204 protein-coding genes (2 of these 204 cut by a window edge) are annotated in these 222,646 nt (G+C 66.9%); 93 read left to right on the plus strand and 111 right to left on the minus strand.

Going from position 1 to position 222,646, the window contains the following annotated elements:
- Positions 1-2,288, minus strand: partial view of an autotransporter outer membrane beta-barrel domain-containing protein gene (locus LPB260_RS20485; protein ID WP_208707709.1) — the 5' portion only. Its footprint begins 274 nt before the window's first position; 2,288 of the gene's 2,562 nt are visible here — the first part of the coding sequence; it begins with the start codon at positions 2,286-2,288; the stop codon falls past the left edge of the window.
- A 249-nt stretch (positions 2,289-2,537) separates the two neighbouring features.
- Positions 2,538-2,948, minus strand: a complete 411-nt coding sequence (locus LPB260_RS20490; protein WP_208707710.1) for an SMI1/KNR4 family protein — start codon at positions 2,946-2,948, stop codon at positions 2,538-2,540.
- 256 nt (positions 2,949-3,204) lie between these two features.
- Here LPB260_RS20490 and LPB260_RS20495 point away from each other — a divergent pair, with 256 nt between their 5' ends.
- A complete protein-coding gene (locus LPB260_RS20495; protein ID WP_208707711.1) occupies positions 3,205-3,675 on the plus strand; it encodes an aminoacyl-tRNA deacylase in 471 nt (156 codons plus the stop codon).
- Between the two features lie 148 nt (positions 3,676-3,823).
- Here LPB260_RS20495 and LPB260_RS20500 read toward each other — a convergent pair whose 3' ends face one another.
- The 4 genes from LPB260_RS20500 to uvrD all read right to left on the minus strand — a co-directional run bounded on the left by LPB260_RS20500 (position 3,824) and on the right by uvrD (position 8,838).
- Positions 3,824-4,663, minus strand: a complete 840-nt coding sequence (locus tag LPB260_RS20500) for a Tim44 domain-containing protein (RefSeq protein WP_208707712.1) — start codon at positions 4,661-4,663, stop codon at positions 3,824-3,826.
- Positions 4,664-4,819: 156 nt separating this feature from the next.
- A complete protein-coding gene (locus LPB260_RS20505; protein ID WP_208707713.1) occupies positions 4,820-5,398 on the minus strand; it encodes a TetR/AcrR family transcriptional regulator in 579 nt (192 codons plus the stop codon).
- Between the two features lie 112 nt (positions 5,399-5,510).
- Positions 5,511-6,605 carry a TRAP transporter substrate-binding protein gene (locus LPB260_RS20510; RefSeq protein WP_208707714.1) on the minus strand — a complete coding sequence of 365 codons (1,095 nt, stop codon included), beginning with the start codon at positions 6,603-6,605 and terminating at the stop codon, positions 5,511-5,513.
- Between the two features lie 43 nt (positions 6,606-6,648).
- Positions 6,649-8,838 carry a DNA helicase II gene (gene uvrD, locus LPB260_RS20515; protein ID WP_208707715.1) on the minus strand — a complete coding sequence of 730 codons (2,190 nt, stop codon included), beginning with the start codon at positions 8,836-8,838 and terminating at the stop codon, positions 6,649-6,651.
- A gap of 222 nt (positions 8,839-9,060) precedes the next feature.
- Here uvrD and LPB260_RS20520 point away from each other — a divergent pair, with 222 nt between their 5' ends.
- The gene (locus LPB260_RS20520; RefSeq protein ID WP_208707716.1) at positions 9,061-11,949 is read left to right on the plus strand and encodes an EAL domain-containing protein; all 2,889 of its coding nucleotides are present in this window, start codon (positions 9,061-9,063) and stop codon (positions 11,947-11,949) included.
- Between the two features lie 12 nt (positions 11,950-11,961).
- Here LPB260_RS20520 and LPB260_RS20525 read toward each other — a convergent pair whose 3' ends face one another.
- A complete protein-coding gene (locus LPB260_RS20525; RefSeq protein WP_208707717.1) occupies positions 11,962-12,879 on the minus strand; it encodes a hypothetical protein in 918 nt (305 codons plus the stop codon).
- 172 nt (positions 12,880-13,051) lie between these two features.
- Between LPB260_RS20525 and LPB260_RS20530 the strand changes: the two genes are divergently transcribed.
- Positions 13,052-14,299, plus strand: coding sequence for an MFS transporter (locus tag LPB260_RS20530; RefSeq protein ID WP_208707718.1), 1,248 nt, complete (start codon positions 13,052-13,054; stop codon positions 14,297-14,299).
- 30 nt (positions 14,300-14,329) lie between these two features.
- Here LPB260_RS20530 and zwf read toward each other — a convergent pair whose 3' ends face one another.
- Positions 14,330-15,817, minus strand: a complete 1,488-nt coding sequence (zwf, locus tag LPB260_RS20535) for a glucose-6-phosphate dehydrogenase (protein WP_208707719.1) — start codon at positions 15,815-15,817, stop codon at positions 14,330-14,332.
- Positions 15,818-15,928: 111 nt separating this feature from the next.
- On the opposite strand from zwf, the gene hexR reads away from it, so the two are divergent.
- Both hexR and LPB260_RS20545 read left to right on the plus strand, forming a co-directional pair.
- On the plus strand, positions 15,929-16,798 hold the full coding sequence (gene hexR, locus LPB260_RS20540) for a transcriptional regulator HexR (RefSeq protein WP_208707720.1): 870 nt from the start codon (positions 15,929-15,931) through the stop codon (positions 16,796-16,798).
- A 192-nt stretch (positions 16,799-16,990) separates the two neighbouring features.
- Entirely contained in the window at positions 16,991-17,215 is a 225-nt protein-coding gene (locus LPB260_RS20545; RefSeq protein ID WP_208707721.1) for a PA3496 family putative envelope integrity protein, read from the plus strand.
- Here LPB260_RS20545 and LPB260_RS20550 read toward each other — a convergent pair.
- Positions 17,157-18,104 carry a LysR family transcriptional regulator gene (locus LPB260_RS20550; RefSeq protein WP_218281540.1) on the minus strand — a complete coding sequence of 316 codons (948 nt, stop codon included), beginning with the start codon at positions 18,102-18,104 and terminating at the stop codon, positions 17,157-17,159. The genes LPB260_RS20545 and LPB260_RS20550 overlap by 59 nt on opposite strands.
- 227 nt (positions 18,105-18,331) lie before the next feature.
- On the opposite strand from LPB260_RS20550, the gene LPB260_RS20555 reads away from it, so the two are divergent.
- The 5 genes from LPB260_RS20555 to glsB all read left to right on the plus strand — a co-directional run bounded on the left by LPB260_RS20555 (position 18,332) and on the right by glsB (position 23,944).
- Positions 18,332-19,747 (plus strand): acetyl-CoA carboxylase biotin carboxylase subunit, encoded by a 1,416-nt coding sequence (locus tag LPB260_RS20555; protein ID WP_208707723.1) that lies wholly within the window; start codon positions 18,332-18,334, stop codon positions 19,745-19,747.
- A 15-nt stretch (positions 19,748-19,762) separates the two neighbouring features.
- The gene (gene oadA / locus LPB260_RS20560) at positions 19,763-21,568 is read left to right on the plus strand and encodes a sodium-extruding oxaloacetate decarboxylase subunit alpha (protein ID WP_208707724.1); all 1,806 of its coding nucleotides are present in this window, start codon (positions 19,763-19,765) and stop codon (positions 21,566-21,568) included.
- 122 nt (positions 21,569-21,690) lie between these two features.
- A complete protein-coding gene (locus LPB260_RS20565; RefSeq protein ID WP_208707725.1) occupies positions 21,691-22,632 on the plus strand; it encodes a sodium-dependent bicarbonate transport family permease in 942 nt (313 codons plus the stop codon).
- Position 22,633: 1 nt separating this feature from the next.
- Positions 22,634-22,936, plus strand: a complete 303-nt coding sequence (locus LPB260_RS20570) for a DUF3240 family protein (protein WP_208707726.1) — start codon at positions 22,634-22,636, stop codon at positions 22,934-22,936.
- Positions 22,937-23,035: 99 nt separating this feature from the next.
- On the plus strand, positions 23,036-23,944 hold the full coding sequence (gene glsB / locus LPB260_RS20575) for a glutaminase B (RefSeq protein ID WP_208707727.1): 909 nt from the start codon (positions 23,036-23,038) through the stop codon (positions 23,942-23,944).
- Between the two features lie 91 nt (positions 23,945-24,035).
- Here glsB and LPB260_RS20580 read toward each other — a convergent pair whose 3' ends face one another.
- The 3 genes from LPB260_RS20580 to LPB260_RS20590 form a co-directional block, all read right to left on the minus strand.
- The gene (locus LPB260_RS20580; protein ID WP_256625506.1) at positions 24,036-24,491 is read right to left on the minus strand and encodes a GNAT family N-acetyltransferase; all 456 of its coding nucleotides are present in this window, start codon (positions 24,489-24,491) and stop codon (positions 24,036-24,038) included.
- 118 nt (positions 24,492-24,609) lie between these two features.
- Complete coding sequence (locus tag LPB260_RS20585; protein ID WP_208707728.1) at positions 24,610-25,599, minus strand: asparaginase; 990 nt, start codon at positions 25,597-25,599, stop codon at positions 24,610-24,612.
- A 63-nt stretch (positions 25,600-25,662) separates the two neighbouring features.
- The gene (locus tag LPB260_RS20590; protein WP_208707729.1) at positions 25,663-27,108 is read right to left on the minus strand and encodes a sodium:alanine symporter family protein; all 1,446 of its coding nucleotides are present in this window, start codon (positions 27,106-27,108) and stop codon (positions 25,663-25,665) included.
- A 157-nt stretch (positions 27,109-27,265) separates the two neighbouring features.
- Between LPB260_RS20590 and LPB260_RS20595 the strand changes: the two genes are divergently transcribed.
- Complete coding sequence (locus tag LPB260_RS20595) at positions 27,266-28,084, plus strand: helix-turn-helix transcriptional regulator (protein WP_208707730.1); 819 nt, start codon at positions 27,266-27,268, stop codon at positions 28,082-28,084.
- Between the two features lie 6 nt (positions 28,085-28,090).
- Here LPB260_RS20595 and LPB260_RS20600 read toward each other — a convergent pair whose 3' ends face one another.
- Genes LPB260_RS20600 through LPB260_RS20610 form a run of 3 tightly spaced genes read right to left on the minus strand, consistent with a single transcriptional unit; the run spans position 28,091 to position 29,890 of the window.
- Positions 28,091-28,786, minus strand: a complete 696-nt coding sequence (locus LPB260_RS20600; RefSeq protein ID WP_208707731.1) for a GNAT family N-acetyltransferase — start codon at positions 28,784-28,786, stop codon at positions 28,091-28,093.
- 13 nt (positions 28,787-28,799) lie between these two features.
- Positions 28,800-29,243 carry a GNAT family N-acetyltransferase gene (locus LPB260_RS20605; protein ID WP_208707732.1) on the minus strand — a complete coding sequence of 148 codons (444 nt, stop codon included), beginning with the start codon at positions 29,241-29,243 and terminating at the stop codon, positions 28,800-28,802.
- A gap of 14 nt (positions 29,244-29,257) precedes the next feature.
- A complete protein-coding gene (locus LPB260_RS20610) occupies positions 29,258-29,890 on the minus strand; it encodes an FMN-binding negative transcriptional regulator (protein ID WP_208707733.1) in 633 nt (210 codons plus the stop codon).
- Positions 29,891-29,979: 89 nt separating this feature from the next.
- Here LPB260_RS20610 and LPB260_RS20615 point away from each other — a divergent pair, with 89 nt between their 5' ends.
- Complete coding sequence (locus tag LPB260_RS20615) at positions 29,980-31,446, plus strand: PLP-dependent aminotransferase family protein (RefSeq protein ID WP_208707734.1); 1,467 nt, start codon at positions 29,980-29,982, stop codon at positions 31,444-31,446.
- A gap of 188 nt (positions 31,447-31,634) precedes the next feature.
- Here the strand turns inward: LPB260_RS20615 and LPB260_RS20620 are convergent, their stop codons facing one another.
- The 6 genes from LPB260_RS20620 to LPB260_RS20645 all read right to left on the minus strand — a co-directional run bounded on the left by LPB260_RS20620 (position 31,635) and on the right by LPB260_RS20645 (position 40,106).
- A complete protein-coding gene (locus LPB260_RS20620) occupies positions 31,635-33,287 on the minus strand; it encodes a BCCT family transporter (RefSeq protein WP_208707735.1) in 1,653 nt (550 codons plus the stop codon).
- A gap of 520 nt (positions 33,288-33,807) precedes the next feature.
- Positions 33,808-34,914: a PAS domain S-box protein gene (locus LPB260_RS20625; protein ID WP_208707736.1), complete on the minus strand. Its 1,107-nt coding sequence runs from the start codon at positions 34,912-34,914 to the stop codon at positions 33,808-33,810.
- Between the two features lie 130 nt (positions 34,915-35,044).
- Positions 35,045-36,013, minus strand: coding sequence for a PDR/VanB family oxidoreductase (locus tag LPB260_RS20630; RefSeq protein ID WP_208707737.1), 969 nt, complete (start codon positions 36,011-36,013; stop codon positions 35,045-35,047).
- 30 nt (positions 36,014-36,043) lie between these two features.
- Complete coding sequence (locus LPB260_RS20635; RefSeq protein WP_256625649.1) at positions 36,044-37,492, minus strand: NAD-dependent succinate-semialdehyde dehydrogenase; 1,449 nt, start codon at positions 37,490-37,492, stop codon at positions 36,044-36,046.
- Positions 37,493-37,548: 56 nt separating this feature from the next.
- Positions 37,549-38,751, minus strand: a complete 1,203-nt coding sequence (locus tag LPB260_RS20640) for an aromatic ring-hydroxylating dioxygenase subunit alpha (RefSeq protein ID WP_208707739.1) — start codon at positions 38,749-38,751, stop codon at positions 37,549-37,551.
- A 275-nt stretch (positions 38,752-39,026) separates the two neighbouring features.
- Positions 39,027-40,106: a tartrate dehydrogenase gene (locus LPB260_RS20645; RefSeq protein ID WP_208707740.1), complete on the minus strand. Its 1,080-nt coding sequence runs from the start codon at positions 40,104-40,106 to the stop codon at positions 39,027-39,029.
- A gap of 76 nt (positions 40,107-40,182) precedes the next feature.
- Between LPB260_RS20645 and LPB260_RS20650 the strand changes: the two genes are divergently transcribed.
- Positions 40,183-41,136 carry a LysR substrate-binding domain-containing protein gene (locus LPB260_RS20650; protein ID WP_305888804.1) on the plus strand — a complete coding sequence of 318 codons (954 nt, stop codon included), beginning with the start codon at positions 40,183-40,185 and terminating at the stop codon, positions 41,134-41,136.
- Positions 41,137-41,141: 5 nt separating this feature from the next.
- Here LPB260_RS20650 and LPB260_RS20655 read toward each other — a convergent pair whose 3' ends face one another.
- Complete coding sequence (locus LPB260_RS20655) at positions 41,142-42,566, minus strand: aspartate ammonia-lyase (protein ID WP_208707742.1); 1,425 nt, start codon at positions 42,564-42,566, stop codon at positions 41,142-41,144.
- 253 nt (positions 42,567-42,819) lie between these two features.
- Between LPB260_RS20655 and LPB260_RS20660 the strand changes: the two genes are divergently transcribed.
- Positions 42,820-43,725, plus strand: a complete 906-nt coding sequence (locus LPB260_RS20660) for a LysR substrate-binding domain-containing protein (RefSeq protein WP_208707743.1) — start codon at positions 42,820-42,822, stop codon at positions 43,723-43,725.
- Positions 43,726-43,743: 18 nt separating this feature from the next.
- Here the strand turns inward: LPB260_RS20660 and LPB260_RS29100 are convergent, their stop codons facing one another.
- The 3 genes from LPB260_RS29100 to LPB260_RS20670 are packed head-to-tail and all read right to left on the minus strand — an operon-like array spanning position 43,744 to position 45,403.
- Positions 43,744-44,142 (minus strand): acyl-CoA thioesterase II, encoded by a 399-nt coding sequence (locus LPB260_RS29100; RefSeq protein ID WP_256625650.1) that lies wholly within the window; start codon positions 44,140-44,142, stop codon positions 43,744-43,746.
- The gene (locus tag LPB260_RS29105) at positions 44,130-44,537 is read right to left on the minus strand and encodes a thioesterase family protein (protein WP_256625516.1); all 408 of its coding nucleotides are present in this window, start codon (positions 44,535-44,537) and stop codon (positions 44,130-44,132) included. The genes LPB260_RS29100 and LPB260_RS29105 overlap by 13 nt, the downstream gene beginning before the upstream one ends.
- A gap of 44 nt (positions 44,538-44,581) precedes the next feature.
- Positions 44,582-45,403, minus strand: a complete 822-nt coding sequence (locus LPB260_RS20670; protein WP_208707745.1) for a S9 family peptidase — start codon at positions 45,401-45,403, stop codon at positions 44,582-44,584.
- A gap of 159 nt (positions 45,404-45,562) precedes the next feature.
- On the opposite strand from LPB260_RS20670, the gene LPB260_RS20675 reads away from it, so the two are divergent.
- On the plus strand, positions 45,563-46,564 hold the full coding sequence (locus LPB260_RS20675) for a GlxA family transcriptional regulator (protein ID WP_208707746.1): 1,002 nt from the start codon (positions 45,563-45,565) through the stop codon (positions 46,562-46,564).
- A 40-nt stretch (positions 46,565-46,604) separates the two neighbouring features.
- Here LPB260_RS20675 and LPB260_RS20680 read toward each other — a convergent pair whose 3' ends face one another.
- The 4 genes from LPB260_RS20680 to LPB260_RS20695 all read right to left on the minus strand — a co-directional run bounded on the left by LPB260_RS20680 (position 46,605) and on the right by LPB260_RS20695 (position 50,744).
- Positions 46,605-47,717, minus strand: a complete 1,113-nt coding sequence (locus tag LPB260_RS20680; protein WP_208707747.1) for a polyamine ABC transporter substrate-binding protein — start codon at positions 47,715-47,717, stop codon at positions 46,605-46,607.
- 159 nt (positions 47,718-47,876) lie between these two features.
- The gene (locus tag LPB260_RS20685; protein WP_208707748.1) at positions 47,877-48,905 is read right to left on the minus strand and encodes a histone deacetylase family protein; all 1,029 of its coding nucleotides are present in this window, start codon (positions 48,903-48,905) and stop codon (positions 47,877-47,879) included.
- 227 nt (positions 48,906-49,132) lie between these two features.
- Positions 49,133-50,125: an AraC family transcriptional regulator gene (locus LPB260_RS20690; RefSeq protein WP_208707749.1), complete on the minus strand. Its 993-nt coding sequence runs from the start codon at positions 50,123-50,125 to the stop codon at positions 49,133-49,135.
- Between the two features lie 259 nt (positions 50,126-50,384).
- Positions 50,385-50,744 carry a VOC family protein gene (locus tag LPB260_RS20695; protein WP_208707750.1) on the minus strand — a complete coding sequence of 120 codons (360 nt, stop codon included), beginning with the start codon at positions 50,742-50,744 and terminating at the stop codon, positions 50,385-50,387.
- A 421-nt stretch (positions 50,745-51,165) separates the two neighbouring features.
- On the opposite strand from LPB260_RS20695, the gene purE reads away from it, so the two are divergent.
- From purE to LPB260_RS20720, 5 genes are all read left to right on the plus strand, one after another.
- Positions 51,166-51,657 carry a 5-(carboxyamino)imidazole ribonucleotide mutase gene (gene purE / locus LPB260_RS20700; RefSeq protein ID WP_208707751.1) on the plus strand — a complete coding sequence of 164 codons (492 nt, stop codon included), beginning with the start codon at positions 51,166-51,168 and terminating at the stop codon, positions 51,655-51,657.
- 134 nt (positions 51,658-51,791) lie between these two features.
- Complete coding sequence (locus LPB260_RS20705; RefSeq protein ID WP_208707752.1) at positions 51,792-52,877, plus strand: 5-(carboxyamino)imidazole ribonucleotide synthase; 1,086 nt, start codon at positions 51,792-51,794, stop codon at positions 52,875-52,877.
- A gap of 133 nt (positions 52,878-53,010) precedes the next feature.
- Positions 53,011-53,256: a GlsB/YeaQ/YmgE family stress response membrane protein gene (locus tag LPB260_RS20710; protein ID WP_208707753.1), complete on the plus strand. Its 246-nt coding sequence runs from the start codon at positions 53,011-53,013 to the stop codon at positions 53,254-53,256.
- Between the two features lie 34 nt (positions 53,257-53,290).
- Positions 53,291-53,824 (plus strand): DUF3299 domain-containing protein, encoded by a 534-nt coding sequence (locus LPB260_RS20715; RefSeq protein WP_208707754.1) that lies wholly within the window; start codon positions 53,291-53,293, stop codon positions 53,822-53,824.
- Between the two features lie 381 nt (positions 53,825-54,205).
- Positions 54,206-56,269, plus strand: coding sequence for a sodium:proton antiporter (locus LPB260_RS20720; protein WP_208707755.1), 2,064 nt, complete (start codon positions 54,206-54,208; stop codon positions 56,267-56,269).
- A gap of 176 nt (positions 56,270-56,445) precedes the next feature.
- Here LPB260_RS20720 and LPB260_RS20725 read toward each other — a convergent pair whose 3' ends face one another.
- Entirely contained in the window at positions 56,446-58,644 is a 2,199-nt protein-coding gene (locus LPB260_RS20725; RefSeq protein ID WP_208707756.1) for a M14 family zinc carboxypeptidase, read from the minus strand.
- A 466-nt stretch (positions 58,645-59,110) separates the two neighbouring features.
- On the opposite strand from LPB260_RS20725, the gene LPB260_RS20730 reads away from it, so the two are divergent.
- On the plus strand, positions 59,111-59,596 hold the full coding sequence (locus tag LPB260_RS20730; RefSeq protein ID WP_208707757.1) for a hypothetical protein: 486 nt from the start codon (positions 59,111-59,113) through the stop codon (positions 59,594-59,596).
- Between the two features lie 61 nt (positions 59,597-59,657).
- Here the strand turns inward: LPB260_RS20730 and LPB260_RS20735 are convergent, their stop codons facing one another.
- The 30 genes from LPB260_RS20735 to LPB260_RS20880 all read right to left on the minus strand — a co-directional run bounded on the left by LPB260_RS20735 (position 59,658) and on the right by LPB260_RS20880 (position 96,315).
- A complete protein-coding gene (locus tag LPB260_RS20735) occupies positions 59,658-60,413 on the minus strand; it encodes a lysozyme inhibitor LprI family protein (protein WP_208707758.1) in 756 nt (251 codons plus the stop codon).
- 293 nt (positions 60,414-60,706) lie between these two features.
- A complete protein-coding gene (locus tag LPB260_RS20740) occupies positions 60,707-61,108 on the minus strand; it encodes a hypothetical protein (RefSeq protein WP_208707759.1) in 402 nt (133 codons plus the stop codon).
- A 3-nt stretch (positions 61,109-61,111) separates the two neighbouring features.
- Entirely contained in the window at positions 61,112-63,448 is a 2,337-nt protein-coding gene (locus tag LPB260_RS20745) for a hypothetical protein (protein WP_208707760.1), read from the minus strand.
- Between the two features lie 60 nt (positions 63,449-63,508).
- Entirely contained in the window at positions 63,509-65,557 is a 2,049-nt protein-coding gene (gene tssI / locus LPB260_RS20750) for a type VI secretion system tip protein TssI/VgrG (protein ID WP_208707761.1), read from the minus strand.
- Positions 65,558-65,594: 37 nt separating this feature from the next.
- Positions 65,595-66,599 carry a serine/threonine-protein kinase gene (locus LPB260_RS20755; RefSeq protein ID WP_208707762.1) on the minus strand — a complete coding sequence of 335 codons (1,005 nt, stop codon included), beginning with the start codon at positions 66,597-66,599 and terminating at the stop codon, positions 65,595-65,597.
- A 10-nt stretch (positions 66,600-66,609) separates the two neighbouring features.
- Entirely contained in the window at positions 66,610-67,344 is a 735-nt protein-coding gene (locus tag LPB260_RS20760; protein ID WP_208707763.1) for a PP2C family serine/threonine-protein phosphatase, read from the minus strand.
- Positions 67,344-70,883, minus strand: a complete 3,540-nt coding sequence (gene tssM / locus LPB260_RS20765; RefSeq protein WP_208707764.1) for a type VI secretion system membrane subunit TssM — start codon at positions 70,881-70,883, stop codon at positions 67,344-67,346. The genes LPB260_RS20760 and tssM overlap by 1 nt, the downstream gene beginning before the upstream one ends.
- The gene (gene icmH, locus LPB260_RS20770; protein WP_208707765.1) at positions 70,880-71,761 is read right to left on the minus strand and encodes a type IVB secretion system protein IcmH/DotU; all 882 of its coding nucleotides are present in this window, start codon (positions 71,759-71,761) and stop codon (positions 70,880-70,882) included. Before icmH ends, tssM begins: the two co-directional genes overlap by 4 nt.
- Before the next feature lies 1 nt (position 71,762).
- The gene (gene tssK / locus LPB260_RS20775) at positions 71,763-73,094 is read right to left on the minus strand and encodes a type VI secretion system baseplate subunit TssK (protein WP_208707766.1); all 1,332 of its coding nucleotides are present in this window, start codon (positions 73,092-73,094) and stop codon (positions 71,763-71,765) included.
- Positions 73,095-73,097: 3 nt separating this feature from the next.
- Complete coding sequence (gene tssJ / locus LPB260_RS20780) at positions 73,098-73,577, minus strand: type VI secretion system lipoprotein TssJ (protein ID WP_208707767.1); 480 nt, start codon at positions 73,575-73,577, stop codon at positions 73,098-73,100.
- A gap of 5 nt (positions 73,578-73,582) precedes the next feature.
- The gene (tagH, locus tag LPB260_RS20785) at positions 73,583-74,779 is read right to left on the minus strand and encodes a type VI secretion system-associated FHA domain protein TagH (protein WP_208707768.1); all 1,197 of its coding nucleotides are present in this window, start codon (positions 74,777-74,779) and stop codon (positions 73,583-73,585) included.
- A 19-nt stretch (positions 74,780-74,798) separates the two neighbouring features.
- Complete coding sequence (locus tag LPB260_RS20790) at positions 74,799-74,933, minus strand: type VI secretion protein (protein WP_208707769.1); 135 nt, start codon at positions 74,931-74,933, stop codon at positions 74,799-74,801.
- A gap of 53 nt (positions 74,934-74,986) precedes the next feature.
- Positions 74,987-76,339 (minus strand): DUF2235 domain-containing protein, encoded by a 1,353-nt coding sequence (locus LPB260_RS20795; RefSeq protein ID WP_208707770.1) that lies wholly within the window; start codon positions 76,337-76,339, stop codon positions 74,987-74,989.
- Between the two features lie 4 nt (positions 76,340-76,343).
- A complete protein-coding gene (locus LPB260_RS20800) occupies positions 76,344-76,994 on the minus strand; it encodes a DUF2931 family protein (RefSeq protein WP_208707771.1) in 651 nt (216 codons plus the stop codon).
- On the minus strand, positions 76,995-77,885 hold the full coding sequence (locus LPB260_RS20805; protein WP_208707772.1) for a DUF4123 domain-containing protein: 891 nt from the start codon (positions 77,883-77,885) through the stop codon (positions 76,995-76,997).
- Positions 77,882-79,981 (minus strand): type VI secretion system tip protein VgrG, encoded by a 2,100-nt coding sequence (locus LPB260_RS20810; protein WP_208707773.1) that lies wholly within the window; start codon positions 79,979-79,981, stop codon positions 77,882-77,884. The genes LPB260_RS20805 and LPB260_RS20810 overlap by 4 nt, the downstream gene beginning before the upstream one ends.
- Before the next feature lie 17 nt (positions 79,982-79,998).
- Positions 79,999-81,510: a sigma 54-interacting transcriptional regulator gene (locus LPB260_RS20815; protein ID WP_208710069.1), complete on the minus strand. Its 1,512-nt coding sequence runs from the start codon at positions 81,508-81,510 to the stop codon at positions 79,999-80,001.
- Positions 81,511-81,520: 10 nt separating this feature from the next.
- Positions 81,521-84,124: a type VI secretion system ATPase TssH gene (gene tssH, locus LPB260_RS20820; RefSeq protein ID WP_208707774.1), complete on the minus strand. Its 2,604-nt coding sequence runs from the start codon at positions 84,122-84,124 to the stop codon at positions 81,521-81,523.
- A 13-nt stretch (positions 84,125-84,137) separates the two neighbouring features.
- The gene (gene tssG / locus LPB260_RS20825) at positions 84,138-85,145 is read right to left on the minus strand and encodes a type VI secretion system baseplate subunit TssG (RefSeq protein ID WP_208707775.1); all 1,008 of its coding nucleotides are present in this window, start codon (positions 85,143-85,145) and stop codon (positions 84,138-84,140) included.
- On the minus strand, positions 85,109-86,902 hold the full coding sequence (tssF, locus tag LPB260_RS20830; RefSeq protein ID WP_208707776.1) for a type VI secretion system baseplate subunit TssF: 1,794 nt from the start codon (positions 86,900-86,902) through the stop codon (positions 85,109-85,111). The genes tssG and tssF overlap by 37 nt, the downstream gene beginning before the upstream one ends.
- A gap of 70 nt (positions 86,903-86,972) precedes the next feature.
- The gene (locus LPB260_RS20835) at positions 86,973-87,362 is read right to left on the minus strand and encodes a hypothetical protein (RefSeq protein WP_208707777.1); all 390 of its coding nucleotides are present in this window, start codon (positions 87,360-87,362) and stop codon (positions 86,973-86,975) included.
- Between the two features lie 7 nt (positions 87,363-87,369).
- Positions 87,370-88,338: a DUF6402 family protein gene (locus LPB260_RS20840; protein WP_208707778.1), complete on the minus strand. Its 969-nt coding sequence runs from the start codon at positions 88,336-88,338 to the stop codon at positions 87,370-87,372.
- An 11-nt stretch (positions 88,339-88,349) separates the two neighbouring features.
- Positions 88,350-88,874 carry a PAAR domain-containing protein gene (locus LPB260_RS20845; protein ID WP_208707779.1) on the minus strand — a complete coding sequence of 175 codons (525 nt, stop codon included), beginning with the start codon at positions 88,872-88,874 and terminating at the stop codon, positions 88,350-88,352.
- Positions 88,875-88,886: 12 nt separating this feature from the next.
- Positions 88,887-89,294 (minus strand): type VI secretion system baseplate subunit TssE, encoded by a 408-nt coding sequence (tssE, locus tag LPB260_RS20850; protein ID WP_208707780.1) that lies wholly within the window; start codon positions 89,292-89,294, stop codon positions 88,887-88,889.
- Positions 89,295-89,302: 8 nt separating this feature from the next.
- The gene (gene tssC / locus LPB260_RS20855; protein WP_208707781.1) at positions 89,303-90,778 is read right to left on the minus strand and encodes a type VI secretion system contractile sheath large subunit; all 1,476 of its coding nucleotides are present in this window, start codon (positions 90,776-90,778) and stop codon (positions 89,303-89,305) included.
- 25 nt (positions 90,779-90,803) lie between these two features.
- Entirely contained in the window at positions 90,804-91,310 is a 507-nt protein-coding gene (tssB, locus tag LPB260_RS20860; RefSeq protein ID WP_208707782.1) for a type VI secretion system contractile sheath small subunit, read from the minus strand.
- A 33-nt stretch (positions 91,311-91,343) separates the two neighbouring features.
- Positions 91,344-92,906, minus strand: a complete 1,563-nt coding sequence (gene tssA, locus LPB260_RS20865) for a type VI secretion system protein TssA (protein ID WP_208707783.1) — start codon at positions 92,904-92,906, stop codon at positions 91,344-91,346.
- Between the two features lie 469 nt (positions 92,907-93,375).
- A complete protein-coding gene (locus tag LPB260_RS20870; RefSeq protein ID WP_208707784.1) occupies positions 93,376-94,281 on the minus strand; it encodes a D-hexose-6-phosphate mutarotase in 906 nt (301 codons plus the stop codon).
- A gap of 119 nt (positions 94,282-94,400) precedes the next feature.
- Positions 94,401-95,777, minus strand: coding sequence for a TRAP transporter large permease subunit (locus LPB260_RS20875; protein WP_208707785.1), 1,377 nt, complete (start codon positions 95,775-95,777; stop codon positions 94,401-94,403).
- On the minus strand, positions 95,770-96,315 hold the full coding sequence (locus LPB260_RS20880; protein WP_208707786.1) for a TRAP transporter small permease subunit: 546 nt from the start codon (positions 96,313-96,315) through the stop codon (positions 95,770-95,772). Before LPB260_RS20880 ends, LPB260_RS20875 begins: the two co-directional genes overlap by 8 nt.
- Before the next feature lie 194 nt (positions 96,316-96,509).
- Between LPB260_RS20880 and LPB260_RS20885 the strand changes: the two genes are divergently transcribed.
- Positions 96,510-97,610 carry a TRAP transporter substrate-binding protein gene (locus LPB260_RS20885; RefSeq protein ID WP_208707787.1) on the plus strand — a complete coding sequence of 367 codons (1,101 nt, stop codon included), beginning with the start codon at positions 96,510-96,512 and terminating at the stop codon, positions 97,608-97,610.
- Positions 97,611-97,682: 72 nt separating this feature from the next.
- On the opposite strand, the gene LPB260_RS20890 is transcribed toward LPB260_RS20885, so the two are convergent.
- Entirely contained in the window at positions 97,683-98,084 is a 402-nt protein-coding gene (locus LPB260_RS20890; protein ID WP_208707788.1) for an acyl-CoA thioesterase, read from the minus strand.
- A 255-nt stretch (positions 98,085-98,339) separates the two neighbouring features.
- Here LPB260_RS20890 and LPB260_RS20895 point away from each other — a divergent pair, with 255 nt between their 5' ends.
- The 7 genes from LPB260_RS20895 to LPB260_RS20925 all read left to right on the plus strand — a co-directional run bounded on the left by LPB260_RS20895 (position 98,340) and on the right by LPB260_RS20925 (position 107,237).
- On the plus strand, positions 98,340-99,308 hold the full coding sequence (locus tag LPB260_RS20895) for a PstS family phosphate ABC transporter substrate-binding protein (protein WP_208707789.1): 969 nt from the start codon (positions 98,340-98,342) through the stop codon (positions 99,306-99,308).
- 181 nt (positions 99,309-99,489) lie between these two features.
- Positions 99,490-101,775, plus strand: coding sequence for an ABC transporter permease subunit (locus LPB260_RS20900; RefSeq protein WP_208707790.1), 2,286 nt, complete (start codon positions 99,490-99,492; stop codon positions 101,773-101,775).
- Positions 101,776-101,856: 81 nt separating this feature from the next.
- On the plus strand, positions 101,857-103,473 hold the full coding sequence (gene pstA, locus LPB260_RS20905) for a phosphate ABC transporter permease PstA (RefSeq protein ID WP_371926163.1): 1,617 nt from the start codon (positions 101,857-101,859) through the stop codon (positions 103,471-103,473).
- Between the two features lie 69 nt (positions 103,474-103,542).
- The gene (gene pstB, locus LPB260_RS20910; protein ID WP_208707792.1) at positions 103,543-104,376 is read left to right on the plus strand and encodes a phosphate ABC transporter ATP-binding protein PstB; all 834 of its coding nucleotides are present in this window, start codon (positions 103,543-103,545) and stop codon (positions 104,374-104,376) included.
- A gap of 85 nt (positions 104,377-104,461) precedes the next feature.
- Complete coding sequence (phoU, locus tag LPB260_RS20915; RefSeq protein ID WP_208707793.1) at positions 104,462-105,193, plus strand: phosphate signaling complex protein PhoU; 732 nt, start codon at positions 104,462-104,464, stop codon at positions 105,191-105,193.
- Between the two features lie 112 nt (positions 105,194-105,305).
- Complete coding sequence (locus LPB260_RS20920) at positions 105,306-106,205, plus strand: response regulator (protein ID WP_208707794.1); 900 nt, start codon at positions 105,306-105,308, stop codon at positions 106,203-106,205.
- A 135-nt stretch (positions 106,206-106,340) separates the two neighbouring features.
- On the plus strand, positions 106,341-107,237 hold the full coding sequence (locus tag LPB260_RS20925; RefSeq protein WP_208707795.1) for a peptidoglycan DD-metalloendopeptidase family protein: 897 nt from the start codon (positions 106,341-106,343) through the stop codon (positions 107,235-107,237).
- A 70-nt stretch (positions 107,238-107,307) separates the two neighbouring features.
- Here the strand turns inward: LPB260_RS20925 and LPB260_RS20930 are convergent, their stop codons facing one another.
- The 3 genes from LPB260_RS20930 to LPB260_RS20940 form a co-directional block, all read right to left on the minus strand.
- On the minus strand, positions 107,308-108,585 hold the full coding sequence (locus tag LPB260_RS20930; protein WP_208710072.1) for a TRAP transporter large permease: 1,278 nt from the start codon (positions 108,583-108,585) through the stop codon (positions 107,308-107,310).
- Positions 108,586-108,602: 17 nt separating this feature from the next.
- Positions 108,603-109,139, minus strand: coding sequence for a TRAP transporter small permease (locus LPB260_RS20935; RefSeq protein WP_208707796.1), 537 nt, complete (start codon positions 109,137-109,139; stop codon positions 108,603-108,605).
- A gap of 154 nt (positions 109,140-109,293) precedes the next feature.
- Positions 109,294-110,694 carry a PLP-dependent aminotransferase family protein gene (locus LPB260_RS20940; protein ID WP_208707797.1) on the minus strand — a complete coding sequence of 467 codons (1,401 nt, stop codon included), beginning with the start codon at positions 110,692-110,694 and terminating at the stop codon, positions 109,294-109,296.
- 272 nt (positions 110,695-110,966) lie between these two features.
- Between LPB260_RS20940 and doeA the strand changes: the two genes are divergently transcribed.
- The 4 genes from doeA to LPB260_RS20960 all read left to right on the plus strand — a co-directional run bounded on the left by doeA (position 110,967) and on the right by LPB260_RS20960 (position 114,893).
- Positions 110,967-112,154, plus strand: a complete 1,188-nt coding sequence (gene doeA / locus LPB260_RS20945; protein WP_208707798.1) for an ectoine hydrolase DoeA — start codon at positions 110,967-110,969, stop codon at positions 112,152-112,154.
- A gap of 16 nt (positions 112,155-112,170) precedes the next feature.
- Complete coding sequence (doeB, locus tag LPB260_RS20950; protein WP_208707799.1) at positions 112,171-113,229, plus strand: N(2)-acetyl-L-2,4-diaminobutanoate deacetylase DoeB; 1,059 nt, start codon at positions 112,171-112,173, stop codon at positions 113,227-113,229.
- Positions 113,230-113,282: 53 nt separating this feature from the next.
- Positions 113,283-114,323: a TRAP transporter substrate-binding protein DctP gene (gene dctP / locus LPB260_RS20955; RefSeq protein ID WP_208707800.1), complete on the plus strand. Its 1,041-nt coding sequence runs from the start codon at positions 113,283-113,285 to the stop codon at positions 114,321-114,323.
- A 90-nt stretch (positions 114,324-114,413) separates the two neighbouring features.
- Positions 114,414-114,893 carry an Lrp/AsnC family transcriptional regulator gene (locus LPB260_RS20960; protein ID WP_208707801.1) on the plus strand — a complete coding sequence of 160 codons (480 nt, stop codon included), beginning with the start codon at positions 114,414-114,416 and terminating at the stop codon, positions 114,891-114,893.
- Between the two features lie 36 nt (positions 114,894-114,929).
- Here the strand turns inward: LPB260_RS20960 and LPB260_RS20965 are convergent, their stop codons facing one another.
- Positions 114,930-116,072 carry a BCCT family transporter gene (locus LPB260_RS20965; protein WP_208707802.1) on the minus strand — a complete coding sequence of 381 codons (1,143 nt, stop codon included), beginning with the start codon at positions 116,070-116,072 and terminating at the stop codon, positions 114,930-114,932.
- 417 nt (positions 116,073-116,489) lie between these two features.
- Between LPB260_RS20965 and LPB260_RS20970 the strand changes: the two genes are divergently transcribed.
- The 6 genes from LPB260_RS20970 (at position 116,490) to LPB260_RS20995 (ending at position 123,127) form a co-directional block, all read left to right on the plus strand.
- Positions 116,490-117,962, plus strand: coding sequence for an NAD-dependent succinate-semialdehyde dehydrogenase (locus LPB260_RS20970; RefSeq protein ID WP_208707803.1), 1,473 nt, complete (start codon positions 116,490-116,492; stop codon positions 117,960-117,962).
- Positions 117,963-118,016: 54 nt separating this feature from the next.
- Complete coding sequence (locus LPB260_RS20975) at positions 118,017-119,423, plus strand: aspartate aminotransferase family protein (RefSeq protein WP_208707804.1); 1,407 nt, start codon at positions 118,017-118,019, stop codon at positions 119,421-119,423.
- A gap of 69 nt (positions 119,424-119,492) precedes the next feature.
- The gene (gene eutB / locus LPB260_RS20980; protein WP_208707805.1) at positions 119,493-120,488 is read left to right on the plus strand and encodes a hydroxyectoine utilization dehydratase EutB; all 996 of its coding nucleotides are present in this window, start codon (positions 119,493-119,495) and stop codon (positions 120,486-120,488) included.
- The gene (locus LPB260_RS20985) at positions 120,475-121,419 is read left to right on the plus strand and encodes a cyclodeaminase (protein WP_208707806.1); all 945 of its coding nucleotides are present in this window, start codon (positions 120,475-120,477) and stop codon (positions 121,417-121,419) included. The genes eutB and LPB260_RS20985 overlap by 14 nt, the downstream gene beginning before the upstream one ends.
- A 1-nt stretch (position 121,420) precedes the next feature.
- On the plus strand, positions 121,421-122,209 hold the full coding sequence (locus tag LPB260_RS20990; protein WP_208707807.1) for an aspartate/glutamate racemase family protein: 789 nt from the start codon (positions 121,421-121,423) through the stop codon (positions 122,207-122,209).
- 48 nt (positions 122,210-122,257) lie between these two features.
- Entirely contained in the window at positions 122,258-123,127 is an 870-nt protein-coding gene (locus LPB260_RS20995; RefSeq protein WP_218281508.1) for a DMT family transporter, read from the plus strand.
- 5 nt (positions 123,128-123,132) lie between these two features.
- On the opposite strand, the gene LPB260_RS21000 is transcribed toward LPB260_RS20995, so the two are convergent.
- The 6 genes from LPB260_RS21000 to glcC all read right to left on the minus strand — a co-directional run bounded on the left by LPB260_RS21000 (position 123,133) and on the right by glcC (position 129,228).
- Positions 123,133-124,473 carry a hemolysin family protein gene (locus tag LPB260_RS21000; RefSeq protein WP_208707808.1) on the minus strand — a complete coding sequence of 447 codons (1,341 nt, stop codon included), beginning with the start codon at positions 124,471-124,473 and terminating at the stop codon, positions 123,133-123,135.
- 67 nt (positions 124,474-124,540) lie between these two features.
- Positions 124,541-125,848, minus strand: a complete 1,308-nt coding sequence (gene phoR / locus LPB260_RS21005) for a phosphate regulon sensor histidine kinase PhoR (RefSeq protein ID WP_208707809.1) — start codon at positions 125,846-125,848, stop codon at positions 124,541-124,543.
- A gap of 78 nt (positions 125,849-125,926) precedes the next feature.
- Positions 125,927-126,616, minus strand: a complete 690-nt coding sequence (gene phoB / locus LPB260_RS21010) for a phosphate regulon transcriptional regulator PhoB (RefSeq protein ID WP_208707810.1) — start codon at positions 126,614-126,616, stop codon at positions 125,927-125,929.
- 133 nt (positions 126,617-126,749) lie between these two features.
- Positions 126,750-127,640 (minus strand): 4-hydroxybenzoate octaprenyltransferase, encoded by an 891-nt coding sequence (gene ubiA / locus LPB260_RS21015; protein WP_208707811.1) that lies wholly within the window; start codon positions 127,638-127,640, stop codon positions 126,750-126,752.
- A gap of 161 nt (positions 127,641-127,801) precedes the next feature.
- The gene (locus LPB260_RS21020) at positions 127,802-128,353 is read right to left on the minus strand and encodes a chorismate lyase (protein WP_208707812.1); all 552 of its coding nucleotides are present in this window, start codon (positions 128,351-128,353) and stop codon (positions 127,802-127,804) included.
- A gap of 101 nt (positions 128,354-128,454) precedes the next feature.
- Positions 128,455-129,228 carry a transcriptional regulator GlcC gene (gene glcC, locus LPB260_RS21025; RefSeq protein ID WP_208707813.1) on the minus strand — a complete coding sequence of 258 codons (774 nt, stop codon included), beginning with the start codon at positions 129,226-129,228 and terminating at the stop codon, positions 128,455-128,457.
- Positions 129,229-129,481: 253 nt separating this feature from the next.
- Between glcC and glcD the strand changes: the two genes are divergently transcribed.
- The 12 genes from glcD to LPB260_RS21085 all read left to right on the plus strand — a co-directional run bounded on the left by glcD (position 129,482) and on the right by LPB260_RS21085 (position 141,789).
- On the plus strand, positions 129,482-130,981 hold the full coding sequence (gene glcD / locus LPB260_RS21030; RefSeq protein WP_208707814.1) for a glycolate oxidase subunit GlcD: 1,500 nt from the start codon (positions 129,482-129,484) through the stop codon (positions 130,979-130,981).
- A 5-nt stretch (positions 130,982-130,986) separates the two neighbouring features.
- Positions 130,987-132,045 (plus strand): glycolate oxidase subunit GlcE, encoded by a 1,059-nt coding sequence (gene glcE, locus LPB260_RS21035; protein ID WP_208710078.1) that lies wholly within the window; start codon positions 130,987-130,989, stop codon positions 132,043-132,045.
- A gap of 265 nt (positions 132,046-132,310) precedes the next feature.
- Positions 132,311-133,528 (plus strand): glycolate oxidase subunit GlcF, encoded by a 1,218-nt coding sequence (gene glcF / locus LPB260_RS21040; protein WP_208707815.1) that lies wholly within the window; start codon positions 132,311-132,313, stop codon positions 133,526-133,528.
- A 116-nt stretch (positions 133,529-133,644) separates the two neighbouring features.
- Positions 133,645-134,046 carry a heme-binding protein gene (locus tag LPB260_RS21045; protein WP_208707816.1) on the plus strand — a complete coding sequence of 134 codons (402 nt, stop codon included), beginning with the start codon at positions 133,645-133,647 and terminating at the stop codon, positions 134,044-134,046.
- Between the two features lie 86 nt (positions 134,047-134,132).
- A complete protein-coding gene (locus LPB260_RS21050; protein WP_208707817.1) occupies positions 134,133-136,310 on the plus strand; it encodes a malate synthase G in 2,178 nt (725 codons plus the stop codon).
- Between the two features lie 188 nt (positions 136,311-136,498).
- Positions 136,499-138,199 (plus strand): L-lactate permease, encoded by a 1,701-nt coding sequence (locus LPB260_RS21055; RefSeq protein ID WP_208707818.1) that lies wholly within the window; start codon positions 136,499-136,501, stop codon positions 138,197-138,199.
- A 151-nt stretch (positions 138,200-138,350) separates the two neighbouring features.
- Positions 138,351-138,518: a rubredoxin gene (locus LPB260_RS21060; protein WP_208707819.1), complete on the plus strand. Its 168-nt coding sequence runs from the start codon at positions 138,351-138,353 to the stop codon at positions 138,516-138,518.
- 113 nt (positions 138,519-138,631) lie between these two features.
- Positions 138,632-138,799, plus strand: a complete 168-nt coding sequence (locus tag LPB260_RS21065) for a rubredoxin (RefSeq protein ID WP_208707820.1) — start codon at positions 138,632-138,634, stop codon at positions 138,797-138,799.
- Between the two features lie 46 nt (positions 138,800-138,845).
- Positions 138,846-139,994, plus strand: a complete 1,149-nt coding sequence (locus LPB260_RS21070; protein WP_208710081.1) for an NAD(P)/FAD-dependent oxidoreductase — start codon at positions 138,846-138,848, stop codon at positions 139,992-139,994.
- A 186-nt stretch (positions 139,995-140,180) separates the two neighbouring features.
- The gene (locus LPB260_RS21075; protein WP_208707821.1) at positions 140,181-140,453 is read left to right on the plus strand and encodes an HU family DNA-binding protein; all 273 of its coding nucleotides are present in this window, start codon (positions 140,181-140,183) and stop codon (positions 140,451-140,453) included.
- Between the two features lie 146 nt (positions 140,454-140,599).
- The gene (locus tag LPB260_RS21080) at positions 140,600-140,989 is read left to right on the plus strand and encodes a helicase (RefSeq protein ID WP_208707822.1); all 390 of its coding nucleotides are present in this window, start codon (positions 140,600-140,602) and stop codon (positions 140,987-140,989) included.
- Positions 140,990-141,054: 65 nt separating this feature from the next.
- A complete protein-coding gene (locus tag LPB260_RS21085) occupies positions 141,055-141,789 on the plus strand; it encodes a hypothetical protein (RefSeq protein WP_208707823.1) in 735 nt (244 codons plus the stop codon).
- A 65-nt stretch (positions 141,790-141,854) separates the two neighbouring features.
- Here LPB260_RS21085 and LPB260_RS21090 read toward each other — a convergent pair whose 3' ends face one another.
- The 3 genes from LPB260_RS21090 to LPB260_RS21100 all read right to left on the minus strand — a co-directional run bounded on the left by LPB260_RS21090 (position 141,855) and on the right by LPB260_RS21100 (position 146,366).
- On the minus strand, positions 141,855-143,261 hold the full coding sequence (locus tag LPB260_RS21090) for an aminoacyl-tRNA deacylase and HDOD domain-containing protein (protein ID WP_208707824.1): 1,407 nt from the start codon (positions 143,259-143,261) through the stop codon (positions 141,855-141,857).
- Between the two features lie 93 nt (positions 143,262-143,354).
- On the minus strand, positions 143,355-145,430 hold the full coding sequence (gene recG, locus LPB260_RS21095) for an ATP-dependent DNA helicase RecG (RefSeq protein WP_208707825.1): 2,076 nt from the start codon (positions 145,428-145,430) through the stop codon (positions 143,355-143,357).
- A 9-nt stretch (positions 145,431-145,439) separates the two neighbouring features.
- Complete coding sequence (locus LPB260_RS21100) at positions 145,440-146,366, minus strand: hydrogen peroxide-inducible genes activator (RefSeq protein ID WP_208707826.1); 927 nt, start codon at positions 146,364-146,366, stop codon at positions 145,440-145,442.
- Between the two features lie 95 nt (positions 146,367-146,461).
- On the opposite strand from LPB260_RS21100, the gene LPB260_RS21105 reads away from it, so the two are divergent.
- Positions 146,462-147,331, plus strand: a complete 870-nt coding sequence (locus tag LPB260_RS21105; protein WP_208707827.1) for an SDR family oxidoreductase — start codon at positions 146,462-146,464, stop codon at positions 147,329-147,331.
- A gap of 36 nt (positions 147,332-147,367) precedes the next feature.
- On the opposite strand, the gene LPB260_RS21110 is transcribed toward LPB260_RS21105, so the two are convergent.
- From LPB260_RS21110 to LPB260_RS21135, 6 genes are all read right to left on the minus strand, one after another.
- Complete coding sequence (locus LPB260_RS21110) at positions 147,368-148,102, minus strand: hypothetical protein (RefSeq protein WP_208707828.1); 735 nt, start codon at positions 148,100-148,102, stop codon at positions 147,368-147,370.
- A 54-nt stretch (positions 148,103-148,156) separates the two neighbouring features.
- The gene (locus tag LPB260_RS21115) at positions 148,157-148,537 is read right to left on the minus strand and encodes a RidA family protein (protein WP_208707829.1); all 381 of its coding nucleotides are present in this window, start codon (positions 148,535-148,537) and stop codon (positions 148,157-148,159) included.
- Between the two features lie 141 nt (positions 148,538-148,678).
- Complete coding sequence (spoT, locus tag LPB260_RS21120) at positions 148,679-150,787, minus strand: bifunctional GTP diphosphokinase/guanosine-3',5'-bis pyrophosphate 3'-pyrophosphohydrolase (RefSeq protein WP_208707830.1); 2,109 nt, start codon at positions 150,785-150,787, stop codon at positions 148,679-148,681.
- A gap of 59 nt (positions 150,788-150,846) precedes the next feature.
- Positions 150,847-151,110 (minus strand): DNA-directed RNA polymerase subunit omega, encoded by a 264-nt coding sequence (gene rpoZ, locus LPB260_RS21125; protein WP_208707831.1) that lies wholly within the window; start codon positions 151,108-151,110, stop codon positions 150,847-150,849.
- A gap of 117 nt (positions 151,111-151,227) precedes the next feature.
- Positions 151,228-151,848 carry a guanylate kinase gene (gene gmk / locus LPB260_RS21130; RefSeq protein WP_208707832.1) on the minus strand — a complete coding sequence of 207 codons (621 nt, stop codon included), beginning with the start codon at positions 151,846-151,848 and terminating at the stop codon, positions 151,228-151,230.
- Between the two features lie 66 nt (positions 151,849-151,914).
- Positions 151,915-152,778, minus strand: coding sequence for a YicC/YloC family endoribonuclease (locus LPB260_RS21135; RefSeq protein WP_208707833.1), 864 nt, complete (start codon positions 152,776-152,778; stop codon positions 151,915-151,917).
- Positions 152,779-152,920: 142 nt separating this feature from the next.
- Here LPB260_RS21135 and rph point away from each other — a divergent pair, with 142 nt between their 5' ends.
- Both rph and LPB260_RS21145 read left to right on the plus strand, forming a co-directional pair.
- The gene (gene rph, locus LPB260_RS21140; RefSeq protein WP_208707834.1) at positions 152,921-153,643 is read left to right on the plus strand and encodes a ribonuclease PH; all 723 of its coding nucleotides are present in this window, start codon (positions 152,921-152,923) and stop codon (positions 153,641-153,643) included.
- Positions 153,644-153,672: 29 nt separating this feature from the next.
- Positions 153,673-154,044 carry a DUF4870 domain-containing protein gene (locus LPB260_RS21145; protein WP_208707835.1) on the plus strand — a complete coding sequence of 124 codons (372 nt, stop codon included), beginning with the start codon at positions 153,673-153,675 and terminating at the stop codon, positions 154,042-154,044.
- A gap of 57 nt (positions 154,045-154,101) precedes the next feature.
- Here LPB260_RS21145 and LPB260_RS21150 read toward each other — a convergent pair whose 3' ends face one another.
- Positions 154,102-154,881 carry an exodeoxyribonuclease III gene (locus LPB260_RS21150; protein WP_208707836.1) on the minus strand — a complete coding sequence of 260 codons (780 nt, stop codon included), beginning with the start codon at positions 154,879-154,881 and terminating at the stop codon, positions 154,102-154,104.
- Between the two features lie 93 nt (positions 154,882-154,974).
- On the opposite strand from LPB260_RS21150, the gene pyrE reads away from it, so the two are divergent.
- Positions 154,975-155,616 carry an orotate phosphoribosyltransferase gene (gene pyrE / locus LPB260_RS21155; protein WP_208707837.1) on the plus strand — a complete coding sequence of 214 codons (642 nt, stop codon included), beginning with the start codon at positions 154,975-154,977 and terminating at the stop codon, positions 155,614-155,616.
- Positions 155,617-155,641: 25 nt separating this feature from the next.
- Positions 155,642-156,235 carry a DUF4124 domain-containing protein gene (locus tag LPB260_RS21160; RefSeq protein WP_208707838.1) on the plus strand — a complete coding sequence of 198 codons (594 nt, stop codon included), beginning with the start codon at positions 155,642-155,644 and terminating at the stop codon, positions 156,233-156,235.
- Positions 156,236-156,270: 35 nt separating this feature from the next.
- Here the strand turns inward: LPB260_RS21160 and argB are convergent, their stop codons facing one another.
- The 4 genes from argB to coaBC form a co-directional block, all read right to left on the minus strand.
- Complete coding sequence (gene argB / locus LPB260_RS21165; protein ID WP_208707839.1) at positions 156,271-157,176, minus strand: acetylglutamate kinase; 906 nt, start codon at positions 157,174-157,176, stop codon at positions 156,271-156,273.
- Positions 157,177-157,203: 27 nt separating this feature from the next.
- Positions 157,204-158,598: a phosphomannomutase/phosphoglucomutase gene (gene algC / locus LPB260_RS28930; protein WP_218281542.1), complete on the minus strand. Its 1,395-nt coding sequence runs from the start codon at positions 158,596-158,598 to the stop codon at positions 157,204-157,206.
- Positions 158,599-159,847: 1,249 nt separating this feature from the next.
- Positions 159,848-160,303, minus strand: coding sequence for a dUTP diphosphatase (gene dut, locus LPB260_RS21175; protein WP_208707841.1), 456 nt, complete (start codon positions 160,301-160,303; stop codon positions 159,848-159,850).
- A 29-nt stretch (positions 160,304-160,332) separates the two neighbouring features.
- Entirely contained in the window at positions 160,333-161,541 is a 1,209-nt protein-coding gene (gene coaBC / locus LPB260_RS21180) for a bifunctional phosphopantothenoylcysteine decarboxylase/phosphopantothenate--cysteine ligase CoaBC (RefSeq protein WP_208707842.1), read from the minus strand.
- 137 nt (positions 161,542-161,678) lie between these two features.
- On the opposite strand from coaBC, the gene radC reads away from it, so the two are divergent.
- From radC to rpmG, 3 genes are all read left to right on the plus strand, one after another.
- On the plus strand, positions 161,679-162,353 hold the full coding sequence (gene radC, locus LPB260_RS21185) for a DNA repair protein RadC (RefSeq protein WP_208707843.1): 675 nt from the start codon (positions 161,679-161,681) through the stop codon (positions 162,351-162,353).
- 279 nt (positions 162,354-162,632) lie between these two features.
- Positions 162,633-162,869 carry a 50S ribosomal protein L28 gene (rpmB, locus tag LPB260_RS21190; RefSeq protein ID WP_003242523.1) on the plus strand — a complete coding sequence of 79 codons (237 nt, stop codon included), beginning with the start codon at positions 162,633-162,635 and terminating at the stop codon, positions 162,867-162,869.
- A 10-nt stretch (positions 162,870-162,879) separates the two neighbouring features.
- Positions 162,880-163,035 (plus strand): 50S ribosomal protein L33, encoded by a 156-nt coding sequence (gene rpmG, locus LPB260_RS21195; protein WP_003464575.1) that lies wholly within the window; start codon positions 162,880-162,882, stop codon positions 163,033-163,035.
- A 73-nt stretch (positions 163,036-163,108) separates the two neighbouring features.
- Here the strand turns inward: rpmG and LPB260_RS21200 are convergent, their stop codons facing one another.
- The 3 genes from LPB260_RS21200 to LPB260_RS21210 form a co-directional block, all read right to left on the minus strand.
- Complete coding sequence (locus LPB260_RS21200; protein WP_371926114.1) at positions 163,109-164,140, minus strand: haloalkane dehalogenase; 1,032 nt, start codon at positions 164,138-164,140, stop codon at positions 163,109-163,111.
- 70 nt (positions 164,141-164,210) lie between these two features.
- Positions 164,211-164,576, minus strand: a complete 366-nt coding sequence (locus tag LPB260_RS21205; RefSeq protein ID WP_208707844.1) for a cupin domain-containing protein — start codon at positions 164,574-164,576, stop codon at positions 164,211-164,213.
- A 20-nt stretch (positions 164,577-164,596) separates the two neighbouring features.
- A complete protein-coding gene (locus LPB260_RS21210; protein WP_208710086.1) occupies positions 164,597-165,910 on the minus strand; it encodes an aspartate aminotransferase family protein in 1,314 nt (437 codons plus the stop codon).
- A 257-nt stretch (positions 165,911-166,167) separates the two neighbouring features.
- On the opposite strand from LPB260_RS21210, the gene LPB260_RS21215 reads away from it, so the two are divergent.
- The gene (locus LPB260_RS21215; protein ID WP_208707845.1) at positions 166,168-167,661 is read left to right on the plus strand and encodes an aldehyde dehydrogenase; all 1,494 of its coding nucleotides are present in this window, start codon (positions 166,168-166,170) and stop codon (positions 167,659-167,661) included.
- A 142-nt stretch (positions 167,662-167,803) separates the two neighbouring features.
- A complete protein-coding gene (locus tag LPB260_RS21220; RefSeq protein ID WP_208707846.1) occupies positions 167,804-168,964 on the plus strand; it encodes an MFS transporter in 1,161 nt (386 codons plus the stop codon).
- On the opposite strand, the gene LPB260_RS21225 is transcribed toward LPB260_RS21220, so the two are convergent.
- A complete protein-coding gene (locus tag LPB260_RS21225; RefSeq protein WP_208707847.1) occupies positions 168,961-170,391 on the minus strand; it encodes a PLP-dependent aminotransferase family protein in 1,431 nt (476 codons plus the stop codon). The two genes, LPB260_RS21220 and LPB260_RS21225, sit on opposite strands and share 4 nt — an antisense overlap.
- A gap of 192 nt (positions 170,392-170,583) precedes the next feature.
- Between LPB260_RS21225 and LPB260_RS21230 the strand changes: the two genes are divergently transcribed.
- Positions 170,584-170,826, plus strand: coding sequence for a DUF1127 domain-containing protein (locus LPB260_RS21230; RefSeq protein WP_208710087.1), 243 nt, complete (start codon positions 170,584-170,586; stop codon positions 170,824-170,826).
- A gap of 49 nt (positions 170,827-170,875) precedes the next feature.
- Here the strand turns inward: LPB260_RS21230 and LPB260_RS21235 are convergent, their stop codons facing one another.
- Positions 170,876-172,189: an FAD-binding oxidoreductase gene (locus LPB260_RS21235; protein WP_208707848.1), complete on the minus strand. Its 1,314-nt coding sequence runs from the start codon at positions 172,187-172,189 to the stop codon at positions 170,876-170,878.
- Between the two features lie 176 nt (positions 172,190-172,365).
- On the opposite strand from LPB260_RS21235, the gene LPB260_RS21240 reads away from it, so the two are divergent.
- Positions 172,366-172,719, plus strand: coding sequence for a YkgJ family cysteine cluster protein (locus LPB260_RS21240; protein WP_208707849.1), 354 nt, complete (start codon positions 172,366-172,368; stop codon positions 172,717-172,719).
- A 9-nt stretch (positions 172,720-172,728) separates the two neighbouring features.
- Here the strand turns inward: LPB260_RS21240 and dadR are convergent, their stop codons facing one another.
- A complete protein-coding gene (gene dadR / locus LPB260_RS21245) occupies positions 172,729-173,217 on the minus strand; it encodes a transcriptional regulator DadR (protein WP_159972404.1) in 489 nt (162 codons plus the stop codon).
- Between the two features lie 155 nt (positions 173,218-173,372).
- Between dadR and dadA the strand changes: the two genes are divergently transcribed.
- The 5 genes from dadA (at position 173,373) to LPB260_RS21270 (ending at position 179,393) form a co-directional block, all read left to right on the plus strand.
- Positions 173,373-174,671: a D-amino acid dehydrogenase gene (gene dadA, locus LPB260_RS21250; RefSeq protein WP_208707850.1), complete on the plus strand. Its 1,299-nt coding sequence runs from the start codon at positions 173,373-173,375 to the stop codon at positions 174,669-174,671.
- A gap of 193 nt (positions 174,672-174,864) precedes the next feature.
- Entirely contained in the window at positions 174,865-175,938 is a 1,074-nt protein-coding gene (gene alr / locus LPB260_RS21255) for an alanine racemase (RefSeq protein ID WP_208707851.1), read from the plus strand.
- A 103-nt stretch (positions 175,939-176,041) separates the two neighbouring features.
- On the plus strand, positions 176,042-176,590 hold the full coding sequence (locus LPB260_RS21260; RefSeq protein WP_208707852.1) for a cupin domain-containing protein: 549 nt from the start codon (positions 176,042-176,044) through the stop codon (positions 176,588-176,590).
- Positions 176,591-176,713: 123 nt separating this feature from the next.
- On the plus strand, positions 176,714-177,130 hold the full coding sequence (locus LPB260_RS21265; protein WP_208707853.1) for a cytochrome c5 family protein: 417 nt from the start codon (positions 176,714-176,716) through the stop codon (positions 177,128-177,130).
- Between the two features lie 127 nt (positions 177,131-177,257).
- Entirely contained in the window at positions 177,258-179,393 is a 2,136-nt protein-coding gene (locus tag LPB260_RS21270; RefSeq protein ID WP_208707854.1) for an acetyl-CoA hydrolase/transferase C-terminal domain-containing protein, read from the plus strand.
- Here LPB260_RS21270 and LPB260_RS21275 read toward each other — a convergent pair.
- Complete coding sequence (locus tag LPB260_RS21275; protein ID WP_208707855.1) at positions 179,377-179,949, minus strand: xanthine phosphoribosyltransferase; 573 nt, start codon at positions 179,947-179,949, stop codon at positions 179,377-179,379. The two genes, LPB260_RS21270 and LPB260_RS21275, sit on opposite strands and share 17 nt — an antisense overlap.
- Before the next feature lie 62 nt (positions 179,950-180,011).
- Positions 180,012-182,021 carry a DNA helicase Rep gene (gene rep / locus LPB260_RS21280; RefSeq protein ID WP_208707856.1) on the minus strand — a complete coding sequence of 670 codons (2,010 nt, stop codon included), beginning with the start codon at positions 182,019-182,021 and terminating at the stop codon, positions 180,012-180,014.
- Between the two features lie 179 nt (positions 182,022-182,200).
- Here rep and LPB260_RS21285 point away from each other — a divergent pair, with 179 nt between their 5' ends.
- Positions 182,201-183,865: a putative bifunctional diguanylate cyclase/phosphodiesterase gene (locus LPB260_RS21285; RefSeq protein WP_371926115.1), complete on the plus strand. Its 1,665-nt coding sequence runs from the start codon at positions 182,201-182,203 to the stop codon at positions 183,863-183,865.
- A gap of 216 nt (positions 183,866-184,081) precedes the next feature.
- Positions 184,082-185,761, plus strand: a complete 1,680-nt coding sequence (locus LPB260_RS21290; RefSeq protein ID WP_208707858.1) for a bifunctional diguanylate cyclase/phosphodiesterase — start codon at positions 184,082-184,084, stop codon at positions 185,759-185,761.
- Positions 185,762-185,768: 7 nt separating this feature from the next.
- Here LPB260_RS21290 and LPB260_RS21295 read toward each other — a convergent pair whose 3' ends face one another.
- Positions 185,769-187,148 (minus strand): NorM family multidrug efflux MATE transporter, encoded by a 1,380-nt coding sequence (locus tag LPB260_RS21295; protein ID WP_208710090.1) that lies wholly within the window; start codon positions 187,146-187,148, stop codon positions 185,769-185,771.
- A 138-nt stretch (positions 187,149-187,286) separates the two neighbouring features.
- On the opposite strand from LPB260_RS21295, the gene LPB260_RS21300 reads away from it, so the two are divergent.
- The gene (locus tag LPB260_RS21300) at positions 187,287-188,207 is read left to right on the plus strand and encodes a LysR substrate-binding domain-containing protein (protein WP_208707859.1); all 921 of its coding nucleotides are present in this window, start codon (positions 187,287-187,289) and stop codon (positions 188,205-188,207) included.
- A 23-nt stretch (positions 188,208-188,230) separates the two neighbouring features.
- On the opposite strand, the gene LPB260_RS21305 is transcribed toward LPB260_RS21300, so the two are convergent.
- Both LPB260_RS21305 and LPB260_RS21310 read right to left on the minus strand, forming a co-directional pair.
- On the minus strand, positions 188,231-189,727 hold the full coding sequence (locus LPB260_RS21305; RefSeq protein WP_208707860.1) for a YifB family Mg chelatase-like AAA ATPase: 1,497 nt from the start codon (positions 189,725-189,727) through the stop codon (positions 188,231-188,233).
- A gap of 36 nt (positions 189,728-189,763) precedes the next feature.
- Entirely contained in the window at positions 189,764-190,036 is a 273-nt protein-coding gene (locus LPB260_RS21310) for an accessory factor UbiK family protein (RefSeq protein ID WP_208707861.1), read from the minus strand.
- Positions 190,037-190,463: 427 nt separating this feature from the next.
- Here LPB260_RS21310 and glnK point away from each other — a divergent pair, with 427 nt between their 5' ends.
- The 4 genes from glnK (at position 190,464) to sutA (ending at position 194,034) form a co-directional block, all read left to right on the plus strand.
- Positions 190,464-190,802, plus strand: a complete 339-nt coding sequence (gene glnK, locus LPB260_RS21315) for a P-II family nitrogen regulator (RefSeq protein ID WP_003096476.1) — start codon at positions 190,464-190,466, stop codon at positions 190,800-190,802.
- Positions 190,803-190,840: 38 nt separating this feature from the next.
- Positions 190,841-192,154 carry an ammonium transporter gene (locus LPB260_RS21320; RefSeq protein WP_208707862.1) on the plus strand — a complete coding sequence of 438 codons (1,314 nt, stop codon included), beginning with the start codon at positions 190,841-190,843 and terminating at the stop codon, positions 192,152-192,154.
- A 78-nt stretch (positions 192,155-192,232) separates the two neighbouring features.
- Entirely contained in the window at positions 192,233-193,483 is a 1,251-nt protein-coding gene (locus tag LPB260_RS21325) for an ammonium transporter (RefSeq protein ID WP_208707863.1), read from the plus strand.
- Between the two features lie 224 nt (positions 193,484-193,707).
- Positions 193,708-194,034 carry a transcriptional regulator SutA gene (gene sutA, locus LPB260_RS21330; RefSeq protein WP_208707864.1) on the plus strand — a complete coding sequence of 109 codons (327 nt, stop codon included), beginning with the start codon at positions 193,708-193,710 and terminating at the stop codon, positions 194,032-194,034.
- 66 nt (positions 194,035-194,100) lie between these two features.
- On the opposite strand, the gene LPB260_RS21335 is transcribed toward sutA, so the two are convergent.
- Genes LPB260_RS21335 through LPB260_RS21365 form a run of 7 tightly spaced genes read right to left on the minus strand, consistent with a single transcriptional unit; the run spans position 194,101 to position 199,048 of the window.
- Positions 194,101-194,796: an HAD family hydrolase gene (locus LPB260_RS21335; RefSeq protein WP_208707865.1), complete on the minus strand. Its 696-nt coding sequence runs from the start codon at positions 194,794-194,796 to the stop codon at positions 194,101-194,103.
- On the minus strand, positions 194,793-195,689 hold the full coding sequence (gene xerC, locus LPB260_RS21340; RefSeq protein ID WP_208707866.1) for a tyrosine recombinase XerC: 897 nt from the start codon (positions 195,687-195,689) through the stop codon (positions 194,793-194,795). Before xerC ends, LPB260_RS21335 begins: the two co-directional genes overlap by 4 nt.
- Before the next feature lie 21 nt (positions 195,690-195,710).
- The gene (locus LPB260_RS21345; RefSeq protein WP_208707867.1) at positions 195,711-196,079 is read right to left on the minus strand and encodes a glyoxalase superfamily protein; all 369 of its coding nucleotides are present in this window, start codon (positions 196,077-196,079) and stop codon (positions 195,711-195,713) included.
- 55 nt (positions 196,080-196,134) lie between these two features.
- Positions 196,135-196,833 carry a DUF484 family protein gene (locus LPB260_RS21350; RefSeq protein WP_208707868.1) on the minus strand — a complete coding sequence of 233 codons (699 nt, stop codon included), beginning with the start codon at positions 196,831-196,833 and terminating at the stop codon, positions 196,135-196,137.
- Positions 196,830-197,660 (minus strand): diaminopimelate epimerase, encoded by an 831-nt coding sequence (gene dapF / locus LPB260_RS21355; RefSeq protein ID WP_208707869.1) that lies wholly within the window; start codon positions 197,658-197,660, stop codon positions 196,830-196,832. Before dapF ends, LPB260_RS21350 begins: the two co-directional genes overlap by 4 nt.
- 5 nt (positions 197,661-197,665) lie before the next feature.
- Positions 197,666-198,913: a diaminopimelate decarboxylase gene (lysA, locus tag LPB260_RS21360; protein ID WP_208707870.1), complete on the minus strand. Its 1,248-nt coding sequence runs from the start codon at positions 198,911-198,913 to the stop codon at positions 197,666-197,668.
- Between the two features lie 9 nt (positions 198,914-198,922).
- Positions 198,923-199,048 (minus strand): lipoprotein, encoded by a 126-nt coding sequence (locus tag LPB260_RS21365; RefSeq protein ID WP_208707871.1) that lies wholly within the window; start codon positions 199,046-199,048, stop codon positions 198,923-198,925.
- A gap of 364 nt (positions 199,049-199,412) precedes the next feature.
- On the opposite strand from LPB260_RS21365, the gene cyaY reads away from it, so the two are divergent.
- The 3 genes from cyaY (at position 199,413) to rnk (ending at position 200,465) form a co-directional block, all read left to right on the plus strand.
- Positions 199,413-199,745 carry an iron donor protein CyaY gene (cyaY, locus tag LPB260_RS21370; protein WP_208707872.1) on the plus strand — a complete coding sequence of 111 codons (333 nt, stop codon included), beginning with the start codon at positions 199,413-199,415 and terminating at the stop codon, positions 199,743-199,745.
- A gap of 22 nt (positions 199,746-199,767) precedes the next feature.
- Positions 199,768-199,932 (plus strand): DUF1289 domain-containing protein, encoded by a 165-nt coding sequence (locus LPB260_RS21375; protein WP_208710092.1) that lies wholly within the window; start codon positions 199,768-199,770, stop codon positions 199,930-199,932.
- A gap of 119 nt (positions 199,933-200,051) precedes the next feature.
- A complete protein-coding gene (gene rnk / locus LPB260_RS21380; RefSeq protein ID WP_208707873.1) occupies positions 200,052-200,465 on the plus strand; it encodes a nucleoside diphosphate kinase regulator in 414 nt (137 codons plus the stop codon).
- A 39-nt stretch (positions 200,466-200,504) separates the two neighbouring features.
- Here rnk and LPB260_RS21385 read toward each other — a convergent pair whose 3' ends face one another.
- The 3 genes from LPB260_RS21385 to LPB260_RS21395 form a co-directional block, all read right to left on the minus strand.
- The gene (locus LPB260_RS21385; RefSeq protein ID WP_208707874.1) at positions 200,505-203,360 is read right to left on the minus strand and encodes a class I adenylate cyclase; all 2,856 of its coding nucleotides are present in this window, start codon (positions 203,358-203,360) and stop codon (positions 200,505-200,507) included.
- A gap of 121 nt (positions 203,361-203,481) precedes the next feature.
- The gene (locus LPB260_RS21390; RefSeq protein WP_208707875.1) at positions 203,482-203,727 is read right to left on the minus strand and encodes a TIGR02647 family protein; all 246 of its coding nucleotides are present in this window, start codon (positions 203,725-203,727) and stop codon (positions 203,482-203,484) included.
- 151 nt (positions 203,728-203,878) lie between these two features.
- Positions 203,879-204,166: a hypothetical protein gene (locus LPB260_RS21395; protein WP_208707876.1), complete on the minus strand. Its 288-nt coding sequence runs from the start codon at positions 204,164-204,166 to the stop codon at positions 203,879-203,881.
- A 119-nt stretch (positions 204,167-204,285) separates the two neighbouring features.
- Here LPB260_RS21395 and LPB260_RS21400 point away from each other — a divergent pair, with 119 nt between their 5' ends.
- Positions 204,286-204,819, plus strand: a complete 534-nt coding sequence (locus tag LPB260_RS21400) for a chemotaxis protein CheX (protein ID WP_218281509.1) — start codon at positions 204,286-204,288, stop codon at positions 204,817-204,819.
- A gap of 9 nt (positions 204,820-204,828) precedes the next feature.
- Here LPB260_RS21400 and LPB260_RS21405 read toward each other — a convergent pair whose 3' ends face one another.
- The 3 genes from LPB260_RS21405 to LPB260_RS21415 all read right to left on the minus strand — a co-directional run bounded on the left by LPB260_RS21405 (position 204,829) and on the right by LPB260_RS21415 (position 207,235).
- Complete coding sequence (locus LPB260_RS21405; protein WP_256625529.1) at positions 204,829-205,590, minus strand: endo alpha-1,4 polygalactosaminidase; 762 nt, start codon at positions 205,588-205,590, stop codon at positions 204,829-204,831.
- Positions 205,591-205,799: 209 nt separating this feature from the next.
- Positions 205,800-206,234, minus strand: a complete 435-nt coding sequence (locus tag LPB260_RS21410; RefSeq protein WP_208707877.1) for a GFA family protein — start codon at positions 206,232-206,234, stop codon at positions 205,800-205,802.
- 59 nt (positions 206,235-206,293) lie between these two features.
- Positions 206,294-207,235, minus strand: a complete 942-nt coding sequence (locus LPB260_RS21415) for a carbon-nitrogen hydrolase family protein (protein ID WP_208707878.1) — start codon at positions 207,233-207,235, stop codon at positions 206,294-206,296.
- Between the two features lie 103 nt (positions 207,236-207,338).
- Between LPB260_RS21415 and LPB260_RS21420 the strand changes: the two genes are divergently transcribed.
- Complete coding sequence (locus LPB260_RS21420) at positions 207,339-208,037, plus strand: helix-turn-helix domain-containing protein (protein WP_208707879.1); 699 nt, start codon at positions 207,339-207,341, stop codon at positions 208,035-208,037.
- A gap of 23 nt (positions 208,038-208,060) precedes the next feature.
- Here LPB260_RS21420 and argH read toward each other — a convergent pair whose 3' ends face one another.
- Positions 208,061-209,455: an argininosuccinate lyase gene (argH, locus tag LPB260_RS21425; protein WP_208707880.1), complete on the minus strand. Its 1,395-nt coding sequence runs from the start codon at positions 209,453-209,455 to the stop codon at positions 208,061-208,063.
- Positions 209,456-209,712: 257 nt separating this feature from the next.
- On the opposite strand from argH, the gene LPB260_RS21430 reads away from it, so the two are divergent.
- From LPB260_RS21430 to LPB260_RS21470, 9 genes are all read left to right on the plus strand, one after another.
- Entirely contained in the window at positions 209,713-210,795 is a 1,083-nt protein-coding gene (locus tag LPB260_RS21430) for a sensor histidine kinase (protein ID WP_208707881.1), read from the plus strand.
- Entirely contained in the window at positions 210,792-211,538 is a 747-nt protein-coding gene (locus LPB260_RS21435) for a LytTR family DNA-binding domain-containing protein (protein ID WP_208707882.1), read from the plus strand. Before LPB260_RS21430 ends, LPB260_RS21435 begins: the two co-directional genes overlap by 4 nt.
- A gap of 130 nt (positions 211,539-211,668) precedes the next feature.
- Positions 211,669-212,607, plus strand: coding sequence for a hydroxymethylbilane synthase (gene hemC, locus LPB260_RS21440; RefSeq protein ID WP_208707883.1), 939 nt, complete (start codon positions 211,669-211,671; stop codon positions 212,605-212,607).
- Positions 212,604-213,377 (plus strand): uroporphyrinogen-III synthase, encoded by a 774-nt coding sequence (locus LPB260_RS21445; RefSeq protein ID WP_208707884.1) that lies wholly within the window; start codon positions 212,604-212,606, stop codon positions 213,375-213,377. Before hemC ends, LPB260_RS21445 begins: the two co-directional genes overlap by 4 nt.
- A gap of 16 nt (positions 213,378-213,393) precedes the next feature.
- A complete protein-coding gene (locus LPB260_RS21450) occupies positions 213,394-214,539 on the plus strand; it encodes a uroporphyrinogen-III C-methyltransferase (protein ID WP_208707885.1) in 1,146 nt (381 codons plus the stop codon).
- Positions 214,536-215,783 (plus strand): heme biosynthesis HemY N-terminal domain-containing protein, encoded by a 1,248-nt coding sequence (locus LPB260_RS21455; RefSeq protein ID WP_208707886.1) that lies wholly within the window; start codon positions 214,536-214,538, stop codon positions 215,781-215,783. The genes LPB260_RS21450 and LPB260_RS21455 overlap by 4 nt, the downstream gene beginning before the upstream one ends.
- Positions 215,784-215,926: 143 nt before the next feature.
- Positions 215,927-216,418 carry a disulfide bond formation protein B gene (locus LPB260_RS21460; RefSeq protein ID WP_208707887.1) on the plus strand — a complete coding sequence of 164 codons (492 nt, stop codon included), beginning with the start codon at positions 215,927-215,929 and terminating at the stop codon, positions 216,416-216,418.
- Between the two features lie 268 nt (positions 216,419-216,686).
- On the plus strand, positions 216,687-217,160 hold the full coding sequence (gene rsd / locus LPB260_RS21465) for a sigma D regulator (protein ID WP_208707888.1): 474 nt from the start codon (positions 216,687-216,689) through the stop codon (positions 217,158-217,160).
- Positions 217,161-217,545: 385 nt separating this feature from the next.
- Entirely contained in the window at positions 217,546-218,532 is a 987-nt protein-coding gene (locus LPB260_RS21470) for an AlgP family protein (RefSeq protein WP_208707889.1), read from the plus strand.
- On the opposite strand, the gene LPB260_RS21475 is transcribed toward LPB260_RS21470, so the two are convergent.
- Positions 218,529-218,993, minus strand: coding sequence for a TIGR02444 family protein (locus tag LPB260_RS21475; protein WP_208707890.1), 465 nt, complete (start codon positions 218,991-218,993; stop codon positions 218,529-218,531). The genes LPB260_RS21470 and LPB260_RS21475 overlap by 4 nt on opposite strands.
- A 50-nt stretch (positions 218,994-219,043) precedes the next feature.
- On the opposite strand from LPB260_RS21475, the gene LPB260_RS21480 reads away from it, so the two are divergent.
- The 4 genes from LPB260_RS21480 to rhtB all read left to right on the plus strand — a co-directional run.
- A complete protein-coding gene (locus tag LPB260_RS21480) occupies positions 219,044-220,960 on the plus strand; it encodes an ATP-binding cassette domain-containing protein (RefSeq protein WP_208707891.1) in 1,917 nt (638 codons plus the stop codon).
- Positions 220,957-221,544, plus strand: a complete 588-nt coding sequence (locus LPB260_RS21485) for a mechanosensitive ion channel family protein (RefSeq protein WP_256625530.1) — start codon at positions 220,957-220,959, stop codon at positions 221,542-221,544. Before LPB260_RS21480 ends, LPB260_RS21485 begins: the two co-directional genes overlap by 4 nt.
- 6 nt (positions 221,545-221,550) lie before the next feature.
- Positions 221,551-222,309, plus strand: coding sequence for a TerC family protein (locus LPB260_RS21490; RefSeq protein WP_208707892.1), 759 nt, complete (start codon positions 221,551-221,553; stop codon positions 222,307-222,309).
- Between the two features lie 98 nt (positions 222,310-222,407).
- Positions 222,408-222,646, plus strand: partial view of a homoserine/homoserine lactone efflux protein gene (rhtB, locus tag LPB260_RS21495; RefSeq protein ID WP_208707893.1) — the start only. 394 nt of this gene lie beyond the right edge of the window; 239 of the gene's 633 nt are visible here — the first part of the coding sequence; its start codon is at positions 222,408-222,410; its stop codon lies beyond the right edge, outside the window.

The raw sequence follows: 222,646 nt of genomic DNA on the forward strand, positions 1-222,646 counted from the left end.
TTGCCTGCCAGACGCACACCAGCACCGAGTTCTGCCGCCTCATGTGTCTGGCCATCAACTTTCAGCGCGGCCGACGAGCCGGACTCGCTGTAGCCGTCGATTTTTATCTGGCTGAAGCGTGCGGCAAGACGTGGTTCGACCAGCAACGCACTGCTCAGGGGGTAGGCGTAACCAGCCATCAGATTGAGGCCAAGCAGATTAGTGTCGTAATTGCCCTTGGCAACCGTGGTAGCGATCTGGCGCTTGCTCGCGTTGTCGTTGAAACCGGCGGTCACGCTGGCATCGACGAAGACGTTGCCCTCGCTATAGCCCCCGTACAGGGTGATGGCGTGACTATCCACCTGGGTGGTGTTTCCGTTATCGCCGTTCACGCGGCTGTCGAGGTAGCTGTAGGCCACGCCAAGTGTGGTCCGGTCGTCGATCTTGCCATCGGCGCCGACAATGACGCCGTCGGTGCGAGCCGTATAGCCCGCCACGCCGTCACGCAGGTCTTGGTTGGCTTCGCTGTGCAGACCCTGGAGCCAGACACCGGTTTCCTTAAAGGCGTCACCCGACGCCATGCCGCGAGTGGAGCTGCTGCGCGCGCCAGTGGCACCTGCCACCTTGTTCTGGCTGCCTGCCGCTGCCTGAACCGCGCCAGCGGTATTCTGTGGCTGCAACTGTTCGGCCAGCTTGGCCAGCTTTACCGGATCGTTACCGGCAGCAATAAAGGCTTGCAGCACCGGATCGTTCGGGTTGCTCAGGGCCAGCTGATTCATACCAGTGACGAAGCTCGCGGTAGCGACCTGCGCGTTGCCGGTGGCACCTGTCTGCCTGATGGCTTCGGCTACCTGGACAGAGCTCTTGGTGCTGACTTTGGCGGTCACCTCGTTGCCTTGTGCCACAAAACTATCGACATTCAGAAAGGCCGAGCTACTGGTCACCGACAGGCCATTGTGCTCGAGGGCGCCGGCTTTGATGAGCTTGTATTCTTTGGCCTGAGCGCTGAAGTCGCTGCCCTGGGCAGCCAGTTTGATTAGCGCCCCTTGGGCGAACTCAGCCGTGCCAGCGACATCCAAAATGGCCTTGCTCGGGTCGGTTGTGCGGCTCAGGTTCAGACCAAGCGAGGAGTTACCGGCGACATAGATGTTGCCGTCCAGGCGGGTATGGGGGAGGCCCAGCTCGAAATGACCGACGCGCTTGTCGGAGGTGCTGCCAACATCGATCCAACCGCTGTGTGCCATATCCTTCATGCGGATATGGGCGTCTTCGCTGTCGCTGCCAGTGAAGGTCACATTGCCGTAAATTTCGATATTACTCAGGTCGATTAGGTTGCCGGTGATACTGCCGCCAGTTGCGGTCAGATAGACCGGGCCGCTTGCCTCGCTTGCATCAATGGCGCGACTCTGGGAAGACATGACGCCGCTGTTGGCGATTCGCAGCGGAGAGCGAGCTGTGCCGCCTTCGATGCTGAAAGTGCCGATTTGAATAGCGGCGCCTTGCCCTTCGATCGAACCGGTGTTGCTCACATGAGTTTGTTCGTTGCTGTCGTATGTCATACCGTCGAGCAGCAGGCCAATCGAGTTCTTACCCAGCGCGATGATTCGGCCGCTGTTTTCGATTTCGCCCATGAAGAAAGGCATGACGAGAGTGGCCGACTCTGTAGCGGTTACATCGATAGCGCGGGCATCTTCACCAATGGCCTGGATCAGGCCGTGGTTAATCAGTTTGCCTTCAAGATCGCTGCCCATCAGCAGCATCCCCTTGGCCTTTTGGCCCTCCGCCAGGATCTTACCGCTGGCGGTGTTGATCAGGTTTCCGCTGATCTGAGACATGCCGGAGAACTCGAGCGCTCGGACGCCTTCGCCCCAATGCACGCCACCAGTGGCGCTCAGGATGCCTTGGTTGACGAGGTTACCTTCGATGTTTGCGGGATCCAAAAGCATGGCGGCGGCGCCACCGCCGGTGACCGAGATGCTGCCCTTGTTGATCAGGCTGCCGCTAATATACGGCACTGGCGTCGCGTCATTGGTCAGGCCCAGACCCAGGCCGCCAGCGTTATCGCCGTAGGCATCGATTGTGGCGTTGAGGATAAGGTCGCCGTCGATGTCGATGCTGTTGAGTTCGATCGCATCTTGGTCGCTGTTGCTGCTGGTAAAAGCACCGATGACTTCGACGCTTTCGTTGAAGCTATCCTCGTTTAGCTCGATCCCGAGGTTGGTGAGAGAAAGGCTTATCGCGAGGGCCGGCGTGACTGCGCCGGTCACGGCCAGGGCGAGGAGGGTCTTGCAGAAAGAGACAGACGGCATTGTTCATCCTTGGGTGCGAGATCGTTTTCAATCGCTTCCGTGCGAGGCATCTGTGGAGGGTTGCGTCGGTTGTCAGGCCTAGTGGCGAGACGCCCCGGACAAAGCGCGCGGATAGTAGCCAAAAATATGGCCATTTGATATCTGCCATCCGGAAATTTTCTGTGCTGTCTGGACCCTCGCTTGGAGGCCGGGCAACCGACGGCCCGTTGCCTGCTACCCCCTTGTACCAGTTGCTGACTGCTGAGCCGCTCAGCTCTCCAGCCAGACGTCGCGGACCCAGTGCCACACCGACTCCCAGGATTCATCCTCATTGATCTCGCCGGTGTCGGCCTCCCACAACAATACGGTGCCGTCTTCTTCCACGACGTAGTAGTTGCCCTGGTCTTCACACAGCGGCACATACTCTCGCGGAACCCCGAGGGACCAGGCGGTGGCGGCGACTTCCGGTAGGTAGGTGTGTGACTGCGGGTCGGCGGCGGTCACCGGCTCCAGGCGGCCGTAGACCACGTCGCTGACGGTGAGCAGGAATTCGCGCAGGGCATAGGGCAGGTGGATGAGGATCTGTTCCTGGATATCCACAAGGGTTTCCTCGTCCGGAAGTTCCAACGGCACCGGTACCGGCTCGTTCAATTCGCGCAGCTGATCGATCACTTCTTCCACGACAACAGGTCCTCATGCATGGGGATGGGCTTTATACAGCAGCCGATGCCGCGAGGATAAAGCACAGTCGGTGTCCGTGCTCACCCCTGGTCCGGGCGGCGGGCCAATGCCTTCGCGCGCATAGGCCCGTAACTGCTGTTGGCGGCCGCTGCTAGCATCAAGTGTTCTGCCTGATGGGGCCCCGGCAACTAGAATTCAAGCATGAGCCGGTCGCTCATTTGCAGCCCGCAGCGCGGGCGTGAACCGGAGGTGCATCATGCATATGGCAGCAACAGTCCAGCGCAGCCTGGAGCGAGCGCAGATTAAATTCGATATCGTGCCCCACCCGCATTCGGAGAGCAGCCTGGAATCGGCGCGAGTCGCCAGCGTGCCGGCCGAGCGTCTGGCCAAGCCGGTGATCCTCGACGACCGCAAGGGGCACTACCTGATGGCCGTGCTCCCGGCCAACCGTCACCTGGACATGAGCATGGTCTGCAAGGGCGACGAGCTCTGGCAGCTGAGCAGCGAAGCGGACATCGCCGGCCTGTTCAAGGACTGCGAGCTCGGTGCGGTGCCGGCGGTTGGCGAGCCCTACGGGATGAACATGCGGGTCGATCCGCTGCTGACCCGCCAGCAGGACATCTACTTCGAGGCCGGCGATCACGAGAGCCTGGTGCACATGAGCACCGAGCAGTTTCTCAAGCTGGTGCCCCGTGCCGAAGTCTGCGAGCTGTGCCCGCAGGCCTGAGGCGCCGCGGCCGCCGATCTACTATCGGCGTCGCTCCATCGCCTGTCGGCGCCGTCATGGCACAGGCAAGAAGCAGGCTGGCCGGCGCTGACGCCTGGACATAAAAAACCCCAGGCAGGCCTGGGGTTCGCGCTGTACCGGGAACCGGTCAGTTCTGGCGGATGCCCGCCACCAGCCACGGCTGGTTGTCGCCGACGGCACGCTCCAGACGCCAGCTTTCGCTGAAGGCCTCGCCCTGGTCGAAGCGCGAAGTCTTCGACACGCCGCTGAAGGTCAGGGTGGCCACGGTCTTGTCGCTCATGTCGTCGACGCCGTCCAGCTGCACGTCGAGGTTGTCGATGTAGGTCGACTGGAAGCCGTCGCCCAGCTCGGCGCGCTCGCGCTTGAGGAAGTCCAGCAGCTGCGGGGTGACGAACTCGGCGATCTTGTCCATCTCGTTGGCGTCCCAGTGCTGCTGCAGGCTGAGGAAGTGCTCGCGGCCGGCGCTGACGAAGCTCTGCTCGTTGAACCAGGCCGGGGCGTTGATCACCGGCTTGATCGCGGCGCTGCCGCCGCCGAACACCGGGTTGGCGGCGGCCGGCATTTCCCGCTGGTAGGGCGCGCCACCGGCCATGGCCGGCTGGGCCTGACGGCGGCGGGCGGCGAGGAAGCGGAACAGCAGGAAGGCGATCAGGCCGAAGATCAGCATGTCCATGATCTGCAGGCCTTCGAAGCCGTCACCCATGAACATCGAGGCCAGCAGGCCACCGGCGGCCAGGCCGGCCAGTGGGCCGAGCCAGCGCGAGGCGCCGCTGGCAGCGGCAGGCTGACGACCGGCGGTCGGCGCGGTGGCGGCCGACTGGCCTTGTGGCGCAGCCTGGCGAGTCTGGTGGCTCGGCGCGGAGCCGAACGACTTGCCGCCGCCCAGGCGCTTGGCTTCGGCTTCGAAACTCATGGTAAGGCCCAGGCTCAGGCACATGGCCAGGGCGATGCTGAGGAAACGCTGCATGATCGGTCGTCTCTTGGTGGTTGGAACGCTGCACGGCATCTTGCACGGCCAGGGCGATTAAGGCCAGCCGCAGAGTGTTTCGGACTTTTGCCTATTGTCGGTTCCGCCGCCGCTGGCCATCGCGCTAGGGGCTCGCAGAGAGGCGCCGAATCAGGTTCAGGGCCGCAACAGCATCAGCAAGGGGCCGATGCGCAGCTGCCGGCGCAGGTAGGCGCGCAGCTCGGCCGGCTCCTCGTCGGGGTGGCGAAGCCAGTGCAGCACCGTGCGCAGGTAGGCGCCGCTGAGCAGGCTCTCTTCGGCGACCCGATGCAGGTGAATGGCCTCGCGCTGCGCCGCCTCGCGCCACCACTGCACGGTGCGGCTGACGCGCAGCAGGCCGAGCACCTGCAGGTGGATGTGCCCGGGTTCCAGCTTGTACAGCAGCATCTGCCCGGTCACCTCACGGTGGGCGGCGAGGCAGTCGAGCCAGGCGATCAGCAGTTCTTCCAGGCGCCTGGCCGGGTCCAGGGTGATCAGGTCGGCGGCCGTCGCCCGGGTCAACAAGGCGTGGTCGGCGCGGTCGAACCAGGCCTCGACCAGTTGATCCTTCTCCCGGTAGTGCAGGGCGATGCTGTCCAGGCCGACGCCCAACTGGGCGGCGACGTCGAACAGGTGCAGGCGCTCCCAACCGCAGACATCGGCCAGTTCCAGCGCGGCGTCGAGGATCTTCGGCGCGGTGACGGTGGTTTTCTTCATCGGCTCACCTCGTTTCAGAGTATGGGCCGGGCGCGCAGAGGGGCAGGGCGGAAACGACAAACGGAGCCCGAAGGCTCCGCTTGCATGGTGTGGCAGTCAGGCGCGGGTGCGCTCAACGCCAGTTGTACAGCTCCTTCTCGGACAGCTGGTGCATCTGGGCGACCTGGGCCTGGAAGGCTTTCATCGAGGCCCAGATGCGTCCGTTCAGCTCGCTCTGTGCGGCCAGCTCACCGAGTACTTCCTCGGACTGGAACTGCATGGCCTGCAGCACCTCGTCGGGGAAGCGCTTGAGCAGGGTGCCCTGCTGCTTGAGCTGATCCAGGGCCATGGCGTTGTGGTAGACGTAGTCGTCCAGCATGTCCTGGTTGGCGGCGCGGGTCGCCTCGGTGAGGATCGCCTGCAGGTCGGCCGGCAGGCTGTCGAGGGCCTTCTGGTTGATCAGCAGCTCGAGCACCGCCTGGGGCTCCTGCCAGCCCGGGTAGTAGTAGAACTTGGCCGCCTTGTGCAGGCCGAAGGCCAGGTCGTTGTAGGGGCTGACCCAGTCGGTGGCGTCGATCGCGTTGGTCTGCAGGGCGGTGAATATCTCGCCGCCGGGCAGGTTCACGGTGGTCGCGCCGAGGCGGCTGAGCACCTCGCCGCCGAGACCCGGCATGCGGATCTTCAGGCCCTTGAGGTCATCCAGGGAGTTGATTTCCTTGTTGTACCAGCCGCCCATCTGCATGCCGGTATTGCCCACCGCCAGTGGCTTCACGCCAAAGGGGGCATAGGCCTCGTCCCACAGCTGCTGGCCGCCACCCTTGCTCAGCCAGGCGTTCATCTCCGGGGTGGACAGGCCGAACGGCACGGCAGTGAAGAACTGCGCCGCCGGTACCTTGCCCTTCCAGTAATAGGCGGCGCCATGGCCGAGCTCGGCGGTGCCGCGCGACACCGCATCGAACACCTCCAGCGGCGGCACCAGTTCGCCACCGGCGTAGACCTTGATGGTCAGGCGGCCGTTGCTCATGGTCGCGACCCGCTCGGCCAGGCGCTCGGCGGCGGTGCCCAGGCCAGGGAAGTTCTTCGGCCAGGCGGTGACCATCTTCCATTGATAGGTCTGTGCTTGCTCGGTCGCGGCTTGCTCAGTGGTGGCTTTTTCGTCATTGCAGCCGGCCAGACCGATGGCGGCGAGCAGCGCCGCAGCGGCGCCGAACAGGAAACGGCGGTTCATCGAATATCTCCCCAATTGCGCGGTGGTGTGGTTGTTGGTCTTGTTAAAGCGCTTGCAGCTTGGCGTAGCTGAGCATCAGCCACTTGCTGCCTTCGTTCTCGAAGTTCACCTGGACCCGGGCCTGGGCCCCGGCGCCCTCGAAGTTGAGGATGGTGCCCTCGCCGAACAGCGAGTGCTGCACGCGCTGGCCGAGGCTGAAGGCGGTTTCCGGTACGGCGCTGCCGGCGAACATGCTGGCGCCGCTCATGTTGCGGCTGCTCGCGCCCAGGGGGCGGCTGACGCTGTTGGACAGGCGCACTTCCTGGATCAGTTGTGGCGGGATCTCGCGGACGAAGCGCGACACCTTGTTGTAGGTCTCGCTGCCGTACAGGCGGCGGGTCTCGGCGTAGGTGATCACCAGCTTGTGCATGGCGCGGGTGATGCCGACGTAGGCCAGGCGTCGTTCTTCCTCGAGGCGCCCGGGTTCTTCCAGGCTCATCTTGTGCGGGAACAGGCCCTCTTCCATGCCGACCAGGAACACCTGGGGGAATTCCAGGCCCTTGGCGCTGTGCAGGGTCATCAGCTGGATGCTGTCTTCGTTCTCCGCCGCCTGGGTGTCGCCGGCCTCCAGCGAGGCGTGGCTGAGGAAGGCCTGCAGCGGCGACAGCTCGTCGTCTTCGTCGTTGTCGAAGGCCCGCGCGGCGCTGACCAGTTCCTCGAGGTTCTCGATGCGCGCCTGGGCCTTCTCGCCTTTTTCCGCCTTGTGGTAGGCGATCAGCCCGCTCTGCTCGATGACCGTCTGGGTCATCAGGTGCAGCGGCATGCTCAGGACCTTGGCGGCCAGGTTCTCGATCAGCTCGATAAAGCCGGCCAACGCGCCAGAGGCTCTTCCCGGCAGGGCCTTGGCGGCGACCATCAGGCGGATCGCCTCCCACATCGAGACCTCATGGGCGCGGGCGTATTCGCGGATCGCCTCGACGGTCTTCTCGCCGATGCCGCGCGCCGGCACGTTGATCACCCGTTCGAGCGCCGCGTCGTTGCCGCGGCCGTCGAGCAGGCGCAGGTAGGCCATGGCGTTCTTGATCTCGGCGCGCTCGAAGAAGCGCTGGCCGCCGTAGATGCGGTAGGGGATCTTCTCGCGCAGCAGCGCCTCTTCCAGCACCCGCGACTGGGCGTTGGAGCGGTAGAGGATGGCGATCTCGCTGCGCTTGAGGCCTTCCTTGCGCAGGGCGTCCTCGATGGTCTCGACCACGTAGCGGGCTTCGTCGTGTTCGTTGAACGCCGCGTACAGGCTGATCGGTTCGCCGTCGCCGCCTTCGGTCCACAGCTCCTTGCCCAGGCGCCCCTGGTTGTTGGCGATCAGCGCGTTGGCGGCCTTGAGGATGCCGGCGCTGGAGCGGTAGTTCTGCTCCAGGCGGATCACCTCGGCGTCCTTGAAGTCGTCGGAGAACTGCTGGATGTTCTCGATCCGCGCGCCGCGCCAGCCGTAGATCGACTGGTCGTCGTCGCCCACCACCATCAGGCTGTCACCGCCCTTGGCCAGCAGGCGCAGCCAGGCGTACTGCACGGCGTTGGTGTCCTGGAACTCGTCGACCAGAATGTGGCGGAAACGCCGCTGGTAGTGCTCGAGCAGGCCGGGCTTGTCGCGCCACAGGTCCAGGGCGCGCAGCAGCAGCTCGGAGAAGTCGATGACCCCGGCGCGGGCGCAGGCCGCCTCGTAGGCTTCGTAGATCTTCAGCATGGTGGCGAGGAACAGGTCGCCGCCGGGCTGGATGTTGTTCGGCCTCAGGCCCTCGTCCTTCTGCCCGTTGATGAACCACTGAGCCTGGCGCGCCGGCCAGCGCTGCTCGTCCAGGCCCAGCTCGCGGATCACCCGCTTGACCAGGCGCTGCTGGTCGTCGGAATCGAGGATCTGGAAGTTCTCGGCCAGCCCGGCTTCCTGCCAGTGCGCGCGCAGCAGGCGGTGGGCCAGGCCGTGGAAGGTGCCGACCCACATGCCGGCCGGATTCATCCCGAGCATCTGTTCGATGCGCGCGCGCATCTCGGCGGCGGCCTTGTTGGTGAAGGTCACCGACAGGATGCTGTGCGGCGAGGCACGCTCGACCTGGATCAGCCAGGCGATGCGGTGCACCAGCACCCGGGTCTTGCCGGAGCCGGCGCCGGCCAGGACCAACTGACGGCCCAGGCCGGCGGCTACGGCCTGGCGTTGGGCATCGTTGAGGGAATTGAGGAGAAGCGAGAGGTCGTCATGCATCGCGGCATTCTAGGGGGCGGGGCCAGGCAGGGCAAACCGCGACGCATGTCGGGCTGGCGTGGACGACCGGCTGGTCACCAGGCCGGGTGCCGTGTCGGGCCTCTGGCCACGACCAAAGTCGCTCTTGCAACCGACGAAATGGCTGCAGCGGACGGTTGGGCCAGGCGTCTGCCTCGGGTATGCTCCGCCGACGCCTAGGCAACCACTACAAGAACATCGCCTATGACCGCCACCACACATGCCGCCGTCACGCAGCCTCCGCTGGACGAGGGCAGCCCCAGCCGTCGCCCGTTCGCCACCGATATCGCCGTGGAGCGCACCCGCCTGCTCTATCACGGTTCGCGGGTGCCGACCCTGTTGATGCTGCTCACCGGCCTGGCCTGTGTCTTCCTGCTGTGGGCGCCGCACAACCGCCTGTTGCTGAGCGTCTGGCTGGTCTGGCTGGTGCTGCTGGCGCTGCTGCGCCTGGTCCAGGTGACCGCCTTCAATGCCGCGCCGGCCGAGGCCCAGGCCCAGTCGCACTGGCGCTGGCGCTTTCTCGTCGGCGCCGGGGTCTCCGGCCTGACCCTGGCCTTCGCCGCCATCGTCCTGGTGCCGCCCGACGAGTTCTTCCAGCAGGCCCTGCTCCTGGGGTTGCTCTCCGCGGCGATCCTCTCCGCCAGTGTCGCCTATGCGGTCAGCCTGCCGGCCTTCCTGACCTTCGTGCTGCCCTGCCTGGTGCCGACCCTGGGCTACCTGCTGCTGAGCGACCACCAGCTGCTGCGCGGCTGGGGCCTGGTCGGTTCGATCCTGGCCCTGGCGTTGCTGGTGGTGGCCTGGCAGGTCAACCGCCTGTTGCAGCGCAGCCTGTTGCAGCGCTTTCAGAACCTGGCGCTGATCGACAATCTCGAGGACGCCATGCGCCAGGCCGAGGGGCTGAATGCCGAGCTGGGGCGGGAGGTCGAGCAGCGCTGGCGCGCCGAGCACGAGCTGCGTGAGGCCCACGGCGCGCTGGAAGTGCGCGTGGCCGAGCGCACCCTGGAGCTGGACGCCGCCACCCAGGCCCTGGGCAAGAGCCAGGCGCGCCTGGCCCTGGCCCTGGAGGCCAGCGAGCTGGGCCTGTGGGACTGGAACCTGGAGAGCGACGAGGTGCACCACTCGCACCTCAAGGAGATCTTCGGCCTGGAGCCGGAAGCCGTGCAGATCATGCTGCGCGACCTCAAGCCGCGGCTGCACCCGGACGACCTGCCGCTGCTGCGCCGCGCCCTGGTCGAGCACTTCAAGGGCCGCAGCGACGGCTACCAGATCGAGTACCGCATCCAGCACGCCAACGGCCATTGGGTGTGGATCGAGGACCGTGGCCGCGCGGTGGAGCGCGACGCCAGGGGCCGGGTCCTGCGCATGCTCGGCACCCGCCGCGACATCAGCGCGCGCAAGCTCCAGGAAGAACAGCAGCGCCTGGCCGCCACGGTGTTCGAGGCGGCCAGCGAAGGCATCGTCATCCTCGATCCGGACTACCGCCTGCTGGCGGTCAACCAGGCGTTCCGCCAGGTCACCGGCTATCGCCAGGACGAGCTGGTCGGCCAGAGCGTGGCGACCCTGATCGGCAGCCGCGAGTCGCGCCGCCAGTACCAGATGATCCGCCTCGAGCTGGAGGCGGTCGGCAGCTGGCAGGGCGAGCTGATCGAGACCCGCAAGAACGGCGAGCTGTATCCGCAGTGGCTGCAGCTCAAGGTGGTGCGCGACGGCAGGGGCCAGGCCAGCCACATCGTCGGCTTCTTCGCCGACCTGTCGGCGCGGCGCGAGACCGAGGAGCGCCTGCGCTACCTGTCGCATTACGACGAGCTTACCGGCCTGGCCAACCGCAGCCTGTTCAAGCAGCGCCTGCACGAGGCCAGCCAGCGCGCGCGGCAGAGCGGCCGCAGCCTGGCCCTGCTGCACATCGACCTGGACCGCTTCAAGCTGCTCAACGACAGCCTCGGTCACGAGCTGGCCGACCAGCTGCTGCGGCAGATGAGTCGCCGCCTGGCCCAGGCCGTGCCCGAGGCGGACACCATCGCGCGGCTGTCCAGCGACGAGTTCGCCGTGCTGCTCGATTCCTACGGCAGCCTGTCGAGCCTGGCGCGCATGGCCAGCCGTCTGCTGGCCAAGCTGCGCCTGCCGCTGCTGGTCGGCGGCGAGGAGCTGGTGGTCAGCGCCTCGGTGGGCATCAGCCTGCTGCCGGACAACGCGCGGGAGATCTCCGCGCTGATCAGCCAGGCCAACATGGCCATGCAGCATGCCAAGCACCTGGGCGGCAACACCTTCCAGTTCTATACCGACAACCTGCAGGCCTGCACCCTGGAGCGCCTGCAGTTGGAGAACCAGCTGCGCAAGGCGATCGAGGAAGGCCAGCTGGAGGTGTTCTATCAACCCAAGCTGTGCCTGGCCGACGACAGCGTGAAGGCCGCCGAGGCGCTGGTGCGCTGGCGCCACCCGAGCCTGGGCCTGGTGCCGCCCGGCGAGTTCATCGGCCTGGCCGAGGAAACCGGCCTGATTGCGCCGATCGGCGAGTTCGTCCTGCGCCAGGCCTGCCAGCAGGCGCGCGAGTGGCAGCGGCAGGGCCTGGCCGACCTGCGCGTGTCGGTCAACCTGTCGGTGCATCAGCTGCGCAAGGGCAACCTGACCAGCCTGGTGCGCCAGGTGCTGGAGGACACCGGCCTGGCCGCGCACAACCTGGAGTTGGAGCTGACCGAGAGCCAGCTGCTGGACAACGTCGAGAGCGTCATCGCCACCTTCCAGCAGTTGCGCGAGCTGGGGGTCAAGCTGGCGATCGACGACTTCGGCACGGGCTACTCCTCGCTCAGCTACCTCAAGCGCTTCCCGGTGGATTACGTGAAGATCGACCAGAGCTTCATCCGCGACCTGGCGATCGGCGGCGAAGACGCGGCGATCACCCGGGCGATCATCGCCATGGCCCACGGCCTGGAGCTCAAGGTGGTCGCCGAAGGGGTGGAGACCCAGGCGCAGATGGACTTCCTCAAGGCCCAGCATTGCGACGAGATCCAGGGCTATTTGATCAGCAAGCCGGTACCCGCCGAGGCGTTCGCGCGCCTGCTGAGCGAGCAGGCGGCGGTCACATTGCAGGCTTGAGCCGCGCCGAGGTCACGGCAGGCAGCCGACAGTCAGTTCCAGGGGGGCATCGGGGTAACGTCCGTTATCCTGCACCGCCGTGCACATCACCGGCGGCAGGGTTGCCAGGTGCGCGGGGTCGGGGCGTGCGTCGACGCGGCCACGAATCGCAAGGTCGAGTCCTTGGGTGGCCCGGGCCGGCAAGATCAGGGGCGTCGGGGTCAGACCGCTGACCTCCACCGCGAAGCTGTTGGGGTTGCGCACCGCGACCACTCGCAGCCTGTCCGAGGCGCCGGCGAACAGTTCTTCCAGCACGGTGCCGGCCCAGAACGGCGTACCGCGGCACTCGTAGGGGTGGGGCGAGGTGCGGGTCAGGTTGGGATCGACCACCACCACGGTGGCGCCGGCATCGAAGCGGCCGAGCGAACCGGGTATTCCGGCGCGCTGGCCGTCGATGTCGATCACCTCGCTGAAGAAGCCGATGCGGGTGGTCTGCTCGACCACGAACTGGCGTTCGCCGCGGTGCTCGTTCCAGATATCGCTGGCCCGCTCCAGAGGCGGAGTCGGCTCGGGGGTCAGTTCGAGGCGCGCGTTCATGTTGGGCAGGCAGCCGGCGTTGCTGGGTGTTGCGCAATCGGTGGTGCGGTTACGCACATTGACGATAGCCGCGCAGGCATTGCACTGGCCGTCCACGCAGGAGGCGCCGCTGGCGCAATCGGATGAGCTGCTGCAGCTCTGCAGGCTGGGGGTGTTGCCGTTGGCGAAGCGACAGAAACCGGGGTCGGCGCGGACCTGCAGGTCCCAGTCGATCAGCACGCTGTCGCCCGGGCAGGCCAGGGTCGGGCGCACGCCGAACGCGCCCGGTGCGCCGCCGAGGCCGGAACGGTCCAGCATGCAGCCGGAAGTGAGCAGGAGCAGGGCGAGGAGCGCGATCAGGGGATATTTGAACATGGCGAAGTCCCTTCGCTAGGTGAGTCCTTCTCTTAGCGATAGCAGCTGCTCGGGATGATGCAAGCCGTGGCGACCGAAGGCGGCCCGGCCGCAGGTTGGGCGCGGTTACAGCTATTGTCCGGACGGGTCGCGGCCCGCTACTGTCGCGTGCTTCGCACCGCGAGACGCACCCATGTCGACATCCGATAGTCGCCCCGCCAACGCCACCCTGCTGTTGCTGGCCTCGCTCTATTGCGCCCAGGGCCTGCCCTCGGGGCTGATCGCCCACTCGCTGCCGGTGCTGCTGCGCCAGCACGGCGTCGATCTGGCGCTGATCGGTCTGCTCAAGCTGCTGGCCCTGCCCTGGTTGCTCAAGGTGCTCTGGGCGCCCTGGGTCGACCGCCTGTCCTCCCCGCGTCTGGGCCATCATCGCGGCTGGATCCTGCCGCTGCAGGGCGGCATCGCCCTGGTCGTCGCCGGGCTCGCCCTGCTGGCGCCGGGCGAGCTGTTCGGCAGCCAGCTGCCGCTGTTGCTGGGCCTGCTGCTGCTGGTCAACCTGGCGGCGGCGACCCAGGACGTCGCCACCGACGGTCTCACCGTGCGCCTGCTGCCGGAGCGCTGGCGCGGCCTGGGCAACAGCCTGCAGGTGGGCGGCTACAAGGTCGGCATGCTGGTCAGCGGCAGCGGCCTGCTGCTGGTCTACGACAGCCTCGGCTGGAGCCTGTCGATGGGCCTGCTGCTGCTGTTGCTGCTGCTCACCCTGGTGCCGATCTGGCGCTTCGCCGAGCGCCAGCAGCTGCCCTTTCGCCCGGCGCTGGCCGAGCCGTCCGGCCCCGGCCTGCTGCTGCGGCACTACCGCGGCCTGCTGGTGCAGCCAGGCATGCTGCTGTGGCTGGCGGTGCTGCTGAGCTTCAAGCTGGGGGACGCCCTCGGTTCGCCGATGATCAAGCCGATGCTGGTGGACCAGGGCTGGAGCACGGCCGAGCTGGGCCGGCTGACCCTGATCAGCAGCCTGGTGGGGATCGCCGGGGCGTTGCTTGGCGGCCTGCTCTACGCGCGCCTCGGCGCGTTGCGGGCGCTGCTGCTGTTCGGTGCCCTGCAGGCCCTGGGCATCGGCGCCATGGCCGCGCTGGCGCAGGCTGGTGGCGATCACGCGCTGGTCTATCTGCTGGCGCTGTTCGAGCAGGCGGCCGACGGCATGTCCACGGTGGCGCTGTTCGCCGCGATGATGCGCCAGTGCCGCGCCGAGCACGAAGGCGCCGACTTCACCCTGCAGGCCTCGGCGCAGCTGCTGCTCGGCGGCCTGGTCGGCGCCACCAGCGGGCTGCTGGCCGCCTGGCTGGGTTATGCCGGACTGTTCTTGTGCGCCGGCGCGCTGGGCCTGCTGGTGCTGGGGCTGCTGCCGCTGTATTTCCGGCGGGCGCAGGCGGCTACGTGCTGATGCCCATGGCCGCCGCCCCGGCGCCCGGGCTCAGTCCGCCCACTGCCGGCCATGCCGCTCCAGCAGGCTCTGCGCTTGCTCCGGGCCGTTGCTGCCGGCCGGGTAGGGGCGCGGGCTCTGGTAGTGCTGGTGCCAGCCCTTGATGATCGGATCGATCCACTCCCAGGCGGCTTCCACCTCGTCGCGGCGCATGAACAGCGTCGAGTCGCCTTCGATCACGTCCAGCAGCAGGCGCTCGTAGGCATCCCAGCGGCGCTGCTTGCTGAATGCCGCGGCCAGGTTGAGGTCCAGCTCCACCGGTTTCAGGCGCATGCCCTTGCCGGGGTGCTTGGCCATCAGCTGCAGGCTGATGCGTTCCTCCGGCTGCAGGCGGATCAGCAGGCGGTTGGCTTCGCCGTCGCCGAACAGGCGGTGCGGCACCGGCTTGAACTGGATGAGGATCTCCGAGGCCTTGCGCGCCATGCGCTTGCCGGTGCGCAGGAAGAACGGCACGCCGGCCCAGCGCCAGTTGTCGATTTCCGCCTGGAGGGCGACGAAGGTCTCGGTATCGCTGTCGTTGTCGACATTTTTCTCGAAGTAGTACGCCGGCACGTCATGCCCGCCGAGGACCCCGGCGCTGTACTGGCCGCGCACGGTCTTGTCCTGCACGTCGAGGCCGCCGATGGGTTTGAGCGCCTCGAGTATCTTCACCTTCTCGTTGCGCACCGCCTCGGCGTCGAAGCGCACCGGCGCCTCCATGGCCACCAGGCAGAGCAACTGCAGCAGGTGGTTCTGCACCATGTCGCGCATGGCCCCGGCATGGTCGTAGTAGGCGCCGCGGTTCTCCACGCCGAGGGTCTCGCAGACGCTGATCTGCACATGGTCGATATGCCCGGCGCGCCACACCGGCTCGAACAGGGCGTTGGCGAAGCGCAGCGCCATCAGGTTCTGCACGGTCTCCTTGCCCAGGTAGTGATCGATGCGGAACACCCGTGACTCGTCGAACACCGCGCCGATGGCGGCGTTGATCGCCTGAGCCGACTCCAGCGAGTGGCCGATCGGTTTCTCCAGCACGATGCGCGCCTTGGGCCCGGCCAGGCCGGCGAGCTGCAGGTGCGCGGCGATGTCCTCGAACAGGTCCGGTGCGGTGGCCAGGTAGTGCACCCGCACGCGCGCCTCGTCACCCCCCAGGTACTTGGCCAGGCGGCCGAAGTCGGCGCTCTGCCCGGCGTCCATGGCGAAGTAGTCGAGGCGCTCGGCGAAGCGCTGCCAGGTGTCGTTGTCGAAATCGGCCCGCGCCACCTGGGCGCGGCAGCGGCGCTCGGCGAGGGCCTGGTAGGCGGCGCGGCTGTGCTGGCTGCGCGCCAGGGCGACGATGCGCACCTCGGCGTGCAGGCGGCCTTCGCGATGCAGGTGGTAGAGGGCGGGCAGCAGCTTGTGCAGGGCGAGGTCGCCGGTGCCGCCAAAGACCAGCATGTCACAGGAAATGCTCAAAGCAGGAACTCCGACTCGGTTTGGCCGTGCGGGGGAGGCGGGCATGTAGTATAACTACAAGCTCACTACAACCCGGCTGTTCCGATCATAACCGAGTCGCCACTTGGATGAGGGGCGGTCGCCGGATACGCCATCCATCAAGCCGAGCCTAATCTTGTGAATTTGTTGCAGCACATCGCCCAGTCCCGCCACCTGTTACGCAAGTCGGAGCTCAAGGTCGCCGACCACGTACTGCTCGATCCGGCTGCGGTGATGCACAGCTCCATGGCCGAGCTGGCGCACAACGTCGGCATCAGCGAGCCGACCATCGTGCGCTTCTGCCGGGCCATCGGCTGCGGCGGCTTCCAGGACCTCAAGCTCAAGCTGGCGCAGAGCCTGGCCGCCGGCGCCAGCTTCGGCCAGTTCGCGATCCACGAGGACGACTCGGTCGCCGACTTCAGCCTGAAGATCTTCGACACCACCCTGCACACCCTGATGGAGGTGCGCGAGCACCTCGACCCCCAGGCCCTGCAGCAGGCCATCGCCGCCTGTGCCCAGGCCCAGCGCGTGGAGTTCTACGGCTTCGGCGCCTCCGGCGCGGTGGCGGCCGATGCCCAGCACAAGTTCTTCCGCCTGCTGCTGAACGCCGCGGCCTATTCCGACCCGCACATGCAGGCGATGAGCGCGGTGACCCTGAAGCCCACCGACGTGGCCATCTGCATCTCCCAGTCCGGCCGCTCCAAGGACCTGCTGATCACCGCCAACCTGGTCCGCGAGACCGGCGCCACCCTGATCACCCTGTGCCCGAGCCAGACCCCGCTGGCCGACCTGGCCTCGGTGGTGCTGGCGATCGACGTGCAGGAGGACACCGAGATCTACACCCCGCTGACCTCGCGCATCGCCCACCTGGTGGTAATCGACGTGCTGGCCATGGGCGTGGCCATGGCCCGCGGGCCGAGCCTGGTCAACCACCTCAAGAGCGTCAAGCGCAGCCTGCGCAGCCTGCGCCTGTCGCCCAAGTCGGTGAAGGTGGTCGAGGAGCACTAGGGCGGCAGCGGCGGCCATGAAGCAACGACTCCTGCAGTAGGGTGCGCCGCGCGCACCTTAAACAATCCAGGGCCTCGGTGCGCGAGGCGCACCCTACCGGCATCGGTCATCGCAGCTTCATCGCGCTGCCGTCATCGCGTCATCAAGCAAAAGCAGGCTGGAACTCCCGCTACTCGGTCTGGGAGTCACAGCATGTCTGGTTATGTGGATCAGGCGCAGTCCTGCGCCAAGCTCGATGCCAAGGCCCGCCGCAAGGCGCTGGACCAGCGCCGCATGGCCTATCGCCGGGCCATCGAGAGCTATGCCGAGCAACGCCGCTTGCAGGCGCTGCTGGCCGACTATCCCGAGCTGATCGCCGCTAGCTACCCGGCGTCGCGTCAGGCCCTGGAGCCGCGAAGCGCTCGGCCAGGGCACTGATCTGGCTGCGCTGGTTGCGCACATAGGCGAAGAAGGCCTGGGCCACCGGCGACAGGTACTTGCCCCGCGGGTGCACCACGCACCAGCTGCGCATCAGCGGCAGCTCGGCGACCGGCAGCTCGCGCAGCACGCCCTGGGCCAGTTCGCGGCGCACCGCGTGGCGTGGCAGCAGGGCCAGGCCGAGGCCGGCGATCACCCCTTCCGCCTGGCCCTCCAGGGAGCCGACCTCCAGGGTGTGGGCGAAGTGCGCGCGCTTCTGGTGGCAGTATTCCTCGCAGGCCTTGCGCGTGCCCGAGCCGGGCTCGCGCACCAGCAGCGGCCAGCCGGTCAGGTCCTGCAAACGCAGTTGCTCGGCGCCGCACAGCGGGTGCTCGGGTGGCGCCACGGCGACGATGGGGTTGTTGAGAAACGGCAGGAACTCCAGGGCCATGTCCGACGGCACCAGCGACATGATCAGCAGGTCGTCGCGGTTGGCGCTCAGGCGCTTGAGCGCCTGGGCGTGATTGACCACCACCAGTTGCAGGCTGACCTCGGGGTAATCCCGGCGAAAAGCGGCGAACAGGTGAGGAACGAAGTACTTCGCGCTGGATTCCACCGCCAGGCTCAACTGCCCCTGCAGGGAGCCCTGCAGGTCGGTCAGCTGCATGTCGAGGCTCTCCAGGCGGCCGAAGATGTCGGCGCTGGCCAGTTGCAGGGCCTCGGCCGCGTCGGTCAGGTGCAGCTTCTTGCCGACGTAGTCGAACAGCGGCTGGCCGAGCAGTTCCTCCAGCTGGCGAATCTGCAGGCTGACCGCCGGCTGGGTCAGTGACATCTCTTCCGCGGCGCGACTGTAGGAGCGCTGTTGGCACACCGAGCGGAACACCTGGAGCTGGCGCAATGTCATGCGCATCAAAGACTTACGCACTTTGTACCTCGTTTTCGAGCGATTCGGGCGGGCTGCCAGGCAGAGTGTATTAGCTATTACTTATAGCTAATCAAATTATTATTAATTTTGGGTAATTGGTTGTTCGGCGTAGGGTGATGACGCGACCGCTAGCTGGATAGCAGTCGCGCGCAGACCGGCTGATGCCGGCGCGCCAGCAACGATCTATCTGAGCCTGGCCGAGGAAAACGCTTGTGATCAAGAAAATCCTGATTGCCAACCGCGGTGAGATTGCCGTCCGCATCGTGCGTGCCTGCGCCGAGATGGGCATCCGCTCGGTGGCCATCTACTCCGACGCCGACCGCATGGCGCTGCACGTCAAGCGCGCGGACGAGGCCCACGGCATCGGCGACGACCCGTTGGCCGGCTACCTGAACCCGCGCAAGCTGGTGAATCTGGCGGTGGAAACCGGTTGCGACGCCTTGCACCCGGGCTACGGCTTCCTCTCGGAAAACGCCGAGCTGGCGGAGATCTGCGCAGAACGCGGGATCAAGTTCATCGGCCCGAGCGCCGAGGTGATCCGCCGCATGGGTGACAAGACCGAGGCCCGGCGCAGCATGATCAAGGCTGGCGTGCCGGTCACCCCCGGCACCGAAGGCAACGTCGCCGACCTGGAAGAGGCGCTGCGCGAAGGCGAGCGCATCGGTTACCCGGTGATGCTCAAGGCCACCTCCGGCGGTGGCGGCCGCGGCATCCGCCGCTGCAACAGCCGCGAGGAGCTGGAGCAGGCCTACCCGCGGGTGATCTCCGAGGCGACCAAGGCCTTCGGCAGCGCCGAGGTGTTCCTCGAGAAGTGCATCGTCAACCCCAAGCACATCGAGGCGCAGATCCTCGCCGACAGCCACGGCAACACCGTGCACCTGTACGAGCGCGACTGCTCGATCCAGCGGCGCAACCAGAAGCTCATCGAGATCGCCCCGAGCCCGCAGCTGACCCCCGAGCAGCGCGCCTATATCGGCGACCTGGCGGTGCGCGCGGCCCAGGCGGTGGGCTACGAGAACGCCGGTACCGTGGAGTTCCTCCTGGCCGAGGGCGAGGTGTACTTCATGGAGATGAACACCCGGGTGCAGGTGGAGCACACCATCACCGAGGAAATCACCGGCCTGGACATCGTCCGCGAGCAGATCCGCATCGCCAGCGGCCTGCCGCTGTCGGTCAAGCAGGAAGACATCATCCACCGTGGCTTCGCCCTGCAGTTCCGCATCAACGCCGAGGACCCGAAGAACAACTTCCTGCCCAGCTTCGGCAAGATCACCCGCTACTACGCCCCCGGCGGCCCCGGTGTGCGCACCGACACTGCGATCTACACCGGCTACACCATTCCGCCCTACTACGACTCGATGTGCCTGAAGCTGATCGTCTGGGCGCTGACCTGGGAAGAGGCGATGGACCGTGGCCTGCGCGCCCTGGATGACATGCGCGTGCAGGGGGTCAAGACCACCGCCGCCTATTACCAGGAAATCCTGCGCAATCCGGAATTCCGCAGCGGCCAGTTCAATACCAGCTTCGTCGAGAGCCATCCGGAACTGACCGAGTACTCGATCAAACGCAACCCGTCGCACCTGGCCATCGCCATCGCCACTGCCATCGCGGCCCACGCTGGCCTGTAAGGGAAGGATCAGAACATGAGCAAGAAGATCACCGTCACCGATACCGTCCTGCGCGACGCCCATCAGTCGCTGCTCGCCACGCGCATGCGCACCGAGGACATGCTGCCGATCTGCGACAAGCTGGACAAGGTCGGTTACTGGTCCCTGGAAGTCTGGGGCGGCGCCACCTTCGACGCCTGCATCCGCTTCCTCAAGGAAGATCCCTGGGAGCGCCTGCGCAAGCTCAAGGCCGCGCTGCCCAACACCCGCCTGCAGATGCTCCTGCGCGGGCAGAACCTGCTCGGCTACCGCCATTACAGCGACGACGTAGTCAAGGCCTTCGTGGCCAAGGCGGCGGTCAACGGCATCGACGTGTTCCGCATCTTCGATGCGATGAACGACGTGCGTAACCTGCGCGTGGCCATCGAGGCGACCAAGGCCGCCGGCAAGCACGCCCAGGGCACCCTGGCCTACACCGTCAGCCCGGTGCACACGGTCGAGGCCTTCGTCAAGCAGGCCAAGGCCATGCAGGCCATGGGCATCGACTCGGTGGCGATCAAGGACATGGCCGGCCTGCTCACCCCCTACGCCGCCTTCGACCTGGTCAAGGCGCTGAAGGAGGAGGTCGACCTGCCGGTGTTCGTGCACAGCCACGACACCGCCGGGCTCGGCGCCATGTGCCAGCTCAAGGCGATCGAGGCCGGCGCCGACCATATCGACACCGCCATCTCCAGCATGGCCTGGGGCACCAGCCACCCGGGCACCGAGTCGATGGTCGCCGCGCTCAAGGGCAGCGAGTACGACACCGGCCTGGACCTGGAGCTGCTGCAGGAGATCGGCCTGTACTTCTACGCGGTGCGCAAGAAGTACCACCAGTTCGAGAGCGAATTCACCGCCGTGGATACCCGCGTGCAGGTCAACCAGGTGCCCGGCGGGATGATGTCCAACCTGGCCAACCAGCTCAAGGAGCAGGGCGCCCTGGACCGCATCAACGAGGTGTTCGAGGAGATCCCGCGGGTGCGCGAGGACCTCGGCTTCCCGCCGCTGGTCACCCCGACCTCGCAGATCGTCGGCACCCAGGCGGTGTTCAACGTGCTCGCCGGCGAGCGCTACAAGACCATCACCAACGAGGTGAAGCTCTACCTGCAGGGTCGCTACGGTCTGGCCCCGGGCAAGATCAACGAGCAGCTGCGCAAGCAGGCGATCGGCAGCGAAGAGGTGATCGACGTGCGCCCGGCCGACCTGCTCAAGCCGGAGATGGTCAAGCTGCGCGGCGAGATCGGCGCCCTGGCCAAGTCCGAGGAAGACGTGCTGACCTACGCCATGTTCCCGGACATCGGCCGCAAGTTCCTCGAGGAGCGCGAAGCCGGCACCCTGACCCCCGAAGCGCTGCTGCCGATTCCCGAGGCGGGTGGCGTGGCGGCGGCGGGCGGCGAAGGGGTGCCGACCGAGTTCATCGTCGACGTGCACGGCGAGAGCTACCGAGTGGATATCACCGGCGTCGGCGTCAAGGGTGACGGCAAGCGCCACTTCTACCTGTCGATCGACGGCATGCCGGAGGAGGTGGTGTTCGAGCCGCTCAACGAGTTCGTCGCCGGTGCCGGCGGCAAGCGCAAGGCCGCCGCGGCGCCGGGCGACGTCAGCACCAGCATGCCGGGCAACATCGTCGAGGTCCTGGTCAAGGAAGGCGATGCGGTCAAGGCCGGCCAGGCGGTGCTGATCACCGAGGCGATGAAGATGGAAACCGAGGTGCAGGCGCCAATCGCCGGCACCGTCAAGGCCGTGCATGTGGCCAAGGGCGACCGGGTCAACCCGGGCGAAGTATTGATCGAGATCGAGTGAAGGCCGCGACATGTATCGTCATCTAGGCTTTCCAACGTCTTGTAACGAGTGAGTCCTCTGGGAGCCGCAAGGCTCCCTTTTTTTGCCCGGTCGATGGGTGTCGGCCGATTCAGGAGCGTGAAATGGGTATCGATCCCGTAGTGTTGTTCTTTGTCTTCGGTCTGGCCGCCGGCCTGCTGAAGAGCGAGCTGAAGCTGCCACCGGCGCTCTACGAGACGCTGTCGATCGTGCTGCTGCTGGCCATCGGCCTGCACGGCGGGGTGGAGCTGGCCGAGCAGGCAAGCGCGCAACTGCTCGGCCAGTCGGCGCTGGTACTGCTGCTGGGCATCGGCTTGCCGCTGCTGGCCTTCGTGATGCTGCGCGGCCTGCGCTTCGACCGCATCAACGCGGCGGCGGTGGCGGCGCACTACGGCTCGGTCAGTGCCGGTACCTTCGCCGTGGTGGTCGCCTACATGGTCTCGCGGGAGATCGCCTTCGAGAGCTACATGCCGCTGTTCGTGGCCATCCTCGAGGTCCCGGCGATCCTGGTCGGCATCATCCTGGCCAAGGGCATCAGCCGCGATACCCACTGGGGCGAGCTGGGTCGGGAGATCTTCCTCGGCAAGAGCATCATGCTGCTGCTCGGCGGCCTGATCATCGGCGCGGTGGCCGGCAAGGAGGCGATCAAGCCACTGGAGCCGCTGTACACCAGCATGTTCAAGCCGGTGCTGGCGTTCTTCCTGCTGGAGATGGGCCTGATCGCCTCTGGCCAGCTGGGCTCACTCAAGCAGTTCGGCCTGCGCCTGGTGAGTTTCGCCCTGCTGATGCCGCTGCTCGGCGCGCTGATCGGCGCCCTGCTGGCACGCTTCATGGGCCTGTCGCTCGGCGGCACGGCCATGCTCGCCACCCTGGCGGCCAGCGCCTCCTACATCGCCGTACCGGCGGCCTTGCGCCTGGCCTTGCCCCAGGCCAATCCCTCGTTATCCTTGACCGCGTCCCTGGGGATCACCTTCCCCTTCAATATCCTGATCGGCATTCCGCTCTATCACGCGCTGGCCGAAAAACTCATCGCCTGGGGGATCTGACATGAATGCATCGACCCGTACCCTGCTCACCGTGATCTGCGAGGCGGCCCTGGAGAAGAAGCTGGTGGCCGACCTGGAACACCTCGGCGCGCCCGGCTGGACCATCGCCGATGCGCGCGGTCGCGGCGCCCACGGCGTGCGCAGCGCCGGCTGGGACACCGAGGGCAACATCCGCGTGGAGATCATCTGCACCCGCGAGCGGGCCGAGCAGCTGGCCGGGCACCTGCAGCAGCGCTACTACGCCGACTACGCGATGATCTGTTACCTGGCCGAGGTCGAAGTGCTGCGCCCGCAGAAGTTCTGATCCGCGGCCACCGCGGGCCGGCGCTGTGATCAGCGCCGGCCCGCGAGCGTCTAGCAGCCATAGCCCGGGCGCCGTCCGGGGATGGCTGCGAACCCGACCATGCAAGCACTGCTGAACGAGATACTCGACGAAGTCCGCCCGTTGATCGGCCAGGGCAAGGTGGCCGATTACATCCCCGCCCTGGCCGATGTCGCGCCGAACCAACTGGGCATCGCCGTGTACGGCAACGACGGCGAGCTGCACCTGGCCGGCGATGCGCGTACGGCCTTCTCGATACAGAGCATTTCCAAGGTGTTCAGCCTGGTCCAGGCCATCGGCCATTCCGGCGAGGCGATCTGGCAGCGTCTCGGCCACGAACCCTCCGGGCAACCGTTCAACTCCCTGGTGCAGCTGGAGTTCGAGCGTGGCCGGCCGCGCAATCCGTTCATCAACGCCGGTGCCCTGGTGATCTGCGACATCAACCAGTCGCGTTTCGCCGCTCCGGCCCTGTCGATGCGCGACTTCGTCCGCCGCCTGGCCGGCAACCCCGAGCTGGTGATCGACAACCGGGTCGCCGAGTCGGAGTACCAGCATCGCGCGCGCAACGCCGCCATGGCCTACCTGATGCAGGCCTTCGGCAACTTCCACAACGACGTCGAGGCGGTGCTGCGCAGCTACTTCAGCCACTGCGCCCTGCGCATGAGCTGCGTCGACCTGGCCCGGGCCTTCAGCTTCCTGGCCAACGACGGCTTCTGTCCGCACAGCGGCGAACAGGTGCTCAGCGCCCGCCAGGCCAAGCAGGTCAACGCCATCATGGCCACCAGCGGGCTGTACGACGAGGCCGGCAACTTCGCCTACCGGGTCGGCCTGCCGGGCAAGAGTGGGGTTGGCGGCGGCATCGTCGCGGTGGTGCCGGGGCGCTTCAGCGTCTGCGTCTGGTCGCCGGAGCTGAACGCCGCCGGCAACTCCCTGGCCGGCATGGCAGCACTGGAGCTGCTCAGCCAGCGCATCGGCTGGTCGGTGTTCTGAGTCCGCCGCCGCCCGGCGACTGAGTCCTAGGGTGGATGTCGCCGTTCACATCCAGCACGGGGTCTGGTGGATCGAGAACGGGCGATCCACCCTACAGCAGCTTGCGGTACTGGACGAAGCCCGAGCGTTCGGCGACGCGCTCGTACAGCAGCATGGCGCGGCTGTTGCTCTCGTGGGTCAGCCAGTAGACCCGCGCACAATCGGCCTGGTGCGCCTGGTCGTAGACATGCTCGATCAGCTGGCGGCCGACGCCGCTGCTGCGCAGGTCCTTGGCGATGAACAGATCCTGCAGGTAGCAGTAGTCGCCGGCGGTCCAGGTCGAGCGGTGGTAGATCCAGTGCACCAGGCCCACGGCCTGGCCGTCGTGCCAGGCCAGGGCTGCGTGCATGGGCTCGCCGGGGTCGAGGAAGCGCTGCCAGGCCTGGTCGCTGGCGGCGCTGGGGATTTCGGTCATGTAGAAGCGTTGATAGCCCTGCCACAGCGGCAGCCAGGCGGCATGGTCGTCGGCGCCGACCGGGCGGATCTCAACGTCGATACGAATGGGCATGGGAGCGGGCTCCTGGGGGGCTGAGCTGTCATCCTGAAACCCTTGGGCCCAGGCTGCAAGCCCGCAGTGGGCCGTGCGCCCCGAACCGGCGGTGCGCCGGCGCAGGGCACAGCGGGCCTCAGTCGGCGTTTTCCCCACACAGGTCGACGGCGAACCACTGCTCCACCTGCGCCTGGTCCAGGCCGGCGCCGAGCAGGGCGAACAGCTTGCCCAGGGCCGCTTCGCGGGTCATCCCACCGGCCGAGACCAGGCCGGCGCTGGCCAGCTGGCTGCCGGCGGCATAGACGCCGAACTCGACATGGCCGTGGGGGCACTGGCTGATCGCCGCCAGCACCACGCCACGCTCGTGGGCCGACCTGAGCGCGGCGAGCAGCGCGGCATCGTCCGACGGTCCGGTGCCACTGCCGTAGCACTCGACCAGCAGCCCGCGCACGTCGCCGGCCAGCAGCGCCTCGACCTGGGCGGCCTGGATGCCCGGGTACAGCGGCAGCACCGCGAGGCTCACCGGCTGGCGCGGCCGGCGGTAGTCGAGCTCGGCGGGAATCACCCCGGCCCGTGCCGCGCTGCGCCGGCGCGGCAGTTCGCTGAAGGCGTCGAACACCGCGCTGCCCAGCTTGCTGACCCGGTTGCCCTGCATCAGCCGGCCGTTGAAATACAGGTGCACGCCGGCGGCGATGCCCTGGTGCAGCGCCTGCATGGCGCCGAACAGGTTGCTCCAGGCGTCGCTGTCCGGGGCGCCGGCCGGCAGCATGGAGCCGGTCAGCACCACCGGCACCGGCAGGCCCAGCAGCAGGAAGCTCAAGGCCGCGGCGCTGTAGGCCAGGGTATCGGTGCCGTGCAGCACCAGCACCGCGTCGCAGCCCTCCTGTTCGACGCCGGCGCGGATCGCCTCGACCATCGCCAGCCAGTTGGCCTGGCTCATGTTGGCGCTATCGATCGGTGGCAGCAGTTCGCGGAATACCCAGTCGGGCAGCTGGCGGGCGGTTTCCAGGGCCTGTTGCGAGCGCAGGCGCGACTCGAAACCGGAGGCCGGCGCCAGACCGGCGGCGGTCTGCTGCATGCCGATGGTGCCGCCGGTGTAGAGCACCAGAATTTTTGTCGTAGGCATTGGCGTCTCCTCAATAAGCAACAGGGGCCATTTCGGCCCCTGTTGTATCACTGCGCTGACCGATCAGCGCTGATGCGCGGCGTGGGCGATCTCGGCATCCGCCGCCGGGGCGGCGCTCGGCGGGTTGGCGGGCCAGGCTGCCGGGTCCAGATCCAGGTCGGCGAACTGCTTGGGATCGAATACCGGCGACTCGACGCCGGCCTTGACCTGGCTGTCGTAGTCGCGCATCAGGCGCAGGCCGACCTTGAACAGCAGCGCCAGGGCCACCAGGTTGGCCACCGCCAGCAGGCCCATGGTCACATCGGCGAAGGCGAACACGGTGCCCAGGTCCTGCACCGAGCCCCAGAGTACCAGGGCCACCACCAGGGCGCGGTAGACCATCACCGGTCCACGCTTGCTGCTGAAGAAGCCCAGGGCGTTCTCACCCAGGTAGTAGTTGTAGATCAGGGTGGTGAAGACGAACAGCAGCAGGGCGACGCTGACGAACACCCGGCCCCACTCGCCCACCACGCTGGCCGCGGCGGTCTGGGTCAGCACCACGCCGGCCATCTCCATGCCCGGCTGGTAGACACCGGAGAGCAGGATGATCAGCGCGGTGCAGCTGCACAGGATGATGGTGTCGATGAACACGCTGAGCGACTGCACGATGCCCTGGGCCACCGGGTGCTTGACCTCGGCCACCGCGGCGACGTTGGGCGCGCTGCCCAGGCCCGCCTCGTTGGAGAACAGGCCGCGCTTGACGCCCATGATGATCGCCGCGCCGATGCCGCCGGCGAAGGCCGGCTCCAGGCCGAAGGCGCTCTTGACGATCAGTGCCAGGGTTTCCGGGACCTGACCGACGTTGCTGCCGATCACGAACAGCGCCAGGGCGAGGTAGGCGAAGGCCATCACCGGCACCAGCACGTCGGCGATCTTGGCGATGCGCTTGATGCCGCCGAAGATGATCAGGCCGATGACGGCGGTCAGGACCAGGCCGCTGATATGGGTCGGCACGCCGAAGGTGTCATGCAGCGAGCTGGCCACGGTGAAGGACTGCACGGCGTTGAAGCCGAAGCCGAAGGTCACCAGCAGCAGGATCGAAACGACGATGCCCAGCCAGCGCTGGCCGAGGCCGTGCTGGATATAGAAGGCCGGGCCGCCACGGTAGCTGCCGTCGGCCTCGCGGCGCTTGTACAGCTGGGCCAGGGCGCACTCGAAGTAGCTGGTGGCCATGCCGACCAGGGCGACTATCCACATCCAGAAGATCGCGCCCGGGCCACCGAGCATGATGGCCACGGAAACCCCGGCGATGTTGCCGGCGCCGACGCGCCCGGCGACGCTGAGCATCAGGGCCTGGAACGAGCTGAGCTGGCCCGGCTGACGCTGGAAGGCTTCGGCGAGGATGCGGAACATGCGGCCGAAGTAGCGGAACTGCACGAAGCGCGACAGCACCGTGAAATACAGGCCAAGGCCGATCAGCATGACGATCAGCAGCTTGCTCCAGAGCAGGTCGTTCAGAAGGTCGAGCATGAGAGTGTCTCTCTTGTAGTTGTGCGGGGAGGCCACGCTGGCGGGTGACGGGGGCATGGTTGGGTAAAGTCCCGCGCCAGGCAATTTCGCGGGTTGCGGCGATCCGATGCGAGTTGATGCTATAGTCGCGCCGCTCGCATCACCCCTCGCAGGTCCCATGTCCGATCACTTCAGTCACAACCTCAAGTTGCTGTGCAGCCACTACCGCTCGATCGCCGAGGTCTGTCGGCAGCTGGCGATCAACCGCGGCCAGTTCAACAAGTACCTGAGCGGCCAGAGCCGGCCGACGCCCTACAACCTCAAGCGCATCTGCGACTTCTTCGGCGTCGAGGACTACGAGCTGGGCCTGCCGGCGGAGCAGTTCGCCGGCCTGATCGGCGCCCGCAGCGGCGGCCAGGAGCGCGCGGCGGCCGGCGATCCGCTGCTGGAGCTGCTGCAGCCGTTGCGCGAGCAGGGCAGCAGCCTGTCGCGCTACTGCGGCTACTACCTGGAGTACGCCAACTGCATGTCGGTGCCGGGGCAGATCCTGGTGTCGCTGGTGCAGCTGCGCGAGGAACGCGGCAGCTACCTGTTCGAGCGCCAGGAGCGCCAGGGCCGCCCCCACGGCCCCGGCCCGGAGGCCGACGACTCGGTGCGCTGCCGCTACCTGGGCGCGGCCTTCTACCTGCAGGACCGGCTGTTTCTGATCGACTATGAGTCGCTGACCGGCAACGAGATGAGCCAGACCATCCTGATTCCCAGCTTCAAGAGCCGCATCACCCGCCTCAACGGCCTGAAGACCGGGGTCTCCAGTGGCGACCGGCGCACCCCGGCCTGCACCCGGGTGGTGTGGGAGTTTCTCGGGGTGGAGGTCAATCGGGTCAACGCCTACCGCCAGGTGATGCTCTATGGCCCGGACGATCCGCGCATCGATGCCGACGTGCGCCAGCGCCTGGCCGCGGCCCACCTGCGCGACGGCCTGTTCGAGATCGAGTGAGCGGGCTCAGGCCTGGCCGCCATCCTCGCGCAACTGCTCCAGGCTGCGTATCTGCCGGCCCCGGGCATCGAAGTTGTCGGGCGCCAGCCAGCGCCGGAAGGCGGCGCGACAGCCTGGCCAGTCGGCGTCGATGATGGCGAACCAGGCGCTGTCGCGGTTGCGCCCCTTGACCACCCTATGCTGGCGGAAGGTGCCTTCGTAGACGAAGCCCAGACGTTCGGCGGCGCGCATGGAGCGGGCATTGCGGGCGTCGCATTTCCATTCCAGGCGGCGGTAGCCGAGCGTGCCCATGGCCAGCTCGGCCAGCAGGAAGACCGCCTCGGTGGAGGCCGGCGAGCGCTGCATGACGCCGCCGAAGGCGATATGGCCGATCTCGATGCAGCCGTCCTTGGGCGCCAGGCGCAGAAAACTCAGCAGGCCGACGGCGCGCTGGCCGGCCAGGTCGATCACGGCGAAGAACAGCGGGTCGGCGCTGGCGGCGTTGGCCGCCAGCCAGGCATCGAAGTCGGCGCGCTCGGTGAAGGGGCCGTAGGGCAGGTAGTCCCACAGCAGCAAATCGGCGCCCGCCCCCTGCAGGGCCTGCCACAGGTCTGCGCCGTGGACCGCCGGATCCAGCGGCTCGAGGCGTACGTAGCGGCCCTGTAGCGGGGCGCGCTGCGGCAGCGGGCGGGGTTGCCAGTCGCTCAGGTCGGGGCGGGTCATGGCGCGGCTCCCTTCACAGGTTCTTGCGGTATTGGACAAAGCCGGAGCGCTCGGCGATGCGCTGGTACAGCCGCATGGCATTGCCGTTGCTCTCCTGGGTCAGCCAGTGCACCCGGCTGGCGCCGGCGTCGCGGGCCTGGGCGTAGACGTGCTCGATCAGCCGCCGGCCGATGCCGTTACCGCGGCTGTCCGCGGCGACATACAGGTCCTGCAGGTAGCAGCTGTTCTCCACCGACCAGTTGGAGCGGTGGAAGATCCATTGCACCAGTCCCACGGCCTGTCCGTCGCGCCAGGCCAGGGCGGCATGGGTCGGCTCGGCGGGGTCGAGAAAGCGCTGCCAGGTGACCGCGCTGGTTTCGGCGGGCAGCGCGGTTCGATAGAAGTCCAGATAGCCCTGCCACAGCGCCAGCCAGGCGGCGTGGTCGGCGGCGCCGATGGGGTGAATCTCGATCGCCATGCTGGTTCCTCGGCTCAGTGGTCGTTGCCCATGCGCGCGGCCAGCGCGCGGTCGCGGTGGGCATCGCTGCCGGTCAGGCCCTGGTGCACGCCCTGGCGGTCGGCCTGGTTGCGGTTCTGGCTGAGCTTCCATTGGCCATCGAGGCGCTGGATCGGCAGGGCGAAGCCGACAATGGCGCGCAGCATGGCGTCGATATAGTCGCGCGGCGCGTCGCTCACCGCCCAGGGTTGGGCCCGGCCCGCCTCGTGGTGCTCGCTGAGGCGGCTGACCAGTTGCAGCAGGCGCTCGGCATCATCGAACACCTCGGCGCGGCCGTGGGCGTGCACGGCGATGTAGTTCCAGGTCGGCACCGCCTTGCCGTGCTCGGCCTTGCTCGGGTACCAGCCTGGGCTGACGTAGGCATCCGGGCCCTGGAAGACCGCCAGGACCTCGCCGCCACCCTCGAGGTCGCGCCACTGTGGGTTGGCCCGGGCAAAATGGCCGTAGAGGGTGCCGAACTCGCCCTCCTCGGGGGCCAGCAGCAGCGGCAGGTGGCTGGCCTGCAGGCCGTTCGCGCCCTGGCTGAGCACCGTGGCCAGGCCGCTGGCGGCCATCTGCTGGTGCAGGGTGGGGAGGTCGTGCTGGCGAAAGATCGCAGGAGTGTGCATGGCGAGTCTCCGAATGGGGTATTGCCATGTTAGGCAAGGTATTGGTCTGTTGTAAGATCCATTAACTGCGACTTTGATGGAGCCAATCCGTGCCATTGCCTGCGCCACTGCCCGTCGACCTCTCCGGTATTCGCCTCGACCCGGCCCTGGGCCTGGCGCGCCAGCTGTACCAGGCCCTGCGCGAGCGGATTCTCGATGGACGCCTGGCCAGCGGCACCCGCCTGCCGGCCAGCCGCGACCTCGCCGCGTTGCTGGGCATCGCCCGCAACACCGTGATCCGCGCCTTCGACCAGTTGTATGCCGAGGGCTATGTGGAAGGGCGCGTCGGCGCCGGCACCTATGTCGCCGAGTTGGCCGCGGTGGTGCGCCCGCCATCGGCGCTCTGCGGCGCAGCGCCGGCCAGCGGGCCCTTGCAGCGCCTGCAGCAGCACCATCTGGGGCAGCCGCTGGAGGGCGCCCCGCGGGCCTTCCGGGTCGGCGTGCCGGCCTTCGACCTGTTTCCCTTCGAGACCTGGGCGCGCCTCAGTGCGCGTTTCTGGCGTAGACCGGACCCTGCGCGCCTGGGCTATGGCGACCCGGCCGGCGACGCGCAGCTGCGCGAGCTGGTCGCCGCCTACCTGCGCCACAGCCGCGGCCTGCACTGCGACCCGGCGCAGATCGTCATCACCTGCGGCGCCCAGCAGGCCATCAGCCTGTGCGCGCAGCTGCTGGTCGAGGCGGGCGACCGGGTGGCCATCGAGAACCCCGGCTACCGTGCCGCCGGCCACGCCTTCGCGGTGGCCGGCGCGCAATTGCAGGGCATCGCGGTGGACGGCGAAGGGCTGGACACGGCGGCCCTGACGCGGGCAGGCCGTTGCCGTCTGGCCTATGTCACGCCCTCGCACCAGTACCCGACCGGGGTCACCCTGTCGCTGGCGCGGCGCCTGGCGCTGCTGGACTGGGCGGAGCGCCAGGACGCCTGGATAGTCGAGGACGACTACGACGGCGAGTACCGCTACAGCGGCACGCCGCTGGCGCCCTTGGCCGCCCTCGATCGCCGCGGCCGGGTGCTCTATGTCGGCACCTTCTGCAAGATCACCTTCCCGGCGCTGCGCCTCGGCTACCTGGTGCTGCCAGCGACGCTGGTCGAACCCTTCGCCCGGCGCCGCGCCCTGGACATGCGTCACTCGGAGATCGGCACCCAGGCGGTGATGGCCGAATTCATCGCCGCCGGCCATTTCCAGCGGCACATCAGGCGCATGCGCAGTACCGCGCGCAGTCGCCGCGACGCCCTGCTGGCCGGCTGGCCGCGGCAGGTGCCCGGCTGCGCGCCGTTGCCCGTGGTGGAAGCGGGCCTGCACCTGTGCGTGCGGGTCGACAGCCTGGCGCGCGAGCGCGAGCTGGTCGCCGCCGCCGGGGAGGTGGGGGTGGAGGTCAACGGTCTCAGCGACTACTGGCTGGTGAACAGCGAAGTGCCGGAGGACCGGCGCGCCGGACTGGTGCTGGGGTTCGCCGCGGTGCCCGAGGCGCGGATCGCCGAGGCTTTGCAGGCGCTGCGCAGGGCCTGGAAGTTGTAGCGGCGCGTGCCGCCTAGAACGCGGTGCAGCAGCGCCTGGACGCCGTTGACCTGCACGGTGACGGGTAGGAAAGCGAGGGGCCCGGGATGGGCAGGGAAAGGCGGGGGAGGATGGCTCGGCGGAGGCGAGACCGGGACCGTCAGGCGAACGCCTGCCACGGCGGGCAGGCGTCCGTTTTCAACGCGGTATCAGTTGCCGGCGGGCTGCGCCTTGGCCATCACGCTGGCCGGTGCAGCTGGCGCGACAGGCGCCGCGTCGAGCTGGTCGACGACTTCATGGCGACCGTTGTTCAGACGCAGGCTGCAGACCTTGGTGTCCAGGGCTGCGCCGAAGTCCTCGCGGGCCCAACGGACCAGGGACACGGACATGATGATCATCACCGGAAGCATCGGCAGGGCCACGACCAGGGTCGAGGTCTGCACGGCCTTGAGGCCACCGACAGCCAGCAGGCCGACGCCGAACAGGGCCAGCATGACCGCCCAGAGGATGCGGTTGGCGCGCGCCGGTTCTTCGTAGCCCGTCAGCTCGCGGGTGCTGGTGGAGGCCAGGGTGTAGGCCGACGAGTCGACGGTGGTGGCCAGGAACACGAAGCACAGCACGGTGAAGGCCGGGATGATCAGGCCGGAGAACGGCAGCGACTTGATCACCGCGACCACCATGGCCGGCATGCCCTGGTTGTTGAGGATGCTCAGCACGTCCACGGTACCGCTGGTCTGCAGGTGCACGGCGTAGCCACCCCAGATGGCGAAGAACGCCCAGCAACCGACGCTGCCCCAGACCACGCCATTGAGCACCAGGTCCTTGATGGTACGGCCGCGGGAGATGCGCGCCACGAACAGGCCCATCATCGGTGCGTAGGCGACCCACCAGGCCCAGTAGAACACGGTCCAGCCTTCCGGGAAGCCGCCTTTCTCGACCGGGTCGGTCCACAGCGAGATGTGGAAGAAGTTGTCCAGGTACAGGCCCATGCTGTTGGTCCACATGCCGATCAGGTACAGCGTCGGGCCGGCGACCAGGACGAATACCAGCATCAGGATGGCCAACACACCGTTGATGTTGGACAGGGTCTGGATGCCTTTATTCAGGCCGTTCCAAACGCTCCAGGCGATCATCACGGTCCACAGGGCGAGGACGCCGAGTTGCAGCAGGAACGAGTCCTCGAGGCCGAACATTTCCTGGAACAGGGCGGACACCAGTGGAACCGACAGGCCCAGGGAGGTGCCGACGGCGCCGATGATGGAGAACATCACGATGACGTCGATCAGCTTGCCCAGGGGGCCATCGACCAGGCCACCGAACACGCCGCGGCAGGCTTCGGACAGGCGCAGCACGTTGCCCTTGCGCACGTACAGGTAGTAGGCCATCGGCACGGCCGGCAGCAGGTAGATGGCCCAGGGGATCAGGCCCCAGTGGAACATCGGGTACATTGCGGCCCACTCGGTGGCGGCGCTGGTGCCCTTGGTCAGGTGCAGGGGTGGGCCGTCGAGCAGGTAGATCGGCTCGGCGAACGACCAGCTGCAGATGGAGATGCCGATGCCGGCGCAGAACAGCATGGTGATCCAGGCACCGTTGGCAAACTCGGGCTTGTCTTCCGGCGCGCCGAGCTTGATGCGGCCGAGCGGGCCGAAGGCCAGCCAGCCCATGAAGGCGAACGCGGCGACACCACCGGCCAGGAACAGCCAGCTGAAGGTGCCGGTGATCCAGGCGAACAGATTGTTGACGACTTTCGATCCGGCTTCCGGAAAGAGCATGAGGGGGATACTGGTACAGAGCACGGCGACCACGGCGGGCCAGAAGATCGTCTGCTCGATACCTTTGCCAGCAAGGTTGTTGTTATTCATCCACTCGTTACCTCGCGGACAGGCCAGGCGTGCCTGTCCGTGCTTGTTTATTATTTTCTACGGCCTTTGCGCAGCAGCTTGAGCCGGGGGCATGGCGAGCTTCGGTCGTCAGGCAACGGTGGCGAAGTGCGCGCTGCTGTGCTCGGTTCGCTGCAGCAAAGGATCGTTCGTCTGCTCTGCGCTCCTGCGCAAGTGGGGCTCCCGTGCAGCGGTTAACCAATGGTTAACATATACTGTGAGTTAACATTAGCCTATAGCCTTGCCCCAGCACAACCCCACGGGGCGCGTGTTCGTCGGATATTTGCGGGTTTTCAAGGGGAGGGACGGGCAGCCGATCAGGCCCGGTGACACCAGGAGCGGGGCGCAGGGTATGCATGGGCTGAAGGCCGGTCAGCTCGGCTGACGGGCAGCGACCGAGGCGCGGGTTCGAGCGGCCAGCGGCAAGGCCGGGCGAGCGGATGCGCTCCTGGCCCCTGTGTCGCCTGCATGGCCGGGCCGCCGCGCCCTTGTGCGGGATTTGCTACGAAGCGGCCTGGGTCGCCGCGCCAAGGGCCGCCAGCTGTGCGCGGCAGTGCGCCAGTTCGGCCTCTTGCCGTTCGCGTTGCGCCCGTTGCTCGGTGACGTCCTCGAGGAAGGTGATCAGGTGCTCGGCCTCGCCGCTGCGCGGATTGCGCTGCAGCGAGGTGCGCGCGCGAATCCAGATGAAGTGGCCGGCGCGGTGGCGCATGCGCTTCTCGATCTCGTACATGTCCACTTCGCCGGCCTTGAGACGCTTCAGCAGGTCCAGGTTGTGGCTCAGCTCGTCCTCATGGCTGAGCAGCTGGAAGCGTTGGCCGCAGAGCTCCTCGCTGCTGTAGCCGAGCAGGCTGCACAGGCGCTGGTTGACCTTCAGCCAGGTGCCGTCGAGGTCGATATAGGCCATGGCGCCGCAGGCCTGTTCGAAGATGGTGCGAAAGCGCTCCTCGCTGTCGCGCAGGGCCTCTTCGGCGATCTTGCGCTCGGTGCTGTCGGTACTCACCCCGGTCATGCGCAGCACCCGCCCCTGGCTGTCGCGGATCGGCGTGGCGCGCGAGGAGATCCAGCGCACCTCGCCGCTGCCGGTGACGATGCGAAAGTCCAGCTCGTAGGGTTCGCCGGTGGCGATGGCCTGGTCGATCGCCGCCCTGAGGGGCTCGGCATCCTCGGGCACCACGTGGGGCCAGAAGTCGTCGTTGCGGTTCACCGGCCAGCCGTAGATCTTCTCCACGTTGTGCGAGTAGGTGACCTCGTCGCTGAGCAGGTTCCACTCCCAGATCACCACGTTGGCGTTCTGCAGCGCCAGGCGCATGCGCGACTCGCTTTCCATGATCTCGGCGGCGTACTGGCGGCGCACGTCGGTCATCGGCAGCTCGACGGCTTCGGCGCTGTCGGCCTCCAGCTGGCCCTGCTCGCCGTAGCGCAGCCAGATCCAGTTGACCTCGAGGAACTCGGCCAGGCTGCGCAGGCGATCCTCGTCGATCGCCCCGCCGCGGGTCCACTTGTGCACCGCGGTGCGGGAAATGCCCAGGGCATTGGCCACGGCCTGCAGGCTCAGTTTCTTGAGCTCGAGCAGTTCCTTGAGGCGAAAGGCAAAGCTGTCAGGTTCCATCGCACGACCTTCTCGGGGGCGCCATGCTTGCGCGGCGCAGGGTCAGGAAAGCACCCGGACTGGCTGCTGCGGCAGGCCGGGGCGACTGTGGTCGGCGATTATACACAGTGGCCCCGAGCCCCTGGCGGCGTTACAGGTCCAGCACCAGGCGCGGCGTGCGGGCCCGGGAGACGCAGACCATCAGGGTCTTCTGCAGGGCCTTCTCGTCGTCGCTGAGGTACTGGTCGCGGTGATCGACCTGGCCTTCGAGAATGGCGGTCTCGCAGGTGCCGCACACGCCTTCGCGGCACAGGCACTCGATCTCGGCGGCGTTGGATTTCTCGATGGCCTGGAGAATGCTCACGCCTTCCTCGACGCGGATTTCCGTGCCGGAACGCGCCAGCACCAGGGTGAAGGCGGCGCCTTCGGCCGGGGCCACGGCGAACTGCTCCCAATGCACGCGCGTATCGGCGATGCCCTGGGCCTTGGCCGTGTTGATCACCGCATCGATCAGCGGCTTGGGCCCGCAGACATAGAGGTGGGCGTCGGCCTCCAGGCCGGCGATCAGCGCGGCGAGGTCGAGGCCCTGCTGCAGGCTGTCGATATAGAAACGGGTGCGCTCGCCATGGGGACCATCGCGCAGTTCGTCGGCGAAGGCGCCATGCTCGGGCGCACGGAAGGCGTAGTGCAGTTCGTACTCGGCGCCCTGCTCCTGCAGTTCATAGAGCTGCGAGAGGAACGGGGTGATGCCGATGCCGCCGGCGATCAGCACGTGACGGCCGGCCGCCGGGTCGATGGCGAACAGGTTGTTCGGTGCGGCGATGGTCAGCTGGCTGCCCACCTCGACCTTGTCGTGCATGAACGCCGAGCCGCCCTTGGACTGCTCCTCGCGGCGCACGCCGATCTGGTAGGACGCGGTGTCGCGCGGCGAACTCATCAGCGAGTAGGCGTTGCTGTACAGCTTATCGCCATCGTGCATCTGCACGATGATGTGGCTGCCGCCTGTGAAGGCGGGCAGCGCGCTGCCATCCAGGGCACACAGGGTGAAGCGCTTGATCAGCGGAGTCACCTGCTCCACGGCGGTCACCCGCACGTCGATCATCTGATACTTGTTGGACATGGTTTCCTCCACTGCGCGCTCAGCCGCGCATTACACCGCTAGACACAGGTATTTGATTTCCAGGTAGTCGTCGATGCCGTACCTGGAGCCCTCGCGACCGAGGCCGGACTGCTTGAGGCCACCGAATGGCGCCACCTCGTTGGAGATCAGCCCGGTGTTGACGCCGACCATGCCGTACTCCAGCTGCTCGGCGATGCGCCAGACGCGGGCGATGTCGCGGCTGTAGAAGTAGGCGGCCAGGCCGTAGGGCGTGTCGTTGGCCATGCGCACCACTTCCTCGTCGCTGGAAAAGCGCACGATCGGCGCCACCGGCCCGAAGATTTCCTCGTCGAGGATCTGCATGCCCGGCTGGACGTCGGCCAGCACGGTGGGGGCGAAGAACTGCTCGCCGAGCTCGAGGTCGTGACCGCCGGTGACCAGGCGGGCGCCCTTGCCCAGGGCGTCGTCGATCAGGCTGCGCACCTTGGCCACAGCCTTGGTGCTGATCAGCGGGCCGACCTGGGTGCCCGGCTCGAAGCCGTTGCCCACCTGCAGGTCGCGGACCCGGGCGGCGAAGGCCTGGGCGAAGGCGTCGTGCACCTTGTCGTGGACGAAGATGCGGTTGGCGCAGACGCAGGTCTGCCCGGCGTTGCGGTACTTGGAGACCATGGCGCCTTCGACGGCGGCGTCGATGTCGGCGTCGTCGAAGACGATGAACGGCGCGTTGCCGCCCAGCTCCAGGGAGACCTTCTTCACCGTGCTGGCGCACTGGCTCATCAGCAGGCGGCCGACCGGGGTCGAACCGGTGAAGCTGAACTTGCGCACCTGCGGGTGCTCGGTGAGCTGCTTGCCGATGGCCACGGCGTCGCCGGTGACGATGTTGATCACCCCGGCCGGCAGCCCGGCGCGCTCGGCCAGTTCTGCCAGGGCCAGGGCGGAGAACGGCGTTTCGTTGGCCGGCTTGACCACGATGGTGCAGCCGGCGGCCAGGGCCGGGGCGACCTTGCGGGTGATCATCGCCGCCGGGAAGTTCCACGGGGTGATGGCGGCGCACACGCCGATGCCCTGCTTGATCACCAGCAGGCGCTTGTCGGCGCTGGGCGATGGAATGATGTCGCCATAGGCGCGCTTGCCTTCCTCGGCGAACCACTCGATGAAGGAGGCGGCGTAGCGGATCTCACCGAGGGCTTCGTTGAGCGGCTTTCCCTGTTCCCAGGTCATCAGCGCGGCAAGGTCCTGCTCATGCTCCTGGACCAGGTCGAACCAGCGGCGCAGCAGGCGTGCACGCTCCTTGGCCGGCAGCGCGCGCCAGGCCGGCAGGGCGGCGTCGGCCGCCTCGATGGCGCGCAGGGTCTCGTCGCCGGCCATCTGCGGTACATGGCCGATCAGTTCGCCGGTGGCCGGGTCGGTGACTTCGACGCGTGCGGCGCTGTCGGCGTCGCACCAGCTGCCGTTGATGTAGCACTGCTGGCGGAACAGTTGGGGGTCTTTGAGTTTCACGTAGGGCATTCCCATTCAGGTGCGAAGGCCGGGCAGGCTTGCCCGGCCGCGGGCAGTCAGGCGTGCTGGGCTTTGGCCAGCAGGCTGTGGAAGTGGGAGATGCCGTGCTCGCTGATGCCGCTGCGCTGCTTGTCCACCATGATCCGGCCCTGGCCGCGGTAGCCGCGGGACTTCAGGCCCTTCTGCACGCTGGTGACCAGGTTCAGGTCTTCCGGGCGGAACACGTTGCGGTACCACTCGATCAGGTTCTTCTGCTCCTCGGTCAGGTCCTTGTTGAGGAAGTAGATGTCGTAGTGCTGCACGGTCTCGTCGGCGCTGACCGGGAACTCGTAGATCACGGTCATGAACTGGGCGCTCGGCGGTACGTTGAACATGGTGCACGGCCATGCCCAGAAACCGTTGAAGCTGGCGCCGCCGGCGCTCTCGTCGAACTGGAAGGACTTCTCCGAGGACTTGGCCTCGCCGTACTGCAGGCTCCAGTTCGGGAACAGCTTGTGCCAGTAGGTCTCGATCTTCACCGAGTCGGAGAACCCCGGGTGGGCCGGACCGCAGTGGTAGCACTCCTGGTAGTTGTCGACGATGGACTTCCAGTTGGCCGGGGTGTTGGAGACGAAGCGGGCGGCCAGGTGCAGGTCGTCGATCACCGCGCAGGCTTCGCGCATCTTGGCGCCCATGCCCGGCAGCTGGTCTTCGACGGTGCCGGCGTTGGGGTCCATGTTGATGTAGATGAAGCCGGCGTATTCCTCGACCTTCAGCGGCACCAGGCTGGAGTTTTCCTTGTCGAAGTTGACCACGTTGTCGCAGTTGCGCGCGTGGGCCAGCTCGCCGTCGAGCTTGAAGGCCCAGGCGTGGTAGGGGCAGGTGATGACGTTCTTGGCCTTGCCTTCGCCGCTCAGCAGCTGGTGGCCGCGGTGCGGGCAGACGTTGTAGAAGGCGCGCAGGACCATGTCGCGGCCGCGCACGATGATGATGCTCTCGCCGATGATCTCGCGGGTGATGTAGGCGTTGGCTTCGCGCACTTCGCTGCCATGGCCGACGCAGATCCAGCTCTTGGCGAAGATGCGTTCCTTCTCGTCCTCGAATACGGCGGGCGAGGTGTAGTAGTAGGCCGGGATGGTGTAGGCCTCTTCCGGATTGGCGCAGAAGTCGACCGGCAGTTTTTCGAAAGTATCCTTCGCCCGGAGGTGGCTCGGCGGGATGATGTAAGCCTGCTCTTGGTTGTTACCGAGGTCGGCTGGCAGCTGTTCGAAATCACTCATCACTAGGCCCTACGTTGGAATGCATATTTATTGTGGGGGTGATTTGGTTAACTAACAGTTAACGATCACTGAGGGTTAACAGTATGCGTAAAGTCCGACCGCTGTGCAAGAGCTCCAGGCACGCCTGGGCAGGCCCGTGCCGGGACTTTTTGATGAACGGTCGGGGACTGGCGGCCGGGGACGCGAGTGGCGCGCCGTCAATAAAAGGAAGGGGCGCATCCATGGATGCGCCCCTGGTGTGACCGCGCCGCCCTGTGGGCCGGTGCGCCGGTGGCTCAGAGCGCGGCGGCGATGGCCTGGCCGACCTCCTGGGTCGAGGCGTTGCCGCCCAGGTCGCGGGTCTTCGGCCCGCTGGCGATGACCTGCTCGATGGCCTGCAGGATGCCGTCGTGGGCGGCGCGGTAGCGCTCGTCGCCATTGCCGAGGAAGTCGAGCATCAGCGCCCCGGACCAGATCATGGCGATCGGGTTGGCGATGTTCTGGCCGAAGATGTCCGGCGCCGAACCGTGCACCGGCTCGAACAGCGAGGGGAAGCGGCGCTCGGGGTCGAGGTTGGACGAGGGCGCGATGCCGATGGTGCCGGCACAGGCCGGGCCCAGGTCGGAGAGGATGTCGCCGAACAGGTTGGAGGCCACCACCACGTCGAAACGGTCGGGCTGCAGGACGAAGCGCGCGCAGAGGATGTCGATGTGCTGCTTGTCCCACTTCACCTCGGGGTAGCGCTCGGCCATGGCCGCCACCCGCTCGTCCCAGTAGGGCATGCTCACCGCCATGCCGTTGGACTTGGTGGCGGCGGTCAGCAACTGGCGCGGGCGCTGCCGGGCGACCTCGAAGGCGTACTTGAGGATGCGGTCGACGCCGCGGCGGGTGAACACCGATTCCTGCAGGACGAACTCGTGCTCGGTGCCCTCGAACATGCGCCCGCCCAGGGAGGAATACTCGCCCTCGGTGTTCTCGCGGATCACCAGGAAATCGATCTCCCCCGGCTCGCGGCCGGCCAGCGGGCAGGGCACGCCGGGGAACAGGCGCACCGGGCGCAGGTTGACGTACTGGTCGAAGTCGCGGCGGAACTTGAGCAGCGAGCCCCACAGGGAGATGTGGTCGGGCACCTTGTCCGGCCAGCCGATGGCGCCGAAGTAGATCGCATCGAAGCCCTTGAGACGCTCGAACCAGTCGTCCGGCATCATCTGCCCGTGTTCCAGGTAGTAGTCGCAGCTGACCCAGTCGATCAGCTCGATCTGCAGGTTCAGGTCCCACTTCCGTGCCGCCGCCTGCAGCACCCGCAGGCCTTCGGGGAGGACTTCCTGGCCGATACCGTCGCCGGGAATCGCGGCGATTCTGAATGCTTTGCTCATGTGTGCGTTGCTCCTGTCGCTGATTGCCGATGGCGGTGGATGCTATACAGGCGCAGTCGATAGATAATCAGTACAAATGTGCATTCATAGGACACGAATCGTGAATAATCTGCCGAATCTCGCCGACCTGCGCCTGTTCATGCAGGTGGTGCGGCGCTGCAACTTCGCCGCGGTGGCCGTTGAGCAGGGGCATTCGGCGGCCTTCGTCAGCAAGCGCATCCGCCTGCTCGAGGAGCAGCTCGGCGCCCGTCTGCTGCACCGCACCACCCGCCGGGTGGCGCTGACCGAGGAGGGCGAGCGGGCCTACCAGTGGGCGCAGAAGATTCTCGATGCGGTCGAGCGCATGACCGATGACGTCTCCTCCCTGCGCGAGGAGCCGCGCGGCGAGTTGCGCATCGTCAGCAGCTTCGGCCTGGGTCGGCGTCACGTGGCGCCGGCGCTGTCGGCGCTGGCCGCGCGCTACCCGCAGCTGGACATCCACTTCGAGGTGTTCGACCGCGCGGTGGACCTGATTGCCGAAGGCTATGACCTGGACATCCGCGTCGGCGACAGCATCGAACCGCACCTGATCGCCAGGCGCCTGGCGGCCAACAGCCGGATTCTCTGCGCCGCGCCGGCCTACCTGGCCGAGCACGGCCAGCCGCGCAGCCTGCACGAGCTGGCCCAGCACGATTGCCTGGTGATCAAGGAGCGCGAGCACCCGCTGGGGCTATGGCGCCTGCAGGGGCCGGAGGGGGTGGAGCAGGTCAAGGTGACCGGGCCGCTGTCGGCCAACCACGGCGAGATCGCCCACCAGTGGGGCATCGACGGCAGGGGCATTCTGTTGCGTTCGTACTGGGACCTGTACGACAGCCTGGAGCAGGGCAGGCTGGTGCAGATACTGCCGGCCTACAGCCAGCCGGCGAATATCTGGGCGGTGTACGCCGCGCCCCTGGCCCGTTCGGCCAAGGTGCGGGTCACCGTGGAGCACCTGCGCGACTACTTCGCCGAGCGCTTGGGCCTGGTCGAGCCAGGCGCCAGGGACGGCTAGCCGGCTCAGGCCTTCAGTGGCACCAGGCGCGGGGCGATCATGTTCTCCGGGCGGAGGATGTCGTCCAGCTCGGCGTCGTCCAGCAGTTTCTCCTCGCGCACCAGTTCCAGCACGCCGCGGCCGCTGTCCAGCGCCTGCTTGGCGATGCGCGTGGCGTTCTCGTAGCCGATGTAGGGGTTGAGGGCGGTGATCAGGCCGATGGAGTTCTCCATCAGTTCGCGGCAGCGCGCCTCGTTGGCGGTGATGCCGTCGATGCACAGCTCGCGCAGCATATCCATGGCGCGGGTCAGCAGGCGGATCGAGTCGAAGATCTTGTAGGCGATCAGCGGCTCCATGACGTTGAGCTGCAATTGGCCGCCCTCGGCCGCCATGGTCAGCGCCAGGTCGTTGCCGATCACCTCGAAGGCCACCTGGTTGACCGCCTCGGGGATCACCGGGTTGACCTTGCCCGGCATGATCGAGCTGCCCGGCTGGCGCGCCGGCAGGTTGATCTCGTTGATCCCGGTGCGCGGGCCGCTGGACAGCAGGCGCAGGTCGTTGCAGATCTTCGACAGCTTGACCGCGGTGCGCTTGAGCATGCCGGAGAACAGCACGAAGGCGCCCATGTCGCTGGTGGCCTCAATCAGGTCGGCGGCCGGGGTCAGCGGGTGGCCGCTGATCACGGCCAGGCGCTGCACCGCCAGGGCCTGATAGGCCGGGTCGGCGTTGATCCCGGTGCCGATCGCGGTGCCGCCCAGGTTGACCTCGGTGAGCAGGGTCGGGGCGAGCAGCTTGAGGTGCTGCAGGTCTTCGCCGAGGGTGGTGGCGTAGGCGCGGAACTCCTGGCCCAGGGTCATGGGCACGGCGTCCTGCAGCTGGGTGCGGCCCATCTTCAGCACATGGCCGAACGCCAGGCCCTTGGCCGCCAGGGACTGGATCAGCTTGTCCAGGGCGGTGAGCAGGCTGTCGTGGCCGAGCAGCAGGCCCAGGCGGATGGCCGTCGGATACGCATCGTTGGTCGACTGCGCCATGTTCACGTCGTTGTTCGGGTGCAGGTACTGGTACTGGCCCTTCTCGTGCCCCATGGCCTCCAGCGCAATATTCGCAATGACTTCATTGGCGTTCATATTGGTCGAGGTGCCGGCGCCGCCCTGGATCATGTCGACCACGAACTGCTCGTGGAACTCGCCCTGGATGATGCGCGCGCAGGCGGTGCTGATCGCCGTGTGCTTGGCCGCCGAGAGATGACCCAGGGCGCGGTTGGCGTCCGCCGAGGCCTGCTTGACCATGGCCAGGCCGACCACCAGCTTCGGGTAATGCGCCAACGGCACCCCGGACAGGCGGAAGTTGTGCACCGCCCGCAGGGTCTGGATGCCGTAATAGGCGTCGGCCGGGACTTCGAGGGTACCGAGCAGGTCTTTTTCGATGCGGAAGGATGCAGCAGCGGACATGATGGCGGGCGTCTCTTGGATAGGCGGCGCAGGCCGCGATGCCTTTAAGAGTAGGGTTGCGGGGCGTTCTCGGCCAATGCTGTTAAACGCTGGGGTATGCACATTCGGCATAATGTCGGCGTGACGCCGAAGTGTCGGCGGGCGTAGGGTGGATGACGCTTTACCCATCCACCGGAGCAGGGGATGGCCGATGCGGTGGATGAAAAGCGCCTCATCCACCCTACGCATGGCGCGCAATAGCAAGGGATATCCCATGAACCTGGAAACCAAATGGCTGGAGGACTTCATCGCCCTGGCCGCCACCCGCAGCTTTTCCCAGGCGGCCGAGAAGCGTCACGTCACCCAGCCGGCGTTCAGCCGGCGGATCAAGGCGTTGGAGCAGATGCTCGGCCTGGTCCTGGTCAACCGCGCCTGCACCCCGGTGGAGCTGACCGAGGCCGGCCAGCTGTTCCTGGTCACCGCGCGCAGCCTGGTCGAGCAGCTCGGCGAGGTGGTGCGGCATCTGCACAACCTCGAGGGCCAGCAGGGCGAGGTGCTGCAGATCGCCGCGGCGCACTCGCTGACCCTGGGCTTCTTCCCCGAGTGGATCGCCCGCCTGCGCCGCGAGGGCCTGCCGCTCAACACCCGGCTGGTGGCGACCAACGTCGGCGAGGCGGTGCACGCCCTGCGCGAGGGCGCCTGCGACCTGATCCTCGCCTACTACGACCCGGATGCGGCGCTGCAGATGGACCCGGAGATCTTCCCCTCGCTGCACCTGGGGCGCACCGAAATGCTCCCGGTGTGCGCGGTGGACGAGGGCGGGCGGCCGCTGTTCGACCTGGCCAGCGGCCAGAGCGTGCCCCTGCTGGCCTACACGGCCGGGGCCTTCCTCGGCCGCTCGGTCAACCTGCTGCTGCGCCAGCGCGCGCTGCGCTCGACCACGGTGTACGAGACGGCCATGGCCGACAGCCTCAAGAGCATGGCCCTGCAAGGCATGGGCGTGGCCTGGGTGCCGCGCCTGTCGGTGACCATGGAACTGGCCCGCGGCGAGCTGGCGGTATGCGGCGACGAGCAGTGGCAGGCGCCGCTGGAAATCCGCCTGTACCGCTGCGCCCTGGTGCGCAAGGCCGCGGTGCGCCTGCTGTGGCGCAAGCTGGAAAGCGGTGAAGTGGGGCGTTGAGCCGCTCGCCGGGGCGGCTCAGGCGAATACGCTCACGGTCTGGCGACTGCTCAGGGCCATCCGCCCGTGCTGGTCCCACAGCCAGGCGTCGATATGGCTGTAGCCGTTGGCCGAGTGGCGGATCTCGGCCTGGTACTGCCACCAGTCGCCGGCCGTGCAGTCCTCGGGTACCTGCACGAAGTCGACGGTCCAGGTCAGCGAGCTGCCGGCGGCCGGCCCTTTCAGCAGGGTGAACACCGCCGGCGGCCAGGCATCCAGCAGGGCCAGCAGCTCGGCAACGCCAGCGCCGCGTGGCGCCGCTTCGCGCAGTTTGATCCAGCCGCCCAGGCGCGGCTCTTTGCCACCCATGAACGGCATTGTTCCGACCCCATAGCGGTAATCGAAGTGCTGGGTGAAGTCGGGCGTCAGGCCGGCGATGAAGGGAAACTGGGTCGCGGCCTCGGGGCCTTGATGGTCGGAGCCGGGGCGGCGTCCAGCCGAACCGCGGAGGCGCGGTCGCCGCCGAAGCTGGCGAGCATGACCACGCAGGCCTGATCGTTCTGATAGGCCGTCGCCTGGACCTGGGTCGCCGCCTTGCCGGCACGCAGCACCTTGACCCGCACCTCCATCGGCCCCGGCGCCACCGGGGCGACAAAGGAAACCAACAGCGAACGCACCGGCCGGTCCGCGGCCACTTGCGGCTTGAGCTTCTCGAACAGGCAGGCGGCCAGCAGCCCGCCGAAGGTGGCGCGGCCCTGGCCCCATTGCTGGGGAATCTCCAGGTGCGGCGAAGCGGCATCGGCAGCGCCGAGCAGGATGTTATGCAGGGTCATGGTCAGTCCTTTGAAGAGGGTCGGGTTGTGATTGGCGGCCGTCGTCAGGCGTGGCAGGCCAGGTGGTTGTCGAGAAAGGCGATGACCCGCCGTGCGTACGCCTCCGGCTGCGCCTCGTAGGCGTGGGTGTGCTTGGCCCCCGGCACCTGCCAGAACTCGGTGTGGGTGCTGGAGGCGAGCGCGGCATGCAACTGCTTGCCGTCCTCGACCGGGGTGTAGATGTCGTCCTCGCCGTAGATCAGCAGCAGCTTGGGCTGACCCACCAGCCTGGCGGCCGCATGCAGGGGGCGCAGACGGCGCTCACCGGCCGGATACAGCAACTTCGAGAGCTGGATGCCGAGTTTGGGAATCGGGTAGCGGCTCCAGAAATGCAATAGGGTGGGGAAGGAGGACTCGAGCACCGCGGCGCTGAATGGATGGTCCCGTTCAGCCAGCGCACAGACGCTCATGGCCGCGCCCATGGAGGCGCCGGCGACCGCCACCGGCAGGTCCGGGTAACGGGCTTGCAGGACCTGGCCGGCGGCCAGCACGTCCAGGGGGAAGTCCATGGTGGTGGAGCTGCTTTCACCGAAGCCATTGAGGTCGAAAAGCATGACGTGGTAACCGGCGGCGCGGAGCAATTCGGCGTGGCCGTATTTCAGCCAGAAGCCCTTGGCCGCCGTTCCCATGGGATGGCACATCAGCACCGCGCCCTTGGCCGTTGCCGTACGGGCCTGGGCCAGCAGCGCCGCCAGGCTGGCACCCGAACGGCTGTCGATGGTCAGGCGCTGCCACTGCGCCTGGTCGACGTCTTCCGGCCAGCGCCAGGGTTTCATGAAGCGGCCGAAGAAGGGTTTCTTGAAGATTCGATAGGCTGTATTTTTCATCGCCGCGCCTCTGTCGCTTGAGGGGTTGGGACAGCTCGAGCCGCAGCACGCTGCGTCTCTGGAGTGGCGCCATGCTAGGCACCCGCTGCGCTGCCCACCATGGGCAGAAATGACTAATTGCATGCGAGATTTTCCCGCGTAGCCCAGGGAGGGATGGCGATGAAGGTGACCGTTCTGATGGCCGACCGTTGTTCGGCCACCAGCGTCTCGGCGGCCCTGGAGTTTCTCGAGTGCGCCAATGTGCTGCATGGCCTGGCGGCCGGTGCCGGGGCGGAGCCGGGGCGCCAGCCGTTCGCGGTGCAAAGCGCGTCCATCGACGGGGCGCCAGTCACCTGCACGGGAGGGCTGCGGTTGACGCCGAGCAGGGCCCTGGCCGAAGTCGAGCAGACCGACCTGATCATCGTCCCCGGCTTTATGTTCAACATCCTCTCGGTGTTGCCCGGCATGGCGCCGGTGAGCGCCTGGCTGCAGCACCATCATCGCCAGGGTGCCTATATCGCCAGCATGTGCACCGGCTCATTCGTCACGGCCCAGGCGGGCTTGCTGGACGGCAGGCGCGCCACCACCCACTGGATCTTCAGCGAGCAGTTCGCCCGGCACTTTCCCAAGGTGCAACTGCAGGCCGAACGCAGCGTGACCGACGATGGCTTGATGCTCTGTTCCGCCGGTTCTACGACCGGTAGCGATCTGCTGTTGCACATCATTCGCCGCTTCGCCTCGCCCCAGCTGGCGGCCGAATGCTCGAAGAAGATGCTGGTCGACAGCGCCGAGCGCCTGCAGACCCCCTACATGAGCCCCCATTTCGACAAGACGCACCAGGATGTCGAGATACTGAAGATCCAGATCTGGCTGGAAAAGCGCCTGGGGCAGCCCATCGTCCTGGAGCAGCTGGCCGACCAGTTCGCCCTGAGCCTGCGCAACATGATCCGCCGGTTCAAGGAGGCGACGGGGCAGACACCCGGACAGTACCTGCAGAACCTGCGCATCGAGCGGGCCAAGCATTTGCTGGAAGCGGGGGCGGAGAATTTCGATCGGATAACCCAGCAAGTGGGCTATGAGGACGCCAGCTCCTTTCGCCGGCTTTTCAAAGAGCGGGTGGGCATTTCGCCCGGAGCCTATCGCCGGCGCTTCAACAGCCACTACCGCAGCGGGCAGGGCTAGCTGGGCCGCCGGCGAGCCGGGCAGGCGGCCTTTGGCAGCCTCAGGTCCCCGACTTGATCCGCGTCCAGGCACGGGTGCGCAGGCGCTCGGCCTTCTGCGGCAGCGGCTTGAGCACGAACAGGGTCTTCTGCGCCTGCGCATTCGGGGTCAGATCAGGGTTGTCGCGAATCTCCGCGCTGACCAGCGGCATGGCGTCCTTGTTCGGGTTGGGGTAGCCGAGGAAGGTGCTGATCGGCGCCACCACCTGCGGGTCGAGCAGGTTGTTGAGGAACTCGTGGGCCTCCTCGACGTTGCGCGCGCTGGCGGGGATGGCGAAGGAGTCGAACCACAGCGGCGCGCCTTCCTTGGGCAGGCGCCAGTCGACCACCACGCCATTGCCGGCTTCCTTGGCGCGGTTGGCGAACTGGTAGAAGCTGCCCGAGTAGCCGACCGCCACGCAGATGTTGCCGTTGGCGATGTCGTTCATGTACTTGGCCGAGTGGAAGTAGCGCACGTGCGGGCGGATCTTCAGCAGCAGGTCGGTGGCCTTGTCGTAGTCCTCGCGCCTGGTGCTGGAGGGATCGAGGCCCAGGTAGTGCAGGGCGATGGGCAGGATCTCGCCCGGCGAGTCGAGCATGGTCACCCCGCACTGGGCCAGCTTGGCGATGTTCTCCTCCTTGAAGATCAGCTCCCAGCTGTTCACCGGGGCGTCCGCGCCGAGGGCGGCCTTGACCTTCTCCGGGTTGAAGCCGAGCAGCACGGTGCCGTACATGTAGGGCACCGCGTGCTCGTTGCCCGGGTCGTTGGCGGCCATCAGCTGCAGCAGCGCCGGATCCAGGTGCTGCCAGTTGGGCAGCTTGCTCTTGTCCAGCTTCTGGAATACCCCGGCGCGGATCTCGGTGTCGAGGAAGGTGTTGGTCGGCACCACCAGGTCGTAGCCGGAGTTGCCGGTAAGCAGCTTGGCCTCCAGGGCCTCGTTGGTGTCGAACACGTCCCAGGTCAGCTGGATGCCGGATTTCTCCTGAAACGCCTTGGGCACCGAGGGCAGCATGTAGTCGGCCCAGTTGTACACGCGCAGCTCGCGCGGTTTGTCGGCGCCTTGCGCCTGGCCGAGGCCGCCGAGCAGGGCGCCGGCGCAGAGGGTGGCGCTCAGGGTGCGGGTGAGTCTGTTCATCGCGGTCACTCCATTTTTCTTGTGATTCAATCACCGCGCCCGGGAGCGCGGGATTGTCGTAGGGTGGATGACGTTTTATCCATCCACCTGGGGAGATCCGGTGGACGAAAAGAGCGTCGTCCACCCTACGAAGCTACGAGCCTGGGCGTCGAGCAGGGCTCAGGCGCCCTCGAAACCTTCCAGTACGTTCACGGCGTTGATGCCAATGGCTTCCACCGCGTAGCCGCCTTCCATGACGAACAGGGTCGGCAGGCCGAGGGCCTCGATGCGTTCGCCCATGCGCAGGTAGTCCGGACTGTCGAGCTTGAACTGGGAAATCGGGTCGTCCTTGAAGGTGTCCACCCCCAGCGACACCACCAGCACCTCGGCGCCCGATTCGGCGATGCGCTGGCAGGCCTGTTCCAGCGCCGCGCTCCAGGTCACCCAGTCGCTGCCGGCGGGCAGCGGGTAGTTGAAGTTGCAGCCCTCGCCGGCCCCCTCGCCGTACTCGTCGGCATGGCCGAGGAAGAACGGAAACTCGGCCGCCGGGTCGCCGTGGATCGAGGCCACCACCACGTCGCTGCGCTGGTAGAAGATCGACTGGGTGCCGTTGCCGTGGTGGTAGTCGACGTCGAGGATCGCCACCTTGGCGCGGCCCTGGTCGAGGAAGGCCTGGGCGGCGATGGCGGCGTTGTTCAGGTAGCAGTAGCCGCCCATCACCTCGGCGGCGGCATGGTGACCCGGCGGCCGGCACAGGGCGAACACGCTGTGGGCGCCGGCGGCGATCTCCGCCTGGGCGCTGAGGGCCACCTGGGCGGCGCTGTAGGCGGCTTGCCAGGTGCCGGCGGTGATCGGCGCGCCGGCGTCGAAGCTGTAGTAGCCGAGCTGGCCGTGCAGGCTGCTGGGCAGCTGCTGGCGCAGGGTGCGTGCCGGCCAGGTGTAGGGCAGCAGGTCGCCCTTGCCGCCCTGAGCCTGCCAGCGCGCCCAGGCGCCTTCGAGGAAGTCCAGGTAGGCCGGCGAGTGGATGCGCGCCAGTGGCGCGCGGCCGAAGTCCTTGGGCGCGCGCACCTCGCCGAGGTCGCGTTCCCTAACCCGCGCGAGGATATGGTCGGCGCGCTGCGGCTTCTCGAAACAGGGCAGCAACTGGCCGTCGATCAGCTCGCAGCTGCCGTGGTGCAGGTGATGGTCGTCGCTGTAGTAGGTCAGCATGGGTGAACGGCTCCCGGTCTCGCCTGTGTTGTTGTAGGAGTCATTGTTCGCCGCGTGGGCCGGCAGGAGAACGCTGGCAACGGCCAATAGGGGATCGATGTGGCCAAAAGTGTTGGCCGGCGCTTGCCTTGGCTCGTAGGGTGCGCCGTGCGCACCAGGGCCGGGTCGCAAACGGCTGGGTGCTTACCGCACCCTAGGGGCAGGTCGATATCGCTGGGCCAGGCTGATCAGGCGCGAAAGCGACTGGGTGCGACCCCGCTCCAGCGCTGGAAGGCATGGCGGAAACTGGCGCTCTCACTGAAGCCCAGGGCCTCGGCGATGCGGCAGATCGGCCAGTCCTCCTGGGCCAGCAGGGCCTTGGCCCGCTCGAAGCGCAGCTCGTCGAGCAGCTCCTGGTAGTGGGTGCCGAGTTCCCGCAGGCGCCGGCGCAGGGTGCGCGGCGAGCAGTGCATCTGCTGCGCCAGTTGCTCGAGTCCCGGCGGCGCGGCCAGCTGGCTGGTCAACTCCTCGCGCACCCGCTGCAGCCAGGCCTGGCGGGTGGTGAACTCGGCGTTCTGCTTGCGGCAGCGCGCCAGCATGTCCTGGTGGGTGACCGGGTCGGCCAGCGGCAGGCGCCGCTGCAGCCACTCGGCCGGGAAGGCGAAAGCGTTGCGCGTGGCGTCGAACTGCAGCGGGCAAGGGAAGCTGGCGCTATAGCGCTCGACATAGGTCGGCCGGCCGTGGCGGAACTGCGCCGCGACCAGCGGCAGCGGCTGGCCGAGCAGCTCGTCGCAGATCAGCTTGAGCGAGGCCTGGCACATCTCCACGTTGAACTGTTCCAGCGCCGGTGCGTGGCGGTACCCGGCGGCGCTGACCCAGGCCAGCTCGCCCTCGACGTTCAGATCCAGCCTGAAATAGGTGCCGAGCAGGGCCGGGTACTGCAGCATCAGCCGCCAGGCGTCCCCCAGGGTGGCACTGGACAGGGCGGCGTAGCCGAGCAGACCGTAGGACGACACATGCAGGCGGCGGCCCAGCTCCAGGCCGAGATCGCTGCGCAGGGCCAGGGCATTGGCGCATACCTGCAACTCCTGGGTGCGGGTGATGCGCAGATCGTCGCCGTCCAGGTCGCCGGCCTGGATGCCGCTGCCGGCCAACAGGGCCTCGGCCGCGTCGGGCCGCTCGGCGAACAGCTCGAGGATCAGCGACACCACGTGCAGGGTGGTCAGGTGGGCGTGCAGCATGGGGGGATTCCGTGCGCTTCGGATGACTGAAAAACAGCAAGAAGCATACCGCGAGCCAAGGTTGATCGGCTTCGTCCGTAACTTATGGGTAAACCGTTGGCAGTTCGTGGGCCAACAGCGCGTCACCCAGCCTACTGAGGCCCAGGCAAAACTTGATACTCCGGTTGTTGCCCAGCACGGTTACAGGCAACGAACAGTGGAAGGAGGCGCAGCCTCTGCCAGCGGAGTTATTCAGCTTCTTGTTTGGTGATTCGACGTCCTAGGCGTCGATATCGCTCCACACCGCGAACTCGTTGCCGCTGGGCTCGATGAAATGGAAACGCCGGCCGCCGGGGAAGGCGAAGATGGCCTTGCTGATCCGTCCGCCGGCCCGCTCGATTTTGGCCTGGGTTTCTTCCAGGGCGGCGCTGTAGAACACCAGCAGGGCGCTGCCCTGGTCCTGCTCCGCGCACAAGTTCGCTTTGAAGAACCCGCCATTCAGGCCCTGGTCGGCAAACGCCGTGTACTCCGGGCCGTAATCGGTGAAGGCCCAGGCGAACGCCGCCTCGAAGAAGGCCTTGGTCGCGGCCAGGTCCTTGGCCGGAAATTCGACGTAGTTGAGCTTTTCGTGCTGGTTCATCGTGCTGTTCTCTCTGGTGTCCGCGGGGCAGGCCTATAGGTTCAGCATAATTGAGCTTGTCTGCCTTTTCGCTTCGCCCAAGAACCTGGTGGGCAAACAACGCGTTGCCCACCCTACGCCCCCGGCGCCTCCACCCACCACCGCAGCGGCCTGAGGGTGGAAAACGGCGAAGCCTTTCCACCGTGAGTGGCAGGCTACTCGTTGCGCCGCGTCCTCATAGCGGAAAGGCCACACAGCCCGCGCCCGGCGTCTGGCGACGGACGGTCATGCAGGGGGGGCGCTATTTGTGTCGTTACGCTATACTGCGCCGCCTTCAAATCCGCCGGCTCGCGGGTTTGACCCAAACATGACAAGCCACGCCCCTGTGCGTGGCTTGTTGGTTTTTGACGCGCCGACAGGCGCCAGATGAAGAGGCACGACGATGAGCGCACTGGTTGGCGTGATCATGGGCTCCAAGTCCGACTGGTCCACCCTTAGCCACACCGCCGAGATGCTGGACAAGCTGGGCATTCCCCATGAGGTCAAGGTGGTGTCCGCCCACCGCACCCCGGACCTGCTGTTCCAGTACGCCGAAGAGGCCGAAGGTCGTGGCATCCAGGTGATCATCGCCGGTGCCGGCGGCGCCGCCCACCTGCCGGGCATGTGCGCGGCCAAGACCCACCTGCCGGTGCTCGGCGTGCCGGTGCAGTCGTCGATGCTCTCGGGCGTCGATTCGCTGCTGTCGATCGTGCAGATGCCGGCCGGCATCCCGGTCGCCACCCTGGCCATCGGCAAGGCCGGTGCGGTCAACGCGGCGCTGCTGGCGGCGAGCATCCTCGGCCACCAGCACCCGGAGTTCCACGCGGCGCTGAAGAAGTTCCGCCAGGAACAGACCGAGACCGTGCTGGACAACCCGGACCCGCGTCAGGCCTGAGTGGCTGCGGCACGGCGCCTCCGCGCGCCGTGCCTGGCTCGGCATGCCCGGGGGCTGGGTGTAGAATCCGCGTGCTGGGCGGCGCGCGACGCACACCTGCTTGCTCTCGCCACCCATTGAAAGGGGCTTTCTAGATGAAAATCGGTGTAATCGGTGGCGGTCAGCTGGGCCGCATGCTGGCCCTGGCGGGCACTCCGCTGGGCATGAACTTCGCTTTCCTCGACCCGGCGCCGGACGCCTGTGCCCAGGCCCTGGGCGAGCACATCCGCGCCGACTACGGCGACCAGGACCACCTGCGCCAGCTGGCCGACGAGGTCGACCTGGTGACTTTCGAGTTCGAGAGCGTGCCGGCCGAGACCGTGGCCTTCCTCTCGCAGTTCGTGCCGGTCTACCCCTGCGCCGAATCGCTGCGCATCGCCCGCGACCGCTGGTTCGAAAAGTCGATGTTCAAGGATCTGGGCATTCCCACCCCGGAATTCGCCAACGTGCTGAGCCAGGCCGACCTGGACGCCGCGGCCCTGAGCATCGGCCTGCCGGCGGTGCTCAAGACCCGCACCCTGGGCTATGACGGCAAGGGCCAGAAGGTCCTGCGCAAGCCCGAAGACGTGGTCGATGCCTTCGCCGAACTGGGCAGCGTGCCGTGCATCCTCGAAGGCTTCGTGCCGTTCAGTGGCGAAGTGTCGCTGGTCGCCGTGCGTGGCCGCGATGGCGAGACGCGCTTCTACCCGCTGGTGCACAACACCCACGACAACGGCATCCTCAGCCTGTCGATCGCCAGCACGGACCACCCGCTGCAGGCCCTGGCCGAGGACTACGTCGGCCGCGTGCTGAGCAAGCTCGACTACGTCGGCGTGCTGGCCTTCGAGTTCTTCGAGGTCGACGGCGGCCTCAAGGCCAACGAGATCGCCCCGCGGGTGCACAACTCCGGGCACTGGACCATCGAGGGCTCGGAGTGCAGCCAGTTCGAGAACCACCTGCGCGCCGTTGCCGGCCTGCCGCTGGGCTCGACCGCCAAGCTCGGCGAGAGCGCCATGCTCAACTTCATCGGCGAAGTGCCGGCGGTGGACAAGGTGATCGCCATCGACGACTGCCACCTGCACCACTACGGCAAGGCCTTCAAGATCGGCCGCAAGGTCGGTCACGCCACCCTGCGCTGCGCCGACCGGGCGACCCTGGATGCGCGCATCGGCGAAGTCCAGGCGCTGATCGCCGGGGCCTGATGCGGCCTGCCCCGGCGCCGTCCAGCGACGGCGCCGGGGCGCTCATGCGGAACCTCTGGGGCGCCTGCCCGTCTGATGGCCTAGCGCCACGGTCATCTGGACCGTGGCTTTCCATCTGTCCGGAGGGCACGCCATGGGCATCATCGGTATCATCTTCATCGGCCTGATCGTTGGCCTGATCGCACGTTTCCTCAAGCCCGGCAACGACGGCATGGGCTGGATCATGACCATCCTGCTGGGCATCGGCGGCTCCATCGCCGCGACCTACGGAGGCCAGGCCCTGGGCATCTACGAGGTTGGCCAGACGGCGGGCTTTATCGGCGCGGTGGTCGGCGCCGTGGTCCTGCTGATCATCTATGGCGCGATCAAAAAGGGCTGAGCCAGGCCCCTGACGGCATCTGCGAGTATTCCCTATGCGTTATCTGCTGCTGATTCTGCTTGTACTGAGCCGCCTGGCGCTGGCCGAGCCGGCCGAAACCGACTGGCTGGAGCTGATGCCGGAGGAGGACCGCCAGGCCCTCGAGGCGATGCCGGAGATCAGCCACGACGGCGCGGAGCAGGACAGCGCCTTCTATGCTCCCGGCGGCCTCAAGCAGCAGGACAACAGCCTGCCGGCGGTGATGTACTCGACCAGCACGGTGGCGGCGCTGGACGGCAAGTCGATCCGCCTGGGTGGCTACCCGGTACCCCTGGAAAGCGACGCCGAGGGCCGCAGCACCCTGTTCTTCCTGGTGCCCTATCCCGGCGCCTGCATCCACGTGCCGCCGCCGCCGCCCAATCAGCTGGTGCTGGTGCGCTACCCCCAGGGCATCGAGCTGCAAGACATCTACGCGCCGCTGTGGGTCAGCGGCACCCTCAAGGTCGAGCCGGTGAGTAACGAACTGGCCGATGCGGCCTACGCCCTGGATGCCGGCTCGGTGCGCCTGGTGGAGGAGGCGGACCTCTAAGGGGCGGCGCTCCACGCACGTAGGGTGCGCCGCGCGCACCAAATGCCTGGTTGCCGGTGGAGCGCATGGCGCACCCTACGGGATGCCCGGTCGTCAGACCCGCAGGGTGCGCTGCGCGCACCAGATGCCTGGTTGCCGGTGGTGCGCCTGGCGCAGCCTACGGAATGCCCGGTCGTCAGGCTCGCAGGGTGTGCTGCGCGCACCAAGCACCTGGTTGCCGGTGGTGCGCATGGCGCACCCTACCGGGTCCGAGCGTCGGGCCTGGCGCGCCGCAAGACCCTCCCTTTGCCTATGCTTGAAGCCAGGTGTCCCTTTCGTGCCGGCTGCCTGGCTTCCTGAGCACGGATCGGCCTGCGCCTGCCCGGACTCGGGGAGCGAGCCATGACACAAGGTCTGGCGATTCTGCTGTTCGCGGTCTTCGCCCTGCTCAGCGGCGCCCTGCTGCGCTTCTTCCTGCACGGCAGCAAGGTGCCCTATTCGGTGGCCCTGCTGCTGCTCGGCCTGCTCCTGGGCGCGCTGGCCCAGCAGGCCTGGCTGCCGGCGTGGGCGGCGGAGTTCGGTCAGAGCATCGAGCAGGTGGCCGGTATCGAGCCGCAACTGATCCTGTTCCTGTTCCTGCCGGCGCTGATCTTCGAATCGGCCTTCGCCATGGAAGTGCACCTGTTCCGCCGCATGCTGGTGCAGATCGCCCTGCTGGCGGTGCCCGGCCTGCTGATCGCGACCCTGCTCACCGCGCTGCTGGTGCGCCTGGCCCTGCCCCTGGACTGGAGCTGGCCGGTGGCGCTGATGTTCGGCGCCCTGGTCAGCGCCACCGACCCGGTGGCCGTGGTGTCGCTGCTCAAGGAGCAAAGCTCGCGCAAGCGCCTGGAGACCCTGATCGAGGGCGAATCCCTGCTCAACGACGGCACCGCCATCGTCTTCTTCGTGCTGTTCTACAGCATGCTGGTGGGCGGCGCGGTCGATACGGGGATCGGCTCGGTCAGCCTGGAGTTCCTGCGGGTGGTCTGCGTAGGCGCCCTGGTCGGCCTGCTGGTGGCGGCCGCGGTGGTGTTCTGGGTCGGCAAGGTGTTCAACGATGCGGTGCTGGAAACCGTGGTGACCATCGCCGCGGCCTACCTCGGCTTCATCGTCGCCGAGCATGGCTTCCATTCCTCGGGGGTGGTGGCGGTGGTGACCACCGCGGTGCTGCTGGCCGGCGTCGGCCGCACGCGCTTCAGCCCGGAGGTGATGCACTACCTGCGGCATTTCTGGGAAATGCTCGCCTATATCTTCAACACCCTGATCTTCCTGCTGGTTGGCATCATCATCGCCCGCTTGGTGGCGCCGCCGTCGCTGGGCATGTGGCTGAGCCTGCTGCTGCTCTATCTCGGGGTGAACCTGATCCGCGGCACCACCATCGCGCTGCTCTCGCCGCTGCTGGCGCGCCTGGGCATCGGCCTGACCCGCGACAAGGCCATCGTCCTCACCTGGGGCGGCCTGCGCGGCGCGGTGGCCCTGGCCCTGGCGCTGTCGGTGGCGCAGCAGAGCCAGATCGACGCCGAGATCCGTGAACAGGTGCTGTTCCTCACCGCCGGCCTGGTGGTGCTGACCATCGTGATCAACGGCGGCACCATCAGCGCCCTGCTGCGCTACCTCGGCCTGGCCCAGCTGCCGGCGGCCAAGCGCGCCACGGTACTCAAGGCCGAGGGGCTGATTCACAGCGAGGTGGCCGACCTGCTCAGCTTCCTGCGCCGGGACGAGCTGCTCGCCGACGCCGACTGGGCGAGCATCGAGCGCAGCCTGCAGGGGCTGCGCCTGAGCCCGCAATTCCAGGCCAGCGATCCGGGGCCGGAGGAGGACCTGGAGATCTTCTACAAGCGCCAGCTATTGGAGAGCGAGCGGCAGAACTACTGGAACCAGTTCGGCCTGGGGCTGCTCGACCATGGCGCCGCGGGGCGGCTGGTCGAGGCGGTGGAGGCGGCGCTCGACGGCACGCCCGACCTGGGGCCGCGGCGCAAGCTGCAGACGCTCTGGTCCGATCCGCCCTGGCTCGAGCGCCTGGCCCGCTGGGGCTGGCTGCATCGCACGCGCTTTCGTCACCTGGCCGCGGTCTACGGCACCCTGCGCGGCTACCTGCAGGCCCAGCAGGCGTTGCTGAGCCTGGCCGCCGACCTGGCCCCGGACCCCGCCATGGCGGCGGCCGCGCAGCGGCAGATCGCCGCCAACCTGGAGCAGGCCCGGCACTGCCTGGAGCAACTGCGGCGTGAGCATGGCGCCGCGGTCGGCCAGCTGGAGACCTATACGGCGCTGCGCCTGCTGCTCAACCGCCAGCGCGAGGCGGTGCAGCACCTGGCGGACGAGGGCGTGCTGGAGCCGGCGGAGAGTCGCAAGCTGATCGAACGGGTGGAGCAGCAGATGTTCGAGCTGGCCCGTGGTCGCGCCGACGCGCTGGATCGAAAAGACTAGGGCGCTGGCCGCTGCGCAGTGGGCTGTGCGCTGGCGGGGCTTGGTGTCGGTGAGGGTGCGTTCGGGGGCTGTTCGGGCGAGGCAGGTGGCCCAGGTGAAGGCGGCGCGCGCCATCACCCGGGCCCGTCCAGTGGAAGGGGCGGGACCGGGAGAGGAGCCACGGTCCCTCAGGCGCTTTACGGAATGAGCACGCTGTAGTCCTCCACTTCGCCGTAGTCGTAGGTGCCGCAGGCGTTGGGCGCGGTGTTGTAGCGCATGGCCACGCGCATGCGGGTCTTGCCGCTGGTGGCTCCGGTTGGGATGTTCAGGGTGCCGTTGATCACCGTGGTCTTGGCACTGCCGGAGCTGAACACCTGCTCGCCGGCGTCGCTGAAATCACCGTCCTGGTTGAGGTCGATCCACACCTTCCAGTACTGCTTGTAGGCGGTGCCGGCGAACTGCGGGGTGAGGGTCAGGCTGTTGTTGCCGCGCAGCACGTTGATCTGCTGGCCGGTGAAGTCGCTGTAGCTGCTGGCGCCCGAGCTGTTGCTGAAGCTGCCGACCTGCACCTTGCCGATCCACTCGTAGCTGGCGCTGCCACTGGCGGCGCTGCAGTACTGCGCCGGCGGGGTGCCGCCATCCTTGTTGATCACCAGGAAGCTGGCGCTGACCGCGCCCCAGGCACCGGAGCTGTCGCGGCTGCGCACATAGACCAGGTGCTTGCCTTCGCTCAGCCCTGCGGTCACCAGGCTGCCGGTGAAGCCCTCGGTGGCGCTGTTGAAGCTGCCGTCGCTGGCCTGCAGGGCCGCAGGCGTGGCGCCGGATTCCCAGGGCGCCTTGTCGATGTAGACCTCCACCGCGTTGATCGCCTGGGTGCTTTCGCTGCCGTTGCTGTTGTTGAAGCGGGCGTCGCTGGCCGTGCCGCTGATGGTCACCGCGGTGCCGGCCGGTACGCCGGTGGTGGCGGCGCTGCCGCTGAGGCTGAGGGCGGTCACGTCCGGCCCGGACGGGGTGAGGTAGGGGCTGCGCACCACCTTGGCGGCGTAGATCAGCGCCGGCAGGTTGTTCGGCTTGATGGTGTTGGTGTAGGTGCTGCAGTTCTGGAAGAACTGGGTGCCCAGCTCGAAGGTGAAGGCCGCCACGCCGAGTTCGCCATAGCTGATGCCGTCGCTGGTGCCGTCGGTGGGGTAGAGGCCGATGGACTGCTGCGGGCTGTAGCCGTTGAAGAAGGCGAACTTGCGTCCCAGGGTCTGCAGGGCTGTGCCGTTGGGCGCCGGGGTGCTGGTGTCGCCCCAGGGCCAGAGCACCAGTTCGCTGTAGCTGTGGATATCCAGGTGGATGCCGCTGGTGTCACTGGGCGCCGCGTCGTTCTTGCCCGGGCCGCGACGGTCCGGCCACAGGCCGCGCACGTAGTTCTCCAGGGCCTGGATCTCCGGCTCGGAACCGGCGCTTGGGCCACGGTAGGTGTCGTTGCACTGGCTGCCGCTGGAGCCCTGGCCGTTGGTGCTGTTCCAGCCGAAGGTGAAGTTGCGGTTGAGGTCGGCGCCGCGGCTGTTGCTGGTGGCGCCGCAGTAGTTCTGGTTGGTGTTCTTGCGCCAGGACAGCCCGGTCTCGGCCTTCTTGCGGCCGTCCGGGTTGGCCATCAGCATGATGTGCACCTCGTGGTGGTCGAGAATCCAGGTGGCATCGGCATCCTGGCCATAGCCGTCGACCAGCCAGCGGGCGAAGTCCAGGGTCAGCGCCGCGGTGGTGTACTCGCGGGCATGGATGGCGCTGTTGATGAACAGCTTGGGCTTGTTGCCGGTCTTGGCCTGGTTGGTCAGCTTGAGCACGCGCATGTCGTGGCCGCCCAGGTTGCTGCTCTTCTCCCAGGAGTCGCCGACATCCAGCCACTGCGCCAGGGTCGGCTTGCTGCTGGCCATGCCGGCGGCCACCGCGAAGGTTTCCTCCACCGTGGCGTAGCAGGAGTAGCCGGGAATACCGCTGGCGGCGGCGCTGCTGGTGCTCATGCTGTCGCTCGACTTCGCCTGCTGTTTCAGCAGCAGGCGGTTCTGCATGTTGGTCAGCACCTGATTGCGCTTCTCGATGAACTCGCTGGCCGGGGCGAAGGTGAAGCCGAACACCTGCAGCTTCTGCATCTCTTCGTCGTTCAACTCCATCACCAGGTAGCCGTCGTTGTAATGCGACTCGAGCATCTGGCCGTGGAAACTGATGGCCGCCTTGCGGGCCACCTCCTTGTTGGGGAAGAACGCCTTGTAGATCTTGTTGGAGGCCTTCTCCTGCTCGAGCAGGAGAAAGTCGTCCTGCGAGGCGTTGGGGGCAGCCAACGCCAGGCCGGTATTGACACTGGCCACCAGCAGGGCGATGGCAGAGAAGGTGTGTAGAGCTGTCTTCATTATTCATTTCCTTCGAATAAAGTTGCTCGGCGAAGCGGGATGGGCTTCGCGATGGGAAGAGTTCTTGTGGAACTCAGGACGGCTAGGGCATGCATTCCGCTGCCAGCCGGGAACGGGTCAGTACTTCCTCAACTGATCCCGATCGGCTACTGGTGCCAGCGCGGGCAGGGAACCGTTGCAAAGTAGAAGTGCTCTAATTTGCTGTCAATTTCCGGCTAAGTCCGCAGAAAATAAGGCTTTTTGGGCATTCGGTACGCTATAAGCGACAGCCTGCGTGTGGCGCAGAGAAACCGCGGCGCGGTCGAGCGCATTGCCTGGTTTTTCGAATCAATCGGTTAGCGCCGCCGATGGATGGCGAAGGATTTCGCGGCGTTGGCAGCCAGATAAATGACGGCCGCGCCGGCGCCTTAAATTGCCGTTACTTCGCGCGCGGGAAGTGTCGAATCGATCACGGAGATATAAGGATATGTCGCATTCACGAAGATCGGCGCTGGGCAGCCTGCTCGACAAGCTGGCGGCCTGTGGCTTGGCCGCCCTGCTGACGGCCTGCGCCGTCGCCGAACCCGCGCCGCAGCTGTCGACCGAAGCCCAGCGCCTGGCCCACAAGTGGCAAGCGATGCGCGCCAAACCGGGGCATTTCACCGGCGGCGCGTGGGACGACCAGGTCGACAAATGGCAGGGCGCCAAGCACCAATTGATGCAGCAGTTGCTCGACCTAGCCTGGACCGAGCGCTACGACGCCAGCCAACTGCGTACCCTGTTCGGCGCCCCGGATAGGGTCTTAGCCCCCGCCGCGGCCGAATACGCAGATGGCCTGCGCCAGACCAACTGGCAAGGCCAACCTAGCGGCGAACTCTGGGCCTATGAGTGGCGCGGACAACACGACCAGTTGCTGTTTGCCGTGGACGGTGAGGAGGTCAGGGCGGCGGGGTGGTGGTTGCTGTATGAGTAATGGGGGCAGATTTGTTTGATTAATAAATCTTTCCCCTTTTTGTCCCATTTAATCCTGGCGTCTAACCATAGCTTCCTATTATCGAAAATATTCCTGAATCAGGGTCAAAACGCATGACGAATTCACACTCTGATTTTCCCTCCCTCCAAAAAACGAGTACTTTAACATTGAATGCTAAAGGGTTGTCTTGATTTGCTTTGTATGAGGTGATTTCGATTTCTTCTATTGAGTCAATCGCTATATTGGCATAGCTATTGTCAAGGGTATTTCTACCCCAAAGAAATGAATTAATAAAATATTCATAATCACCTTTTAGAAAACCATAGAGTTGTTCTTCAAGATATTCCTTGTTCATGTGTTGCATAAAACGCTTCACATCTTTTGATTTTATTGAGCTCAGAAATCCGGTCAAGAATGCAGTTTTTATGTCGATGCGCCGGGCCAGACCTGGATCGCTGTAGAGGCAATCTGGTCCTCTGCACTCATTCTGCAGTTCCCGCAGATATAAATTTCGCTCTTGGGTGATTTTTATTGCACAGTCCATATCAAATAAAAACTGATAAGGCTGCCTATATCCGCACTGACCATCTCTCAATCTGATCCAACTTAGCTGGCTTTCTCTAGCAACCTGCTTGCCTTTCATGTCTAGCGACGATATGAGTTTGGTATAAGATTGATTTAGAGATATGTCTGAGTTTTTATAGGCTTCACTTAAGCAGCGCAACCCATTGAAATCATCTGTAGGCGTACGGCATGCAGCCATTGCCTGCGCGGCTGTAAGAAAAATAATAACAAAGCACATACTGATATTGCGCATTAATTAAACTCAACTGTGGGCAAAAATCCGGAGGCGAGAAAAATTGCAGTTTCATTTGTTTGGAATGTGGGCAGTCGTATAAATAAATCTATCTTTTTCCATTCGTATATTTATCCGTATATGGATTTTCTGGCTTATTAGAAGAATGCCGCTATGTTGGGAGTGTAGGAAGATTTATTTATCCAGAAGCGTGCGCCACCTGCCACAAATAGAGTTGTCCCCTTTCCCTAATAAGTCGTGGTCTGTCCTCTGTTCCTTGCCTCTTATTGTTCTGTTGATTCGGGACGGCTAGTCTAATTGCTATCTATGCATTCGAGAGTCCCGATGTGTTTGTTTTGAATCGGTACGAAGCATCTTTTGTTTTGTTCTCCTGTAGGCTCCAAGGGCGTTATGCTTAGCTGTAGATGGACGCCGTTTTTGGAGAATTCAGGGTTGCTAAAATATGCATCAGCAACTTCCGTAGCAAAAGACAGGCCGTTAAATTCGCAAATACGTGCTGTTTCTGTTGCTTGCCAGTTTTTCGGGTTAATTATTTGAATGTATGCGCATGGTTCTTCATATAGCCTGGAGTATCGTACGAGTGTATCTCCGATTCGCGCAGAGCTTGCTTCGGCTATTTTTGAATAATCAACCTCACCGCCAATGGCTACTGTTGGGAGAAATGCCAGGATAAATAATTCGGATATTTTTCTCATGTATTATCTCAGGTAGCTTGCTCGTCTATTAAATCGATCGCTTGGTACGCCAGGCCATTTTGAGTTATCAGCGATTGTTGTGCTTAGCGCAGGTAGGTCATTGTCAACAATATGTTGCTGTACTAGTTTTCTGGTGCTTGGAGTGTAGTCGCCTCGATATATTAAATCGACGGCAATGTCTTGAATTTTACTATTGATGTCATTCCAGTTAAGATATCCGTAACTTTCAATGTTCGAGGGTGATCCAGATATTCGTATTACTTCGCTCTTCATGAATTCATAAACTGGTATAAATAATTTATATTGCTGCTTTCTTGTAATTTGGAATTTTTTAATTTCGTCGCTTGCGCCATCTAAATATGTTTTTGCAGCTTGTCCTTTTAAGCCTTTGGCACCTATTAGCCAGCTAAATAGAGGCTCTGGCACACCTGCTTCTGTAAGATCAGCTTCTGGGTTAGGGCGCTGGCCAAGGTCATAGCCTCTCCCGATGGTCACCCCTGAAGCACCCCTGGGCCAGTGAGCCACACGGCTGAAATGAATTGAGTTGGTAATGTCATTTCCTTCTACGTCGAATGTTAGCTGTCCACGCGGAACTTTTAGCCACTTAAGATCATTCTCATCGTCTAGGAGGCTGAAACTACCAATTAGCCCTATTACTTGAAAATGCCACGCCTTCCCATCCCCGCTAATCCCATGCTGGCCTGCCAGATCGCTCCACCAACTCAGCTTCTCGATCCGCTGTTTCTCAATCTCCCAGATTTGGTTCGGCTTGCCGGGTTCCTCTGCCAGCAACGGGTCGAGTTCGTCCCATTTGCTCTTGTCCCAGTACCACTCGCTCTCGTACTTGGTGATGAGTTGACCCAGCACTTGGGCGTGCCAGGGTTTGCCGAGGGCTGCGCGAATTTCGTCGCTGGTTAGTACGCCGTCTTTGTCGCTGTCGACGATGTCGAAGAGACGGGCAATGGCGAGGACAGGGCCGCCGTCGGCCTTGTTGATCTGGGTGCGATAGTTTTGCTTTTCCTCCTCACTCAGCATGCCTTTGGCGTTGAAGGTATAGGCGAGCTTTTCGACCGGTGTGCCAGTGTCTTCGATGCATTGGAAACCTGGCCATTCCCATGGGCTATGGCGCGTGGTGATGAGGTCCTGTTCAGCAAGCCAGCCGTTGATGGGGTTGCCATCCTTGTCGGCGAACAGCCCGTCCAGGCGCCACCAGTTGGTTGTGTTGGTCGTACTGCTGCCGGAGGCCGCGTTGCTGACCTTGATTTTGTGGGTGGCCGGCAATCCGTCCAGCAAGGCTTGCGGAATGATCAGGTCTACACCGATCCGGTTGCCCGGATCGCCTTGTTTGGGTGGGTTGTCGGGCTTGATATCGTCACGGTGCGCGATCAGCCGGCTGGCATCCTTGTGGACCTTGAGCAGGGTTTTATCGGCATCTGGCAGGGTACGGGCCCAGGCTCGGCTTTTGCTGATAAAGCCAGGCACGTCTTCGCAGCTGAACACTTCCAGATGCAGCAGAGGTTGTGCTGCGCCGTTGTGGTTTTGATAGGTGCCTAGATGACCGATCAGGTCGCCGGCCTTGATCGCGATGCCTGTGTCCAGCACCACCACACTGTCCTTGGCTTTGGGTTCGAGCTGGGCTTTGAGCAATTTGAAGGCGACAAAGCCGGGTAGCTTGCCTTCGCTGTCTGGCGTCAGGGCCGCTTCGGCTGCACCGCTGACGATGCTGAGCAACTTACAGAAATCGCCCCCTGAATGGCTGACGGTAACCTGCGCACCTTTGCTTAGCACCGCCAATTTCGCCCCGTTGGTGTTGGGCTCGGCACGGACATTGAGGCCTTGATCCTTGGTGTCGACTATATACGTGTCCGCCCCCCAGAATGTTGGCCGGGGGAGGCTTGATTTGGCCTGATAGGCGGCCCAATCCTGCAGGTGCATATACAGGCTGTAAAAGGTCAGCGCGGGGGGGGACTGTTCGCTGGTTGTTGCGCCTCCGTTGCTCGGCCGGGGGGGCTGAAGCTTATGTTTGACCAGGACGAACCCCGAAGAAAATGGTGCGCGCTTGACCATGGGAACATCGTCGCGGTACTCGCTGATCGGGTAGCTGTCATTAATTCGGTAGGCGATCACCTCGCCGTCGGCGATGCAGCGCACGCTGGATTGATCGAAGACTGCGGCGGTGCCTTTGTCGAAATGCACGCCGCCATGCCATAGGCCGTTTTCGCCAGTCGGGTAGTAGCCACCACTGGCCTTGGCCATATTGGTCAGATACTGCAGAGGGTTGATCGCTGTCCCCGTGTTTGGAAACGGATACGCCCAGTTGATCGGTTTGCTGTCTGCCATGATTTTTCCGAATCCCTAATCCTTGTGTGCAGGCCATGCGGTGGCTTGCGTCTATCCCTGTCAGCCGGAGAAATTGAGCATGCGCTTGGGCTTCTTCTTGGTCTGTTCGAGCCGGTTAAGCAGCGCCTCGTCCAGCAGGTTGCCCGCCTTGTCGCTGTCCGCTGCCCCCGGCAGTACCGGCGGTTTGATCTTGATGCCCGAGCCCTTGCCCGGCGCGCCGCCGGCGTTGATCTTGGCCAGGGGGCCGGAAATCGTGATGCCGCCGGGGTGGAGTTTGATGAAGCTGCCGCCGGCCTTGAGGGTCAGTTCGGTGCCGGCTTCGATCACCATCTTCTGCCCGGCCTTGAGGTGGATTTCCCGACCGGCCTTGGTCAGCTGGGCGCTGCCGAGCTTGATGTGCTGGTTCTGCCCGACCGTGAGGTGGTCGTCGGGTTTGACCTGGACCCTGCGGTCGCCGTGCACCGTGAGGTGCTCCTCGGCCTGCAGCTCGGTATAGCTGTTGGCCTCGACGGTGTCGTGGCGTTCGTGGCCGACGCGGATGCGCTGGTCGTGCTCGATGTTCTCGTCCCAGTCGCGCTGGGCGTGCAGGTAGATCTGCTCGGCGCCCTTGCGGTCCTCGATGCGCAGTTCGTTGTAGCCGCCGCCACCCGGGCTGCTCAGGGTCTTGAATACCGTGCGGGTCTTGTTCGCCGGCAGGTCGTAGGGCACCACGTGTTCCTTGTGATACAGGCAGCCGGTGACCAGGGGCTGGTCGGGGTCGCCTTCGAGGAAGGTCACCAGCACTTCCATGCCGATGCGCGGGATGGCGATGGCGCCATAGCCGTCACCGGCCCAGCTGTTGGACACGCGCAGCCAGCAGCTGGTCTTGTCGTCGGCCTGGCCGTGGCGGTCCCAGTGGAACTGCACCTTGACCCGGCCGTACTGGTCGCAGTGGATCTCCTCGCCGGCCGGGCCGGTGACCACCGCGCTCTGGCTGCCGAGCACGCGCGGCTTGAGGTGGGCCAGCGGCGGGCGGAAGGGCACGTCCCAGGGGGTGGCGGTGAAGCGGTTGCGGTAGCCCTGAGTGAAACCATCAGCGATTTGCACGTCGTGGGTCACCGACTCTTCCAGCACCTGGGGCTGCTTGCCCTCATGGACGACCTCGGTGAGCAGCCACAGGTCGTTCCACTCGCGGCGCGGGTGCTCGGAGATTTCCAGCAGGTGGCCGCTGACCAGCCTGGGCTGGTCACTGCGACCTTCGGCCAGGCGGTAGTCGGCGCGATGTCGCTCCAGCTGGCGCTGGCTCAGGTGCTTGCCGCGCTTGCGGTCCACAAAGCGCCCGGGGTAGTCGTAGTCCTCCAGGTCCGGCAGCGGCGCGGCCTCGGGGTCGCGCTCGGCCTTGTGCGCCGCCTGCATCAGCAGGCGTGGTTGCTCGAAGTCGTAGTCGCGGCGGGTGGTGCGGCTGGTGCGGGTTTCCAGGCGTACCCGCAGGCGCTTGATCACCGGCTCATCGGCGGTCATGCCGTTGTCCTGCAGGTAGGCGGTGGGCTGGCCGAGCCTGGCGAAGGCGCTCTGCTCGTCGCCGAACACCAGTACATGGCCGTCCGTGCTGTGCCGGAAGTGGTAGTGAATGCCTTCCTCCTCGCACAGGCGCTGGACGAAGTGCAGGTCGCTCTCGTCGTACTGCACGCAGTAGTCGCGCTCGGGGTAGACAGTGGGGCCGAGCTGGAAGCGGTAGGCGTCGGCGAGGATGCCGTGTTCCTCCAGCACCGTGGCGACGATCTGCGGCACCGTCAGGTGCTGGAAGATGCGCTGGTTGTGACGATGGGCCAGGTAGGCCAGCTGCGGCACGATGCGCAGGCTGTAGCGGGTCAGGCGCTTGCCGGATTCGCCCTGGGCCACTCGATGGATCAGCCCATGGATGCCCGGGCCATCCGGGCTGAAGGCGAGGAAGGCGCGCTGGTGCAGCAGGCTCTGCAGGTCGAGGTCGGGGCGTTCGCTGACCAGCTCCAGCTCGAAGGCGTAGGGCTGGCTGATCGCCTCGCGACCGTTGAAGGCGAGCACCTGCAGGTCGTGCTCGACGCCCTCGATGCTCAGGCTGAAATGGCTTTCATTGGCCGGGTTGAACATTGCGATTTCCTTGTGCAGAACTCATCCATGGGGGCCGTCAGCGCGCCGGGCGCAGCCAGCGTTGCAGCCGCGTTGGCGGCGGCGTGCGAAATGCTTCGAGCAGCTCGGCGCAGCCGATGTTGCGTTGCGCCGGATCGAACGCCAGGGCCGTGCGCAGGGCGTGCCAGCAGTGGGGCGGCAGCTGGGGCGGCCGTGACAGGTCGTTGTCCAGCTGCATGGCCTTGGCCTGCTTGGCGCTGAGGCGGCGAAACGGGTGGCGACCGCTGCTCAGCTCGTACAGCACGCAGGCCAGGGCATAGACATCGGCGGCGGCGGACAGCGGCGCGCCGTCGAGCAGTTCCAGCGCGGCGTAGCGCGGCGTCCAGGCGGCGAAGCGGCTGCGGCACAGGCGCGGCAGACCGGGCAGCAGCCCCTCCAGCGGCTGGCCGAGACCATAGTCGAACAGGCGCAGGCCGTCGGCGGCGAGCATCACATTGCTGGGCTTGAGGTCGCCGTGCAGCACGCCCTGGTCGTGCGAGTAGCTCAGGGCCTCGAGCAGGGCGATGGCGATCTCGTGCAATTCGGCCCAGCTCAGGCCCTCGGGACGCTCGCCCAGCAGCTGATCGAGGGTCGGACCCTTGAGCAGTTCCAGGGTGAGGAAGGCGCGCTGGCTCGGCAGGTCCACCTCGAAGCCAAACAGGCGCACCACATGGCGGTGGCTGAGCCGCGCGGTGAGGGCGAACTCGCTGTACAGCAGGGTATTGGCGTCCGGGTACTCGGCGAAGTCGTCGCTCAGGGTCTTGACCGCGACATAGGGCTCGGGGTCGCCGAACTGTTCGCGCAGCAGGTCGCGGGCACGGTACACCGCGCCCATGCCGCCGACGCCGAGCAGGCGTTCGATGCGGTAGCGGCCGCCGAGTACCTCCGGCAGCTCGCCGAGTCGCACCGGCTCGTGGGCGGGCGCCGCCTGCGCCGGGGCCGCGGTGGCGGCCAGGGCGAAGTAGGTCAGGTCGCTGGCTTCGCCGCCGAGTGCCGGCGTGCCGTCGAGCAAGGCTTCACTCATTCCTCGGTCCTCATTGGCGAATCACCACGGCGCTCAGGTTGTCCCGCGCCGGGCCGTCGAGGGCCTGTTGGAACAGCCGGTTCATCGCCAGTTGCGGCGAGGGCAGGTTGAGGGCGGCGCTCAGTTCGTCGACCGACAGGCCCTGGTACAGGCCGTCGCTGCACAGCAGGAAGGCATCGCCGGGCAGCACGTCCAGCTCGAGGATGTCCAGCTGCAACGTCTCGCTGGCGCCGATGGCGCGGGTCAGGGCATGGGCCGCCGGATGCCGCGCGGCTTCCTGGGGCGCCAGGCCCTGTTCGTCGATCAGCTGCTGGCGCAGCGAGTGGTCGCGGCTGAGCTGATACAGGCGGCCGCCGCGCCACAGGTAGCAGCGGCTGTCGCCGGCCCAGATGCAGGCGGCGCGTGCGCCCTCCACCAGCAGCGCGACCACGGTGCTGCCGATCACCGTGTCCGGGCGTTCGGCGGTGACCGTGAGGGCCTGGCTGAGGTGCCGGTTGAGCCCGTGCAGGCACTGGCGCAGCCGTCCCAGGCGCTGCTGCAGGCCGCCCTCGGCGGGCAGCTCGGCCAGCTGCTCGACGATCAGGCGGCTGGCCAGGGCGCCGTTCTGGTGGCCGCCCATGCCGTCGGCGACCGCCCACAGGCCCTGCTCCGGCAGGGCCAGGAAGGCGTCCTCGTTGCGCGCGCGGACCTTGCCGGTGTCGGTGCGCGCGGCGCTGCGCCAGGTGCTCACGGCGACTGCCGGCATCAGAGCGTCGCCGGCAGCTTGAAGCTGCGCAGCAGGCCGAGGTCGAAGGGGTTCGGCGAGCGCTGGCTGTGCAGCAGGTAGTTGGCGCGCAGGCCGCCGAGGTCGGCCTTGAGCATCAGCACGTCGCGGCCGCTGTGGTAGTCGACCTTCATCAGGTCGAGCAGGCGGAACAGCGACCAGGGCCCGGTGTTCTTCTCGATGCCCACGCGGCGCCCGCCGAGCTCCTCGACCACCAGGCTGGTGCGGCCCTCGTCGGCTTCGGCCGGCCAGTGGAAGGCGGTCTGCACGATCGGTCCGTGGCGGTACTCCAGTTGCTGGCTGCCGAAGCGGAAGTCGGCGCGGCTGAGGCTGGAGTCCAGCGAATAGGGCTCGAGCTTGAACAGCACCTTGGGTTCGTTCGGGTCCTCGGCGAAGAAGCTGCGGCGGATGGTCTGCGCGTGGCTCATCTGCAGCAGGAACTCGCGCGACAGCGGCAGGCCGCGGCCATCGACCTGGCGCAGGCGGTACTGGCCGGCGCTGCCGCTGACGAAGGGCTTGAGGTAGCCGTCGAAGAAGCGCTGGGCGATGCCCTGGCCCTTGAAGAACTCGCGGAAGTCGGCGATCGCCACCTCGCTCTCGCTGTGCGCGCTGAACGGGTAGCGCTGCTTCAGCGCGCCGTCGTAGGCGGCGTACAGCTCGCTCTGGTAGCGCTGGTTGAGGTAGTGGTAGGCGTCGCCCAGCACCAGCATCCAGCTGTCCTCGGCGAGCAAAGCGAGCCAGTTGCCGATCGGCTGGGGCAGCCGGGCGGCGCTGCCGCGCAGCTGGTTGATGGCGTCGCGGCGGCCGCTCATGCGTGCCTTGGCCAGCTCGAAGGCGGCCTGTTCCGGGGCGCTGGAGTGGGCCAGGCCGGCCAGTTGCAGCTGCAGGGCGTCGAGCGCCTGCAGGCTGCCGGCCAGTTCGGCGCCGGCACCGCCGTTGTCGTCGAGCAGGCGGTGCAGCGGCTCGAAGCGCCGTTCCAGGGTCTTGCGCGCGGTGTCCGGCAGGTTCTTGACCAGGGCGGCCTGGGCCTGCTGCGCCGCGGCGCTGGCCAGCTTGGCGGCCTTGCCCAGCTTGCCCTTGGCGCCCTGCAACGCCTCGGCGGCGGCGCCGGCGTCATCGGCGGCCTCGGCCAGGCCCTTGAAGCGGGTGTTGTCGCGCACCTCCACCAGCAGTTGCAGCAGCGGCGAGTTGGCGGCGGTCAGGCCGGCCAGCTGCAGGGCGCCCTGGTTGGCGCTGGCGATCGGCTCCAGGCTCAGCTGGGCCAGGGCCTCGCCCCAGTAGTTGGCGTAGTCGCGGAAGTACAGCTGCTCCATCTCCACCAGCAGGCGGCCGAGGTCGTTGCTGCTCAGGCTGTCGCCTTCGCCGAGTACCCAGTTGTCACGCAGGATGTCGCGCACCAGGTCGCCGCCCTGGGCGACGAACAGTTTCTGGTAGCCGGCCTGGGTGTAGAAGCCGGGGATGGCGTAGTCGCTGCCGACGAACAGTCCGGCCTGGGGGCCGAGCTTCTGGCTCAGGCGGTAGTCCGGCAGGCTGCGCGCCTGCTCGCGGAGCATGCGGTAGACCACCGCCGCCAGCGACTCGCTGCGCAGCACCTGGCGCGCCTGGGCCACCAGCGGTGCGTTCAGCGCGTAGGGCGCGAAGGGCTCGGCCAGCAGGCGCTCGAAGTGCTGGTTGAGGCCGCGCTGGGCGGCGCTGTTGCCGCTGTAGCGCAGCGACCAGTCGGCCGCCAGCCATTCCTGCAGGAAGGCCACGTCGCGACGCTCTTCCAGGTTGAGCATCAGGTAGGCGCGCAGGCTGTTGAGCAGACGCTCTCGATCACCGAGGTTGGCGCGGATCTGCGCCTCCAGCTGGCGCGCGACCCGTGGCAGCAGCAGGTTCTCCAGTTCGCCGCGGTAGGCGCGCTGCAGGGTCGGTGCGAGCGCCTCGCCCTGGTACAGGCCGCCGCGCTGCAGGTAGGACAGCTGGTCGACCGGCGGGAACACGCGGGTGGCGGCATAGCTGCTGTCCAGCGCCTCGAGGGTGCGCAGGGCGTCGTCCTGGGCGGCCACCGCATCATGCTGGCGGGTTAGCTGCTGGGCGATCTCGCGCAGCTGCTCCAGGCGCCCGTGGTTGCTCGAGAAGCCGCTCGCCCAGAGGGCGCCGAACAGCGCGAGCACGGCGAAGGCGCCGGCGTACATGGCGCGCTGGCCCCAGTCGATGCGCCGCACCTCCTTCTGGTCCAGGCCGGCCAGCTCGGCCTCGGGGAAGATCACCCGGTCGAGCAGCTGGTGGATGAAGCGCGCGCGGCCGCTGCGGAAGGTCGGCAGGGCGCTGCTGGCCAGGCCGAGGTTGCGGCCGATGCCGCTGGTGCTCGGGTCGAGCTGGTCGCCGAGCTGCGGGGCGCTGGTCAGGTAGAAGCCGCGCAACTGGCTGGCGCGCTGGTAGCGGTTGCCGCTGAAGGCCAGCTCGATGAACAGGCACAGGCGCTCGCCGATCTGCCCGAGCTGGTGCGGGAAGTCGAGGATACGGCCGCGGCGCTGGGTGTCGCGCTCTTGATGCATGCGCAGGATCACCTGGCTGTTGAGGCGACGCAATAGTTCCTCGAATTCCTGGCGCACCACGGTGACGTCGGTGGCGTCCTGTTCCTTGCGGAAGCTGGCGCCGAGCACCTGTTCGCTTTCCTCGCGCGACAGCTGGTCGAAGAACTCGTCGAAGCCCAGCACCTTGTCGGCCTTGCTCAGCACCAGGTAGACCGGCACGCTGGCGCCCAGGCGCTGGTGGATCTCGTGCAGGCGCTGGCGGGTCTGCCGCGCCAGGTTCTCCAGCTCGACTTCGCTGCCGCCCTGCAGCTGCTCGACCGGGATATTCACCAGCACGCCATTCAGTGGCCGCGCGCGGCGTTTGCGCAGCAGGCCGAGCAGGAAGTCCCAGGCGCGCCCGTCGACCAGCGGGTCGGGCTGGCTCAGGTAACGGCCGCAGGTGTCGATCAGCACCGCGTGGTCGGCGAAGTACCAGTCGGCGTAGCGGGTGCCGGACACATCCTTGGTCAGGCGCTGGTTGTCGCCGCGGTTGAGCGGGAAGTCCAGGCCGGAGAAGTCCAGCAGGCTGGTCTTGCCGCTGCCCTGGGGGCCGAGCAGCAGGTACCAGGGCAGCTCGTTGCGCCATTTCTCGCTGCGCCCGCGGTACAGGCTGGAGCGCTTGAGGGTGCGCAGGGCGTCATTGAAGCGGTTGCGCAGCTCGAGCTGCTCTTCGTCGATCAGGCCCTCGCGGCGCAGGCGCTCCTGGGCGTCGGCGTCGTCTTGCGCGGCCTTCTTGCGCGCCGTGGCCTTCCAGCTGGCGAAGACCATGGCCAGGCCCCACAGCAGGAACAGCGCGCTGATGCTCAGCAGGCGGCTGGTGGCGGGTTCCCAGAACTTGTAGTCGTCGACCGCCAGCAGCGGACCGACGAACCACACCAGCAGGGCCAGGAGCAGCACCAGGCACAGGCTCCAGACCCAGGTCTTGCGGAAAAATGCGGCTAACTTGCCGAAAAAGCTCTTCATTTCAGATCATCCATGAGTGCACCCGCGGACGGGTCGAGTTGCTCGTACGGCTGCAGAACGGTCGCGCGCTGCTCGCCCAGGACCCAGGCGAAACCGCCATAGATCACCCCGAGGCTGACCAGGGTCAGCAGCGCCACCAGCCACCAGGGGACGATGCGCACCAGGCGCCGGCGGGTGTCCTTGAGGCCCTGCCAGTGCGGCGAGATCTCCCGCGGCACGTCGCCGCGCATCTGGCGGATCTGCCGGTACAGGCTGTCGCGCACCGCCTCCAGCTCGAGCATGCCGCGTGGCAGCACGCGGTACTTGCCTTCGAAGCCGAGCGACAGGCACAGGTACATCAGCTCGAGCATCGGCAGGTGCTTGACCGGGTTGCGCGACAGGCGCTCGAGCAGTTGGAAGAACTTCTCGCCACCGAAGGTCTCGTTGTGGAAGGAGGACAGCAGGCTCATCTGCGACCATTCGCTCTCGTTGCCCCAGGGGGTGGTCACCACCGCCTCGTCGACCACGGTGCACAGCACGTAGCGCGCGGCCATCACCTGGCTGCTCTCGGCGCCGTCGTGCAGGGCGCGGTGCTCGAACAGCTTGATCGCGCCGGACAGGCGCTGGTGCAGGCTGTGCAGGTCCTCGCTGTCGAAGCTGTGCTTGAGCCGCACCACCTCCGAGAGCAGCGCGGAGGCCGCGGCCACCAGCGGGTTGAGGCTGATGTTGAAGCTCTCCGCCGGGCGCAGGCGCGCGGCGTAGATCATCCGCTCCTCCAGTTGCTCGAATTTCGGCGCCGCGGCGAAGTCGGTCAGCGGGCTGTGCGCCGGGGCGTCGCCCTGGCGGTTGAGGATGACGGTCTTGTCGTCCTGGCCGTATTCCATGTCCTTGGTCGTCATATCAGTTCCTGATCGCCCAGAATTTCAGCTCAAGCCCGGAGAACTCGCCGGACACGTGGAAGGCGAAGCCGCCGGAGCTTTCCAGCTGCGCCAGGTCCTCGGAGCCGAGCTCCAAGGCGAAGTAGGTCTTGCCGGAGTGGAAGGGAATCTGCCGTGGCGCCACCGGCAGCGGTTTGACCTTGATCCCCGGCAGGTGCAGGTTGACCAGCTGGCGGATGCGCTCCACCGGACCGATCTTCAGGTGCGCCGGCAGGCGCTGGCGCAGCTCCTCCGAATCGCACTGGGCGCTGGCGGCGAGGACGAAGGCGGAGGTGCCGAGCAGCTTGTGGTCGTGCAGCGGCGACACCTGGATGCCGTACTGGCGCTGCTGCAGCAGCAGCTCGATGGCATGCTGCTCCAGCACCATCGACAGCACCTGGCGGATCGCGTCCATCAGCTTGCGGAAGCTCAAGCCCTGGTCGCTGTGCTGGTAGCGGCTGTCCAGGCGCGGGCGCTTGGTCTCGCTGGAGAAGGTCGCGAGTTCGCCGAGCAGGCCCAGCAGCTCGCGGTAGATCTGTTCCGGGTGCACCTGCTCGATGCCCAGGTAGTGGCGCAGCACCGGTTCGAAGCGGTTGATCAGCTGCAGCATCATGAAGTCGCCGACCTCGGCGCCGCCGACCTTGCCGGTGGCGCGGATGCGCTCGGCGAGGATGTCGCCGCGGTGGCCGAGCATGCTGATCACCTCCTTGAGGCAGGACAGCAGGTAGCCGGAGGCCTGGAAATTGACGTAGGTGGGGATGAACTCCGGGTCGAGGCTGATGACCCCGTCCGGGGTGGTGTCCAGCACCTCGCACAGCTGCAGCTTGACGTAGGCCTGGTCGCTCTGCTGCTCGCCGAGCAGCAGGCGGAAGTCCGGACGGCCGCAGCTGACCTGGCTGGAGGCGCTGTCGCCGGCGTTGGAGTCGGCCACTTCCTCGTCGAAGGCGGTGTAGCGCGCCAGCACGTCCTGCTGCTCGGGGCGGCGGCTCTCGATATGGTTGCCGGTGACCAGCGGCAGGGCCAGGTACACCGGGGTATTGCCGGTATTCGGCGGCACGTCCAGGGCCAGCGGCTCGCGCTCGGCGCCGATGTCGAACAGGCTGCCATCGGGCAGCACGCCACTGGCCTTGCTCACCACCAGCTTGCCCATGTTGAGGAACTGGCGGTCGATCTCCAGCTCGAAGAAGCCCCAGGCGTAGCTGGCCAGCTTCTGCGTGCGGGTCTTGAGCTGGTGCTCGTAGTAACGGTCGCTCTGCTGGAAGTGCTGCGGGCGCAGCAGCATGCCTTCCTGCCAGACCACCTTGTGCATGGTCATGGCTCAGTCCTCGTCCTGGTTGTCGTCGAGCGCCTGGATGCCCTGGGCATCCAGGGTCAGGGCGATCTGGTTGCGCGCCTGCGCCTGCAGCGGGATGACGTAGCGCCAGCTGGTTTCCGGCAGGTCACGGTAGGCGGCGAGCACGCCGACGTAGCGGCTGCCGTCCTGTACGGAGAGCCTCAGACGGCGGGTTTCGCCCGGCCGCAACTCAAGCTCTTCCTGGGTCACCAGGTCCGGTGCCAGGGCCTTCTTCGGCCGCTGGTAGAGGGAGAAGAAGTCGGCGTTCTCGAAGGCCACCGGGTGCTTGAGCTCGATCAGGCGCAGGACGATGGGCGAGGGCCGGCCATTGAGGTCCGGGTTGAGCTGCTCGCTGCCGCTGAGCTCGAGGTCGAGCTTGGTCATCTTCGAGTAGGGCGACAGCGCCGAGCAGCCGGCCAGGGCCAGCAGGCTGGCGAGCAGGGCGAAAAGGGGTAAGCGGAACATGGGGATCATCCTTGAGCGTCGGTGTTGAGGGTGGCGATCAGGCGCACCTGTTCTTCGTAGGCCTGGGCGAAATCACGGGCGAACAGGCGTTCGCTCCAGTCGTCGTTCTGTTGCAGCGCGCCGTGCAGGCGCCGGTAGGCCCGCCAGCGGCTGCCGGCGGTGGCGATCAGCGGCTTGCGCCCCTCGCGCTCGAAACGCAGCGCCAGCTGCTCCGGCGACAGCTGCTCGAACAGGCCCTTGACCGCCGCGCGGCTGGCCGCCAGCAGCGCCACCTGGTGCGCCTGCAGGTCGCGGAAGCCGCGGTTGATCGCCTGTTCGGCCGGCAGCTGGCCGGCCTTGCCGCCACGCAGCAGGGCGCTTAGCGCCTCGCCGGCATCGCCGCTGTGCTTGAGCGGGTTGTTGCCGGCGCTCTGCACCGTGGTCAGGGCCAGGCGCATCTCGTTCTTCAGCTCGCTGCGGGTGCGCAGGCTCTGCTGCAGGCTGCCGACGCTCTGCTTGAGCAGCTTGGCGGCGTTCAGCGCCAGGGCTTCGCGGGCGTCGTCGTCGAGGTCGTCGAGGCGCACCCCCAGGGCCTCGCCGAACTTCTCCCAGAAGCTCGGCGGCAGGCGCTGCGGCTCGGGGGCGGGCTTGGGCTGCGGCGCCGGGGTGGGCATCACCAGTTCCGGCACCCGCAGGTTCTCCTCGTCGATCTGCGCGTAGTCGCGCTGCTGCACCGGCACCGAACGCGGGCGGATGATCGCGGTGAGGTCGTCGACCTCGGCGTACACCCGCTCCTGCTGCTCCAGGGCGGTGAGCGGGTCGAGGTCGAGGAAGGCATCGTCGGGGATGATGCTGCCGGCCGGCTGCGGCCGACCGATATCGCCCTCGAACAGCGCCGGGTCGCGGATCAGCCGCGCGCGGATCTCGAAGTCGCCGAGGCAGTACACGCTGCCATGCTCGACGCGCTGCGGCTCGCCCTTGCGCAGGCTGGCGCCGCTGTCCTTGAGCTGCACGCCGTTGCTGCTGGTGTCGGTCAGGTAGAAGGCGCCGTCGCGGTAGCTCACCTCGGCATGCCGCCCGGACAGCACACGCTTGCGATCGGGGATCACCCAGTCGCAGTCCTGCGCCCGGCCGATAATGCCGCCGGCCTGCTTAAAGGTTTTGGTGGTCATTAGACCTGGCACGAACTGCTGTGCACTGACCACATCGAAGACCAGTTCCATGGTGTTTTGCTCCTGGCGGTCAGTTGCCGCGAGTTTCGGCTTGCGGATCGCCCAGGGGGCGGTAGGCGTCGTCGCTGTACTTGTAGTTGCCGCTGCAGCCGGCCAGACACAGGGCCAGGGCGAGCAGGGCGGAGGAGTAGGTGCGGTGCAACATCGAAGGGGCTCCTTGCGGTTCGAATGGGGGCGGGGCGGATGGCAGGCGCGGCATCAGCTGGCCTTCTCCGGCAGGTTGGGGAAGATGCGCCGCGTGCCGGACTTTTCCGGGGTGTGCGGCAGCTGCTCGACACCCAGCGGGTAGCGGAAGGCCGAGGTGTGGATATAGGGCGGATCGAGCGCCTCGATCGCCGCCAAGGCACGGGCATGCCCCGCCGGGTCGAAGGACTGCTCGGCATAGGGCTTGAGGTCGTCGGGAATGCGATGCAGCTCGTTGTCAGGCAGTTCGTCGAAGGGAACCTGGCGCGACAGCGCCTCCCGATGCATGCGGTGCAGGCCCAAGTGCGCCAGTTGCGGGCGGGTATGGCGCTCTTCGACCAGGTAGACGGTGTTGCCGCGCACCTCGCACGTCCAGCCATTGGCGTCAGCCTTGGCGCGGGCATGGGCGATGACCGCATGCTTCTGCGCCCGCTCCTTGGGCTCGAAGCCGCTGAGGCTGTAGCGCTCGCGAACCACGCGCTCGATATTCGCCGGGTCGCGGGCGGGGTCGGCATAGCCGCCGCCGATATCCGAATGCACGCCCACGCCCGTCAGTTCGACGAAATGCGCGGGTGCCGAGGGGCCATTCTTCACCGAGGTCAGCGGGAACTTCTCGCGCACCTCCTGGCCGGCGACCAGGTGGTAGACGTACTGGGCGGACTCGGCCTTCAGGTTGAGGTTGAAGTTGCCCTCATCATCGTTGCCCGGCCAGTAGAAGGAGCCGACGCTGTCGTACAGGCCGACGAAGCGCACCCGGGCTCTGACCGTGCTGCGCGGGTACATATCCACCACGCGCCGCGTTGGACCTTTGCCGCTGCCCCGGTGTTGGCTATATGGCTTGCGAGCCATCAATAGATTGGGGTTGAGCTGGACGTCCCACAGCGAAACGGTTTCTTTCTTGCCGTTAAAATCAGGCAGGCCATGATTGATCATATTGACGAAATGGCGAGCCAGAGCGGCGCCTCGACTAAAGCCGAAGACATCGAAAACAATTTCGCCAGGGTGCTCCGGTATTTTTTCGATTAATTCGTGCAACTGCTTGCGGGCGCTATGCAGTCTTGCTTCACCACCTGTTGCACCCATCGCAAAAGCAAGGCCAACAACGCTATCGTCACCATCGTTAACCGTTCCGATGCCTTCAATATATATCCTGTATTGATGGTTGCTGGGGATTTCATCATAGATATCGGAGAGTTTTGCGATATTTGTCATAGCTCTGGTTGAGCTACCGCGGTCGTTGTCTTTGTTATTTCCAGTGCCGTCAAAGAATACGCCAATGACTATTTGCGGTATTTCGCAGCAAAGCGAGCCGTTATCTATCCCGGCAGAGATTTTTTTACTCGTTTCGTAGGCTTTTAGGATGTCCATAGTGTTATTGCTCGATCCCGGGTATTGGTTGTATTCTTCCTTTTTTTATTCTTTTTATAGTGCCCTTGAGGTATACCTTGGGATCGCCGGCTGTTTCCTCCCCAGTTCCATATCCAATAACGGTGACTTTTTCATTTCTCCCGCAAACGTATCTGTAGGAACAGGACGACTTTAGAGCCGATTTCATTTCACCCCTGGGGCCGAGAACGAATATTAATGCAGGTTCAGTAGTGTTCTCTCCAAAGGCTTTTGCGTGGGCCTTGATAAGGTCGGGCAGGTCAGGTGATAGCGCAATTTGCGCTGTGTAGTACTTCTGTGTCTGATACGAAAACCAATTCGCTTGTGCTGTCCTTGGAACTATGTTTTTGCCAGACAGTGCGATGCGCGTTCCGTCAAAGGTTTCCTCCAGTGTTTCTGGATTTTCCCAGCCGCCGGACAGGGCACCACCGCCAACTGGGCTGTGAAATACCTGGGCTCCGTTTCGGAGCGTAAGAGCCTGCCCATGGATCGGCGCGCTAGAACCTATCTGTATATTGTATTGAGCTTGGTCCACGTCACTTGCTGGGCTCTTGCTGGCGCATCCGGTATTCGAAATAAGCGAAAAGAGTGCAAGTAGCACGCCTGTCAATTTGAAGTTGATTCTCAATATGCTCATCTAGATTTGCTCTTTAAGGTCTGTTTGCACTGTCGGGGGGCAGGCCAGCAGTAGTTCGCTCAACGCGATATCTGGGGTTGATTGCTTACGCTCCAGTGCCGCTTGTATCTGAGGCTCCAACCAAAGTTGCTCACCTTGCTCGAGCGCCAGCACGGCGAGAAACAGCCGGTCCTGGCGGTCGCTGATGCCGTGCTGTTGCAGGCGCTTATCCAACTGCGCGGCCCACTGGTATTGATCCTGGGCTGTCCACTGCGCCAGGGGCTCGGGGTAGTGCTGGTGCAGTTGGCCGAGCAGGCGCGGAATCGCACTGGCGCGGGCCAGGGCCTGTTGCATGTCCGCGTCTATGGCGATTTCGGCGGGTGCCAAGGGCAGCGGCGCGGCGTCGCGGGCGGGGCCTTGCAGGTGGCAGTCGCGAGCCTCCAGCGGCAGCCAGGCGGCCCAAGCTTCGCCGGCGCGGATGGCCTGGGCGCGCCAGTAGGCGCAGGCAGGGTCTTGCAGGCCGGCCATCACCTGCGGGTCGTAGTAGCGCATCAGCGCCAGCTCGCCATCGGCCAGGCGAGCGTCGAGCAGATGGCGCAGGTGCTCGGCCAGTTCGGCCAGCGGGGCCGGGCTGGCGACCAGGATGCCCAGCGGGCGCTGTTCCAGTTGGGCCAGCAACTCCTGCCACGGTGCCGGTTCTCCATCCAGATGCAGCAGCCAGGGGCCCTGTTCGCTCAGTTCGGCGCGTGGGGTGTGCAGGAACAGGCTCTCCGCCTGCGGGTCGGGGTGCGCGGTCCAGATGTGCTGCAGCAGCTTGGCGTCCTGGGCGCCGTCGAGCAGGGCGTAGACCACCTGCTGTTCGTCAGCCGCGCGTTGCTGCCAGTCGGTCAGCCAGTCCTGAAACGACTTCATGACGCACTACCTGCCATTGCCTGGGCGCGCTTTTCCGCGCATTCCTTGCAGAAGGGCACGGCCTGCTCGGCGGCGGAGATCAGGCGCAGTGGGTTCAGGCTGGTGCGCTTCGGCGCGGGCGGCACGCTGTTGAGCAGGGCCTGCTGGGTGCGCTCGCCGGCCTTGTCCTGATCCGCCGCATTGGGGATGAGCGGCGGCTTGATCTTGATGCCCGAGCCTGTGCCCGGGCTGCCGCCGGAGTTCATCTTGATATTGGCGCCGCTCAGGGTGACGCCGCCGGGATCGAGCTTGAGGAAGCTGCCGCCGCCGGCCGCGGTGAGTTCCATGCCGGCGTCGATCACCACCTTGCTGCCGGCGTAGTAGTGGATCTCGCTGCCGGCCTCGACGTACTGGCCGCTGCCGACCTTCACGTGCTGCTTCTGGCCGACCGTCAGGTGGTCGTCGCTGCGGGCCTCGACCTTGCGGTCGAGGTGGGTGGTGCGGTGTTCCTCGGCCTTGAACTCGCTGTGGCTGTTGGCTTCGACGCTGTCGTGGCGCTGGTGGCCGACGCGGATCTTCTGGTCGTGCTCGATGTTCTCGTCCCAGTCGCGCTGGGCGTGGACGTAGATCTGCTCGGCGCCCTTGCGGTCCTCGATACGCAGCTCGTTATAGCCGCCACCGCCGGGAGAGCTGAGGGTCTTGAACAGGCTGCGGGTCTTGTTCGCCGGCAGGTCGTAGGGCACCACGTGTTCCTTGTGGTACAGGCAGCCGGTGACCAGCGGCTGGTCGGGGTCGCCTTCGAGGAAGGTCACCAGCACTTCCATGCCGACACGGGGGATGGCGATGCCGCCGTAGCGGTCGCCGGCCCAGCTGCTCGACACCCGTAGCCAGCAGCTGGTCTTGTCGTCGGCCTGGCCCTCGCGGTCCCAGTGGAACTGCACCTTGACCCGGCCGTACTGGTCGCAGTGGATCTCCTCGCCCGCAGGGCCGGTGACCACGGCGCTCTGGCTGCCCAGCACCTGGGGCTTGGGATGGCGCAGGGGCGGGCGGAAGGCCACGTCCCAGGGCGTGGCGCTGAAGCGGTTGCGGTAGCCCTGGGTAAAGCCGTCAGCGGATTCGACGTCGCTGGTCACCGACTCTTCCAGCACCTGGGGCTGCTTGCCCTCGTGCTCGATCTCGGTGAGCAGCCACAGCTGGTTCCAGTCCGCGCGCGGATGGCCGCTGAGGTCGAGGAAGTGGCCGCTGACCAGCAGCGGCTGGTCGCTTTCGCCCCGGGCCAGTTCGTAGTCATGGCGGTGGCGTTCCAGGGCGCGTCTGCTCAGGTGCTTGCCGCGCTCGCGCTCGACGAAACGACCGGGGTAGTCGTAGTCCTCCAGGTCCGGGCTGAACTCGCTGGTGAAGGCGGCCTCCATCAGCAGGCGCGGCTTCTCGAAGTCGTAGTCGCGGCGGCCGACCCGGCTGCTGCGGGTTTCCAGGCGCAGGCCGAAACGCTTGATCACCGGCTCGTCGGCCACCAGGCCGCTGTCCTGCTGGTAGGCGGTAGGCGCCAGCCGAGGGAACACCGTCTGGTCGTCGCCGAACACCAGCACATGGCCGTCGGCGCTGTGCTGGAAGTGGTAGTGGATGCCCTCTTCCTCGCACAGGCGCTGGATGAAGTGCAGGTCGCTCTCGTCGTACTGCACGCAGTACTCGCGCTCGGGATAGGCCGAGCCGAGCTGGAAGCGGTAGGCATTGGCCTGGATGCCGTGCTCCTCGAGCACCTGGCCGATGATCTTCGCGACCGGCAGGTGCTGGAAGATGCGCTGGTTGAGGCGGTGGGCCAGGTACGCCAGTTGCGGGCGCAGGCTGAGGTGGTAGCGGGTCAGACGCTGGCCGGAGTCGCCCTGGGCGACGCGGTAGACCAGCCCGTGAATGCCGCCGCCCGGCGCGAAGGCGAGGAAGGCCGGCTGGTGCAGCAGGCTTTCCAGGTCGAGATCGGGGCGCTCGCTGACCAGCTCCAGCTCGAACTCGAAGGGCTGGTTGAGCGCCTCGCGGCCGCTGAACGCGAGCACCTGCAGGTCGTGCTCGGCACCGCCGAGGTTGAGGCTGAAGTGGGTCTGGTTGGCTGCATTGAACATGCTCGTCTCCTTGAGCCTTATACGTCCGCCGGGCTGATGCTCAGCCGGTCCATGCGGTACAGCAGGGTGCGCCGTGGCAGGCCCAGTTCGCGGGCGGCCTGGCTCTGGTTGCCGCGGTTCTTGCGCAGGCAGTCGAGCAGCAGGTTGCGCTCGACCCGCTCCAGGCGTTCGCGCAGGTTCATGCAGGCGTCGTCGGCCTGGCTGTCGTGCTGCAGGTTGAAGTGCTCGGGCAGCAGTTCGCCGCCTTCGCACAGCAGCACGGCGCGCTCGACCAGGCCCTTGAGCTCGCGCACGTTGCCGGGAAAGGCGTAGCTGGCCAGTTGCGCCAGGGCGGCGTCGGACCAGCGGCACGGGTCGCGCTGGAGGAAGGCGCTGGCCTTGTCGGCGAAATGCCGGGCCAGGCGCAGGATGTCTTCGTCGCGCTCGCGCAGCGGCGGCAGCTCGATGGGGAAGTGCGACAGCCGATAGAACAGGTCCTCGCGGAAGCGCCCCTGCTCGACCTGGCTGCGCAGGTCGCGGTGGGTGGCGGCGACGATGCGCACGTCGACCTTGTGCGTCGAGGTCGAGCCCAGCGGGCGTACCTCACCCTCCTGCAGCACGCGCAGCAGCTTGGCCTGCAGGCTCAGGGGCATGTCTCCGATCTCGTCGAGGAAAAGGGTGCCGCCATCGGCCGCATCGAACAGGCCCTTGCGGTCCCGTTCGGCACCGGTGAAGGCGCCCTTGCGGTAGCCGAACAGCTCGCTTTCCAGCAGGTTCTCCGGCAGCGAGGCGCAGTTCTGCACGATAAAGGCCTTGCTGCGGCGCAGGCCGCAGTCGTGGATGGCGCGGGCCACCAGTTCCTTGCCGGTGCCGGTCTCGCCGGTCAGCAGCACGCTGACCGGGTTGTGCAGCACCTTGCCGATCAGCCGATAGACGTCGCGCATGCGCGGGCTGTCGCCGATCAGGCCATAGCCGCTGGCACAGGGGCTGGGCTGGGCGACCGGCGGCTTGTCGCCGCTGGGCGCGCGCAGGCGTTGCAGCAGGTGCAGCTGGGCGATCGCGAAGGCGCCGAGCTGGCCCAGGGCGCCGGCGAACCCGAGCAGCTCGCGGGGGGCGTGGTCGGCGCACAGCAGCAGGCCGCTGACGCGCTTGCGCTCGTCCAGCAGCGGCAGGCACAGCAGGCTGCGCCAGGGCCGTGCGGCATCCGGCAGAAAGCCGCTCTGGTGCAGGCTGGCGTCCAGCTCGGCGAGGCTGAGCACCTGGTTCTGGCACAGGCAGAACTGCAGCAGCTGTTCGCCGTCGTAGTCGCTCGGCAGGCTGTCGGCCTGGCGTGGCTGCAGCAGGCCGTCCAGCCATTCGGCGCACAGGGTCAGGCGCGTGTGGGTGCTGTCGAGCAGGTACAGCTGGCTCAGTTGGCAGTCGGCCAGCTGTGCCGCCGCTTCGACCAGGCCACCGAGCAGGCTGTCGACATCGGCCGTGCGCACCAGCCCGGCGTAGCGCTGCAGCAGGGCCTCGGCGAAGTGCAGCGGCCGCGGGACCTGATGAAACAGCGGCGGCAGTTCAGGCGAATTCACAGACCAGCGCTCCTTCGCCATCGAGGGTGGCGTGTACCCGCTGCAGCGCCTCGCCGCCGGCCATGGCGGCGAGCAGACGGTCGACCACCAGGGGCTGCAGGTGCTGGTCGAGCAGGTGGTCGATCAGACGCGCGCCGCTGTCGCCCTGGCTGCAGCGCTCGGCCAGGTGCGTCACCAGGGCCGGGCAGTGGCTGAAGTGCAGCTGGCGGCGCGCCAGGCGCTCGCCGAAACGCGCCAGCTTGAGGGTGACCAGCTCGTTCAGCACCTCTCCGCCCACCGGGTAGTAGGGCACCACGCGCATGCGCGCCAGCAGCGCCGGCTTGAAGTGCTGGCTCAGGGTCGGGCGGATGGCCAGCTCCAGGTCCTCGCTGGCCGGGCGCTGGCCGGCCTGGCAAAGGGCATCGATGCGCTCGCTGGCGAGGTTGCTGGTCATCAGGATCAGGCAGTTGCGGAAGTTGATCTCGCGCCCTTCGCCGTCGTTGGCCACACCCTTGTCGAAGATCTGATAGAAGACGTTCATCACGTCCGGGTCGGCCTTTTCCACCTCGTCGAGGAGGATCACCGAGTACGGCTTCTGGCGCACCGCCTCGGTGAGCATGCCGCCCTCGCCGTAGCCGACGTAGCCGGGTGGTGCGCCGATCAGCCGCGATACCGTGTGCTTCTCCTGGAACTCGGACATGTTGATGGTGGTGAGGAAGCGCTCGCCGCCGTACAGCAGGTCGGCCAGGGCCAGGGCGGTTTCGGTCTTGCCGACGCCGCTGGGGCCGACCAGCAGGAACACCCCGACCGGCGCGTCGGGCTTGTTCAGGCCGGCGGCGGTGGCGCGCGTGGCGCGGTCCAGGGCTGCGATCGCCTGGGGCTGGCCGCGCACCCGTTGGGCCAGGTCGCTGGCGAAGCTGAGCACCTTGCTGTTGTGCTCGCGAGCCAGTTGGCTCAGCGGCACGCCGGTCCAATGGCTGATCACTTCGGCCACCAGGCGCGGGCAGACTTCATGGCTGACCAGGCGCTCGGCGGCCTGGGCGGCGGCCAGCTGCGCCTGGGTCTCGCACAGCTCGGCTTCCAGTTGCTGCAGGTCGGCTGCCGGTTCGGCGTCGGCTTGCTCGTTGCCGGAGCCCTGGCGCGCAGTTGCACACAGCTGGCGCAGTTCCAGCAGGCGCTCGGCGAGGGCACGCTGCGTGGCCCAGCGGGTTTCCAGCTGCTCCAGTTCGGCGCGCGCTTCGCCCAGGCGCGTCTGCAACTGGGCCAGGGCGTCTGCGTCGATCGCCAGGCCGGCGTCGCGGTCGCGGCGCAGGGCCTGGTCCTGGCGCTGGCCTTCGGCGATCTCGCCGCGCAGGCGCTCCAGGGCCTCCGGCGCGGCGGCCAGGCTGATGCGCACGCGGGCGCAGGCGGTGTCGAGCACGTCCACCGCCTTGTCCGGCAGCTGGCGACCGGCCAGGTAGCGGGCGGACAGTTCGGCGGCGGCGGCCACCGCATCGTCGCGCAGGTAGATGCCGTGGCTCTTCTCGTAGACCGGAGCCAGGCCACGGAGAATGGTCAGCGCCTCGGCGACTGTCGGCTCGTGCAGTTGCACCGGCTGGAAGCGCCGGGCCAGGGCCGGGTCCTTCTCGAAGTACTTCTTGTACTCGCTCCAGGTGGTGGCGGCGATGGTGCGCAGCTCGCCGCGCGCAAGGGCCGGCTTGAGCAGGTTGGCGGCGTCGCCGCTGCCGGCCTGGCCACCGGCGCCGATCAGGGTGTGGGCTTCGTCGATGAACAGGATGATCGGCTTGGGCGAAGCCTTGACCTCGTCGATCACCCCTTGCAGGCGGCGCTCGAACTCGCCCTTGACGCTGGCGCCGGCCTGCAGCAGGCCGAGGTCCAGGCACAGCAGTTCGACGCCCCTGAGCGCCTCCGGCACCTCGCCGCTGGCGATGCGCAGGGCCAGGCCCTCGACGATGGCGGTCTTGCCGACGCCGGCTTCGCCGACCACGATCGGGTTGTTCTTGCGCCGGCGGGCGAGGATGTCGACCATCTGGCGGATCGCCGCGTCGCGGCACAGCACCGGGTCGAGCTTGCCGTCGCGGGCCTGCTGGGTGAAGTTGTGGGTAAAGCGCTTGAGGTTGGACTCCCCCGCGGCGACTGGCCTAGCGCCGCCGGTTTCAGGCTGCTGGGCCAGGGCGAAGTCGCGCAACCGCTCGGCGTTCAGCTTGGCCAGCAGCGGCTGATAGTGGCTACCGGCATAGCGCATCGGGTTGCGCAGCAGGGCGAGGATCAGCGCGGCCTGCGCCACCTGGCTCTGGCCGAGCTCCAGGCTGGCCACCAGCAGGGCGTCCTGCAGCCATTGCACCAGTTCGGTGGAGAACACCGGGTTGCGCGACTCGCTGTGCTCGCCGCGTGGTTGCAGGGCGCGGGCCAGTTCGCCGGGGTCCACCTCGGCGTCCTGCAGGGCCCGTCCGAGCAGGCCATCGGGGCGCTCGAGCAGGCCGAGCAGCAGGTCCTCGACGAGGATCTTGCTGCCGCCGCGGATCACGCAGCGCTCGGCGGCGGCCTCCAGGTCGCGGCGGGTCTCGGCGTCCAGGGCCTGTACCAGTTGTTGCAAGTCGACGTTGATCATTGTCTCTCTGTCCTTAGTGAGCTTTGCTGCCGAGGGTGACCAGGCCGTCGGCCCGGTCACGGCCGAGCCAGCTGGTCCAGCCGAGGCGGCAGGGATTGTCGGCGCCGATGCACAGTTCGCGGATCTCGTCCTGGCGCAGCTCCAGGCGGATGTCGTAGTCCAGCGGGTCGCGCAGGGTGAAGCGCACCAGCGCGCACAGGGGTTGGTAGCCGCTGCCGATCGGCAGGAATTCGTGGAAGCGCTGCCAGCCGAGCTGGCGGATATGGATGCGGAACTTGCCGCCGCGGTCGCGCACGAACTCGCCCAGCACCAGGCTCTCGCCCAGTTGGCTGTTGGCCAGGCCGAGGCGGTTGCGTTGCTCGCCGAGGATCTCCACCTGGCGCTCCAGGCATTGCTCGATATGCAACTCGGCGTGCTTGAAGTAGTAGCGCAGCACCGACTCGATCAGCGCCGCCGAATGGGCGCGCAGGCTGAGCAGGCCGAGGTAGGGCAGCAGGCGCTTCCAGTTCAGTTCGGTGGCGGCGCGAATCTGCGCGCCACCCAGGCCGATCAGGGCGAACAGCTGCTCGGAGAAGGGGTCCAGGGCGCCGCTGTGGAATCGCGCGTGGTAGCGGTACTTCTGCCAGATCGGCAGCAGCAGGCGCTGCAGGCGGTTGTTGAACAGGTCGAGGAAGTCGCGCGTCGGGTTGCCGTCTTCGCTGTCGCCCAGGGCCTGCTCGCCATAGAAGGCCGGCAGCGGTGAGCCGGCACCGAACAGGCTGACCAGGTTGATGCGCAGGCGCGCGCGCAGCTCGCCGTGCTCCTCGAAGAACTGCACGCGATCGATATCGCTGCCGGGAAAGCCCAGGCTGGGATTGGCCTGGAATTCCAGGCGCTGCTGCAGGGCCTCGTCATCCAGCTGGGGATGGGCGGCCCGCAGGCGATCCAGCACCAGCTGCACACCCTGGAACAGGCTGTACTCGCGGATGCCCCGACTCAAGCGGCTTAGAGCAGGGGCTGTTGCCCCATGCGCGGCGTCCATTGGTACACCTCTCCCTGTGTGCTCTGCACGCGCAGCTCGTGGTACGAGTTGAGGCTGGCGTAGAGGGCGAAAAATTCATTGAGCACCGAGGCGAAGAGGAACAGGTCGCCCTCGCCCACGTAGCCTTCGGGGTTCATCGTCAGCTCGGTGCGCACCCCGCGCACCGGCAGTCCGCGGTGCAGGCGGTCGACGTGCTGGTGGCGGATGCCTTGCAGACCGCCGAGCAGGCGTTTGCTGACCTTTTCGGCGTGCTGGTCGTAGTAGCGCGGCAGGTCGTAGGTCTCGAGGATCACCTTGAGCGCCTCGACGTTGGCCAGCGACAGGTAGTTCAGCGACATGTTGCTGATCAGTTTCCAGAGGAAGTCGCGGTGCAGCGGCGGCGCGTAGCTGGGCGTCACCGCGCTGATATTGCGGAAGGTCAGGAACTCCGGGGTGTCCTCGCTGGGCATGCAGATATCGCCCAGGCCCAGTTGCCGGGGCAGGTTCTGGTTGGTGCAGGTCAGCTCGATCGACAGCGTCTCGTGCTGGTCGAGGTTGCGCAGGCCGAAGCTCAGGTAGGTTTCCAGGCCGTCGCCGAGCAGCGACGGCTGCTGGCGCACGCTGTAGTGCGGCCGCGCCAGGGGCACGTCGAAGCTCGGGTCGTGCTCGAAGGACTCGAACGGCACGTATTCCTCGTAGCCCTGGCCGCCGGGTTTCCAGCCGGTGACCCGGTCCACCGAGAACACCCCGCAGTGCTGCGAATCGAACTCGGCCGGCAGCAGCAGGTACTGGTCCTGCTTGCCGTCCAGGCGGATCGGGATGGCGTCGTGGGCGAACAGGTTGACCACCGGCGTGCAGTACAGGCGCACGTTGTCCAGGGTCGGGCGAATGCGCTGCACCCCGGCCTTGACGATGTCGAAGCGCAGTTCCAGGCCGCGGGCCTGCTCGAGCAGCTCCGCGGGCAGGCGCTTGAGCGCATCCAGGCCCTTGAGGTCGACGAACAGGAACTTGTCCTGGAAGGCGAAGTATTCCTGCAGGTAGCGGTAGCCACGGAAGGTGTTCAGCGGATAGGGGATCAGCGCCTGATCTTCGTCGAAACCCACCGGCTGCAACTGTTCGGCGCCCAGGCGCAGGTTGGCCACCGCCTGGCCGCCCGTGTCCTTGACCAGGGCCTGGCCGTCGGCGCCGAGCAGCACCAGCTGGATGCCGCTCAGATGGCGCAGCAGGCCGAGGTAGAGCAGCTGACTGATATAGCGCTCGCCGGCCAGGTGCAGGCGCAGCTGCTTGAGGTTGAGCTCACCGAGGTGGCCGTCGGCGCTCATGCCCAGGCGCAGGCTGAGCAGCGCGCCGTCGCCCTTGACCGAATAATCCAGGCCGTTGAGCGCCAGCGGCAGCACCTCGGTGGCGAAGGCGGTGCGAAAGCGGCAGGTCACGCCCTGGATCGGCCTGGACTCCACCGGCGTATGGCGCGGCACCGGCAGGGCCGGACCGGGGCGCTTGAGCGGGTCGAACTGGAGCATGCTGAAGGCCGGCAGCGGACGCATGTAGTTCGGCCACAGCAGGTGCATCAGCGAGTGGGTCAGCTCCGGCAGCTCGTCGTCGAGCTTCTGCCGCAGGCGCCCGGTGAGAAAGGCGAAGCCCTCCAGCAGGCGCTCGACATCCGGGTCGCGCCCGCTCTGCCCGAGAAACGGCGCCAACGCCGGGCTACGCTCGGCAAAGCGCTTGCCCAGTTGGCGCAGGGCGGTGAGTTCGCTCTGGTAGTAATGGTTGAAAGACACTGATCAATCCCTGATTTTCTAGAGCCGTATGGCCTGTTCTTCTAGCGTTCGGTTGCGAAATAACACTTAGTCAACCGCACTCTCGCAGAGACCAGCCTGCATAACCGTCGTCGGTAGGGTAGATGGCGTTTCCGTTCACCCACTTCTCGCTTTCGCTGTCGGCGAATTCGCGTTGCCAAAGCAGCCATTCAGAACTCTTCAGCAGCGTTCCATCCTTGCGGTACACCCGGAAGTAGGCGTCACTGCTAAAGAGCTTGATGAGTTTCCCGGGTACACCCAGAGAGGAGAATTTTGGAATGTAGGCGTTGATATAGCAGGCGCGGGATTCGCTCCAAGTCGTTGCATAGGGCTCGGTGTTTCGGCTGAGGTTGGTCTTTACGTACAACCAGATGGCCAACGGCACCAGCATAACCACTGCCGCAATAAGCAAAACAATCTTGTTCCGAAGTCTGCTGGGCATGGGGTTCTCAGATGCTCGAGGCACGCGCTTTGAATTCATCAAAGTCGACATCGTTTAGGTGTACGACGATGGACACGGGGTAGCGTTTGACGGTCGAAAAAATGAGGAAGTCGCCGCCTTTGTTCCATTTCTTTCGATAACTGTTGAAGCTGCCATTGGTAACCTTGAAGTATCGATCGTCGGCTTTGTCGATGTAGTCCGGCTCAGCCAAGTAATCGATGGGGCCAGGTCGGATGACAGCTTTCTTATTCCAATAGCCCAGTAGCTGATCGCCATCGACATTTAGGAAGTCATAGGTATCTCGGACGTACAGGCCGATTTCCTCAATCTCAATAGCAGGGAATCCGTGATCGTTAGCCATTGTGCGAAATTTGGTGGCGGCAATCTTTATGGCGAAACTGCCCAATGCGCCGTATACGTCGTCAAGGTCGTCGGTAGCCTTTTCCCAAGTGCTTGCGCCGATGCGGATTAGGTTGAACTGAGAGGTGTCTTCCAGCTGAATTGCGGAGAGACCGCTGAAGTCCTCGTACGCGTTCTTCAACGTGCGAGCCTTCCCGTCGAGATGGCCGATGCGCTGCAAGCGAGTCATTAATACGATCAACCCTTTGGAAAGCTGGTCGAGTGGTGTCTTTAAACGTCCTACCGTGGCGTTGAATTCGGTGACATTGCTCAGCTCGGAGATCAGTTCCTCGACATGGCGCTGAACCCTAGTCGAGCTGCTGAACAGCCAGTCGAAAGGAAGGTCGGTGAGCAGTTGAGCGGGGGCCAGGTTGCTGGGTGAGACGCTGCCGCGTTTCACGTCCTTGGGCAGCTCATAAGCAGGACCAGTGAACCATTTACGCATTACGCGGGCGCCTTCTTTCCAACCCAACGTATCCATTGCAAGAGGGATGTCGGTGATCTTGAAGGTCTCTACAGGAGTTTCCTTGCCTGCCACTTGGCTTGCAGGGGTCAGCTTGGACAGGGTAGTGGTCATCGGCTGGCTCATTAAGCGATCACCAGAGCTGTTTGCGGCTCCAGAGTCAGGGTTACGCCTTCGGCTTTTCCGGCTGAGATCAGCTGAGTTTTGCCTTGCTCGTCTGTTACGCCGTGAATCACCTTCCCTGAGTCGGTTTCAAGACGATAGGCGTGACCGGTTAGTGGCTGCCCGCTGCTAGCGTCGCGCAAAACGAAATGCTCATTAAAGACACCAGCCATTACCACTGGCGCTGGCGCGGTAAAAGCTGCCCCCCCCCCACTGGTGCCAATCAGCACAGTCCCGGAACCCGCCGTCACCACATTGCCATGACTGCCCACGGTGCCGATGGTGGTCGCCGGCTTGCCGTTGATCAGCACGGTGGGAATCACCGCGCTGGCCAAGGCGCCGCCGCAGGCCGAGGGGTCGCCTTGGCGGGCGGCGGGCAGGCCGTCGAACAGCACGTCGGGGGAGCCGGCGGCGATCGGGTTGTTGCCGTGACCGGGAATCGGGCAGGCGGTGGGGTCGTTCAAGCGGGCGGCGGGTTTACCGGACATCCTTGTCGCTCCTCAATGGACGTTCACTTGTCCGCTGCCATCCAGGCGCGCGGAGAAACTGACCTGGCGTTTGATGCCGTCGACCTGCAGCAGGCCCTCGATGGAAAAGGACAGGCTCAGCGGGTCGTGGCTGCGCGGCAGGGAGATCACCCGCACCTGACGCAAACGCGGTTCGTACGCCTCGATGAAGCGTTCGATGGCGATACGCGCCTGCTGCAGCGAGTCGTGCAGCGACAGGCGCATATCGTTCAAATCGGGCAACCCGTAGTCGGGCAGCGTCTGCACGCTGCCCGCCCGGGTGCTGAGCATCTTGGCCAGGTGGGCAGCCACCGATGCCATGGCGGCGACCTCGCGGTCCCAGCCGGCGCGCTGGCCGGCCTCGCCACCGAGGCGTTCGAACAGGCTTCCGTACCCGGCCATAAGGATGCTTATTCCTTGTCCAGCTTGCCGACCAGCGACAGGGTGAAGTCGGCACCCATGTACTTGAAGTGCGGGCGCACGTTGAGGCTGACGCGGTACCAGCCCGGCTCGCCTTCGACGTCGCTGACGATCACCTGGGCGGCGCGCAGTGGGCGGCGGCTACGTACTTCGGAGCTGGGGTTTTCCTGGTCGGCGACGAACTGGCGGATCCACTTGTTGAGTTCCAGTTCCAGGTCGGTGCGCTCCTTCCAGGCGCCGATCTGCTCGCGCTGCAGCACCTTGAGGTAGTGGGCCAGGCGGTTGACGATGAACAGGTACGGCAGCTGGGTGCCGAGCTTGTAGTTCAGTTCGGCGGTCTTGCCTTCCTCGCTGATGCCGAAGAACTTCGGTTTCTGCGCCGAGTTGGCGGAGAAGAACGCGGCGTTGTCGCTGCCCTTGCGCATGGTCAGGGCGATGAAGCCTTCCTCGGCCAGTTCGTATTCGCGGCGGTCGGAGACCAGCACTTCGGTGGGGATCTTGGTCTCGATTTCGCCCATGCTCTCGAAGTGGTGCAGCGGCAGGTCTTCCACCGCGCCGCCGCTCTGCGGGCCGATGATGTTCGGGCACCAGCGGAACTTGGCGAAGCTGTCGGTCAGGCGGCTGGCGAAGGTGTAGGCGGTGTTGCCCCACAAGTAGTGCTCATGGCTGCCGGCGACGTTTTCCTTGTAGACGAAGCTCTTCACCGGGTTGTCTTCCGGGTCGTAGGGGTTGCGCAGCAGGAAGCGCGGCACGGTGAGGCCGACGTAGCGGGCGTCTTCCTGCTCGCGGAAGCTCTGCCACTTGGCGAACTGCGGGCCTTCGAAGTGGTCCTTGAGGTCCTTGAGGTCCGGCAGGCCGGTGAAGCTTTCCAGGCCGAAGAACTTCGGCCCGGCGGCGGCGATGAACGGCGCGTGGGACATGGTGGCGACGCTGGCCACGTACTGCAGGGTCTTGATGTCCGGGGCGCTCGGGTCGAAGAAGTAGTTGGCGATCAGGGCGCCGACCGGCTGGCCGCCGAACTGGCCGTACTCGGCGGTGTAGATGTGCTTGTACAGGCCGGACTGGACGACCTCCGGGCTGTCTTCGAAGTCATCGAGCAGGTCCTGCTTGGAGGCGTTGAGGATCTCCAGCTTGATGTTCTCGCGGAAGTTGGTGCGATCCACCAGCAGCTTGAGGCCGCGCCAGGAGGATTCCAGGGCCTGGAACTGCGGGTGGTGGAGGATCTCGTCCATCTGCCGGCTGAGCTTGGCGTCGATCTGGGCGATCATGCGGTCGACCATGGCCTTCTTCACCGGCTCGTGCTCGTTGTGCGGCTTGAGCAGTTCTTCGATGAAGGCCGATACGCCGCGCTTGGCGATGTCGTAGGCCTCGTCGTCGGGGGTCAGCTTGGTCTCGGCGATGATGCGGTCGAGAATGCCGAGGTCCGCGGCGCTGTGGCCGCTCTCTAGTGCTGCGCTAGTGCTCATTGGTCAGCGTCCTTGTCTGTGGAAATCAGGAGTCCAGGGTGGCTTGGGCGGCCAGGCCGAGTTCGCCGAGCACGCGGTCGCGCGAGTCGTCGTCGGCGAGCACGCTCTCGATGGCTTTGCGGAAGGCCGGGGCGTTGCCCAGCGGGCCCTTCAGGGCGACCAGGGCGTCGCGCAGCTCCATCAGCTTCTTCAGCTCGGGCACCTGTTCGACCAGGTTGGCGGGGTTGAAGTCCTTCATCGAGTTGATGCGCAACTGCACGGCCAGCTCGTCGTCGCTCGGCTCGTCCTGCAGGCGGTTGGCGACGCCGAAGGTCAGGTTGAGCTCCTGCTTGGCCAGCACCTCGTCGAAGCTGTTCTTGTCGATGCTGATCGGCTTGCGATCCTCGATCTTGCGTTCGTCGGCGCGCTGGGTGAAATCACCGAGCACCATCAGCTTCAGTGGCAGTTCGATCTCTTCCTGGGCGCCGCCGGTGGCGGGCTTGAAGGTGACGTTGATGCGTTCCTTGGGGGCTACCGAGCCTTCTTTGGCCATGGTCATTCTCCGTTGCGGTTATGGCCCGTGGGCCTAGTCCAGTACCACTTCGAGGTCGAGGTGGCACAACCTGCGGTAGATCTCGTCCTTGTGCTCGCGCACGGCATGGTTTTGCGGCAGCAGTTCGCAGCAGCTGTGCAGCATGCGCAGCACCTCGAGGCTGAGATCGGGCTCCCAGTCGCCCAGACCGGAGGTCTGCAGCAACTGGTCGAGCGAGTCGAGTTGGGTCTTGGCCAGTTCGTATTTCTTCGCGGCGAAGCACAGGCGCGCCAGGCTCAGCTGCCAATAGAAGCGCTCGCGGCCGCCGCGGGCTTTCGCCAGGCCCTGTTTGAGTTGCTGCACCGAGGCCTTCAGGCCTTGCTTGCGCAGTTGCGGCAGGGTCTCCTGCAGGGCCTGCTCCCAGGCCGGCTGGTCGCTGCCCTGGTCATGGGCGGGAGCGCTCTCGCTCGCCGGTGCCTGCAGGTGTGGCAGCACATGGGAGCTGATCCAGGCGCGGGTCTGGGCGTCGGCGAAGGCGCTGCCATCATGGAAGCGCAGCTCCTCCAGGCCGGTCATGCGCTGCAGGAACAGCGCCAGCTGGATCTCCACCTCGCGCATCGCCTGCTCGGCGTCGAGGCCCTGCAGGCATTGCCAGGCCAGGTGCTGGCCATCCAGCCAGAAGGGCGCGCGGGCGATGCTGGCCTCCAGGTCGACCAGCAGGTCTGCGTACTGGCCCTGCTGGTAGCGTTCCCGATAGCTGGCCAGCTTGTCGGCCGGCAGGCCGCGCAGGGCGGTGACCTGCTCGGCGTTGCGCTCCGGCAGGCTGTCGATCGGCAGCCACAGCAGGGTGCGCGCCAGGCGCAGGGCGCGCAGGTCGCTGGCCTTCTGCTTGAGCCAGTAGGCGCACAGGGGGCGGGCCTGGTCCTGCAGGCTGCGCAGGCTCTTGTGCGCATCCTTCTCGTTGTCCACTGGTGCGCCGGGCGTGAGGATCTGGGAGGCGGCCTGCTTGACCTGGGCCAGTGCCGCGCCGACGCTGCCGGGCTCCGGTTGGCCCTGGCTGGCGCGGCTCACCAGCTCGTCCAGGCGCCGGCACAACGGCAGCAGCAGCGGGGCGTGCTCGCCGAGGTGCCCGGACAGGCAGGCTTCGAGGGCGCGCAACTGTTCGGCGAGGCTGCGGAACAGCGCCAGCTGCTCGCCGATCGGTACATGTTCGGCCAGTGCCTGCTCCAGGCGCGGCAGCAGCCAGCCGATGGCGGCGGCACGGGTGCGTGGCTTGCGCGGGTGCAGGTCCGCCCAGTGGTTCAGGCACAGGTAATGCAGCAGGCTCAGGCCCGCCTGCAGCCCGGCGAAGGATTCGCGCTGGTACAGGCCCCAGATCAGCCAGGCGGCGACACGCAGGTCCTTGGAGTGGGCGCTGAGCAGCGTCTCGCTGCCTTCGCGGACTTTCTGCCAGTCGATGGCGCCGGCGTCATGCAGCGCACTGGCCTTGCCCAGTTCGTTTTCCAGGCTTTCGTATTCGCTGGAATAGCGGACATCGCTACCGGCGAAATCCCCCTGTTCAATAGGGAGTTTTGCCAGCGCCAAATAGTGGGCGGTGAGCTTACTTGAATAGGTCATTCCATGACTCGAATATATGTCCGTGCAACTCAGGTGCGCCTCTCTATATAGAGAGGCGCGGACTAACCAATAACCTGAGTTGTGCAACTTTCTGCGCACATCAATGTGCAATAAGTTGCGCAAAGCCCTTATGGGGTGGGCATCCTAGTCCGATGAGTGGCGATGGGCAACCGGCAAAAGTGTGAAGCCTGTACCAGCTGTAAACAAAGACCGAACCAATAAGCGGCAATTAGTTTCTGTGAATTTCGCGCAGCACTTGGCAATTAAGGATGGCCAATAGCGGCTGTAAGTCGTTTCGCTACCGGTGCTGTAAGTAAATACTTACTGGCAAATTAGTGGCGCATCACAAAGCGCGCAGAAGTTCGTCCGGCGCTGTGAGCGGGCGCCGGGATCGATTGTCGTGTTTGCTGTGGCCAGGCGCTTGCGGCGCTTCCGGGTGGCAGGCTTCAGAGCCTCCCCCCGGCTGGTCTCAACCCGCCAGCGGCTCGCTCCACAGGCTGACACTGAGGCGATGTTCGGCGCCGGGCGCCAGCACCACGAGGTCTTCCATGACATTGGCGTGTTCGATGCACAGCATGCCTTGCCAGGCATCGCTGGCGAACTGCGAGAGCCGTTGCGCCTTGTCGGTCCAGGGATTCCACAGTACCGCCGAGCGCGAGCCGCTGCTGCGCAACTGGATGCGCCGCTGCCAGACGGGGTCGAGGATGCTCAGCTGTGCGGGGGTGTCGAGGTAGATGCGGTCGGTTTCGCCGGCAAAGCGCAGCGGGTCGAGCTGCTGACGCTCCGTCCAGTCGTCCAGGGTGTCGATGTAGCGACAGCCCTGCAGACCTTCGACCTGGGCCTGGCGCACGTCGCCGACGGCGAAGTAGCTGTGCAGGGCCTGGCTCAGCGCCAAGGGCGCGTCGCCGAGGTTGCGGCTGACCAGGTCCAGGTGCAGGTGCTGGTCGAGGCGGATGCGCAGCTTCAGTTCGGCGGCCTGTGGCCAGTTCGGCAACGGCTGCTCGGCGCTGTTGAAGGCGAAGTCCAGATTGACTCCGTCGTCGCGCTTGTCGATGCCCAGCAGGTTCCACTCGAGGTCGCGCACCAGGCCGTGGGATGGCATCAGGTTGCCACCTGTGTGCATCGCTTGCACCGCCTGCGGGTTGCGCCGCAGGTCGCCGAACCAGGGCCAGCACACCGGCACGCCGCCGCGTACGCTGCGCCCGCTTTCGTAGGCCGCCTGCTCGCTCAGCCAGATCAGCGGCCGTTCGCCGTCGCGCTGGTAGCTCAGCAGCTGGGCTCCTTGCTGAGCGACCAGCAGCTCGGCGTCCGCATGACGGATGCGCCAGCAGGTCAGGGCGCCCATTTCGATCCGTTCAACGTTGGAAGTGGCCATTGCTATGCCTTGTCGCCAGTGAAGATGACCCTATTGGAACGCAGCTTGCCCGGCAGTCCAAGGGGCAGATAGCAAAACGCCCGTCACGAGGACGGGCGTTTTGCCGGTTGCGTTGCCTGTTACTTGCCGTAGACCTGTTCCGGCAGCCAGGTGATCAGCCCCGGGAACTGGTAGGCGATGACCAGCAACAGCATCTGGATCAGGATGAACGGAATGACGCCGCGGTAGATGGTGCTGGTCGGTATCGAAGCGGGGGTGACCCCGCGCAGGTAGAACAGCGCGAAACCGAATGGCGGGGTGAGGAAGGAGGTTTGCAGGTTCAGTGCGATCATCACCCCCAGCCAGACCGGATCGAGGCCCATGGCCAGCAGCACCGGGCCGACGATCGGTACCACCACGAAGGTGATCTCGATGAAGTCGAGGATGAAGCCGAGCAGGAAGATCACCAGCATCACCACGAAGAAGGCGCCGAGCACGCCGCCGGGCAGCTGGGCGAACACCTCCTCGATCATCGTCTCGCCGCCGAAGCCGCGGAACACCAGGGAGAACAGCGAGGCGCCAATCAGGATCATGAACACCATGGCGCTGATTTCGGTGGTGCCGTAGGCCACTTCGCGCAGCTGGCCGAAGTTCAGCTTGCCCTTGGCGAAGGCCAGCAGCATGGCGCCGAGGGCGCCGAGGGCCGCCGCTTCGGTGGGCGTGGCGTAGCCGGCGAGGATAGAGCCCAGGACTGCGGCGATCAGCGCCAGCGGCGGTAGCAGGGCGGCGGTCAGCTTGCCCCACTCGATCGGGCCGAGCTCCTCCTGGGGCAGCGCCGGCAGTTTCTTCGGCTGGAAGATCGCCGTGCCGACGATGTAGAGGATGTACAGGCCCACCAGCAGCAGGCCGGGGATGAAGGCGCCGACGAACAGGTCGCCGACCGACACGGTCTTCGGCGAGAAGATGCCCATCTTCAGTTGCGCCTGCTGGTAGGCGCTGGACATCACGTCACCCAGCAGCACCAGGACGATCGATGGCGGGATGATCTGCCCCAGGGTGCCGGTCGCCGCCAGGGTGCCGGTGGAGATGGCCGGATCGTAGCCGCGGCGCAGCATGGTCGGCAGGGCCAGCAGGCCCATGGTGACCACGGTGGCGCCGACGATGCCGGTGCTGGCGGCGAGCAGCGCGCCGACCACGCAGACGGAAATCGCCAGGCCACCGCGCAGGGTGCCGAACAGCCGCGACATGGATTCCAGCAGGTCCTCGGCGACCCGCGACTTCTCCAGCATTACGCCCATGAACACGAACAGCGGCACGGCCAGCATGGTCTGGTTGTTCATGATGCCGAACAGGCGATTGGGCAGGGCGCTCAGGTAACCGGCGTCGAAGGTGCCAGTCAGCGCGCCGATGCCGGCGAAGATCAGCGATACACCGCCGAGGGTAAAGGCCACGGGGAAGCCGGCCATCAGGGCCAGGCAGATACAGACGAACAGCAGAATCGCCATCAACTCAACCATTTTTCACCTCGGACTCGGGCAGGCGGCCGGCCAGCAGGTAGGCCGCCTTGATCAGATCGGCAACACCTTGCAGGGCGAGGCTGAAGACCAGCACCAGGATGATGCTCTTCTGCAGGTAGACGAATTTCAGGCCACCGGACTCGCTGGAGGCCTCCAGGGTCGACCAGGAGTTGGCGACGTAGTCCCAGCTGGCCCAGCCGAGGTACAGGCACAGCGGCAGCAGCAGCAGCAGGTTGCCGCAGACCTCCACCAGGGCTTGGCGGCGGCTGGTGAACTTCTGATAGAAGATGTCCACGCGCACGTGGGCGCCACGGATCAGGGTCCAGGCGGCGGCTCCCATGAACACCAGGGCATGGGCGTAGAGCACGGATTCCTGCAGGGCGATGGCGCCGATGCCGAAACCGTAACGCAGCACCACCACGATGGCGGTACCGACCACCAGGAACAGGGTCAGCCAGGCGCATCCCTGGCCAAGGCGGGTGTTGAGCGCGTCGATCAATCGAGCAATGCGCAACGGCATGGGAGGGGTGTCGGACATGTGGAGTCCTTGTCGTTGTGGGTGAGAGTTGCAGGCAGCCGCGGATTCTAGGCGGGCCCGGGCGAAGGCGGCAATGACCCTACAACTTTAGTCGTATCTACTAGGCTTGAGGGTCACGAGGCCTTATGTTACTTGAGCACGGTCTAACTTCAGCGATCCTGTGGTCAGACCAATACAACAAAAAGGAGCATTGCATGAAACGTCGTCAGATTCTCGCAGCAGCGGGCGTAGGCCTGGCCGCCACCGCACTGGCAGGCTGCAACAAGGAGGCCGAAACCGCTGCCAAGCCCCAAGAGGGCGCGGGCGCAGAGACCTTCAACTGGAAAATGGTCACCTCCTGGCCGAAGAACTTCCCCGGCGTCGGCGTCGGTGCCGAGCGTTTCGCCAAGCTGGTCGAGGAAATGAGTCAGGGCCGCCTGAAGATCAAGATCTATGCGGCAGGTGAACTGGTGCCGGCGCTCGAGGTGTTCGACGCCGTCTCCCGCGGTACCGCGGAAATGGGCCATGGCGCGCCTTACTACTGGAAAGGCAAGGTGCCGGCTGCGCAGTTCTTCTGCGCCCTGCCATTCGGCCCGAACGCCCAGGAAATGAACGCCTGGCTGCACAAGGGCGGTGGCATCGAGCTGTGGGAGGAGGTCTACAAGCCGTTCGGCGTGCTGCCGATGGCCTGCGGCGCGACCGGCGTGCAGACCGCCGGCTGGTTCAACAAGGAAATCAACTCGGTCGAGGACTTCAAGGGCCTGAAGATGCGTACCCCGGGCCTGGGCGGCGAAGTGCTGACCAAGATGGGCGGTACCGTGGTCAACATGCCGGCCGGCGAAATCTTCACCGCGCTGCAGACCGGTGCGATCGACGCCACCGAGTGGATCGGCCCGTACAACGACCAGGCCCTGGGCTTGCACAAGGCTGCCAAGTACTACTACACCCCGGGCTGGCAGGAGCCGAACGTCACCTTCGAGCTGGACGTCAACCTCAAGGCCTGGGAAACCCTGCCGGCCGACCTGCAGGCCATCGTCCGCGCCGCTGCCCGCGATGTGAACGCCGACATGCTCGACGACTACAACGCGCGCAACATGGAGGCCATGGAGCAGCTCAAGGCCGAGGGCGTCGAAGTGCGCAGCCTGCCGGACGATGTGCTGGCCAGGCTCAAGGAAGTGGCTGCCGAAGTGGTCGAAGCCAGCGCCGCCGCCGATCCCGCGGCGGCCAAGGTGTGGGCGCAGCAGAAGGCCTACCTGCAGCGCCTGTTCGAGTACGCGGAAGTCAACGAGAAGATCATGTACAACATCCGCGGCTGATCTTCGCGCCACAGCAAAACGCCGGCTCTCGAGCCGGCGTTTTAATGTGTTCGCTCGCAGGGGCGCAGCGGATCAGCGGCGCGGCGGAACCGGACGGGTGCGACCGCTGCCGTCGATGGCGACGAACACGAACACCGCCTCGGTGACCTTGCGCCATTCGCTGGACAGCGGATCGTCGCTCCACACCTCGACCAGCATCTGGATCGAGCTGCGGCCGACTTCCAGGGTCTGGGTGTAGAAGGACAGCTGGGCGCCGACGGCCACCGGCACCAGAAACGCCATGCGGTCGATCGCCACCGTGGCGACGCGGCCACCGGCGACCTTGCTGGCCATGGCGGTGCCGGCCAGGTCCATCTGCGCTACCAGCCAGCCGCCGAAGATATCGCCGAAGCCGTTGGTCTCGCGCGGCAGCGCGGTGATCTGCAGGGCCAGGTCGCCTTGGGGAATCGGATCATCCTGTTCGAATTCGTTCATGTCGATTACGGCTCGCGGCGCGGTTGTTGTTGTGGGCGCGGAGTCCACAGGGGTGCGGGTTCGCCGAGTATACCGACTGAGTGGTCGGCGGGCGACCATGGCGCGCCGGCGCCGTGCGTTCGTCCGCATTTGCCGGAGTTGTGCGCGAAATCGGCTACGGTCATCTAACTGTCACATTGGTTTCATAGATTGGTCACACGGCCTGCTGATACTTGGCCTCGACCCAACCCCACCCTAATTTGTTAGGAGCAAGGCATGAAACTTACGCGTTTGATGGCGGCCATGACTTTTGTTGCCGCTGGTGCTGCCACCGCTACCGCGGTCGCCGCTGTCGATCCGGCTCTGCCGACCTATGAGAAGACTTCGGGCGTATCCGGCAACCTGTCCAGCGTAGGTTCCGACACCCTGGCCAACCTGATGACCCTGTGGGCCGAGGACTACAAGAAGCTCTACCCGAACGTGAACATCCAGATCCAGGCGGCCGGTTCGTCCACTGCGCCACCGGCGCTGACCGAGGGTACCGCCAACCTCGGCCCGATGAGCCGCAAGATGAAGGATGCCGAACTGCAGGCCTTCGAAGAGAAGTATGGCTACAAGCCGACCGCCATTCCGGTGGCTATCGACGCCCTCGCGGTGTTCGTGCACAAGGACAACCCGATCAAGAGCCTGACCATGCCGCAGGTCGACGCCATCTTCTCCAGCACCCGTCTGTGCGGTGAGGCCAAGGACGTCAAGACCTGGGGCGACCTCGGCCTGAGCGGTGAGTGGGCGGTCAAGCCGGTGCAGCTGTTCGGCCGTAACTCGGTATCCGGCACCTACGGTTACTTCAAGGAAGAAGGCCTGTGCAAGGGCGACTTCAAGGCCAACGTCAACGAGCAGCCGGGTTCGGCCTCCGTGGTGCAGTCGATCTCCAGCACCCTGAACGCCATCGGCTACTCGGGCATCGGCTACAAGACCTCCAGTGTTCGCGCTGTACCGCTGGTGGACAAGAACGGCGTGGCTGAAGAAGCCTCCGAAACCAACGCCCTGGCCGGTAAGTACCCGCTGTCGCGCTTCCTGTTCGTCTACGTGAACAAGGCGCCGAACAAGGCCCTGAACCCGCTGGAGGCCGAGTTCATCAAGCTGGTGCTGTCCAAGCAGGGCCAGGAAGTGGTGGTCAAGGATGGTTACATTCCGGTGCCGTCCAAGGTTGCCGAAAAGACCTTGAAGGAGCTTGGTCTGTAACTAGACTGACAGGTTTGCCGCGGCTGGGAGCCGCGGCAAGCGGCAAACGCGCCCGCCCCTCCCTGTGGAGTGGCGGGCGTCGTCACGTCACCGCGCTGTAACTTTTTTGTCATATAAGACAGTTAGATTAAGGTCCCGCTTAACCAGCGGCGCGCGTGCGTAACCGCCCAGAGATCTTCGTATGACCGACTTGGCCACTGACCCCATGACCGCACCTCAGAACAGCAGCCAACGGCTGGATTTCAATACTCCTGCACTGCAGCGCAAGCGCCGCAGACGGGCCATCAAGGACCGCCTGGCGCACTGGTACGTGTCGATCGGTGGCCTGGCCGTGCTGGGCGCGATCACCCTGATCTTCTTCTACCTGGCCCACGTGGTGCTGCCGATCTTCTCCGGCGCCGAGCTGGAAGCGCAGCCGGCGCAGCGGCCGGCCTGGCTGGCCGAGCGGGGCGACGCCCTGCTGCTGGCGGTGGAGGAGCAGAACAAGGTGGCCATGCGCCTCGATCGCTCGGGGCAGGTGCAGTTCTTCGCGACCAAGAGTGGCGCGGCGCTGAGCAGCGTGGAGCTGCCGCTGCCGGCCGGCGTCGACATCGTCTCGCTCGGCGAGGACCAGCCGGGCAGCCGCCGTGTGGCCCTGGGCCTGTCCAACGGCCAGGTGCTGGTGTTCAAGCAGAACTACCGGGTGACCTACCCGGACAACGTCAAGACCATCACCCCGACCCTGGAGTATCCCTTCGGCGAGGCGCCGATCAGTCTGGACCCCCAGGGCCGCGCCCTGGAGCATGTGGCGATCAGCCAGAACGGCGATACCCTGCTGCTCAGCGCGTCTACCGGCGCCGAACTGCACGTGCTGTCGATGAGTCGGGAAGAGAATGACTTCACCGGCGAAGTGACCCAGGAGGAGCGCCGCATCGAGCTGCCGCAGATCGCCGAGCCGATCAGCGAGCTGCTGATCGACCCGCGCCACCAGTGGCTCTATGTGTTCAACGGCCGGGCCACGGCCGATGTCTTCGACCTGCGCAGCAAGAGCCTCAATGGCCGTTACAAGCTGCTCGAGGGCGACGCCCGGGTCAGCGTCGTGAGCCCGCTGCTGGGCGGTATTTCGCTGCTGGTCGGCGACAGCAAGGGCGGCATCCGCCAGTGGTTCATGGTGCGTGACGAGGACGGCCAGTCGGCGCTGACCCGTATCCGCGATTTCAAGCTGGGCGACAGCGCGATCACCCAGTTCCTCCCGGAAGAGCGGCGCAAGGGCTTCATCGCCCTGGACGCCGACGGCAAGCTGGGCATCTTCCACAGCACCGCGCACCGCACCCTGCTGGTCGAGCAGGTCGCCGAGGGGCCGGCCATCGCCACCCTGTCGCCGCGCGCCAGCCGCGTACTGGTGGAGTCCAACGGGCAGATCCAGCCTTTCGTGGTCGACAACCCGCACCCGGAGGTGTCCTGGAGTTCGCTGTGGGGCAAGGTCTGGTACGAGAGCTATGACGAGCCCAAGTACGTCTGGCAGTCGACCTCGGCCAATGGCGACTTCGAGCCCAAGATGAGTCTCTCGCCGCTGACCTTCGGTACCCTGAAGGCGGCCTTCTACGCCATGCTCCTGGCCGCGCCCCTGGCCATCTGCGCGGCGATCTACACCGCCTACTTCATGGCCCCGGCCCTGCGCGGCAAGGTCAAGCCGGTGATCGAGCTGATGGAGGCGCTGCCGACGGTGATCCTCGGCTTCTTCGCCGGCCTGTTCCTCGCGCCCTATGTGGAGGGCCACCTGCCGGGCATCTTCAGCCTGCTGCTGCTCACCCCGCTGGGTATTCTGCTGGCCGCCTATGGCTGGAGCCGCCTGCCCGAGCGCATCCGCCTGCTGGTGCCGGATGGCTGGGAAGCGGCCCTGCTGATCCCGGTGATCCTGCTGGTGGCGGCCTTCTCCCTGAGCATGAGCGGTCACCTGGAGAACTGGTTCTTCGGCGGCGACATGCGCCTGTGGCTGAGCAACGACCTGGGCATTCCCTTCGACCAGCGCAACGCCCTGGTGGTGGGCCTGGCCATGGGCTTCGCGGTGATCCCGAACATCTACTCGATCGCCGAGGACGCCGTGTTCAGCGTGCCCAAGAGCCTGACCTTCGGCTCCCTGGCCCTCGGTGCGACGCCCTGGCAGACCCTGACCCGGGTGGTGATCCTCACCGCCAGCCCGGGCATCTTCTCGGCGCTGATGATCGGCATGGGCCGCGCGGTCGGCGAAACCATGATCGTGCTGATGGCCACCGGCAACACGCCGATCATGGAAATGAACATCTTCGAAGGCCTGCGCACCCTGGCCGCCAACGTGGCGGTGGAGATGCCGGAGTCGGAAGTCGGCAGTACCCACTACCGCGTGCTGTTCCTCGCCGCGCTGGTGCTGCTGTCCTTCACCTTCGTGATGAATACCCTGGCCGAGGTCATCCGTACCCGCCTGCGCAAGAAATATGCGTCGCTCTGAGAATTGGGAAGGTAGATGTCCGTGAAAACCAAAGAGCAAAACCTCAAGTCCTGGTTCAAGAGCGGCGCGCCTTGGGTCTGGATGACCGCCGGCGGCGTGGCCATCGCGGTGATCATGACCCTCGGCCTGCTGTCGGTGATCGCCACCCGTGGCCTGGCGCATTTCTGGCCGGCCGACGTGATCGAGTCCAGCTACCAGGTGCCGGGCGAAGCCCCGCGACTGCTGGCCGGCGAGCTGGTGCAGTCCGAGGAGGTGCCGCGAGCTCGGCTCAAGGCCGCAGGGTTGCCCGTGGAAACCGAAGGCGCCGAGTTCATGACGCGTCAGCTGCTCAAAGTGGGCAACCGCGAGACGTTCGGCGCCGACTTCAGCTGGGTGGTCGCCGAATGGCTGCACGACTCCGCCACCCCGGCCAACCTGCTGGTGATGGAGCGCCGCGAGTGGGGCAACTTCTACGGCTACCTGGTCAACGTCAAGCAGGGCGGCCAGCTGGTCGCCGAGGGTGATGGCGCCTGGAGCGAGCTGCAGCAGCGCATCGCGCGTATCGACGACCTGCACCAGCAGATCGCCCGGCTGGAAAAGAAGGACATCGGCCGCATCAACTACGGCCTCGAGCGCCTGCGCCTGAAGACCCGTCGCCTGGAGCTGGAAGGCACGCTGGACGCCGCCGCCCAGGCCGACCTGGACGCCGAGCGGGCGCAGTGGGACGCCGAGTACAAGGTCCTCGAAGCCCAGCTGATCGAACTCAACCAGCAGTTCAACCGCGACAGCGTCACGGTCCGCACGGTCGATGGCCGCGAGCAGGAGATCAGCCTGGGCAAGGTGGTGCGCGCCTATCAGCCGAACGCCATGGGCGTCATGGACAAGCTCGGTTTCTACTTCGCCAAGGTGTGGGAGTTCGTCAGCGAGGACCCGCGTGAGGCCAATACCGAGGGCGGCATCTTCCCGGCCATCTTCGGTACGGTGATGATGACCCTGATCATGGCGGTGATCGTCACGCCGTTCGGCGTCGTCGCGGCGATCTACCTGCGCGAGTACGCCAAGCAGGGGGCGATGACCCGGATCATCCGCATCGCGGTGAACAACCTGGCCGGGGTGCCGTCGATCGTCTACGGCGTGTTTGGCCTGGGCTTCTTCGTCTATGTGCTGGGCGGCTCGATCGACAGCCTGTTCTTCCCCGAGAGCGCACCGGCACCGACCTTCGGCACGCCGGGCCTGATGTGGGCCTCGCTGACCCTGGCGATCCTCGCCGTGCCGGTGGTCATCGTCGCCACCGAGGAAGGCCTGGCGCGCATTCCGCGGGCGCTGCGCGAGGGTTCCCTGGCCCTGGGCGCGACCAAGGCCGAGACCCTGTGGAAGGTGGTGCTGCCGATGGCCAGCCCGGCGATGATGACCGGCCTGATCCTCGCCGTGGCCCGCGCCGCCGGCGAAGTGGCGCCGCTGATGCTGGTGGGCGTGGTCAAGCTGGCGCCGGCGCTGCCGGTCGACGGCAACTACCCCTACCTGCACCTGGACCAGAAGATCATGCACCTGGGCTTCCACATCTACGACGTCGGCTTCCAGAGCCCCAACGTCGAGGCCGCGCGACCGCTGGTGTACGCCACCGCGTTGCTGCTGGTGCTGGTGATCGCCCTGCTCAACCTCAGTGCGGTGTATATCCGCAACCACCTGCGCGAGAAGTACAAGGCGCTGGATCACTAAGGTTTCTATATCGCCGGCGCCAGCCTCGAGGCGGCGCGGTCAACGAATTGTTAGCGTAGGGAGTCTCCCATGCAGCACCAAGCACAAGCACACGGCATCGACATCTCCGCCCTGGGCCGCGACAAGCAGAGCCTCGACATCAACAAGGAGACCGTGGCCATCGAAGTGCCCGGCCTGAACCTGTTCTACGGCGACAAGCAGGCGCTGTTCGACGTCAAGCTGAACATCCCGCGCGAGCGCGTGACCGCCTTCATCGGCCCGTCCGGCTGCGGCAAGTCGACCCTGCTGCGCACCTTCAACCGGATGAACGACCTGGTCGATGGCTGCCGCGTGGAAGGCGAGATCAACCTCGACGGGCGCAACATCTACCGCAAGGGCGAGGACGTGGCCGAACTGCGCCGCCGGGTCGGCATGGTGTTCCAGAAGCCCAACCCCTTCCCCAAGAGCATCTACGAGAACGTGGTCTACGGCCTGCGCATCCAGGGCGTGAACCAGAAGCGTGTGCTCGACGAGACCGTGGAGTGGGCGTTGAAGAGCGCGGCGCTGTGGGACGAGGTCAAGGACCGCCTGCACGACTCGGCCCTGGGCCTGTCCGGCGGCCAGCAGCAGCGCCTGGTGATCGCCCGCACCGTGGCGGTGCAGCCGGAAGTGCTGCTGCTCGACGAGCCCTGCTCGGCACTCGACCCGATCTCCACCCTCAAGGTCGAAGAGCTGATCTACGAACTGAAATCCAAGTACACCATCGTCATCGTTACCCACAACATGCAGCAGGCCGCCCGGGTTTCCGACTACACGGCGTTCATGTACATGGGCAAGCTGATCGAGTACGGCGACACCGACACCCTGTTCACCAACCCGGCGAAGAAGCAGACCGAAGACTACATCACCGGTCGTTACGGTTAAGCGGATTCCGTAGGGTGCGCCATGCGCACCACAGGGCCGGTGCGCATAGCGCACCCTACACGCAGCATTCGCGGAGTGAATTGGAATGATCAACAAAGACAGCCTCACCCATCACATCTCCCAGCAGTTCAACGCCGAGCTGGAGGAGGTGCGCAGCCACTTCCTGGCCATGGGCGGCCTGGTCGAGAAGCAGGTCAACGATGCGGTTACCGCGCTGATCGAGGCCGATTCCGGCCTGGCCCAGCAGGTGCGCGAGGTCGACGACCAGATCAACCTGATGGAGCGCAACATCGACGAGGAATGCGTGCGCATCCTCGCCCGCCGTCAGCCGGCGGCCTCCGACCTGCGCCTGATCATCAGCATCTCCAAGTCGGTGATCGACCTGGAGCGCATCGGCGACGAGTCGACCAAGATCGCCAAGCGCGCCATCCTCCTGTGCGAGGAAGGCGAGTCGCCGCGCGGCTACGTGGAGATCCGCCATATTGGCGACCAGGTGCGCAAGATGGTGCAGCAGGCGCTGGACGCCTTCGCCCGCTTCGACGCCGAACTGGCCCTGTCGGTGGCGCAGTTCGACAAGACCGTCGACCGCGAGTACAAGACCGCCCTGCGCGAGCTGGTCACCTACATGATGGAGGATCCGCGCTCGATCTCCCGGGTGCTCAACGTGATCTGGGCGTTGCGTTCGCTGGAGCGCATCGGCGACCACGCGCGCAACATCGCCGAGCTGGTGATCTACCTGGTGCGCGGCACCGACGTGAAGCACATGGGCCTGACCCGCATGCGGGAAGAGGTCGAGGGCACCGGCAAGAACGCCTGAGGCCGGCGCTGGCGGCGCCACGGGCGGACCTGCGTCGCCGTTCGCCGCTTTAGGGTTGGCCAGCTGCCAGCTGCCGCGACTATGCTAGGGGCCATTCGAAAGGGAGTGGCCGATGAGTAAAGTCAACGTACTGGTGGTGGACGATGCGACCTTCATTCGCGACCTGGTGAAGAAGGGGCTGCGCGATCACTTCCCGGGCGTACAGATCCACGAAGCCATCAACGGGCGCAAGGCCCAGCAGTTGCTCGGCCGGGTCGCCATCGACCTGATCCTCTGCGACTGGGAAATGCCCGAGATGTCCGGGCTCGAGTTGCTCAGCTGGTGCCGTGAGGAAGAGCCCCTGAAGGCCATCCCCTTCATCATGGTCACCAGCCGCGGCGACAAGGAAAACGTGGTGCAGGCGATCCAGGCCGGGGTCTCGGATTTCATCGGCAAGCCCTTCTCCAACGAGCAGCTGGTGACCAAGGTGAAGAAGGCCCTGAGCCGCGCCGGCAAGCTGCAGGCCCTCCAGGCCCAGGCGCCGAAGGCCCTGGCCAGCGGCTTCGCCAACGACTCGCTGGCCGCCCTGACCGGCGGCAAGGCCGAAGTGATCAAGCCCGTCGCGGGCGATGAAGCGAAACCCGCCGCCAGCCCCCAGCCCGTGCCGCCGAAGCCCGCGGCGCGGGCGATCAGCGCCGGCCGCGGCCAGGGGCAGCTGCGCCTGCCGGGTGGCACCATGGCCTGCGTGATCAAGGCGCTGAGCCTCAAGGAGGCGCTGTTGCTGGTCAAGCGCGGCGGCCTGCTGCCCCAGGTGCTGGAAAGTGCGGTGCTCGACCTGGAGCAGGGCGAGGGCGGCGAAGTGGCCCGGCTCAACGGCTACCTGCATGCGGTCGCGGCCTTCGAGCCGAAGCCCGACAGCGAGTGGCTGCAGCTGACCCTGCGCTTCGTCGACCAGGATCCGCAGAAGCTCGACTACCTGTCGCGCCTGATCGCCCGCGGCACCGCGCAGAAGCATTTCAGCCCCGGCGCCTGAGTGCGCCGCCGGTCGCCGCGCGGCGCGGTGGCGGGAGCTGGCTCACAACGCCGAGTCGCTCGCCTCGCGCCACAGATGGGGGACTGCTAGTCTCCAAACTCCGGATATCAAAAAGCCATAAGATCCGAGTTCGTTATGCTAGGGCGTCTGATTCTACTCTGCAGTCTATTGTCCGCAGCCGGCCAGGTTGCGGCCTTGACCATCTACAAGTACACCGATGCCAACGGCGTGGTCACCTATTCCGACCAGGCCGCGCCGGGGGCCCAGGTGTTCGTGTTCCGCGACCGCATGGTCGAGCGCCTGGACAACCAGGTGAAGCTGGAGACCCGCAAGCACGCCGCCGGCGAAACCCTGCTGGTGCGCAACGACCTCTATGCCCCGGTGCAGGTCGAGCTGAAGCTGGTGGATGTCGACAACGCCGTCGGCGCGCCGGATGAGCCGATCAACTGGGTGCTGCCGCCGCGCAGCAAGATCCGCCTGGCCACCCTGGCCCCGCGCGATGCCAGCCAGCCGCTGCGCTACACCCCCAAGCTGCGCTACGCCCTCGGCGATCCGCGCCTGGTGCCGAGCGAGCAGCGCTATCCGCTGCCCTGGCGCGGCGGGCCGTTCCGCCTGACCCAGGGCGCCAACGGCAAGTACAGCCACTTCACGCCCAAGGGCCGCTATGCCCTGGACATCGCCATGCCCGAGGGCACGCCCATCGTCGCGGCGCGCAGCGGCGTGGTGGTGAAGACCGAGAACCAGCAGAGCGGGCGCGGCAACAACCCGTCCGGCAACTACGTGCGCATCCTCCACGACGACGGCACCATGGGCGTCTACCTGCACCTGATGAAGGGCTCGGTCAGGGTCCACGAAGGCGTCCGGGTGAATGCCGGCCAGCAGATCGCCCGCTCCGGCAACACCGGCAACAGCACCGGGCCGCACCTGCACTTCGTGGTGCAGCGCAATGTCGGCCTGGCCCTGGAGTCGATCCCGTTCAGCTTCGCCCAGCCGGTCGACAGCCTGCCCAACTTCGCCGTCGGCGGCGAATGAAAAACCCCGCTGCCGGCTCGATAGCGCTCGAGCCGGCAACGGGGTTTTCCTGTGCCTGCTGCTAGCCGCGCTAGCGGAACGCCAGGTCGCGCAGGAACAGGGTGATCGGCGGGAACATGATCAGCAGCACCGACATCAGCAGCAGGATGATGAAGAACGGCAGGCTGCCGCGCACCACGTCCACGTAGGGGCGGCGGAAGACCGCGATGGCGGTGAAGATGTCGCAGCCGAAGGGTGGCGTGGCCGAGCCGATCGCCGCCTGCAGGGTGATGATGGTGCCGACCAGCACCGGGTCGAGGCCGGACAGGCGCACCGCCGGGGCGAAGATCGGCACCAGGATCAGCATCACCACGATCGGGTCGACGAACATGCAGCCGAGGAAGAAGGCGATCGAGATGATGATCAGCAGTTCGGTCGGCGAGGCGCTCATGATGCCGATGCCGCTGAGGATCGCCTGGGGAATCTGGGCGAAGGAGATCACCCAGGAGAACGCCGAGCCGGCCGCCACCAGGATGAACACCACGGCGGTGATCAACCCGGTGGACAGGGCGATGGACGACAGATCGCCGAACTTCACCCGACGGTAGATCAGCACCTCCAGAATCAGCGCGTAGAGCACCGATACCGCGGCCGCCTCGGTGGGGCTGAACACCCCGGAGTAGATGCCGCCGATGGTCAGCACCGGCAACAGCAGCGGGAGGATGGCGCGGCGGCAGGTGACCAGGCGCTCCATCCAGCTGAACTTCTCGCCGCTGGGGATGCCGGTGACGCGCGCGTAGATGTAGCAGTAGCCAGCCAGCAGGGTCATCAGCAGCAGGCCCGGGCCGATGCCGGCGATGAACAGCTCGGCCACCGAGGTGCCGGACACCACGCCGTAGATGATCATGCCGATGCTCGGCGGAATCAGCAGGGCGATGTCCGAGGCGTTGATGATCAGCGAGATGGCGAAGCTGTCCTTGTAGCCCTGTTGCAGCATCTTCGGCCGCATGATGCTGCCGACACCGACCACCGTGGCCTGGGTCGAGCCGGAGAGGGCGCCGAACAGCGCGCAGCTCAGCGCCGTGGTCACCGCCATGCCGCCACGCACGTGGCCGACGAAGGCCATGGCCACGTCCAGCAGGCGATTGGCGGTGGCGCCGCGGGTGATGATGTCGGCGGCGAGGATGAACATCGGCACCGCCACCAGGGCGGCCGGGCGGATGCCGGCGATCATCTGCTGGATGATGAACTCCGGGCCCATGGTGAAGAAGAACGTGAAGCCGGCGGCGGCGGCGGCCAGCAGCGTGGTCATCATGGGGAAGCCGGCCAGCAGCAGGACCAGCATGATGAGCAGCAGGGCGGTGGTCATATCCATGGCGACGGCACTCAGGGTTGCGGCGGAAGGGGGGTGTCGACGTGGCGCGGCGGCGCCTCGCGCCGGCCGAGCAGGACCAGCAACTGGGTGAAGGCGTGGCGCAGGAACTGCAGGCCGGTCATGCCCAGCCCCAGGGGGATCACCAGGTAGATGTAGTGCAGCGGCATCTGCAGCGCCGAGGAGGCGCGGCCGACGCGGGCGGCCGACTCCACGTAGCCGACCGCCGCCCAGGTCAGCCAGAGCATCAGTGCGGCGGTGAGCAGGTTGATCAGCAGCAGGCTGGCGGCGGCCGGCTTGCCGGTCAGCTGCTCGACGAAGGCGCTCATGCTGATGTGCCGGCTATGCCGGGCGGCATAGCTGCAGCCGACGAAGGTGACGAAGATGATGAGGAACTGGTTGAGCTCCTCGGAGAAATAGATGCTCTGGTTGAACAGGTAGCGGCCGAACACGTTGCCGACCGAGTTCAGCGCCATCAGCAGGATGGCGCTGGCGAGGATGAAAGCCTCGAGCTTCTCCAGCAACCAATCCAACTTGTGCAACCAAGACATAGCCACCTCCAGCCCGTCGTCGAGACGTCGAGTCGACGGACATTGTTCTTGTTGTGGAAGCCAGACCTTATCCCCGGTCAAAAATCATGTCAATTAATATTTGAATCAGTACATGTGTGCCATATTTGTGCAAATGTAATGATTCTGCCCTGTTTTAGAACACGAAGTGCATGGGCGGCGGCGTCTCGCCGAACAGCCCATTGAGCGTAGCCAGCCCGGCCTGCAGGCGCGAGCGGCTCTGCTCGGCGCCCAGGCTGATGCGCACGTGCTGGTTGCTGCGGTCGGCAGTGGCCAGGAAGGGTTCGGCGGGGAAGATCATCACCCCTTCCTGGCGTGCGCGGCGGGCGAACTTCTCCGGCTGCCAGTGGGAGGGCAGCTCGGCCCAGATGTGCATGCCGTTGGGATGGGCCCTGAAGCGGCAGCCGTCGAGCAGCTCGCGGGCGATCTGCTGGCGCGCCGCGAACTCCTGCTGCTGGAAGGCGACCATGCGCTCCAGGGTGCCGTCCTGCATCCACCAGCTGGCGATCTCGAAGGGCATCAGGGTGGCCATCCAGGTGGTGCTGCGCAGGCGGCCGATGGCCTGCTGCACCAGGTGCGGCGGGGTGATCAGGTAGCCGGCACGCATGCCCGGCAGGGTGATCTTGGTCAGGCTGGTGGCGTAGAAGCTGCGCTCCGGGATCAGCGCCGACAGCGGCGGGTGGCGGTCCGGTTGCAGGGCGCCGTAGACATCGTCCTCGACCACGGTCAGGTCATAGCGGCGGGCCAGTTCGGCGATCGCCTGGCGGCGCTCCAGGCCCATTGTGTCGGTGGTCGGGTTGTTCATGGTCGGGGTGCAGAACAGCACCCGCGCGCCGCCCTGCTTGCAGGCCGCCTCCAGCGCATCCGGGAGCAGGCCCTGGTCGTCGGTGGCGATGCCCTTGAGGTTGAAGTGCAGGGTCTGCGCCAGCGCCAGCAGCAGCATGCAGGTCTCCCGCTCGCACAGCACCGTGTCGCCGGGCTTGAGCACGGTGGCCATGGCGATGGTCAGGGCGTGGGCGGCGCCGTTGCAGAACAGCATGTGGTCGGGATTGGCCGGCATCTTCTGCTGCGCCAGCCAGGTGCAGACCACCTCGCGGTGCTGGGTCAGGCCCTGGGTCGGGTGGAAGGAGGTGATGAAGTCATCGCGCCCCTCCCGGGCCAGGCGCTCCAGGCCCTCGCGGTAAAGCCTGACGTGGCGCTGGGTGCACACCGGGTGGGCGGTGGACAGGTCGATGCCACGGTGCGGGTCCTCGTGCTCGTCGGTGGACAGGTAGTCCGACTCGTGGCTGACGTGGCGGCTGCGCACGAAGGTGCCGCTGCCGACCTGGGCGTAGATGGCGCCCTGCTTCTCCGCATGGGCATAGGCGTTGCTCACCGTCTGCACGCTGACGCCCAGGGTCTCGGCCAGCTCGCGGTGGGTCGGCAGCTTGCTGCCGGGCAGCAGCGCGCCGCTGTTGATCGCCTCGGTCAGGGCGTTGCCGATGGCCAGGTATTTCGGTTGGCCGGAACGGATAAAGGGCTTCAGATCAATTGTCATAGAACAATAAATTCCTTGACGATGATTGTAATGATCATAATATGGGTCTCGAACGCTATTGACCTGTATTTGTAGCGGTCACTTTAGCAGGTTTCAGTACAATTTCTCCAGGGTGGTCGATTGACCGCGGTGCCGGAACGGCATGGCTCCTGGAGGGTGCGGGGAAGGGCTGTCATGGCCGCCCCGCATTGCAGCGATGTCGTCCGCCCGGTTGTTGCCCGGCGGGCTGATAGAGGCCTGAACGCCACGGCGTTCGTTATCGAGATGCTGTCATGAGTGAAATCGCGTTGAATTTCAGCCGTGAAGAGTACGCCCAGCGACTGGCCAAGGTGCGCGCCGCCATGGTCGAGCGGGGGATCGCCACGCTGATCGTCCACGACCCGTCGAACATGGCCTGGCTGACCGGCTATGACGGCTGGTCCTTCTATACACCGCAGTGCGTGGTGGTCGGCCAGAGCGGCAATCCGCTGTGGTACGGCCGCGGCATCGACGCCAACGGCGCCCGCCGTACCGTCTACCTGCCGGAGGAGGACATCGCCTCCTACAGCGACCGCTATGTGATGAACCCGCCGCACCACGCCCTCGACTACCTGTGCGAGCAGGTGCTGCCGGCCCGGGGCTGGACCGCCGGGGTGATCGGCGTGGAGATGGACAACTACTACTACAGCGCCACCTCGCACCAGGCGCTGCAGCGGGGCCTGCCGAAGGCTCAGCTGGTGGACGCCACCGGCCTGGTCAACTGGTGCCGGGCGATCAAGTCGACGCAGGAAGTCGAGTACATGCGCGTCGCCGCGCGTATCGTCGAGAACATGCACCGGGCGATCATCGAGATGATCGAGCCGGGCCTGCCGAAGAACGTGCTGGTCGGCGAGATCTACCGGGTCGCCTGCGTCGGTCACGACGGCAAGTTCGGCGACTACCCGGCCATCGTGCCCATGCTGCCGTCGGGCAAGGACGCCTCGGCGCCGCACCTGACCTGGGACGACCGGCCGTTCAAGAAGGGCGAAGGCACCTTCTTCGAGATCGCCGGCTGTCACAAGCGCTACCACTGCCCGCTGTCGCGCACCGTCTACCTGGGCGAGCCCTCGGCGGCGTTCCGCAAGGCCGAGGAGGCGATCAACGCCGGCCTCGAGGCCGGTCTGGCGGTGGCCAAGCCGGGCAACACCTGCGGCGACATCGCCCGCGAACTGAACAGCACCCTGCGCCGTTACGGCTACGACCGCGGCGACAACCGCTGCGGCTACCCGATCGGTCTGAGCTACCCGCCGGATTGGGGCGAGCGCACCATGAGCCTGCGCGAAAGCGACACCACGGTGTTGCAACCGGGCATGACCTTCCACTTCATGCCGGGCCTGTGGCTGGACGACTGGGGGCTGGAGACCACCGAAAGCATCCTGATCACCGAAAGCGGCGTGGAAACCCTTTGCGACTTCCCGCGCCAACTGTTCGTGAAGGCTTGAGATGAGTGCAGCACAGATGAATATTTCTCCCGAATCCGACCTGCAGGCGACCAGTCTCTCGACTATCGCCGAGGTCGGCGAAAGCACCATCAGCAGCACCGTCGACTTCGAGCGCGACGGTGTGCAGCACGGCTTCCTCAAGCTGCCGTACTCCCACGACCAGTCGGCCTGGGGCTGCATCATGATCCCCATCACCGTGGTGAAGAACGGCGCGGGTCCCACCGCGCTGCTCACCGGCGGCAACCACGGCGACGAGTACGAGGGCATCACCGCGTTGCTCAAGCTGGCCGGCGAGCTGCGTGCCGAGGACGTCCAGGGCCGGGTGATCATCGTCCCGGCGATGAACTACCCGGCGGTGCAGAACGGCAGTCGCACCTCGCCGATCGACAAGGGCAACATGAACCGCTCGTTCCCCGGCAACCCCCACGGGGCCATGACCGAGCGCATCGCCGACTACTTCCAGCGCTACCTGATCCCGCTGTGTGACTACGCTTTGGATATCCACTCCGGTGGCAAGACCCTGGACATCCTGCCCTTCGCCGCGGCCCACCGGCTGCCCGACCCCGAGCAGGAAGCCAAGTGTATCGAGGGCGCCCGGCTGTTCGGCACCGCCGCCAGCATGATCCTCTTCGAGCTGGATGCGGCCTCACTGTACGACACCGCCGTGGAAGCCCAGGGCAAGGTGTTCGTCACCACCGAGCTGCGCGGCGGCGGCACCAGTACGCCGCAGACCATGGCCCTGGCCGACCGTGGGGTGCGCAACTTCCTCAAGTTCGCCGGAATCATCGAAGGCGAACTGGAACTGGCGGACGAGCCGGCGCTGCAGCTGGATATGCCCGACGCCAGCTGCTACGTGCAGAGCGTGCACCGCGGCATTCTCGAGCTGGCCCTGAGCCTGGGCGATCGGGTGCGGCGCGGCGACCTGGTGGCGCGGGTGCATGCCTTCGAGCGTACCGGCACGCCGGCGGTGGAATACCGCGCCGAGCGTGACGGGATGCTGGTGGCGCGGCGTTTCCCCGCGCTGGTGGACATAGGCGACACCCTGGCGGTGATCGCCGACGTAATCGAAGGCTGAAGACAAGCGGGCTCAGTCGCGAATTCCTTAGAAAAACAAGCGGAGACCTCACCATGAGCAAGTTCAGCACACTGAAGAAGGCGGCCCTGGCCGCGGCAATGGGCCTGGCCCTGGCGGGTCAGGCGAGCCTGGCGACGGCGGCCGAGGAGTGGAAGTTCGCCCTGGAGGAGATCAGCGGCAGCGTGCAGGACGCCTACGCGCAGAAGTTCAAGCAGCTGGTGGAAGAGAAGAGCGGCGGCGACATCACCGTCACCGTCTATCCGTACGGCGCCCTGGGCGAGTCGGAAGACCTCACCGAGCTGGTGGCCAACGGCGTCCTGCAATTCACCCACGGCTCCACCGGCATCCTCGGCTCCACCGCGCCGGGCATGCAGGTGTTCTCCGTGCCCTACCTGCTGTCGCAGAACAACAAGGTCAACCTCGAGCTGCTGACCGAAAGCCCGACCATCTACGGGCCCATGGCCGACAAGCTGAAGACCCGCAACCTGCGCCTGCTGAGCATGTACCCGGAAGGCGAGATGGTCTGGACCACCAACAAGGTGGTGCGCAAGCCGGCCGACTTCGCCAACGTGAAGATGCGCGTGATGGCCTCGCCGATGCTGGTCGAAGCCTACAAGTCGTTCGGCGCGGTGCCCACCCCGCTGCCGTACTCCGAGGTCTACGGCGCCCTGCAACTGAAGATGGTCGACGGCCAGGAGAACCCGATCTTCGCCATCGAGGAGATGAAGTTCTACGAGGTCACCGATGTGCTGACCTGGTCCGGCCACCAGCAGTTCACCGTCGCCGTGCTGTCCAACGAATCCTGGTACCAGGGCCTGCCGGCGGCGCAGCGCAAGATCATCGACGAGACCGTGGATGAGTTGGCGCCCTATATCTTCGAGACCCAGGCCAAGTACAACCAGGAGCGCCTGGAGAAGATCCAGCAGGCCAAGCCGGGCATCCAGCTGGTGCGCCTGAACGAGGAAGAGCAGGCCGCCTTCCGCGAGGCCAGCCAGACCATGCGTGACAAGCTGGTGGAGCTGGCCGGTCCGGAAGCCGGGGCTGCCCTCGAGGCGCTGGAGGCGGAGATCGCCGAGCTGGAAAAGAAGTACTAAGACGCGCGAGTCGAGCGTGAGCCGGCGGGGCTTGTCCCGCCGGCTTTGTCATACCTGGAGCGCAGGGCAGTTCTGCGCCGGAGCGGTTCTATGCGTTTGGACAGTTACGACCTGAAGATACTGCGCATCCTCCAGCACAACGGGCGCATCACCAAGTCCAGCCTGGCCGAGGCCATCAACCTGTCGGTCAGCCCGTGCTGGGAGCGGGTCAAGCGCCTGGAGGAAGCCGGCATCATCCGCGGCTATGGCGCCCAGTTGAACACCGAGATTCTCCTCAAGCGCGCGGCGGTGATGGTCGAGATCACCCTCAAGCAGCACAACCGCGAGGCCTTCGCGCGTTTCGAGAAGGCCATGCTGGACTGCCCGCAGGTGACCGAGTGCTACGCCACCGGCGGCGGCGTCGACTACATCGTCAAGGTCATGGCCGAGGACATCGACCAGTACCAGCGCCTGGTCGATCGCTGGCTGATGGCCGACCTGGGCATCGAACGCTACTTCACCTACATCGTCACCAAGACCATCAAATGCGCCGAGCCGCCGCTGGAGCTGGAGTCCGGCGACGGCGATTAACCACGGCGAGCAGGGCCGGTTGCCGGCCCCGGGCGGTCAGCGGCTGGTGCCGATGCTCTGCAGCGCCGGGCGATGGCGGTAGATCAGCAGCCCCAGGGTCACGGCATAGAGCCCGATGACCACCAGGCCCACCCACTGGATCTCGAACGGGGTGAACTTGAACAGCAGCACCAGGGCGGTGAGCAGGCCGACGTTCAGGGCGATAAAGCGTCCATGGCCGAGCTTGGCCACGGTGATGCCGAGGTTGTCGGTGTACAGGCGCACCAGGGAGTCGACCGAGTTGATCACGAAGATCACCCCGACGCCGAGCATGGCCAGCTTCCAGAACTGGCTGACCTCGATGCCCAGGTCGAAGTAGCCGTAGAGCACGGAGAACCAGATCGCCAGGGGAATCGACGGTATCACCAGCAGCGCCAGCAGCAGCTGCCAGGTGCGCAGGCCGCCGACGAAGCGCGAGACGAACTGGCCGATCATCACGCTCCAGGCGAACCACCAGAACAGGTAGAAGGCGTGGTAGTCGCCCAGCGGCAGGATGAAGCCGTGCAGCTCGGCGAAGTAGCCGCTGCCGATCTTCGCCGCCGCGTCGGCGAAGTAGCCCACGCCGAGATCGCCTGCCCACCACATGCCGAGAATCAGGGCGAAGAACAGCCAGGTCGAGCCGACGCTGAGGATCTTCAGGTAGCGGATGTCGGTGCTGGAATAGACAGCCGCGAGGATGATCCCCACCACCACCAGGTAGGCCAGGGTGTCCCCCAGCTCCGGCGCGTACCAGGCGATGTTGACCAGGAACAGGTAGGCGGTGAAGGCGCAGGTGGAGACGATCACCAGGTTGTTGACCAGCTTCACCGGGCGCAGCTCGAACAGCTTGACCCGCGGTTCGACCACGCAGAAATAGAAGGTGGTGATGAAGTAGAAGGCCCAGATCAGGAAGCCCCAGAAACCGAACTCCACCGCCAGGGGATTGGAGAACTGGTACTGGGCCTCCTCGGCATAGGTGGGGAACTCGGTCAGCGGGAAGATGATCAGGCCCATGTCCAGGCCGGAGGTGAAGAGGATGGCCAGGAAGGTGAACAGGCCCACCGGCTCCGGGCCGGTGCAACGCAGGTTGCCCCAACGCACCAGCACCAGCAGGGTGGCCGCAAGCAAGGCGATGATCGCCCCCGATAGAATCAGATTCATAGAGCCCTCATGTGCCGTGAGCGAGCGGTCCCTCGTTCGACTCGGCGGCAATTTCTTGTTGGAGTGACGTCTCGCACCCGACCACGCCTGGCGTGGTCGATGCCGGCACCATCCTGGCCAGTCAAAGCGACCGCTGCATGCCCGAGGGCGTCGCCAAGCGTCGTGATCCCGGCTCGTCGCCCGGGCCAAAGCCGCGTACTAGCCAATCTGCGCCCCGATCCGGCCAAAACCGCCGGGCCCTGGGCGGCGCCGAAAAAAATCGTCTGCAGGGCCCGGCAAAGAAAAAAAACCAGGCGCGCAGCCCCGGCTAAGAGAAAAAACCGCGCGCCCATCCCCCCTAAAGTGGAAGCCGTAAACACGCACCACGCCCTGCAGCACGCACTCGCTGCGCCAGGGCCCGCAGAGGGGACGCCGTCCATGCACACACTGAAAGATCCGCGCCTGGTTCGCCAGCTGGCCTACGTCAACGGCAAATGGGTCGCCGGCAACGAAGGTCGCGACGAGGCGGTCATCGATCCGGCCAGCGAAGAAATCATCGGCCGCTGCACCCTGCTCGACCAGGATCAGGTCGCCGCCGCCATCGACGCCGCCGAGGCGGCCTTTCCGGCCTGGCGCGCCCGCTCGGTGGACGAGCGCGGCGCCATCCTCGGCAAGTGGCACGACCTGCTGCTGGAGAACAAGGAAGACCTGGCCCGGCTGATGACCCTGGAGCAGGGCAAGCCGCTGGACGAGGCCCGCGGCGAGATCGACTACGCCGCTTCCTTTGTCCGCTGGTTCGCCGAGGAGGCGCGCCGCGCCTATGGCGAGACCATCCCCAGCCACATCCGCAACGCCCAGCTGGGCAGCGTACGCGAGCCGATCGGCGTCGCCGCGCTGATTACCCCGTGGAACTTCCCCTGCGCGATGATCACCCGCAAGGCCGCCGCGGCCCTGGCCGTGGGCTGCACTGTGCTGGTCAAGCCGGCCGGCGAGACGCCGTTCTCCGCCCTGGCCCTGGCCGAACTGGCCGAGCGTGCCGGCTTCCCCGCCGGGGTGTTCAACGTCATCACCGGCGAGCCGGAAATGGTCTCCCAGGTGCTCTGCGCCAGCGACAAGGTCAAGGCGCTGTCCTTCACCGGCTCGACCCGGGTCGGCCGCCTGCTGCTGCAGCAGGCCGCGGCCACGGTGAAGAAGTGCTCGATGGAGCTGGGCGGCAACGCACCCTTCATCGTGCTGCCGGACATGGACGTGGAGCAGGCCGCCCAGGCAGCGATCGACGCCAAGTTCCAGACCACCGGCCAGGACTGCCTGGCGGCCAACCGCATCTTCGTGCATCGCTCGCTGTATGAGCCGTTCCTCGCCGCCTTCGCCCGGCGCATGGGCGAGCTGACCGTCGGCAACGGCCTGATCCGCGGGGTCAACCAGGGCCCGCTGATCAACGCCAAGGCGGTGGCCAAGGCCCAGGAGCTGGTGGACGACGCCGTGGCCAAGGGCGCCCGCCTGCTGGTCGGCGAACAGGACCAGGCGCCGGGGCGCAACTACTTCATGCCGACCCTGCTGGCCGATGTGACCGCGGACATGCGCGTCTACCGCGAGGAGAACTTCGCCCCGGTGGCCGGCGTGCTGGCCTGGGACGACCTGGAGCAGCTGATCGCCCAGGCCAACGACACCGAGTACGGCCTGGCCGCCTATGTCTATGGTTACGACATGCGCCAGGTGTGGCGCCTGCTGCGCGGCCTGGAGTTCGGCATGGTCAGCGTCAACTCGGTGAAGATGACCGGCCCGCCCGTACCCTTCGGCGGCGTCAAGCAGTCCGGCCTCGGCCGCGAGGGCTCGCGCCACGGCCTCGATGAATACAGCCAGATCAAGTACTACTGCCTGGGCAACCTGCCCAGCGCCAGCGGAAGTTAATCGCGCTCAGCTGCCTGAACGCCACCCGAAACCGAATCGAACGAGGGCAATGCCATGACCATCGACACCCAGAAGATCATCGAGATCGACCGCCAGAACGTGTTCCACGCCTCCACCCACCTGAAGCAGCATGCCCACGGCGAGAGCCCGGCGCGCATCGTCACCGGCGCCAAGGGCATCCGCATCCAGGATTCCCTGGGCAACGAGTTCATCGACGGCTTCGCCGGCCTGTACTGCGTGAACATCGGCTACGGCCGCACCGAGATGGCCGAGGCGATCTACGAGCAGGCCAAGCAGCTGGCCTACTACCACACCTATGTCGGCCACACCACCGAGGGCATGGCGACCCTGTCCGAGCGCATCGTCAGGCTCGCCGGCCAGGGCATGAGCAAGGTCTACTACGGCATGTCCGGTTCGGACGCCAACGAGACCCAGCTCAAGCTGGTCTGGTACTACAACAACATCCTCGGCCGTAAGGAGAAGAAGAAGGTCATCTCCCGCGACCGCGGCTACCACGGCTCGAGCATCGCCTCCGGCTCCATGACCGGCCTGCCGGTGTTCCACGCCCACTTCGACCTGCCGCTCGAGCGCATCAAGCACACCGTCGCGCCGGTCTACTACCGCCGCCCCGACGACGGCATGAGCGAGCTGGAGTTCTCCCGCTACTGCGCGCAGAAGCTCGAGGAGATGATCCTCGCCGAAGGCCCGGACACCGTCGCGGCGATGATCGGCGAGCCGGTGCTCGGCACCGGCGGCATCGTGCCGCCGCCGCAGGGCTACTGGGCGGAGATCCGCAAGGTGCTGGACAAGTACGACATCCTGCTGATCGCCGACGAAGTGGTCTGCGGTTTCGGCCGCCTGGGCGTGGACTTCGGCTCGCAGTACTACGAGATGAAGCCGGACCTGATCACCGTGGCCAAGGGCCTGACCTCGGCCTACCAGCCGCTGTCCGGGGTGATCGTCGGCGAGCGCGTGTGGCAGGTGCTGGAGCAGGGCACCGACACCTACGGCGCCATCGGCCACGGCTACACCTACTCCGGCCACCCCATGGGCATCGCCTCGGCGATCGCCAACCTGGACATCATCGAGCGCGAGAACCTCACCGCCAACGCCCGCGACACCGGCGCCTACCTGCAGCAGCGCATGCAGGAGACCTTCGGCAACCACCCGCTGGTCGGCGAGGCGCGCGGCATCGGCCTGCTGGCGGCCCTGGAGTTCTCCAGCGACCGCAGCAAGCGTCAGCACTTCGACCCGAACCTCAAGGTCGGCCCGCAGATCTCCGCGGCCTGCCTGGAAGAGGGCCTGATCGCCCGGGCCATGCCGCACGGCGACATCCTCGGCTTCGCCCCGCCGCTGGTGGTCACCCGTGGCGAGATCGATGACATCGTCGCCCGCGCCGAGCGGGCGGTGAACAAGGTCACCGACAAGCTGATCAGCAGCGGCGCCTGGCAGGCCAAGTAACCGGCCAGGTCAACGCGGGGGGCATCGAGACGGTGGCCCCCGCTTGCGTTCACAGGTTGGACTTTGAACATGAATGAGCAACTGACCCTGCAAGACATCTACCGGGCCCGCCAGCGCATCGCCGGTCTGGCCCTGCGCACCCCGCTGGTGCGTTCCGAATCGCTGTCGCGGCGCTGGAACTGCGAGGCCTGGCTCAAGCTCGACTGCCTGCAGCCCACCGGCGCCTTCAAGCTGCGCGGCGCGGTCAACGCCCTGCTCGGCCTGGATGCGGCGCAGCGCCAGCGCGGCGTGGTGACCATGTCCACCGGCAACTTCGGTCGCGCCCTGGCCTACGCCGGCCAGCACCTGGGCATTCCGGTCAAGGTGTGCATCTCGCGCCTGGTGCCGGAGAACAAGGTCGAGGCCCTGCGCCGCAGTGGCGCCGATCTGGTGATCCACGGGCAGATTCAGGACGAGGCCGACGTCGAGGCGCGGCGCCTGCGCGACGAGCAGGGCCTGGCCTATGTCTCGCCGTTCGACGATCCGCTGGTCATCGCCGGCCAGGGCACCTGCGGCCTGGAGATCATGGAGGAGCAACCGGACATCGACATGCTGTTCGCCGGCCTGTCCGGCGGCGGCCTGATCGCCGGCATCGGCCTGGCGGTGAAGAGCATCAACCCGCGGGCCGAGGTGATCGGCGTGAGCATGAACGAGGGCGCGGCGATGCTCGAGAGCCTGGCCGCCGGCCATCCGGTGCAGGTGCCCGAGGTGGCGTCGCTGGCCGACAGCCTGGGCGGCGGCGTCGGTCTGGACAACGCCTGGAGCTTCGCCATGACCCAGCGCTACATGGACCGCGGCTACCGGGTCGACGAGGCGCAGATCGCCCGCGCCATGGTGCATTTCCTGCGCGAAGAAAAACTCCTGGTCGAGGGCGCCGCCGCCGTCGGCGTGGCCGCCGTCGAGCAGCACCAGCTGGACCTGAGCGGACGCCGCGTGGCGTTCGTGGTCAGCGGCCAGAACCTGTCCACCGCCACCTTTGCCGAGGCCTGCCGCCTGGCCGGAGAACGCCCTTATGAAAATCTATAACCGCCAGCAGATCGCCGAGCGGGTCAAGCTCGACCCGGCCGCCCTGGAAGCCGTCGAGGCCGGTTTCGCCGCCCTCGGCCGCGACGAGGTGGCGATGCCGCCGATCCTCAGCATGAACATCGCCGAGAGCAACGGCGAGGTCGACGTGAAGACCGCGCACATCCGCGGCTGGCCGCGTTTCGCGGTGAAGATCAGCCCCGGCTTCTTCGACAACCCCAAGCTCGGCCTGCCCAGCCTCAACGGCCTGATGCTGCTGTTCTCGGCCAAGACCGGGCTGGTCGATGCGGTGCTGTTCGACGAGGGCTACCTGACCGACATCCGCACCGCCCTGGCCGGCGCCATCGCCGCCAAGCACCTGGCCCGCGAGGACGCCCAGCGCGTCGCGGTGATCGGCGCCGGCCTGCAGGCCGAGCTGCAGGTCGCGGCCCTGCGCCTGGTGCGTGACATCCGCGAGGTGCATGTGCACGCCCGCGACCGCAGCAAGGCCGAGGCCTATGCCGCGCGCCTGCGCGAGCAGTACGGCCTGGCGGTGGCGGTGCACGACAGCGCCGCCGCGGCCTGCGCCGAGGCCGACATCGTGGTCACCACCACCCCGGCCCGCGAGCCGGTGCTGCGCTGGAGCGACCTGCCCAAGGGCGTGCACGTCACCGCCATGGGCTCGGACAACCCGCACAAGAACGAGCTGGAGCCGACCATCCTGGCCAGCGCCGATGTCGTGGTGGTCGATCGCCTCAGCCAGTCCCGCGCCCTCGGCGAGCTGCACCACGCCCCGGCCCTGGAGCGCGAGGTGTTCGAGCTGGGCAGCCTGATCGCCGCGGGGCGCAAGGCGCGCAGCGGCGCCGAGCAGATCACCGTGTGCGACCTGACCGGCACCGGGGTGCAGGACACCGCCATCGCCAACTACGCCGCGCGCCTGCTCGAGGAGGCCTGAGATGATCCAGTCCTTCGCCGAGTTCCAGGCCCTGCAGCAGACCTTCGAGCACGTGCGCGCCTGCGATGACGGCCACGTGCGCATCGGCCTGGTGCAGCTGGCCAGTGATTTCACCCTGGAGAACGAGTGGCGCCAGCTGCTCGGCGAGCGGGTCGAGCTGTACAGCACCCGCACCCCCTGCAGCCCGACCGTGACCCCGGACGGGCTGCGCGGCCTGGCCCAGGGCCTGAGCCAGTCCAGCGCGTTGCTGGTGCCGGGCATGCCCCTGGACGTGCTGGCCTTCGGCTGCACCTCGGGGAGCATGCTGATCGGTGAACAGGAGGTGACCCGGCTGCTCAACCAGGCGCACCCCGGCGTGCCGGTGACCAACCCCTGGAGCGCGGTCAAGGCGGCCCTGCGCGGCCTCGACGCGCGGCGCATCGCGGTGCTCACGCCCTATATCGGCGAGGTCAACTACCCGATCTACCAGGGCCTGCAGCAGGCCGGCCACGAGGTGGCGGCCTTCGGCACCTTCGGCGTGCTGGAGGATGCCGAGATCCCGCGGATTCCCGAGGCGGCCATCGAGCAGGCGGCGCGCGAGCTGCTGATCGGCCAGCGGGTCGACGCGCTGTTCCTCTCCTGCACCAACCTGCGCACCCTGGGCATGCTCGCTGAACTGGAGCGCAGCCTGGGCCTGCCGGTGATCTCCAGCAACCAGGCGATGTTCTGGCATGCCCTGCAACTGGCCGGCTGCGTGCACCGGCCCCAGGGTTTCGGTACCTTGCTGACCGACAGCTACGCGTTGGCTTGAAGGGCGCACGCACGCGCCCGGCCAGCGTGCTGCAGCGGGGAGTCTGAGGTGCAGGACAGACAGAAGGGCTTGCTGTTGACCGCGTTCGGGGTGCTGGTGCTGTCCCCGGACGCCCTAGTGTTGCGCTGGCTGGCCGCCGATGCCATGCAGGTCCTGGCCTGGCGCGGCCTGCTCATGGCCATCGGCCTGGGCCTGCTGCTGGCCTGGCGCTACCGTGGCGGGCTGCCGGCCGCCGTCCGCCGTTGCGGCTGGGTCGGCCTGGGCTGCGGGCTGTGTTACTGCGGCAGCACCATCGGCTTCGTCCAGGCCATCACCCTGGCCGGGGCGGCCAATACCCTGCTGATCCTCAGCATCGCCCCGCTGATCGCCGCGGCCCTGGCCTGGCTGTTCCTCGGCGAACGCCTGGCGCTGCGCACCCTGCTGGCGATCCTGATCTGCGTCGGCGGGGTGCTGCTGATCGTCGCCGACGAGGCGCCGGGCAACAGCCTGGTCGGCAACGCCTGGGCCCTGGCGGCCGCCACCCTGCTGGCCGGCAACTTCACCCTGGCGCGCAGCCGCCCGACGGTGGACATGAGTCCGGCGCTGCTTCCCGGCGCCCTGCTGGTGTCGCTGCTGGGTTTCCTGATCGGCGGCAGCCCGGAGCTGAGCGTGCCGCAGTGGGCCGGCCTGGCCTTCATGGCGGGGGTGCTGCTGCCGTTGGCCTTCATGCTGATCCAGCTCGGACCGCGCTGGATCAGTGGCACCGAGGTGGGCCTGCTGCTGTTGCTGGAGGTGGTGCTGGGGCCGCTGTGGGTCTGGTGGCTGCTGGGCGAGGCGCCGAGCAGCCAGGTGCTGCTCGGCGGCGGCCTGATCTTCCTCACCCTGTGCGGCCACAGCCTGCTGGGCTGGCGCCGCGGGCCGGCGGCCCAGGCCGGCTGAGCGGGTCAGTCCAGGCGCAGCACCTTGGCCAGGAGGATCTTCGGCCCCTTCATCTTCTTGACGATGATGCGCAGGCCCTCGACCTCCAGCACCTCTTCTTCCTCCGGTACCCGCTTGAGGGTCTCGTAGACCAGCCCAGCCAGGGTTTCCGCCTCGACATGGTCGAGGTTGACCCCGAGCAGGCGCTCGACCTTGAACAGCGGCGTGTCGCCGCGCACCAGCAGCTTGCCCGGCTGGTAGGCGAGGATGCCGCGCTCGGCCTTGCGGTGTTCGTCCTGGATGTCGCCGACCAGGGCCTCGAGCACGTCCTCCATGGTCAGGTAGCCGATCACCTTGCCGTCGGCCTCCTCGACCAGGGCGAAATGCGCGCCGCCCTGGCGGAACTGCTCGAGCAGGCTGGACAGCGGCAGGTGCCGGGTGACCCGTTCGATCGGGTGCATCAGCTCGGAGATCTTCAGCGCCGAGGGCAGCATCTCCAGCAGCGACAGGTGCAGCAGCAGGTCCTTGATGTGCAGCACGCCGACGAAGTCCTCGGCCTCGGTGTCGTACACCGGGTAGCGGCTGTACTTGTGCCGGCGGAACACGCTGAACACCTCCTCCAGGGGCGCGTTCAGCTCGAGGGAGATCAGGTCCTCGCGGGAGTTGGCCCAGTCCACCACCTCCAGCTCGCCCAGCTCCACCGCCGAGGCCAGCACGCGCATGCCCTGGTCGCCGGGGTCGCGGGCGCGGCTCGAATGCAGGATCAGCTTGAGTTCGTCGCGGCTGTAGTGGTGCTCGTGGTGCGGCCCCGGTTCGCCCTGGCCGGCGATGCGCAGGATGGCGTTGGCGCTGGCGTTGAGCAGGAAGATCGCCGGGTACATCAGCCAGTAGAACAGGTACAGCGGCCCGGCGGTCCACAGCGACAGCAGTTCGGGCTTGCGGATCGCCCAGGACTTGGGCGCCAGTTCGCCGACCACGATGTGCAGGTAGGAAATGATCGCGAAGGCGCTGAAGAAGGCGATGCCGCTGACCAGCTTCGGCGACTCGATGCCGATGGCGCCGAGCAGCGGTTCGAGCAGGTGGGCGAAGGCCGGCTCGCCGACCCAGCCCAGGCCCAGGGACGCCAGGGTGATGCCCAGCTGGCAGGCCGACAGGTAGGCGTCCATCTGCTCGTGCACGGTGCGCAGGATGTGCCCGCGCCAGCCGTGCTGCTCGGCCAGGGATTCGACCTTGGTGGCGCGCAGGCGAACGATGGCGAACTCCGCGGCGACGAAGAAGCCGTTGAGCAGGACGAGGAAGAGGGCGAATAGAACAAGGCCGAAATCGGCGAAATAGGCAGCGGCGGAGTAACTAGAGGAGGGGTCCATAAAGGGTTCGGTTGACCAGAGACCGCTAAAGGGTGGGGGTTGTCGCCGGGCTTTGCAAGCGCCGACGCTAGTTGCTCCGCTGGACCACCTGGGCGCTGGCGAAATGGCAGGTGAAGGCGCTGCCCTTGCCCAGGGTGCTGCTGATGTCCAGGCGTCCGCGATGGCGCAGCAACACGTGCTTGACGATGGCCAGGCCGAGGCCGGTGCCGCCGGTGTTGCTGGCGCGGCTGGCGTCGACCCGGTAGAAGCGCTCGGTCAGGCGCGGCAGGTGCTTGGCCTCGATGCCCGGCCCGTTGTCGCGCACCATCAGGTGCGCGCCCTGTTCGTCGGCCCACCAGCGGATGTGGATGTCGCCGGCGTCCGGGGTGTACTTCACCGCGTTGAACACCAGGTTGGAGAAGGCGCTGCGCAGCTCCGCCTCGCTGCCCTTGAGCTTGAGGTGCGGGTCGGCGTCCAGGCTGATGCGATGGCCGCGCTCGCCGGACAGCGCCTGGGCGTCGTTGCTGATCGACAGCAGCAGCAGGTCGACCGCCACCGGCTGGTTGTCGGTGGGGTAGTTGGTGGCCTCCAGCTTGGCCAGCAGCAGCAGGTCGTTGAGCAGGGTCTGCATGCGCGCGCCCTGTTGCTGCATCTGCTGCAGCGCACGCAGCCAGCGCGGGCCGAGCGCCTCGGCGTTGTCCAGCAGGGTTTCCAGGTAGCCGGTGATGACCGTCAGCGGGGTGCGCAGCTCGTGGGAGACGTTGGCGACGAAATCCTTGCGCATCTGTTCCAGCTGATGCAGGCGGGTGACGTCGCGCACCAGCATCAGGTGCTCGTTGTTGCCGTACTGGGTGATCTGGATCTGCAGGCGCAGGCGGCTGTTGACCGGCGAGGGCAGGTCCAGCGGCTCGCGGTAGTTCTCGCGCTCGAAGTATTCCTTGAAGCGCGGGTCGCGCACCAGGTTGCTGATCGACTGGCCGCTGTCCTGCGGGGTCTGCAGGCCAAGCAGGGTCTCCGCGGCGCGGTTCCACCACTCCAGGTTGCCGTCGCGGTCGAGCATGATCACCGCGTCCTTGAGCGCCGCGGTGGATTCCTGCACGCGGTCGATGACCGCCTGCAGGCGGCCGCGGGCCTTCTCGTTGCGCCGTTGCAGGTGGTAGATGCTGTCGAACACCTCGCCCCACAGGCCGTAGCCGTCCGGCGGCGGCTCGTCCGGCTTGTGCTCGCGCAGCCACTTGTGCAGGCGCAGCAGCTGGCTGAGGGTCCAGGCCAGGTAGCTGGCCAGGCCGAGCACCAGCACCCAGGCGGTCTGGCCGGTGACCAGGCCCAGCAGCAGGCAGGCGCCGAGCAGCAGCACCAGGCGGCGCGTCAGGGCGCCATGCCAGTTTTGGTTCACGTGAAAGTCATCCGCCAATCGATCCTTACAGCCATCCGCTGATACGGGCCGGGTAGCCTAACCCAAAAGGTCTGGCTGCTAGCTCTTGGTGGAGAAACGATAGCCGGTGCCGCGCACGGTCTGCACCAGACTTTCGTAGGCCTCGCCGAGGGCCTTGCGCAGCCGGCGGATATGCACGTCGACGGTGCGCTCCTCGACGTAGACGTTGCCGCCCCAGACCTGGTCGAGCAGCTGGCCGCGGGTATAGGCGCGCTCCTGGTGGGTCATGAAGAACTGCAGCAGGCGGTATTCGGTGGGGCCCATCTCGGCCGGCTTGCCGTCGATGGTCACGCGGTGGCTGACCGGATCGAGCAGCAGGCCGCCGACCTCGATCGGCCCCTCGCTGTCGCTGGGGCCGGCGCGGCGCAGCACGGCCTTGAGACGGGCGACCAGCTCGCGCGGCGAGAACGGCTTGGTGATGTAGTCGTCGGCGCCGACTTCCAGGCCCTGGATCTTGTTGTCCTCTTCGCCCTTGGCGGTGAGCATGATGATCGGGATGTCGCCGGTCAGCTCGTCGCGCTTGAGGCGCCGGGCCAGCTCGATGCCGCTGGTGCCGGGGAGCATCCAGTCGAGGAGGATCAGGTCGGGCTTGCGGTCGACGATCATGGCGTGGGCCTGCTGGGTATTCTCCGCTTCCAGGCACTCGTATCCGGCCATCTCCAGGGCCACCGCGATCATCTCGCGGATCGGTGCTTCGTCATCGACGATCAGGATGTTTTTGCCAACCATGGGTCCCGCCTCGGCTCGTTGAACTGTCTAGCGCCGCATTAGATAACGGAATTATTGCAGCTATGTGACAGCCGCATGGAGCCAGTCTACACCGCGCCGCCGGCGCCCCGGCCGCCGCGCCGCGGGCGGGGGCTCAGCGCAGGGCGTAGTCGGCGACCAGGCCGAGGAAGATCGCCAGGCCGGCCCAGTGGTTGTGCAGGAAGGCGTTGAAGCAGGCCATGGGCTTGCGGTTGCGGGTCTTGTGGTACTCCCAGGCGAAGCAGCCGGCGGCGACCAGCAGGCCGAGGTGGAAGTACAGGCCCAGTTTGAAGCGTGCCGCCGCCAGCAGCAGGCACACCAGCGCCAGGCCCTGCAGGCTGGCGATGATCAGGCGATCGGCGTCGCCGAACAGGATGGCGGTGGATTTCACCCCGATCTTCAGGTCGTCGTCGCGGTCGGCCATGGCGTAGTAGGTGTCGTAGGCCACGGTCCACAGCAGGTTGGCGATATACAGCAGCCAGGCCTCCGGCGGCACGCCACCGGTCTCGGCGGTGAAGGCCATCGGCATGCCCCAGGAGAAGGCCGCGCCCAGCACCACCTGGGGGTAGAAGGTGTAGCGCTTCATGAAGGGGTAGCAGGCGGCCAGGGCCAGGCCGCCGAAGGACAGCCAGATGGTCGCGGCGTTGGTCAGCAGCACCAGCACGAAGGCCGCCGCCACCAGCACGGCGAACAGCAGCAGGGCTTCGCGCGGCTGAATCCGCCCGCTGGCCAGCGGGCGCGCGCGGGTGCGGGCGACGTGGCCGTCGAAGTCGCGGTCGGCGTAGTCGTTGATCACGCAGCCGGCGGCGCGCATCAGGATCACCCCGGTGACGAAGATGAACAGGTTCTTCGCGCTCGGCACGCCCTCGGCCGCCACCCACAGCGCCCACAGCGTCGGCCACAGCAGCAGGTAGATGCCGATCGGCTTGTCCAGGCGCATCAGCTGGATGAAGTCCCAGGCGCGGGGGTGCAGGCGATCGAAGAATTTCAGCAGGCGGGTATACATCGGGCGCGTCTCCGTGCGGGCTGCCGCGGATTATACGGATGATCGAAGCGTAGGGTGGATGAGGCTCTGCTCATCCAGCGCTACAGGCTCGATGGTGAGGTGCGGGGTGAGAGGACTCGGTGGAAAACGCTGCGCGGTTTTCCATGGGGTGGCCACCCAGCCTAGGCATCGATTCCCGCCGCCGGCCAGAACGCCGGCAGGAACACCTCGGCCACCAACACGCCGAGGGCGCCGCGGCTGAAGCAGGAGCGCCGCGCCCACAGGCGTTCGGCGCGCACCTCGCTGGGCAGCCAGGGGGCCGGGTAGTGGCAGGCCTGCAGCGCGCCGCGGTCGAAGGCGCGGTCGCTGAACAGCAGTTCGCCGAGCGAGCGGCTGCCGAGCTGGTCGAGGGCCAGGCCGGAGCCTTCCAGGGCGCTGCGCGCGGCCACGCTGCGGGCGAACACCCAGGGCTGGCCGTGGCCGCGCAGGAAGACTTCACGCACCCAGCCGAGGCTGGCGTCGGCCACCCCGAGGGCGGCGCATTCGTCGTTGCGCAGGCGCTGCCAGCCTTCGACCAGCGGGGTGACGCTGAACTGGCCGTCGGCCAGGGCGGTCAGGCGGCGGGTCAGCGAGTCCTGGTTGAACAGCCAGTCGCGCACCCCGGCGACGGGCGCCGGATGCAACTGGCCGGCGCTGTACCAGCGCGGCGGGTGGGCAAGGGAGGCGTGGGACACGGACGGGCTCGGGGCAAATCACCAGCGCGCGAGTCTAGCACGGCCTCCGCCGCCGGTTGACGCCGAACCATCCTCGGTGCAGGGCGGCGCGGCCGCTTGCCCTAGTTCCAGCCCTCCAGGCGCATGGTCGCGCGCACCAGGCGCTGCTCCTCCTGCTCGATGTCGCGCAGGTTGTCGCGGATGCCGTGGATGTGCTCGCGGGCGGCGCGCTGGGCCTGCTCCGGCAGGCGTTCGATCACCGCGTGGTACAGGCGCGCGTGCTGGCGGTCGATCTGACGCTTCTGCATGGGCCGGTGGTAGAGGTTGTTCACCGAGGCGAACACCGTGCTGAGCATCAGGTCGGTGAGCGACTGCAGGGTGTGCAGCAGCACCGGGTTGTGCGAGGCCTCGCAGATGGCCAGGTGGAAGGCGTGGTCGAGGCGCGCGTGCTCCCGCGGCTCGACGCCATCGGCGTGGTCGTGGGCGGCGAGCATCTCCTCGTAGCGCCGGGTCAGCAGGACGAAGTCGGCATCGGTGCCGCGCAGGGCCGCCAGGCGCGCCGATTCGGCCTCGAGCAGCGCGCGTACCTCCAGCAGGTCGTAGAGGGTGCGCGGCTGCGAACTGAACAGGCTCATCAACGGGCTGGCGTCGCGCGGCCCGCTCAGCGAGGCGACCCGTGAATCGCGGCCCTGGGCGGTCTCGATGATGCCGCGGCCGCGCAGCACCTTGAGGCCCTCGCGCAGGGCCGAACGGGAGATGCCCAGCTTCTCGCACAGGCGGCGTTCCGAGGGCAGCGGCTGGCCGACCTTGAGCACGCCGTCGACGATCAGGCGCTCGATGCGCTCGGCGACCACGTCGCTGACCTGGCGGCGGGCGGGGGAGGTGGGTTCGCTCATGGGCAACCTCGCTGTGCTGGTAGGACCAGTTGGAAAGAGATATCCACAGGCCGATCACTATAAACCTGAAAGCCAGTATCCATAAGGTCTGTCGCTGCTCAGTCAGTTCAAGTCTGCGAAAAAAACTGGTCGTACCAGTGTTTGCCGCGATGGACGCCGACGCCCGCCGGGCCTAAAGATTGGCGCCACATCGCGGTCCGGGTGCTGGCGCCCGGGCCGCCTAGAACAATGACGCTGCCTGATTGAGACTGCCATGAGCATTTTGTACGACGAGCGCGTCGACGGCGCGCTGCCCAAAGTCGACAAGTCCGCGTTGCTGGGCGAGCTGCAGGCGCGCCTGCCGGGCCTGGAAATCCTGCATACCCAGGAGGACCTCAAACCCTACGAGTGCGACGGCCTGTCGGCCTACCGCACCACCCCCATGCTGGTGGTGCTGCCCGAGCGCGTCGAGCAGGTGGAGAGTCTGCTCAAGCTCTGCCACCAGCGCCAGGTGCCGGTGGTGGCGCGTGGCGCCGGCACCGGCCTGTCCGGCGGCGCGCTGCCGCTGGAACAGGGCATCCTGCTGGTGATGGCGCGCTTCAAGCAGATCCTCGAGGTCAATCCCGCAGGACGTTTCGCCCGGGTCCAGCCCGGCGTGCGCAACCTGGCGATTTCCCAGGCCGCCGCGCCCTATGACCTGTACTACGCCCCCGACCCGTCCTCGCAGATCGCCTGCTCGATCGGCGGCAACGTCGCCGAGAACGCCGGCGGCGTGCACTGCCTGAAATACGGCCTGACCGTGCACAACCTGCTCAAGGTGGAGATCCTCACGGTCGAGGGCGAGCGCATGACCCTGGGCAGCGATGCCCTGGACTCGCCCGGCTTCGACCTGCTGGCGCTGTTCACTGGCTCCGAGGGCATGCTCGGCATCGTCACCGAGGTCACGGTCAAGCTGCTGCCCAAGCCGCAGGTGGCCAAGGTGCTGCTGGCGGCCTTCGACTCGGTGGAAAAGGCCGGCCGCGCCGTGGGCGACATCATCGCCGCCGGCATCATCCCCGGCGGCCTGGAGATGATGGACAACCTGGCGATTCGCGCCGCCGAAGACTTTATCCGCGCCGGCTACCCGGTGGAGGCCGAAGCCATCCTGCTGTGCGAGCTGGACGGCGTCGAAGCCGACGTGGAGGACGACTGCGCGCGGGTCGAGGCGGTGCTCAAGCAGGCCGGCGCCACCGAGGTGCGCCTGGCCCGCGACGAAGCCGAGCGGGTCAAGTTCTGGGCCGGGCGCAAGAACGCCTTCCCGGCGGTCGGGCGCATCTCGCCGGACTACTACTGCATGGACGGCACCATCCCGCGCCGCGAACTGCCCGGCGTGCTCAAGGGCATCGGCGAGCTGTCCGAGGAGTTCGGCCTGCGCGTGGCCAACGTGTTCCACGCCGGCGACGGCAACATGCATCCGCTGATCCTCTTCGATGCCAACCAGCCCGGCGAACTGGAGCGCGCCGAGGCCCTGGGCGGCAAGATCCTCGAACTCTGCGTCAAGGTCGGCGGCAGCATCACCGGCGAACACGGCGTGGGCCGCGAGAAGATCAACCAGATGTGCGCCCAGTTCAACAGCGACGAGCTGACCCTGTTCCACGCGGTGAAGGCGGCCTTCGACCCGAGCGGCCTGCTCAACCCCGGCAAGAACATCCCGACCCTGCACCGCTGCGCCGAGTTCGGCGCCATGCATGTGCATCACGGTCAGCTGCCTTTCCCCGAACTGGAGCGTTTCTAATGGTCATGCGTCACGACGCAGACGCCAGTGCGGCGCTGCTGGAACAAGTCAACCACGCCCTCGACAGCGGCACCGCGCTGCGCATCCAGGGGGGCAACAGCAAGGCCTTTCTCGGCCGCCAGGTGGACGCCGAGGTGCTCGACACCCGTGCCCACCGCGGCATCGTCAGCTACGACCCAACCGAGCTGGTGATCACCGCCCGCGCCGGCACACCGCTGGCCGAACTGGAAGCGGCGCTGGACGAGGCCGGGCAGATGCTCACCTGCGAGGCCCCGCATTTCACTGAGGGCGCCACGGTCGGCGGCATGGTCGCCGCCGGCCTGTCCGGCCCGCGCCGGCCCTGGTCCGGGGCGGTGCGTGACCTGGTCCTGGGCACCCGGGTGATCACCGGCCTGGGCAAGCACCTGCGCTTCGGCGGCGAGGTGATGAAGAACGTCGCCGGCTACGATCTGTCGCGCCTGATGGCCGGCAGCTTCGGCTGCCTCGGGGTTATCACCGAGGTGTCGCTCAAGGTGCTGCCCAAGCCGCGCCAGACCCTCAGCCTGCGCCTGCAGATGGACGCCGCCCAGGCCCTGCAGAAGCTCGCCGAATGGGGCCAGCAGCCGATCCCGCTGAGTGCCGCCAGCCATGACGGCCAGGCCCTGCACCTGCGCCTGGAAGGCGGCGAGGGCTCGGTGGCCGCGGCCCGCGAGCGCCTCGGCGGCGAGCTGCTGGAAAGCGACTACTGGGCCGACCTGCGCGAGCAGCGCCTGGGTTTCTTCGCCGATCCACGGCCGCTGTGGCGCCTGTCCGTGCCGAGCAACAGCGGCGTGCTGGCCCTGCCCGGCGAGCAGCTGATCGACTGGGGCGGTGCCCAGCGCTGGCTGAAGTCCGACGCCGATGCCGCGGCGATCCGGCAGATCGTCGGCGAGGTCGGTGGCCACGCCAGCTGCTTCAGCGCCGGTCACTGCGACACCCCCTTCCAGCCGCTGGCCGCGCCGTTGCTGCGCTACCACCGCCAGCTGAAAGCCCAGCTCGATCCCCAGGGGCTGTTCAACCCTGGCCGCATGTACTCCGAGGTGTAGGTCGTGCTCACAGTAAATGGCAGCCGCGCCGCCGCTCCGAAAGGCGCAAGGCTAGGCGTGAGGAGAGAAATTTGGTTACTCCAAATGAACGACGAACAACGACGAATTGCGTTTTTCGGAGCGCGGCCCGAAGGGTTGGCCCTGTGCTCGCGTCATGCGGTGTTGCAGAACTTGCCGAGGGTTCACCATCGCCTGCGTTCCGCGCCTTGCCTGGCGCGAGCACAGAGCCAACGCGAAATGCCATTTACTGCGAGCACGACCTAAGATGCAGACCAACCTGAGTGAACACGCCAAAAGTCTGCCGCGTGGCGAGGAGGCCGAGAGCATCCTGCGCAGCTGCGTGCACTGCGGCTTCTGCAACGCCACCTGCCCGACCTATCAGCTGCTCGGCGACGAGCTGGACGGGCCGCGCGGGCGTATCTACCTGATCAAGCAGGTGCTCGAGGGCAACGAGGTCACCGCCAAGACCCAGCTGCACCTGGACCGCTGCCTGACCTGCCGCAACTGCGAGACCACCTGCCCCTCCGGCGTGCAGTACCACAACCTGCTGGACATCGGCCGCGCCGTGGTCGACGCCGCCGTGCCGCGGCCGCTGGCCCAGCGTGCGCTGCGCGAGAGCCTGCGCGCGGTGGTGCCCAACGCCAGCCTGTTCAAGGGCCTGACCCAGGTCGGCCAGGTGCTGCGCCCGTTGCTGCCGGCAGCGCTCAAGGCCAAGTTGCCGCACGCCGCGCGCCCGGCCAAGCCGCGTCCCGAGCCGCGTCACGCCCGTCGTGTGCTGATGCTCGAAGGCTGCGTGCAGCCGGGCCTGTCGCCCAACACCAACGCCGCCACGGCGCGGGTGCTCGATCGCCTCGGCATCAGCGTCACGCCGATCTTCGAGGCCGGCTGCTGCGGTGCGGTGGACTACCACCTCAACGCCCAGGACGCCGGCCTGCAGCGCGCCCGGCGCAACATCGACGCCTGGTGGCCGGCCATCGAGGCCGGCGCCGAGGCCATCGTACAGACCGCCAGCGGCTGCGGCGCCTTCGTCAAGGAATACGGCCACCTGCTGGCCCAGGACCCGGCCTATGCCGACAAGGCCAAGCGCGTCGGCGCCCTGGCCAAGGACCTGGTCGAGGTGCTCGGCGCCGAACCCCTGGAGCAACTGGGCGTGCGCGCCGACAGGCGCCTGGCCTTCCATTGCCCCTGCACCCTGCAGCATGCGCAGAAGCTCGGCGGCGCGGTCGAAGGCGTGCTCGGCCGCCTCGGCTTCAGCCTCACCGCGGTGGCGGACGGCCACCTGTGCTGCGGCTCGGCCGGGACCTACTCGCTGACCCAGCCGGAGCTGTCCAGGCAGCTGCGCGACAACAAGCTCGATGCCCTGGAGAGCGGCAAGCCGGAGGTGATCGTCACCGCCAACATCGGCTGCCAGACCCACCTCGATGGCGCCGGCCGTACCCCCGTGCGGCACTGGATCGAACTGGTCGAAGAGGCCATGAGCTAACAACCACGGCCGCGTTGCCGTAGCCCGGATGCAATCCGGGGCGGCCACAAGCTCCCGGATTGCATCCGGGCCACGAATTCACGCACTACGCGACAAACAATCACGAGGAACTACAGATGCAAAGCAAAGCCGTACTGGGTCAAGCCGAGGTCGCCCGCATTCTTGCTGCCGCCCGCGCCGAAGCGCAGCAGAACAGTTGGGCCGTGGCCATCGCCGTGGTCGACGACGGCGGTCATCCGCTGGCCCTCGAGCGCCTCGACGGCTGCGCGCCGATCGGCGCCTACATCGCCACCGAGAAGGCCCGCAGCGCGGCCATCGGCCGGCGCGAGACCAAGGGCTACGAGGACATGGTCAACGGCGGTCGCAGCGCCTTCCTCTCCGCCCCGCTGGTGACCTCTCTGGAAGGCGGCGTGCCGGTGCTGGTCGACGGCCAGGTGGTCGGCGCGGTGGGTGTGTCCGGGGTCAAGGCCGAGCAGGACGCGCAAGTGGCCAAGGCCGGCATCGCCGCCCTGGGCTGATTCGAATAGCGACGCGGCCCCCAGGGGGCCGCTGCCGGCGCCGGGCGCCGGGCGCCGCACAAGCAACGATTTCTGGAGAGTGGAAAATGACCGATCGCGTGAACTGCCAGCGCCTGCAAGTGGCCGCCAACCTGCAACGTTTCGTCGACGAGGAAGTGCTGCCGGGCAGCGGCATCGAGCGCGAGGCGTTCTGGGCCGGCTTCGACGCCCTGGTGCATGACCTGGCGCCGCAGAACCGCGCGCTGCTGGCCGAGCGCGACGCGCTGCAGGCCCAGCTGGACGCCTGGCACCGCGAGAACCCGGGCCCGGTGAGCGACATGCCGGCCTACCGTGCCTTCCTCGAGTCCATCGGCTACCTGCTGGCCCAGCCGGACAGCGTGCAGGCCACGACCGCCAACGTCGACAGCGAGATCGCCAGCCAGGCCGGCCCGCAGCTGGTGGTGCCGGTGATGAACGCACGCTACGCGCTGAATGCCGCCAACGCCCGCTGGGGCTCGCTGTACGACGCCCTGTACGGCACCGACGCCATCTCCGAAGCAGGCGGCGCCGAGAAAGGCCCGGGCTACAACCAGACCCGCGGCGCCAAGGTCATCGCCTTCGCCCGCGCCTTCCTCGACCAGGCCGCCCCGCTGGCCAGCGGCTCCCACGCCGACTCGGTCAGCTACCGGGTGGTCGACGGCCAGCTCCAGGTGACCCTGGAAGACGGCACCCAGACCGGCCTGGCCCAGGCCGACAAGTTCGTCGGCTTCCAGGGCGAGGCCAGCGCACCGAAGGCCGTGCTGCTGAAGAACAACGGCCTGCACGTGGAAATCCAGATCGACCCGAACAGCCAGATCGGCGCCACCGACGCCGCCGGGGTCAAGGACCTGCTGGTCGAGTCCGCGCTATCGACCATCCTCGACTGCGAGGACTCGGTGGCCGCGGTCGACGCCGACGACAAGCTGCTGGTCTACCGCAACTGGCTCGGCCTGATGAAGGGCGACCTGAGCGAGGAGTTGGAGAAGGGTGGCAAGCGCATCGTCCGCCGCCTCAACCCGGACCGCCAGTACACCGCCGCCGCCGGCGGCGAGCTGACGCTGCACGGCCGCTCGCTGCTGTTCGTGCGCAACGTCGGCCACCTGATGAGCAACCCGGCGATCCTCGACGGCGAGGGCAACGAGATCCCCGAGGGCATCCTCGACGGCGTGATGACCAGCCTGATCGCCCTGCATGACCTGCAGCGCCGCGGCAACTCGCGCACCGGCAGCGTCTACATCGTCAAGCCGAAGATGCACGGCCCGGCCGAAGTGGCCTTCGCCGACCAGCTGTTCGGCCGCATCGAGGACCTGCTCAAGCTGCCGCGCCACACCCTGAAGATGGGCATCATGGACGAGGAGCGGCGCACCAGCGTCAACCTCAAGGCCTGCATCGCCGCCGCCGGCGCGCGTGTGGCCTTCATCAACACCGGCTTCCTCGACCGCACCGGCGACGAGATGCACAGCGCCATGGAAGCCGGCGCCATGCTGCGCAAGGGCGACATGAAGAGCAGCGCCTGGATCCAGGCCTACGAGCGCAACAACGTGCTGGTCGGCCTGAGCTGCGGCCTGCGCGGCCGCGCGCAGATCGGCAAGGGCATGTGGGCCATGCCGGACCTGATGGCCGCCATGCTCGAGCAGAAGATCGGCCACCCCAAGGCCGGGGCCAACACCGCCTGGGTGCCGTCGCCAACCGCCGCCACCCTGCATGCCCTGCACTACCACCAGGTGGACGTGCAGGCGGTGCAGCGCGAGCTGGAGGCCATCGACCTCAACAGCCAGCGTGACGAACTGCTCAACGGCCTGCTCAGCGTGCCGGTGGCCGCCGAGCGCAACTGGAGCGCCAGCGAGATCCAGGAAGAGCTGGACAACAACTGCCAGGGCATCTTCGGCTACGTGGTGCGCTGGGTCGAACAGGGCGTCGGCTGCTCCAAGGTGCCGGACATCCACAACGTCGGCCTGATGGAAGACCGCGCCACCCTGCGCATCTCCAGCCAGCACATCGCCAACTGGCTGCACCACGGCGTGGTCAGCGCGGAGCAGGTGCGCGAGACCCTCGAGCGCATGGCCAAGGTGGTCGACCAGCAGAACGCCGGCGATGCCAACTACCGGCCGATGGCGGCGGACTTCGCCCAGTCGGCGGCCTTCCAGGCGGCCAGCGACCTGGTGTTCAGGGGCCGCGAGCAGCCCAGCGGCTACACCGAGCCGCTGCTGCACGCCTGGCGTCTGCGCTTCAAGCAGCAGGGCTGATTCAGGTCAAACGATAGACAGCCGCGGGCGTCGCCGACGTTCGGGCTGGCGAGCATGGACGCCCGCCCGGGGGGACCCGGAGCGGGCGGCCGAAGGTCGGCCCGGGCCAACTGCCCGGGCCGCCCAGATGCGTGGCACCGGGTCACCCCGGTAACTGTGGTTCACAAAAACAACTAGGAACCAAACCCATGAGTCAAACACTGCTGTCGATCCTGGCCTTCGTGCCGCTGGTACTGGCGGGTGTGCTGCTGATCGGCTTCCGCTGGCCAGCCAAGTACGCCATGCCGGTGGTCTTCCTGCTCACCGCGCTCATCGGCCTGACGGCCTGGGACATGTCCTTCAACCGGGTTCTGGCCTCCAGCCTGCAGGGCCTGATCCTCACCGCGTCGATCCTCTGGATCATCTTCGGCGCGATCCTGCTGCTCAACACCCTCAAGCATTCCGGCGGCATCGCCGCCATCCGCCGCGGCTTCGCCACCATCACCCCCGACCGCCGGGTCCAGGCGCTGATCATCGCCTGGCTGTTCGGCTGCTTCATCGAGGGCGCCTCGGGCTTCGGTACGCCGGCCGCAGTGGCCGCGCCGCTGCTGGTGGCCCTGGGCTTCCCGGCGCTGGCCGCGGTGGTGCTGGGCATGATGGTGCAGTCCACGCCGGTGTCCTTCGGTGCAGTCGGCACGCCGATCCTGGTCGGTGTCGCCGGTGGTCTGGATCAGGCCGGCATGAGCGCCCAGCTGACCGCCCTGAACAGCAGCTGGGAGGTGTTCTTCCACCTGATCTTCTCCCGGGTGGCGATCACCCACGGCCTGATCGGCATCCTCATGCCGCTGATCATGCTGTCGATCATGACCCGCTTCTTCGGCAAGAATCAGTCCTGGAAGGAAGGCCTGGAAATGGCCCCGTTCGCCATCTTCACCGGCCTGTGCTTCGTCCTGCCCTACATGGCCGCCGGCGTGTTCCTCGGCCCCGAGTTCCCCTCGATGATCGGCGCCATGGTCGGCCTGGCCATCGTCATTCCGGCGGCCAAGGCCGGTTTCCTGCTGCCCAAGCAGGCCTGGGACTTCGCCGACGCCAAAGACTGGCCGGCCGAGTGGATGGGCAAGATCGAGATGAAGCTCGAAGACATCGTCGGCAAGGCGCCGATCTCCGTGCGCATGGCCTGGGCCCCGTACGTGCTGCTGGCGCTGTTCCTGGTGGCCTCGCGGGTGTTCCCGGAGCTGAAGGCCGCGCTGATGAGCGTCAGCTTCGGCTGGACCGATATCCTCGGTGAGACCGGCGTCTCCGGTGCCATCCAGCCGTTGTACCTGCCGGGCGGCATCCTCTGCGCCGTGGTGCTGGTCACCTGCCTGCTGCATCGCATGCGCCTGTCCGAACTGGGCGCGGCGGTCCACGAGTCGAGCCGCACCCTGCTGGGCGCCGGCTTCGTGCTGATCTTCACCATCCCGATGGTGCGTATCCTGATCAACTCAGGGGTCAACGCCTCCGACCTGATGTCCATGCCGGTGGCCATGGCCCAGCTGGTGGCCGACAGCGTGGGCGGCATCTACCCGTTCTTCGCGCCGGCGGTCGGCGCCCTGGGGGCCTTCATCGCCGGTTCCAACACCGTGTCGAACCTGATGCTGTCGCAGTTCCAGTTCAACGCGGCGGGCCTGCTCGGGGTTTCCGGCGCGATGATGGTGGCCGCTCAATCGGTTGGCGCGGCGGCGGGCAACATGATCGCCATCCACAACGTGGTGGCGGCCTCGGCCACCGTCGGCCTGCTCGGTCGCGAGGGCATCACCCTGCGCAAGACCATGCTGCCGACCCTCTACTACCTCGTGGCGGCCGGTGGCCTGACCATGATCGCCATGTACGGCATGGGCATCAGCGATCCGCTGCTGCAGGCGCGCTAAGCGCCGGCGTGGCTGCCCGCCGCCTGGCGCGCAGCCACCGACCTGGTCTGCCCAAGCCGCCGGATGACATTCGTCGCCCGGCGACTTGGCGCATCTGCGCAATTGCGGTAGCGTGCCCCGCGCAACACTGTGAGACTCGCCAGAGGTAGCAATGAAGAAGTGGCAATGTGTGGTCTGTGGGTTGATCTACGACGAGAGCCAGGGCTGGCCCGATGAAGGCATCGCCGCCGGGACGCCCTGGCAGGACGTGCCGGAAGACTGGCTGTGTCCGGACTGCGGTGTCGGCAAGATGGATTTCGAGATGATCGAGATCGCCTGAGCCCGAGAATTTCCCACGGCGGCCCTGGCCGCCGTTTTTATGCGTGGGCCGTGCTTGGCCGGGGGCCGGCAATTGCAGTAGGGTCTGTTGAAATGACCCCGCAAGGAGGCCCCATGAGCAAGTGGCAATGCGTTGTTTGCGGCTTCATCTACGACGAAGCCGAAGGCCTGCCGGACGAGGACATCCCGCCCGGTACTCGCTGGGAGGATGTTCCCGCCGACTGGCTTTGCCCGGATTGCGGGGCGAGCAAGGCCGATTTCGAGATGATCGAGGTTGGCTGAGCGAGCCGCTCGGCCAACGCGCCCCAGCACAACAGAGGAAGGGATGATGAGTGCACCCGTGGTGATCGTCGGCACCGGATTGGCCGGCTACAACCTCGCCCGCGAGTTCCGCAAGCTCGACAGCAGCACGCCGCTGCTGCTGATCAGCGCCGACGATGGCCGTTCCTACTCCAAGCCGATGCTCTCCACCGGGTTCGGCAAGCACAAGGACGCCGACGGCCTGAGCATGGCCGAACCCGGCGCCATGGCCGAGCAGCTGAACGCCGAGATCCGCACTCATACCCGCATCAGCGGCATCGATCCTGGCCACCAGCGCCTGTGGATCGGCGAGGAGGCCGTGGCCTATCGCGACCTGGTGCTGGCCTGGGGCGCCGAGGTGATCCGCGTGCCGGTGGCCGGCGATGCCGAGGATGCGATCTTCTCGATCAACGACCTGGAGGACTACGCGCGCTTTCGCGCCGCGGCGGCCGGCAAGCGTCGGGTGCTGCTGCTCGGCGCCGGGCTGATCGGCTGCGAGTTCGCCAACGACCTCAGCGTCGGCGGCTACCAGGTCGAGCTGGTCGCCCCCTGCGAACAGGTGATGCCGGGGCTGCTGCATCCGGCCGCCGCCGCCGCGGTGCAGGCCGGCCTGGAAAGCCTGGGGGCGCGCTTCTACCTCGGCCCGGTGCTGAGCAGCGTCCAGCACCAGGGCGATGGCTTGCTGGCGCAGCTGTCCGACGGCAGCGAGATCGCCTGCGACCTGGTGGTCTCCGCCGTCGGCCTGCGCCCGCGCATCGAGCTGGCCGCCGCCGCCGGCCTGGCCGTCAACCGCGGGGTGGTGGTCGATCGCCAGCTGCGCACCTCCCACGCCAATATCTACGCCCTGGGCGATTGCGCCGAGGTCGACGGCCTCAACCTGCTCTACGTGATGCCCCTGATGAGCTGCGCCCGCGCCCTGGCCCAGACCCTTGCCGGCAAGCCGACCCAGGTCAGCTACGGCCCCATGCCGGTCACGGTGAAGACCCCGGTGTGCCCGCTGGTGGTCTCGCCGCCGCCGCGCGGCCGCCAGGGCGAGTGGACGGTGGAAGGCAGCGGCAGCGACATCAAGGCCCTGTGCCGCGATGCCGAGGGCAACCTGCTGGGCTACGCGCTGACCGGCGCCGCCGTGCAGGAGAAGCTGGCGCTGAACAAGCAGCTGCCGCCGCTGCTGGCCTGAGCGCCTCCCGATCTGGCGGATTTGCCCTGGCCTGGCTCGCTTTAACCGTCGAGTGACACTGGCGCAGGGCCAGATCACATGCCATCCTCCCTGGGTCTGCCGCAGCGTAGAGCCGTTGCGGCGCCTTGGCCGCTGTTCTGGAAGAACAGCACGGACACAACAACAATAACCGTCTAAGAGGCAACTATGCGTAAACCGGAACTCGCCGCCGCCATCGCCGAAAAGGCCGATCTCACCAAGGATCAGGCCAGTCGTGTACTCAACGCCGTGCTCGAAGAAATCACCGGTGCACTGAACCGCAAGGACAGTGTGACCCTGGTCGGTTTCGGTACCTTCGTCCAGCGTCATCGAGGTGCCCGCACCGGCAAAAACCCGCAGACCGGCCAGCCGGTCACGATCAAGGCCAGCAACACCGTCGCCTTCAAACCGGGCAAGTCCCTGAAAGACGCGGTCAACTGAGCCTGGCCCGCCCGGAGCCTCCCGGCTCCGGGCTCGCCCGAGCAATACCCGCTGCGCCGCCACGACCATGCTTTGGTTTGGCTGTCAGCCCCGCCACACACCGCTACAATGCGCCGCCATTTACGACACCCGCCGAGGCCGTGCGCATGAAGTTCCGTTTTCTCCTGTGGATGCTGGGCCGCCTGATGGCCAAGGCCAGCCGCGAAAATCCCGCCTTCCAGCAACAACTCGCCGACCGCGACATGGTGTTCCAGCTGCACACCCTGGACGGCAAGATCGCCCGCCATTTCGTCGTCAAGAACCAGCGCGTCAGCAGCAAGCGCGGCGCGGCCACCCAGCCGGCCTTTGCCCTGGGCTTTCGCGATGGTGCCTACGGCTTCGCCACGTTCAACGCGAAGAACAAGCAGCTGGCGTTCATGCAGGGCATCCAGAACAAGGATATCCAGATCCAGGGCGACCCGGCGCTGGTGCTGTGGTTCCAGGGCCTGACCAAGTACCTGGCGCCGAAGAAGCGCGTCGAGAAGAAAGCCGCCTGAACACGCCACTGGCTGGCGCCCGGCACATTCGCTAGGCTGGGCGCTGCCACAGTGGAAGCCCCCTCATGCGTTTGATCATTGCTGCCTTGCTGCTGTCCGTCGGCATGGCCCACGCCGCGCCGCCCAAGGCCGACGATTTCGCCCCCGTGCTCGAACTGGCCGGGCTGCGCCTGCTATGCGAGCAGAGCGCGCCGCTGGTGCAGCGCGGCATGAATCCGGCGCAGCAGGCCCAGTTGGGCCGGGCTTTCGCCGCCGATGGCTTGTGCCGCGATCTGGCCGAGCAGCTGGCCGGTAAGTTCGATCGGGACCAGCTCGAGCAGGCCCGGCAATTGCTCGACAGCCCCCTGGCCCGGCGTTTCACCGCGGCCGAGCGTGCGGTGGGCGAGGGGGACGGCACGGCGCTGGCCGATTATCGCGAGCAACTGGCCGCGCGCCCGCCGCGCCAGGACAGATTGGCCCTGGTACGACGTCTCGACGCGGCCGCACGCACCACCGCACTGGCCACCGTGCTGCGCTACGAGGCCGGCAAGACCCAGGCCTTGCTGGCGCTCAAGGCGCGCGGCGAGACCCTCGACGAGCAGGCCCTGAGCAGCCAGACCCAGGTCCAGGTCGCGGCGTTGAAAACCTCCAGCGCCGCCGCGGTGGAATCCTTCATGCTCTATGCCTACCGGCAGATTCCCAGCGAGCAGCTGGCCGACTATGCCGCGCTGTACGAGCACCCGGCGGTCAGCCATCTGCTGGAAAGCAGCGTGCAGGTGCTGCCGCAGCTGTTCGCCGCGCGTCGCGCCGCGTTCAGGTAAACACTCCAACGAAACGACAAAGGGGCCCGAGGGCCCCTTGGTCATTGGCGACGACGCATCCCGCGCTAGTGCAGCGGGTGGAACTGCGCCGCCAGCTCGCGCAGCGCCACCTCGGCGGCCAGCACCTTGTCCACCGCCTCCTCGGCCTTGTCCCGGCTCAGGCCGAGGGCGTCGAGCAGTTGCTGTGGAATCTCGCCCTGTGGGCCGGCGCCGATGCCGCGGTTGCGTAGCAGCCTGACGGCCAGGCACACCAGGTTCGGGTAGGCGGCGTGAGGGCCGGCGTAGTCCGGGTCGTGCTGGAAGCGCAGGGCGCTGGCCAGCTCTTCCGGCATGTCCCAGTAGCGCATCAGCCAGGCGCCGATCTGCTCGCGCGTGATGCCCAGCAGGTGCTGCTCGATATAGCCGGGCGACAGGTGCGGATTGACCTCCAGATGGCGGCAGATCAGCGAAAAATGCGGCGGGAAGACGTGGGCCAGCACCAGGTAGCCAAAATTGTGCAGCAGCCCGGCGAGGTAGGTCAGCCCGGCTTCCGGGCGCTGTGCCCGGGGCATGGCGCGGGTCAGCCCTTCGATCACCGCGGCGCTGTAGATCGCCTGCTGCCAGTAGGGCGTGGCCTGCTGCGGCTGGTCCTTGGGCAGGCTCAGGGTCTTGCCCAGGGCCAGGCCGAGGGCCAGGTTGATCACCAGGTCGAAGCCCAGCACGCGGACGATGGCGTCCTCCACCGAGCGGATCTTGCCGGGCGCGGCGTAATAGGGCGAGGCGGCCCAGCTGACCACCTGGGCGGCCAGCGCCGGGTCGGTCTCCACTACCCCGGTGATGTCGTCCACCGTGGCGTCCGGATCGACCCGCAGCTTGATGATGCGCTGGGCGGTCTGCGGCAGCGGCGGGATCTCGATGGTCTCCTCCAGGCGCTGCTGGATGCGCCGGGCGGTGAAGGCCTGGACCGCCTGGCTGATCTCCTCGCGGTCGTCGTCCGGGCGGTCGAGGTTCGGCCGGATATTGCTCAGCGGCTCGCCGAAGCGTGCCGCGCTGGCCTTGCTCAGCAGGCCCTTGAAGGCCTCGCTGGCGATCTCCAGCAGCACCCCGGGCTGGCCTGATGCCAGGTACAGCGTGGGCTCCTGCAGCAGGCGCTCATCGTACAGGCAGGGCGAGCTGGTCAGTGGCGGCAGGCCCGGCAGCTCGCGCAGCTCGTGCTTGGCGAGCATGCGCTCGAGGCGCTCGGGTTTGACCGCGGCGAGCTGGCGTCCGGTCAGCTCGGCCAGGCGACTGAGGTCGAGCAGCTGGCTATGCGGGTAGAGCACCAGCAGGGCGCCCACCGCGTCGTCGAGCAGCACCGCCTGCACGCGCTGGGCGGCGGGCAGCTGCGGGGTCTCGCTGCACACCCGGTAGGCGAGCGCGAGCTTGTCGAGCAGCTGCACGATCACCTGGGGCGCATGCACTGCGGAGTCGGGGGCGAGGGCGGCTTCAGTCATGAGGGCATCCGACGTGGAGGGAGCGGGTGCTCCGAAGTATAACCAGCGGGCCGGCGGACGCACGACGAGGCGACGGCAGTCCCGCGCCTGGCATCACACCTGCCCATATTGTTGACCATGGCGCAGCCAGCGCTGCAGCAGCGGACTGACGTGCTGCGGCCAGTGCGCCAGCAGGGCCTGGGCGGCATCGCGCACCGCCGGCAGCAGGTCGGCGTCGCGCATCAGGTCGGCGACCTTGAACTGCAGCAGGCCGGTCTGGCGGGTGCCGAGCATCTCGCCGGGGCCGCGCAGCTCCAGGTCCTTCTCGGCGATGAGGAAACCGTCGCTGGTCTCGCGCATGATGCCCAGGCGCTCGCGGCCCAGCTGCGACAGCGGCGGGTGGTAGAGCAGCACGCAGTGGCTCGCCGCGCTGCCGCGGCCGACCCGCCCGCGCAGCTGGTGCAGCTGGGCCAGGCCGAGGCGCTCGGGGTTCTCGATGATCATCAGGCTGGCGTTGGGCACGTCGACGCCGACCTCGATCACCGTGGTGGCGACCAGCAACTGCAATTGGCCCAGCTTGAACTGCTCCATCACCGCGGCCTTCTCCGCTGGCTTCATGCGCCCGTGGATCAGGCCGACGTGCAGGCCGCCGAGGGCGGCGGCGAGGTCGGCGAAGGTGGTTTCGGCGGCCTGGCAGGTCAGCTCCTCGGATTCCTCGATCAGGGTACAGACCCAGTATGCCTGGCGCCCCTCGTTGCAGGCCGAGCGCACCCGTTCGATCACTTCCAGGCGGCGACTGTCGGCGATCACCAGGGTGTTGACCGGGGTGCGGCCCGGCGGCAGCTCGTCGAGGATCGAGGTGTCCAGGTCGGCGTAGGCGCTCATCGCCAGGGTGCGCGGAATCGGCGTGGCGGTCATGATCAGCTGGTGCGGACAGAGGCGGCCGCCGACGCCTTTCTGGCGCAGGGCCAGGCGCTGCTGCACGCCGAAGCGGTGCTGCTCGTCGATGATCACCAGGGCCAGGTTGCGAAACTGCACCTCGTCCTGGAACAGGGCATGGGTGCCGACCACCATCGGCACGCCGTCGGCTATCTGCGCAAGCGCGCTGGCGCGGGCCTTGCCCTTGAGCTTGCCGGCCAGCCAGGCGACCTCGAGGCCGAGCGGCTGCAGCCAGCGGCTGAAGTTGAGGAAGTGCTGCTCGGCGAGGATCTCGGTCGGCGCCATCAGGGCCACCTGGTAGCCGGCCTCCAGGGCCTGCAGGGCGGCGAGGGCGGCGACCACCGTCTTGCCGGCGCCGACGTCGCCCTGCACCAGGCGCAGCATAGGCTCGTCCTGGCTCAGGTCGTAGGCGATCTCGGCGCCGACTCGGCGCTGCGCGCCGGTGGGCGGGAAGCCCAGGTTGCTGAGGAACTGCGGCGGCAGGCGCTTGGCCGGCGGCAGCGGCGGCGCCTGCTGGGCGCGCACCTGTTCACGCAGACGCTGCAGCGACAGCTGGTGGGTCAGCAGCTCCTCGAAGGCCAGGCGGTGCTGGGCCCAGTGGCGGCCTTCGGCGAGCTCCTCGAGGTCGGCGTCCGGCGGTGGTCGATGCAGGTAGCGGATCGCCTCATCCAGCGGGCCGAGGCGGTAGTCGCGGGCCAGCTCCTCGGGCAGCCAGTCGGGCAGGCTACGCGGGCCGAGGCGGGCCAGGGCCTGCTCGCTCAAGGCTCGCAGGCGCTGCTGGGTCAGGCCTTCGGTGCTGGGGTAGATCGGCGTCAGGCACTGCTCCACCGGCGGCGCGTCGGCGCCACTGAGCGCGCGGTACTCCGGGTGGTAGATCTCCAGGCCTGAGGAGCCGGGGCGCACTTCGCCATAACAGCGCAGCTGGGTTCCGCGCTTGAGGCCGTCCTTCTGCGCCTGGCTGAAGTGGTAGAAGCGCAGGCTGAGGGTGCCGCTGCCGTCCTGCAGGCGCACCAGCAGGCTGCGCCGCCGGCCCATGACCACGTCGGCGCCGACCACCTGGCCTTCGACCACGGCGTCCTGGCCGGGCCGCAGGGCGCCGATCGGCACGATGCGGGTGCGGTCCTGGTAGCGCAGCGGCAGGTGGAACAGCAAATCCTGCAGGTTCTCCAGGCCGACCTTGGCGAGCTTCTCGGCCAGGGCGGCGCCGACGCCTTTCAGCGCGGTGACGGAGATGCTGGCCAGTTCGCTCATGGGCCGGACTTAAGCGGGCTGGGCCTGGGGCTTGGCCACCGAGCACAGGCGGATCGAGTCGCCCAGCACCTCGATGGCGTTGGGCCGCGGGAAGCTGGCGCGCCAGGCGATGGCCACGGTGCGGAACGGCGCTGGCGCGCTCAGCGGGCGCACCTCGATCACCCCGGGAGCGTAGTGGTGGCTGTCCACCGCGGAGAACGGCAGGATCGATACGCCGAGGCCGGAGGCGACCATGTGGCGGATGGTTTCCAGCGAGCTGGATTCCACCGTGGTGTGCTTGGCGTGCTCCTCGCCGCCCTTGCGCAGGGTCGGACAGGCCTCCAGCACCTGATCGCGGAAGCAATGGCCCTCGCCCAGCAGCAGCAGGCTCTTGTCGTTGAGCAGCTTGCTGTCGATGCTCTGCATGGCGGCCCAGGGGTGGCCGGCCGGCATCAAGGCATAGAAGGGTTCGTCGTACAGCGGCTTGGTCAGCACGTCGGCTTCCTGGAACGGCAGGGCGATGATGATGGCGTCCAGCTCGCCGGTGCGCAGCTTGTCGCGCAGCACATGGGTGAAGTTTTCCTCGATATACAGAGGCATCTGCGGGGCGACGCGGTGCAGCTGGGGAATCAGGTGGGGGAACAGGTAGGGACCGACGGTGTAGATGGCGCCGATCTTCAGCGGCGCGGTCAGCTGGTTCTTGCCGGCCTGGGCCAGCTCACGGATGCCCTGGGCCTGCTCCAGCACCTTCTGTGCCTGGGTGACGATGCCTTCGCCAACCGGGGTCAGGCGTACCGCGCTCTTGCTGCGCTCGAAGATCAGCACGCCGAGCTCGTCCTCGAGCTTCTTGACCCCCACCGACAGGGTCGGCTGGCTGACGTGGCAACGCTCGGCGGCGCGCCCGAAGTGCTGTTCCTGGGCGAGGGTGACGATGTAGCGCAGTTCGGTGAGGGTCATAGTGAATATCCATTGAATTGCGCCTAAGCATAGCCTTTGCATTGCGACGAACCAACCGCGCTACACTGGCTCACGGCGAAATTGTGGAGGTGCGGATGGCGAGTTCTACCAGGGTGCTGATAGCCGGCTGCGGGGATGTCGGCTCCCGCCTCGGCGTGCGCCTGGCCGAGGGCGGTTGGGAGGTCCATGGCCTGCGCCGCTCGGTGGCGTGCCTGCCCGCCGCGATCCGGCCGGTCGCCGCTGACCTGCAGGCAGACGGCTGTCCGCCGGGCTGGCCCACAGGCGAGCTGGACTACCTGGTGTATTGCGCGGCGGCCAACCAGCGCGACGAGGCGGGCTACCGGGCGATCTATGTCGAGGGGCTGCGCCGGGTGCTGGACTGGTTGGCGCAGCACGGGCAGCGGCCCAAGCGCCTGCTGTTCGTCTCCAGCAGTGGGGTCTATGGCCAGCAGCAGGGCGAATGGGTCGATGAAGATTCCCCGGCGCAGGCCGCGGGGTTCTCCGGCCAGGTGATGCGCGAGGCCGAGCAGCTGGCCCTGCACAGCGGCATCGCCGCCACCCGGGTGCGCCTGGCCGGGCTCTACGGACCGGGCCGCCAGTGGTTGCTCAGCCAGGTGCGCCAGGGCTACCGGGTGGCCAGCGAGCCGCCGCTGTATGCCAACCGTATCCACGTCGAGGATGCCGCCGGCCTGCTGGCGTTCCTGCTGCAGGCCGATGCCCGCGGCGTGGCGTTGGCCGATTGCTACCTCGGCGTCGACGACGAGCCGGCGCCGCTGCATGAGGTGGTGGCCTGGCTGCGCGAACAGCTGGGCGTCAGCCACTGGGCGCCCGAGGCGACGGTGCGCCGCGCCGGCAGCAAGCGCTGCAGCAACGCCCGCGCCCGCGCCCTGGGCTGGGCGCCGAGTTACCCGAGCTACCGGGAAGGCTATGGGGCGATCCTGGCGGATGCCTCGTTCAGCGCCTAGGGCGGTCAGTCGCGCGGCGCTTGCTCCTGCGAGTGCCTATTGGCGCTCCAGCTGCCAGCGTTGCGGCCCCTTGCGGTATTCCGGCATGTCGTCGAGCTGCGCCTGGTTGACGGCATCGAAGATGCTCAAGCGCTCGCCGTCGCGCTCGAACAGCCAGGTCTGGCCCTGCTCGCCGAGCTGCAGCCACAGGCTGTCGAATTCGCCGCTCATGGCCGCGCAGTCGCCGGCCAGGCACAGCGCGTAGCGCTCGGCGCCGGGCAGGCCCTCGACCCGGCCGTCGGCATGGAACAGCACCAGGCCGCCTTCGCCCAGGCCCTGGCGAATGGTCCAGGTGCCACCCAGGTAAGCGCCGTACAGCGCCTGCTCGAAGCGGCTGCCGGGCGGGGCGTAGCTGTTGTCGGCGCTCGGGGCGCGGACGAAGCGCTGCTCGGGCCAGGTGCCGCTGGCCGCCTGCACCAGTTCGGCATCATCGAGGCTGAGGTATTCGTGGTAGTCGCCGTAGAAGTCGACCCGCAGGCGCTGCTCGGTTTCGCTCACCAGCTGGCCTTCGTCGTGCTCGTAGCCATTGCTGAAGCTGGCGCGCCGGCGTTGCGGTTCGATCCGCCACTCCAGGTTCGGCCCGTAGGCGAGCAGGGCCTCGCGCAGATGGCCGCCGTGGCGCGCGGCATCGATTGCCGCCTGATTGATCCAGATGCCGCCGGGGTCGCCGGGCTGGCTGGCGCAGCCGGCGAGTAGCCAGATGAACAGCGGCGAAATGAGGAGCGGGCGCATCGGTGACTCCTTGCACGCAGGAGAAAGGCGGGGCGTCGTGCCCCGCCGGCGGACTTATTCGAGTACCAAGATAGCGTCCATTTCCACTTGCGAGCCGCGCGGCAGCGCAGCGACGCCGATGGCGGCGCGAGCCGGGTATGGCTGCTGGAAGTAGCGACCCATGATCTCGTTGACGGTGGCGAAGTGGGCCAGGTCGGTGAGGAAGATGTTCAGCTTGACGATGTCCTTGAACGAACCGCCAGCAGCCTCGGCCACTGCCTTGAGGTTCTCGAACACCTGGACGGTCTGCGCCTCGAAGCCTTCGACCAGTTCCATGGTCTTGGGGTCCAGCGGAATCTGCCCGGACATGTAGACGGTGTTGCCGGCCTTGATCGCCTGGGAATAGGTGCCGATGGCGGCAGGGGCCTTGTCGCTGGTGATGACGCTCTTGCTCATGGGAACTCCTGAAACGGTTGCTTGAATGGGGCGCTGCGTCGCGCCGGGTGCGCGCCGCGCAGCCGCGGGCGACTAGGGTCGGCGAAAGCCGGGGGCGCTGTCAAAGTACAGCTGCGAGGAAAATGACTTGTCAGTCGGGCGTCAGGCGCGCACGCGGGTGATGCGGATGACCCCGGGGAGGGCGCGCAGCTTCTTGATCACCCGGGCCAGGTGTACGCGGTCATGTACGCTGACCACCAGCTGGACCACGCTGATGCGGCCGTCGCGCTCGTCCATGCTGATCTTCTCGATGTTGCCGTCGGCGGCATTGACGCTGCCGGCCAGCAGGGCGATCAGGCCGCGCTGATGCTCCAGCTCGACGCGCAGCTCGACGTTGAACTCGCCGGTGACGTCCTTGGCCCAGGACAGCTGGATGCACTTCTCCGGGTTGTGGCGGATCTCGCCGATATTGCGGCAGCTCTCCAGGTGCACCACCATGCCCTTGCCCGCCGACAGGTAGCCGACGATGGGGTCGCCGGGGATCGGCGTGCAGCATTTGGCGTAGCTCAGCACCAGGCCTTCGGTGCCGCGAATCGCCAGCGGGCCTTCGGCGTTCGGCAGTTCGTCGCCGCCCTCGGCCAGCAGGCGCCGCGCCACCACATAGGCCATGCGATTGCCCAGGCCGATGTCTTCCAGCAGGTCCTCGATCAGCTCCAGGCGGTACTCGCCGAGTACCGTCTTGACGCGCTCGCCCGGAATCTTCTCCAGGTGGCTGTCGAAGCTGGCCAGCACTTTGTTCAGCAGGCGTTCGCCGAGGCTGATCGACTCGGAGCGGCGCTGCAGCTTGAGGGCGTGACGGATGTGGGTGCGCGCCTTGCCGGTGACCACGAAGTTGAGCCAGGCCGGGTTAGGACGCGCGCCAGGCGCGCTGACGATCTCCACGGTCGAGCCGCTCTGCAGCGGCTCGGACAGCGGCGCCAGGCGGCGGTTGATGCGGCAGGCGATGCAGGTGTTGCCGACGTCGGTGTGCACCGCATAGGCGAAGTCCACCGCGGTGGAGCCCTTCGGCAGCTCCATGATACGGCCCTTGGGCGTGAACACGTAGACCTCGTCCGGGAATAGGTCGATCTTCACGCTCTCGATGAATTCCAGCGAGTTGCCGGCGCGTTGCTGCATCTCCAGCACGCCCTTGACCCACTGCCGCGCGCGGGCGTGGGTGCCCTTGGGCTGGTCGTCGCCCTCGGACTTGTACAGCCAGTGGGCGGCGATGCCGTTGTTGGCCATCTCCTCCATCTCGCGGGTACGGATCTGGATCTCGATGGGCACCCCGTGCATGCCGAACAGGGTGGTGTGCAGCGACTGGTAGCCGTTGGCCTTGGGGATCGCGATGTAGTCCTTGAAGCGTCCGGGCAGGGGCTTGTACAGGTTGTGCACGGCGCCGAGCACGCGGTAGCAGGTGTCGACCTTGTCGACCACGATGCGGAAGGCGTAGACGTCCATGATCTCGTTGAACGCTCGGCGCTTGCCGCGCATCTTCTGGTAGATGCTGTAGAGGTGCTTCTCGCGGCCGACCACTTCGCCTTCCAGGCCGTCGCGGGCCAGGCAGTGGACCAGCGACTCCTCGATCTTGTTGACGATTTCCTTGCGGTTGCCGCGGGCCCGGCGCACGGCGGCGCGGATGCGCTCGGAGCGCATCGGGTGCATGGCCTTGAAACCCAGGTCCTCGAACTCCACGCGCAGGCTGTGCATGCCCAGGCGGTTGGCGATCGGGGCGTAGATTTCCAGGGTTTCCTTGGCGATGCGTCGGCGTTTCTCGCCGGACAGCACTTCCAGAGTGCGCATGTTGTGCAGGCGGTCGGCCAGCTTGACCAGGATCACGCGGATGTCGCGGGCCATGGCCATGGCCATCTTCTGGAAGTTCTCGGCCTGGGCCTCGGCCTTGGTCTCGAAGTTCATCTGGGTCAGCTTGCTGACCCCGTCGACCAGTTCGGCCACGGTTTCGCCGAACTGCGCATTGAGCGCTTCCTTGGCGATGCCGGTGTCTTCGATCACGTCATGCAGCATCGCCGCCATCAGGCTCTGATGGTCCATGTGCATGTCGGCGAGAATCCCCGCCACGGCGAGCGGGTGGGTGACGTAGGCTTCGCCGCTACGGCGGCGCTGGCCGTCGTGGGCTTGTTCGGCGTAGAAATAGGCGCGGCGGACCAGGTTGACCTGGTCGCCGTCGAGATAGGTCGAAAGGCGATCGGCGAGGGCGTCTATGTTCGCCATGGGTGTTCCCCCTGGCGAGCCTTGTGAGTCCGCGTCGTGCCGCTTCGACCAGGCATGGCTTACAGAGGCTCGTTGGCCTCTTCCTCGAAGGCGGCGAACAGCGGCTCTTCTTCGACGATCTCGTCCTGGGCAATGACGTCATAGTCGACCAGGCCAGCGGCGATTTCGCGCAGGGCGACCACGGTCGGCTTGTCGTTTTCCCAGGCCACTTTCGGCTCTTTGCCGCCGGTGGCGAGCTGGCGCGAACGCTTGGTGGCGAGCATGACCAGCTCGAAGCGGTTATCAACGTTGTCCAGGCAATCTTCGACGGTTACGCGGGCCATGGTGTTCCTCGTAGCAAATGCAAATAAAGAGCTGGGCCCGAATGGGCGAGCGGACTGAATAGTCTAAAAAATCACCAGCATTAAGGGAAGCACTGTTTTCTGCGCGGCCGCCCGGACTCAGGCCAGCAGCTCGCCGAGCAGGCCGCTGTGACGCTGCTGTTGTACCCCCTGCAGCAGCTGGTTGGCGCGGAAGATGGACTTCAGGTCGCTAAGGGCGTGGGCGAAGTCGTCGTTGATCACCAGGTAGTCGTACTCGACGTAGTGACTCATCTCGCTGACCGCCTCACGCATGCGCCGCTCGATGATCTCGCCGCTGTCCTGGCCGCGGTTGGTCAGGCGGTGGCGCAGGGCCTCCTGGGTCGGCGGCAGGATGAAGATCGACTTGGACTGCGGCATCAGCCTGCGCACCTGTTGGGCGCCCTGCCAGTCGATCTCGAGGATCAGGTCGTAGCCTTCGGCGAGGGTCTGCTCGACCCAGTGCTGGGAGGTGCCGTAGAGGTTGCCGAATACCTCGGCATGCTCGAGAAAGGCATTCTGGTCGAGCATGCCGTGGAACTGTTCGTGACTGACGAAGTGATAGTTCACCCCGTCCACCTCGCCGGGGCGCATGGCGCGGGTGGTGTGCGAGACCGAGACGCGAATCATCGCCTCGCTGTCGATCAGTGCCTTGACCAGGCTGGTCTTGCCGGCGCCGGAGGGCGCGGAAATGATGTAGAGGGTGCCGGTGGTGAGGCTCATGGCTGGGTCCTGGAAAAAGCGTGGGTCGTAGGGTGGCGGCGTGCTCGGCCGGGCTTCGGGGCGCGGCTACTCGATGTTCTGTACCTGTTCGCGCATCTGCTCGATCAGCACTTTGAGGTTGACCGCCGCCTGGGTGCTGCGTGGGTCGAAGGCCTTGGAGCCCAGGGTGTTGGCCTCGCGGTTGAGTTCCTGCATGAGGAAGTCCAGGCGCCGGCCGGCCGCTCCGCCGGCCTTGAGCACGCGGCGCACTTCGCTGACGTGGGTGCTGAGGCGGTCGAGTTCCTCGGCGACATCGCTTTTCTGCGCGAGTATCACCAGTTCCTGCTCCAGGCGCTGGGGATCGAGGTCGGCCTGCATCTCGCGGCAACGCTCGAGGATCTTCTGCCGCTGCGCGTCGAGCATCTGCGGCACCAGTTCGCGCAGGGCCGCCACTTCCTCGAGGATGCCGTCGAGGCGTTCGCCGAGCAGCTTGGCCAGTTCTGCGCCTTCGCGCGAGCGGCCGCTCTTGAGCTCGCCCAGGGCCTGGTTGAACAGCGCCAGCGCGGCCTTGTTGAGCGCCTGTGGGTCGGCGGCATCGGCCACCAGCACGCCCGGCCAGCCGAGCACTTCCAGGGGGTTGAGCGGTGCCGGCTGCTGGATCAGGCTGGCGACGCTTTCCGCTGCGGCGACCAGCTGCGCGGCGCGTTCACGGTCGACCTGCAGCGGCTTGCCGGCGCTGTCCTCGGCGAAGCGCAGGGTGCATTCGACCTTGCCCCGCGATAGCCCCTGGCGCAGCGCCTCGCGCACGGCGCCCTCGAGGTCACGGAAGGCCTCCGGCAGGCGCAGGTGCGGTTCCAGGTAGCGATGGTTGACCGAGCGCAGCTCCCAGCTCAGGGTGCCGTTTGGCCCGGCCTGCTCGGCGCGGGCGAAGGCCGTCATGCTGTGGATCATGGGGGCGAACCTCGCGGAATGTCGGGACGAAAGGCGCAGGATTGTAGCGCAGTGCGTCGGTCCCTCCCAATTGGTCATGTCGTCGCCGGGCCATGGCCCCTATAATGCTCGGCAGATTTAACTCCAGAGCAGGTATTCCTTGATGAAACGTCCCAGTGGCCGCGCGGCCGACCAGTTGCGCTCGATCCGCATCACCCGCAACTACACCAAGCACGCCGAGGGTTCGGTGCTGGTGGAGTTCGGTGATACCAAGGTGATCTGCACGGTCAGCGTCGAGTCGGGAGTGCCGCGCTTTCTCAAGGGCAAGGGCCAGGGCTGGCTGACCGCCGAGTACGGCATGCTGCCGCGGGCCACCGGCGAGCGTAACCTGCGCGAGGCCAGCCGCGGTAAGCAGGGCGGGCGCACCCTGGAGATCCAGCGGCTGATCGGCCGTTCGCTGCGCGCGGCGCTGGATATGTCCAAGCTCGGCGAGAACACCCTGTACATCGATTGCGACGTGGTCCAGGCCGATGGTGGTACCCGCACTGCGTCGATCACCGGGGCCATGGTCGCCCTGGTCGATGCGCTGAAGGTGATCAAGAAGCGCGGCGGTCTGAAGGCTGGCGACCCGCTCAAGCAGATGATCGCCGCGGTGTCGGTGGGCATGTACCAGGGCGAGCCGGTGCTCGATCTGGACTATCTGGAGGACGCCGCCGCCGAGACCGACCTGAATGTGGTGATGACCAGCGCCGGCGGCTTCATCGAGGTGCAGGGTACCGCCGAAGGCGCGCCGTTCCAGTCCGAGGAGCTGAACGCCATGTTGGCGCTGGCGCAGAAAGGCATGGCCGAACTGTTCGAACTGCAGCGGGCGGCGCTGGCCGACTGAGGCCTTTTACCGATCGAGGGAGGGTGACGATGGACGAGCATGCACAGGCGCCGGTGCCGACCCCGAACCAGGAAGCGCGGCAATGGGCGATGTTCTGTCACTTCGCCGCCTTTCTCGGCTTCGTCTTCCCCTTCGGCAATTTGATCGGCCCGCTGATCGTCTGGCAGATCAAGAAGGATCTTGACCCCTTCGTCGACGCCCAGGGCAAGGAGGCGTTGAACTTTCAGATCAGCGTGGCGATTGCCTTCATGCTCAGCGTGCTGCTGATGCTGGTGGTGGTCGGTTTCCTGCTGGCCGGCCTGGTCTCCATCGGCGCCATCGTGCTGACCATCATCGCCGGGATCAAGGTCAACGAGGGGCAGGCCTACCGCTACCCCTTCAACTGGCGGTTGATCAAGTAGGCGCGCTGCAAGGCACAAAAAAGCCGGCAACCGCCGGCTTTTTTGTGGGTGCTCATCCTACAGGCTGAGAATCCAGTCGTAATCGACGATCAGCGGCGCGTGCTGCGAGAAGCGCGGTTGGCGCGGCAGACGCGCGGTGCGCACGCTGCGGCGCATGCCCGGGGTCAGCAGCTGGTAGTCGAAGCGATAGCCCAGATTGAGCATCTCGGCCTGCTCGCTGTCCGGCCACCAGCTGAACTGGTCGCCTTCGCGACTGACTTCGCGCAAGGCGTCGACATAACCCATGCTGCCGATCACCTCATCCAGCCAGGCACGCTCGGGTGTCAGGAAGCCCGGTGACTGCTGGCAGTCGCGCCAGTTCTTCACGTCCAGCTTCTGGTGTGCCACGTAGAGCGAGCCGCAATAGATGTACTCGCGGCGCTTGCGCCGTTGCTTGTCCAGATAATGGGTGAAGTCGTCCATGAACTTGAACTTCTGGTTCAAGCCCTCGTCCCCGTTCTGCCCGGATGGCAGCAGCAGGGTGGCGATACTCACCTTGTCGAAATCGGCCTGCAGGTAGCGCCCGTAGCGATCGGCCATCTCAAAGCCGAGTCCACTGATTACCGCCTTGGGTTGCAACCGCGAATAGAGTGCCACGCCACCTTGGCTTGGCACTTCAGCATCGCAGGCATAGAGGAAATAGCCATCCAGTTGGAAGGCTTGGTCGTCCAGCTCAAAGGCGGAGGCGCGGGTGTCCTGCAGGCAGATGACGTCGGCATTCTGTGCTTGCAGCCAACTGAGCAAACCGCGCTCGACTGCAGCATGAATACCATTCACGTTCACACTGATGATCCGCATAAATGGCCCCCAAAAACACGTGCGTGTATGATACCCGAGCTCGACTTCAATTAGCTAAATTCCTAGCCAAATCCGTGCCGTCCGGGACTTTCCATGCAAGCGTACCAGCGCGAATTCATTCGTTTTGCCATCGAGCGCGGGGTGCTGCGCTTCGGTGAGTTCACCCTCAAGTCCGGGCGCACCAGCCCTTATTTCTTCAACGCCGGGCTGTTCGACAGCGGTCTGGCGCTGGCCCAGCTCGGGCGGTTCTATGCGGCGGCGGTGGTCGATAGCGGGATTCCCTTCGACGTGCTGTTCGGTCCGGCGTACAAGGGTATCCCCCTGGCGGCGACCACTGCGGTGGCCCTGGCCGAGCACCATCAACGCGATCTGCCCTGGTGTTTCAATCGCAAGGAAGCCAAGGACCATGGCGAGGGCGGCACCCTGGTCGGTGCGCCGCTGGCCGGCAAGGTGCTGATCATCGACGATGTGATCACCGCCGGCACCGCCATCCGCGAGGTGATGCAGATCATTCGCGCCCAGGGCGCCGAGGCCGCCGGGGTGCTGATCGCGCTGAACCGCCAGGAGCGCGGCCAGGGCCAGTTGTCGGCGATCCAGGAGGTCGAGCGCGACTTCGGCATGCCGGTAGTGAGTATCGTGTCACTGCAACAGGTGCTTGAATATCTGGCAGGCGATGCGCAACTCAAGCAGTATCTACCGGCAGTTGAGGCGTATCGCGCCGAATATGGAATCTAACCTGCGCACATAGGGTGTTGCTTCGATGCCAAGACTGGTCGTGACGCGTTGCCTGCTGCTCCTCGGACTGGCGCAGCCGCTGGCGGTAGGTGCTGCCGAGTTCTATCGCTATGTCAACGATCAGGGTGTCACGGTGCTCAGCCGTCAGGGCGTGCCGCCGGAATTCATCGCCAAGGGCTACCAGGTGCTGAATGAGCAGGGGCGGGTCATCCAGGTGGTGCCGCCGGCACCGAGCGCCGAGGAGCGCCGGCGCCTACTCGCCGAGAAGGCTCGCGCCGGCACCGATGCGCAGCTGCTGCGCCTGTATACCAGTCCCGAGGATGTCGATCGGGCCCTCGGGCGCAAGCTGGCTGAGCTGGATGCCCTGATTGGTGTGGCCCGCGGCAACCTGCAGTCGGCGCGCACCCAGCAGGGCAACCTGCAGAGCCAGGCGGCCGAGCATGAGCGCGCCGGCCGAGAGGTGCCGGAGCACCTGATCATGCAGATCGACAACCAGATCGCCGAGCAGCAGCGGCTGAAGAAGGACATCGCCCGTTATCAGGACGCGCGCAAGCGGGCCCAGGCCAGCTTTGCCGCCGACCGGGCGCGCCTCAGCGAACTGCTGGGGGCACGCCCTTAACCCTCATTTAAGACTGGTCGGCCGCTGTCCTTGGCTCAGGGACGCTTGCGGTTGCAGATCAGGGTGCCGACGCCGCTGTCGGTGAAGATCTCCAGCAGTACCGCGTTGGGCACCCGACCGTCGATGATGTGCGCGCTGGTCACCCCGGCCTGCACCGCTTCCAGGGCGCAGCGGATCTTCGGCAGCATGCCGCCGTAGATGGTGCCGTCGGCGATCAGGCCGTCGACCTGCTGGGTGGTCAGTCCCGTCAGGACCTCACCCTGCTTGTCCATCAGCCCGGCGATATTGGTCAGCAGCATCAGCTTCTCGGCCTTCAGCGCCTCGGCGACCTTGCCAGCCACCAGGTCGGCGTTGATGTTGTAGGACTCGCCGTCGGCGCCGACGCCGATCGGCGCGATCACCGGGATGAAGTCGCCCTTGACCAGCATGTTCAGCAGGTCGGTGTTGATCCCGGTGACCTCGCCGACATGGCCAATGTCGATGATTTCCGGTTGGGTCATCTCCGGGGTCTGGCGGCTGACCTTGAGCTTCTTGGCGCGGATCAGCCCGGCATCCTTGCCGGTCAGGCCGATGGCGCTGCCGCCGTGCTGGTTGATTAGGTTGACGATGCTCTTGTTGACCTGGCCGCCAAGGACCATCTCCACCACGTCCATGGTGGCGGTGTCGGTGACACGCATGCCATCGATGAAATGGCTCTCGATCGACAGGCGCTTGAGCAGGTCGCCGATCTGCGGACCGCCGCCATGCACCACCACCGGGTTGATGCCGACCGCCTTCATCAGCACGATGTCGCGGGCGAAGCCTTCCTTGAGCTCTTCGCTCTCCATGGCGTTGCCGCCGTACTTGATCACCAGGGTCTTGCCGACGAAGCGGCGGATATAGGGCAGGGCTTCGGATAGAACCTTGGCCACCTGGGTGGCGGCATCACGCTCGAGGGTCATGCGGGACTCCAATGCTGAATCGCTCATTCAAAACGGTAGATTAATGTCGGCGGCAACGCGCTGCAGCTGGCCGCGGAACACGGCCTTGATGCGTTCCAGTTCCTGTTCGCTGTCGGCCTCGAAGCGCAAGACCAGCACCGGCGTGGTGTTGGAGGCGCGCACCAGGCCCCAGCCCTTGGGGTAGTCGACGCGCACGCCGTCGAGGCTGGTGATGTTGCCCTCGCCCCATACGCCGTCGCGCTGCAGGCTGTCGATCAGGCCGAACTTGCTCTGTTCGGTGACCTGGATGTTGATCTCCGGGGTCGAGATGTCGCTGGGGAAGGCGGCGAATACCTGCTCGGCGTCGCGCTTGTCCTGGCTGAGGATCTCCAGCAGGCGGGCGGCGGCATAGATGCCATCGTCGAAGCCGAACCAGCGCTCCTTGAAGAAGATGTGCCCGCTCATCTCGCCGGCCAGCAGGGCGCCGGTTTCCTTCATCTTCTTCTTGATCAGCGAGTGGCCGGTCTTCCACATCACCGGGCGACCGCCGTAGCCGCTGATCAGCGGGGTCAGGCGGCGGGTGCATTTGACGTCGAAGATGATGTCGGCGCCGGGGTTGCGCGACACCACGTCCTTGGCGAACAGCATCAGCAGGCGGTCGGGGTAGACGATGGTGCCGGTGTTGGTCACCACGCCGACACGGTCGCCGTCGCCGTCGAAGGCCAGGCCGACATCGGCCTGCTCTTCCTTCACCTTGGCGATCAGGTCGACCAGGTTCTCGGGCTTGCCCGGGTCCGGGTGATGGTTGGGGAAGGTGCCGTCCACCTCGCAGTACAGCGGGATCACCGTGCAGCCGAGGGCCTCGATGAGCTGCGGGGCGATCACCCCGGCGGCGCCGTTGCCGCAGTCGACCACCACCTTCAGAGGCTTGGCCAGGGCGATGTCGTCGCGGATCTGGCGGAAGTAGCGTTGCAGCACCTCGACCTGCTCGACCGTGCCGACGCCGTTGGCCAGGTCGTTGTTGTCGATGCGCGTCTTGAGCGCCTGGATCTGCTCGTTGGCCAGGGTGTCGCCGGCGATGACGATCTTGAAGCCGTTGTAGTCCGGCGGATTGTGGCTGCCGGTGAGCATCACCGCGGACTTGCCGCTGAGTACGTGGGCGGCGTAGTACACCACCGGGGTCGGCACCATGCCGACGTCGCTGACGTTGCAGCCGCAGTCCAGCAGGCCCTGAATCAGTTGCTGCATCAGTTCCGGCCCGGACAGGCGGCCGTCACGACCCACGGCGATATTGGCTTCGCCCTGCGCCAGGCTCTGTGAGCCAATCGCCCGACCGACCCAGTAGGCGGTCTCGGCGGTCAGGCTGCTGCCGACCACGCCACGGATGTCGTAGGCGCGGAAGATATCGGCGGGGAGGGTCGGGGCGGTTTGCGGAGTACTCATTGCGGGTGTCTGCTCCAGTCCCAGGAGATCCTGGTCGTCGTCGAGAATGTCGATATCGAGGATATCGGTGTCTTGAAACAGCGGATCGACCAGATCCGCCGGCGTGTGGGCTGCCGTCGCGGCAGTCGCGGAGGGGGCGCCCTGGGGGCGCTCTTTTGCCGCTGTGCCCTGCGCCCCCTCATGGGTACGGCGCGGCATGCGGGCCAGGGTCTGGGCCAGGCCGTCCAGTGCCGGCAGGCTCAGGCTGAAGGCTTTGACGGCCTTGCCAGCCGAGAGTTCGCCGACCAGGTAGCCGAGCTGCCGGACGTCGGCGCGCAGGCGGCGTTGCAGGCCGCTGTGCAGCATGAACAGGCCGGTGATGGCGCCGGCCCAGGCCAGCAAGGCAGCCAGGGCAAGCAGTGGCAGGGAAACGTGCGCTGGTTCGAGGGCCTGTCCAGGGGTAAAGCTGAGCTTCCAGTTGCGGTTGCCGCTGTCGAAGCTCTGTCCGGTGCCCTGGGCCTGGCCGCGCTGGGCCAGCAGCTGTGGGGCAGCACCGCTGAAGTGCTGGAACAGCTGCAACTGGCCGACCTCGGTGGGCAGCGGCGGCAGGCTGCTCAGCAGGTGGTTGAGGTCGAACGCCAGCAGCAGGGTGCCCTGCAGCGGCTGGTCGTCGCTCAGGCGCACCGGCGCGACGCTGTACACCAGCCAGCGGTCGCCGACCTTGTAGGCTTCCGGTGCGGGCGTCTGGCCGTTCTCAGCCCGGCGCAGCAGGTCCAGGGCGGCGAAGTTCATCGGCGCGTCGTGCTGCATGTCCTGGGTTGCCTGGCCGCGACCATTGAGATGGGCGTCGATCACGCCGCCCCAGTGGCGCAGGTCGCGCTCGGCGGCGCGAATCCGCTCCGGCTCCTGGCTCTGCAGGGCTTCCAGCAGGCTGGGGTTGCGCGCGGCGCTGTGGGTGTCGCCGGCCAGCCGGATCAGCGCCTGGCGCAGCGCCGCGGCCTGCCCGTCGCCCCAGGCCTGGACCAGTTGCTGTTGATGCTGCTGGGCGCTGCCCTGTAGGCCGAACCAGAGCAGTCCTGCGGCCAGGACCACGCCGACCGTGCTGGCCAGCAGGCCGGGCAGCAGTGCCCGCAGGGGCTGCCGGTTGGCATCGGCCGGCCTCTTCGCCGTCTTGCCGGACGAGGTGCCGGCGTGGGTGTCCTTGGCGGTGCGCTTGAAGAGTTTCATCGAAGGGCTCCTCGGCGGTTCATCCTGAAAGGGTTAAGTGCGTTCAATGGCTGCCCGAGTGGCCGAAGCCACCCGCGCCGCGCTGGCTCTCGTCGAACTCCTCGACCAGCTCGAAGTGCGCCTGCACCACCGGCACCAGGATCAGCTGGGCGATGCGCTCGCCGACGGCGATGGTGAAGGCGCTCTGGCCACGGTTCCAGCAGGAGACCATCAGTTCGCCCTGGTAGTCCGAGTCGATCAGGCCGACCAGATTGCCCAGCACGATGCCGTGCTTATGGCCGAGCCCCGAGCGTGGCAGGATCATCGCCGCCAGGCCCGGATCGCCGATGTAGATCGACAGGCCGGTGGGGATCAATACGGTCTGCCCGGGGCCCAGGATCAGGTCCTGCTCGAGCATGGCGCGCAGGTCGAGCCCGGCCGAGCCGGGCGTGGCGTACTGCGGCAGAGGGAACTGGTCGCCGAGGCGCGGGTCGAGAATCTTGGCTTGTAGGGCGTGCATGTCGGGCTCTGTGGTCGGTGATTGGGGCGTCAGGCGCGGGGCAGGCGCTCGGCGATGAAGGCCACCAGCTGGCGCGCGATCTTGCTCTTGCTGGTCTGGGCGAAGCCGTTCTGCTGCAGCTCGCGGTCGATCACCGTGATGGCGTTTTCCTCGCTGTTGAAGCCGATGCTCGGGTTGGCCACGTCATTGGCGACGATCAGGTCGAGGTTCTTGTCCTTGAGCTTGCGCGAGGCGTATTCCAGCAGGTTCTCGGTCTCGGCGGCGAAGCCGACGCTGAACGGGCGGTCGTCGCGGCGCGCCAGGGTGGCGAGGATATCCGGGTTGCGCACCATCTGCAGGAGCAGGCCGTCGCCGTTGGCCGGGTCCTTCTTCAGTTTGTGCTGGGCGACCACTTCCGGGCGGTAATCGGCGACGGCGGCGGCGGCGATCAGCAGGTCGCAGGGCATCGCGGCTTCGCAGGCGGCGAGCATGTCGCGGGCGCTGACCACGTCGATGCGCTGGACCCGGTCCGGTGTCGGCAGGTGCACCGGACCGCTGACCAGGGTGACCTTGGCGCCGGCTTCGACAGCCGCCTCGGCCAGGGCGAAGCCCATCTTGCCGGAGCTGTGGTTGGTGATGTAACGCACCGGATCGATGTTTTCCTGGGTCGGGCCGGCTGTGATCAGGACATGCATGCCGGTCAGCGACTGGCGCTCGAAGCAGTCGGCGGCGCACTGGGCCAGCTTCTCGGCTTCGAGCATGCGGCCGAGGCCGACGTCGCCGCAGGCCTGCTCGCCGGCAGCCGGGCCGAACAGGCGCAGGCCGCGCTCGGTGAGCGTGCGCGCATTGGTCTGGGTTGCCGGGTCGCGCCACATCGCCTGGTTCATCGCCGGCGCCAGGGCAACTACGGCATCGGTGGCCAGCACCAGGGTGGTCAGCAGGTCGTCAGCGACGCCCTGGGCCAGGCGGGCCATGAGGTCGGCGGTGGCCGGGGCGATCAGCACCAGGTCGGCCCAGCGGGCCAGTTCGATATGGCCCATGGCGGCCTCGGCGGCCGGGTCGAGCAGGTCCAGGTGCACCGGGTGGCCGGACAGCGCCTGCAGGGTCAGCGGGGTGATGAACTCGCGGCCGCCCTGGGTCATCACCACCCGTACTTCCGCGCCCTGATCCTTGAGGCGGCGGACCAGTTCGGCACTCTTGTAGGCGGCAATGCCTCCCCCCACGCCGACGATGATGCGTTTGCGATAAAGCCGCTGCATAGGCCTGCCTTTTATATGAGGTGGATGTGCGCCGCGGCGATGCCGCCTCCCCAGGCCGATCGCCGCGCAAAAAGATGGGCTACGATAGCACAGCGGCCGCAGCGGAGTAGCGGCGCCCAGCTCGACACGGAGGTGCGATGAGCATTCGCGACTGGCCCGCGGCGGAGCGTCCGCGGGAGAAACTGCTGGCCCTGGGGGCGGCTACCCTGAGCGACGCCGAACTGCTGGCGATCTTCCTGCGGACCGGTGTTGCCGGGCAGAGCGCGGTGGACCTGGCGCGCCATCTGCTTGGCGATTTCGGCGGCCTGCGAGCCCTGCTGCAGGCCGATCTGCCGGCCTTCAGTCGGCGCCTGGGGCTGGGGCCGGCGAAGTTCGCCCAGTTGCAGGCGGTGCTGGAAATGGCCCGCCGTCACCTGGCCGAACAGTTGCGGCGGGACTCGGCGCTGGAGAGTCCGCAGGCGGTGCGCGACTACCTCAAGGCGCTGTTGCGCCATGAGCCCCACGAGGTGTTCGGTTGCCTGTTCCTCGATGCCAGGCATCGGGTGCTGGCCTTCGAGGCGCTGTTCCACGGTTCCATCGACAGCGCCAGCGTCTACCCGCGCCAGGTGGTCAAACGCGCGCTGGCACACAATGCGGCGGCGCTGATCCTGACCCACAACCACCCCTCGGGCGTGGCCGAGCCGAGCCAGGCGGACCGCCTGCTGACCCGAAGATTGAAGGATGCGCTGGAGCTGGTGGATGTGCGGGTCCTCGACCACTTCATCGTTGGCGACGGCGAGCCGCTGTCTCTGGCGGAGTACGGCTGGTTGTAGGTCCGTCGGTGCGACGAGCGGTCGAGAGGCGTCGCGGCCCATGCCCGTGGCCGGATGGCGAGGATAGAGTGTTCGTGGAAAAACGCGGAAAATGCGTTTCGCCTTGTTGCTCCGGGGGGTTTCTGGTATAAAGCAGCGCTCTTTTCTAGGGGCCCGGTTGTTGCGCTTTCAGGTGTGACCGGTAAGACCCTCGAGAAACGCGGCGCAGAGCGCCAATGACACTGAGTTTAAGCGGCCAACCCATGCCGGGTTGGGCATGTGGTTTTAGAGGGCTGAGGCATGTCGAGAGTCTGTCAAGTTACCGGTAAGGGTCCGGTAACCGGGAACAACATTTCCCACGCAAACAACAAAACCCGTCGTCGTTTCCTGCCGAACCTGCAGCACCATCGCTTCTGGGTCGAGTCCGAGAAGCGCTTCGTGCGTCTGCGCGTATCTGCCAAGGGCATGCGCGTCATCGACAAGCGTGGCATTGACGTAGTGCTGGCCGAGCTGCGCGCTCGCGGCGAAAAGGTTTAAGGAGCAAATCATGCGCGAACTGATCCGTTTGGTGTCCAGTGCCGGTACCGGCCACTTCTACACCACCGACAAGAACAAACGCACCACCCCCGACAAGATCGAAATCAAGAAATTCGATCCGGTCGTGCGCAAGCACGTGATGTACAAGGAAGCCAAGATCAAGTAATTGATCCGCAACCTTGCCGAGAGAGCCCGCCTATATGGCGGGCTTTTTCTTGGTCGGATTTCGCTGCCGGCAATCAGCTCGTCGCGGCGATGAACTGCACCACAACCTCTGCGAGCCTTTCGCCCTGGTCTTCCTGCAGGAAGTGACCGCCATTGACGATGGTGATATGGGCTTGGCCCCGGGTGCCGGGAATCAGTTTCTGCATCAGCTTGTCACCGCCGGCGGTGATGGGGTCCGAGTCGCTGAAGGCGGTGAGGAATGGCTTCTGCCATTGCCGCAACTGGGTCCAGGCCTCGCGGTTCTTGGCGGCCGCCGGGTCGTCCGGGGTGATGGGCACCAGCAAGGGGAACTGGCGTGCGCCTTCCTTGTAGCGTTCTTCCGGGAAGGGGGCATCGTAGGCGTCGATGACGGCCTGGGGCAGCTCCGTGGTGGTGCCGCCCTTGATGACGCCGCCGGCCGGAAACACCGCTACTTCCTGGGAGAACTTCTGCCAGCTGCGGAACGCCGCGCCAGGATCGTGATCGCCCGTCGGCAGCATGGTGTTGGCGGCGACCACCCGGGCGAAGCGCGCGGGATTGTCCGCCACCAGGCGCAGGCCGATCAGTCCGCCCCAGTCCTGGCAGACCAGGGTGATGTCCGTGAGCTGCAGCTGCTCGAGCAGCGACTGCATCCAGTCCACGTGGCGCTGGTAGCTGTAGTCGGCGCGCCGGCTGGGTTTGTCGGAGCGACCGAAGCCCACCAGGTCGGGGGCAATCACGCGATGCCCGGCCGCCACCAGGATGGGGATCATTTTCCGGTACAGATAGCTCCAGGAAGGCTCGCCGTGCATCAGCAGCACGGGGGCCGCCGCGGCAGGCCCCTCGTCCAGGTAGTGCGCCCGCAACTGGCCACCTTCGGTGTCATCGACCATCAGGTAGTGCGGGGCAAAGGGGTATCCAGGCAGGTTGGCAAAGCAGGCCTCTGGCGTGCGCAGGAACTCCATGACGCGGTCCTCCTTAATTGTTGTCTGCGCATTCTGGGCGCCCCCGGTGTCGCCGGACAGTCCGCTGGACGCGCCGAATGCCGCGTCATCACCCGCACTGCTGCCGCTGGGGTATTGCCGCATCAACCGATCACCGCGTCGGCATAAAAAAGCCCGCACGAGGCGGGCCCAAGGCTGACGCATGACGGGGGGCTCAGGACTGGGCCTGTTCGAAGATGACGTAGACCTTGCGGCAGGTCTCCAGCACCTCCCAGGTGCCTGTGAACCCGGCGGGAATGACGAAGCGGTCGCCGGCGCGTACGGTCTTGGCGTTGCCGTCCGCATCGCGCAGCACGGACACGCCCTGGAGGATCTCGCAGTATTCGTGCTCGCTGTAGCTGACGCTCCACTGGCCCACCGCGCCTTCCCAGACGCCGGCGCTGAACTGGGCGCAGGGGCTGGCGTAGTGGTTGCGCACGCTCTGCTCGGGGTCACCCTTGAGGACCTTTTCCGGCGCCGGACGGTAGTGCTCGGCAGTGCTGTTGGCCTGGGCGAAATCGACGATCTGCTGGATAGTCATCGGCGTGTCCTTTGAACGGGTTATTGGGCCCTGCGGATCGAAGCGGCGAGCTTCTCCACCAGGGTGTCGATCTGGGTCTTCTCGACGATCAGCGGTGGCGACATGGCCAGGGTATCGCCGGTCACGCGGACCATCAGGCCGTCGTGGAAGCATTGCTCGAACACCTGATAGCCGCGCTTGCCGATGCCCTGGTCGCTGGGCGCGAGCTGCACCCCGCCGACCAGGCCGACGGCGCGGATGTCGATCACCTGGGGCAAATCGCGCAGGCTGAGCAGGGCATCCTGCCAGTAGTTCTCCAGCTCGATGGTCCGTTCGAACAGGCCTTCCTGCTGGTAGATGTCCAGGGTCGCCAGGGCCGCGGCGCAGGCCACGGGGTGGCCGGAATAGGTGTAGCCGTGGAACAGCTCGATGCCGTCCGGCCCTTGCATGAAGGCGTCATGGATCTTCTCGTCGACGAACACCGCGCCCATGGGGATGGCGCCGTTGGTCAGGCCCTTGGCGCAGGTGATGATGTCCGGGGTGACGCCCCAGCGCTGGGCGGCGAAGGCCTTGCCGACGCGACCGAAGCCGGTGATCACCTCATCGAAGATCAGCAGGATGCCGTGCTTGCGGGTGATCTCGCGCAGGCGCTGCAGGTAGCCCACCGGCGGCAGCACCACGCCGGCCGAGCCGGACATCGGCTCGACCATCACCGCGGCGATGTTCTCGGCGCCGTGCAGGGCCACCAGGCGCGCCAGCTCGTCGGCCTTGTCGACGCCGAACTCCGGCAGTCCCTTGCTGAAGGCATTGCGGGCGATATCCAGGGTGTGTGGCAGGTGGTCGACGCCGGGCAGCTGCAGGGCGAAGGCCTTGCGATTGTTGACCATGCCGCCGACCGAGATGCCGCCGAAGCCGACGCCGTGGTAGCCCAGCTCGCGGCCGATCAGGCGGGTGCGGGTGCCCTGGCCGATGGCGCGCTGGTAGGCCAGGGCGATCTTCAACGCGGTATCGGCCGACTCGGAACCGGAATTGGTGAAGAACAGCTTGTTCAGCCCGGCCGGGGCGATCTCGGCCAACCGGCTGGCCAGCTCGAAGGGCAGCGGGTGGCCCATCTGGAAGGTCGGGGCAAAGTCCAGGGTGGCGATCTGCCGGCTGACCGCTTCGCTGATTTCCCGACGACCGTGGCCGGCGTTGCAGCACCAAAGTCCGGCCGTGCCGTCCAATACCTGACGGCCGTCGTCACTGGTGAAATACATGCCGGCGGCGCTCTTCAACAGGCGCGGTCTGGCCTTGAACTGGCGGTTGGCGGTGAAGGGCATCCAGAAATCGTCGAGGCCGTGGGTTTTTCTGTTCATCTGCTGGTGGCTATCGGTGGTCATGCGGGTTGTCCGAGCGAGCGAGAGAGGAGCGTGGGAAAGTGATTTTGCCCAGTCTATGTTCGATATAATGAACATTACAAGAGGGTCGATGGCGGCTTTGTCAAAAATATTGAAAAGCTGTGGCCCTCTGGTTTAGTGTTGCCAGCAGGATTCGGCCCGCTCGGGCCTTGCAGAATTATTGACAGTGCGGGAGCCTGCTCCATCGCGCTTTTTACTGATAAGAGGATGCTTGCATGACTAGCCTGACTCGCGCCGACTGGGAACAACGCGCCAAGACCCTGAACATCGAAGGGCGTGCCTTCATCCACGGCGAATACCGCGGGGCGGCGTCCGCTGCGACCTTCGAGTGCATCAGCCCGGTGGATGGGCGCCTGCTGGCGAATGTCGCCAGCTGCGATGTGGCCGACGCCGAGCTGGCGGTGCAGGATGCCCGGGTGACCTTCGATTCCGGCGTCTGGTCGCGCCTGGCACCGGTCAAGCGCAAGGCCGTGATGATCCGCTTCGCCGACCTGATCGAGCAGCACGGCGAGGAGCTGGCCCTGCTGGAAACCCTCGACATGGGCAAGCCGATCAGCGACTCCCTGGGTATCGACGTCTCCAGCGCCGCCCGCGCCATTCGCTGGAGCGGCGAGGCGATCGACAAGATCTACGACGAGGTGGCCGCCACCCCGCATGACGAACTGGGCCTGGTGACCCGCGAGCCGATCGGCGTGGTCGCCGCCATCGTGCCGTGGAACTTCCCGCTGCTGATGAGCTGCTGGAAGCTCGGCCCGGCGCTGTCCACCGGCAACTCGGTGATCCTCAAGCCGTCCGAGAAGTCGCCGTTGACCGCCATCCGCCTGGCCCAGCTGGCCATCGACGCCGGCATCCCGGCCGGGGTGTTCAACGTGCTGCCGGGCTACGGCCACACTGTCGGCAAGGCCCTGGCCCTGCACATGGACGTCGACACCCTGGTGTTCACCGGCTCGACCAAGATCGCCAAGCAGCTGATGGTCTACGCCGGCGAGTCGAACATGAAGCGGGTGTGGCTGGAAGCCGGCGGCAAGAGCCCCAACATCGTCTTCGCCGACGCCCCGGACCTCAAGGCCGCCGCCGAAGCCGCGGCCGGCGCCATCGCCTTCAACCAGGGCGAGGTGTGCACCGCCGGCTCGCGCCTGCTGGTGGAAAACTCGATCAAGGAGCAGTTCGTGCCGCTGGTGGTCGAGGCGCTCAAGGCCTGGAAGCCGGGGCATCCGCTGGACCCGCAGACCAACGTCGGCGCTCTGGTCGATCAGCAGCAGCTCAATACCGTGCTCGGCTACATCGAGGCTGGCCAGGCCGACGGTGCCAAGCTGGTCGCCGGCGGCAAGCGCACCCTCGAGGAGACCGGCGGCGTGTATGTCGAGCCGACCATCTTCGATGGCGTGAGCAACGCGATGAAGATCGCCCGCGAGGAGATCTTCGGTCCGGTGCTCTCGGTGATCGGTTTCGCCGATGCCGAAGAAGCCGTGCGCATCGCCAACGACACGCCCTACGGCCTGGCGGCGGCGGTGTGGACCAGCAACCTGTCCAAGGCTCACCTGACCGCCAAGGCGCTGCGCGCCGGCAGCGTGTGGGTCAACCAGTACGATGGTGGCGACATGACCGCGCCGTTCGGCGGCTTCAAGCAGTCGGGCAACGGCCGCGACAAGTCGCTGCACGCGTTCGACAAGTACACCGAGCTGAAGGCCACCTGGATCAAGCTGTAAGCTCGGACTACGACGGGCGGGCAACCGCCTGAAGGTCCGCCCTTCGGGGCCGGCTCCGATGAGCCACACCTGCGGCCGGGTTCCCTTGGGAAGCCCGGCCGTTTCGTTTTCACCGGCCACGACGACAGGAAGGAGTCGGGTAATGCGTTGGGGTACCTATTTCGCCGTCTGTTCGGCGGTGATCAGCATCGGCCTGGCTCTCGGCGTGACCATGCCGCTGGTGTCGCTGCGCCTGGAGGGCTGGGGCTACGGCTCCTTCGCCATCGGCGTGATGGCGGCCACGCCGGCGGTAGGGGTACTGCTTGGAGCCTCGCTGGCCGGTCGCCTGGCCGGCTGGTTGGGCACCACCCGGCTGATGCAGGCGAGCCTGCTGTGCAGCGCGTTGTCGGTGGCCGTGCTGGCATTGCTGCAGGACTACGTTATCTGGCTGGTGCTGCGCCTGTTGATCGGCGTGGCCCTGACCCTGGTGTTCATCCTCGGCGAGAGCTGGATCAACCAGCTGGCGGTGGAGAAGTGGCGCGGCCGCCTGGTGGCGCTGTACGGCACCGGCTACGCCTTGAGCCAGCTCTGTGGGCCGCTGCTGTTGACCGCGCTGGGCACCGCCAGCGACCGCGGCTTCTGGGCCGGCACCGCGCTGCTGATCGGCGGCTCGCTGCTGCTGGTGGGGCGCAGCGGGGCGCCCCGGGTCGATGCGCAGAGCGCCTCGGGGCGGGGCCTGCCGGCCTTCTGCCGCAAGCTGCCGGCGATCGCCTGGGCGGTGATGCTGTTCGCCGCGTTCGAGGCGATGATGCTCACCCTGCTGCCGATCTACGGCCTGCGCCAGGGCTTCAGCCAGGAGGTGGCGCTGTTCATGGTCAGCGTGGTGGTGGTCGGCGATGCGGCTCTGCAGCTGCCGATCGGCCTGCTGGCCGACCGCTTGTCGCGGCGCAGCCTGTTCCGCGGTTGCGGGGTGATCCTGCTGGGTTCGAGCCTGGCGATTCCGCCGCTGCTGCACTCGCCGCTGATCTGGCCGCTGCTGGTGCTGTTCGGCGCCAGCGCCGGGGGGCTGTTCACCCTGTCGCTGATCCTCATCGGCGAGCGCTACCGCGACGACCAGCTGGTGCGCGCCAATGCCCATGTGGCGCAGCTGTGGGGCATCGGCTGCCTGCTCGGCCCGCTGGCCACCGGAGCGGCCAGCCAGTGGCTGAACAGCCATGCGCTACCCATGCTGATGGCCCTCGGCGCGGCGGTGTTCGTGGTGCTGGCCTGGCGCGACAGCGGCTTCGAATCACCACTCGCCACCGCGCCGGTGCGCGGCGACTAATCCGTCCGGCGCAGCTCCGCCAGCAGCTCGCCGGCAGCTGCGCCGACGCGGCGCACGGCCTCTTCGAGTTCCGTCGTCGCTGGCGCGGCATAGTTCAGGCGCAGGCAGTTACGGTACTTGCCGGCGGCCGAGAAGATGCTGCCCGGCGCGATCTGCACCTTGTGCGGCAGCAGGACGCGGTTGAGCTGCTGGCTGTCGAAGGCGCTGTCCAGCTCGACCCAGAGCATGAAGCCGCCATGGGGCTGGCTGACCCGCGTGCCGCCGGGAAAGTAGCGGCTGACCCAGTCGGTCATCCGGTTGCGGTTGCGCGCGTACTGGCTGCGCATGCGCCGCAGGTGCGGCTCGTAGTGCCCGGCGGCGATGAACTCGGCCAGGGCCAGCTGCGGCAGCTGTGCGGTCATGCCGGTGCCGATGTACTTGAGGTGGAGAATCTGCGGCTGGTAGCGCCCGGCCGCTATCCAGCCGACGCGCAGTCCCGGCACGAGGGTCTTGGAGAACGAACTGCAGAGCAGCACGCGGCCATCGACGTCGTAGGACTTGATGGTGCGCGGGCGCGGGTAGCTGTATGCCAGCTCGCCGTAGACATCGTCCTCGATGATCGCCACGTCGTAGCGCTGGGCCAGCGTCAGCAGGGCGCGCTTGTTGGCCTCCGGCATGATGTAGCCGAGCGGGTTGTTGCAGGTCGGGGTGAGCTGGATGGCCTTGATCGGCCACTGCTCGAGCGCCAGCTCCAGGGCGTCCAGGCTGATGCCGCTGAGCGGGTCGGTGGGCAGCTCCAGGGCCTTGATGCCGAAGCCCTTCAGGGCCTGCATCACGCCATGGAAGCTCGGCGAGTCGAGGGCGACGATGTCGCCGGCCTTGCAGGTCGCGCAGATCGCCGCCGATAACGCCTCATGGCCGCCGGTGGTGATGACGATCTCGTCGGGCGGGATCTGGCAGCCGGAATCGAGCATCAGCCGCGACACCTGCTCGCGCAGCTTGGGGTCGCCATGGATGCAGCCATAGCTCAAGCCTTCCATCGACTGGCGCCGGCTCAGGCGCGACAGCGAGCGCAGCAGGGGTTTCAGGGTCGGGCTGCTGATATCGGGAATGCCGCGGCCGAGCTGCAGGACGTCGCTGCCCGGGGGCAGGCTGATCAGCTCGAGAATGTTGTCCCATTGCGAGACGTCGACCGGTCGCTGCGGCGCGCGCCCGACCTGGGGCAGGGCGGGCGTGTGTCGGGACAGCGGGACGAAGTAGCCGGACTTGGGCCGTGGGGTGGCCAGGCCGTGATCTTCCAGGTGGCGATAGGCCTGCTGCACCGTGCTCAGGCTGACGCCATGCTCCACGCTCAGGGCGCGCACCGAGGGCAGGCGATCGCCCGGGCGGTAGAGGCCTTGCTCGATGCGCGCGCCGAGCAGTTCGGCGAGGTCAAGGTAGAGGGTCATGGTCGCTGCCTCGGGCTTTTTTGAATTCCGTGGGTTCTATCTAAAGCAATACAGATCCGTGAGAAAAACAGGATTCAGCCGTACCTGATTCTAGTCTGTATGGTGATTAAACGAAAACTCTGAATCTGTAATGATCTTCTCCCACCACGCATCATGATCTCCCACAAGGCTGGCGTATCGGAGAACATGATCATGGGCGGATTGAGCGATGTGAGGCTGACGCTTTCCCAGCAGGAGTTGTTGGCGGCGGGGGAGCCGCTGCGCCTGGTTCCGGCGCCTCAGGAGGGCCAGGCGCAAAGGCGCTGGAAGGCGTTCTGGCGACGCCTGAGCACCCGTCGCGCCCTGCTCGAGCTGGATGACGCGCAGTTGCGGGATATCGGCCTGACCCGCGCGCAGGCGCGGCAGGAAGCCCTGCGGCCGTTCTGGACGCTCTAGGGTGGCGCCCGTCTCGGCGCGGGCGTCGGCGCCCGCTTCGTTGCGGTGTCTAGGCCAGTTCCTTGAGCCGGTGCCAGAGCATGCCCAGGGCCAGCAGTGGCGAGCGCAGGTAGCGGCCGCCGGGGAAGGTCAGGTGCGGCACCTTGGCGAACAGCTCGAAGCCGCCGCCGGCCTGGCCGGCGATGGCCTCGGCGAGCAGCTTGCCGGCCAGGTGGGTGGCGTTGACCCCGTGACCGGAATAGGCCTGGGCGTAGAACACATTGGCCTGCTCCTTGAGCCGGCCGATCTGCGGCAGACGGTTGGCGCCGATGCCGATCATGCCGCCCCACTGGTAGTCGATCCGGACATCGCGCAGCTGCGGAAACACCTCGAGCATCTTCGGTCGCATGTAGCCGGCGATGTCCGCCGGGTCGCGTCCGGAGTAGTGGCAGGCGCCGCCGAACAGCAGGCGGCGATCGGCGGACAGGCGGTAGTAGTCGAGTGCCACGCGCTGGTCGCACAGGGCCATGTTGCGCGGAATCAGCGCCCTGGCCTGGTCTTCGGAGAGCGGCTCGGTGGCGATGATGTAGCTGCCGGCCGGCAGCACCTTGCCGCCCAGGGTGGGGTTCAGCTCGCCCAGGTAGGCGTTGCAGCCGAGCACCAGCTGGGCGGCGCGCACCGTGCCGTGGGCGGTGTGCACCTTGACCTCGCGGCCGTAGTCGATGCGCGTCACCGGCGAGTTCTCGAACAGCTGCACCCCCAGGGCCTGCGCCGCGGCGGCCTCGCCGAGGGCCAGGTTGAGCGGGTGCAGGTGCCCCGAACCCATGTCGATCAGGCCGCCGACATAGCGGCTGGAGCCGACCACCTCATGCACCTGCTCGGCCTGCAGCAGGCGCAGTTCGTGGCGGTAGCCGAGAGACCTGAGCTCTTCCAGATCCTCGGCGAAGGCGGCCAGGTGGCTGGGCTTGTTGGCCAGGTCGCAGTAGCCCCAGGTCAGGTCGCAGTCGATGGCGAAGCGCTCGACGCGTTGGCGGACCAGTTCCACCGCCTCCAGGCCCATCAGCTTGAGCCGGCGCACGCCGTCGACGCCGATCACCGGCGCGAACTGCTCGACCCCGTGGCCGACTCCGCGGATCAGCTGGCCGCCGTTGCGGCCGCTGGCGCCCCAGCCGATCTTGCGCGCTTCCAGCAGCACCACCGAGAAGCCCTTGTCGGCCAGCTCGATGGCGGTGTTCAACCCCGAGAAGCCGCCGCCGACCACGCAGACGTCGGCCCGCAGCTCGCCGCCCAGGGGCGGGAAGTCGAGCTGGCGATTGGTGCTGGCGGCGTAGTAGGAGGCGGCATGCTGGGTGCTGTGCACGGGCTGGCGAACGCGGGCGTTCATGTGTGAAATCCTGATTTTTGTGTTTGGAAAATTTTACGAAGGATAAGCGCGGTTTCCGTCCGGCGCCAAGGGGCAGGGGCAAAAAACTGGACTCTGGTCGGCAAATCAGCCGAGCGGGCAGCCTCCAGGGACAACCGGGGGTAAGATGCGCGGATTTTCTCCCGGACCCTTCTGCGATGAGCTGCACCAGCCGCAAGATCGACTACCTGCGTTTGCAGATTCCCTCGTTCACCTGCGAGCCGGGCTGCCACGACTGCTGTGGCCCGGTGACGGCCTCAAGCGAGGAGATGGCGCGGCTGCCGGTCAAGAGCGTTGCCGAGCACGACGCCGCGCTGGCCGAGTTCAACTGCGTGCACCTCGGCCCCCAGGGCTGCCAGGTGTACGACCAGCGACCGTTGATCTGCCGCTTGTTCGGCACCACCCCGAGCCTGCCCTGTCCGCGCGGCCGCGGGCCGGAGCAGCCGACCGAGGCCGCCGTCGAGCGTCAGGTCCACCGGCTGATCGCCAGTACCCGTCAGGTGCTGGTCTGAGCGTGCCGGCTATTCCGGCACCGGCAGGGCCAGGGACTCCTTCACTTCTTCCATGACGATATAGCTCTTCGATTCCCGCACATGGGGCAGCTTGAGCAGGATGTCGCCGAGCAGCTTGCGGTAGCTGGCCATCTCGTTGATCCGCGCCTTGACCAGGTAGTCGAAGTCGCCGGACACCAGGTGGCATTCCAGCACGTGGGGCAGCTTGAGCACCGCGCGGCGGAACTCCTCGAAGGTGTCGCCGGACTTGTAGTCCAGGCTGATCTCGACGAACACCAGCAGGCTGGCCTTGAGGTTCTGCGGGTTGAGGCGCGCGTGGTAGCCCATGATGATGCCCTCGCGCTCCAGGCGCCGCACCCGCTCGGTGCAGGGCGTGGTGGACAGGCCGACGCGCTCGCCCAGCTCGGTGAAGGAGATGCGCCCGTCCTCCTGGAGGATGCGCAGGATGTTGCGGTCGATCTTGTCCAGCTCGCGCCGGCTCTGGTGCTGGGTGCGCATGGTGGATGCCCCTCCGTGAAAGTGGTTTTTGCCGAGAAATCTCGCCAAATATAGTAGTCAATATAGTGAGAAACACTGGCTGCTGCTCAATATACTGCGCCCATCAACTCTCTGGACAACAAACGCCAGCGCATAGTCGCGGCGAGGAGTGAAGCATGCGGGTTCTGGTTCTGGGCAGCGGTGTCATCGGTACGGTCAGCGCGTACTACCTGGCTCGTCAGGGCTTCGAGGTGGTGGTGGTCGATCGCCAGCCCGCGCCGGCCATGGAGACCAGCTTCGCCAACGCCGGCCAGGTGTCGCCCGGCTATGCCTCGCCCTGGGCCGCGCCCGGCGTGCCGCTGAAGGCCATCAAGTGGCTGCTGCAGAAGCACGCACCGCTGGCGATCAAGGCCACCGCCGACATCGACCAGTACCTGTGGATGGCGCAGATGCTGCGCAACTGCACCGCCAGCCGCTACGCGGTGAACAAGGAGCGCATGGTGCGCCTGTCCGAGTACAGCCGCGACTGCCTCGACGAACTGCGCGCCGAAACCGGCATCGCCTACGAAGGCCGTCGCCTGGGTACCACCCAGCTGTTCCGCACCCAGGCCCAGGTGGACAACGCCGCCAAGGATATCGCCGTGCTGCAGCAGTCCGGCGTGCCCTTCGAGCTGCTTGATCGCGATGGCATCGCCCGCGCCGAACCGGCCCTGGCCCAGGTCAAGGACAAGCTGGCCGGCGCCCTGCGTCTGCCCAACGACCAGACCGGCGACTGCCAGGTGTTCACTACCAAGCTGGCCGAGATGGCCAAGCAGATGGGCGTCGAGTTCCGCTTCGGCCAGAACATCCAGCACCTGGACTTCGCCGGCGACCGGATCAACGGCGTGTGGATCGACGGCAAGCTGGAAACCGCCGACCGCTACGTGCTGGCCCTCGGCAGCTACAGCCCGCAGATGCTTAAGCCACTGGGTGTCCGTGCGCCGGTCTACCCGCTCAAGGGCTATTCGCTGACCGTGCCGATCGTCAACCCGGACATGGCGCCGGCCTCGACCATTCTCGACGAGACCTACAAGGTCGCCATCACCCGCTTCGACAACCGCATCCGGGTCGGCGGCATGGCCGAGATCGCCGGTTTCGACCTGAGCCTAAACCCGCGTCGGCGCGAGACCCTGGAGATGATCGTCGGCGATCTCTACCCCCAGGGCGGCGACCTGAGCCAGGTGGACTTCTGGACCGGCCTGCGCCCGGCGACCCCGGACGGCACGCCGATCGTCGGCGCCACCAGCTTCCGCAATTTGTTCCTCAACACCGGTCACGGCACACTGGGCTGGACCATGGCCTGCGGCTCCGGTCGCTTGCTCGCCGACCTGATGGCCAAGAAGCGTCCGCAGATCAGCCCCGAAGGCCTGGACATCTTCCGCTACAGCAACAAACAGGAGACGCCCAAGCACGGCAGTCCGGTGCCCGCGCACTGAGACCGGCCAGGCGTCGGGACCCGCATGTTCCCCATGGACAGGCGGGTCGAGATGATGGCGGCGGCAAGCGTCTGCGCCATCATGAGCGAATAGCCGTCGCGTTCCCTCGGCCACGAATGCGACGCACAATCCTGCTTGGCCCGGCTCTGCCGGGCTTTTTTATTCACCGTGCCCCGTTAGAAGTGTGAGAGCCATGCGTCCAGCCCGCGCCCTGATCGACCTGCAAGCCCTGCGTCACAACTACCAGTTGGCCCGCGAAGTCTCGGCCGCCAGGGCGCTGGCGGTGATCAAGGCCGATGCCTACGGGCATGGCGCGGTGCGTGTCGCCCAGGCGCTGGAGGAGCAGGCCGATGGCTTCGCCGTGGCCTGTATCGAGGAGGCCCTGCAGCTGCGCGAGGCCGGCATCCGCGCGCCGATCCTGCTGCTCGAGGGCTTCTTCGAGGCCGACGAACTGGCGCTGATCGAGCGGCACGAGCTGTGGTGCGTGGTGCATGCCCAGTGGCAGATCGAGGCGATCGAACGCAGCGCCCTGAGCAAGCCGCTGACCCTGTGGCTGAAGATGGACTCCGGGATGCACCGGGTCGGCCTGGCGCCGGCCGAGTATCAGGCGGCCTACCGCCGCCTGCTGGCCAGCGGCAAGGTCGGCAAGATCGTGCTGATGAGCCACTTCGCCCGGGCCGACGAGCTGGACTGTCCGCGCAGCGAAGAGCAGCTGGCGGTGTTCGAGCAGGCCCGTCAGGGCCTGGTGGCGGAAGTCAGCCTGCGCAACTCGCCGGCCGTGCTCGGCTGGCCCAACATCCCCAGCGACTGGGTACGCCCCGGCATCATGCTCTACGGCGCCACCCCGTTCGAGCAGGAGCAGGCGCTGGCCGCGCGCCTGCAGCCGGTGATGACCCTGGAATCGAAGATCATCAGCGTACGCGAGCTGCCGGCCGGCGAGCCGGTCGGCTACGGCGCCCGCTTCGTCACCGAACGGCCGACCCGGGTCGGGGTGGTCGCCATGGGTTATGCCGATGGCTATCCGCGGCACGCGCCGACCGGCACCCCGGTGACCATCGACGGTCAGCCCAGCCGCCTGATCGGCCGGGTGTCGATGGACATGCTCACCGTCGACCTCAGCGACCTGCCCCAGGCCGGCCTCGGCAGCCGGGTCGAGTTGTGGGGCAAGCAGGTGCTGGCCAGTGACGTGGCAATCCGCGCGGGCAGCATTCCCTACCAGCTGTTCTGCAACCTGCGTCGGGTGCCGCTGATCTACTCCGGGGATTGAACCGGGCGCCGGGCAGGATTTGCAACTGGACTGTTGTAAATACTGAACGCTGTTGCCATGATACGGGCACTCTTTCCGTATCTTCCCCAGGGGGACTCCAGCATTGGACGTCGGTGCACGACTGCAATCCATTCGCAAGCTCAAAGGCCTTTCCCAGCGTGAACTCGCCAAGCGCGCGGGCGTCACCAACAGCACCATTTCGATGATCGAGAAGAACAGCGTCAGTCCCTCGATCAGTTCGCTGAAGAAGGTGCTGGCCGGCATTCCCATGTCCCTGGTGGAGTTCTTTTCCCTGGAGATGGAGCAGGACGGTCACAGCCAGGTGGTCTACAAGGCCGGCGAGCTGATCGACATTTCCGATGGTGCGGTGACCATGAAGCTGGTCGGCAAGGCCCATCCCAGCCGCGCCCTGGCGTTCCTCGACGAGACCTATCCGATTGGCGCCGATACCGGCGACGAGATGTACACCCACGACGGCGAAGAGGCCGGGATACTGGTCGCGGGGCGTCTGGAGCTGACCGTGGGCGGCGAGGTGTTCATCCTCGAGCCAGGCGACAGCTACTACTTCGAGAGCAGCAAACCGCACCGATTCCGCAACCCGTTCGACGAGCCGGCGCGGCTGATCAGCGCCACCACCCCCGCGAATTTCTGACCGTTCGCCGCAATAACCCTGCGACAAACTGGGTTGTTTCGGCCCGGCGGCCTTCCCGTTATACTGTCGCCCGCTCGCGAAACCGTGGCCGCGGGCGTGACTAGCCACGATGAGGGTGTATCCGTGAACCTACTTAACAAGATGCTGCTGGCGCCTGCCGCCGTGTTGGCCCTGTGGGCAGTGACTGCTCAGGCCACGACCAATGACGAGATCGCCGAGCGCCTCAAGCCGGTCGGTGAAGTCTGCGTGATGGGCGAGGAGTGCAAGGGCGTCGAAGCGGTCGCGGCCTCCGCCGGCGGCGGTGCACGCACCGCTGACGATATCGTCGCCAAGAACTGCAGCGCCTGCCACAGCGCCGGCGTGCTGGGCGCGCCGAAGATCGGCGACACTGCCGCCTGGCAGGCGCGCGCCAGCAACGGTGTGGATGGCCTGCTGGCCAATGCCATCGCCGGTATCAACGCCATGCCGCCGAAAGGCACCTGTGGCGATTGCTCGGATGACGAGCTGCGCGCCGCCATCGAGAAGATGTCCGGCCTGTAAGGCCCGGCCGTCGTTCTCGCAAAGCCGCCTTCGGGCGGCTTTTTGCATTGTGCCGGTTGTAGTGCAGCAAAAGCCCGCGATCCATAGTCCAACCTGACATGCCAGGGATGCCGTCAGGAGTCGCCAGATGCCAGAAGTTTGTTCCATCGAGCAGGCCGTTGATCGCGTGCTCAGTGCGATCGATGGGCCGATCCATCTGGGCCTGCCCCTGGGCCTGGGCAAGCCGAACCGCTGGGTCAACGCCCTGTACGCGCGGGTCAGGCAGCAGCCGCAGCGCCAGCTGACTATCTACACCGCGCTGTGCCTGGGTCGCCCGCGCGCCACCCAGGAGCTGCAGCGACGCTTTCTCGAGCCCTTCGTCGAGCGCGTCTACGGCGACTATCCGGAGCTGGATTTTCTCGCCGACCTGCATGCCGACAGGCTGCCGGCCAATGTGCGCATCGAGCAGTTCTTCCTGCAGCCCGGCAGCCTGCTGGACTGCGCCTCGGCGCAGCAGGACTACAACAGCTGCAACTACAGCCAGGTCACCCGCGACCTCGATGCCAAGGGCATCAACCTGATCGCCCAGCTGGTCGCCCGTGACCCGCAGCGCCCAGGCTACTTCAGCCTGAGCTGCAACCCCGACATCACCCTCGACCTGCTGCCCTTGCTGGAGCGGCGTCGCGCGGCCGGCGAAACCATCCTCTGCCTGGCCCAGGTGCATGAGCACCTGCCCTATATGCCGGGGCCGGCGGAGGTCCCCCGCGAGTGCTTCGACCTGCTGTTGCAGGAGCCGGAGCGCAGCACCTTGTTCTCCACCCCGAACCTGCCGGTGAGCCTGCAGGACCAGTGCATCGGCCTGCATGCCAGCAGCCTGGTGCGCGACGGCGGCACCCTGCAGATCGGCATCGGTGCCATGGGCGACGGGTTGACCGCGGCGCTGCTGGCCCGGCATGTGGACAACGCGGCCTACCGGGCCGGACTCGAGGCCTTGCAGGGCGACGCCTGGGCCGCGCAGGTCGACGCGGTGGGCGGCCGAGAGCCCTTCGCCGAGGGCCTGTACGGCTGCAGCGAGATGTTCGTCAATGGCCTGCTGGCGCTGCTCGAGGCCGGTGTGCTGCGCCGGCGGGTCTACCCCGAGCTGCGCCTGCAGCAGCTGGCCAGCGCCGGTGCGCTGGATGGGGAAGGGCGGCCGCACAGCGTGCAGGCGCTGCTCGACGCCGGCCTGCCGGCCCGCCTGGATGCCGCCGGCCTAGCCTGGCTGCAGGGCAACGGCCTGCTGGGCGCAACCCTGCAGGTGCGCGACGAGCGCCTGCGCCTGGCCGATGGATGCGAGCTGTCGACCGACCTGCAGGACCCCTATACCCAGTCCGCGCTGCAGCCCCACCTGGGCTCGGCGCGCGGCGGCGTCCTGCTGCACGGCGGTTTCTTCCTCGGCCCCGCCGATTTCTATGAGCGCCTGCGCGGGCTGGCGCCCGAGCGCCTCGGGCAGATCGCCATGACCGGCATCGGCTACGTCAACCAGCTGTATGGCGAGGAGGCGCTCAAGCGCCTGCAGCGCCGCGATGCGCGCTTCGTCAACAGCGCGTTCTGCATGACCCTGCTGGGCGCCGGGGTGGCCGACCAGCTGGAGGATGGGCGAGTGCTCAGTGGCGTCGGCGGGCAGTACGACTTCGTCGCCCAGGCCCAGGCGCTGGACGGCGCGCGCTCGATCCTGCTGCTGCGCAGCTGGCGCGAGTCGGGCGGGCGGTTGAGCTCCAACATCGTATGGCGCTACGGCCATGTCACCATCCCCCGTCACCTGCGCGACCTAGTGGTGACCGAGTACGGCATCGCCGACCTGCGTGGCAAGACCGACGCCGAGGTGATCGAGGCGCTGCTGGGCATCAGCGATTCGCGCTTCCAGCCCGAGCTGATCGAGCAGGCGCAGCAGGCCGGCAAGCTGCCGCGGGACTTCCGCCTCGCCCCGCACTTGCGCGACAACCGCCCGGAGCGCCTGCAGGCCGTGCAGGCGCGCCATCCGCGGCTGTTCGACGAGTACCCGCTGGGCAGCGACTTCGGCCGCGAGGAGCGCGACCTGCTGCGGGCGCTGAACTGGCTGAAGGGCAAGTTCAAGCTCAGCGAGGCGCTGGAGCTGGGCAAGGCCGCCCTGGAGGCGCCGCCGCCGGCCGACTTCGCCCGTCACCTGGCGCGCATGGCCCTGGCGCAGCCGGATGGCTGGCGCGAGGAGCTGTACCAGCGCCTAGTGCTGGCCGGCCTGCACGCGACTATTCCAGAAAGCTGACGGTGCCGCCTGCCAGGGAGCTGATGCGTGCCAGGGACTCGACCCGGTAGCCGCGGGCGTCGAGGTCGGTGCGGCCGCTCTGGAAGGACTTCTCGATCACCACCCCGACCCCGGCAATGCTCGCGCCGGCCTGGCCGATCAGGTCGATCAGCGCCCGGGCGGCGTGGCCGTTGGCCAGGAAGTCGTCGATCAGCAATACATGGTCGTCGGCATTGAGGTGCTTGGCGGAGATGGCGATGGTGCTCTCGGTCTGCTTGGTGAAGGAGAACACCTTGGAGGTCAGCAGGTCGTCCTTGAGGGTCAGCGACTGGTACTTGCGGGCGAAGATCACCGGCACGCCCAGTTCCAGGCCGGCCATCACCGCCGGGGCGATGCCGGAGGCCTCGATGGTGACGATCTTGCTGATGCCCAGGCCGGCGAAGCGCCGGGCGAACTCATGGCCGATCTGCTGCATCAGCAGCGGGTCGATCTGGTGGTTGAGGAAGGCGTCGACCTTGAGCACCTGCTCGGAGAGTACGCTGCCTTCTTCGCGAATCTTCTGCTTCAGTGCTTCCACGCGGTAACTCCCATGGTTATGACTTCGCGTAGCCCGGATGCAATCCGGGCTACGGCGGTTGATTATTTTTTCAGCAGGGCGCGCATATTGGCCAGCGCCGAGTTGCCGGTGGCGGCCTTGACCTCCGCCGGTGCGTCCTCCTGGCCTTCCCAGACCAGGTCCTCGGGCGGCAGTTCGTCGAGGAAGCGGCTTGGCGAGCACTCGATGATCTCGCCGTACTGCTTGCGCTTGGCGGCAAAGGTCATGGTCAGGTTGCGCTTGGCCCGGGTGATGCCGACGTAGGCCAGGCGCCGCTCTTCCTCGACGGTGTCGGCCTCGATGCTGGAACGGTGGGGCAGAATGTCTTCCTCCACGCCGAGGATGTACACCGAGGGATACTCCAGGCCCTTGGAGGCGTGCAGGGTCATCATCTGCACGCCTTCGGCGCCTTCCTCTTCCTCCTGCTGGCGCTCGAGCATGTCGCGCAGTACCAGCTTGCCGATGGCATCCTCGATGGTCATGTCGCCGTCTTCGTCGCGCTCCAGGGTGTTCTTCAGCGCGTCGACGAGGAACCAGACGTTGCCCATGCGCGCGTCGGCGACCTTGTCGCTGGAGGCGTTCTGCCGTAGCCAGTTCTCGTAGTCGATGTCCATCACCATGCTGCGGATCGCGGCGATCGGGTCGTTCTGCGCGCATTGCTGGCGCACCCCGTCCATCCAGCGGGTGAAGCGCGCCAGGCGCTCGGTAAAGCGGCTATCCAGCACTTCCTGCAGGCCGATCTCGCCGGCGGCGGCGTACATGCTGATCTTGCGCTCGGTGGCGTAGTTGCCGAGCTTTTCCAGGGTGGTGGAGCCGATCTCCCGGCGCGGCACGTTGATCACCCGCAGAAAGGCGTTGTCGTCGTCCGGGTTGACCAGCAGGCGGAAGTAGCTCATCAGGTCCTTCACCTCCTGGCGGGCGAAGAAGCTGGTGCCGCCGGACAGGCGATAGGGGATCTGGTGGTGCTGCAGCTTCAGCTCCATCAGCTTGGCCTGGTAGTTGCCGCGGTAGAGGATGGCGTAGTCGCTGTAGGGGCGCTGGGTGCGCAGGTGCTCGGTGAGGATCTCCAGGGCCACCCGCTCGCACTCGGCGTCCTCGTTGCGGCAGCGGATCACGCGGATCTCGTCGCCCATGCCCATCTCGCTCCACAGCTGCTTCTCGAAGGCGTGGGGGTTGTTGGCGATCAGTACGTTGGCGCACTTGAGGATGCGGCTGGTGGAGCGGTAGTTCTGCTCCAGCATCACCACCTTCAGCGACGGGTAGTCCTCCTTCAGCAGCATCAGGTTTTCCGGTCGGGCGCCGCGCCAGGCGTAGATCGACTGGTCGTCGTCGCCGACCACGGTGAACTGGTTGCGCGTGCCCACCAGCAGTTTCACCAGCAGGTACTGGCTGGCGTTGGTGTCCTGGTATTCGTCGACCAGCAGGTAGCGGATGCGGTTCTGCCATTTCTCCAGGATGTCGGCGTGCTCCTGGAACAGCTTCACCGGCATCAGGATCAGGTCGTCGAAATCCACCGCGTTGTAGGCCTTGAGGGTGCGCTGGTAGTGCAGGTAGACGATGGCCGCGGTCTGCTCCTTGGGGTTGCGCGCCTCGGCCAGGGCCTGATCGGGCAGGATCAGGTCGTTCTTCCAGCTGCCGATGTAGTTCTTCACCTCATCGATGCCGTCGTCGCCGGCATATTCCTTCTGCATGATGTCCGACAGCAGCGCCTTGATGTCGCCTTCGTCGAAGATCGAGAAGCCCGGCTTGTAGCCGAGGCGCGCGTACTCCTTGCGGATGATGTTCATCCCCAGGTTGTGGAAGGTCGACACCGTCAGGCCGCGTGCCTCGGCGCCCTTGAGCAGGCTGCCGACCCGCTCCTTCATCTCGCGGGCGGCCTTGTTGGTGAAGGTCATGGCGACGATGTGCTGGGCGCGGATGCCGCAGTTCTGCACCAGATGGGCGATCTTGCGCGTGATCACGCTGGTCTTGCCGGAGCCGGCGCCGGCGAGCACCAAAAGAGGGCCGCCGACGTAGTTCACGGCTTCCTGCTGCCGAGGGTTCAGTCGGGACATGGGCGGTATGGGGTCTGGTAAAAAGGTCGCAAATTCTATCAGCAATGCACGCTGCGGCGCAGGCGGCGACCCGGGCGGTTGGTCGCCTGAGGAATCTCGCGTATAAATTTTGATGCTTAATTAGGTTGGTGCAGCTATAAGTTAAAGTAAGTTCTTAGGTTGTGAGCTGCGGAGGTGTCGTGTCCTGCCAAAGCGATTTCTGCCGACTGCTGGTTCTGACGACAGAAAACCATTGGGTAAGCCTGCTTGACGCCATGCTGGCGGAGCAGGACGAGCCCGCCTGGTTGCTGGTCGCCGGCAGCTGGCAGGAAGCCCAGCAGCGCTACGCCCATTGCCCCCCCGACTTCGTCTTCACCACCCTGCAGTGCCAGCCCGCCGCCGAGCAGTGCGCGCAATTGCCCATCCTGTTGCTCGAGCGCCCGCCCCAGGGCCCCTTGCTCGGCGCCCAGGACTGGCTGTCGCGCGACAGCCTGAGCGCCGAGGTGCTGCGCCGCTGCCTGGATTACAGTCGACAACGCCAGGCCTTGCAAACCCTGGCCGACCGCGACCCGCTCACCGGGGTGGTCAACCGCCAGGGCTTTCAGAACCTGCTGCACAAGCGTCTGCAGCACAACCGTGGGCGCGGACTGCTGCTCGGCTATCTGGACCTGGACAATTTCAAGCATGCCAACGACAGCCTGGGGCACCGCGGCGGGGATCAGCTGATCCAGCAGGTGGCGCAGCGCATCCGCGATGTGCTCGCCCCCCACGACTGCCTGGCCCGCCTGGGCAGCGATGAATTCGCCCTGCTGCTGGACGTCAGTCAGTCCAGTGCCCGGGTCGAGCCCACGGCCCAGGCGCTGATGCAGGCCCTGGCGGAGCCCTACTGGATCCAGGGCGAGAGCCTGACCCTGGGCTGCAGTCTGGGGCTGGCCTATGGCCGCGCCGGAGAGGACGCCGACCCGCTGCTGTGGCACGCCCATATGGCCATGCAGCAGGCCAAGCACAAGGAAGGCTGCACCTATCACCTGTACGACGAGCGCATTTCCAGCCAGGTGCGCAGCCTCGCCGATGTCGAGGCCGAGCTGCGCCGGGCCCTGCGCCGCGACGAGCTGGAGCTGCACTACCAGCCGCGCCAGGACCTGGTCAGTGGGGCGATAGTCGGCGTCGAGGCGTTGATCCGTTGGCGCCACCCCAGCCGCGGCTTGCTCTACCCGCTGGACTTCATTCCGTTGGCCGAGCAAAGCGGGCTGATCGTGCCCCTGGGCTACTGGGTGGTGGACCGCGCCCTGCGCGACCTGCGCTGGCTGGCCGAGCGCGACCTGCTGCTGCACCTGGCGATCAACCTGTCGTTCAGCCAGTTCCAGGACAGCCAGCTGCTGCCCACGGTCAAGCGCCTGATCGAGAGCTGCGGGGTCGACGGGCGCTGGCTGGAATTCGAGCTGACGGAAACCGCCATGATGCGCCGCAGCGACTACGTGCTGGACACCATGAGCACCCTCGGCGACCTGGGCGTGCGCTTCTCCCTGGACGATTTCGGCACCGGCTTCTCCTCCTTCGTGCACCTGGCCAGCCTGCCGATCTCCCTGCTGAAGCTGGACAAGAGCTTCGTCTCGGGCATGGCGGTGCGCCCGGAGCAGTCGCGGCTGGTCAACGCGATGATCAGCCTGGCCCGCAACCTCGGCCTGGAAGTGGTCGCCGAGGGGGTGGAGAGCGAGGCGGAACTGGCGCTGCTGCAGCAGTTCGGCTGTGATCAGGGCCAGGGCTACCTGATCAGCAAGGCCCTGCCGCTGGCCGAGCTGCAGCAGTTTCTCCTGCGCCAGCCACGGCGTGAGGAGCCGTTGCTCAGCCTCTCGCTGGGCTGAGTCGAACCCGCCGCTTCCCCCGATTCCGGCGGCCGATCTGCCCGCCGGGCATGATCTCGCTCACAGCTTGCGGTCCTGTCGCTGGCCGCCATCGGCGCAGTTCGGTAACTTGTCGCACTTTCCGGCACCCAAGGCCGGGCCCGTCACCAGGAGGTGCGGGTGGGACAGCGCCGAGCGCCGGCGCCGTCAGTTCCCCCATCCAGCCAAGGAAGTCGTGTGGCCGCGTCAGCTCAACCCCTGCGTTTGCTCCTGTTGACCGATTCGGCGCACTGGACCGCCAGGTTGCGCGCGCAGCTGATCGCCCTGGGCGCCGAGCAGGGGCTGATCACCGCTCCGTCCTGGGCGGCGGCCCGCGGGTTGTTCGAGGGCTCCGGCCAGGCGCTGCTGCTGTGCACGCCCGCGCACCTGCCGGCGGCGGGGTGCTGCGACCTGCCGATCGTGCTGCTGCTCGAGCGGGAGCCCGAGGCCGGCCAGACGCCGGCCGGAGTCAGCGACTGGCTGGTGGCCGAGTCCTTCGGCGCCGACGCCTTGCGCCGCTGCCTGCGCTATGCCGGCGAGCGCAGCGGCCTGCAGGCCAGCCTGCGGCGCCTGACCGAGCAGGACGCCCTGACCGGGGTGGCCAACCGCCAGGGCTTCCATAACCTGCTGGCGGCCCGCCTGGCCGAGACCGGTGGCGGCGGACTGGTGCTGGGCCATCTGGACCTGGACAATTTTCGCAGCGTCAACGATGCCCTCGGCTATCAGGCCGGTGATCGCCTGATCCTGCAGGTGGTGGCGCGTTTGCGGGCCCAGCTGCAGCCCGGCGACCAGCTGGCTCGCCTGGGCAGCGACGAATTCGCCCTGCTGCTCGACGCTCGCCGTGGCCCCGGCTACGTCGAGCGCCTGGCCGAGCGTATTGGCGAGGCCCTGGGCGAACCCTACTGGGTCGATGGCGAGAGCCTGCTGCTGGGCAGCAGCCTGGGCCTGGCCCAGGCCCGCGCCGGCGGTGGCGCCGATGCGCTGATGTGGCACGCGCACATCGCCATGCAGCAGGCCAAGAGTCAGCAGGGCTGCACCTTCCATGTGTTCGACGAACGCCTGCATCGCGCGGCGCGCAGCCAGGCCGAGCAGGAAAGCGAACTGCGCCGGGCCCTGCGCCGTGACGAGCTGGAGCTGCACTACCAGCCACGGCTGTGCCTGAAGAGTGGCCGCATCCTCGGCCTGGAGGCGCTGGTGCGCTGGCGCCACGGCGAACGCGGCCTGCTGGCGCCGAGCGAGTTCGTACCGCTGGCCGAGGAGAGTGGCCTGATCGTGCCGCTCGGCTACTGGGTGATCGCCCGCGCCCTGCGCGACATGCAGTGGTTGCGCGGGCGTGGTCTGCCGCCCCTGCACATGGCGGTCAACCTGTCGTTCCGTCAGTTCCAGGACGGCCAGTTGCTGGCCACCCTGGCCCGGCTGATCGAGTCGCGCGGGGTGGACGCGCAGTGGCTGGAATTCGAGCTGACGGAAACCGCGGTGATGCGGCGCAGCGATCGGGTGCAGCAGACCATGCTGGCCCTGGGCCGGCTCGGCGTGCGCTTCTCCCTGGACGACTTCGGCACCGGCTTCTCCTCCTTCGTCCACCTCAACAGCCTGCCGATCACCCTGCTGAAGATCGACAAGAGCTTCGTCGCCGGCATGGCCGTGCGCCCGGAGAATCGCCAGCTGGTGCGGGCGATGATCAACCTGGCGCACAACCTCGAGCTGCAGGTGGTCGCCGAGGGGGTGGAAACTCCCGAGCTGCTCGAACTGCTGCGCCAGTTCGGCTGCGACCAGGTGCAGGGCTACCTGATCAGCAAGCCACTGCCGCTCAGCGAGCTGGCGCGTTTCCTGGTATTCGGCCAGCGCCAGGCCTTGCTCGGCATGCCGATCGCCTAGGCGTCCGCTAGCCGGGCAGCGCCCGCGCTGGCACCGGCCGCAGCAGGCGTGCGGTCTTCCACTCGAAGCCCAGGCTCAGGCCGAGCGCCGCGCAGGCCAGGCCGCCGGCCAGGCCCCACCACACCCCCGCGGCGCCCCAGCCCAGCGGGAAGGCCAGGGTCCAGGCCAGGGGTGCCCCGACCGCCCAGTAGCAGGCCAGGCCGACCAGCAGGGTGGTCTTGGCATCCTTGAGGCCGCGAATGGCGCCCATGGCGATGGTCTGGATGCCGTCGAACAGCTCGAACCAGGCGGCGATGGCCAGCAGCCCGATCGCCAGGGCGACGACTTCGCGGTAGGCCGGGTCGTGCGGGTCGAGAAACAGCCCGACCACCCAATGCGGCGCCAGCCAGAACAGCGCGGCAAAGGCGAACATGCACAGGGCGCCGAGGCCGATGCCCAGGCGTCCGGCCAGGCGCGCCTGGCGCAGGCGGCCGCCGCCGTAATGCTGGCCGATGCGGAAGGTGATGGCGTAGGAGATGCCCACCGGCACCATGAAGGCCACGTACACCGACTGGATGGCGATCTGGTGTGCGGCCAGCTGATCGCTGCCGAGCGCGCCCATGCACAGGGCGGCGAAGGCGAACAGGCCGGACTCCACCGCGTAGGTGCCGCCGATCGGCAGGCCCAGGCGCAGCAGCTCCTTGAGCTCGGCCCACTGCGGGCGCAGCAGGCCGCGCAACAGCGGGTAGGCGGCCGCGCCCGGCCCGCGCAGCAGTTGCCAGGCCAGCAGCAGCGCCATGGCGTTCATCACCAGGGCGGTGACCAGGCCGATGCCGGCCAGGCCCAAGGCCGGCAGGCCGAACCAGCCCTCGATCAGCGCGTAGTTGAGGACGAAGTTGGCCAGGGCGCCGCCGATGCTGATGGCCATCACCGGGCCGGGGTTGCCGATGGCGCTGGTGAAGCCGCGCAGGGCCATGAAGCTCAGGTAGCCGGGCAGGGCGAACACCAGGGTGGACAGAAACTGCGTGGCGCCGGCCACGCTCTGCGGCGCCTGGCCGAAATACAGCAGCAGCGGTCCCAGATTCCACAGCAGCAGGCCGGCGCCCAGGGCCAAGGCCCAACCCAGCCACAGGCCATTCTGGGTCAGGTGGATGACCCCGGCCCTGTCATCGGCGCCATGACGGATGGCCACCAGGTTGCCGACCGCGCCGATCACGCCGACGCAGAAGATCGACACGAAGGAATAACTGGCTGCGCCCAGGCCGCCGCCGGCCAGGGCATCGGGGCCGAGCAGGCCCATCATCACCGTATCGGTGAAGACCATCAGCACATGGGCCAGCTGGGCGGCGATCAGCGGGCCGGCCAGGCGCAGGATCGCCAGGAGTTCGCTGCGAAGGGCTTGCTTCATCATGAGTCTGGCTCAGTGTTAGGCTTGCCGGGGGTTCCCGGCATGGGACGAGTAGCGGCTATTTTGCTGGGCTGGATGAGGCCGGCACAAAGGGATAAATACGATGCCTTGGATGACTAATACTCATGGTTGCGGGCGATGAGCCGGCGCCTGCCGCCGCTCTATGCCCTGCGCGCCTTCGAGGCCGCGGCTCGACATAGCTCCTTCACCCGCGCCGCCGAGGAGCTGGCCATCACCCAGAGTGCGGTCAGCCGGCATATCCGCACCCTGGAGGAGCACTTCGCCTGCCGCCTGTTCGAGCGGCGCGGGCGCAGCCTGCGGCTGACCGAGTCGGCGCGCCTGCTGCTGCCGGGGCTACGCGACGGCTTCGATGCCCTGGAGCGGGCCTGCACCACGTTGCGGGTGGACGACGCCATCCTGCGCCTGAAGGCGCCCTCGACCCTGACCATGCGCTGGCTGCTGGCGCGCTTGTCGCGTTTGCGCCTGCAGCACAGCGACATCGAGGTGCAACTGACCAGCGCCTGGATGGACGTGGACCGAGTGGACTTCCTGCACGAACCCTTCGACTGTGCGGTGCTGCTCGGCAGCGGCGGCTTTCCCGAGGAGTGGGAGAGCGCCCTGCTGTTCGCCGAGTGGTTGATCCCGGTTTGCTCGCCCGAGCTGGCTCGCGCCGGGGCCTGGGATCTGGCGCGCCTGCAGGGCGCGGAGCTGTTGCACCCGACCCCGGACCGCCGTGACTGGCGCCAGTGGCTGCAGGCCATGGGCCTGAGCGAGCAGGTGCCGCTCAAGGGCGGCCAGGTGTTCGACACCCTGGAGCTGGGCATGGTCGCCGCGGCGCGTGGCTATGGCGTGTCGATCGGCGACCTGGTGATGGTCGCCGAGGACGTCGAGCAGGGTCGCCTGGCGCTGCCCTGGCCCTGCGCCGTGCCCAGTGGCAGCAGCTACTACCTGGTCTGGCCCAAGGCCCGGCGTGGCCAGGAGCGTTTCCGTCTGCTGCGTGACTTTCTCCTGGCCGAGGTGGCGGCAATGCACTTGCCGGCGGTCGAGCGGCGCGTCTGACGGCCGGCAAGTGCCGGCGAGCCTCAGCGCTGCGGCTCGTCGCGATACTGCAGGGCCTCGGCCAGGTGGCTGCGGGCGATGTGCTCGGCCTGCTCCAGGTCGGCCAGGGTGCGCGCCACCTTGAGCACCCGGTGGGCGGCGCGCAGGGACAGGCCGAGGCGCTCGCAGGCGCCCTCCAGCCAGCGCTGGTCCTCGGTCGCCAAGGCGCAGTGCTGGCGCAGCCCTGCCAGGTCGAGGAAGGCGTTGGCCAGGCCCTGGCGCGCCAACTGTCGTTGCCGCGCCGCGGCGACTCGGGCGGCGGCGCTGGCGGTGTCGATACCGTCGCTGGCTGGCGCCTGCAGGGACGTGGTTTCGCGGGCCACGGTCAGGTGCAGGTCGATGCGGTCGAGCAGCGGGCCGGAGAGCTTGCCGCGGTAGCGGGCGACCTGCTCCGGGGTGCAGCGACAGCGGCCGCTGGGGTCGCCGAGGTAGCCGCAGGGGCAGGGGTTCATCGCCGCCACCAGCTGGAAGCGCGCCGGGAAACGCACCTTGTCGCGGGCCCGGGCGATGACGATCTGCCCGCTTTCCAGGGGCTCGCGCAGCACCTCGAGGACCTTGCGGTCGAACTCGGGCAGTTCGTCGAGAAACAGCACGCCCTGATGCGCCAGGGTGATCTCGCCGGGTTGCGGGCGACTGCCGCCGCCGACCAGGGCCGGCCCGGAGGCGCTGTGGTGGGGCGTGCGGAACGGCCGTTGCGGCCAGGCGTCCAGCGGCGCGTGGCTGGCCACCGAGTGTATCGCCGCCACTTCCAGGGCCTCCTGCTCGTCCAGCGGCGGCAGCAGGCCGGGCAGGCGGCTGGCCAGCAGGGTCTTGCCGGTGCCGGGCGGGCCGCTGAACAGCAGGTTGTGCGATCCGGCGGCGGCCACCAGCAGGGCGCGCTTGGCGGCGGCCTGGCCCTGCACCTCGGCCAGATCCGGATAGGGGCGGGTCTGGCGCAGCAGGCCACGGGACTGGAAGGGCTCGAGGGGCGTCTGGCCGCTGAGGTGGGCGGCCAGCTCCAGCAGGTGCTCGACGGCGATCACCGTCAGCCCCGAGGCCAGGCTGGCTTCCTCGGCATTGGCCCTGGGCACCACCAGGGTGCGGCCGGCGGCGCGGGCCGCCAGGGCGGCGGGCAACACCCCCTGCACCGGGCGCACGGCGCCGGACAGGGCCAGCTCGCCGAGGCACTCGAGCGACTCCAGCGCGGCGCCGGGCAGTTGGCCGCTGGCGGCGAGAATCCCCAGAGCGATGGCCAGGTCGAAGCGCCCGCCGTCCTTCGGCAGGTCGGCGGGGGCCAGGTTCAGGGTGATGCGTCGGGGCGGGAAGTCGAAGGCCGAGTTGAGGATGGCGCTGCGCACGCGATCCTTGCTCTCCTTCACCGCCGTCTCGGGCAGGCCGACCAGCGCCAGGGACGGCAGGCCGTTGGCCAGGTGCGCCTCGACGGTGACGGCGGGCGCCTCGACGCCGACTTGGGCGCGGCTATGGACTATGGCCAGGGACATCGATCACTCCTTGATCGTCTGCCTCGCGGGAGCGCGTTACTCGGCGGGCGGTTGCGGCTCGCTGGCGAGGCGGGCTTCGAGTTCGGCCACCTTGGCCTCCAGCGCCTCCAGGCGGGCGCGGGTGCGCGCCAGCACGGTCATCTGGCTGTCGAACTCTTCCCGGCTGACCAGGTCGAGTTTGCTGAAGCCGCTCTGCAGCAGCGCCTTGAACTGGGCTTCGAATTCGCTGCGCGGCAGCGGCGTGTCGCCGTTGAACAGGCGCGAGGCATGGGCGCCGAGGGCGTCGAGCAGGGCTTTGGGTGGCAGCATGACGGGGGTTCCAGTGACAAACGGCGGCAGTGTAGCACGCGCCCCGCAGCTGGGCGCCGGCCACCGGGTAGGCCAGCGCCGCGCACGATTATCGCGCGTCCGGCGCCGGGGGCATGCACCGATATTGTGCGTTTGCCGTGCGGCAAACCCAGGGCGAAAGCCACACGCAGGGGTTAACTGCCTGAAAAAAGGCGTATTTCAATGAACTGGCAAGGTTTCTGCTTATGCCTTGTTAACCATGCACCAATGCGGTTTCGGTGCGCCAGTCGAGGCGGTGGAGTGCCTCGACTGCAGCGGTTGACGGAGATTGGTGCCGTAGCGGCCGAGTTAGGGCGGTCGATGCATTACAAAAGCCAGGCACTGCGCATAGACTTGAGCCGGGTTCGTAATTCCTGGGGCAAGTCCACCTTACACGGGAGAAAGTTACATGAAGCTAGTCACTGCCATCATCAAGCCGTTCAAGCTGGACGACGTCCGTGAGTCACTGTCGGAGATCGGCGTGCAGGGCATTACCGTCACCGAGGTCAAGGGCTTCGGTCGGCAGAAGGGTCATACCGAGCTGTACCGCGGCGCCGAATACGTGGTCGATTTCCTGCCGAAGGTGAAGATCGACGTGGCCATCGCCGACGACCAACTGGATCGCGTGATCGAGGCCATCACCAAGGCCGCCAACACCGGCAAGATCGGTGACGGCAAGATCTTCGTGGTCAACCTGGAGCAGGCCATCCGCATCCGTACCGGCGAAACCGATACCGACGCGATCTAAGCGCCCTTCGAACCCCCCAAAGCCCCAGGAGTTAAACCATGACTCTGCGAACATTCGCAGGGCTAGGAGCCCTATTGTCTCTCGTTCCGGGCCTGGCCCTGGCCGACGAGGCAGGCCTGAACGGCGGCGATACAGCCTGGATGCTGGTCGCGACCGTCCTGGTACTGTTCATGACCATACCCGGTCTGGCGCTGTTCTACGCCGGCATGGTGCGTTCCAAGAACGTGCTGTCGGTGCTCATGCAGTGCTTCGCCATCTGTGCCCTGATCAGCCTGCTGTGGGTGGTCTACGGCTACAGCATGACGTTCGACACCACCGGCATGGAGCAGGGGGTGGTCAACTTCAACTCCTTCGTCGGCGGCCTGTCCAAGGCCTTTCTCGCCGGCCTGACCCTCGACAGCCTGGTGGCCGGCGTGCCGGAGAGCGTGTTCATCACCTTCCAGATGACCTTCGCCATCATCACCCCGGCGTTGATGGTCGGCGCCTTCGCCGAGCGCATGAAGTTCTCGGCCATGCTGGTGTTCATGGCGATCTGGTTCACCCTGGTCTACGTGCCCATCGCGCACATGGTTTGGGCCGGTGATGGCGCGTTGATGTGGGACTGGGGCGTGCTGGACTTCGCCGGTGGCACCGTGGTGCACATCAATGCCGGTATCGCCGGCCTGGTGGCCTGCCTGGTGCTGGGCAAGCGCAAGGGCTTCCCGACTACCGCCATGGCGCCACACAACCTGGGCTACACCCTGATCGGCGCGAGCATGCTGTGGGTCGGCTGGTTCGGCTTCAACGCCGGCTCGGCGGTCGCCGCCAATGGCACCGCGGGCATGGCCATGCTGGTCACCCAGATCGCCACGGCCACGGCCGCCCTGGGCTGGATGTTCGCCGAGTGGATCACCCACCGTAAGCCCAGCGTGCTGGGCATCGCCTCCGGGGCGGTGGCGGGTCTGGTGGCGATCACCCCAGCCTCGGGCACCGCGGGGCCCATGGGCGCCCTGGCGATCGGCCTGGCGTCCGGGGTGATCTGCTTCTTCTGCGCCACCAGCCTGAAACGCAAGCTGGGTTATGACGACTCCCTGGACGTCTTCGGCGTGCATGCGGTCGGCGGCATGGTCGGGGCCGTTCTTACCGGTGCGTTCGCCGCACCGGCCCTGGGGGGCTTCGGCGAGGTGGAGAACATCCCGGCACAGCTCTGGGTACAGGTCGAGGGCGTGGTCTTCACGGTGGTCTACACCGCGGTGCTGACCTTCCTGATCCTGAAAGTGATTGAGCTGGTAATGGGCCTGCGTGTCAGCGACGAGGAGGAGACGGTCGGTCTCGACCTCGCCCTGCACAACGAGCGTGGCTACAACCTGTAAGCACACGGAGCGCGTCCGTCATCTGGACGGGCGCCCTAACCGAACGGCGCGATGACGCGTCACGGCAAGAGGTGAATCATGGACAACACGGCATTGACTGCTTTGCAGTACGGTTTCGATACCTTCTATTTTCTGGTCTGCGGCGCCCTGGTGATGTGGATGGCGGCGGGTTTCGCCATGCTCGAGGCCGGTCTGGTGCGGGCCAAGAACACCACCGAGATTCTCACCAAGAACATCTCCCTGTATGCGGTCGCCAGCGTCATGTACCTGCTGATCGGCTACCACATCATGTACTCCAGCCCGGAGGGCGGCATCCTGCCGAGCCTGGGCTTCCTGCTCGGCGCGGAGAATGGCGCCGACGCGGTACTCGGCGGCGCTGACGATGCGCCTTACTACTCGGCGCGCTCCGACTTCTTCTTCCAGGTGGTGTTCGCCGCCACCTGTATGTCGATCGTTTCCGGTGCGGTGGCCGAGCGCATGAAGCTGTGGGCGTTCCTCGCCTTCGCGGTGGTCATGACCGGCTTTATCTACCCGGTGCAGGGCTTCTGGAAGTGGGGCTCGGGCTTCCTCAACGAGGCCGGCTTCCTCGACTTCGCCGGCTCCGGTGTGGTGCACATGGCCGGTGCCTCTGCCGCCCTGGCCGGGGTCCTGCTGCTCGGTGCGCGTAAAGGCAAGTACGGTGCCGGCGGCCAGATCAACGCCATCCCCGGTTCCAACCTGCCCCTGGCGACCCTCGGCACCTTCATCCTGTGGATGGGCTGGTTCGGCTTCAACGGCGGCTCGCAGCTGAAGATGAGCACCGTCGAGGACGCCAACGCGGTGGCCCAGGTGTTCGTCAACACCAACATGGCGGCGGCCGGCGGCCTGATCGCGGCGATGATCGTGGCGCGCATCCTGTTCGGCAAGACCGACCTGACCATGGTCCTCAACGGCGCCCTGGCCGGCCTGGTGGCCATCACCGCCGAGCCGCTGACCCCGAGCGCGATGCAGGCGACCTTGATCGGCGGCGTCGGTGGAGTGCTGGTGGTGTTCTCGATCCTCGGTCTGGACAAGCTGAAGATCGACGACCCGGTCGGTGCCATCTCGGTGCACGGCGTGGTCGGCATCTGGGGCCTGCTGGCGGTCTGCCTGACCAACGGCGATGCCAGCCTCGGCGCCCAGCTGCTGGGTATCGCCTGCATCTTCGCCTGGGTCTTCGTCGCCAGCCTGATCGTCTGGTCGATCCTCAAGGCGGTGATCGGCCTGCGGGTCAGCGAGGAGGAAGAGTACGAAGGTGTGGACCTCGCCGAATGCGGCATGGAAGCCTATCCGGAGTTCACCAAATCCTGATCGGCCGGGCTTTCCACGAGGGCGCCTTCGGGCGCCCTTTGTTTTTTCTCACGGCGCGCTAGAATGCCCGTCGTTGAGCACGCTGCAGCTGGCAGCGGCGCCTTGGAGGCGACTTGCCCCCGGCTGTGGTAGCGGGCAAGGGCATTGGAAATTTTCCGGCGGTGTGCGATAGGTTACGCAGCTGGGCTATAACTAACCTGCTTTTGCAAGTCATGAGGTTGAACATGAGCGACGACGATCTGGAACAAGACGACCTGGACGGGGCCGACGAGGACGACGGCGAGGAGCTGGCCGCAGCGGACACCGGCGACAGCGGTGATGACGGCGACGACGAGGCGGCAACGCCGGTCAAGAGCAAGGCCAAGAGCAAGGCCGCGGCCGACGTCGAGGAACTGCCGAGCGTCGAAGCCAAGCAGAAGGAGCGCGATGCCCTGGCGCGCGCTATGGAAGAATTTCTCGCGCGCGGCGGCAAGGTGCAGGAGGTCGAGCCCAATGTGGTCTCCGACCCGCCCAAGAAGCCCGACAACAAGTACGGCAGCCGCCCCATCTGAGGGCTGTGCCGCGCTGTCAGAGCCCGCCTGCCGGCGGGCTTTTTTATGCCTCGCCGGCGCCCGGGCTCAGGTCCAGCGCTGCAGCAGCGCCGGCAGTTCGGCCAGGCTGGCGATTTCCGCGTCCGGCGTGCCGGCCGCCTGCCAGGCCTTGCCCTCGGGATTGAACCAGATCGCCCGCAGGCCGGCGGCCTGGGCGCCGCCGATGTCGTCGCTGGGGTGATCGCCGATATGCACCGCGTGCTCGGCCTTCACCCCGGCGCGGGCCAGGGCTTCGGTAAAGGGCTTGGGGTCGGGCTTGCCGACGCCCAGCTCCTCGGCGCACAGGGCGAACTGGAAATAGTCGGCCAGGCCCAGGCGGCGCACATCGGCGTTGCCGTTGGTGATCACCGCGAGCTTGAAGCGGCTGGCCAGGGCTTCCAGGGTCGGATGCACCTCGGCGAACAGCTCGACCTGATGGCGCGCGGCGAGGAATACCTGGAAGCCACATTCGGCCAGGGTGGCAGCGTCCTCATGGGGGTAGCCGGCGCTCTCCAGGGCGTTGAACAGGATGCGCCGGCGCAGTTCGCTGAGGCGGTGCCTGAGCGCCGGCTCGTCATCCAGCAGCTGGGCGCGAATGGTCCACAGGTGATCCACCGGCATGGTGCCCAGGCGCGGGGCGTGCAGGGTCAGCCAGTTGCGCAGCGCTGCTTCGGCATCCTGCATCACCGGGGTCACGTCCCACAGGGTGTCGTCGAGGTCGAAGGTGATCAGTTCGATGGTCATTCTGCGCCGCCTTTGCGTTTGGCCCGGGGGTGAGCACGGTCATACACCGTGGCCAGGTGTTGGAAGTCCAGGTGGGTGTAGACCTGGGTCGTGGCGATGTCGGCATGGCCGAGCAGCTCCTGCACCGCCCGCAGGTCCTGGGAGGACTCCAGCAGGTGGCTGGCGAAGGAGTGGCGCAGCATGTGCGGGTGCAGGTGCTGGCCGAGCTCGCGCACCCCGGCCTGGCGCACGCGCAACTGCACGGCGCGCGGGCCGAGGCGCCGGCCCTGCTGGCTGATGAACAGCGCGCCGTCGATGGGGCCGGCCAGGGCGCGCAGGGCCAACCATTGTTCCAGGGCCTGGCGGGCCATGCGCCCGAGTGGCAGCTCGCGGGTCTTGTTGCCCTTGCCGCAGACCCGCACCAGCCCGGCGGCCAGGTCGAGGCCGTCGAGATTCAGGCCGACCAGCTCGGACAGGCGCAGCCCCGAGGAGTAGAACAGCTCGAGCATGGCCTGGTCGCGCCGGGCGAGGAAGTCGTCCTCCACCGCGCCGTCGAGCAGTTGTGCGGTGCGGTCGGCGTCCAGGGTCCTGGGCAGCCGGCGCTCGCCCTTCGGTGGGCTCAGGCCGCTGGCCGGATCATGCTCGGCCAGGCCTTCGCGGATCAGGTAGCGGTACAAGCCGCGCACCGCCGAGAGCAGGCGCGCCAGACTGCGACTGGACTGGCCCTGCTGGTGCAGCTGGGCCACCAGACGGCGCAGCTGGCAGCTATCCAGGTCGGTCCAGGCAGGCAGCGCCTGGGCCTCGCAGAATGCCAGCAGTTTGCCGAGGTCGCGGCGATAGCCGTCCAGGGTGTGAGCGGAGACCTGGCGCTCGCTGCGCAGGTGTTCGAGGTAGGCGTCGAGCTGGCTGTGCATGGAGGCTCCCGACGGGGCGGCTCAGCCGCCGGCCGAGCTGGTGAATATCAGTCGATTGCCGAAGGGATCGCAGATCGGCATGTCGCAGCTGCCCCAGGGCATCTGCGCGATGCTCGGCCGGGCATAGCCATAGTCCTTGGTCAGCAGCTCCTGGTGCAGCGCCTGCACGTCGTCGGATTCGATGCGCAGCGCCGCGCCGGGACAGCAGTCGCCGTGATGCTCGGAGAGGTGCAGCACGCAGCCGCTCCGGGAAATCTGCAGGTACAGGGGCAGGCCCGGTTCGAAGCGGTGCTGCCAGTCGACCCGGAAGCCGAGGAAGTCGAGGTAGAAGGCGCGGGCCTTGGCCTCGTCGAATATCCGCAGGATGGGCGTGGTGCTGCTGAGCTTCATACGGGGTTCTCGTGGTGCTGGAGCTGAGCGGCAGCGACCCCGCGTCGGGCGCGGGCTAGCGCACCGAGCGCAGCGGGGTGGCGAAGCGCGGCAGCACGCGGGCCAGGACTTCGGCGATATAGCCGAGGAACAGGGTGCCGAGGGAGCTCTTGTAGTGCTGCGGGTCGGCGCTGCCGATGGCCAGCACGCCGTGCAGGCCCTGGTGCGCCACGGCCACCACGGCGGCCGAGCCGACTTGCTCGGCGTCCTCGGCGCCGAACAGGAACGCCAGTTCATGCTTGCGCAGTACCCCGCAGATGGTCTTGCCGCCGGCCAGCAGGCCGCCGATGGCCTGGTGCGCCTCGGCGCCACTGACCGTACGGCCGACCGGCAGCGGCGTTTCGCTGAACAGGATCAGGCTGACGAAGGGCACCTTGAACTCGCTGCGCAGGCTGTCCTCGACGGCGCTGACCACTTCTTCCAGGCTGCCGGCATCGAGCAGGTCGAGCACCAGGCGGCGGGTCTTGTCGAACAGCCGGTCGTTCTCCCGGGCCACGTCCATCAGCTGCGACAGGCGGTGGCGCATCTCGATGTTGCGCTCGCGCAGCAGCTTGACCTGGCGCTCGACCAGCGACACGGTGTCGCCGCGCTGATGGGGAATGCGCAGCTCGGGGATCAGCTCGTCGTGGTCGATGAAGAATTCCGGATGCAGGCGCAGGTAGGCGGCGACCGTCTCCGAATCGAGTGGCTTGGGCGAGCTCTGCTGGTCGGTCATAGGCGAACCTGTCCTTCGAAGACGCGGACTGCGGGCCCGGTCATCATAACGGGCTGGCCGGGGCCTGCCCACTCGATGGACAGGCGCCCGCCGGGCAGCTCGAGCTGCACCGGCGAATCCATCCAGCCTTGGCGAATCGCCGCCACCGCCGCGGCGCAGGCGCCGGTGCCGCAGGCCTGGGTCTCGCCGGCGCCGCGCTCCCACACCCGCAGGCGCGCGCGCTGGCGGTCGATGATCTGGAGAAAACCGACATTGACCCGCTGCGGAAAGCGCGGGTGATGCTCGAGCTTCGGCCCCAGTTCATGCACCGGCGCGCTGTCGACGCTGTCCACGCGCAGCACTGCGTGGGGGTTGCCCATGGACACGGCGGCCAGCTCGACCGTCTGCCCGTCCACCTGCACCGGATAGCTCAGCGCCTCGTAGTCGGCCTGGAAGGGGATCTGCTGCGGCTCCAGGCGCGGCGCGCCCATGTTGACGCTGACCTGGCCATCGTTGCGCACGTCCAGTTCGATGATGCCGCCCTTGGTCTCCACGCGGATCTGCTTCTTCACCGTCAGGCGCTTGTCCAGCACGAAGCGGGCGAAGCAGCGCGCGCCGTTGCCGCACTGCTCCACTTCCGAACCGTCGGCGTTGAAGATGCGGTAGCGGAAGTCGACGTCCGGGTTGCTCGGCGGCTCGACGATCAGCAGCTGGTCGAAGCCGATCCCGGTGTGGCGGTCGCCCCACTGCTTGGCGTTCTTCGGCTGGATGTGCGCGTGCTGGCTGACCAGGTCGAGGACCATGAAGTCGTTGCCCAGCCCGTGCATCTTGGTAAAGCGCAATAGCATCGAGGTCACTCCGGCAGGCGGCTTTCGCCCGCAAAGAGTTCGTCGAGGGTTTCGCGGCGGCGCACCTCGAAGGCCTGCTGGCCATCGACCATCACCTCGGCAGCGCGGCCGCGGGTGTTGTAGTTGGAGCTCATGACGAAGCCGTAGGCGCCGGCCGAGCGCACCGCCAGCAGGTCGCCCTCGGCCAGGGCCAGCTCGCGTTCCTTGGCCAGGAAGTCGCCGGTCTCGCAGATTGGTCCGACGATGTCGTAGGCGCGGGCGGCGCCGTCGCGCGGCTGCACCGCCACCACGTCCATCCAGGCCTGGTACAGGGCCGGGCGGATCAGGTCGTTCATCGCCGCGTCGACGATGGCGAAGTCCTTGTGCTCGGTGTGCTTGAGGTATTCCACGCGGGTCAGCAACACGCCGGCGTTGGCCACGATCGAGCGGCCCGGCTCGAATACCAGGGCCAGGTCGCGGCCGGCGATGCGCTCGCGCACCGCCTTGATGTAGTCACCAGCCAGCGGCGGCTGTTCGTCGCGGTACTGCACGCCGAGGCCGCCACCGAGGTCCAGATGCCGGATCTGAATACCCTGTTCGGCGAGGCGGTCGATCAGCCCCAGCAGGCGATCCAGGGCATCGAGGAAGGGCGGCAGGTTGGTCAGCTGCGAGCCGATATGGCAATCGACGCCGACTATCTGCAGGTTTGGCAGCGCGGCGGCGCGGGCGTAGACCGCCTCGGCGTCGGCGATGGCGATGCCGAACTTGTTTTCCTTCAGCCCGGTGGAGATATAGGGGTGGGTGCCGGCATCGACGTCCGGGTTGACCCGAAGGGAAATGGCGGCGGTCTGGCCCAGCTCGGCGGCGACCTGCTGCAGGCGCTCCAGCTCATCGGTGGACTCGACGTTGAAGCAGTGCACGCCCACTTGCAGGGCGCGGCGCATGTCGTCACGGCTCTTGCCGACGCCGGAGAAGACGATCTTGCCAGGCTCGCCGCCGGCGGCCAGGACGCGTTCCAGCTCGCCACGGGAGACGATGTCGAAGCCCGCGCCAAGGCGCGCCAGGGCATTGAGCACGCCGAGGTTGGAGTTGGCCTTGACGGCGAAGCAGACCAGGTGCGGCATGCCCTGCAGGGCATCGGCGTAGGCGTGGTACTGCGCCTCGATGTGTGCGCGCGAGTAGACGTAGGTGGGCGTGCCGAAGCGCTGGGCGATGGCGGACAAGGCCACGCCCTCCGCGAACAGCTCGCCGTCGCGGTAGTTGAAGACTTCCATGAGCCGTCCTTATTCGTCTTGCGTGGAGGCGGATGGACTGTCGTCCGGCAGGTACAGCGGGCCTTTCTGGCCGCAGCCCGCGAGCAGGGAGGTGACGGCGACGAGCGCAATGAGGGCAGTTAGCAGCCGCTTCATGGGGAAATCCTTGTAAAAAAGCATGATTGGGCCGGAGTATACCGGCCCCCCGAGGCCTTGCCTATGCGCTGGGATTCCCGTCCGGCGGGGCTTTGCCGCTGTTCGCCAGGCCTCGCCGAGCAGGCGCCGAATCGCCGGGCAACGGCACCGTGCGCGCGGCCGTGCAGTCGCCGGCTGCTAAAACAGGGGCGCCAGTTGGGCGAAGTCGGTTTATCCTTCCGCCAGTTGCCGGAGGCGACAGGCCGGCGGCCGGTGCGGCAACTGTGCGCCGACCAGGCCTTGCAGCCTGGCGTGATCGCCCGCCGTACTGGTCGGCGCCTCCAGAGCCCGCCTGATAGACCCGAATTATTCCGAGGACAGCCCAATGAGTTTGACCGAAGCCCGCTTTCACGACCTGGTCGACGCCACGCAGCAAGCGGTGGAAGACATCTTCGATGACAGCGACCTGGACCTCGACCTGGAGAACTCCGCCGGGGTGCTGACCGTGCGGTTCGAGAACGGCAGCCAGCTGATCCTCAGCCGTCAGGAGCCGATCCGCCAGCTGTGGGTCGCGGCCCGCTCCGGCGGCTTCCACTTCGACTACGACGCGGCCAGCGAACGCTGGATCTGCGACAGCAGCGACGAGCAGCTCGGCGAGATGCTGGCGCGCATCACCCTCGACCAGGCCGGGGCCGATCTTGAGTTCGACGAACTCTGAGGGGCGAGGCGCCGCAACCGAGGTGGTCGCCTCGCCGTGCCGGCGCCAGTGCTGCCTGGACCCTGGGGACATGTGCATGGGTTGCGGGCGGCTGCTGGCGGAGATCCTCGAATGGGGCCGCGCCGACAATGCGCGGCGCCGGCTGATCTGCCAGGAGGCCCAGGCGCGCCTGCAGGCGCGGCGCTGACCGGCTGGTCTTGTTTATTTGCCCGGCTGTGTTACGGTCGCTCGAAATCACTCGCAAAACCCCGCCGTCCTGGCGGGGTTTTGCTTTTTTCGCCTCCCGACAAGGAGATCCGCACGACCATGAACAGCGCACCGCCGATCACCATTACCCGCCTCGACCTGCAGCGTCTGGAGCGTCTGCTCGACAGCCTGGAGGACTTCGGCGCGGGCGCCGTCGCCCTGCAGGCCGAGCTGGATCGCGCCGAGGTGGTCGGTCACGACGAGGTGCCGGCCGGGGTGGTGACCATGAATTCGCGGGTGCACTGTCGTGAGCAGAGCACTGGCAAGGACTATCACCTGACCCTGGTCTATCCCCAGGATGCCGGCGGTGAGGGCCGGGTGTCGATCCTCGCCCCGGTCGGCAGCGCCTTGCTCGGTCTCAGCGTCGGCCAGCACATCGACTGGGTGGGGCCGGGCGGCAAGTCGCTGAAGTTGGCCCTGCTGGCGGTGGAGTACCAGCCCGAGGCCGCCGGCGAGTATCGCCGCCAGGGTTGAGCGCCTGGCGCCGGCGCTACCCGGCTCCTCAGGCGCGCCTCAGACCCGCTCCAGGGCGCTGTTCAGCGCCGCTTCCAGTTCGGCCTTGTAGCGCAGGTACTGAATGGTCTGGGCCTGGCCGTTGCCGAGCACCGCGGACAGGTCCAGGTCGGTGATGTAGCAGCGATAGCGCTCGCCGGTGCGGCGCTGGGCGAGAATGTGGCGGGCCGCGGCGGCGAACAGGCCGCCGCGGTATTCCAGTTCGGAAAACTCGCGATGATTGCAGTACAGGGTGACGCTGGGGCGTCGCCCTGCGGCCGGCTCGACGATCGCCTGGACGTCATAGAACGGGTGATTGGCCGGCGCCTGCGGCGGCGGGCGCCGCTCCAGGCGTTGCGCGCGCAGCGGCGCGTCCGGCAGCACCTGGTAATAGAGCACTTCCGGTGGCGCCTGCGGCACCGGGCTGTCCAGCGGCAGCACGGCGTTGCGCCGGTACAGGAAGGCGCGCAGGAAGCGCTGCAGCGGGGTCAGCAGGCTCTGCTCGTCGTGAAACGGCACCGACTGGCGCCACAGCGCGTTGTGCTCGTCCAGTACGGTCAGCTCCGCCGTCGCCTCGCTCTCGTGCAGGCGGTAGAACACCTGGATGCACTGGGGCCGGCCGAGGGGCAGGATCAGCGCCAGGTCTTCGCCTTCCAGGGCGTTGCGGTCGAGGTAAAGCGGGCTGTAGTCCGGCTGCGCGTGGCCCAGGTGGGCGAGCAGCGCGGGCAGGTCGTGCAGCACCGTGTGGCGCGTCTGGCCGGGGACCAGTTCGAGCACATGGTAGTGCTGCTGGATCTGCAGCAGGTAGCGGTTACGCTGCTTCGCGCTGAGGTGCTGGAGAATGTCGCGTAACAGGCCGTCGACCCGCTCGGCGATGGCCATGGCGCGGTTGCGGCAGAAGCAGCGCACCTGCAGGCGCGGCTTGGTCGCGCCGGCCGGCAGGCTGTCGAGCAGGCCGCGCAGGCACTCGAGCAGGGCGTTCGGCCCGGCGTAACGGCGCACGGTCAGCTCGTTCCAGCTGTTCAGGCTGACCTGATCGAGGGTCAGAATCAGGTTTTCCCGGGTCCCCGAGTAGCCCAGCGCGTCGGTCCGTTCGCTGGTCATGTGCAGGTCCATCTGGCTGTGCTGGCGCAGCGGGTCGAGGCCGACATTGACCAGCAGCAGGACCTCGCATGGCGCGCTGGGACGCAGCAGCGCGGTTTCCTCGAGCGGCGCCAGGGGCAGCGGCAGGGCCTGTTGCAGGCTGCCCAGCAGGTTGTTCAGTTCGGACTCGCTGAGGTCGCTGCTGCCCGGGTGCAGCGACAGCCGGGTGCCGCTGTCGATCACCCCGTTGCGGTGGCACCAGGCGAGCAGCTCGATCAGCTCGCCGGCGCGCTTGAGTGGGGCGAAATCCGGCCACTCCTGGGCGCCCAGGCTGCCGCGGAACAGCGCCCATTGATTGTCCTTGGGCGCTTGCGGGCTCGGACAGTGCACCAGGGTGAGGATGTCCTCGCCCAGGTCCGGGGCGATGCCCGGGTTGATGATCTCGATCTTGCCGGCCTTGCGCTCGAAGGCGGCGTACAGGCGCCGGCCGAGCACCCCGAGGTCGCGGCGGTTGAGCGAGCTGCCGGCCTGTTCGCGGCGGGCAAACTGCGAGAGGAAGCGGTAGCTGTAGGTCAGCTCGTTGACCAGCATGCGCCGCTCGGCGCTGACCTGGCGCAGCTTCCACTGGCTGCGGCTGTCGAGCAGCGCCAGCTGCTGCGGGTCCCACTGCCACTCGTCGATCAGGCGTTCGAGCAGCAGGCGCTGCCAGCTCTTGCGCGAGTCGCGCGGCGCGCGGCTGAGCTTGCGGTTGACCTTCAGGTACAGGCAGCGCCGCACCAGGGCCAGGCGCTCGGTTTCGCCACGCCCGCTCAGGTATTCCTCCAGGCGCCGGTAGACCAGCACGTAGGGGTCCAGTTCGTCGAGGTCCAGGCGGTTGGCGTAGACCGCCTGCTTGAAGCGCAACGACAGGCATTCGACCTGGGGATGCTCGCTGGCGTAGACCTCGGTGAGCAGCAGTTTGAGCACCGACTTGTAGGGCGACTCGATGCCCTTGTACAGCTGCCACATGCCGGCGCCGATGAACTCCTGCGGCGGGATGCGGGCCAGATGGCCGAGGTCGAGCACCTCCTCGGCACGGATGAAACGCTTGCTCAGCAGGGCGCGGGTGTAGTCGTGGTAGCGCGCCTCCTCGTACACCGGCACCAGCCACCATAGCGGCGTGCGCCCGGCCAGCCAGATCGCCGAGCGGTAGAACTCGTCGAGCAGCAGGTAGTGCTGGGTGGTGCCGCAGTCGTCCGAGGTCAGCTGGGCGTCGCGGTCGCCGATGCTGAAGCGGGCCGGGTCGACCAGGAAGAAGTGCGCCTCGGCGCCCTGGGTCGCGGCCCAGGCCTCGAGCAGGGTGCATTTCTTGCCCAGCTCGACGAGTTCCTGGGGGCTGAGGTCTGGGGCGTGGCAGACCCACAGGTCCATGTCGCTCTGCTCGGCCTGGGCCACCGTGCCCAGGCTGCCCATCAGGAACAGCCCGTGAATCGGTTGCGGCGTCGGGCCGCGGCGCGGCTTGTAGGCGAAGGAGCGGGTCAGGCGCTGCGTCTCGGCGAGCAGGGCGTCGTCGGGCTCGAAACCGGACAGCCCGGCCGGGGTCAGGCCCGAGACATAGCCGGGAAGCAGCGGGTGGTTGACGTGAAACAGCAACGGCAGCAGGCGCAGTACCAGTTGCTGGCGGCTCGACAGTGCCTGCAGGGCGCGCTGCAGGCGGCCGTCATTGACCTTGAGAAAGCGCGCGCGCAGCTGCGCCAGCACCTTGCGGTCGATGCCGTCGTCGAGGTCCGGGCGGATTTCCTGGCTGCTGCTCATGTCGGGGCTCTGCGGGGCAAGACGCTGGGGCTAGCGGCCGCCAGAGCCTCGCGGCGCATTATGGGCATGCGCTTAAGCCACCGCTCGCGCTGTCGAGCGGCGGCTTGTCTGGCGCAGTGGGTCAGGCCGTTTCGCTTACGGTGAGGATGGTCAGCAGGCTCTGTGCATGTTCGGCCGCTTCCAGCCCGAGGCTGGTCAGGTAGCCGCCGTCGGTCTGGGTGACCAGGCCCTTGTCGTGCAGGCGTTGGGCCGCGGCGATGGCCTGGGGTGCGGCGACGTGATGAACCTTGAGGCCTTCCTGGGTGTTGCCCAGGTTGAACAGCGCAAGCAGTTCCAGTTCGGCGACCAGATCAGGGGTGAAGGTCATAGATGCTCCCGGTTCTTGTTGTCTTGCGCCGGACACCGCGGGTGCCCGGCTGGTAGGTGCCCCCTGCGGGCTTTCGCCGCGTCGGGTGCGTGCAGTGTAGCGAGCCCGGCGCTGGCGTGCCGGCTGCAACGACTAGCGTAGCGGGGCGAACTCACGCCGGCTCAGACGGATCATCCGGCAGCTCGGGCAGCGCGCGCAAGGCCTGCTCGTAGGCGGCGCCGTCGAACGGACGGTCGGCGGCGAGCATGGCCTTGACCTCGTGGGCCAGGACCAGGGCCATCATCTGCAGGATTTCTTCGCGTTCGAAGCCGACCAGGGTCAGCTTGTTCAGCACCGCGAGGGTGGCGGGTGGCTCTCCGGCTTCGATCTGGTTTTCGATGGCCTGCAGCAAGGCTGCTTCGGCGAAGGCTTCGTCTTCTGCTTCTGGGTGTTCGCTCATGGCGTGCGTCCTGGGGCTGAGCGGACAGTGTGCCACGGCCGGCGCCGGCGCGCCCTGGCATTCTCCCCAGTGCTTGGGCGGGCCGACGCTGGCCAATGGCCGCGTGCTCGGCGTAGTCTGTGAACCTGATTATTCTCGAAGCGGACGCCGTGCCCGGCATTGGCGCGGCTGCAGACCTGGAGGCAGCACCCATGCGGGCGGAATTCGTCAACCCCTTTCTGGCCTCGATGCTCGAGGTGATGAGCACCATGGCCAATCTCGAGCTGACGCCCGGCAAGCCGCAGCGCAAGACCGACGAGCGAGCGTTGGGCGATGTCTCCGGGCTGATCGGCATGCTGGCCCCGCAGACCCGCGGCTCGATGTCGGTGACCTTCCAGAAGTCGCTGGCCCTGGAGGCCATGCGGCGCATGCTGGGCGAGGCGCCGACGGAGATCAACGACGAGGTGACCGATATGGTCGGCGAGATCACCAACATGGTCACCGGGGGGGCCAAGCGCCGCCTGGCCGAGCAGGGCTTCGACTTCGAGATGGCCACCCCGATGGTGGTGGCCGGTGCCGATCACAGCATCCGCCACCATGCCCAGGGGCCGCGCATCTACATGCCGTTCGAGTCGAAGTTCGGCCGCGCGATCATCGAGATCTGCTTCGAGTAACCGCCGCGCTTACTTGCAGGGCGTGCCAACGCCCTTCAGCGAGCGCTTGAAGAACTGCAGGCGGTAGCCCGAGGCCGCGGCCTGCGTGCACAGGTTGCTGTTGTAGGCGCGGTAGTCGGCGATCAGCACCGCCTTGCCCTGCTGGCGGAACAGCCGGTAGCCGTCGCATTCCTTGTAGACGTAGCAGCTTTCGTTGACGGCGAAGTCGAAGTCGTCGACCAGTTGCGGCAGCAGTTCCACGGCGTTCTTCAGGCCGACGGCGAGGTCGCGCTGGTGCGCTTCGCGGGCCAGCCAACGGTTGAAGTCGAGCTGATCGGCCGCAGTCAGTTGCAGGCCGTTGGCATTGCTGTAGCCATCCACATTGTCCGGGTCGACGCCGTGACAGCCCTTGCTGACCGCCAGGTCCAGGCGCTTGCTGAGCAGGGCACGCACGTCGGCGCGGCGAATATCCAGCCAGCGCTCGCCCGGCCAGTCGGCCAGCGGTGCGCCGAGCGCGGCGGCGGGGTAGTCCGCGGCGTCCGCGCGCCAGTCTTCCCAGGTGCCGGCGCTGAAGTAGCAGATGACGATGCGCCCGACGGCCTTGAGGTCACCGATGGTTTTCGCCGGCGTGTCGTACAGGTCGATGTCGTATAGCTGACGGTCGGGTTTCTGCAGCCTGCCGTCCAGTTGCATGTGCCAGCTCACCTGGCTGGGAATCACCAGCGGCGTGGCGCAGGCCGGGAGCAGGCCGAGGCCGGCGAACAGAACAAGGCTGAGGAGGATCCGTTTCATTGCGCTGTACTCCCGGGCAGGCGCCGTTTCGCGCGAGAAGGGCCCGGACGATCCGGGCCTGCTTGGCAGTCAGCCTAGAGCCTAAGGCGATCTGTTGCACGGTACTGCGTCACGATTCTGACGTATGGTTTATTGACGCCTCGATTGCGACGAGCCTGTCGCCTCTGTCGTGTGCATCCGGTCGGCCTCCAGCGCTGAGGGCGGGGGCATCATTCGGCCAGGCTGATGCCCGAGCCGCCCAGGTTTTCGGGTACGTCCCGCCACTTGGGCAGGCCATCCTTGATCCGCAGTACGGCCTCCTGGTAGTGCACATGCACGCCCGGGCTGAAGGCGAACGCCGGGATGAGCGCGGCGTAGACATCGACCAGGGCCATGTCCGGATGCTCGGTGAACAGGTGTCCACCGCACGCCTTGCACCATTGCCGCGTGCTCTGCGGGGTCTTGTTGTAGCGACCGATGTGCTCGGCGCCCTGGGTCACCTCGACGGCCTCCTTGGGCCACAGGGTGAAGGCGTTGACCGGTCCGGCCGACCAGTGTCGGCATGACTGGCAGTGGCAATAGCCCATGGCTGCGGGCTCGCCGCTGACGCTGAAGCGGACTGCGCCGCAAAGGCACTGCCCTTGATAGCTAGCTTGGCTGTTCATCTGTTGTCTCCTGTCGAAGGTCGGGCGCTTGCCGGGCCCTGTGCCCGGTTGGCCCGGTTTCATCGGTCGATGAAGTGCACCGCCTGGGATGGGGTGCGGCGCACCTGCAGCTCAAAGATGTCCGGACGTGCGTAGTGACCGCACACGTCCAGGGCTCGGCGCGCCGGCGCCACCCGGGAGCTGTCGAGCTGCGCGTAGAGAATGCCGCTCTCGCGGTGCAGCGGCCCGGCGACGATGCGGCCCTGGGGGTCGATCACCACGGAGTCGCCGTCATTGATCCATTCGGCCGGGTCGGGGAACAGTTGTGTCCGTCCGGGCAGGTCGTCGGGTACATCGCTGCCGCGCAGCAGGGTGCCGCTGCCCAGGACCCAGCAGCGGCCCTCCAGGGCGATGTGGCGCAGGGTCGCCAGCCAGCCTTCGCCGCTGTCGTAGGTGGGCGCCACATAGACCTGTACGCCCTCGGCATACAGGGCATAGCGCGCCAGCGGCATGTAGCTTTCCCAGCAGATCAGCGTGCCGACCCGGCCGACCGGGGTGTCGACCGTGCGCAGACCGGCGGCGTCGCCCAGGCCATGCACCATGCGCTCGGGGTTGGTCGGCATGAGCTTGCGGTGGCGATTGAGCAGGGCGCCGTCGGCGCCGATCAGTACCACGCTGTTGTACAGCGTGCCGCCGCCGCGGCTGTGTTCGCACTCGTTGAGGCCGCAGACGATGGTCAGGCCGTGGCGGCGGGCGGCCTCTTGCAGGGGGGCGAGGTCGCCGCGGGCGATATCCACGGCGTTGGCCAACAGTTGCTCGTGCAGCTGGCCCATCAGCGCCCCGTCCTTGCCGGCCGCCAGTCGCCAGATCCACGCGGGGTAGCCGGGGATGAACTGCTCCGGCAGGACCACCAGCTCGGCGCCCGCCGCCGCGGCCTCGGCCACCGACTCCAGGGCCCGGGCGAGGGTGGCCTGGCGATCGAGCAGTACCGACGGACGTTGGATGATTGCAATCATGCTCATGGTCGTGCTCCTCATTGGGGTGAACTCATGAGCTTCAGCCTGCGCCTGGTTTAATCGGGCAACTAGTCCAGAATCTGAAGTGTTGCTACCCGGAGGATCGACGATGGACGACAGCTACGGGCAGTTCTGCACCGTCGCCCGCGGCGCCGAGGCGTTGTGCAGTCGCTGGACGCCCCTGGTGGTGCGTGAGCTGCTGTGCGGTAGCAAGCGTTTCAACGACCTGCATCGCGGCGTGCCGCGCATGTCCAGCAGCCTGCTGACCCAGCGCCTGCGCCACCTGGAGGAGATCGGCGTGGTCCAGCGCACGGCCGTCGGCAATGCCTGGGAGTACGGCCTGACGGCGGCCGGCGAGGACCTGCGGCCGATCGTCATGGCCCTCGGCCACTGGGGCGCGCAGTGGATCGGCAGTCGCCTGCGCGACGACCAGCTCGATGCCGGCCTGTTGATGTGGGACGTGCGCCGCTTCGTCCGTCTCGAGGCCTTTCCCGCCTGTCCGGTGGTCATCCAGTTCAGCTTTCGTGACGCGCGCCCGGGTGAGGGCAGCTGGTGGCTGGTGGTCGAGGAGGGGCTGGCGGATCTGTGCCGCGACGATCCGGGGCGCGAGCTGACCCTGGTGGTGGATGCCACGGTGCGGGCGCTGACCGAGGTGTGGGCGGGCGATCGCACGCCGAAAGAGGTGATCGGCGCCCAAGAGCTGCGTGTCGACGGGCGCGCGGACGATGCCCGGAGCCTGTGGCGCTGGCTGGGCACCAGCGCCTTCGCCGCGACCCGGCGCCAGCGCTCCGGGCCACCGGCCAGCTGAGCGCGCCGCCGTTCAGGCCGCTGTCAGCGGGTGGCCAGCAACGTTTGGCCGCGCTTGACCGCCGCGCGCACCTGATCGGGGGCGGTGCCGCCGATATGGTTGCGGGCATTCACCGAACCTTCCAGGGTCAGCACGGCGAACACGTCCTGCTCGATCTGGTCGCTGAACTGGCGCAGTTCGTCCAGGCTCATCTCGGCCAGGTCCTTGCCGTTGTCGACGCCGTACTTCACCGCATGGCCGACGATTTCGTGGCAGTCGCGGAACGGCAGGCCCTTGCGCACCAGGTAGTCGGCCAGGTCGGTGGCGGTGGAGAAGCCGCGCAGCGCCGCCTCGCGCATGATCGCGTGCTTGGGCTTGATCGCCGGGATCATGTCGGCGAAGGCGCGCAGGCTGTCGCGCAGGGTGTCGGCGGCGTCGAACAGCGGTTCCTTGTCTTCCTGGTTGTCCTTGTTGTAGGCCAGCGGCTGGCCCTTCATCAGGGTCAGCAGGCCGGTCAGGGCGCCGAACACCCGGCCGGTCTTGCCGCGCACCAGTTCCGGCACGTCCGGGTTCTTTTTCTGCGGCATGATCGAGGAGCCGGTGCAGAAGCGATCCGGCAGGTCGATGAACTGGAACTGGGCGCTGGTCCACAGCACCAGCTCCTCGGAGAAGCGCGACAGGTGCATCATCGCCAGGCTGGCCGCGGCGCAGAACTCGATGGCGAAGTCACGGTCCGAGACGCCGTCCAGCGAGTTGCCGCCGATGGTGTCGAAGCCCAGCAGCTGGGCGGTGATCTGCCGGTCGATCGGGTAGGTGGTGCCGGCCAGGGCGGCGCTGCCCAGGGGCATGCGGTTGGTGCGCTTGCGGCAGTCGACCAGGCGCTCGTAGTCGCGCGAGAGCATCTCGAACCAAGCCAGCAGGTGGTGGCCGAAGGTCACCGGCTGGGCGGTCTGCAGGTGAGTGAAGCCGGGCATGATGGTCTCGGCCTCGCGCTCGGCCTGCTCCAGCAGGCCCTGTTGCAGGCGGGTGAGCTCGGCGAGGATCAGGTCGATCTCGTCGCGCAGCCACAGGCGGATGTCGGTGGCCACCTGGTCGTTGCGGCTGCGTCCGGTGTGCAGCTTCTTGCCGGTGACGCCGATGCGCTCGGTGAGCTTGGCCTCGATATTCATGTGCACGTCTTCCAGGTCGACGCGCCAGTCGAACTGGCCGGCCTCGATCTCGCCCTGGATCTGCGTCAGGCCGTCGATGATGCTGTCGCGCTCGGCGTCGGTGAGCACGCCGACCTGGGCCAGCATGCTGGCGTGGGCGATGGAGCCCATGATGTCGTGGCGGTACAGGCGCTTGTCGAACTCGACGGAGGCGGTGAAACGGGCGACGAAGGCGTCGACGGGCTCGCTGAAGCGGCCGCCCCAGGATTGGTTGGTCTTCTCTGTGCTCATGGGATTCGCTCGGCTGGTGCGCAGATTCGTGCGGGCCGTGGATAACGGCCGGCGCGGCGGAAAAAGTCCGTCGATAATAACAGGGTCGCGGGCAAATTCGCCGCGCCGCTTTTCCCCTGGCTCAGGCGGTGGCTGAGGCGCGTCCAGTGTAGGGCGGATCACAAATCCGGGTGCCGGCACGTGTTTTCAGGGATTTATTTCACCCGGCCGGAGCCGGCCAGCTTGCCGCCCGGGCGCGCTAAACGGAAACTGCGCCGATGCATATTCAATGGTTCAACAATAAAAATAGCGACGAGCCGGACGATGACTTCTTCATCCCGGAGCTCTGCCAACCGGAAGCGCTGCTGAGCATGGTCCTGCTCGCCGAGTTGCTGGTACTGGTGCTGGTGCTCGCCGAACCCATGCTGCCCGGTTTCAACTGGGTACGGCTGGCGCTGACATCGCTGTTCGTGCAGTGGATCGTGCTGCTGTCGGCGGCCCTCCTGTGTCGCCTGCGGCCATTGCTGGCGCGCCTGCGCGCGGCGCTGGCCGGGGGGCTGTCCTGCGCGATAGTGGTGGCTCTGACCCTGGCCTGCACCGCGGTGGCCGATTATTACCAGCTCGGCGGGCCGCTGCCGCACGACGGCGAGGTCAACCTGTACCTGCGCCACGCCCTGATCAGCATGATCATGTCGGCACTGCTGCTACGCTACTTCTATCTGCAGAGCCAATGGCGTCGGCAGGAGCAGGCTGAATTGCGTGCGCGCATCGAGTCCTTGCAAGCGCGGATCCGCCCGCATTTCTTGTTCAACAGCCTGAACAGCATCGCCAGCCTGGTCGCAGTCGATCCGTACAAAGCCGAACAGGCGGTACTGGATCTGTCCGACCTGTTTCGCGCCAGCCTGGCCAAGCCGGGCAGCCTGGTGCCCTGGATTGAGGAGCTGGAACTGGCCAAGCGCTATCTGTCGATCGAGCATTACCGGCTCGGCGAGCGGCTACAGTTGCAGTGGGAGGTAGCCGACGTGCCGAATGATTTGCCGATACCGCAGCTGACCTTGCAGCCGTTGCTGGAAAACGCCCTGGTCTACGGTATCCAGCCGCGCATCGAAGGGGGGCTGGTGCAGGTCGAGGCGAGCTACACGGATGGGATCTTCCGCCTGTGCGTCAGCAATCCCTACGAGCAGCAGGGGGAGCCGCAGGCTTCACGCGGGACGCACCAGGCGTTGAACAATATCGATGCGCGCCTCGCCGCACTCTTCGGGTCACGCGCCAGCCTCAGCGTGGAGCGCCGTGACGGCCGCCACTACACCTGTCTACGCTATCCTTGTGCGAGACTCATGCAGGAAGCCAGTGCATTATGAATGTCCTGATAGTCGATGACGAACCCTTGGCCCGTGACCGCCTCAGCCGTATGGTCGGCGACCTCGATGGCTACCGAGTCCTCGAGCCTGCTGCCAGTAACGGCGAAGAGGCGCTGACCCTGATCGACAACCTGAGACCGGATATCGTGCTGCTGGATATCCGCATGCCGGGCCTCGACGGTCTGCAGGTCGCGGCGAAACTCTGCGAGCGCGAGGCGCCGCCGGCCGTGATCTTCTGCACCGCCCACGACGAATTTGCCCTGGAGGCGTTCAAGGTCAGCGCGGTGGGCTACCTGGTCAAACCGGTGCGCCCGGAGAGTCTCAGCGAGGCGCTGAAGAAGGCCGAACGGCCAAACCGCGTGCAGCTCGCCGCCCTCACCCGACCGGCCGCCGAGACCGGCGGAGGACCGCGCACCCACATCAGCGCGCGTACCCGCAAGGGCATCGAGCTGATTCCGCTCGACCAGGTCATCTACTTCATCGCCGACCACAAGTACGTGACGCTGCGCCACGAGGGCGGCGAGGTGCTGCTCGACGAGCCCTTGAAGGCCCTGGAGGACGAATTCGGCGAGCGCTTCGTGCGCATCCATCGCAATGCCCTGGTGGCCCGCGACCGCATCGAACGCCTGCAGCGCACGCCGCTCGGCCACTTCCAGCTGTACCTCAAGGGTTTGGATGGCGACGCGCTGATCGTCAGCCGCCGTCATGTGGCCGGGGTGCGCAAACTGATGAACAGCCTCTAGCGGCGCGCACCGGCCCGCGCCCCGCTGAGTCAGGCGGCCGCCGGCGCGTGGCCATGCATGGCATTCGGCCGCAGGCTTCCGGCGGATCAGCCTGTTATCATCCTCGGCGGTTCGAATTCTGGAATTGCCCATGCCCCGCGAAATTCGCATTGCCACCCGTAAAAGCGCCCTGGCCCTGTGGCAGGCCGAACACGTCAAGGCCCGCCTGGAGCAGGCGCACCCGGGCCTCAAGGTCAGTCTGGTGCCCATGGTCAGCCGCGGCGACAAGCTGCTCGATGCGCCGCTGGCGAAGATCGGCGGCAAGGGCCTGTTCGTCAAGGAACTGGAAACCGCGCTGCTGGAGGATCAGGCCGACATCGCCGTGCATTCGATGAAGGATGTGCCGATGGACTTCCCCCAGGGGCTGGGCCTGTACTGCATCTGCGAGCGTGAAGACCCGCGCGACGCCTTCGTCTCCAATCGCTTCGACAGCCTCGACGAGCTGCCGGCCGGCAGCGTGGTCGGCACCTCCAGCCTGCGCCGCCAGGCCCAGTTGCTGGCCCGGCGCCCCGACCTGAAGATCCAGTTCCTGCGCGGCAACGTCAACACCCGCCTGGCCAAGCTCGATGCCGGCGAGTACGACGCCATCATCCTCGCCGCCGCCGGGCTGATCCGTCTCGGTTTCGCCGAACGCATCCGCGCCTCGATCAGTGTCGAGGACAGCCTGCCGGCGGGCGGGCAGGGCGCGGTGGGCATCGAATGCCGCAGCGCCGACAGCGAGATCCACGCCTTGCTGGCGCCCCTGCACCATGTCGACACCGCCCTGCGGGTGACCGCCGAGCGCGCGCTGAACAAGCGCCTGAACGGCGGCTGCCAGGTGCCGATCGCCTGCTACGCGGTGCTCGAAGGCGGGCAGCTGTGGCTGCGCGGCCTGGTCGGTCAGCCGGACGGCGGGCTGCTGCTGCGCGCCGAGGGTCGCGCGCCGGAGACGGCAGCCGAGCAGCTTGGCGTGCAGGTCGCCGAAGCCCTGCTGGCGCAGGGGGCGGCGGGCATACTGCAGGCGATCTACGGCGAGGCCGATCCCGAGTGAGTGCCTGGCGCCTGCTGCTGACCCGTCCGGCCGAGGAGTGCCCGGCACTGGCGGCGACGCTGGCCGCCGAGGGCATCCACAGCAGCAGCCTGCCGCTGCTGGCCATCGAGGCGCTGGCGGAAACCGCCGAGCAGCGCGCCACCATCCTCGACCTGGATCGCTATTGCGCGGTGATAGTGGTGAGCAAGCCCGCGGCCAGGCTCGGTTTGGAACTGCTCGATCGCTACTGGCCGCAACCGCTGGCCGAACAGCCCTGGTTCAGCGTCGGCGCGGCCACCGCGCAGATCCTCGGCGACTACGGTCTGCCGGTGCATTGCCCGGACGCGGGCGACGACAGCGAGAGCCTGCTGGCCCTGCCGCAGCTGCAGCAGGCGCTGCGCGCGGCCTTCACGCCGCGGGTGCTGATCCTGCGTGGCGAGGAGGGCCGCGAGCTGCTCGCCGAGCGACTGCGCGAGCAGGGTGTGCAGGTGGACTATCTGCCGCTGTATCGCCGGCGGCTGCCGGACTATCCCGAGGGCGTCCTGCAGGAGCGGGTGCGTGTCGAGCGTCTGAACGGCCTGGTGGTCAGCAGCGGCCAGGGCTTCGATCATCTGCGCCAGCTGGCGGCCGAGCACTGGCCCGAGCTGGCTCGGCTACCCTTGTTTGTACCCAGCCCGCGCGTCGCCGAGCAGGCGCGCGCCGCGGGCGCCGAGATTGTTGTGGACTGTCGCGGCGCCAGCGCCGCGGCGTTGCTGGCGGCGTTGCAGGCGCAACCTGCCCCTGACCTCTGATGCAAAGGATGGACACGTGAGCGAAGCGACTTCCCCGAACGAGCAAGAGCAGCCGACGCCGGCCGTACCCGAGGCTGCGCCGGCAGGCAAGGCCGAAGAGCCGTCCAAGCCGGGCAAGGTTGCCCTGCTGCTGGCCATTCTGGCCCTGTTGCTGGCCATCGCCGCGGTGCTGGCCGGCGGCTGGGGCCTGTGGCAGTTGCGCGCCCTGGAGGCCAGGGATCAGCAGCGCCTCGAGCAATTGCAGGCGGCGCGCGAGCAGGCCGGGGTTGCGGCGCAGCGGGCCGATGGCCTGAGCGCGCGGCTCCAGCAGCTGCCCGCGGCGGCGGAACTGGAGGAGCGCCGGCGCCTGCTTGCCCAGCTGCAGGGGGATCAGCAGCTGCTCAACAAGCGGCTGGAGACCGTGCTAGGTGCCAGTCGCCAGGATTGGCGCCTGGCCGAGGCCGAGCACCTGCTGCGCCTGGCCAGCCTGCGCCTGTCTGCCCTGCAGGACATCGACAGCGCCAAGGCGCTGGTGCAAGGCGCCGACGAGATCCTCCGCGACCAGGACGATCCGGCGGCGTTCGCCGCCCGCGAGCAGCTGGCCAAGAGCCTGGAGGCCTTGCGCGCGACCCGCAACCCGGATCGCACCGGGCTGTTCCTGCAGCTCGGCGCCCTGCGTGACCAGGCCGCACAGCTCAGCGCCCTCAACCCGGTGTTCGAAAGCCAGGGCGGCGTGCTGAGTGAGCTGGCCGCCGAGGGCGATGGCGCCAGCTGGTGGTCCCAGGGGCTGCACACCCTGTCGCAGTACTTCCGTATCGACTTCAGCGCCGACCAGAACATCCGGCCGCTGCTCGCCGGGCAGAGCCTGACCCAGGTGCGCCTGGCGCTCAGCCTGGCCCTGGAGCAAGCGCAGTGGGCCGCGCTGCATGGCCAGACCCCGGTCTACCGGCAGGCCCTGCTGCAGGCCGCCGACGTGCTGGATGCCCATTTCGACCGGGAGAATCCGGCGAGCCGGGCCCTGCGCACGCGCATCGATGAGCTGATCGGCCAGACCGTCGAGGTCGTGGCGCCGGACCTTGGTAACTCGCTGACTGCCGTGCAGGCCTACCTGGAGCGCAAGCAGTCGGCGCGTGAGTCGCTGGCGCCCGAGGGCGCCCAGGGTGACGAGGAGGCGCGTCCATGAAGCGTGTCTTGGTATTGCTCGCCGTGCTGCTGGTAGTGGCCGGCGTGGCGCTGCTCGGCGTGGCCATCGTCGAGCACAAGGGCTACGTGCTGTTCGCCTATCAGGGCTTCCGTTACGAATCCGGCCTGTGGGCCTTCCTCGCCCTGCTGGTGGCGATCTGGCTGCTATTGCGGGTACTGCGTCTGCTGCTGCGCCTGTTGGTGACCTCCGGGCGGCTGATCAACCCCTGGTCGGGCCTGCACCGCAGCCGCCGCGTGCGTGTGGCCTCCGAGCAGGGGTTCGTCGACCTGGCGGAAGGCCGTTGGGTGCCGGCCTTGCGCTACCTGCGCCGGGCGGCCGAAAGCGACCCGCAGCCCTTGATGTATTACCTGAGCGCGGCGCGGGCGGCGCACAAGCTGGGGCAGCACGAGGACAGCGACGCGCTGCTGGAGCGGGCGCTCAAGCGTCAGCCGGATGCCGAACTGGCGATTGCCCTGACCCATGCCAGGCTGCAGCACGCTCGCGGGCAGAGCGATTCGGCCCGGGAGACCCTGGAGATCATGCGCGAGCGCTACCCGCAGAATCGCCAGGTGCTGCGCCAGCTGCAGCGCCTGTACCTGCAGGCCGGCGACTGGTCGGCGCTGCTCGGTCTGTTGCCGGAGCTGCACAAGCACAAGGTCCTCGGCGCCGCCGAGCTGTCCGAACTCGAGCGCCAGGCCTGGCGCGGTCGCCTGACTGCCGTCGGCGAGGGCGCCGCGGACGATCTGCCGGGCGCCCTGGAGACGCTCAAGCAAGCCTGGGAGCAGCTGTCGTCAGCGCATCGCCAGGAGCCCGAATTGCTCGCGGTGTACGCCGAACAGCTGCGCGTGCTGGGCGCCGAGCAGGAGGCCGAGGCGCTCCTGCATCACGCCCTGAAGCGCGATTACGACGGCCGCCTGGTGCGCCTCTACGGGCTGCTCCGCGGCAAGGATCCGGCGCGTCAGCTGCAGGCGGCCGAAGGCTGGCTGAAGCAGCACCCGCAGGACGCCGGCCTGCTGCTGACCGTCGGCCGGCTGTGTCTGCAGAATCAGTTGTGGGGCAAGGCCAGGGAGTATTTCGAGAGCAGCCTGGTGTTCCAGCGTGACCCGGAAACCTGCGCGGAGCTGGCGCGTCTGCTGGCGCGGCTCGGTGAAGTCGAGCGCAGCAACCAGCTGTTCCAGGAGGGCCTCGGCCTGCTCGATCAGCGCCTGGGCGGCCTGGCGCTGCCACAGCCGGCCCTGAACTAGTCGCGGGGGGCAGATCGCCCCCGCCACTGGACGTACGGCACGTTTCGGCCGATGGCTAGCCGCACTGGCCGGCTGGTTTGCCTTGATCGGCCGAGGCGCTTTCCTCTACCGTAGGCGGCTTCGTTTTCCACCCCGGAGCCGTCATGCCCTTGGCCAGCCCCCGTTCTCTCTACTCCCTCGCGTTTCTCGGCTGCCTGGCGCTGATGGGCGCGGCGCTCTATCTGGAGCACGTGGTCGGCCTGGAGCCTTGCCCCCTGTGCATCGTCCAGCGCGTCTGCGTGATCGGCTTCGGCCTAGTCTGTCTGGTCGCCGCGCTGCACGCGCCGGGCCGTGCCGGTCGCCGCGCCTATGCCGGGTTGGGGTTGCTGTTCGCCGCAGCGGGTGGCGGCACGGCCGCTCGGCAGATCTGGCTGCAAGGGGTGCCGGCAGACCAGCTGCCCGCCTGTTTGCCAAGCCTCGACTACATGATGGAGGCCCTGCCGTTCCAGGAAATCGTGCGCCTGGTGCTGCACGGTTCGGCCGATTGCGCCGAGGTCAGCTGGACCCTGTTCGGCCTGAGTATCCCGGAGTGGAGCCTGCTCGGATTCGTCGCCATGCTGGGTTTCGCGTTGCTCCAGCTGTTGCGTCGCGACTGATCCTGTCGCGAGATTGCCGGCCACGCCGGCGCACGGCCCTTCGCGAGCAGAAAGCCAGGCACGATGCGGAGCGCCGATTAAACGCTCGTATGAAATTTTCTCCCGCCAGTGCCTTGTCGATGGCGGCCCCCGGGCATAATCTGGCTCGCACGCACCGCCGGAAAGTTGCCATCACGCGGTTGCCTTCCCAAGACCACGCACCGATTGACAAAAAACCGTCTCGGATCGGACGAATAACAGGAATACCGATAAGGGAAGAGAGGTCGTCATGCTCGAGAGTTGTCAGAACGCCCAGGAACGTTGGGGTGGGGTTCACCTGCTGATCGACCGCTGGTTGCAGGAGCGCCAGGAACTGATCGCCGCCTTTGCGGCCATCAGCGACTCCGGGCGAGCCCCCAGTGCCAATGCGCTAAGCTTGCAGCGCTTTTGCGAAGTGCTGGTCGACTACGTGTCGGCCGGGCATTTCGAGGTCTACGAGCAGTTGACCAACGAGGCCAAGGCTTTCGACGATCAGCGCGGTCTCGAGCTGGCCAAACAGATCTACCCGCGAATCGAGGCGATCACCGAGGTGGCGCTGTCGTTCAACGACCGTTGCGACAATGGCGACTGCCGCGACAGCGTGTCGCTGGGCGAGGAAGTGCAGCGTCTCGGCCAGCTGTTGCATGAGCGCTTCGAGCTGGAGGATTGCCTGATCGAGGTGCTGCACAACGCCCACCAGCAACAGGCCGAAGCCGCCCTTTGACTCACTCGCGGCGCCGCTGAGAACCCTTCGCGCTGAAGGCTGGGATCAGGGCATGCCGCCTTCGCCGACTCGAACAGGTGACTGCCGGGCGCTGTCATGCGCCCACGCTCACTCCGCACCGAAGCGATACGGCGCGTGCAGTCCCTGGCCGGGCGCCGCGCCTGACGCCGTTTGCCCTTCTTGACCATACCTTCGCCCCGAGCTTCTTCTTCGACGTGCTTGCGAGTCGCGACGCCTGTCCGTTGGCGGCGAATACCAGCATCCATTCCGCATTGCCGCGCCCGTGCGCCTGGCTGGGCCAGTGCGCCCAGGCAATGGCTGAACTAGCGACCCCCGGTGCGGGCGTCTAGTATGGGCAGCATCTACACCCGCCAGGAGGCGCGACATGTCGGCCAAGAAAAACCCTAAGAAGACTGCGGTTGGTACCCCCCTGCACCTGCTTCAGCAGCTATCCCACAGCTTGCTCGAGCATCTGGAAAAGGCCTGTACGCAAGCGCTGAGCGATGCCGAAAAGCTGTTGGCCAAGCTGGAGAAGCAGCGCGGCAACGCCCAGGAAAAACTGCACAAGGCGCGCGGCAAGCTGCAGGACGCCGCCGCGGCCGGCAAGGCCAAAACCCAGGCCAAGGCGAAGGCCGTGGTGGCCGAGCTGGAAGACCTGCTCGACACCCTGAAGACCCGGCAGACCGAGACCCGCAGCTATATCCAGCAGCTCAAACGAGATGCCCAGGAGAGCCTCAAGCTCGCCCAGGGCGTGGGTAAGGTCAAGGAAGCGGCGAGCAAGGCGCTGAGCAGCCGTGAAGCCAAGCCGGCCGCCGCGCAGAAGGCCGCCAAGCCTGCCGCTGCCAAGGTCCCGGCCGCGAAGGCGCCAGCCAGGGCGGTGGCCAGCACTGCCACGGCCAAGGCAGCCGCCAAGCCTGCGAGCAGGGCCGCGGCCAAGCCGGCGGCGAAGAAGCCAGCGGCTGCCAAACCGGCCGCCGCGGTGGCGAGCGGCGCGACTGCGGCGAAACCGGCCGCCAAGTCCGGCGCCCGCACTGCCGCCAAGGCACCCGCCAAGCCGGCGGCAGCCAAGACCACCGCCAGACCCGCGCCGCGCACTGCGGCCAAGCCAGCCGCCAAACCCGCGGCGGCCAAAACCGCCGCCGCGAGCGCGCCAGCCGAGGCTGCCGCCGGCAAAGCGGTCGCCAGCAAGGCACCGCGGAAAACTGCTGCAAAGCCTGCGGCCAAACCGGCCGCCAAGCCGGCGCCGAGGAAACCGGCGGCGCGCAAGCCGGCGGCGGCCCAGCCTGTCACCAGCTCGTCGGCGGCCCCGGCTGCGCAGCCCGCGGCAGCCGCATCGGGTGCGGCGCCGGATACGCCGCCGGCCGAGTCCTAAGTTTGCAGGGCGGCGTGGCGTAGCTGTCGCAGCGCCTCGTCGTCCGCGCTCAGGCCAGCGGGCGCCAAGGCGCCCAGCCAGGCATCCAGCGTTTGCCCGGCGACGGTCGGCCAGTCGTGGCTGGCCGCCGCCAGGCGCTGCAGTTGCACCTGTTCGGCTTGCAGTTCCAGGCGCTTGACCTGCTCGCGCAGCGCGGCCAGTGCCTCGTCGCCGTGGGCGGCTTCTCGCCAATCCTGGCGTACCTGGCGCAAGCGCTCGACCACCTGGCGCTGCCAGGGTTGCGCGAGCGCTTGCAGTTGTCCGCTGCGCGCTGCGCTGCAGGCGACGCCGCGGCTCCCGAGCCAGATGGCGCAGATCAGCAGGCAGACATCGGCGCCGCGCGCCTGCAGCCGCAGGCAGGCCGCCTCGACGCCGGGGCGTTGGTAGTACTCTTCGGCGAAACGCCACAGATCAGCGGGCATGGTGCTTTCCGGGTGTGCGGCGGGCGACTCTGATAGACTTCGCCGCCATTATGATCCGACTCCAGAACCTCACTCTACAGCGTGGTCCGCAGCGCCTGCTAGAAGGCGCCGAACTGACCCTGCACGCCGGCCAGAAGGCCGGACTGATCGGCGCCAATGGCGCCGGCAAATCCAGCCTGTTCGCCCTGCTGCGCGGCGAGCTCGGTCCCGACGCGGGCGATTGCCTGCTGCCGGCGGACTGGCGCATCGCCCACATGCGCCAGGAGGTCGACAACCTCGAGCGCCTGGCGGTCGACTACGTGCTCGACGGCGACGTCCACCTGCGCGGTCTGCAGGCCGAGCTGGCGGCCGCCGAGGCCGCCCAGGATGGCGCCGCGATTGCCCGTCTGCATACCGAACTGGACAGCGCCGACGGCTATACGGCTGCCGCTCGCGCGCGCAAGCTGCTGGCCGGCCTGGGTTTCGAGCATGCCCAGATGGACCGCCGCGTCGGCGACTTCTCAGGCGGCTGGCGGATGCGCCTGAACCTGGCCCAGGCGCTGATGTGCCCATCGGACCTGTTGCTGCTGGACGAGCCGACCAACCACCTGGACCTGGACGCGATCCTCTGGCTGGAAGGCTGGCTGAAGAGCTACCCCGGCACCCTGCTGCTGATCTCCCACGACCGTGACTTCCTCGATGCCGTGGTCGACCACGTGGCGCACCTGGATCAGCAGAAACTGACGCTCTATCGCGGTGGCTACTCGGCCTTCGAGCGCACCCGCGCCGAGCGCCTGGCGCAGCAGCAGCAGGCCTACGAGAAGCAGCAGGCGCAGCGCGCGCACATGGAGAAGTACATCGCCCGCTTCAAGGCTCAGGCGACCAAGGCGCGCCAGGCGCAGAGCCGGATCAAGGCCCTGGAGCGCATGGAGGAGCTGGCCGCGGCCCATGTCGACTCGCCCTTCGACTTCCGCTTCCGCGAGGCCAGTAAGATCTCCAGCCCGTTGCTGGACCTGGCCGAGGGGCGCCTCGGCTATGGCGACAAGGCCGTGCTGGAGCAGGTCAAGCTGAGCCTCGCGCCGGGCGCGCGCCTGGGCCTGCTCGGGCCCAATGGTGCCGGCAAGTCGACCCTGATCAAGAACCTCGCCGACGAGCTACAACCTATCGGCGGTCGCCTGCAGCGTGGCGAGAACCTGGTGGTCGGTTATTTCGCCCAGCACCAGCTCGACGCCCTCGACGACAAGGCCAGCCCGTTGCTACACCTGCAGCGCCTGGCGCCGAGCGAGCGCGAGCAGACCCTGCGCGACTTCCTCGGCGGCTTCGACTTCCGCGGCGCCCGCTGCGACGAGCCGGTGCTGAATTTCTCCGGCGGCGAGAAGGCGCGCCTGGCCCTGGCGCTGATCGCCTGGGGGCGGCCCAACCTGCTGTTGCTCGACGAGCCGACCAACCACCTCGACCTGGAGATGCGCCTGGCCCTGACCCTGGCCCTGCAGGAGTTCGCCGGGGCGGTGGTGGTGGTGTCCCACGATCGCCACCTGCTCAAGAGCACCACCGACGAGTTCCTCCTGGTCGCCGATGGCCGGGTGCAGCCGTTCGACGGCGATCTCGAGGACTACGCCCGCTGGCTGCTCGACTACCGGGCACGCCAGGCGCCGGCGCCGGTGAACGCCGCCGAGGGCGGCCTGGACAAGACCGACAAGCGCGCCCAGCGCCAGGCCGCGGCGGCCCTGCGCCAGCAGCTGGCGCCGCACAAGCGCGAGGCCGACAAGCTGGAGCGCGAGCTGGGTCAGCTGCACGAGCAGCTCGTCGCGGTCGAAGCCCGCCTGGGCGACAGCGCACTGTACGAGGCGGCACGCAAGGACGAGCTGCGCGACCTGCTGGCCGAGCAGGCCAGGCTGAAGGGCCGCGAGGCCGACCTCGAGGAGCGCTGGATGCTCGCCCTGGAAAGCCTCGAAGCCTTGCAGGCCGAGCTGGAGGCCGCCAGTTGAATCCGCTGCTGCTCGAGTGGCCCTGGCTGGCCGCCTGGAGCGAGCCGCTGCTGCGTGCGGGCCAGGTGCTGCTGATCCTGTTGCTCGCCTGGCTGCTGCAGCGCCTGCTGGCGCGCGGCCTGAAGCGCCTTGGCGCACGCTACCCGCAGGTGCCGGCGACGGCGCTGGTGTCCCTGCGCAACGGCCTGCGCTGGCTGGTCGTCGGCGGCGCCGTGCTGCTGGTGCTGGAGCGCCTCGGCGTGTCCGCCCAGGTGCTGTGGACCGCGCTGACCGGCTTCATGGCGGTGGCGGCGATCGCCTTCTTCGCCATCTGGAGCGTGCTGTCCAACCTGTTCTGCGCGCTGCTGATCTTCACCCTGGCGCCGTTCCGCCTGGGCGACAGTGTCGAGATCATCGAGAGCGCCGAGAAACCCGGGGTCAAGGGCCGGGTGCTGGCCATCAACCTGTTCTACACCACCCTGGAAGACCAGGGTGGCGAAAGCCCAGGGGCGCTGGTGCAGGTGCCCAACAGCCTGTTCTTCCAGAAAGCCGTGCGCCGCTGGCGCAACGGCACCTATCCCACATCCCGCAATTACGAGATCTAACGCATCATGGAATGGCTACTTAGCCCGGAAATCTGGGTCGCATTTCTCACCCTGACCGCCCTGGAGATCGTCCTCGGCATCGACAACATCATCTTCATCTCGATCCTGGTCAGCCGCCTGCCCAAGGAGCAGCAGCCCAATGCGCGCTTCTTCGGCCTGACCCTGGCGATGGGCACGCGGATCGCGTTGCTGCTGTCTATCACCTGGGTGATGCGCCTGACCGACGACCTGTTCCAGCTCTTCGGCATGGGTGTATCCGGGCGTGACCTGATCCTGTTCTTCGGTGGCCTGTTCCTGCTGTTCAAGAGCACCATGGAGATCTACCACAGCCTGGAGGGCGCCGAGGAGGCGCAGCAGGCCGGCGGCAAGGCCTACGGCTTCATGGGCATCATCGTGCAGATCGCCATCATCGACATCGTCTTCTCCCTGGATTCGGTGATCACCGCCGTCGGCCTGGTCGACAATGTGCCGGTGATGGTCGCCGCCATCGTCATCTCGGTGATCGTGATGATGCTCTCGGCCGCCACCATCAGTGACTTCATCGACAAGCACCCGAGCCTGAAGATGCTCGCCCTGTCGTTCCTGATCATGGTCGGCACCCTGCTGGTGGCCGAGTCGTTCGGCGTGCATGTGCCCAAGGGCTACGTCTACTTCGCCATGGCCTTCTCGCTGGCGGTGGAGGCGATCAACATCCGCCTGCGCGGCGCCATGGCGCGCAAGCGCGGCCAGGAGCCGGTGCACTTGCGCAAGGGCTCGCCGGACTGATCCGCGAGGCTGGTCGTCGCCTGTAGCAAGGGGTAGGCTGAGAAGCCTGCCCCTTTTTTCTGGGCCGTCCTTCAACCATTCGTTTCGAGGTATTCGCCATGGCCCTGCAGACCTGGCTCGCGTTTTTCGTCGCCTGTTGGGTGATCAGCTTGTCGCCCGGGGCCGGGGCCATCGCCTCGATGTCGTCCGGCCTGCAGTACGGCTTCTGGCGCGGCTATTGGACCGCCCTGGGTCTGCAGCTCGGCCTGGCCCTGCAGATCGCCATCGTCGCCGCCGGGGTCGGGGCGATCCTCGCCACCTCGGCGCTGGCCTTCAGCCTGATCAAGTGGTTCGGCGT

This window comes from Pseudomonas sp. LPB0260, assembly GCF_013388395.1.

Excerpts from the sequence above, each read along its gene's own strand:
- LPB260_RS21105 (WP_208707827.1), top strand. The coding sequence starts at position 146,462 with ATGGCGAGTTCTACCAGGGTGCTGATAGCCGGCTGCGGGGATGTCGGC.
- dadR (WP_159972404.1), bottom strand. The coding sequence starts at position 173,217 with ATGCGCACCCAGCACCAGAGCCGGCGCGAGCTGGACAAGATCGACCGC.
- LPB260_RS20965 (WP_208707802.1), bottom strand. The coding sequence starts at position 116,072 with ATGAATCTGATTCTATCGGGGGCGATCATCGCCTTGCTTGCGGCCACC.
- LPB260_RS20755 (WP_208707762.1), bottom strand. The coding sequence starts at position 66,599 with ATGAGTGAAGCCTTGCTCGACGGCACGCCGGCACTCGGCGGCGAAGCC.
- LPB260_RS20920 (WP_208707794.1), top strand. The coding sequence starts at position 105,306 with ATGAGTAAAGTCAACGTACTGGTGGTGGACGATGCGACCTTCATTCGC.
- LPB260_RS21435 (WP_208707882.1), top strand. The coding sequence starts at position 210,792 with ATGAATGTCCTGATAGTCGATGACGAACCCTTGGCCCGTGACCGCCTC.
- LPB260_RS21220 (WP_208707846.1), top strand. The coding sequence starts at position 167,804 with ATGCGTTGGGGTACCTATTTCGCCGTCTGTTCGGCGGTGATCAGCATC.
- lysA (WP_208707870.1), bottom strand. The coding sequence starts at position 198,913 with ATGGAAGTCTTCAACTACCGCGACGGCGAGCTGTTCGCGGAGGGCGTG.
- LPB260_RS20520 (WP_208707716.1), top strand. The coding sequence starts at position 9,061 with ATGACCGCCACCACACATGCCGCCGTCACGCAGCCTCCGCTGGACGAG.
- LPB260_RS20935 (WP_208707796.1), bottom strand. The coding sequence starts at position 109,139 with ATGTCTTGGTTGCACAAGTTGGATTGGTTGCTGGAGAAGCTCGAGGCT.
- LPB260_RS20690 (WP_208707749.1), bottom strand. The coding sequence starts at position 50,125 with ATGCTGCACGCCCACCTGACCACCCTGCACGTGGTGTCGCTGATCCTC.
- tssH (WP_208707774.1), bottom strand. The coding sequence starts at position 84,124 with ATGATCAACGTCGACTTGCAACAACTGGTACAGGCCCTGGACGCCGAG.
- LPB260_RS20840 (WP_208707778.1), bottom strand. The coding sequence starts at position 88,338 with ATGACCACTACCCTGTCCAAGCTGACCCCTGCAAGCCAAGTGGCAGGC.
- oadA (WP_208707724.1), top strand. The coding sequence starts at position 19,763 with ATGAGCAAGAAGATCACCGTCACCGATACCGTCCTGCGCGACGCCCAT.
- pstA (WP_371926163.1), top strand. The coding sequence starts at position 101,857 with ATGACCGCCGGCGGCGTGGCCATCGCGGTGATCATGACCCTCGGCCTG.
- LPB260_RS20725 (WP_208707756.1), bottom strand. The coding sequence starts at position 58,644 with ATGAAGACAGCTCTACACACCTTCTCTGCCATCGCCCTGCTGGTGGCC.
- LPB260_RS20735 (WP_208707758.1), bottom strand. The coding sequence starts at position 60,413 with ATGCGCAATATCAGTATGTGCTTTGTTATTATTTTTCTTACAGCCGCG.
- LPB260_RS20790 (WP_208707769.1), bottom strand. The coding sequence starts at position 74,933 with ATGTTGCACCGCACCTACTCCTCCGCCCTGCTCGCCCTGGCCCTGTGT.
- LPB260_RS20550 (WP_218281540.1), bottom strand. The coding sequence starts at position 18,104 with ATGCGCATGACATTGCGCCAGCTCCAGGTGTTCCGCTCGGTGTGCCAA.
- LPB260_RS21145 (WP_208707835.1), top strand. The coding sequence starts at position 153,673 with ATGGACGAGCATGCACAGGCGCCGGTGCCGACCCCGAACCAGGAAGCG.
- LPB260_RS21405 (WP_256625529.1), bottom strand. The coding sequence starts at position 205,590 with ATGAAACGGATCCTCCTCAGCCTTGTTCTGTTCGCCGGCCTCGGCCTG.
- LPB260_RS21225 (WP_208707847.1), bottom strand. The coding sequence starts at position 170,391 with ATGACCCTCTACCTTGACCTCGCCGAACTGCTCGGCGCGCGCATCGAG.
- LPB260_RS29105 (WP_256625516.1), bottom strand. The coding sequence starts at position 44,537 with ATGACCCTGCATAACATCCTGCTCGGCGCTGCCGATGCCGCTTCGCCG.
- LPB260_RS21455 (WP_208707886.1), top strand. The coding sequence starts at position 214,536 with ATGAAGCGTGTCTTGGTATTGCTCGCCGTGCTGCTGGTAGTGGCCGGC.
- argB (WP_208707839.1), bottom strand. The coding sequence starts at position 157,176 with ATGACCCTCGAGCGTGATGCCGCCACCCAGGTGGCCAAGGTTCTATCC.
- LPB260_RS21160 (WP_208707838.1), top strand. The coding sequence starts at position 155,642 with ATGCCAAGACTGGTCGTGACGCGTTGCCTGCTGCTCCTCGGACTGGCG.
- tssI (WP_208707761.1), bottom strand. The coding sequence starts at position 65,557 with ATGTTCAACCCGGCCAATGAAAGCCATTTCAGCCTGAGCATCGAGGGC.
- dadA (WP_208707850.1), top strand. The coding sequence starts at position 173,373 with ATGCGGGTTCTGGTTCTGGGCAGCGGTGTCATCGGTACGGTCAGCGCG.
- LPB260_RS20730 (WP_208707757.1), top strand. The coding sequence starts at position 59,111 with ATGTCGCATTCACGAAGATCGGCGCTGGGCAGCCTGCTCGACAAGCTG.
- LPB260_RS20600 (WP_208707731.1), bottom strand. The coding sequence starts at position 28,786 with ATGACCCGCCCCGACCTGAGCGACTGGCAACCCCGCCCGCTGCCGCAG.
- LPB260_RS21300 (WP_208707859.1), top strand. The coding sequence starts at position 187,287 with ATGAGCCGGCGCCTGCCGCCGCTCTATGCCCTGCGCGCCTTCGAGGCC.
- rnk (WP_208707873.1), top strand. The coding sequence starts at position 200,052 with ATGAACAGCGCACCGCCGATCACCATTACCCGCCTCGACCTGCAGCGT.
- rsd (WP_208707888.1), top strand. The coding sequence starts at position 216,687 with ATGCTCGAGAGTTGTCAGAACGCCCAGGAACGTTGGGGTGGGGTTCAC.
- LPB260_RS21475 (WP_208707890.1), bottom strand. The coding sequence starts at position 218,993 with ATGCCCGCTGATCTGTGGCGTTTCGCCGAAGAGTACTACCAACGCCCC.
- LPB260_RS20885 (WP_208707787.1), top strand. The coding sequence starts at position 96,510 with ATGAAACGTCGTCAGATTCTCGCAGCAGCGGGCGTAGGCCTGGCCGCC.
- LPB260_RS21080 (WP_208707822.1), top strand. The coding sequence starts at position 140,600 with ATGAAGTTCCGTTTTCTCCTGTGGATGCTGGGCCGCCTGATGGCCAAG.
- ubiA (WP_208707811.1), bottom strand. The coding sequence starts at position 127,640 with ATGTATACCCGCCTGCTGAAATTCTTCGATCGCCTGCACCCCCGCGCC.
- LPB260_RS21070 (WP_208710081.1), top strand. The coding sequence starts at position 138,846 with ATGAGTGCACCCGTGGTGATCGTCGGCACCGGATTGGCCGGCTACAAC.
- LPB260_RS21045 (WP_208707816.1), top strand. The coding sequence starts at position 133,645 with ATGCAAAGCAAAGCCGTACTGGGTCAAGCCGAGGTCGCCCGCATTCTT.
- LPB260_RS20510 (WP_208707714.1), bottom strand. The coding sequence starts at position 6,605 with ATGAACCGCCGTTTCCTGTTCGGCGCCGCTGCGGCGCTGCTCGCCGCC.
- LPB260_RS20805 (WP_208707772.1), bottom strand. The coding sequence starts at position 77,885 with ATGAAGTCGTTTCAGGACTGGCTGACCGACTGGCAGCAACGCGCGGCT.
- coaBC (WP_208707842.1), bottom strand. The coding sequence starts at position 161,541 with ATGCAGCGGCTTTATCGCAAACGCATCATCGTCGGCGTGGGGGGAGGC.
- LPB260_RS20960 (WP_208707801.1), top strand. The coding sequence starts at position 114,414 with ATGCGTTTGGACAGTTACGACCTGAAGATACTGCGCATCCTCCAGCAC.
- LPB260_RS20940 (WP_208707797.1), bottom strand. The coding sequence starts at position 110,694 with ATGACAATTGATCTGAAGCCCTTTATCCGTTCCGGCCAACCGAAATAC.
- zwf (WP_208707719.1), bottom strand. The coding sequence starts at position 15,817 with ATGCCCGCCTCCCCCGCACGGCCAAACCGAGTCGGAGTTCCTGCTTTG.
- LPB260_RS21270 (WP_208707854.1), top strand. The coding sequence starts at position 177,258 with ATGCCAGAAGTTTGTTCCATCGAGCAGGCCGTTGATCGCGTGCTCAGT.
- LPB260_RS21460 (WP_208707887.1), top strand. The coding sequence starts at position 215,927 with ATGCCCTTGGCCAGCCCCCGTTCTCTCTACTCCCTCGCGTTTCTCGGC.
- dapF (WP_208707869.1), bottom strand. The coding sequence starts at position 197,660 with ATGCTATTGCGCTTTACCAAGATGCACGGGCTGGGCAACGACTTCATG.
- LPB260_RS20835 (WP_208707777.1), bottom strand. The coding sequence starts at position 87,362 with ATGCCCAGCAGACTTCGGAACAAGATTGTTTTGCTTATTGCGGCAGTG.
- LPB260_RS20705 (WP_208707752.1), top strand. The coding sequence starts at position 51,792 with ATGAAAATCGGTGTAATCGGTGGCGGTCAGCTGGGCCGCATGCTGGCC.
- eutB (WP_208707805.1), top strand. The coding sequence starts at position 119,493 with ATGAATGAGCAACTGACCCTGCAAGACATCTACCGGGCCCGCCAGCGC.
- phoU (WP_208707793.1), top strand. The coding sequence starts at position 104,462 with ATGATCAACAAAGACAGCCTCACCCATCACATCTCCCAGCAGTTCAAC.
- LPB260_RS21320 (WP_208707862.1), top strand. The coding sequence starts at position 190,841 with ATGACTCTGCGAACATTCGCAGGGCTAGGAGCCCTATTGTCTCTCGTT.
- glnK (WP_003096476.1), top strand. The coding sequence starts at position 190,464 with ATGAAGCTAGTCACTGCCATCATCAAGCCGTTCAAGCTGGACGACGTC.
- phoB (WP_208707810.1), bottom strand. The coding sequence starts at position 126,616 with ATGGTTGGCAAAAACATCCTGATCGTCGATGACGAAGCACCGATCCGC.
- hemC (WP_208707883.1), top strand. The coding sequence starts at position 211,669 with ATGCCCCGCGAAATTCGCATTGCCACCCGTAAAAGCGCCCTGGCCCTG.
- LPB260_RS20605 (WP_208707732.1), bottom strand. The coding sequence starts at position 29,243 with ATGGCGATCGAGATTCACCCCATCGGCGCCGCCGACCACGCCGCCTGG.
- LPB260_RS21345 (WP_208707867.1), bottom strand. The coding sequence starts at position 196,079 with ATGAAGCTCAGCAGCACCACGCCCATCCTGCGGATATTCGACGAGGCC.
- xerC (WP_208707866.1), bottom strand. The coding sequence starts at position 195,689 with ATGCACAGCCAGCTCGACGCCTACCTCGAACACCTGCGCAGCGAGCGC.
- LPB260_RS20640 (WP_208707739.1), bottom strand. The coding sequence starts at position 38,751 with ATGAGTGATTTCGAACAGCTGCCAGCCGACCTCGGTAACAACCAAGAG.
- LPB260_RS21055 (WP_208707818.1), top strand. The coding sequence starts at position 136,499 with ATGAGTCAAACACTGCTGTCGATCCTGGCCTTCGTGCCGCTGGTACTG.
- LPB260_RS20570 (WP_208707726.1), top strand. The coding sequence starts at position 22,634 with ATGAATGCATCGACCCGTACCCTGCTCACCGTGATCTGCGAGGCGGCC.
- LPB260_RS20985 (WP_208707806.1), top strand. The coding sequence starts at position 120,475 with ATGAAAATCTATAACCGCCAGCAGATCGCCGAGCGGGTCAAGCTCGAC.
- LPB260_RS20530 (WP_208707718.1), top strand. The coding sequence starts at position 13,052 with ATGTCGACATCCGATAGTCGCCCCGCCAACGCCACCCTGCTGTTGCTG.
- LPB260_RS21240 (WP_208707849.1), top strand. The coding sequence starts at position 172,366 with ATGAGCTGCACCAGCCGCAAGATCGACTACCTGCGTTTGCAGATTCCC.
- alr (WP_208707851.1), top strand. The coding sequence starts at position 174,865 with ATGCGTCCAGCCCGCGCCCTGATCGACCTGCAAGCCCTGCGTCACAAC.
- LPB260_RS21390 (WP_208707875.1), bottom strand. The coding sequence starts at position 203,727 with ATGACCTTCACCCCTGATCTGGTCGCCGAACTGGAACTGCTTGCGCTG.
- LPB260_RS21420 (WP_208707879.1), top strand. The coding sequence starts at position 207,339 with ATGGACGACAGCTACGGGCAGTTCTGCACCGTCGCCCGCGGCGCCGAG.
- LPB260_RS20650 (WP_305888804.1), top strand. The coding sequence starts at position 40,183 with ATGTGCATTCATAGGACACGAATCGTGAATAATCTGCCGAATCTCGCC.
- LPB260_RS20870 (WP_208707784.1), bottom strand. The coding sequence starts at position 94,281 with ATGGCCACTTCCAACGTTGAACGGATCGAAATGGGCGCCCTGACCTGC.
- rph (WP_208707834.1), top strand. The coding sequence starts at position 152,921 with ATGAAACGTCCCAGTGGCCGCGCGGCCGACCAGTTGCGCTCGATCCGC.
- LPB260_RS21295 (WP_208710090.1), bottom strand. The coding sequence starts at position 187,148 with ATGAAGCAAGCCCTTCGCAGCGAACTCCTGGCGATCCTGCGCCTGGCC.
- LPB260_RS21385 (WP_208707874.1), bottom strand. The coding sequence starts at position 203,360 with ATGAGCAGCAGCCAGGAAATCCGCCCGGACCTCGACGACGGCATCGAC.
- LPB260_RS20525 (WP_208707717.1), bottom strand. The coding sequence starts at position 12,879 with ATGTTCAAATATCCCCTGATCGCGCTCCTCGCCCTGCTCCTGCTCACT.
- glcD (WP_208707814.1), top strand. The coding sequence starts at position 129,482 with ATGAGCATTTTGTACGACGAGCGCGTCGACGGCGCGCTGCCCAAAGTC.
- LPB260_RS21480 (WP_208707891.1), top strand. The coding sequence starts at position 219,044 with ATGATCCGACTCCAGAACCTCACTCTACAGCGTGGTCCGCAGCGCCTG.
- glcE (WP_208710078.1), top strand. The coding sequence starts at position 130,987 with ATGCGTCACGACGCAGACGCCAGTGCGGCGCTGCTGGAACAAGTCAAC.
- tagH (WP_208707768.1), bottom strand. The coding sequence starts at position 74,779 with ATGGAACTGGTCTTCGATGTGGTCAGTGCACAGCAGTTCGTGCCAGGT.
- LPB260_RS21085 (WP_208707823.1), top strand. The coding sequence starts at position 141,055 with ATGCGTTTGATCATTGCTGCCTTGCTGCTGTCCGTCGGCATGGCCCAC.
- LPB260_RS21310 (WP_208707861.1), bottom strand. The coding sequence starts at position 190,036 with ATGCTGCCACCCAAAGCCCTGCTCGACGCCCTCGGCGCCCATGCCTCG.
- LPB260_RS20675 (WP_208707746.1), top strand. The coding sequence starts at position 45,563 with ATGAAGGTGACCGTTCTGATGGCCGACCGTTGTTCGGCCACCAGCGTC.
- LPB260_RS20625 (WP_208707736.1), bottom strand. The coding sequence starts at position 34,914 with ATGGAACCTGACAGCTTTGCCTTTCGCCTCAAGGAACTGCTCGAGCTC.
- LPB260_RS20505 (WP_208707713.1), bottom strand. The coding sequence starts at position 5,398 with ATGAAGAAAACCACCGTCACCGCGCCGAAGATCCTCGACGCCGCGCTG.
- cyaY (WP_208707872.1), top strand. The coding sequence starts at position 199,413 with ATGAGTTTGACCGAAGCCCGCTTTCACGACCTGGTCGACGCCACGCAG.
- pstB (WP_208707792.1), top strand. The coding sequence starts at position 103,543 with ATGCAGCACCAAGCACAAGCACACGGCATCGACATCTCCGCCCTGGGC.
- LPB260_RS20670 (WP_208707745.1), bottom strand. The coding sequence starts at position 45,403 with ATGAAAAATACAGCCTATCGAATCTTCAAGAAACCCTTCTTCGGCCGC.
- LPB260_RS21000 (WP_208707808.1), bottom strand. The coding sequence starts at position 124,473 with ATGGACCCCTCCTCTAGTTACTCCGCCGCTGCCTATTTCGCCGATTTC.
- LPB260_RS20760 (WP_208707763.1), bottom strand. The coding sequence starts at position 67,344 with ATGCCGGCAGTCGCCGTGAGCACCTGGCGCAGCGCCGCGCGCACCGAC.
- LPB260_RS20930 (WP_208710072.1), bottom strand. The coding sequence starts at position 108,585 with ATGACCACCGCCCTGCTGCTCATCATGCTGGTCCTGCTGCTGGCCGGC.
- LPB260_RS21415 (WP_208707878.1), bottom strand. The coding sequence starts at position 207,235 with ATGAGCATGATTGCAATCATCCAACGTCCGTCGGTACTGCTCGATCGC.
- rep (WP_208707856.1), bottom strand. The coding sequence starts at position 182,021 with ATGTCCCGACTGAACCCTCGGCAGCAGGAAGCCGTGAACTACGTCGGC.
- LPB260_RS21205 (WP_208707844.1), bottom strand. The coding sequence starts at position 164,576 with ATGACTATCCAGCAGATCGTCGATTTCGCCCAGGCCAACAGCACTGCC.
- LPB260_RS20500 (WP_208707712.1), bottom strand. The coding sequence starts at position 4,663 with ATGCAGCGTTTCCTCAGCATCGCCCTGGCCATGTGCCTGAGCCTGGGC.
- LPB260_RS21430 (WP_208707881.1), top strand. The coding sequence starts at position 209,713 with ATGCATATTCAATGGTTCAACAATAAAAATAGCGACGAGCCGGACGAT.
- tssE (WP_208707780.1), bottom strand. The coding sequence starts at position 89,294 with ATGGCCGGGTACGGAAGCCTGTTCGAACGCCTCGGTGGCGAGGCCGGC.
- LPB260_RS20925 (WP_208707795.1), top strand. The coding sequence starts at position 106,341 with ATGCTAGGGCGTCTGATTCTACTCTGCAGTCTATTGTCCGCAGCCGGC.
- LPB260_RS20715 (WP_208707754.1), top strand. The coding sequence starts at position 53,291 with ATGCGTTATCTGCTGCTGATTCTGCTTGTACTGAGCCGCCTGGCGCTG.
- LPB260_RS21090 (WP_208707824.1), bottom strand. The coding sequence starts at position 143,261 with ATGACTGAAGCCGCCCTCGCCCCCGACTCCGCAGTGCATGCGCCCCAG.
- LPB260_RS20610 (WP_208707733.1), bottom strand. The coding sequence starts at position 29,890 with ATGCACACTCCTGCGATCTTTCGCCAGCACGACCTCCCCACCCTGCAC.
- LPB260_RS20975 (WP_208707804.1), top strand. The coding sequence starts at position 118,017 with ATGACCATCGACACCCAGAAGATCATCGAGATCGACCGCCAGAACGTG.
- LPB260_RS21110 (WP_208707828.1), bottom strand. The coding sequence starts at position 148,102 with ATGCGCCCGCTCCTCATTTCGCCGCTGTTCATCTGGCTACTCGCCGGC.
- pyrE (WP_208707837.1), top strand. The coding sequence starts at position 154,975 with ATGCAAGCGTACCAGCGCGAATTCATTCGTTTTGCCATCGAGCGCGGG.
- LPB260_RS21200 (WP_371926114.1), bottom strand. The coding sequence starts at position 164,140 with ATGCGGCAATACCCCAGCGGCAGCAGTGCGGGTGATGACGCGGCATTC.
- radC (WP_208707843.1), top strand. The coding sequence starts at position 161,679 with ATGAGCATTCGCGACTGGCCCGCGGCGGAGCGTCCGCGGGAGAAACTG.
- LPB260_RS20620 (WP_208707735.1), bottom strand. The coding sequence starts at position 33,287 with ATGAATAACAACAACCTTGCTGGCAAAGGTATCGAGCAGACGATCTTC.
- LPB260_RS20695 (WP_208707750.1), bottom strand. The coding sequence starts at position 50,744 with ATGAACCAGCACGAAAAGCTCAACTACGTCGAATTTCCGGCCAAGGAC.
- LPB260_RS21150 (WP_208707836.1), bottom strand. The coding sequence starts at position 154,881 with ATGCGGATCATCAGTGTGAACGTGAATGGTATTCATGCTGCAGTCGAG.
- tssK (WP_208707766.1), bottom strand. The coding sequence starts at position 73,094 with ATGACCATGCACAAGGTGGTCTGGCAGGAAGGCATGCTGCTGCGCCCG.
- LPB260_RS20900 (WP_208707790.1), top strand. The coding sequence starts at position 99,490 with ATGACCGACTTGGCCACTGACCCCATGACCGCACCTCAGAACAGCAGC.
- LPB260_RS21365 (WP_208707871.1), bottom strand. The coding sequence starts at position 199,048 with ATGAAGCGGCTGCTAACTGCCCTCATTGCGCTCGTCGCCGTCACCTCC.
- tssG (WP_208707775.1), bottom strand. The coding sequence starts at position 85,145 with ATGGACGCCGCGCATGGGGCAACAGCCCCTGCTCTAAGCCGCTTGAGT.
- tssM (WP_208707764.1), bottom strand. The coding sequence starts at position 70,883 with ATGAAGAGCTTTTTCGGCAAGTTAGCCGCATTTTTCCGCAAGACCTGG.
- LPB260_RS20630 (WP_208707737.1), bottom strand. The coding sequence starts at position 36,013 with ATGTCCAACAAGTATCAGATGATCGACGTGCGGGTGACCGCCGTGGAG.
- LPB260_RS21135 (WP_208707833.1), bottom strand. The coding sequence starts at position 152,778 with ATGATCCACAGCATGACGGCCTTCGCCCGCGCCGAGCAGGCCGGGCCA.
- LPB260_RS20645 (WP_208707740.1), bottom strand. The coding sequence starts at position 40,106 with ATGAGCAAAGCATTCAGAATCGCCGCGATTCCCGGCGACGGTATCGGC.
- LPB260_RS21215 (WP_208707845.1), top strand. The coding sequence starts at position 166,168 with ATGACTAGCCTGACTCGCGCCGACTGGGAACAACGCGCCAAGACCCTG.
- LPB260_RS21470 (WP_208707889.1), top strand. The coding sequence starts at position 217,546 with ATGTCGGCCAAGAAAAACCCTAAGAAGACTGCGGTTGGTACCCCCCTG.
- doeA (WP_208707798.1), top strand. The coding sequence starts at position 110,967 with ATGAGTGAAATCGCGTTGAATTTCAGCCGTGAAGAGTACGCCCAGCGA.
- glsB (WP_208707727.1), top strand. The coding sequence starts at position 23,036 with ATGCAAGCACTGCTGAACGAGATACTCGACGAAGTCCGCCCGTTGATC.
- LPB260_RS20590 (WP_208707729.1), bottom strand. The coding sequence starts at position 27,108 with ATGCTCGACCTTCTGAACGACCTGCTCTGGAGCAAGCTGCTGATCGTC.
- LPB260_RS20795 (WP_208707770.1), bottom strand. The coding sequence starts at position 76,339 with ATGGACATCCTAAAAGCCTACGAAACGAGTAAAAAAATCTCTGCCGGG.
- LPB260_RS20545 (WP_208707721.1), top strand. The coding sequence starts at position 16,991 with ATGTCTGGTTATGTGGATCAGGCGCAGTCCTGCGCCAAGCTCGATGCC.
- LPB260_RS21075 (WP_208707821.1), top strand. The coding sequence starts at position 140,181 with ATGCGTAAACCGGAACTCGCCGCCGCCATCGCCGAAAAGGCCGATCTC.
- LPB260_RS21490 (WP_208707892.1), top strand. The coding sequence starts at position 221,551 with ATGGAATGGCTACTTAGCCCGGAAATCTGGGTCGCATTTCTCACCCTG.
- tssA (WP_208707783.1), bottom strand. The coding sequence starts at position 92,906 with ATGACCTATTCAAGTAAGCTCACCGCCCACTATTTGGCGCTGGCAAAA.
- LPB260_RS20685 (WP_208707748.1), bottom strand. The coding sequence starts at position 48,905 with ATGCTGACCTACTACAGCGACGACCATCACCTGCACCACGGCAGCTGC.
- LPB260_RS20745 (WP_208707760.1), bottom strand. The coding sequence starts at position 63,448 with ATGGCAGACAGCAAACCGATCAACTGGGCGTATCCGTTTCCAAACACG.
- LPB260_RS21305 (WP_208707860.1), bottom strand. The coding sequence starts at position 189,727 with ATGTCCCTGGCCATAGTCCATAGCCGCGCCCAAGTCGGCGTCGAGGCG.
- doeB (WP_208707799.1), top strand. The coding sequence starts at position 112,171 with ATGAATATTTCTCCCGAATCCGACCTGCAGGCGACCAGTCTCTCGACT.
- icmH (WP_208707765.1), bottom strand. The coding sequence starts at position 71,761 with ATGACGACCAAGGACATGGAATACGGCCAGGACGACAAGACCGTCATC.
- LPB260_RS20660 (WP_208707743.1), top strand. The coding sequence starts at position 42,820 with ATGAACCTGGAAACCAAATGGCTGGAGGACTTCATCGCCCTGGCCGCC.
- LPB260_RS20655 (WP_208707742.1), bottom strand. The coding sequence starts at position 42,566 with ATGTCCGCTGCTGCATCCTTCCGCATCGAAAAAGACCTGCTCGGTACC.
- LPB260_RS20740 (WP_208707759.1), bottom strand. The coding sequence starts at position 61,108 with ATGAGAAAAATATCCGAATTATTTATCCTGGCATTTCTCCCAACAGTA.
- uvrD (WP_208707715.1), bottom strand. The coding sequence starts at position 8,838 with ATGCATGACGACCTCTCGCTTCTCCTCAATTCCCTCAACGATGCCCAA.
- LPB260_RS20800 (WP_208707771.1), bottom strand. The coding sequence starts at position 76,994 with ATGAGCATATTGAGAATCAACTTCAAATTGACAGGCGTGCTACTTGCA.
- rpmB (WP_003242523.1), top strand. The coding sequence starts at position 162,633 with ATGTCGAGAGTCTGTCAAGTTACCGGTAAGGGTCCGGTAACCGGGAAC.
- LPB260_RS20580 (WP_256625506.1), bottom strand. The coding sequence starts at position 24,491 with ATGCCCATTCGTATCGACGTTGAGATCCGCCCGGTCGGCGCCGACGAC.
- LPB260_RS20565 (WP_208707725.1), top strand. The coding sequence starts at position 21,691 with ATGGGTATCGATCCCGTAGTGTTGTTCTTTGTCTTCGGTCTGGCCGCC.
- argH (WP_208707880.1), bottom strand. The coding sequence starts at position 209,455 with ATGAGCACAGAGAAGACCAACCAATCCTGGGGCGGCCGCTTCAGCGAG.
- LPB260_RS21335 (WP_208707865.1), bottom strand. The coding sequence starts at position 194,796 with ATGACCATCGAACTGATCACCTTCGACCTCGACGACACCCTGTGGGAC.
- tssC (WP_208707781.1), bottom strand. The coding sequence starts at position 90,778 with ATGAGCACTAGCGCAGCACTAGAGAGCGGCCACAGCGCCGCGGACCTC.
- LPB260_RS21230 (WP_208710087.1), top strand. The coding sequence starts at position 170,584 with ATGGGCGGATTGAGCGATGTGAGGCTGACGCTTTCCCAGCAGGAGTTG.
- LPB260_RS21065 (WP_208707820.1), top strand. The coding sequence starts at position 138,632 with ATGAGCAAGTGGCAATGCGTTGTTTGCGGCTTCATCTACGACGAAGCC.
- recG (WP_208707825.1), bottom strand. The coding sequence starts at position 145,430 with ATGAGCGAACTGGCCAGCATCTCCGTCACCGCGCTGAAAGGCGTCGGC.
- glcF (WP_208707815.1), top strand. The coding sequence starts at position 132,311 with ATGCAGACCAACCTGAGTGAACACGCCAAAAGTCTGCCGCGTGGCGAG.
- LPB260_RS21350 (WP_208707868.1), bottom strand. The coding sequence starts at position 196,833 with ATGACCGACCAGCAGAGCTCGCCCAAGCCACTCGATTCGGAGACGGTC.
- tssB (WP_208707782.1), bottom strand. The coding sequence starts at position 91,310 with ATGGCCAAAGAAGGCTCGGTAGCCCCCAAGGAACGCATCAACGTCACC.
- purE (WP_208707751.1), top strand. The coding sequence starts at position 51,166 with ATGAGCGCACTGGTTGGCGTGATCATGGGCTCCAAGTCCGACTGGTCC.
- LPB260_RS20710 (WP_208707753.1), top strand. The coding sequence starts at position 53,011 with ATGGGCATCATCGGTATCATCTTCATCGGCCTGATCGTTGGCCTGATC.
- algC (WP_218281542.1), bottom strand. The coding sequence starts at position 158,598 with ATGAGTACTCCGCAAACCGCCCCGACCCTCCCCGCCGATATCTTCCGC.
- sutA (WP_208707864.1), top strand. The coding sequence starts at position 193,708 with ATGAGCGACGACGATCTGGAACAAGACGACCTGGACGGGGCCGACGAG.
- LPB260_RS21235 (WP_208707848.1), bottom strand. The coding sequence starts at position 172,189 with ATGAACGCCCGCGTTCGCCAGCCCGTGCACAGCACCCAGCATGCCGCC.
- LPB260_RS20720 (WP_208707755.1), top strand. The coding sequence starts at position 54,206 with ATGACACAAGGTCTGGCGATTCTGCTGTTCGCGGTCTTCGCCCTGCTC.
- LPB260_RS20880 (WP_208707786.1), bottom strand. The coding sequence starts at position 96,315 with ATGTCCGACACCCCTCCCATGCCGTTGCGCATTGCTCGATTGATCGAC.
- LPB260_RS21395 (WP_208707876.1), bottom strand. The coding sequence starts at position 204,166 with ATGAGCGAACACCCAGAAGCAGAAGACGAAGCCTTCGCCGAAGCAGCC.
- LPB260_RS20845 (WP_208707779.1), bottom strand. The coding sequence starts at position 88,874 with ATGTCCGGTAAACCCGCCGCCCGCTTGAACGACCCCACCGCCTGCCCG.
- LPB260_RS21325 (WP_208707863.1), top strand. The coding sequence starts at position 192,233 with ATGGACAACACGGCATTGACTGCTTTGCAGTACGGTTTCGATACCTTC.
- dctP (WP_208707800.1), top strand. The coding sequence starts at position 113,283 with ATGAGCAAGTTCAGCACACTGAAGAAGGCGGCCCTGGCCGCGGCAATG.
- LPB260_RS20970 (WP_208707803.1), top strand. The coding sequence starts at position 116,490 with ATGCACACACTGAAAGATCCGCGCCTGGTTCGCCAGCTGGCCTACGTC.
- dut (WP_208707841.1), bottom strand. The coding sequence starts at position 160,303 with ATGCACGCCCTACAAGCCAAGATTCTCGACCCGCGCCTCGGCGACCAG.
- LPB260_RS20595 (WP_208707730.1), top strand. The coding sequence starts at position 27,266 with ATGTCCGATCACTTCAGTCACAACCTCAAGTTGCTGTGCAGCCACTAC.
- LPB260_RS20895 (WP_208707789.1), top strand. The coding sequence starts at position 98,340 with ATGAAACTTACGCGTTTGATGGCGGCCATGACTTTTGTTGCCGCTGGT.
- LPB260_RS21115 (WP_208707829.1), bottom strand. The coding sequence starts at position 148,537 with ATGAGCAAGAGCGTCATCACCAGCGACAAGGCCCCTGCCGCCATCGGC.
- LPB260_RS21210 (WP_208710086.1), bottom strand. The coding sequence starts at position 165,910 with ATGAACAGAAAAACCCACGGCCTCGACGATTTCTGGATGCCCTTCACC.
- LPB260_RS20585 (WP_208707728.1), bottom strand. The coding sequence starts at position 25,599 with ATGCCTACGACAAAAATTCTGGTGCTCTACACCGGCGGCACCATCGGC.
- glcC (WP_208707813.1), bottom strand. The coding sequence starts at position 129,228 with ATGAGCGAACCCACCTCCCCCGCCCGCCGCCAGGTCAGCGACGTGGTC.
- LPB260_RS20810 (WP_208707773.1), bottom strand. The coding sequence starts at position 79,981 with ATGTTCAATGCAGCCAACCAGACCCACTTCAGCCTCAACCTCGGCGGT.
- LPB260_RS20680 (WP_208707747.1), bottom strand. The coding sequence starts at position 47,717 with ATGAACAGACTCACCCGCACCCTGAGCGCCACCCTCTGCGCCGGCGCC.
- rpmG (WP_003464575.1), top strand. The coding sequence starts at position 162,880 with ATGCGCGAACTGATCCGTTTGGTGTCCAGTGCCGGTACCGGCCACTTC.
- rpoZ (WP_208707831.1), bottom strand. The coding sequence starts at position 151,110 with ATGGCCCGCGTAACCGTCGAAGATTGCCTGGACAACGTTGATAACCGC.
- LPB260_RS21060 (WP_208707819.1), top strand. The coding sequence starts at position 138,351 with ATGAAGAAGTGGCAATGTGTGGTCTGTGGGTTGATCTACGACGAGAGC.
- LPB260_RS20990 (WP_208707807.1), top strand. The coding sequence starts at position 121,421 with ATGATCCAGTCCTTCGCCGAGTTCCAGGCCCTGCAGCAGACCTTCGAG.
- LPB260_RS20495 (WP_208707711.1), top strand. The coding sequence starts at position 3,205 with ATGCATATGGCAGCAACAGTCCAGCGCAGCCTGGAGCGAGCGCAGATT.
- gmk (WP_208707832.1), bottom strand. The coding sequence starts at position 151,848 with ATGAGCCTCACCACCGGCACCCTCTACATCATTTCCGCGCCCTCCGGC.
- LPB260_RS20890 (WP_208707788.1), bottom strand. The coding sequence starts at position 98,084 with ATGAACGAATTCGAACAGGATGATCCGATTCCCCAAGGCGACCTGGCC.
- tssJ (WP_208707767.1), bottom strand. The coding sequence starts at position 73,577 with ATGTTCCGCTTACCCCTTTTCGCCCTGCTCGCCAGCCTGCTGGCCCTG.
- spoT (WP_208707830.1), bottom strand. The coding sequence starts at position 150,787 with ATGGCGAACATAGACGCCCTCGCCGATCGCCTTTCGACCTATCTCGAC.
- LPB260_RS21410 (WP_208707877.1), bottom strand. The coding sequence starts at position 206,234 with ATGAACAGCCAAGCTAGCTATCAAGGGCAGTGCCTTTGCGGCGCAGTC.
- LPB260_RS21100 (WP_208707826.1), bottom strand. The coding sequence starts at position 146,366 with ATGACCCTCACCGAACTGCGCTACATCGTCACCCTCGCCCAGGAACAG.
- LPB260_RS20875 (WP_208707785.1), bottom strand. The coding sequence starts at position 95,777 with ATGGTTGAGTTGATGGCGATTCTGCTGTTCGTCTGTATCTGCCTGGCC.
- LPB260_RS21050 (WP_208707817.1), top strand. The coding sequence starts at position 134,133 with ATGACCGATCGCGTGAACTGCCAGCGCCTGCAAGTGGCCGCCAACCTG.